The 162,725-nt window shown below is 66.8% G+C and carries 152 protein-coding genes, 3 tRNA genes, 4 pseudogenes and 1 riboswitch (1 of these 160 only partly in view); of the genes and pseudogenes, 86 read left to right on the plus strand and 73 right to left on the minus strand.

Annotation, left to right across the window (positions count from 1 at the left end; genetic code table 11):
• Positions 1–28: the 5' portion of an MFS transporter gene (locus FDA38_RS10880; RefSeq protein WP_137253888.1), read on the minus strand. It extends 1,226 nt beyond the left edge of the window; only the first 28 of its 1,254 coding nucleotides appear in the window; the start codon lies at positions 26–28; the stop codon falls past the left edge of the window.
• On the minus strand, positions 25–567 hold the full coding sequence (locus FDA38_RS10885) for a winged helix-turn-helix domain-containing protein (protein WP_137253889.1): 543 nt from the start codon (positions 565–567) through the stop codon (positions 25–27). The genes FDA38_RS10880 and FDA38_RS10885 overlap by 4 nt, the downstream gene beginning before the upstream one ends.
• Before the next feature lie 72 nt (positions 568–639).
• On the opposite strand from FDA38_RS10885, the gene FDA38_RS10890 reads away from it, so the two are divergent.
• Positions 640–1,239 (plus strand): dihydrofolate reductase family protein, encoded by a 600-nt coding sequence (locus tag FDA38_RS10890; protein ID WP_137253890.1) that lies wholly within the window; start codon positions 640–642, stop codon positions 1,237–1,239.
• A gap of 42 nt (positions 1,240–1,281) precedes the next feature.
• Positions 1,282–2,523, plus strand: coding sequence for a deoxyguanosinetriphosphate triphosphohydrolase (locus tag FDA38_RS10895; protein WP_137253891.1), 1,242 nt, complete (start codon positions 1,282–1,284; stop codon positions 2,521–2,523).
• Here the strand turns inward: FDA38_RS10895 and FDA38_RS10900 are convergent.
• A complete protein-coding gene (locus FDA38_RS10900; protein WP_137253892.1) occupies positions 2,473–4,335 on the minus strand; it encodes a sialidase family protein in 1,863 nt (620 codons plus the stop codon). The genes FDA38_RS10895 and FDA38_RS10900 overlap by 51 nt on opposite strands.
• 96 nt (positions 4,336–4,431) lie before the next feature.
• On the opposite strand from FDA38_RS10900, the gene FDA38_RS10905 reads away from it, so the two are divergent.
• On the plus strand, positions 4,432–5,676 hold the full coding sequence (locus FDA38_RS10905; RefSeq protein WP_137253893.1) for an NAD(P)/FAD-dependent oxidoreductase: 1,245 nt from the start codon (positions 4,432–4,434) through the stop codon (positions 5,674–5,676).
• On the opposite strand, the gene FDA38_RS10910 is transcribed toward FDA38_RS10905, so the two are convergent.
• The gene (locus FDA38_RS10910) at positions 5,673–6,518 is read right to left on the minus strand and encodes a TolB family protein (RefSeq protein ID WP_137253894.1); all 846 of its coding nucleotides are present in this window, start codon (positions 6,516–6,518) and stop codon (positions 5,673–5,675) included. The genes FDA38_RS10905 and FDA38_RS10910 overlap by 4 nt on opposite strands.
• Before the next feature lie 40 nt (positions 6,519–6,558).
• On the opposite strand from FDA38_RS10910, the gene dnaG reads away from it, so the two are divergent.
• Positions 6,559–8,550 carry a DNA primase gene (dnaG, locus tag FDA38_RS10915; protein WP_137253895.1) on the plus strand — a complete coding sequence of 664 codons (1,992 nt, stop codon included), beginning with the start codon at positions 6,559–6,561 and terminating at the stop codon, positions 8,548–8,550.
• Here dnaG and FDA38_RS10920 read toward each other — a convergent pair.
• Entirely contained in the window at positions 8,547–9,149 is a 603-nt protein-coding gene (locus FDA38_RS10920) for a TetR/AcrR family transcriptional regulator (RefSeq protein WP_137253896.1), read from the minus strand. The genes dnaG and FDA38_RS10920 overlap by 4 nt on opposite strands.
• A 90-nt stretch (positions 9,150–9,239) precedes the next feature.
• Between FDA38_RS10920 and FDA38_RS10925 the strand changes: the two genes are divergently transcribed.
• Positions 9,240–10,358 (plus strand): FAD-dependent oxidoreductase, encoded by a 1,119-nt coding sequence (locus tag FDA38_RS10925; protein ID WP_137253897.1) that lies wholly within the window; start codon positions 9,240–9,242, stop codon positions 10,356–10,358.
• Here the strand turns inward: FDA38_RS10925 and FDA38_RS10930 are convergent.
• The 3 genes from FDA38_RS10930 to FDA38_RS10945 form a co-directional block, all read right to left on the minus strand.
• Positions 10,355–11,344: a phosphotransferase enzyme family protein gene (locus FDA38_RS10930; RefSeq protein ID WP_137253898.1), complete on the minus strand. Its 990-nt coding sequence runs from the start codon at positions 11,342–11,344 to the stop codon at positions 10,355–10,357. The genes FDA38_RS10925 and FDA38_RS10930 overlap by 4 nt on opposite strands.
• Before the next feature lies 1 nt (position 11,345).
• A complete protein-coding gene (locus FDA38_RS43640; protein ID WP_137253899.1) occupies positions 11,346–11,828 on the minus strand; it encodes a mycothiol transferase in 483 nt (160 codons plus the stop codon).
• Between the two features lie 724 nt (positions 11,829–12,552).
• Complete coding sequence (locus FDA38_RS10945; protein ID WP_137253901.1) at positions 12,553–12,996, minus strand: OsmC family peroxiredoxin; 444 nt, start codon at positions 12,994–12,996, stop codon at positions 12,553–12,555.
• Between the two features lie 102 nt (positions 12,997–13,098).
• On the opposite strand from FDA38_RS10945, the gene FDA38_RS10950 reads away from it, so the two are divergent.
• A complete protein-coding gene (locus tag FDA38_RS10950) occupies positions 13,099–13,530 on the plus strand; it encodes a MarR family winged helix-turn-helix transcriptional regulator (RefSeq protein ID WP_170989658.1) in 432 nt (143 codons plus the stop codon).
• Between the two features lie 8 nt (positions 13,531–13,538).
• Here the strand turns inward: FDA38_RS10950 and FDA38_RS42980 are convergent, their stop codons facing one another.
• Both FDA38_RS42980 and FDA38_RS43645 read right to left on the minus strand, forming a co-directional pair.
• Positions 13,539–14,129 (minus strand): hypothetical protein, encoded by a 591-nt coding sequence (locus FDA38_RS42980; RefSeq protein ID WP_233714635.1) that lies wholly within the window; start codon positions 14,127–14,129, stop codon positions 13,539–13,541.
• 313 nt (positions 14,130–14,442) lie between these two features.
• Positions 14,443–16,032 (minus strand): annotated as a pseudogene (locus tag FDA38_RS43645) (PASTA domain-containing protein); the annotation flags it as partial.
• Between FDA38_RS43645 and FDA38_RS10965 the strand changes: the two are divergent.
• Positions 15,915–16,853 carry a hypothetical protein gene (locus FDA38_RS10965; protein ID WP_233714637.1) on the plus strand — a complete coding sequence of 313 codons (939 nt, stop codon included), beginning with the start codon at positions 15,915–15,917 and terminating at the stop codon, positions 16,851–16,853. The pseudogene FDA38_RS43645 and the gene FDA38_RS10965 sit on opposite strands and share 118 nt — an antisense overlap.
• 61 nt (positions 16,854–16,914) lie before the next feature.
• Positions 16,915–17,751: an alpha/beta fold hydrolase gene (locus FDA38_RS10970; protein ID WP_137253905.1), complete on the plus strand. Its 837-nt coding sequence runs from the start codon at positions 16,915–16,917 to the stop codon at positions 17,749–17,751.
• A gap of 613 nt (positions 17,752–18,364) precedes the next feature.
• Here FDA38_RS10970 and FDA38_RS10975 read toward each other — a convergent pair.
• On the minus strand, positions 18,365–18,862 hold the full coding sequence (locus FDA38_RS10975; RefSeq protein ID WP_170989660.1) for a DUF4145 domain-containing protein: 498 nt from the start codon (positions 18,860–18,862) through the stop codon (positions 18,365–18,367).
• A 299-nt stretch (positions 18,863–19,161) separates the two neighbouring features.
• Here FDA38_RS10975 and FDA38_RS10980 point away from each other — a divergent pair, with 299 nt between their 5' ends.
• Positions 19,162–19,677: a hypothetical protein gene (locus tag FDA38_RS10980; protein ID WP_137253907.1), complete on the plus strand. Its 516-nt coding sequence runs from the start codon at positions 19,162–19,164 to the stop codon at positions 19,675–19,677.
• A 53-nt stretch (positions 19,678–19,730) separates the two neighbouring features.
• A complete protein-coding gene (locus FDA38_RS10985; RefSeq protein WP_137253908.1) occupies positions 19,731–19,964 on the plus strand; it encodes a hypothetical protein in 234 nt (77 codons plus the stop codon).
• A 10-nt stretch (positions 19,965–19,974) separates the two neighbouring features.
• Here the strand turns inward: FDA38_RS10985 and FDA38_RS42150 are convergent, their stop codons facing one another.
• Positions 19,975–20,139 carry a hypothetical protein gene (locus FDA38_RS42150; protein WP_170989661.1) on the minus strand — a complete coding sequence of 55 codons (165 nt, stop codon included), beginning with the start codon at positions 20,137–20,139 and terminating at the stop codon, positions 19,975–19,977.
• 515 nt (positions 20,140–20,654) lie between these two features.
• Here FDA38_RS42150 and FDA38_RS10990 point away from each other — a divergent pair.
• On the plus strand, positions 20,655–21,830 hold the full coding sequence (locus FDA38_RS10990) for an AAA family ATPase (RefSeq protein ID WP_137253909.1): 1,176 nt from the start codon (positions 20,655–20,657) through the stop codon (positions 21,828–21,830).
• A 25-nt stretch (positions 21,831–21,855) separates the two neighbouring features.
• Positions 21,856–22,806: a hypothetical protein gene (locus FDA38_RS10995; RefSeq protein WP_137253910.1), complete on the plus strand. Its 951-nt coding sequence runs from the start codon at positions 21,856–21,858 to the stop codon at positions 22,804–22,806.
• 166 nt (positions 22,807–22,972) lie between these two features.
• On the opposite strand, the gene FDA38_RS42155 is transcribed toward FDA38_RS10995, so the two are convergent.
• The 3 genes from FDA38_RS42155 to FDA38_RS11010 form a co-directional block, all read right to left on the minus strand.
• Positions 22,973–23,524, minus strand: coding sequence for a flavoprotein (locus tag FDA38_RS42155; RefSeq protein ID WP_170989662.1), 552 nt, complete (start codon positions 23,522–23,524; stop codon positions 22,973–22,975).
• Positions 23,521–24,714: a helix-turn-helix domain-containing protein gene (locus FDA38_RS11005; RefSeq protein ID WP_137253912.1), complete on the minus strand. Its 1,194-nt coding sequence runs from the start codon at positions 24,712–24,714 to the stop codon at positions 23,521–23,523. Before FDA38_RS11005 ends, FDA38_RS42155 begins: the two co-directional genes overlap by 4 nt.
• A gap of 178 nt (positions 24,715–24,892) precedes the next feature.
• Positions 24,893–25,240 carry a GntR family transcriptional regulator gene (locus FDA38_RS11010; protein ID WP_137253913.1) on the minus strand — a complete coding sequence of 116 codons (348 nt, stop codon included), beginning with the start codon at positions 25,238–25,240 and terminating at the stop codon, positions 24,893–24,895.
• Between the two features lie 118 nt (positions 25,241–25,358).
• Here FDA38_RS11010 and FDA38_RS11015 point away from each other — a divergent pair, with 118 nt between their 5' ends.
• From FDA38_RS11015 to FDA38_RS11085, 15 genes are all read left to right on the plus strand, one after another.
• On the plus strand, positions 25,359–25,607 hold the full coding sequence (locus FDA38_RS11015) for a helix-turn-helix domain-containing protein (protein ID WP_137253914.1): 249 nt from the start codon (positions 25,359–25,361) through the stop codon (positions 25,605–25,607).
• 113 nt (positions 25,608–25,720) lie between these two features.
• Positions 25,721–26,083, plus strand: coding sequence for a hypothetical protein (locus FDA38_RS11020; protein WP_137253915.1), 363 nt, complete (start codon positions 25,721–25,723; stop codon positions 26,081–26,083).
• Positions 26,080–26,595: a Pycsar system effector family protein gene (locus FDA38_RS11025; protein WP_137253916.1), complete on the plus strand. Its 516-nt coding sequence runs from the start codon at positions 26,080–26,082 to the stop codon at positions 26,593–26,595. The genes FDA38_RS11020 and FDA38_RS11025 overlap by 4 nt, the downstream gene beginning before the upstream one ends.
• Entirely contained in the window at positions 26,592–28,952 is a 2,361-nt protein-coding gene (locus FDA38_RS11030; protein WP_137253917.1) for a TraM recognition domain-containing protein, read from the plus strand. Before FDA38_RS11025 ends, FDA38_RS11030 begins: the two co-directional genes overlap by 4 nt.
• A gap of 201 nt (positions 28,953–29,153) precedes the next feature.
• Positions 29,154–29,357: a hypothetical protein gene (locus tag FDA38_RS11035; protein WP_137253918.1), complete on the plus strand. Its 204-nt coding sequence runs from the start codon at positions 29,154–29,156 to the stop codon at positions 29,355–29,357.
• Positions 29,354–30,085: a hypothetical protein gene (locus tag FDA38_RS11040; RefSeq protein ID WP_137253919.1), complete on the plus strand. Its 732-nt coding sequence runs from the start codon at positions 29,354–29,356 to the stop codon at positions 30,083–30,085. Before FDA38_RS11035 ends, FDA38_RS11040 begins: the two co-directional genes overlap by 4 nt.
• Complete coding sequence (locus FDA38_RS11045; RefSeq protein WP_137253920.1) at positions 30,085–31,779, plus strand: DUF2637 domain-containing protein; 1,695 nt, start codon at positions 30,085–30,087, stop codon at positions 31,777–31,779. The genes FDA38_RS11040 and FDA38_RS11045 overlap by 1 nt, the downstream gene beginning before the upstream one ends.
• A complete protein-coding gene (locus tag FDA38_RS11050; protein WP_137253921.1) occupies positions 31,779–32,045 on the plus strand; it encodes a hypothetical protein in 267 nt (88 codons plus the stop codon). Before FDA38_RS11045 ends, FDA38_RS11050 begins: the two co-directional genes overlap by 1 nt.
• Entirely contained in the window at positions 32,045–36,703 is a 4,659-nt protein-coding gene (gene mobF / locus FDA38_RS11055; RefSeq protein WP_137253922.1) for a MobF family relaxase, read from the plus strand. Before FDA38_RS11050 ends, mobF begins: the two co-directional genes overlap by 1 nt.
• A 314-nt stretch (positions 36,704–37,017) precedes the next feature.
• The gene (locus FDA38_RS11060) at positions 37,018–37,269 is read left to right on the plus strand and encodes a hypothetical protein (protein WP_137253923.1); all 252 of its coding nucleotides are present in this window, start codon (positions 37,018–37,020) and stop codon (positions 37,267–37,269) included.
• 80 nt (positions 37,270–37,349) lie between these two features.
• A complete protein-coding gene (locus tag FDA38_RS11065; RefSeq protein ID WP_137253924.1) occupies positions 37,350–39,092 on the plus strand; it encodes a DNA cytosine methyltransferase in 1,743 nt (580 codons plus the stop codon).
• A gap of 66 nt (positions 39,093–39,158) precedes the next feature.
• A complete protein-coding gene (locus FDA38_RS11070; RefSeq protein ID WP_137253925.1) occupies positions 39,159–40,079 on the plus strand; it encodes a bifunctional DNA primase/polymerase in 921 nt (306 codons plus the stop codon).
• A 756-nt stretch (positions 40,080–40,835) separates the two neighbouring features.
• Positions 40,836–41,531 carry a GAF and ANTAR domain-containing protein gene (locus FDA38_RS11075; RefSeq protein ID WP_233714638.1) on the plus strand — a complete coding sequence of 232 codons (696 nt, stop codon included), beginning with the start codon at positions 40,836–40,838 and terminating at the stop codon, positions 41,529–41,531.
• A 537-nt stretch (positions 41,532–42,068) separates the two neighbouring features.
• Positions 42,069–42,278 carry a hypothetical protein gene (locus tag FDA38_RS11080; RefSeq protein ID WP_137253927.1) on the plus strand — a complete coding sequence of 70 codons (210 nt, stop codon included), beginning with the start codon at positions 42,069–42,071 and terminating at the stop codon, positions 42,276–42,278.
• A gap of 172 nt (positions 42,279–42,450) precedes the next feature.
• Entirely contained in the window at positions 42,451–43,383 is a 933-nt protein-coding gene (locus FDA38_RS11085; RefSeq protein WP_233714639.1) for an ATP-dependent DNA ligase, read from the plus strand.
• Positions 43,384–43,431: 48 nt separating this feature from the next.
• On the opposite strand, the pseudogene FDA38_RS42990 reads toward FDA38_RS11085, so the two are convergent.
• A pseudogene (locus tag FDA38_RS42990) lies at positions 43,432–43,773 on the minus strand (pyridoxamine 5'-phosphate oxidase family protein); the annotation flags it as partial.
• Positions 43,774–44,128: 355 nt separating this feature from the next.
• Between FDA38_RS42990 and FDA38_RS11095 the strand changes: the two are divergent.
• Positions 44,129–44,461: a hypothetical protein gene (locus tag FDA38_RS11095; protein WP_137253929.1), complete on the plus strand. Its 333-nt coding sequence runs from the start codon at positions 44,129–44,131 to the stop codon at positions 44,459–44,461.
• Between the two features lie 784 nt (positions 44,462–45,245).
• On the opposite strand, the gene FDA38_RS11100 is transcribed toward FDA38_RS11095, so the two are convergent.
• Positions 45,246–45,503 carry a helix-turn-helix transcriptional regulator gene (locus FDA38_RS11100; RefSeq protein WP_137253930.1) on the minus strand — a complete coding sequence of 86 codons (258 nt, stop codon included), beginning with the start codon at positions 45,501–45,503 and terminating at the stop codon, positions 45,246–45,248.
• Positions 45,504–45,615: 112 nt separating this feature from the next.
• Here FDA38_RS11100 and FDA38_RS11105 point away from each other — a divergent pair, with 112 nt between their 5' ends.
• Positions 45,616–45,834 (plus strand): hypothetical protein, encoded by a 219-nt coding sequence (locus FDA38_RS11105; RefSeq protein WP_137253931.1) that lies wholly within the window; start codon positions 45,616–45,618, stop codon positions 45,832–45,834.
• 50 nt (positions 45,835–45,884) lie between these two features.
• Positions 45,885–46,268, plus strand: coding sequence for a hypothetical protein (locus tag FDA38_RS11110; protein ID WP_137253932.1), 384 nt, complete (start codon positions 45,885–45,887; stop codon positions 46,266–46,268).
• A gap of 39 nt (positions 46,269–46,307) precedes the next feature.
• On the opposite strand, the gene FDA38_RS11115 is transcribed toward FDA38_RS11110, so the two are convergent.
• On the minus strand, positions 46,308–46,742 hold the full coding sequence (locus FDA38_RS11115) for a hypothetical protein (protein ID WP_137253933.1): 435 nt from the start codon (positions 46,740–46,742) through the stop codon (positions 46,308–46,310).
• 311 nt (positions 46,743–47,053) lie between these two features.
• On the minus strand, positions 47,054–47,656 hold the full coding sequence (locus tag FDA38_RS11120; RefSeq protein ID WP_137253934.1) for a M48 family metalloprotease: 603 nt from the start codon (positions 47,654–47,656) through the stop codon (positions 47,054–47,056).
• A 908-nt stretch (positions 47,657–48,564) separates the two neighbouring features.
• Between FDA38_RS11120 and FDA38_RS11125 the strand changes: the two genes are divergently transcribed.
• The 4 genes and pseudogenes from FDA38_RS11125 to FDA38_RS43395 form a co-directional block, all read left to right on the plus strand.
• Complete coding sequence (locus FDA38_RS11125; protein WP_233714640.1) at positions 48,565–49,533, plus strand: restriction endonuclease; 969 nt, start codon at positions 48,565–48,567, stop codon at positions 49,531–49,533.
• Positions 49,534–49,641: 108 nt separating this feature from the next.
• Positions 49,642–50,583, plus strand: a complete 942-nt coding sequence (locus FDA38_RS11130) for a PIN domain-containing protein (protein ID WP_137253936.1) — start codon at positions 49,642–49,644, stop codon at positions 50,581–50,583.
• Between the two features lie 398 nt (positions 50,584–50,981).
• On the plus strand, positions 50,982–51,275 hold the full coding sequence (locus tag FDA38_RS11135; RefSeq protein WP_137253937.1) for a hypothetical protein: 294 nt from the start codon (positions 50,982–50,984) through the stop codon (positions 51,273–51,275).
• Positions 51,276–51,280: 5 nt separating this feature from the next.
• A pseudogene (locus FDA38_RS43395) lies at positions 51,281–51,550 on the plus strand (sigma factor-like helix-turn-helix DNA-binding protein); the annotation flags it as partial.
• Here the strand turns inward: FDA38_RS43395 and FDA38_RS43000 are convergent.
• The 3 genes from FDA38_RS43000 to FDA38_RS11150 all read right to left on the minus strand — a co-directional run bounded on the left by FDA38_RS43000 (position 51,527) and on the right by FDA38_RS11150 (position 53,704).
• Positions 51,527–51,673: a hypothetical protein gene (locus FDA38_RS43000; protein WP_233714676.1), complete on the minus strand. Its 147-nt coding sequence runs from the start codon at positions 51,671–51,673 to the stop codon at positions 51,527–51,529. The pseudogene FDA38_RS43395 and the gene FDA38_RS43000 sit on opposite strands and share 24 nt — an antisense overlap.
• A gap of 200 nt (positions 51,674–51,873) precedes the next feature.
• The gene (locus FDA38_RS11145) at positions 51,874–53,526 is read right to left on the minus strand and encodes a GntR family transcriptional regulator (RefSeq protein WP_137253939.1); all 1,653 of its coding nucleotides are present in this window, start codon (positions 53,524–53,526) and stop codon (positions 51,874–51,876) included.
• A 104-nt stretch (positions 53,527–53,630) separates the two neighbouring features.
• Positions 53,631–53,704: transfer RNA gene (locus FDA38_RS11150), tRNA-Ile, on the minus strand.
• Positions 53,705–53,816: 112 nt separating this feature from the next.
• On the opposite strand from FDA38_RS11150, the gene FDA38_RS42160 reads away from it, so the two are divergent.
• A complete protein-coding gene (locus FDA38_RS42160) occupies positions 53,817–53,969 on the plus strand; it encodes a hypothetical protein (RefSeq protein ID WP_170989529.1) in 153 nt (50 codons plus the stop codon).
• Between the two features lie 82 nt (positions 53,970–54,051).
• Here FDA38_RS42160 and FDA38_RS11155 read toward each other — a convergent pair whose 3' ends face one another.
• From FDA38_RS11155 to FDA38_RS11175, 5 genes are all read right to left on the minus strand, one after another.
• Positions 54,052–54,714 (minus strand): hypothetical protein, encoded by a 663-nt coding sequence (locus FDA38_RS11155; protein WP_137253940.1) that lies wholly within the window; start codon positions 54,712–54,714, stop codon positions 54,052–54,054.
• Positions 54,715–54,809: 95 nt separating this feature from the next.
• Positions 54,810–55,337 (minus strand): DUF4232 domain-containing protein, encoded by a 528-nt coding sequence (locus FDA38_RS11160; RefSeq protein ID WP_170989664.1) that lies wholly within the window; start codon positions 55,335–55,337, stop codon positions 54,810–54,812.
• Positions 55,338–55,486: 149 nt separating this feature from the next.
• A tRNA-Asn gene (locus FDA38_RS11165) sits at positions 55,487–55,559 on the minus strand.
• A 93-nt stretch (positions 55,560–55,652) separates the two neighbouring features.
• On the minus strand, positions 55,653–56,192 hold the full coding sequence (locus FDA38_RS11170) for a hypothetical protein (RefSeq protein ID WP_137253942.1): 540 nt from the start codon (positions 56,190–56,192) through the stop codon (positions 55,653–55,655).
• Between the two features lie 42 nt (positions 56,193–56,234).
• Positions 56,235–56,888 carry a sigma-70 family RNA polymerase sigma factor gene (locus FDA38_RS11175; RefSeq protein ID WP_233714641.1) on the minus strand — a complete coding sequence of 218 codons (654 nt, stop codon included), beginning with the start codon at positions 56,886–56,888 and terminating at the stop codon, positions 56,235–56,237.
• 17 nt (positions 56,889–56,905) lie between these two features.
• On the opposite strand from FDA38_RS11175, the gene FDA38_RS11180 reads away from it, so the two are divergent.
• Positions 56,906–58,402 carry a recombinase family protein gene (locus FDA38_RS11180; RefSeq protein ID WP_137253944.1) on the plus strand — a complete coding sequence of 499 codons (1,497 nt, stop codon included), beginning with the start codon at positions 56,906–56,908 and terminating at the stop codon, positions 58,400–58,402.
• 87 nt (positions 58,403–58,489) lie between these two features.
• Here the strand turns inward: FDA38_RS11180 and FDA38_RS11185 are convergent, their stop codons facing one another.
• The 15 genes from FDA38_RS11185 to FDA38_RS11250 form a co-directional block, all read right to left on the minus strand.
• A complete protein-coding gene (locus tag FDA38_RS11185; RefSeq protein WP_170989665.1) occupies positions 58,490–58,756 on the minus strand; it encodes a helix-turn-helix domain-containing protein in 267 nt (88 codons plus the stop codon).
• A 520-nt stretch (positions 58,757–59,276) separates the two neighbouring features.
• Entirely contained in the window at positions 59,277–59,450 is a 174-nt protein-coding gene (locus tag FDA38_RS42165; protein ID WP_170989666.1) for a hypothetical protein, read from the minus strand.
• A gap of 16 nt (positions 59,451–59,466) precedes the next feature.
• Positions 59,467–60,048 (minus strand): hypothetical protein, encoded by a 582-nt coding sequence (locus FDA38_RS11190; protein ID WP_137253946.1) that lies wholly within the window; start codon positions 60,046–60,048, stop codon positions 59,467–59,469.
• A 1-nt stretch (position 60,049) separates the two neighbouring features.
• Positions 60,050–60,322, minus strand: a complete 273-nt coding sequence (locus tag FDA38_RS11195) for a hypothetical protein (RefSeq protein WP_137253947.1) — start codon at positions 60,320–60,322, stop codon at positions 60,050–60,052.
• 12 nt (positions 60,323–60,334) lie between these two features.
• Positions 60,335–62,182, minus strand: a complete 1,848-nt coding sequence (locus tag FDA38_RS11200; RefSeq protein ID WP_137253948.1) for a hypothetical protein — start codon at positions 62,180–62,182, stop codon at positions 60,335–60,337.
• Positions 62,179–63,327 (minus strand): DUF5047 domain-containing protein, encoded by a 1,149-nt coding sequence (locus tag FDA38_RS11205; RefSeq protein WP_137253949.1) that lies wholly within the window; start codon positions 63,325–63,327, stop codon positions 62,179–62,181. The genes FDA38_RS11200 and FDA38_RS11205 overlap by 4 nt, the downstream gene beginning before the upstream one ends.
• Entirely contained in the window at positions 63,324–64,127 is an 804-nt protein-coding gene (locus FDA38_RS11210; protein ID WP_137253950.1) for a hypothetical protein, read from the minus strand. Before FDA38_RS11210 ends, FDA38_RS11205 begins: the two co-directional genes overlap by 4 nt.
• The gene (locus FDA38_RS11215) at positions 64,124–66,055 is read right to left on the minus strand and encodes a hypothetical protein (protein WP_137253951.1); all 1,932 of its coding nucleotides are present in this window, start codon (positions 66,053–66,055) and stop codon (positions 64,124–64,126) included. The genes FDA38_RS11210 and FDA38_RS11215 overlap by 4 nt, the downstream gene beginning before the upstream one ends.
• Positions 66,048–66,506, minus strand: a complete 459-nt coding sequence (locus tag FDA38_RS11220; protein ID WP_137253952.1) for a hypothetical protein — start codon at positions 66,504–66,506, stop codon at positions 66,048–66,050. Before FDA38_RS11220 ends, FDA38_RS11215 begins: the two co-directional genes overlap by 8 nt.
• A 159-nt stretch (positions 66,507–66,665) precedes the next feature.
• On the minus strand, positions 66,666–66,971 hold the full coding sequence (locus tag FDA38_RS11225) for a hypothetical protein (protein WP_137253953.1): 306 nt from the start codon (positions 66,969–66,971) through the stop codon (positions 66,666–66,668).
• 41 nt (positions 66,972–67,012) lie between these two features.
• Complete coding sequence (locus FDA38_RS11230) at positions 67,013–67,420, minus strand: phage tail protein (RefSeq protein WP_137253954.1); 408 nt, start codon at positions 67,418–67,420, stop codon at positions 67,013–67,015.
• A complete protein-coding gene (locus tag FDA38_RS11235) occupies positions 67,417–67,749 on the minus strand; it encodes a hypothetical protein (RefSeq protein WP_137253955.1) in 333 nt (110 codons plus the stop codon). Before FDA38_RS11235 ends, FDA38_RS11230 begins: the two co-directional genes overlap by 4 nt.
• A complete protein-coding gene (locus FDA38_RS11240; RefSeq protein WP_137253956.1) occupies positions 67,746–68,084 on the minus strand; it encodes a hypothetical protein in 339 nt (112 codons plus the stop codon). The genes FDA38_RS11235 and FDA38_RS11240 overlap by 4 nt, the downstream gene beginning before the upstream one ends.
• Positions 68,085–68,268: 184 nt before the next feature.
• Entirely contained in the window at positions 68,269–71,067 is a 2,799-nt protein-coding gene (locus FDA38_RS11245; RefSeq protein ID WP_170989668.1) for a phage portal protein, read from the minus strand.
• 307 nt (positions 71,068–71,374) lie between these two features.
• A complete protein-coding gene (locus tag FDA38_RS11250) occupies positions 71,375–73,048 on the minus strand; it encodes an HNH endonuclease (RefSeq protein WP_233714642.1) in 1,674 nt (557 codons plus the stop codon).
• 376 nt (positions 73,049–73,424) lie between these two features.
• Here FDA38_RS11250 and FDA38_RS11255 point away from each other — a divergent pair, with 376 nt between their 5' ends.
• From FDA38_RS11255 to FDA38_RS11265, 3 genes are all read left to right on the plus strand, one after another.
• Complete coding sequence (locus FDA38_RS11255; RefSeq protein WP_137253959.1) at positions 73,425–73,685, plus strand: CopG family ribbon-helix-helix protein; 261 nt, start codon at positions 73,425–73,427, stop codon at positions 73,683–73,685.
• A 69-nt stretch (positions 73,686–73,754) separates the two neighbouring features.
• Entirely contained in the window at positions 73,755–74,549 is a 795-nt protein-coding gene (locus tag FDA38_RS11260) for a hypothetical protein (RefSeq protein ID WP_137253960.1), read from the plus strand.
• Between the two features lie 46 nt (positions 74,550–74,595).
• Complete coding sequence (locus FDA38_RS11265; protein WP_137253961.1) at positions 74,596–74,970, plus strand: hypothetical protein; 375 nt, start codon at positions 74,596–74,598, stop codon at positions 74,968–74,970.
• Positions 74,971–75,115: 145 nt separating this feature from the next.
• On the opposite strand, the gene FDA38_RS11270 is transcribed toward FDA38_RS11265, so the two are convergent.
• Together FDA38_RS11270 and FDA38_RS11275 are read right to left on the minus strand one after the other, a co-directional pair.
• Entirely contained in the window at positions 75,116–75,391 is a 276-nt protein-coding gene (locus tag FDA38_RS11270; protein WP_137253962.1) for a hypothetical protein, read from the minus strand.
• An 85-nt stretch (positions 75,392–75,476) separates the two neighbouring features.
• Positions 75,477–76,985, minus strand: a complete 1,509-nt coding sequence (locus FDA38_RS11275; protein WP_233714675.1) for an amidohydrolase family protein — start codon at positions 76,983–76,985, stop codon at positions 75,477–75,479.
• Between the two features lie 112 nt (positions 76,986–77,097).
• Here FDA38_RS11275 and FDA38_RS11280 point away from each other — a divergent pair, with 112 nt between their 5' ends.
• The 3 genes from FDA38_RS11280 to FDA38_RS11290 are packed head-to-tail and all read left to right on the plus strand — an operon-like array spanning position 77,098 to position 79,891.
• Positions 77,098–77,874, plus strand: a complete 777-nt coding sequence (locus tag FDA38_RS11280) for a uracil-DNA glycosylase family protein (protein WP_170989670.1) — start codon at positions 77,098–77,100, stop codon at positions 77,872–77,874.
• Positions 77,875–77,906: 32 nt separating this feature from the next.
• Complete coding sequence (locus FDA38_RS11285; protein WP_137253965.1) at positions 77,907–78,776, plus strand: exodeoxyribonuclease III; 870 nt, start codon at positions 77,907–77,909, stop codon at positions 78,774–78,776.
• Positions 78,776–79,891, plus strand: a complete 1,116-nt coding sequence (locus tag FDA38_RS11290; RefSeq protein WP_137253966.1) for a hypothetical protein — start codon at positions 78,776–78,778, stop codon at positions 79,889–79,891. Before FDA38_RS11285 ends, FDA38_RS11290 begins: the two co-directional genes overlap by 1 nt.
• On the opposite strand, the gene FDA38_RS11295 is transcribed toward FDA38_RS11290, so the two are convergent.
• On the minus strand, positions 79,884–80,384 hold the full coding sequence (locus tag FDA38_RS11295) for a mycothiol transferase (protein WP_137253967.1): 501 nt from the start codon (positions 80,382–80,384) through the stop codon (positions 79,884–79,886). The two genes, FDA38_RS11290 and FDA38_RS11295, sit on opposite strands and share 8 nt — an antisense overlap.
• 50 nt (positions 80,385–80,434) lie before the next feature.
• Here FDA38_RS11295 and FDA38_RS11300 point away from each other — a divergent pair, with 50 nt between their 5' ends.
• A complete protein-coding gene (locus FDA38_RS11300) occupies positions 80,435–81,466 on the plus strand; it encodes an aldo/keto reductase (RefSeq protein ID WP_137253968.1) in 1,032 nt (343 codons plus the stop codon).
• On the opposite strand, the gene FDA38_RS11305 is transcribed toward FDA38_RS11300, so the two are convergent.
• Entirely contained in the window at positions 81,463–82,050 is a 588-nt protein-coding gene (locus FDA38_RS11305; protein ID WP_137253969.1) for a hypothetical protein, read from the minus strand. The two genes, FDA38_RS11300 and FDA38_RS11305, sit on opposite strands and share 4 nt — an antisense overlap.
• Before the next feature lie 24 nt (positions 82,051–82,074).
• On the opposite strand from FDA38_RS11305, the gene FDA38_RS11310 reads away from it, so the two are divergent.
• Positions 82,075–82,800: a DUF5995 family protein gene (locus FDA38_RS11310; protein ID WP_137253970.1), complete on the plus strand. Its 726-nt coding sequence runs from the start codon at positions 82,075–82,077 to the stop codon at positions 82,798–82,800.
• Here FDA38_RS11310 and FDA38_RS11315 read toward each other — a convergent pair.
• Positions 82,797–83,501 (minus strand): M50 family metallopeptidase, encoded by a 705-nt coding sequence (locus FDA38_RS11315; RefSeq protein ID WP_137253971.1) that lies wholly within the window; start codon positions 83,499–83,501, stop codon positions 82,797–82,799. The genes FDA38_RS11310 and FDA38_RS11315 overlap by 4 nt on opposite strands.
• A gap of 129 nt (positions 83,502–83,630) precedes the next feature.
• Here FDA38_RS11315 and FDA38_RS11320 point away from each other — a divergent pair, with 129 nt between their 5' ends.
• The 3 genes from FDA38_RS11320 to FDA38_RS11330 are packed head-to-tail and all read left to right on the plus strand — an operon-like array spanning position 83,631 to position 87,223.
• Positions 83,631–85,598, plus strand: coding sequence for a S41 family peptidase (locus FDA38_RS11320; RefSeq protein WP_233714643.1), 1,968 nt, complete (start codon positions 83,631–83,633; stop codon positions 85,596–85,598).
• Between the two features lie 3 nt (positions 85,599–85,601).
• Positions 85,602–86,816, plus strand: coding sequence for an aconitase X (locus tag FDA38_RS11325; RefSeq protein ID WP_137253973.1), 1,215 nt, complete (start codon positions 85,602–85,604; stop codon positions 86,814–86,816).
• Entirely contained in the window at positions 86,813–87,223 is a 411-nt protein-coding gene (locus FDA38_RS11330) for an aconitase X swivel domain-containing protein (RefSeq protein WP_137253974.1), read from the plus strand. The genes FDA38_RS11325 and FDA38_RS11330 overlap by 4 nt, the downstream gene beginning before the upstream one ends.
• Here FDA38_RS11330 and FDA38_RS11335 read toward each other — a convergent pair.
• Positions 87,204–88,364 carry an MFS transporter gene (locus FDA38_RS11335; RefSeq protein WP_137253975.1) on the minus strand — a complete coding sequence of 387 codons (1,161 nt, stop codon included), beginning with the start codon at positions 88,362–88,364 and terminating at the stop codon, positions 87,204–87,206. The two genes, FDA38_RS11330 and FDA38_RS11335, sit on opposite strands and share 20 nt — an antisense overlap.
• Positions 88,365–88,530: 166 nt before the next feature.
• On the opposite strand from FDA38_RS11335, the gene FDA38_RS11340 reads away from it, so the two are divergent.
• Positions 88,531–89,361 carry a phosphatase PAP2 family protein gene (locus FDA38_RS11340; protein ID WP_233714644.1) on the plus strand — a complete coding sequence of 277 codons (831 nt, stop codon included), beginning with the start codon at positions 88,531–88,533 and terminating at the stop codon, positions 89,359–89,361.
• Positions 89,362–89,375: 14 nt separating this feature from the next.
• On the opposite strand, the pseudogene FDA38_RS11345 reads toward FDA38_RS11340, so the two are convergent.
• Positions 89,376–91,334, minus strand: a pseudogene (locus tag FDA38_RS11345) (bifunctional SulP family inorganic anion transporter/carbonic anhydrase); the annotation flags it as partial.
• Between the two features lie 120 nt (positions 91,335–91,454).
• Complete coding sequence (locus tag FDA38_RS11350; protein WP_137253977.1) at positions 91,455–92,768, minus strand: nuclear transport factor 2 family protein; 1,314 nt, start codon at positions 92,766–92,768, stop codon at positions 91,455–91,457.
• A 93-nt stretch (positions 92,769–92,861) separates the two neighbouring features.
• Between FDA38_RS11350 and FDA38_RS11355 the strand changes: the two genes are divergently transcribed.
• A complete protein-coding gene (locus FDA38_RS11355) occupies positions 92,862–93,242 on the plus strand; it encodes a winged helix-turn-helix transcriptional regulator (protein ID WP_137253978.1) in 381 nt (126 codons plus the stop codon).
• Positions 93,243–93,250: 8 nt separating this feature from the next.
• Positions 93,251–94,018 carry an SDR family NAD(P)-dependent oxidoreductase gene (locus tag FDA38_RS11360; RefSeq protein ID WP_137253979.1) on the plus strand — a complete coding sequence of 256 codons (768 nt, stop codon included), beginning with the start codon at positions 93,251–93,253 and terminating at the stop codon, positions 94,016–94,018.
• On the opposite strand, the gene FDA38_RS11365 is transcribed toward FDA38_RS11360, so the two are convergent.
• Both FDA38_RS11365 and FDA38_RS11370 read right to left on the minus strand, forming a co-directional pair.
• Entirely contained in the window at positions 94,019–94,780 is a 762-nt protein-coding gene (locus tag FDA38_RS11365) for a DUF427 domain-containing protein (RefSeq protein ID WP_137253980.1), read from the minus strand.
• A gap of 61 nt (positions 94,781–94,841) precedes the next feature.
• A complete protein-coding gene (locus FDA38_RS11370) occupies positions 94,842–96,860 on the minus strand; it encodes a fibronectin type III domain-containing protein (protein ID WP_137253981.1) in 2,019 nt (672 codons plus the stop codon).
• 207 nt (positions 96,861–97,067) lie between these two features.
• On the opposite strand from FDA38_RS11370, the gene FDA38_RS43005 reads away from it, so the two are divergent.
• Both FDA38_RS43005 and FDA38_RS43010 read left to right on the plus strand, forming a co-directional pair.
• Positions 97,068–97,709 (plus strand): hypothetical protein, encoded by a 642-nt coding sequence (locus tag FDA38_RS43005; RefSeq protein WP_233714645.1) that lies wholly within the window; start codon positions 97,068–97,070, stop codon positions 97,707–97,709.
• Positions 97,706–98,524, plus strand: coding sequence for a lysyl oxidase family protein (locus FDA38_RS43010; protein ID WP_233714646.1), 819 nt, complete (start codon positions 97,706–97,708; stop codon positions 98,522–98,524). Before FDA38_RS43005 ends, FDA38_RS43010 begins: the two co-directional genes overlap by 4 nt.
• Positions 98,525–98,581: 57 nt before the next feature.
• Here the strand turns inward: FDA38_RS43010 and FDA38_RS11380 are convergent, their stop codons facing one another.
• Complete coding sequence (locus FDA38_RS11380; RefSeq protein WP_137253982.1) at positions 98,582–100,111, minus strand: MFS transporter; 1,530 nt, start codon at positions 100,109–100,111, stop codon at positions 98,582–98,584.
• A gap of 109 nt (positions 100,112–100,220) precedes the next feature.
• On the opposite strand from FDA38_RS11380, the gene FDA38_RS11385 reads away from it, so the two are divergent.
• A complete protein-coding gene (locus FDA38_RS11385) occupies positions 100,221–101,159 on the plus strand; it encodes a LysR substrate-binding domain-containing protein (RefSeq protein ID WP_233714647.1) in 939 nt (312 codons plus the stop codon).
• Here FDA38_RS11385 and FDA38_RS11390 read toward each other — a convergent pair.
• Complete coding sequence (locus FDA38_RS11390) at positions 101,125–101,928, minus strand: UbiA family prenyltransferase (protein WP_233714648.1); 804 nt, start codon at positions 101,926–101,928, stop codon at positions 101,125–101,127. The genes FDA38_RS11385 and FDA38_RS11390 overlap by 35 nt on opposite strands.
• An 18-nt stretch (positions 101,929–101,946) precedes the next feature.
• On the opposite strand from FDA38_RS11390, the gene FDA38_RS11395 reads away from it, so the two are divergent.
• Genes FDA38_RS11395 through FDA38_RS11405 form a run of 3 tightly spaced genes read left to right on the plus strand, consistent with a single transcriptional unit; the run spans position 101,947 to position 104,581 of the window.
• Positions 101,947–102,999: a type III polyketide synthase gene (locus FDA38_RS11395; RefSeq protein ID WP_137253983.1), complete on the plus strand. Its 1,053-nt coding sequence runs from the start codon at positions 101,947–101,949 to the stop codon at positions 102,997–102,999.
• Entirely contained in the window at positions 102,999–103,511 is a 513-nt protein-coding gene (locus FDA38_RS11400; RefSeq protein ID WP_137253984.1) for an isoprenylcysteine carboxyl methyltransferase family protein, read from the plus strand. Before FDA38_RS11395 ends, FDA38_RS11400 begins: the two co-directional genes overlap by 1 nt.
• Positions 103,508–104,581, plus strand: coding sequence for an NAD(P)/FAD-dependent oxidoreductase (locus FDA38_RS11405; protein ID WP_137253985.1), 1,074 nt, complete (start codon positions 103,508–103,510; stop codon positions 104,579–104,581). Before FDA38_RS11400 ends, FDA38_RS11405 begins: the two co-directional genes overlap by 4 nt.
• 220 nt (positions 104,582–104,801) lie before the next feature.
• Here FDA38_RS11405 and FDA38_RS11410 read toward each other — a convergent pair whose 3' ends face one another.
• On the minus strand, positions 104,802–106,340 hold the full coding sequence (locus tag FDA38_RS11410) for a helix-turn-helix domain-containing protein (protein ID WP_137253986.1): 1,539 nt from the start codon (positions 106,338–106,340) through the stop codon (positions 104,802–104,804).
• Between the two features lie 102 nt (positions 106,341–106,442).
• On the opposite strand from FDA38_RS11410, the gene FDA38_RS11415 reads away from it, so the two are divergent.
• The 4 genes from FDA38_RS11415 to FDA38_RS11430 all read left to right on the plus strand — a co-directional run bounded on the left by FDA38_RS11415 (position 106,443) and on the right by FDA38_RS11430 (position 109,701).
• Positions 106,443–107,714, plus strand: a complete 1,272-nt coding sequence (locus FDA38_RS11415) for an NAD(P)/FAD-dependent oxidoreductase (protein ID WP_137253987.1) — start codon at positions 106,443–106,445, stop codon at positions 107,712–107,714.
• 223 nt (positions 107,715–107,937) lie between these two features.
• Complete coding sequence (locus FDA38_RS11420; protein WP_137253988.1) at positions 107,938–108,339, plus strand: VOC family protein; 402 nt, start codon at positions 107,938–107,940, stop codon at positions 108,337–108,339.
• Positions 108,340–108,771 carry a GNAT family N-acetyltransferase gene (locus FDA38_RS11425; RefSeq protein ID WP_137253989.1) on the plus strand — a complete coding sequence of 144 codons (432 nt, stop codon included), beginning with the start codon at positions 108,340–108,342 and terminating at the stop codon, positions 108,769–108,771. It abuts the gene before it with no gap.
• Between the two features lie 60 nt (positions 108,772–108,831).
• Positions 108,832–109,701 carry a hypothetical protein gene (locus FDA38_RS11430; protein ID WP_137253990.1) on the plus strand — a complete coding sequence of 290 codons (870 nt, stop codon included), beginning with the start codon at positions 108,832–108,834 and terminating at the stop codon, positions 109,699–109,701.
• Positions 109,702–109,719: 18 nt separating this feature from the next.
• Here FDA38_RS11430 and trxA read toward each other — a convergent pair whose 3' ends face one another.
• Both trxA and FDA38_RS11440 read right to left on the minus strand, forming a co-directional pair.
• A complete protein-coding gene (gene trxA, locus FDA38_RS11435; protein ID WP_137253991.1) occupies positions 109,720–110,109 on the minus strand; it encodes a thioredoxin in 390 nt (129 codons plus the stop codon).
• 155 nt (positions 110,110–110,264) lie between these two features.
• Entirely contained in the window at positions 110,265–111,137 is an 873-nt protein-coding gene (locus FDA38_RS11440; protein WP_137253992.1) for an aldo/keto reductase, read from the minus strand.
• A gap of 755 nt (positions 111,138–111,892) precedes the next feature.
• On the opposite strand from FDA38_RS11440, the gene FDA38_RS11445 reads away from it, so the two are divergent.
• The 8 genes from FDA38_RS11445 to FDA38_RS11480 all read left to right on the plus strand — a co-directional run bounded on the left by FDA38_RS11445 (position 111,893) and on the right by FDA38_RS11480 (position 122,287).
• On the plus strand, positions 111,893–112,855 hold the full coding sequence (locus FDA38_RS11445; protein WP_170989672.1) for a conjugal transfer protein: 963 nt from the start codon (positions 111,893–111,895) through the stop codon (positions 112,853–112,855).
• A gap of 52 nt (positions 112,856–112,907) precedes the next feature.
• Positions 112,908–113,192 (plus strand): hypothetical protein, encoded by a 285-nt coding sequence (locus FDA38_RS11450; RefSeq protein WP_233714649.1) that lies wholly within the window; start codon positions 112,908–112,910, stop codon positions 113,190–113,192.
• Entirely contained in the window at positions 113,192–113,755 is a 564-nt protein-coding gene (locus FDA38_RS11455; protein ID WP_137253994.1) for a hypothetical protein, read from the plus strand. The genes FDA38_RS11450 and FDA38_RS11455 overlap by 1 nt, the downstream gene beginning before the upstream one ends.
• Positions 113,752–117,072, plus strand: a complete 3,321-nt coding sequence (locus FDA38_RS11460; RefSeq protein WP_137253995.1) for an ATP-binding protein — start codon at positions 113,752–113,754, stop codon at positions 117,070–117,072. Before FDA38_RS11455 ends, FDA38_RS11460 begins: the two co-directional genes overlap by 4 nt.
• Complete coding sequence (locus tag FDA38_RS11465; RefSeq protein WP_137253996.1) at positions 117,069–119,096, plus strand: YgjV family protein; 2,028 nt, start codon at positions 117,069–117,071, stop codon at positions 119,094–119,096. Before FDA38_RS11460 ends, FDA38_RS11465 begins: the two co-directional genes overlap by 4 nt.
• Positions 119,097–119,246: 150 nt before the next feature.
• Positions 119,247–120,026, plus strand: a complete 780-nt coding sequence (locus FDA38_RS11470) for a hypothetical protein (protein WP_137253997.1) — start codon at positions 119,247–119,249, stop codon at positions 120,024–120,026.
• Positions 120,027–120,041: 15 nt separating this feature from the next.
• Positions 120,042–121,187, plus strand: a complete 1,146-nt coding sequence (locus FDA38_RS11475; protein ID WP_137253998.1) for a hypothetical protein — start codon at positions 120,042–120,044, stop codon at positions 121,185–121,187.
• Positions 121,188–121,231: 44 nt separating this feature from the next.
• The gene (locus FDA38_RS11480) at positions 121,232–122,287 is read left to right on the plus strand and encodes a M48 family metalloprotease (RefSeq protein WP_170989673.1); all 1,056 of its coding nucleotides are present in this window, start codon (positions 121,232–121,234) and stop codon (positions 122,285–122,287) included.
• 160 nt (positions 122,288–122,447) lie between these two features.
• Here FDA38_RS11480 and FDA38_RS11485 read toward each other — a convergent pair whose 3' ends face one another.
• Positions 122,448–123,551 (minus strand): winged helix DNA-binding domain-containing protein, encoded by a 1,104-nt coding sequence (locus FDA38_RS11485; RefSeq protein ID WP_137254000.1) that lies wholly within the window; start codon positions 123,549–123,551, stop codon positions 122,448–122,450.
• 48 nt (positions 123,552–123,599) lie between these two features.
• Positions 123,600–124,157 (minus strand): RBBP9/YdeN family alpha/beta hydrolase, encoded by a 558-nt coding sequence (locus tag FDA38_RS11490; protein ID WP_137254001.1) that lies wholly within the window; start codon positions 124,155–124,157, stop codon positions 123,600–123,602.
• 82 nt (positions 124,158–124,239) lie between these two features.
• On the opposite strand from FDA38_RS11490, the gene FDA38_RS11495 reads away from it, so the two are divergent.
• The 8 genes from FDA38_RS11495 (at position 124,240) to FDA38_RS11530 (ending at position 133,827) form a co-directional block, all read left to right on the plus strand.
• Positions 124,240–124,695, plus strand: a complete 456-nt coding sequence (locus FDA38_RS11495; protein ID WP_137254002.1) for an Lrp/AsnC family transcriptional regulator — start codon at positions 124,240–124,242, stop codon at positions 124,693–124,695.
• A 133-nt stretch (positions 124,696–124,828) separates the two neighbouring features.
• A complete protein-coding gene (locus FDA38_RS11500; protein ID WP_137254003.1) occupies positions 124,829–126,295 on the plus strand; it encodes a M4 family metallopeptidase in 1,467 nt (488 codons plus the stop codon).
• A 40-nt stretch (positions 126,296–126,335) separates the two neighbouring features.
• Positions 126,336–127,265, plus strand: coding sequence for an oxidoreductase (locus FDA38_RS11505; RefSeq protein WP_137254004.1), 930 nt, complete (start codon positions 126,336–126,338; stop codon positions 127,263–127,265).
• A 58-nt stretch (positions 127,266–127,323) separates the two neighbouring features.
• Entirely contained in the window at positions 127,324–128,901 is a 1,578-nt protein-coding gene (locus FDA38_RS11510) for an alpha/beta fold hydrolase (protein ID WP_137254005.1), read from the plus strand.
• Entirely contained in the window at positions 128,898–130,052 is a 1,155-nt protein-coding gene (locus tag FDA38_RS11515) for a lactonase family protein (RefSeq protein ID WP_233714650.1), read from the plus strand. The genes FDA38_RS11510 and FDA38_RS11515 overlap by 4 nt, the downstream gene beginning before the upstream one ends.
• A 79-nt stretch (positions 130,053–130,131) precedes the next feature.
• Entirely contained in the window at positions 130,132–132,612 is a 2,481-nt protein-coding gene (locus tag FDA38_RS11520; RefSeq protein WP_137254006.1) for a LamG-like jellyroll fold domain-containing protein, read from the plus strand.
• Between the two features lie 68 nt (positions 132,613–132,680).
• Complete coding sequence (locus FDA38_RS11525) at positions 132,681–133,481, plus strand: aldo/keto reductase (protein ID WP_137254007.1); 801 nt, start codon at positions 132,681–132,683, stop codon at positions 133,479–133,481.
• Positions 133,482–133,484: 3 nt separating this feature from the next.
• A riboswitch (guanidine-III (ykkC-III) riboswitch) is annotated at positions 133,485–133,552 on the plus strand.
• A gap of 26 nt (positions 133,553–133,578) precedes the next feature.
• Complete coding sequence (locus tag FDA38_RS11530; protein WP_137254008.1) at positions 133,579–133,827, plus strand: CBU_0592 family membrane protein; 249 nt, start codon at positions 133,579–133,581, stop codon at positions 133,825–133,827.
• Here the strand turns inward: FDA38_RS11530 and FDA38_RS11535 are convergent.
• Positions 133,824–134,675 (minus strand): hypothetical protein, encoded by an 852-nt coding sequence (locus FDA38_RS11535; RefSeq protein WP_137254009.1) that lies wholly within the window; start codon positions 134,673–134,675, stop codon positions 133,824–133,826. The genes FDA38_RS11530 and FDA38_RS11535 overlap by 4 nt on opposite strands.
• 240 nt (positions 134,676–134,915) lie before the next feature.
• Here FDA38_RS11535 and FDA38_RS11540 point away from each other — a divergent pair, with 240 nt between their 5' ends.
• From FDA38_RS11540 to FDA38_RS11555, 4 genes are all read left to right on the plus strand, one after another.
• Positions 134,916–135,950, plus strand: coding sequence for an AAA family ATPase (locus tag FDA38_RS11540; RefSeq protein ID WP_137254010.1), 1,035 nt, complete (start codon positions 134,916–134,918; stop codon positions 135,948–135,950).
• A gap of 29 nt (positions 135,951–135,979) precedes the next feature.
• The gene (locus tag FDA38_RS11545) at positions 135,980–136,942 is read left to right on the plus strand and encodes a DUF58 domain-containing protein (RefSeq protein WP_137254011.1); all 963 of its coding nucleotides are present in this window, start codon (positions 135,980–135,982) and stop codon (positions 136,940–136,942) included.
• Positions 136,942–137,895 (plus strand): VWA domain-containing protein, encoded by a 954-nt coding sequence (locus tag FDA38_RS11550; RefSeq protein ID WP_137254012.1) that lies wholly within the window; start codon positions 136,942–136,944, stop codon positions 137,893–137,895. Before FDA38_RS11545 ends, FDA38_RS11550 begins: the two co-directional genes overlap by 1 nt.
• A 183-nt stretch (positions 137,896–138,078) precedes the next feature.
• Positions 138,079–138,576, plus strand: a complete 498-nt coding sequence (locus tag FDA38_RS11555; protein ID WP_130446981.1) for a DUF3145 domain-containing protein — start codon at positions 138,079–138,081, stop codon at positions 138,574–138,576.
• 211 nt (positions 138,577–138,787) lie between these two features.
• Here the strand turns inward: FDA38_RS11555 and FDA38_RS11560 are convergent, their stop codons facing one another.
• The 6 genes from FDA38_RS11560 to FDA38_RS11585 all read right to left on the minus strand — a co-directional run bounded on the left by FDA38_RS11560 (position 138,788) and on the right by FDA38_RS11585 (position 145,373).
• Positions 138,788–140,212: a carboxyl transferase domain-containing protein gene (locus tag FDA38_RS11560; protein ID WP_137254013.1), complete on the minus strand. Its 1,425-nt coding sequence runs from the start codon at positions 140,210–140,212 to the stop codon at positions 138,788–138,790.
• A 16-nt stretch (positions 140,213–140,228) separates the two neighbouring features.
• Positions 140,229–141,464, minus strand: coding sequence for a beta-ketoacyl-ACP synthase II (gene fabF, locus FDA38_RS11565; protein ID WP_137254014.1), 1,236 nt, complete (start codon positions 141,462–141,464; stop codon positions 140,229–140,231).
• A 115-nt stretch (positions 141,465–141,579) separates the two neighbouring features.
• Positions 141,580–141,828, minus strand: a complete 249-nt coding sequence (locus FDA38_RS11570; protein ID WP_130446978.1) for an acyl carrier protein — start codon at positions 141,826–141,828, stop codon at positions 141,580–141,582.
• Between the two features lie 90 nt (positions 141,829–141,918).
• Positions 141,919–142,908 carry a beta-ketoacyl-ACP synthase III gene (locus tag FDA38_RS11575; protein ID WP_137254015.1) on the minus strand — a complete coding sequence of 330 codons (990 nt, stop codon included), beginning with the start codon at positions 142,906–142,908 and terminating at the stop codon, positions 141,919–141,921.
• Positions 142,905–144,098, minus strand: coding sequence for an acyltransferase domain-containing protein (locus tag FDA38_RS11580; protein WP_137254016.1), 1,194 nt, complete (start codon positions 144,096–144,098; stop codon positions 142,905–142,907). Before FDA38_RS11580 ends, FDA38_RS11575 begins: the two co-directional genes overlap by 4 nt.
• 78 nt (positions 144,099–144,176) lie before the next feature.
• Positions 144,177–145,373: a PucR family transcriptional regulator gene (locus FDA38_RS11585; protein ID WP_233714651.1), complete on the minus strand. Its 1,197-nt coding sequence runs from the start codon at positions 145,371–145,373 to the stop codon at positions 144,177–144,179.
• Positions 145,374–145,421: 48 nt separating this feature from the next.
• On the opposite strand from FDA38_RS11585, the gene FDA38_RS11590 reads away from it, so the two are divergent.
• Positions 145,422–146,465: a PHP domain-containing protein gene (locus FDA38_RS11590; RefSeq protein WP_137254018.1), complete on the plus strand. Its 1,044-nt coding sequence runs from the start codon at positions 145,422–145,424 to the stop codon at positions 146,463–146,465.
• Entirely contained in the window at positions 146,462–147,469 is a 1,008-nt protein-coding gene (locus tag FDA38_RS11595; protein WP_137254019.1) for a pirin family protein, read from the plus strand. Before FDA38_RS11590 ends, FDA38_RS11595 begins: the two co-directional genes overlap by 4 nt.
• Here the strand turns inward: FDA38_RS11595 and FDA38_RS11600 are convergent.
• The 5 genes from FDA38_RS11600 to aceE form a co-directional block, all read right to left on the minus strand.
• On the minus strand, positions 147,435–147,968 hold the full coding sequence (locus FDA38_RS11600) for a hypothetical protein (protein ID WP_137254020.1): 534 nt from the start codon (positions 147,966–147,968) through the stop codon (positions 147,435–147,437). The genes FDA38_RS11595 and FDA38_RS11600 overlap by 35 nt on opposite strands.
• A 74-nt stretch (positions 147,969–148,042) precedes the next feature.
• Positions 148,043–149,677 (minus strand): LuxR family transcriptional regulator, encoded by a 1,635-nt coding sequence (locus FDA38_RS11605; protein ID WP_137254021.1) that lies wholly within the window; start codon positions 149,675–149,677, stop codon positions 148,043–148,045.
• A 35-nt stretch (positions 149,678–149,712) separates the two neighbouring features.
• Positions 149,713–150,798 carry a flavin-containing monooxygenase gene (locus tag FDA38_RS11610; RefSeq protein WP_137254022.1) on the minus strand — a complete coding sequence of 362 codons (1,086 nt, stop codon included), beginning with the start codon at positions 150,796–150,798 and terminating at the stop codon, positions 149,713–149,715.
• A 68-nt stretch (positions 150,799–150,866) separates the two neighbouring features.
• Positions 150,867–151,400, minus strand: coding sequence for a GNAT family N-acetyltransferase (locus FDA38_RS11615; protein WP_137254023.1), 534 nt, complete (start codon positions 151,398–151,400; stop codon positions 150,867–150,869).
• A 98-nt stretch (positions 151,401–151,498) separates the two neighbouring features.
• Entirely contained in the window at positions 151,499–154,225 is a 2,727-nt protein-coding gene (gene aceE, locus FDA38_RS11620) for a pyruvate dehydrogenase (acetyl-transferring), homodimeric type (RefSeq protein WP_202877664.1), read from the minus strand.
• A 309-nt stretch (positions 154,226–154,534) separates the two neighbouring features.
• On the opposite strand from aceE, the gene FDA38_RS11625 reads away from it, so the two are divergent.
• From FDA38_RS11625 to FDA38_RS11635, 3 genes are all read left to right on the plus strand, one after another.
• On the plus strand, positions 154,535–154,978 hold the full coding sequence (locus FDA38_RS11625; protein WP_137254024.1) for a DUF3052 domain-containing protein: 444 nt from the start codon (positions 154,535–154,537) through the stop codon (positions 154,976–154,978).
• Positions 154,975–155,439: a peroxiredoxin gene (locus tag FDA38_RS11630; RefSeq protein WP_202877621.1), complete on the plus strand. Its 465-nt coding sequence runs from the start codon at positions 154,975–154,977 to the stop codon at positions 155,437–155,439. The genes FDA38_RS11625 and FDA38_RS11630 overlap by 4 nt, the downstream gene beginning before the upstream one ends.
• 21 nt (positions 155,440–155,460) lie before the next feature.
• Positions 155,461–155,535 (plus strand) — tRNA-Val (locus FDA38_RS11635).
• Between the two features lie 7 nt (positions 155,536–155,542).
• Here FDA38_RS11635 and FDA38_RS11640 read toward each other — a convergent pair.
• Entirely contained in the window at positions 155,543–156,631 is a 1,089-nt protein-coding gene (locus FDA38_RS11640; protein WP_137254025.1) for a serine hydrolase domain-containing protein, read from the minus strand.
• 85 nt (positions 156,632–156,716) lie between these two features.
• A complete protein-coding gene (locus FDA38_RS11645; protein WP_137254026.1) occupies positions 156,717–158,174 on the minus strand; it encodes a carboxylesterase/lipase family protein in 1,458 nt (485 codons plus the stop codon).
• A gap of 413 nt (positions 158,175–158,587) precedes the next feature.
• Here FDA38_RS11645 and FDA38_RS11650 point away from each other — a divergent pair.
• A partial coding sequence (locus tag FDA38_RS11650; RefSeq protein WP_170989674.1) for an AMP-binding protein occupies positions 158,588–162,725 on the plus strand: 4,138 nt, incomplete at its 3' end.

A 162,725-nucleotide genomic window follows, 5' to 3' on the forward strand; every position in this document is an offset into this window, starting at 1 on the left:
AGTCCCGATTGCTCAGCAGGAGGCTCATGAGCGGCGGGGGAACGACTGCAGTTGGACGATCACCCGCTCGGCGCCGTCCGCCGGTTCGGTGCCGGTATACCGATCTATGACAGCGGCGATCTCTTCGTTGAGGTTGTGCAGCTGATCCGGCGTGAGGTGCAGGTCGCGCCAATCGGACAGGCCCGCCGCGTGCTGCCACTCACCTGGCCAGTCCTCGTCGAGGTACGTGCGGACACGGTTGTAGTACCGCTCGACCAGATCGCGGAGATAGACGTCGAGTGCGCGCCGCGTCTCGGGATCGTCGAGGAACTCGGACGGGTCCAGAACGGTCTGCCGATCGGGGAGCCGCCACCAGCGCTCGCGCTTGGTGCCGCGATCGGGATCCTCCTCGAGGTACCCGTGCTCGGCGAGCAGTCGCAGGTGCCAGCTGATCGTCCCGGTGTTCTCGCCGAGTCGCGTCGCCAGCGTGCTCGACGTGGCCGGTCCGTCGAGCTCGATCGCCTCCAGGATGCGCATCCGGAGCGGGTGGGCGAGTCCGCGCAGACTCCGGGCATCGATCCGTCGCATTGTTGCAGAGTAATCTCTGCAGAGAAGTCTCTGCAACTAGGTTTGTCGGTGGGCGTCCCTAGGTTTGGCGGTATGCACGTGGTGGCTCAGCTGGCGGTCTCGCTGGACGGGGTGGCGTCGGGGTTCGACGTCGACCTCGCCCGGTTCTATGCGCTCGCCTCGCTCTGGCAGGAGGAGGTGACGCTGATCGGCGCGGACACGATCCTTGCCCAGGAGTCCGACGTACTCGCTGCTCCCCGGCGCGGCCCGCGACCGGAGGGCCCGCTGCTGGCGGTCGTCGACAGCCGAGCCCGCGTCCACAGCTGGACCTCACTCCGCGACCTCGGCTACTGGTCCGACGTCCTTGCTTTGTACGCCGACCAAACGCCCGCACGCCCACCCGACTCGACCACCCGCGAACTCGTCACCGGCTACGACCAGGTCGACCTCGCCGAAGTCCTCGACGTGCTTGACCGCAGAGGTGTGCACACCGTCCGAGTCGATTCGTCCGGTGCGCTGTTGCGAGCCTGCCTGGAGCTCGAGCTGATCGACGAGTTGGCCCTGCTCGTCCACCCGGTCCTGGTCGGCTCCGGCGAACGCTGGTACGACACCCGCCGGCTCAACCTGCACCACGTCGGCACCGAGGTCTTCAAGGACGGCGTGCTCTGGATGCGTTACTGCGTGGCCATCTGAACGTCGCGAAACTGTCGGTGCTCGCGGCTACTGTGTGCAGTAATGAGGAAGCAGCATGAGGGGTACGACGAGCACGACGCGGAGCGCTGGGTTGCCGAGCCGGTCAAGCGACCGGGCCGGACCGCGTTCGCGCGTGATCGCGCGCGCGTGCTGCACAGTGCGGCGTTGCGGCGGCTGGCGGCCAAGACGCAGGTCGTGACGGCCGGCAGCGACGACTTCACCCGGAACCGGCTGACCCACAGCCTCGAGGTCGCCCAGATCGGCCGCGAGCTGGCGGCGACGCTCGGCTGCGATCCGGACATCGTCGACGCGGCCTGTTTGTCGCATGATCTCGGGCATCCGCCGTTCGGCCACAACGGTGAGCGCGCGCTCGACCAGGTCGCGGCGGACATCGGCGGCTTCGAGGGCAACGCGCAGACGCTGCGACTGTTGACGCGGCTGGAGTCGAAGACCTTCGACGCCGAGGGACGCAGCGTCGGGCTGAATCTGAGTCGCGCCACGCTCGACGCCGCGACGAAGTACCCGTGGCCGCGCCGCCCCGGCGAGCGCAAGTTCGGGGTGTACGACGACGATCTCGCCGTTTTCACCTGGCTGCGTCCGGGCGTGGGGGAGCGCCGCTGCCTGGAGGCGCAGGTGATGGACTTCGCCGACGACGTCGCGTACTCCGTGCACGATGTCGAGGACGCGATCGTCGCGCATCATCTCGATCTCGCCGCGGTCGATGCGGACAGAGCGCCGTACTGGCAGACGGTCCGGCAGATGTATTTGCCCGAGGCAACCGACGCGGAGCTCGACGAGGGCTGGGCCCGGCTGACCTCGCTGATCTACTGGCCCGGCTCGACCTTCGACGACAGTCGACGTGCGCTCGGCGGCCTCAAGGACCTCACGAGTCAGCTGATCGGCCGGTTCGCCACCGCCGCCGAGCAGGCCACACATGCCGTCTTCGGCCGCTCCCGCTTGATCCGCTACGAGGCTGACCTCGTCGTCCCCGACGGCATCCGCACCGAGATCGGTCTGTTGAAGGGCGTGGGCATGTTCCACGTCCTCGACTCACGCGAGCGCCAGGCCCGCCGCGCCACTCAGCGCGAGCTCCTCACCGAACTGGTCGAGGCGCTGTGGAAGACAGCGCCACGCAACCTCGACCTCCCGTTCCAGTCCGACTTCGCGGACGCGGTCGACGACAACGCCCGCCTGCGCGTCGTCGTCGACCAGGTCGCGTCCCTCACCGACCCTTCAGCTCTGGCCTGGCATGCCCACCTGGTCGAGGGGAAGATCCAGCCCTAGCTGCGAGCGGATGGGGTTGTTGGTGTCGCGGATCTGCTGCAGTTCCGCATCCGACAGGGCACGCCGGTAAACGCGGACCTCATCGAGCGTCCCCACGAAACGGTTGGCGCCGTCGACCCGCTGGCCGACATGAATGCCCTGTACGCCGAACTCCTTGCCCGCCGTCACCGAACCAGCCGGCGCCGTCGCAGAGCCGACCTCAACACCATCGACCAGCAACCGCAGCTTCCCCTTCACCCGCTGGAGTACGACGTGATGCCACTGATCGTCGTTATACGCCGACGCAGACTGCACCGTCACGTTGTAGCGATCCACCGCCAGCAAGGCGCGGATCCGATTGCTCGCCGGCTCTGCCCGCAACCAGATCTGCGGCGTGGTGCCGGAGCCGGTGCGATAGGCCCACAGGATCGCGTGCGACCCCGTCGTCGCGCCGTACTTGATCCAGGTCATCAGCGTGAAGTCGTCCGCACCGAGGTCGATCGACCGGTCGAACGGCACCTCGACGTAGTCGTCCACGCCGTCCATTGCCAGCCCGTTCCCGAACTTGCCCGCGGCAACAGTCGCCCCGCCGCGGACGTACGCCGGATTGTGGGCGGGACCAACGTCAGCGGTGCGCGGCCCGGGCGCGGGCGGGCCGGGGATGCCGGGCGGCGTACCGTTCGGCGTCGACAGGTACGCCTCGTTGAACCGGGCCCACCGGATCGTCTCGTACGGGCTCGCGACGCCCGCCTCGTACAAAAGCCCGGCCTGATCCCCGTCCAGCCGCACCATGTCGGAGTACGCCGACGGTCCCCAGTAGAAGACCTTCCCCTGCTGCCACGTGCCGAACGACCGCGCCTCGTCGTACGACGATCGCACCGTCATCACCTCGCGCGCGGCCGGATGCGCCGGCGCCGAGAACAGGATCCGGTTCTGCCGATCGCCTTCGTTGCGCGCGCTGAACCGCAGCAGCGAGCCTTGTACGTCGGGCATCACCAGCTGCGGGATCGTCTTGAACGGCGCGTCGAACGTCGCCCCGCCGTCGCTGCTGATCGCGTACGCACGGTTGCCCGGATCGGTACCGCGTTCACGTGCCAGCGCGTAGATCCGCCCGTCGGTCAGCTCGACGACGGTGATCTCGCCTACGATCACCTTGCCGTCGTCGCGGGCCATGGTCGCGCCGATGTGCCAGGTCTCGCCGGAGTCGTCGCTGTAGATGAGATGGCCGCCGTACACGTGTGGGCCGACGCCGTCGTACGTCTCGTAGGTCGCGCCGACGATCAGCCGGCCGGCGTGCGGTCCGTGCTGGAGCTGGATCCCGTGCATCGGGCCGGTCGCGTACCAGAAGTTCCAGCTCGGCAGCTTGGCGTCGGTCAGCTCGCGAGGCGCGGTCCAGGTGGCGCCGAAGTCGTCGCTGGTCTGGACGTACGGATCGCGGTCACAGCCGTTCGTGCACGGCTGCGGACCGTTGTGCGTGGTGACGAGCACGATCCGGCCGGTCTTCTGGTCGACGATCGGTACGGGGTTGCCGTGCGTACTGCCGTTGCCGTCGGAGACGACCTGCAGCGGACCCCAGGTCTTGCCGCCGTCCGAGGACCGCTTGAGCACGATGTCGATGTCGCCGTCGTCGCCGCAGTCCGCGACCCGGCCTTCGGCGAACGCGAGCACTTCACCGTCGGTCGCGTGCACCACGGCGGGGATCCGGAAGCACGAATATCCCTCGGTTTTCTGCTGGAACAGCACACTGTCGTCGACGAACGGCGCTTCGGCGGTGGCGGGTGCTGGTGAGGTTATGAAGGTGCTGATCATCAGTAGGGCGGTGAGAACGCGCATGACTCTCCAGGGAGGACATAGGACGTCTGATGTCCTCGACAAATTAGTCATCGTTGTCGCGCGCGGCAAGGGTTCGCCGAGGACTAAGGTCCTCTTATGGCTGATGCAGAGCAGATCGTCATCGTCGGTGCGAGTCTCGCGGGAGCGACCGCCGCCGAGGCCCTTCGGACGGAAGGCTGGACCGGTGGTGTGGTCCTGATCGGCAGCGAGCAGTCCCTGCCGTACGAGCGACCTCCGCTGTCGAAGGACGTGCTGCTCGCCAAGAAGGGGACCGAATCCGCGCAGCTGCACGATCAGCAGTGGTACGACGACAACAAGATCGACCTGCGCCTGGGGACCACGGTCACCGCGATCGACCCGGCCGCGCACACCGTCACGCTCGACGACGGCTCACAGGTGTCGTACGGCAAGCTGCTCATCTCGACGGGCAGCCGGGTCCGGACTCTCGACGTACCGGGTGGCGATCTGCCGGGTGTGCACTACCTGCGGACGGCCGAGGAGTCGCAGGCGCTGACCGACGCGTACGCCGCGAAGCCGCGCGTTGTCGTCGTCGGCGCGGGCTGGATCGGGCTGGAGGCGGCGTCGGCCGCGCGCGAGCGGGGGAGTGAGGTGACGGTCGTCGAGCCGCAGTCCACTGCGCTGGCGTCCGTGATGGGCGAAGAGGTCGGCGAGGTGTTCGCCGACTTCCAACGGCAGCACGGCGTGCAGTTCCGGTTCGGGATCGGGGTCGAGGGCTTCGAGGGGACCGACAAGGTGACCGGTGTCCGTCTGGCCGGCGGCGAGGTGCTCCCGGCGGACCTGGTGGTCGTCGGCGTCGGCGTGCGCCCGAACACTGAGCTCGCCGAGGAGGCCGGCATCGAGGTCGCGACGCCGGACAACGGCTCCGGCATCGTGACCGGCGCAGACCTGCGGACGTCGGCGGCCGACGTGTACGCCGCCGGTGACGTGGCCCGCTGGGAGCACCCGCAGTACGGCCGCCCGGTCCGCGTCGAGCACTGGCAGAACGCGAAGGACAGCGGCAAGGCGGCGGCGAAGGCGATGCTCGGCGAGGACGTGGCGTACGACTCGATCCCGTACTTCTTCACCGACCAGTTCGACCTCGGCATGGAGTACGCCGGCGACATCCCGCGCGGCACGTCGTACCAGGTCGTGTTCCGTGGCGACCCGAAGTCCGGCGCCTACATGGTCTTCTGGCTCGACGACGACCACCACGTCCTGGCCGGCATGCACGTCAACCTGTGGGACACCGGACTCGACGCGGTCCGCGAGCTGATCCGCTCCGGCAAGGCGGTCGACCCGGCCCGCCTCGCCGACACCTCGATCGAGCTGTCCGACGTCTAGATCGGGTAGGTGACGTAGGCGAACTGCGTGCTGTTCGGCGACCAGCTCGGGACGTTCATCGTGCCCTGGCCGCCGAACAGCGTCGTCAGTTCGCGGACGCCGTCGTTGGTCAGCAGACGCAGTCTTACGTCGCCGATGTCGGCGGGATGCCCCTCGGTGCCGGGCGGGAAGCTCACGTACGCGATCGCCGAGCCGTCCGGCGCGGGGTGCGGGAACCAGTTGACGCGCTCGTCGTCTGTCAACTGCTCGACCTCACCGCTGCCGACCGCGATCCGGAACAGCTGCGCCTGGCCTGCCCGCTCCGAGTTGAAGTAGATCCACTTGCCGCCCGGGCTGTACTCCGAGCCGTCGTCGGCGAACTCGTCGTCCGTCACCTGGACGTCGGCGCCGCCGGCGCTAGGAATCGTCCAGACGTTGGTGATCCGCTGGCCGTCCCGGTTCTCGAGCCCGATGTACGCCAACGTCTTCCCGTCCGGCGAGACGCCGTGCAGGTAGTGGTGGAAGCCCGGGCCGCGATCGTTCGTCACCCGGCGTCCGGGCCCGCCCTCGATCGGTACGGCGTACAGGTGGCCGTCGTCCGCGGACACGTAGACCGTCTGCCCGTCCGGGCTGACCACGTGGTCGTTGTTGATGTCCGGCACTCCGCCGAGCTCGATCTCCTCGAGCCCGTCGTTCACCCGGAACAGGCGGCCGTTGCCGTTGACGATCAGAACGTCGTCCGGTGTCCAGTTCGGCGCCTCGAAGAGGATGTCCGACGAGCTGAACACCAGACGGTGCTCGCCGCTGGTGACATCGACGACGTACAACTCGGACCGCTGACCAGGGCGAAGAGTTCGTGGCATACCCGCAAACCTATGTGATCGGTCCAGCTAGACTCACGGGGTGGCTGGCCGGATCAAGGAAGAGGACATCGCGCTGGTGCGCGAGCGGGCCCGGATCGACGACGTTGTGGGTTCGTATGTGACCTTGAAGAACGCCGGCGGCGGCAACCTGAAAGGGCTGTGCCCGTTCCACGACGAGAAGTCGCCGTCGTTCAACGTCACCCCCTCCCGCGGCTTCTTCTACTGCTTCGGCTGCCAAGAGGGCGGCGACGTCATCGACTTCATCCAGAAGATCGACCAGATCACGTTCTCCGAGGCGGTCGAGACGCTGGCCTCGAAGGTCGGGATCCAGCTGCGGTACGAGGACTCCGGTGCGCCGGTGCCGCGCGGTCCGGGGAACCAGCGGCCGCGGTTGGTCGAGGCGCACAAGGTCGCGGCCGAGTTCTACGTCGACCAGCTGTTCGGTGCGGCCGAGGCGGCGCCGGGTCGGCAGTTCCTGGACAAGCGCGGGTTCGACAAGGATGCCGCTGTTCACTTCGGCGTGGGGTTCTCGCCGCGGGGTGGCGACGTACTGACGAACCACCTGCGCGGGCGGGGCTTCACGAACGCCGAGCTGGTCGCGTCGGGGCTGTCCGCTGATGGGCAGCGCGGGCTGTACGACCGGTTCCGCGGCCGGCTGATGTGGCCGATCCGGGACGCGTCGTCGGACGTGATCGGGTTCGGCGCGCGGCGGCTGTTCGACGACGACCGCATCGAAGCGAAGTATCTGAACACGCCTGAGACGCCTATCTACAAGAAGTCGAAGGTCCTGTACGGCGTGGATCTTGCGCGGCGGGAGATCGCCAAGGGTCGGCAGGCTGTCGTCGTCGAGGGTTATACCGACGTTATGGCTTGTCATCTGGCCGGGGTGCAGACCGCGGTCGCGACCTGCGGTACGGCGTTCGGCGACGATCACGCGCGCGTGCTGCGGCAGTTGCTGCTGGATCACGATCAGTTCCGTGGCGAGGTGATCTTCACCTTCGACGGGGACGAGGCGGGGCAGCGGGCGGCGTTGAAGGCGTTCGCGGGGGACCAGGCGTTTGCGGCGCAGACGTACGTCGCGGTCGAGCCGGACGGTCTCGATCCGTGCGATCTGCGGCTGGAGAAGGGCGATGCGGCGGTCCGCGAGCTGATCGGACGGCGGGTGCCGCTGTATCGGTTCGTGCTGGGGAACGTGTTGTCGAAGTACGACCTGGATCGGGCGGACACGCGGGTCGATGCGCTGCGGGATGCGGCGCGGCTGGTGATCAGCATTCGCGACCGGTCGAAGGTGGACGCCTTCACGCGGGAACTCGCCGGGCATCTGGGGATGGATGAGGACCAGGTGCGCTCGGAGGTTTATCGCGCTGCCGCTCGGCAGGGGGCAGCTCCTGGGCAGTCCGGGCGGCCGGGTTCTGGACAGCCTGGTTCCGGCCAGCCTGGTTCCGGCCAGCCTGGGCGGCCGGGCTCTGACCAGACTGGGGGCGCGGCTGCCGTCCAGCATGGGCAGCCGGTTGGTGCGCCGCAGCAGCCTCGCCGCGCAGACGTGCCCTCACCGCGTGACCAGCGGTACGTGATCGAGTGGGACGCCCTGAAGGTCGCGATGCAGCACCCCAACCTGGTCGGCGTCGCCTTCGACGAACTCGACGACCACGACTTCACCCACCCCTGGCTAGCGGCGATCCGCACCGCAATGGCAAAGGCAGGCGGCCCCGCCGCTGCACCCGCCGCCGAGGCCTGGGTGGTCGCCGTACGCGATGCCATCGGCAACGATCCGGCCGCCGCAGTCGTCGGCGCACTCGCCGTCGACCCGCTACGCCTCGGCCGCGAGCCCGACGAGCAGTACGCCCAAGCGTTGCTGGCCCGCTTGCAGGAACTGACCTGCGCCCGCCGCATCCAAGACCTGAAATCCAAGCTCCAACGCACGAACCCGATCGACCGCCCAGACGAGTACAACCGAATGTTCGGCGAACTCATCGCCCTAGAGGCCTACAAAGCCGAACTCCGCAACCGAGCAATCTCCGGCGCGATCTAGTCCTCCTTCAGGTGCTCCACGAGCCGCGCCGTCTCCTCGGCGTACTTCGCCGCGAACTCCTCACTGTCCGGATCAAGACCAAGCGCCCTCGCGATCTGCGGAAACACCACCGGCGCCGCAGCCAGCCCGAACAGCGCGAGCCCCGTGTACGCCGCATCGAGGTTGGCCGCCAGTTCGCCATCAGTCTGCCGCTGCCGGAAATCGTCGAGCATGCTCTGGAACCTGGCCCGCTGCCCCTCCGGATCCAGCGCGCTGGTGTCCCGATCGACAGCCTCACGCACGAGTAAGCGCAGCAAATCAGGCTGGGCGATCGACGTACGAGCGTAGGCCGCGACCACCTCACCAAGTGATTCCGCGTCCGCGGCAATATCCGGCTCGCCCGCCCGCCACCGGTCGGCGACTGCTTTATAGAGCCCTTCTTTGCCGCCGAAGTAGTACGAGATCAGCTGCTTGTTCACGCCTGCCCTAGCAGCGATCTCGCTCACCCGCGCACCACCGAACCCGTGCGCGCCGAACTCGATCACCGCCGCATCCAGCAACTGCTGCCTGGTGCGCTCGGCGTCCCGCTGCCGCTCGTCGGGTCCCGGTGATCTCCGCACGAAATCATCCTAGCGGACAGCCATCCGCCGTGCTAACTTAATCAACCACACGGATGATAGAGTTTGATGCACGGATGATTGGAGACGACGATGAAGGTAGCGATCGTGGGCGCCGGGATCGGCGGGCTGGCTCTGGCGCAAGGTCTGCAGAAGGCAGGCGTCGACGTAAAGGTCTTCGAGCGCGACCCCTCACCCCGCCACCGCAACCAGGGCTACCGCATCCACATCAGCCCGGTAGGGGAGGAGGCCCTAGCCGCAGTCCTCCCCGACTTTGTGCGCCGTCGAGTCATCGCGACCGCGACACAACCAGGCGATCTGGTCGCCGGCTTCGACTCCCAGCTCCAGGTGCAGTTCGAGCAGGAGTTCCCGGTAGCCGGTCCGGACGCGGTGACGTCAGTGGACCGCTACGCCTTCCGCCGCGCGCTGATGACCGGCCTGGACGACGTACTCGAATTCGGCAAACAGTTCGACTCGTACGCCGAGACCTCCGGAGGCGTGCAGCTCGCCTTCACAGACGGCACGTCCACGTTCGCCGACGTCCTCGTCGGCGCCGACGGCGTCGGCTCGCGGGTCCGCGCGCAGCTCCTACCAGAACAAGACGTACTCGACATCGGCGTCCGCTGCATCTACGGAAAGGTGCCCCTGACAACAAACGTCCGCGAGGTTGCACCACCGCCCTTCCTCCGCGGCTTCTGCTTCGCCAGCAACGGCGCCGGCACCGGCCTGGCCTTCGGCCCAGTAATCTTCCGCGAGCCCCCAGCCGAGTACGGCGACTACCTGATGGCAGTTCTAACCGGCACAAACGAAGTACTAGGCGCCTCCGACGACGAACTCTTCACCATGCCCGCCGCCGACCTCTGGTCAATCGTCACCCGCTCGGTGACCAACTGGCACCCATCAATCCGCACCCTGGTCGCCGCCGCCGACCCGACCGCCGCCTTCCCCATCACCCTGCGAACCTGCATCGAAGTCCCCTCCTGGTCCTCAAACCACCTAACCCTCCTAGGCGACGCCATCCACCCCATGACCCCTGCCGCCGGAGCCGGCGCCAACACCGCCCTCTGGGACGCCGCAAGACTGGCCCGCGCGCTGACCTCCGGCGAGGACCTCGCGTCCTACCAGCAGGACATGATCCCCAATGCCCAAGCCGTGGTCACCGAGTCGCTACACAACGCCGAGCGCCTCTTCCACATCTCAATCCCCGTTTAGCTCAGTGACTCGCGCAAGGTCTCCTGCACTTCGTCGAGCCGTTCGAGCATCATCAGCGCGGTCTCGTGCCGTGCGCGAGCGTAGAGCTCGAGCGACGGCGTGACCGCTTCCTGCGGCTCGGCCAACGGAAACGTCGAGCCCAGCGTGTAGGCACATCCGACGGCGACCGTGGACACCAGATCGTCAGGGCGCGCCGCTGGGTGCTCCTCGCGATAAGCAGCCAGCAGCTCACCCAATCCGTCAACCCACCCATCGCCGAGCATCAGCGTCCGCGGGTCGCACCCGATCCGCGCGATCTCCCACGCCATGAAGCGTGGACCTGGCGGCTGGAAGTCAATGACAGCTGCAACCTCGTCCCCGCACATCATCAAGTTCGGCGCCGCCAAATCCCCGTGCACCACCTGCACCGTCAGGTCGGGCAACTCATCCAGAACGGCCTGCGCCCTCCCCAGCAACGCACGCCGTTCCCTGGCGGCCTCCAACGCCCAACTCTCGAACGGGCTGCGCACCGCCCGACTCGCGTAGTCGTCAATCACCCGATCGAACTGCCGCCGCGACCGCACAACCCCCCGCACTCCAACGCCTGCACGCACCGTCGGAGCCGCCGCCGGATGCTCCGCCAACCGCCGATGCAGCCTCCCCAACACACCCCCGACCGCCGCCCACCTCGCCCCGACCAGCCCACCCTCCGCCGTCTCCCCATCGACGAACTCCCACAACGACATCGGCACCCGCTCGTCGATCACACGACCATCAAGCGTCCGCCGCACCTCAGCCACCGGCACGCCACCCTGCATCGCAAACTCAGCGAGCCCGATAGCCGCCCGCTCCCGCCCGACCTCCCCGCGATACACCTTCGCAAACCACCGCCGCCCACCCTCGTCGACGACGCGATAGTTGCTGGTCGCCGTACCCGCGAGGATCTCCGTCACCTCAACAGCACGCACGCCGTACGACGCCCCCAACGCCTCGACGACCCTCTCCACCTCAATCAGGATCGTTCCCCGTCACACCATCAACCGCCTCACGCAACACGTCCGCATGCCCGGTGTGCTTCAAATACTCCTCAAGCAGATCAACAAGAATCCGCCGCCGATTGCACGACCACCGAGGATCCGGATCTGCAATCACCACATCAAGCCCACCATCCGCAGATAGCTCCTGCCACGCAGCCCGCGACCGCGCAGCAGCCCCATACCAAAGCCCGTAAAGCTCCTCCGGCGAATCACTAACCGCCGACTCCCAACCCCACCGATCATTCTCAACCCACCCCCGCCCATCCCACGGCGCCCCCAACCCCCGCCCCGCCGCCCGAGCCGCAAACCCATCCTCCACAAACGCCATGTGCTTCGCGAGCCCCGCCAACGTCATCGCCGACGGCGCATGCCGCCGCCGCAACTCCTCCGCCCCAAGCCCACCCGTCTTCCAACCAAACTGCCTCCGCACCCGATCCAACGCAAACTGCAACATCTCCACCTCACCCCCACGCAAACACTCACCCACCGGCAACCCTCTCCAGTCCAAAACCCCTCCTCCACAAGCCACCCCCACCCTCCCGCACCACCCGTCCACACCACCCAACCAATCCGCCCCACCCACCCACCAACCCACGGCCCCAACGCCCGCCCCCGACCCATCGCAGGCCTCAAGTCCACACCAGCTCAGCTCCAGCCCACACCAGCTCGCGCGTCCGCCGACACCGCTCCGTGCCAGCTCCCGCGCAAGCCATCACGCACCACGTCAGCGCCTACGCACGCCAGCTCTCAGGCACGCCGGCTCTCAGGCACGCCGGCTCTCAGGCACGCCGGCACCGCACCACGCGAGCTCCTGCGCAGGCCAGCCCCGGCGCACGCCGACCCGCTCCGCGCCAGCTCCCGCGCACACCAGCTCCCAGACACGCCGACATCGCAACCACGTGAGCTCCTGCACATGCCAGGCCCGGCGCACGCCGACACCGCGCCGCGCCAGCTCCCGCGCACGCCAGCACCGCACCACGTGAGCTCTCGCGCACGCCAGGCCCGGCGCACGCCGACACCGCGCCGCGCCAGCTCCCGCGCACGCCAGCACCGCACCACGCGAGCTCCAGCCGACGCCAGCACCGCGTACGCCACGCCCACGTCGCCCACCTCGCGCAGAATCAGCACTGCCCGGGGACCATGGGTTCCCCGGGCAGTGCCTTCTGTGTGTTTAGGGTTCAGCTCTCGAGTGCTGCATCCAGCGTGATGTCGACGCCGGCCAGCGCCTTGCTGATCGGGCAGTTCGCCTTAGCCGCCTGCGCCGCCTCCGCGAACCCGGCCTCATCCAGACCATCGACCTCAGCACGAACCGTCAGCTTGATGCCGGTCAGCTTGAAGCCACCATTCGCCTGATCCGGTCCGAGCGTCACGTCAGCCTTCACCTCATGCGACAGCGGCTTCCCGCCCCGCCCAGCAATCTCCGCACTCAACGACATCGCATAGCAAGCGGTGTGGGCAGCTGCGATGAGTTCCTCCGGGCTGGTGGTACCGCCCGCATCATCAGCAGCGCGCTTCGGGAACGAAACGTCGTACGTCCCAACCTTCGAGCTGCTCAGCTCCACCTGCCCCGAGCCCTGCTCCAGAGTGCCGTTCCAAGCGGTCCGCGCAGTACGAGTAGGCATCGCAATCTCCTTCAGAAGTTATCTTGTGTACAAGATACTTGTGCACAAGATATGCTGCCGTCAAGTCCCCACCGGGTGAGACCCCGACCACAGGAGCGAGCCATGACCGAGACGAGGGTCCTCGACGACCTGCTCTGCTTCGACCTGTACTCGCTCTCCCGCACGGTCACCGCCCTGTACCGCCCGGTCCTAGAGCCGCACGGCCTGACCTACCCCCAGTACCTCGTCCTGGTCACCCTCACCCGCCTAGGCCCCAGCCCCATCGGCGCCATAGCCCGAGCCACCCGCCTGGACCACGGCACCCTCACCCCGCTACTACGCCGTCTAGCCGACCGCGGCCTAATGACCCTCGACCGCTCCCCAACCGACGCCCGCTCAGTAACCGTCGCCCTAACCCCCGCCGGCGAGGCTCTCAAGCCGGTCTTCCGCGAGGCCCAATGCCACCTAGGCGAGTCCCTAGGCCTAACCGAAGCCCAAGTCCGCCGCCTCCAATCCACCCTCCACCAACTAGCCGACCACCTCGACAACGACTGACCGAAGCGTCACTGCGTGGCAATCGCGTAGGCGGCGGCCGGCAGGAGAGGGAGTCCGTTCCGTACCTCGACCAGCTTCGGGAGCCTGTAGTCCTCAGAGCGACTGACCTCCATGCCGTGCGCTCCGAACGTCGCTTCGGCGTGGCATCCGGCCGGACTCAGTCCGATCAGGTACCCGCGCTGAACTGTCAGTAGGAGCGCCTCGAGCCGGAACAGCAGGTTCAGATCGAAAGTGATGGTCATCGCAGGCGTCTCATCGACGATCAGTTCGACTTGTGGATGGTGCACCGAGGTGATCTTGTGGCTGGCCAAGCTGACGTATTCGGGCGGCCCGGCTCCGGTCAGAGTGGCCTTCGCTGCAGTTGTCAGTGCCCGATGGGTCTGCCACGCCCAAAGGATAGGGTCGCCGAGATTCTGCTCGAGCGTATGCGCGATCGCCCCGGCCACAGGACCGCTCAGCAGGTGCGCTGACATGCTCAGCCGGGGTACCTCGTTGAGCACACCGCTGGTCTCGATCAGCTTGGTGAGCTCGTGCGTGGCGTCCTCGTTCGAACCACTCAGGTGCGAGACAACAGTGATGTGTCCGCCAGTGTCGCTCATCTGTCTCGTCCTCCTGGATGTACTGTCTGCCGCGGTCAAGGCCGGGTCTCAGGCGCACTCGGTGCGCTGGCCCGGTTTCCTCGATTCGCGCTTCTACCCGAGTCAGTGGCTGTCCACCGGCATGGATGCTTGGTTGCCGAGGGCCCCTGTCGCGGTGTCGTTGCTGAAGACGTCTGGCGGTCCAGGCCGCGAAGACGCCGGCCACAAGTAGCGGACCCAGCCACCAGGGCACCTGCGCCACGTCGTCGGCCGCCAGTTCTACCGTCACCGTGGTTCCTGCCGGCACCAGTTGCCCGGCCGGTGGCACCTGTCGCACAACATGCCGCGAGAGAGTTGCCGGACGGCTCTCGCCGACCAGATCGAAGATCAGTTCAAGCTGTTCGACCCTTGTCCGGGCCTCGTCCTCGCTACGGTCGACCAGGTCCGGGACCGCCACCAGTCGCGGCTCCACCTCACGGGTGAGGTCGACTGTGACCACACTCCCGACATCGACCTCGGTTCCCGCCAACGGACGCTGGTTGAGGACGGTGCCCGCGACGGCTGTTCCGGGTCGGACGATCCGGGACTGAAGCTTGAGCCGAGCCTGCACTATGGCGCTCCGCGCAGCAGGCTCAGGCTCACCGATGACGTCCGGTACGGTCGTGCGCGCGTGCACCGGCTCGCCGGAGCTGCGCTCGATGTCGACGGTGATCGCCGTACGGACGAGCACTCGGCGGCCGTTCGTCGGCGACTGCGAAACAACCTTTCCTGCCCCAGATCCGTCCTTGACGATCCTGGGGTCGAACACCAGCCCTACTGTCTCGATCGCCGCGCGAGCTGTCGTCTCGTCGAGACCGACGACAGCAGGTACCGCGACCAGTTGGACCTTGGGCTCACGCACGATGTCCGCCGTCACCGAAGTGCCTGCGGCGACGAGTTCACGAGCGCGGGGCTGCTGGCTGACAACTCGTCCGGGCCGTGCGCCGACTTTGATGATCCGCGGATCGTAGACGAGCTTTGCCGCCTCGACGAGATCCTTCGCCTCATCTTCGGTGTGCCCGACGAGGTCCGGGACCGGGATTGGTTGGACAGGCTCCTCGATGTTGAGCACGACCGCGTCCCCGAAGACGGCGTACGCATCAGCAGCCGGGTCTTGTTTGACCACCGCCCAACCCTCAGATGCCTTGGCCGGCGACGGCTGCGCGACGAGTCCGAGCTGGGATAGAGCCTTCCTAGCTGCGGCGAGCGTTTCGCCGGTCAGGTCAGGGAGGACGACACCGAGCCAGAGGCCGACGACTGGGACTGAGCCGTCTGGATCCGGCGAGCTGAGGAGGTCCTGCTTGGCAACCAGAACCGCCTTCGGATCGACCTCGCCAGGTGCGTGGTTCATGACCAAGCAGGGCAGGCCGGCGGTGTCGAGGCGCTGGGCGGCTGACCCGACCTGCTTTCCGAGTACGTCAGGAACGTCCATGGCGCGGCCGGTCCACGGAGCGGTCTGAGCCTTCGTCCAGCACTCGGCCCTGACTTGTGCGGTGCCTGCTGCAGGCGTCAGAAACGCGAGGACACACATGGCGGCACAAGCCCCCAACCAGGTGATCAAACGCAGTCTGCGACGAGTCATGGGAGACCTCCGCGGGTCTATATCAATCGGACCGCGCGCGAAAACAACGTGATACACCGCTGGCTCGTGACGTTCGCGAGTTGGGCTCGGCGGTGTAACTTTCCGGGCCTGGCGAGTATCAAAGTAGGAAGGGGTGCACTTCTTGCCGCGCCCCGAAGGGCAATGCCCGGGGAGTGAGGGCCAGCATGTCGAGACGACTCTGGACTGCAGGGCGGATAGCAGCTGCCGCTGCGCTGGTGACCGGGCTGCTGGCCGGGACTTCGGGCGGGTCGCTGGCCGCCGACACGACCGCCGCCGCGGCATGCAAGCTCGAGTCGGGGTCGGTGACCGCCGGTGGTGATCACACGCACAGGGTGATTACTGCCGGCTCACCGGCGACGGTGCAGGAGAAGCAGCGGTACACCGCCCTCTTTCCCGAAGGTCGCCCCAGGTTGAGCAGTCTGTTCTTCAACGATCCCGTCGTACCTGGTTTCGGCGGTGCGTACGCCGGCCACGTGGTGATCGGCTCGGGCCTCTACAGCAGCACCTACTTCCTCACGACAGCCGGCGAGGTCGACCGGACCCAGTCGCACAACTTCCGGATCGGTGGCGGCTGGGCTGACGCGACCTTCCTCGAGACGAGCTACCCGCACGACACGAACCCCTTCGCGTTGGCCAACCACTACGCGCTACGTGGAAACGGCACGCTGACCCGATGGGACTCTAAAGGCGGGTTCGGCTGGACCAACCCGCAGTCCGCGGGTGGCTTCGCGGCCGTCAAGACGATGGCGCTGATCAGCCAGGCCGCGACGTACGACACCTTCCTGGCCAACACTCACGGCGGCGCCCTGTACACGATCCGGCTTCCCCTGACGTCGCCGATGAAGCCGGTCGTGAAGAGAGTCAGGGCCTCCACCTGGCAGGCCTTCGACGCCCTGATCGCAGAGAAATGCGGCCAGTACGGCACGCTGTTGCTCGGCATCGACAAGGACACCCAGTCCGGCTACCTGTACGCCGTCGGCCACGCAAACGGCACCGCCACGGTCATCAAGGGCCTCGGCAAGGTACCTGCCACCTTTGCTGACCCGCTCTACTTCCGCTATGCCGGCGAGCCCGGCACCGCTCCACTGCTGTTCGGAGAGTGACGGTACGTCGTTATCAGCCGTCGCATGAGCTGTCTTATTTGTCAGGGTGGGGGTAGAGCAGATGGTGGACACGGACTTTGTGACGGCACCGGACGGAAGAACCATTGCGTACGCGGAGTGGGGTGTGCGTGACGGGCGGCCGTTGTTCCTGATGCACGGCTGCCCCGGTAGTCGCTACGTGCGGCACATCGGCGATCTCTACGAGCGGCATCAGGTCCGCGCGATCGCCTATGACGTGCCCGGCTACGGGCGATCGACGCGTCGTCCGGGCCATCGGGTCGTAGACGCCGCCGAGGACGTCGCGCTGATCGCGGACCAGCTCGGGATCGACGAGTTCGCCGTACTCGGAATCTCGGCGGGCGGTCCGCGGGCTCTCGCCGTGGCTGCCCGGTTGCCTGAGCGAGTCACGCGATGTGTAACCGAACTCAGCCCCGCCGAGTACGCCGCATCCGACCTGGACTTCTTCGCCGGTATGTCCGAGGCCGAGGTCGGCGAATGGGAGCGGCCCGCAGCCCACGACGCCGCCTGGCTCGCCGAACATGACTTTCGCGATCTGGTTGCCTGGCTCGACGCGGCTGACCCGTTGCCCGAGGTGTCCGGGGAACTGCACGACATGCTCCTGCAGGCGTTTCGGGAGGGCATCGTCAACGGGCCGGGTGGCTTCGTCGACGACCTGATCTCGCTATCCGCCCCCTGGGGCTTCACACTCGACGAGGTAAAAGCTCCGACCAAGGTCATGGCCGGAACCGAAGACGAAGGCATTCCCCGCCAGCACACCGAATGGCTCGTCGCGGGCATCCCTGACGCCGAGGCGGTCTGGTCCCCAGGCGGCCACATCGCGGACCACTCGGCGGCCGAAGAGCGCTTGATCAGTTGGCTCGCAGGTACCCGTTCTTGATCGCCTCACATCGGCCAGGGTTGGTGAAGCGCGTGGCAGTCATTCCGCAGGCCAGAGGCTCGAAAGCGCTCTGACCTGCGGTGATGCGGGGTAGGGCGGACGGGACTCGAACCCGTGACCCAGGGATTATGAGAGCCACGCCACTTGCCACACCGCTCCACTTCAGGCTCCCGGAGTTCGGGATCGAGCACCTCTAGCTGACTGAATCCACTCTGTTTGACGCGATTTCATGTCACGAGTCATGTCACGCGATCGCAGATCGGGCTGGACTCGGCCGTCCGCGCTTGTGATCCGCCAACAGATCCGCGACACTCGTCCGCCACCTGATGTGCGACGCGTGGTCTAGGAGATTGAGGTAGCGGTCCGTGGCCGGCTGCCGTTTCGGGCTCTTATGGATCAAGGGCGCGCCTTCGGCGCGCGGCAGCAGGACGCTTCCACGTCCACGCGATCCCAACTGCCACGAGTCGCGTGAAGCCGTCCCCCGCTTGTTGGCCCCGTCCCCTGGCCGCTCGATTGTCCGGCCATCACGACCCATGTCAAGAGCGCTACGCGCCCCTACGGATCGGCAAGCCGACTCTCGACATGCGCCGAGCTGGCCTGGGTTTGGCCGCTATCAGGGGGACGGGGCAGGTGTAGCACCAGGGGCATCGTCCGCATCAGCAGGTGTCTCAGCCTTCAAGGCCGCCAGCTCAGCCGGAAGTTCGAACAAATCCCGGAGCAGCGCCGCAGTGAACAGGAGCACCCGCTGCGCTGCATCGGTGTCTACTCGAACATCCGTGTGGTGAGCACCCAGATTCCCGACAACCCGGACGTGATGCAGTACATCGCCAAAGGACGTTGTGACGTGCCCGTCCGCGATCAGTTTCTTGATGCTGTTGACCAACGTCTTTTCGGCGGCACCGTAGTGCGCAGCGGCGGCCTCTAACGTCCTCCGGAGTTGTACCGCAGCGGCATCTGGGACACCCGCCCGCAGGACCTTGATGGCGTCGCTGTAGTACTGGGCGACGTCGGGCGGCAAGTGCTTGATTGCCTGGCCGAGATTGTCCCCTGCTGGCACGATCTGGAGCTCTTGATGGATGTGCTGGTCCGGCCCGTTGTGCTCTACAAGCATCGCCCCACCGCATGCCGGACAGGTCAACGGTGTCCAGTACCGAGCGCGTCCATCCCTGCCCGCGTACGAAGACAGCGGAGCCGCAATGCCCATCTGCGTATGCGTAAGCCCGCACCACGGGCAGTCGCGAAACGTCATGCTCTGGTCGAAACCCACAGTTCCCCCTCGTAGCGGTTCACTCACTAATCGAGCATCTGCGTCGGGCGTTACGGATGTTCACCCAGCCCGGCCGTCACTGCTTGCGCTTCCTCGGGGCGTCTGTCGCTCCCAAACAGATCGTCAGCCCCTAGTCTTCCGGGGTGAGGATCTGCGCAATTGTCGGCCTGGTGCTGACGTTGATCGGAACCGTTTTAGCGGTAGTCGCTCTGGTGCAGGACTGGAACGAACACGGTGGCGGCAAGCCGCTGATCCCGGTGGCTGCCCGCTTGTGGCGATGGCTGCGGCGCACGCCGCGAGTCCACAGCGTCTCGGCCGACACGACTGCCTCATGGAACGTCGCTGCGGCCACCGGCGAGGTTTATGTCAGCCCGCCGAGCGATGCAGGGGTCGATGTGCAGATGCGGTTCGTCCGTGAGCGCCTGATCGCGCTTGAGGCCCGGATCGCCAAAGAGCGCCGCGAAGTCGATCGGAGGATCAATGACGTCGAGACAGCAGGACGGGAGGCCGACGCCAGGTCGCAGACTGCACTCGCGGAGGTCAACGACAAGATCCGCGAGGTCGCCACGGGCAGCGTTCGGCTGGAGCTGTGGGGACTCGGGCTTGTCGGCGTCGGCTCGATCGTGTCGACGCTGCCCGCCGTGTTCGGCTGGCAGTGACGCAAGCGTGTCGCACCCGGCCCGCACCGTTGTGCGGGCTCTACCTTCTGTCCATGAGTGAGGGTCAGTGGAAGCACCAGGAGCACGACTTCATAGGTCCGGACGGCGAGTGGATCGCCGTCACGGTCGATGAGGACGGCTCGGTGGAGGTCTGGTACTACGACCACCGTTCGGTCGTCGTGCACCACGCTGTCGAGGACTGGACCGACGAGGGGCGGAAGAAGTGGATGACCAGAACCAGAATCGCGCCTGGTGAGCCGCAACCCAGCATCCCAGCCATAGAGTGACCGGTCATCGTCACCGTGCCTCGTTCGAGGGAGGCTCGTGGTCGGGGTCCTCGGCGCTCTCCCACCCCTCCAGTTCGGCCAGGGTGCAGAAGGCATGGCCGTAGCTGTCCTCCCAGCGGACCCTGTTGGTCAGGTCCCGCCCGTCGAGGGTGCAGACAATGGTTCGGCCGTCCATGTCTCCAGGGTCGGTCATCCTCACCAGACGGACCCAGCGTGGCGCTCGTCGTCTTTCGGGCTCGCTCGGTAAAGTCCCTTCTCCTGGCGGGTGAGAGGCGGGGATAGTGAGCGCGGACTGGGGGCAAGGGGTACCGCGTTTGCAAGTGCGGTGGTGGGAGCCGTGGCGCTTGGCTGGAATATGGTTGCCTGGCGCCGGCAGGGTCCAGTGTTGCGAGTTCGCGCGACATGCAATGGGCGGGGCAACGACATGCAGATCGCGGGCAGCGTGCGCAACACCGGGCGCTTCGACGCTCAGATCCAGCGTGCTGAGTTCCGCTGGAACACCTCCGGCGCGGGCGGATCGTCGAGCGTAGGGGCGATGGTGTCCTGTGATCTACCAGCCGACCACCCCGACCGCCTGGCCCTTGCGTCGCCTTTGGCCGCACAGGCGGGTCACGGGGGCTGACAGTCTGTAAGCGACCTTGTAGAGTGCTTCGCTCGAGGCATGCATGGGGAAATGACAGGGGGAACGCGTTGGCAAATATCGTTCAGTTTGAGGTCAACGGCCTTGGCGGTCGCAAGAAATCCATAAAGCGGAGCCTTCGTGAAACGACTGTCTTTTGGGGCGTAAACGGCTCTGGCAAGACGTCGCTACTCAAGATCTTGCATAGTGCATTACTCGACGACGCGACGCCGCTAATCCGAGTCCCATTCACGTCAGCCAGGGTCGTCATCGACGCCGGTGGTGACGTCTTCATGCGGGAGATTACGAAGCGGGAACTTAGATCACCAAGTGTAGTACGCCGGTTAGAGAGAGCCCGCGAGCTGGCTATGGCAAGAGGTCAGGTCTACTACGGCGACCTGGGTGAAGATATCAACGCAGCCCTCCCCTGGAACACAACTGGAAACGGCGAACCGGAGGAGCAGGAAGGCCCGATCCAACACGGATACCTGCCGATCTCAAGGGTGAGTGAAACGCGTCGGCGCGGCCCAAGGGGAAGTCGGCCCACGATGGAACTGGTCGACGAGGCCTCTTTTGACAAGCTGTTTGCAGGGGAGATTCAGCGCTTATGGTCTGACTATAATGCGCGGGCATTGGCCCAAATTTCAATAACCCAGGAACTTGGCCTGGCAAACGTATTCAATTCCGTCTTGGCCGAAGGGAGAGGGAAGCGCCATTTGCCCGAGGAGATGGACTTCAGTGAGGCGTTTCCCTTGATCAAGGCATTCTTCTCCGGCCAGCGGATGGGGAGAATGGTCAATATTCCGGAGTCGACCCTGCACAAGAATTATGCCGACAGTCAGTTGGTGCGGCAGGTGGTCACCGATATTGCAACCGTCCAACAGGGCATCGAGAAGGCACAAGAGCCGCAGAGAAAGATCGAACAACTCCTGTCCGATCTTTACAGCGGCGGCAAGGAGGTCACTCTCCAAGGGCGTGCGGTTTCCGTCTCTGCTAACGGCGAGGCCATCCCGCTCGAATCTCTCTCAAGCGGTGAGAAGCAGATGTTGCAGCTGCTTCTGGAGACTCTCGCCGCAGGGAATGCTCCGGTGATCATTGACGAGCCGGAGCTATCACTGCATGTGGATTGGCAACGCAGGCTTGTCGATTGCATGAGGATCGTAAATCCTGATGCCCAATTGATCATGGCAACGCATTCGCCTGAGGTGATGGCTTTTCTTCCAGATAGCATGATTTCTGAACTCTAAGTTTCCTGGTGGGGGGATTCTTTGCATGCCACGTCTGACTTATGGTCGCGCTGGGTTCTTGCGACGCATTAGGATGTCACACGACAACTCGCTCTTCGTCGTTGTCGAAGGTAAGGTCACGGACCGGTACTTCATTGAGAAGCTCTGTTCTGCAGAACAGACAGTCGGGCGAGCCGGTTACGAGATTTACATGGTCGAGCAAATCTCTGATGAAAATGGCCAGGTCTCCGGGGGAAAGGATGCGGTTCTCGCTCTCTTCGACTACTGCAAGGCCGAAGGCAAGTTGGCCCAGAAGAACAGTGGCGGAAGTCGATCGGTCGCTTTCGTGGTTGACCGCGACAGCGACAACATTACGGGCGGGAAGCGACGGTCTCCGCACGTTCTGTACACGTATTATGCTGACAGCGAGGCTCACGCTTTCGCGGATGGCGATCTCGTTAAGGCGTTGCAACCGGCTGCATCCTTAGATAAGGCAACAGCGGTCGAGGTCGTCAACAGTCTGGGAAATTGGTCTGAGAAACTCGCTGACGACTGGCGACCATGGATTGAACAGTGCTACCTGGCTAAGGCCTTGCGGTCAAGAACTTGGGTTGGTCTCGGGGCTGCTCACAGTCTTGTGCATAGTGGAGCCATGCGCAGGGAACTAGATTCACAGAAACTCGCCGCGGCGAAGGCGGCCGTTCGAGATACCTCGCTCTACAGTGGAGTGAAATACGACAGGATCGAAAAAATGGTTCTCGATAAGATCGACCGCGTTTATGCCGCTGGCCGAGGACGCGAACTGCTTAAAGGCAAATGGCTCGCCGCGCAGCTCACCGAATTAATTGAAAGCAGTTTCAATGATCCTAGGCAGAGAGTTGCTTGGGACAACGAGCACCTACGCAATATGATCGCCAAGTTTCTGATGAGCTTTCTGGATGTGGATGCACAGGGATCTATGTACATCAGGAAGAAGTTGGTCGGTCTCGCGGCCTGACAGTTCCTTGACCTCTTCCGATCAGCTTGAGTTAATCGCGCTGTCTCGGAGTCGGACGGCAGAGCGCTTCCCCTCGGGGACGCACCTAGGTCGATGGGATCCGGTCCGGCGCGGCTTGCGTCACGTCCTGGACTCCGGCGTGTTGTCAGGTTGACGTTTGGCGAGATCACGAGTCATTGCCTGACATGAGCTTGAGTTCGGTGAGTACCCAGTCCCACCGGAAGTCTCTTGCGACCTGGTCTCCGGTACCGGATTCGAGTGGCTTAAGTGATGTGGCTGAGCCGTTGTGCGGGTCGCGGATGCCGACTCCCGCATACCGGAGCACTGCGAGGGATGCGAGCCAGGCGGGGTGGCCGGCCAGGTCAGATTTGGCGAAGGGGGTCGCGACGGTTGGGGTGCGCGATCCGAGCGCGGCGCAGAGGACTGTCAGCGGGTAGGTGTTGGCGTTGCCGTTGGCCCATGCGTTGAGGGTGTTGAACGTCGTCGGCACGACCGCTACAGCGTCGGCCTTTGGCGCGCGCCTGGGTTCGCCCGGCCTCCGGTTACCAGTCAGGACGGGCGCGTCCGCCAGGTCTTGGCCTTCAAGCCACGGCAGCGCTGCGTCGGTGGGGATGACGTAGGGAGTCCAGCCGTGTTCGCGGGCCGTGCGTACACCGTCGCCAACGCGGGAGGCGAGGGGGGCGCCACAGGTGACGATGTAGAGAGTTCGACTGGTCACGCGAGGACTCCTGCGCGGGTTGCGATGGCGGTCAGGGCTGGGGTGGGTTTGCGGGCGCGCTTGAGTAGTTCGCGGACCAGCTCCCGGGCAATGGTGTGATAGCGGATCGACTCGGGGGCGACTCGTTCGGCCTGCTGTAGGTGGAGGATCGCTTCCATGTCGTTCTTGGCTTGAGCCTGTGCCCAAGCGAGGTCGAGATGCAGGCGCGAGCGGCGGCCTTGAAGACCAGCCGGCATGGCTTCGGTGTCGATTTCGGTTGCCACACGCAGTACACCAGACGGATCGCCGAACTCGGCCGCGACCGAGGCTCGATGGATCAGGACGTTCGTCGGGCCGAAGGCGGTCCACGAGTGGTTGCCGTCGTTTGCCAGGAGATCGGCGAGCTGCGTTGCCGTATTGAGTCGCTCGGTGGAGGTGGCGCGATCGGACCGGCGAGCGGCGATGACGGACGAGATGAGCCACAACGACCCGGCAAGCGATACGGCGTCCGGAGTGTCCGAGCCAGTGAGAGACATCAGACCTTCTGCCGACCGGACAGCGACGCGCTCAGCGTCATCGTTTTGCTGGCTGCGGAGAAGCGCGATGACCACCTGATAGGCGGCCATGCCTTGCGCAGCCTTCGACTCGGCGGCAAGGGCCGCGTGGGTGGCGCGGTCCGCGGCCAGCCAACCAAGGTGATGTTCGCCGACCTTGGTCAGGAGCTTGGAGGCCGCCGTGTAAACGGAGCATCGGGCGAGGTGTGTCTCCCGACCGTCGCGGCCTTGGTAGCCGTCGTACGCGTCTGCGGCCTGGATGAGGTCCGGCAGCATCGCGGTCGCCTTCTGGTACTGCGCTGCCTGATAGGCCTGGTTGACCTGCACAGCGCCGTTGCGGAGCTGCGGAAGAGGCCACGGTGACGTCGGCTCACCAAGCAGATGGTGGTAGCTCGCGAGTTGGCTGCGTACGGCGTCGACTGCCGTGACTTGCTCGGATGCGTCTGGCGCGAGGACCCAATCACGCCCGATCAGGTCAGCTACGTCGATACGCAAGACGGTCGCTAGGTCGTTGAGGGTGGACAGGCGATCGACGCCGCGAATGCCGCGCTCTACCTGTGAGAGCCAGGATCGCGACATTCCGATGAGGCCGGCGAGGGCGTCTTGCGACATTCCGCGCCGCTTGCGGTACGCCCCGATGCGCTCACCTACGTGCATCTGCACTCCTCCTCGTTGGTGTGGTCCCGTTCCTGTAGTGAACCGCCAGCTGGAGCGGACAATGCGCACAAAAGTGCGCAACCCGCGGAGTGCACATCAATCGATCGTTTCGCCGCCACGCTGCATGCATGAGCGAAGCCAAGTACACAGGAGAAGCCGCGAGTCGAGCGGAAGAACCTCAAGTCGAGGCACCATCGTCGGAGCGCAGGCGTGCTTCGACCACATCGAGTCTGCGCCGCAGTTCCTCCACGACCTCCCGTAGTGCAGATAGGTCATCGGTCGGAGGTACTCCATCCCGAGACGCGACGAACACGCCGCGGCCCCGCTGGGTGTACACGAGTCCCTCGAGACGCAGTTGTTCGATGGCCTTCTGCAGAGTCATCAGAGCAACTCCCCACTCGTTGGCGAGTTCGCGGCCGGACGGCAGCTTGGTGCCGGCCGCCAGTTCCCCGGCCTGGATTGCTCGGCGTAGTCCGTCAGCTACCTGGACATACGGCGGGCGTGGGTCGTTGGTCTCTACCTGCATACGTCAACCGTAGTCGGCCTAGGTAGCTAGGTCAGTCAGTCGGGCGCAAGTCTTGTTCATCCAAGTGACCTAGGTTAACCTAGGTCAACCTAGTTAACTCTTGATAAGGAGAGAGCGAGTGAGTGAAGACGCAACGGCCGCGGAGGCCGTACGGAAGTTCCTTAGCGTTGCCGCCGCCGCGAAGGTGCTCGGACTGTCTGAGATGACGCTCTATCGAGTGATCCAGGCGAACTCATTCCCGGCTGTCAAGGTCGGCCGAAGGCTGTTCATTCCGAGTCAGGCCCTCGATGACATGGCTGCCGCCGCGATCTCCAGCGGGGGAGTCGTGGACGCGGCCGAGTGGCGGCCGGCGCAGGTCGCCGGATGAGCCGCCAGTTGTCCTCACATCCCCAGACATCCAAGACCGGCCCTGCCGCAGGCGCCAACCAGAGCAGGGCCGGTTCTCCCGTCACTCAGCAGAGATTTCAGGAGGTGTCCAGCATGACTGATGCTGGTTCGCCGGGCACGGAATGGGTGCCTCGGTTTGGTGATCCGGAGGTGTCGCGCGATCGGGCGGACCTCATTCGCGGGCTGTTCGAGTTGGCGGGTTTTGTTGCCAACTACCCCGAGTTGCCGTTGCCGCAGGTCAACGCGGTGATGATCCCGGGCGGTTCGACAGATGCCGACGGCGTGTGGACGGTCGCTGCGGTGGCCGAGGCGCTCGGCGTCGCGACGGGGTTCGGCGGCGATGGTGCTTTCGTAGCGCAGTCCCGGTTTGGTCCGGTGTCGGTCCGGTGTGTCGCGCGGCTTGCCGCGCCGCCCGGCGGGGACCGTCGTGAGGCCGTGGCGGGGGAGGGTCGATGAACGAGTCGACTGCTGTGGATCTGGCGTGGCGGATGCACGACTCGGCTGCCGGCGCGATTGATCGAGCGGACACTAAGGCCGGGTTCGCGGCGACGGTGGAGACGGCTGCTGCGGCTGTGGTGTTGTCGCTGGTGTCGCAGGCGCACGGCTCCCCGCTGGTGGTTCGTGTGTTGTTCGGACTGTCGCTGATCGCCCTCGCGGTGGCGTTGGCCGCGGCGATGCTCGTGGTGACGCCGCGCCTTCACTACGCGGGTTACGAGTTGTCGCCGGGGGAGTTTCTGTATTTCGGCGCGGTGCGTCTTCGGTCGGTGAAGGAGTTGCGTTGCCACATCGATCCGACGGTGTACGGCGGCTTGGTCGCTGAGCCGTGGGAGGCGATCAGCCACCAGGCCAAGCGGCTGGCGGAGATCGCTTGGGCGAAGCACCGGCTGGCGCGGGTGTCGTTCCTGGCCGCTGCCGTCGGTGTGGCGATCTCTGCGGTCGCGGTGCTGGTGGGAGGTGCGCTGCGATGAACAGGCGTCCGACCGCCCGTGAGGGTGTGGTGTTGCCGAGGTTCGGTGCCGCGTCGGTCGCGGCGACTGTGCTGGGGCTGGTGTTGGTGTTTTGGGCGCCGAACGCGCTGGCGGTGCGGGCTGGTACGTGGACGGCGACGGTCGGCGGTGTGGGTGTCGTGACCGCTGCGCTGCTGTTCTGGCGGGTCGGTCCCGGCTTGCTGCTCGCGTTCCCGTTGTGGGTTGGGCTCGCTGGCGTCATTGCTTCTCGCACAGGAGCGCCAGGACACGCGGGTGCATGGTTGATCACCGGCGGCGTGCTCGCTGCACTTTCTGTCGTGCTTGTCTGGGTGAACCGCGCCGTCGGCAGCGGTGTCACCTTCGCTGCCTGGCTGCTCTACACAGGATCCCTGCTGCGGATCGTTCCGGCCCGCGCGAGTGCACACGCGTACTGGTGGCTCCTGATCGCCGCCGGCGTGCTGGCGCTGGTCGCAACAGTCGCGCGAGTGGTGCTGTCCCGCTCGAGTTCACGGGGCCTGCTGCGCAAGCTGCACCGCGCCGGTCGGGAGACTGACGGGCTGGCCTCGCAGGCCGACGTGTGGCGTGGCGCATCCGCCCGGGTAGTCCGATCGAAGGCGGCGCAGGTGCGTCCGAGCCTGGACGAGGTGTCTCGGTGGAAGCGGCGTCGGGTGCCGTTGTCTGAGCTGGGCGTGAAGGTGGCCCGGGTTGGCGCGGTCGGGATCTGGTCGTCGGCCGAGGATCACACGATCACCTTCGGTGGCCCGCGCAAAGGCAAGACGCAGCAGATCATGAACTACGCGGTCGAGGCACCGGGCGCACTGATCACGACGTCGACCAAGCTCGACCTGCTCGTCCACACCTATCCGCGCCGCGCGAAGCGTGGGCCGGTGTGGGTATTCGACCCGTCGGGCATCGTCCAGCCTGGCTCGCAGCTCGCCGGCCAGTTGGACGGCGACGAGTCGGTGACGTTTGTGCGGTTCAACCCGCTTGTTGGGTGCGAGCTGGCAGCGACGGCGATGGATCGCGCCGCGGATCTGATCGACGGTATCGGCCGGTCGAAGCATGACGGCCAGGGCGAGCGGTGGGACGGGTTCGCCAAGCAGACCCTGCAGTCGTTGCTGCACGCCGCGGCGATCGGCGGATATTCGATGTACGACGTGCAGCAGTGGGTCGCGCACCCGTCGGACCAGGCGAAGCGTGACGTGCTGTTCGAGCTGCGGATGGCCGGGCCCGAGGCCGCGGGCATGATGCAGGAGGCTACGCAGTTCTTCGAGAACAACCCCAACACCCAGAGCAGCATCAGTACGACGATCATGCCTGCGTTGAGCTGGCTGTCGGTTCCGTCCGCTGCCGCGTCGGCCGCGCCGGGCGGGCAGCAGTTCGACGTGCAGCAGCTGCTCGACGAGACCGGCACCGTGTACCTGCTCGGCGCGGAGGACGCGAAGACCTCACCATTGGTGACCGCGCTGACGGCGGATCTCGCGCGGCGCGCGAAGAGCATCGCGGCCGGTATGCCGGGGGAGCGGCTCGACCCGTTCCTGACGATGGTGCTCGACGAAGCCGCGCTGATCTGCCTGATCCCGTTGGACCGGTGGAGCGGTGACTTCGGGTCGCGCGGGATCTGCATGCACATCGCCGCGCAGTCCCGCGCGCAGATGCGGGAACGGTTCGGCGACGCCGCCACCGGTGCCCTGTTGACCAACACGAACACGAAGGTCGTGTTCGGCGGCACCGGTGACGACGACGACCTGCGCTACTGGTCGACGCTGGCCGGCGAGCGCGAAGAGCCCGCGATCACCCGGGACCGGGCCACCGGGTCGCGGTCGGAGACCACCCGACGCACTGCGGTGCTGAACCCGGGGCAGACCGGCGAGCTGCGCGCCGGCCAGATGCTTGTCATCAGCAACAACATGCCGCCCGCGATCGTCAAGGCCCGGATGTACTACCGGCGCTGGGACGTGCGCACCGAACGGTACGCCCACACAGCGCACCGGGTACGCGCCCAGCTCAACGCCGCCGGTGGCCGGGTCAAGGACCTGCACGCGGCCCGCGCATTCGCTCGTCAAGTGGATCGCTTCGGCGAGTGGATGCTCGACCGATTCGGATGGATGCTCGCACCCCTCACCGGAGACGACCAGATCGCCGCCGGCGGAACAGTCGTCAGCGCGAACACCCCGGTGAGCTCAACCCACCCGGGTCACGCCCGGGTGCGACTGGCCGCGGCTTTGACGTGGCTTGACGCTGCCGACCCGCTGCGAGAACTCGTCGCCCGGGTGCGACTCAACAGCTCAACCCGCAAGGCCCGCGCCGCACTCGCCGCGCGGACCGAGCGGCCAGTCGACCAGGAGGTGAAGTGATGGCTACGCGTCAGCTCACTGTTGCTCCGATCCCGCACGACTTCCCGTTCCCGATCTGCTCCCTGTGTCAGTTCCCGATCCCGGCCCACGACCTGGCCGGGCTCGAGTTCCAGCCTCGCCACGCCAGCACATGCCTGCCGGACGAACGACAGGACGCGACGCAGAGTGCCTGCTGTCCGTCCTCGGGAAGGCGGGTGCGGCATGAGCACGCCGTTTGAGGCCGCGCGCAACGAGGTGCGGGTGCGGTGGGACTGCCAGGAGGTCTCCGAGCGGCTGCGGATCGACGCGGCCGGGGCCTACGACGAGAACGGCACACTGACCGGCTGGATCGCCGTCGATCCCATCGCGCTGCAGGACGCCATCGACGCCTACATCCACTGCCACTGCGAGGAGGGAGAGGCGTGAAGCACACCGATCACGACGATCCCGAGCAGACCGCGCAGAAAGCCGTCGCGGCGCTCGCTCGGGAGCTCGAGAAGCTGAGCCGCGAGGTGCAGGCATTGAAAGGCGGAATGCGGCAGACCGCCTCTAAGGGCACCGTGACCGAGCTCGCGAAGGTCGTGGAGAACCTCAGCGAGACGGTCATGAAGGTCGCCGCCGGCGGCGGTAAGAAGGCCAGCGAGCAGGATCCGGTGCGGTCCTGGCTGCGGCTGCCCGAGGACGAGACCGCCGCACAAGAGGTGCTGTCCGAACTGGTGCCGTGGATGCAGACCGTGTACCTGCGCTACGGCGACGCCCGCGAGACGTTGCCGCCGTGCTGGCCGTGGCACCCCGAGATCGTCGAGGAACTGCTCTGGTTGATGGACGCCTGGTTCGCCGCCTTCTACGGCCCGGACGCGTCGCTTCGGCTGGTAGGCGACTGGCACGACCGGCAACGTCCCGGCGTGATGCGCCGCGTCGCCATCTACTCCACGGCCTGCGACCTGCCGACCCACCTCGACGAGGCCGGACAACCGGCAACCGCCTTGCCGCTCATCGACCAGCTCGACCCCTTCGTCACCTGGTGGGCAGGGGACCGCGACAACAACGGCCCCGCGCCCACCCGCGACCAGATCCACGCCGCCAGGCGCGGCGGACACGGCGCTGGGCAGGCCGGCGGGCTGACCGCCGTACCCCAGGACGGGAGCTACTGATGAACACCCTCACCAACATCCTCAACGACCTCGCCGCCGGCGACCCGTTGACGACGAAGGACGGCGTCGTGCTGCTCGTCACCGGTCTGCTCGCCGTCGCGGCTGTCGCCAGTGTCGGGTGGATGCTGCACCGCGCTGCCAGGTCGGTTGCTCGAAGCAACTTGTCCCGTGACTGGACCGGGCGGAAGGTGCTGATCGTCGTCGCGGTCGTGGTGGCTTTCGCGGTCGCCGGGATCGGCGGCACCCAATCGTTCCGGGCGGTCTCGGACAAGTTCGGCAGCGCGCTCGTGCCGTTGGTCGCCGACGGGATGGTCATCGCCTGCACCGCGCTGCGGCTAGCCGCTCTGACCCGCGGCTGGCGCATCCCGGGCGCCTTGTTCACGACCTATCTGTTCATCGGCGGCACGGTCGTACTGAACATCGACGCCGCGAACGGCGCGGTCGACGTTGCGATCGCGCACGCCCTCGCGCCACTGGCCTACGCCGTACTCGTCGAGATGCTCGCGCACATGCTGCGCCTCCACCTGAAATTGTCGCAGCCCGCGCGCCCGAAGCTGTCCGCGCTGACCTGGATCACCTCACCGGTGATCACGACCCGCGTGTGGCTTCACCTGGCCCGCACCGGCAACGACGACCCGATCCAGGCACGGGCACTCGTGCAGCAGGTCGTGCGCATGTCGTCCCGCCTCAACACCGTCTGCCCCAGCCGCCGCACCCTGCCGCTGGACTCCGCACGCGCTGCCCGGACGGCCGCGTTGCAGACGATCCGCGACGGCCTCCTGACCGCAGGACAGCTCGCCGCACTGCTACCGACCACCGAGCGGATCAGCGCGGGGGAGCTGCTCGCGCTCGTCGACTCCGCCGCACTCGGTCTCCCGGTCGCCGACAACGGTGCTGCCGGGCATGAGTCGCCGGCCGAGGTTCCGGCCTGGCTCGTTCTCTACCTGCTCGCAGTTGCTCGCCGTGACCAGATCCGTCCGGCCAAGACGGCGCACAGCGACATGGGGCTGGCCGACACTGGCGAGATCGACGAGGAGCCCGACGAGGAGCCCGACGAGGCGTCCACGGTGCTGCCTCTGATCGTCGGCTACGTCTTCGGCGCACTGCACCACCAGAACACGCAGCGCACCGACCGGAGCGCCGAGGTCGGACAGTTCGGCAGTGCAGGTGCTCCACCACTGCCGAACGGAGCACCTGCGCTGCACCACGGAATCCGCACCGGTGCAGCCGCATCAGAGCGCTCCCATTCTGCGAGCAGTGCAGCCGCGCCGGTGCACCACCCTGCGCCTGCACCGGCGGCCGCCCGCAACGGCGGTGCATCGGTGATCAGTGCATCGTTCGCCGAGCCTGCCCAGAGCAGTCCCGCGAACGGTGCGGGGAGTGGCGAGACCAGCCGGGCAAAGCAGTCCGACAAGCGTGACCTGGCAGAGCTGTTCGAGGTCTCGGCCCGCGAGCACGGCGGCGCGCCGTTGAGTCAGCGCGAGATCACCCGAGTTCTGGACTGCGGTTTCTCCAAGGCCCGTCGGCTCGCCGAGCTCGCCGGATGGGTCGAGCCCAAACACGACGACACATCCGACGTAGCCAACCCCGCGGCCTACGACCAGGCCGAGACGGCAACAACCGATGCCAACAGCAACAACCCAGACACCCAGCAGGCGAACGAAGCTGACGAACTCGAAATGAGCAACCACTGATGAAGGACACCGATCAGCGCGACTCGATCCAGGGATCAGCCATCGCGAAAAGCACCATCCGGCAGCGCCCCGAGGGCAGCCACAGGATGAAGAACCTGGATACACACCATTGCATCACGATCAAGTGGAGCCCTCACTCCGTCTGTCGAGTCGGGCTGGAGGCCGCCGTCGCGGCCTCTGGCATGGCCGCCTGCGCGGTCCTGGCCGCTGCCCAGGACGGCGCCCAGGCCGCCGTTTGTGGGCCGTGGACGGCAGGTGACCGCTGATGATGAGCGTTCACGCCGGACACAGCGCGGAGTATCTGACCGGCGCGGTGGCGGCCGGGCGGGAGAACTACTACACCGGCGCGACGGCCGCCGGCGAGCCGCCGGGCCGCTGGTACGGCCGGGGTGCTGCCGCGCTCGGTCTGCACGGCGAGGTCGACGCCCAGGACATGAACGCGCTGTACGAGCGGTACCTCGATCCGCGCGACGAGCGGTTCAAGGACCCGGCGTTGTGGGACGAGGCCGAAACGCTCGGCCACGCCGGGCGGGCGTACAAGACCGAGGCCGAGTGGTATGCCGCTGCTCTGGCCGCCGAGCCTGGAGCGGATGCGGAGCGGCGCGAGCTGCTCCACATCGAGGCGGGCAAGAAGGCGCAGAAGAACGTGTCGTTCCACGACGCGACGTTTTCGGTGCAGAAGTCGGTGACGGTGCTCCACACCGCCTTCGAGGCCCAGGAAGTCCGGGCCGCCGGCGCACTGGAGCGCGCCCGCAGCGCACTGGCCCAGGCGCACCAGAGCGGCTCGGGAGCGCTCCGGCTGCACCGTTTGGAGCAGGCGGTGCAGGCCTCAGCTACCGAGGCCGCGACCTGGCGGCAGCACCGCGAAGCGGTCGAGGCCGCGATCTGGGCGGGCAACAACGCCGCCCTGGACTACCTGTCCGACAAGGCCGGATACGTCCGGGTCGGGCATCACGGCGGCGCCGCCGGGAGGTGGGCCGACGCACACGACCTGACGGTCGCGTCGTTCTTCCAGCACGACTCCCGCGACCACGATCCGCAGCTGCACATCCACAACGCGATCCTGAACCGGGTTCAGGGAACGGACGGGAAGTGGCGCACGCTCGACGGCCAGGGCCTGTACAAGTACAAGGCCGCGGCCGGCGCGGTCGGCGAGCAGGTCATGGAGCAGCACCTCACGAAGTCGCTCGGTGTGCAGTTCAAGCTCCGCCCGGACGGAGAGGCCCGCGAGATCGTCGGGATCGACCAGTCCGTGATGGACCTGTTCAGCTCGCGACGGGTCGCGATCACGAAGAAGACCGCGACGATCGTCGCCGAGTTCCGGCAGCGGTTCGGCCGCGAGCCCAACGCGCTGGAACTCGAGCGGATCCAGGAACGCGCCACCAAGGCGACCCGCCGCGCGAAGTCCCACGACGGCGAGACTGCGGCGGAGCGGCTCGACCGGTGGGACCGCGAGCTGCGCGCCGAGGTCGCCGGCGGACTCGCGACGGTCGCCGACACCGTGCTGTCGAACCGACAGCACCAGATGACCCCGGCACCGCTGGACGAGGACGCCGTCCTGGAGACCGCGCTGGCCACGGTGCAGGAGAAACAGGCCGAGTGGCGCGAAGGCGACCTGACCCGCGCGATCAGCCTCGCCCTGCCCGACGCGCTCGGCGGACTCGACGCCGCGCAGGTCACCGAACTGCTCGAACGGCTCACCCGCAAGGGCCTGGACCGAGCCGTGAACCTCGGCACCGCCAAGCCTGGCAGCCAGGAGCTGCCCGCCGAGTTGCGCCTGGCCAACGGCCGGTCGTCGTACGAGGCGCCCGGCCGTTCGACCTACGCGACCCCGGGGCATCTGAACGCCGAACGCAAGCTCGCCCGCGCTACCTACCCGGCCGGGGCTCCGGCTACCACGTCGCAGCAGGCCGGAGCGTTCGTGAAGCAGCTGGCCAAGACCGGGCTTGAGCTCGGCGACGACCAGGCCGCGGCCGTCCGCGGCATCCTCATGTCCGGGGCGATGACCGAGGTACTGGTCGGCCCGGCGGGCACGGGGAAGTCCCGCGTCGTCGGCGCCCTGGCCAAGGCGTGGACCGACCCGACGCTGTGGCCTTCACTGGGGCACGGCGAACGGCGCCGGGTGATCGGCCTGGCCTCGTCGCAGATCGCGACCGAGGTCCTGGCCGCCGACGGCGTACCCGCGGTCAACGTCGCCCGCTGGCTCCGCGCCCAGCGGCAGCTGGTCACCACCCACTTCGTCGACGGCGACTGGCTGGTGCGAGAAGGCGATCTCGTCGTGCTGGACGAGTCGGGCATGACCAGCACCCAGGATCTTGCCCAGATCCAGGAACTGTGCGACCAGTTCAAGGCCAAGCTGGTCCTCGTCGGCGATCAGCGCCAGCTCGCCGCGGTCGGCGCCGGCGGCGGCATGGACCTGATCGCGTCCCGGGCGCTGACCCACGAGCTGACCGAGACCCGCCGGTTCGCCGAGCCATGGGAAGGCCCGGCGTCGCTGCGGCTTCGGGCCGGGGACGAAACGGTGCTGGCCGTGTACCACCGCCGCGGACGGATCATCGACGGCGGCAACGTCGAGCGCGCCGAGACCCTCGCCGGGGACGCGTGGCTGTCCGACCGGCTCAACGGGAAGCACTCGCTGTTGCTGGTCGATACCAACGACCAGGCCGCCCGCGTCGCAGCTCAGCTGCGGTCCCGGCTGGTCGGGCTCGGCCTGGTCGACGACACCAGCACCGTCAAGCTCGGCCTGCAAGGCACCCGCGCCGGTGCCGGTGACATCATCCAGGCCCGCCGCAACGACTGGACCATCGCCGGGCACCTCGGCAACAAACGCGCGGCCATCAACCGCGCCCAGTACCGGATCCGGGAGGTGCTGGCCGACGGCAGCCTGCGGGTCGAGGCGCTCGGCCACGGCGGCACCGACCCCGCGACGCCTGGCGAAACGATGGTCCTGCCCGCGCAGTACGTCGCCGAGCATGTCGCGCTCGGCTACGCCTCCACCGTCCATGCCGCCCAGGGCCTCACGGTCGACGGCTGCTACGGCGTCGTCACCTCGGCGACGTCGCTGAACTCGCTCTACGTCCAGGCCAGCCGCGGACGGTCCACCAACATGCTGTACGTCGTCACCCGGGCCGCACCGAACGGCGCCGAGACCGGCGACACCGCACGGTCGCTGCACCGCTCGCCGCGCGCAGTGCTCTCGGCGATCCTGGACGCCGCCGACGAACGCCGACAACGGTCAGCGACCGAGGCCCGCGACGAGTCCGCGACCGACGCCGCCCGGCACCGCACACCCGCCGAACTGCTCACCGACGCCATCAGCCTGGCCACCACCAGCCGCGCCGCGCGGTGGCTCGACACCGCCGCCGCCAACGGACTGCTCACGATCAAGCAGCGCAGCAAACTCGCCGCAGAAGCCGGCGCAGCAACCCTGACCGCCCTGCTGCGCCGGGTCGAACTCGCCGGCCACGACCCCGAGGCCGTGCTGACCGAGGCAATCGCTCGCCGCGATCTCGGCAACGCCCGCGAACTGTCCAACGTGATCCACGACCGGATCACCAAAACAACCCGGCTCGACCCCGAGGGCGCCACCTACAGCGAACGCCTCCCTGCAGTCGACGAGCCGGAATGGGCCGACTACCTCCAGCGCCTCGCCTTGGACGCCGACAACTCCGCGAGAGACCTCGCGTTCGACCTCGCCGAGCAACAACCCGCTTGGCTTGTCGAACAGATCGGCCGCTGCCCAACCGAGGATACGGACGCCCGCGAGACCTGGATCACGCGCGCCGCCACGATCGGCGGCTACCGCGACCTGACCGGTCACGACTCCGACACCGACGCCATCGGTGCCGCGCCCCCTGCCGGACAGACCGAGGCGCATGCCGCATGGCGTGCCGCGTGGGACGCACTCGGCCGCCCCGACGACCAACGCGCAGAAGCCGAGATGACCGTCGGCCAGCTCCGCGTCCGGGTCGCCGCCTACCAACGCGAACAGAACTGGGCACCGCCCTACGTCGGCGAAGAACTCGCCGCCACCCGACAGGCCGCGGACAAGGCCCGCCAGCAAGCAGCCCTGCGCGACGCCGAAGCCGACGCGACCACCGAACGCGAGGCCCGCGAGCGGCTGCGCGCCGAGGCAGACGACGCACGAGCGCTGGCCAAGGCTCATGACGCGATCGTTGCCGACCTCGTCGAGGTCGACGAAGCCCGTGCGCGATGGCTCGCCCACACGGCAGCCACCAAGCAGGCCGCGAGCCGGGCAAAGGACGAGCTGAAAACCCGCGGCATCGAACTGGCCGACGAGGCCGCGTCGACCGAGGGAACCACGGCAGCCGAATGGCTCGCCGCGGAGCGCGAGCACGACGACTGGACCGTGGTCGACGAGCGCGACCTGGCCGAGGTCGCGGACGCAAGAGAACGCGACCTCGCCATCGCCCAGCCCGCGGACGAGTTCGTCGAGGCCGAGCTGGTCCACGACCAGCTCCCGACACCCGACGAGCACGGCGCGACCACAGCGGCGGACGCGATCCCGGACGCCGACGTCGTCGAAACCGCGACGGCGGACGAGGCCGCAGCCCCGGACGAGACGGGCGAGGGTTCGTTTGCTGCTGGCAACGAATCCTGGCAGCGGCTCGACGCCGACCAGGTCAGCGCCGAGCCGCGAACCGACTTGCGGGAGGCCACAGCCGGCGAGGAGCGCGTCCTCGAAGCCGACGACCTGCGCGTACCGACCGCCGAGGAGACAGCCGAGGCAGTACGGCGAGCGCAACGCGCGCTGATCGAAGTCCGGCAACGCGACAGCGCAGACGCCCAACGCGAGGCCGACGAGGACGCCTTGCGGGACGAGGAGCTCGCCCGCTGGCACGACCACGACCAGCACCACCTAGAGCAGTACGAGCAACAGCCCGAAACCATCGGGCTCGACTGAATCCTCGCCGAGGAGCGGAGGTGCTCTCCCGCCCGGCGGGCAGGAGAGCACCCCGGCCTCCGGCCGGGACGAAAGACCTTCTGTGGCTGGGTTTGGCGGGCGGCTAGCGGACCAGGTCCCCTCCAACCAAGTCGGTTCCGGCAGTTCTCACCTGGAGGACAAAGAGCGTCCACCAGCTGACAACGACCGGAACCGACTTGGTCGGAGCCTCTGACCCGGCCCGCTAGGCGGCAGTAGCCGGCAGGCCCCAAAGGACGGGGCTGCCGCTACACAAGCCCACCAGCGGGCAACGGACCAGTCGCAAGGAGACAACCGTGCAGAACCCGACCAACACCCAACCGCTCACCGAGCAAGAGGCCGAAGGCAACAACATTGCCTGGCCCCAGCACCGCGACGTCACCCCCGCACCGCAGCCGATCCGCAACGGCCAGCTCCTGAGCGTGTGCTCGTGCGGCCAGACGTTCATCGGCATCGACGCCGACCACGCCGACTGGCAGCTCAACGACCACATCGACGACACCGAGAAGCCCGAGAAGGCCACGCAGGCCCAGAAGGCCGCCAACTAACCCACCGGCTCGGGGAGCGTCGTGGTGAAGGACCACGCACCCACGGCGCTCCCCGCACCACCTCTGAAAGGAGCTGAACGATGACGTTGACCTTGACCGATCTGTTCTGCGGTGCCGGTGGCTCGAGCACGGGCGCCGTTCAGGCCCCGGGCGTCACGGTACGGATCGCCGCGAACCACTGGCAGCTGGCCGTCGACGTACACAACCTGAACCACCCCTACGCCGACCACTCCACCGCCGATCTGCACAAGGAGAACCCGGGCTACTTCCCGCGCACGGACCTGCTGTGGGCGTCGCCGGAGTGCACGAAGTGGACCCAAGCCAACAGCAACCCGCTGCCCGCGATCGAGGAAGGACTGTTCGAGGACCCGCTGTCCAGCGAGGCCGCGCAACGGTCGCGGCTGCTGATGTTCGACGTGTTGAAGTTCGCCGAGTACCACCGCTACCAGGTGATGATCATTGAGAACGTCGTGGACATTGCGCTGCGACCGAAGTACCGGGTGGCGTGGCAGCTGTGGCGGCAAGACCTGATGAAGCTGGGTTACCAGTTCCGCGTGATCTCGCTGAACTCGATGCACGCGCAGGCGTACGGGATGCCCGCACCGCAGTCCAGGGACCGGATCTACATCGCCTGCTGGCGGAAGGGCTCGCCGGCGCCGGACTTCGAGCAGATCCTCAGACCGCGCGCGTACTGCACCAAGTGTGACGAGGTCGTGGAATCGCGGCAGGCGTGGAAGCCGGGCCGGACGGTCGGCCGCTACCGCGACCAGTACGTGTACGTGCACGCCGCCTGCGGAACGATCGTCGAACCGGCCTACCTGCCCGCCGCAGCTGCGATCGACTGGACGATCCCCGGTCAGCTCATCGGCGACCGGCTCCAGCCCAAGACACGAGCCAGGATCGCGGCCGGGATCGCGCGGTACTGGGGGCAGGCGTTCCACCTCGAAGCAGCCGGGAACCAGTACGACGCCGCCGACCCGAACCACCCGCGCCACGGCGACCCGGACGCCTACTACCGCGCCTGGGCGATGAACGACGTACTCCGGACACTGCACACCACCGCTTCCAAAGCGCTCGCGGTGCCGGTCGAGGGGCGCGAGGGCAAGCAGGCGCAGACCGTGGACCTGCCGTTCAGGACGCAGACGACCCGCGCCGAGACGGCACTCGTGACGCCGTTCGTTGCCGAGCTGCGCGGCGGCGGTTCAGATGCACGATCGATCCTGGAACCGGCCGCGACGTTCTGTGCAAGCGGCAACCATCACGCACTGGTCACCCCGGCCGGCGGATCGTGGAACGACGACGCCCGACCGGTCACCGCCCCACTGCGCACCCTCATGACCCGTGATGCCTACGCGCTGGTGTCGCCCTACTACGGCAACTCCCACACTGCCCGGCCCGCTACGGATCCGCTCGGTGCTCTGACCACTGTCGACCGGTACGCGCTGGTGCACCGCAACAACACCGGCGGCGCGGAAATGACCACCTCCGTCAACGACTACCTGCGCACCTTCACAACCGCCGGGCACCAATCGCTCATCCAGACCGGCCCCCGCGGCGGTCGACCCAAGAGCACCCCGGAAGACCTCAAAGCCGCCGAGCAGATGGTCCCCGAATGCCTGTTCCGCATGTTCACGCCCGGCGAGGTAGCCGCCGGAATGGCATTCCCCACCGACTACTCCTTCTCCGTTATCAACCCCAAGACCGGCAGGCCGCCCGCGAACAGGGACCTGGTGAAGATGTGCGGCAACGCCGTCACCCCGCCCGCCGCGCGTGACCTGATCACCGCCGTCGTCACGTGCCTCGGGCACGAACCCGCTGCCTGACGAGGCCAGGGGAGGGGCGGCGATCGCGCCGCTCCTCCCGGCCCCTTACCAGCTAGGAGAACAACAATGAGCACCACAGCACGTGCGGTGAACAGCCCGGAACGCGTGAGTGCTGGAAGAGGTGGTCGATTGGCTCGGTCAGCGCTCTGGCACGCTGCCCGCGGTCTGGTCGTGTTTCCGCTCCGACCGGGATCGAAGAGGCCGGCGGTCGACGACTGGCCACACGCAGCCACCACCGACCCCGGCCAGATCGCTCAGTGGTGGAGCGATGCTCCGTACAACATCGGTGTCGCCACCGGCCCCTCGAACCTGCTGGTGATCGACCTGGACCGACCCAGGCATCTAGGCGAGAGCCCACCTGAACCCTGGAACACCCGTGGTGTCACTTGTGGCCGCGACGTCCTCGAGCACCTGGCCAGCATCGCCGGTCAGCGGCTTCCCCGTACCTGGACTGTCACCACTGGCTCCGGTGGACAGCACCTGTACTTCCGGCAGCCCGGTGAGATCGTCCTCGGCAATACCGCTGGGAAGCTTGGATGGAAGATCGATACCCGCGGCAATGGTGGCTATGTGGTCGCAGCGGGGTCGGTGACCCGAGGCCAGCGGTATCGAGCCGACCTCATCCGACGTCCCCAGATCCTGCCGGCATGGATCATCGCAGGCCTCACCGCACATGCTCTGCCGGCACCGTGCCCGGGACCGTCTTCAGGTGTGCGTGTACTCGGTCCGGCCTACGGGTTGAAGGCTCTGGAGGGGCAACTCGACAAGCTCCTCACGTCGACGCCCGGGTATCGCAACGACCAGCTGAACGCGTCCGCATACGCCTTGGGACGCGTCGCGGCGTCCGGCGCGCTCGATGCGCAAATGGTGAGTGATGAACTGCTGTCCGCCGCGCTGCGGGTCGGGCTCGGCCGGCGCGAAGCCGAACGCACAATCGAATCCGGGCTCACCGCCGGTCTCAGCAACCCACGCCGCATTGTCTCCTGACCGCGCCGCCGACAAGCACTACGGAGAACGCGACACCAGCTGAACACGCGACGGCGAACGTCGCACCGACAAGAAGCCCAGTCACACCACGCCGAGGTTCTGTAACGATTCGCCGACCTGGGGCCCGGTCGCGCCGAGCCCCCGCGCGCGGCCGGACTCTCTGGTTCCTCCGGGACGCGCTGACGCCCCCGCCACCCGGGTGGCCTGACCAGCAGAAGCTCAAATTCAGCAGTGGTCGCGACGTTCCCCTCCTCGCGCTCGTGTCGCGGGCGTCCGGCACTCAACTGGTGCGAACCACCGCCCGCGGTACTTCCCCAGCGGTCACAATCGACCAGCACGGCTCCGCGCGCCAGGCTCCGATAATCGGTCGGCAGGGGTGGAGATCCGATGTGCTGGTAACGTCGAGTGCAGTGCGGGCGGTCATTGCGACTGCGTGACTCGGTGAAGGCTGTACCCCCGTGTCACCAAGCCCCCACGCCTCGGGCGGGCCCTCGCCGGCGAGCTGAGGGGCCCGGCCCGATGGCCCGGTCCAGCGGCCCCGTCCTGAACTCCGTGAGGCATGGATCTCCAGCACGAGCCGACGGTCACGCTACCAACTGAATGGCAGGGCTTGTTCACCGAACGTGTCAGCCTGATCAGCTGAGTGTCGTTCGGCTGGAGTTGGGTGTGTTTAGGCGTCGGTTTGGGAAGATCTTGGGTATGGATCGCGACGGCCAGGCCATGGCTTCCGGGTTCACAAGCCCGGAGGAGCCCGAGGTGTCCGCGATCGATCTGGCTGGAGGTGACGCCGCCGAGCGGTTCGCCCGGCTGGCGATCGAACTCCATGATTCCGATGGTGTCGAGGAGACCGTCCAGGCGGTGGTGGACTTCGCGCTGCAGGCGCTGGACTGTTCGCATGCCGGCGTCGCCTTGAGTGTCGCGCGGGGCGATCTGGAGATCCCGGCCGTCACCGATCCGGTCGTCGCCGAGATCTACCAGCATCAGGTCGACGGCGGAAAAGGCCCGCTGGCCGAGTCGATGCGTGACCACTCGATTGTGCTGGTCCGCGACACGACCACCGACGATCGCTGGCCGCAATGGGCCGCCAAAGTCGTCGGGCTCGGCGTGCGCAGCGTCCTCGACGTACCGCTCACCACCGCAGCGGGAACGGTTGGCGTGCTGGGCCTGTACTCGGTCCACCCGGACGCGTTCGGACCCGACGAGGAGGCAGTCGCGCAGATCCTCGCCCGGCACGCCTCCGTCGCCGTCGCCAGCGCCCGGCACGAGGTCAACCTCGCGAACGCTGTCGACGCCCGCAAACTGGTTGGGCAGGCGATGGGCATCCTCATGGAGCGCTACGACGTCGACGGCGATCGCGCCTTCGCGATCCTGCGCCGCTACTCCCAAGACACCAACACCAAGCTCCGCGACGTCGCGGCCCAGCTGATCGAGACCCGCAAGCTGCCCCGCTGAGCCTGTCGGTGTAACGCCGACGCCTAGAGCGCGATGTGGCTAGTGAGGCGCCGGTGTGACTTTGGTGGGCGCCGGCGGTGTCAGGGGACCCGGATCGCGCGCGAGGTCAGGGTCTCCAGGATCCGGGAGTTCAGACCAGCAGCCCCGGAACCGACCACCGCCCGCACGGAGCGGTCACGCGCGCTGATTGGCGCAACGCGCGTGACCTGAGCAGCCAGCTCTCCCGCGCGGGCTTCCGGCCACCTGAGTGCCCGGTTCTCAGCATCGAGTCCTGTATTCAGCCGGCATTCAGCGTCCCAGCGGAGAGACGATCGAACGGCGATACGCTCTGCCCGCCTGCTGCCCCTGTCGTCGGTCCGCAACTGAGCAACTGCGCACACGCCAGGTTGTCTGCTGTGCTGAAGGCGTGCTCATGGACCGCTCGCAGAGCGCCATGGTCAACAGTTGCAAGCGCGGCTCGCGGCGGCTCACCCCCGCCAAATGACGGTTGTTGCCTGGGTACAGGGCGTTCAAGAACTGCGACGGAAGGAGCAGATGATGCCGGAGGCAACATCGAACCGCAACGGTGGCAAGGATTGGACCGGCGAGCAGGTGCAGCAGTTGCGGGAGCTTGCCGAGGGCAACACACCAGTGGGGGTGATGAGCGCGAAACTCGGGAGGACCGAGGATGCGATCCGGTCCAAGGCACAGTCGGAGGGCATCACACTGGCGCCGCCGAACCGGTCGCCGTACGGTGACATGAGCTGAGCACGGGCGCATGCTGGTGACGTGGCCGGCGGGTGGCGGTGCGGGAAGTGCGACGGGGCCGAGGTCCCAGAGCACCATCGGTGCTGCCCGTTGCGCAGCGCGTCGCTGCCCGTGACGAGCCCGCGGATGGTCGTGTGGCCACGTTGGACGGAGTGGCGCGGTTGGAGCAGCGATGAGTCCCGCGCGTCGGCCAACTGACACCGACCAGGTACGGATCCCGGCCGACCTGGCTGGGCCGGTCGAGGTCGCGCTGGCGAAATCGGTCGACCAGATCCCCGGCCCGCGGGCGATGCCGGGCGGTTCACGATATGAAGTGAAGTGGGACGGCTACCGTGTCGCGATCGTCCGCCGCGGGCAGGCAGCGCGGCTGTGGACACGCAACCGCAGCGACATCACCGACCGGTTCCCTGACATCGCTGCCGCCGCGATCCTCCAGGTCCCCGATGGCGTGGTGCTCGACGGTGAGCTGGTGATCCTCGGCGCCGATGGTCGCCTCAGCTTCGATGCGCTTCAGCAGCGCCTCGTCACCAGCCCCGCGAAGGCCCGGGCCAAGGCGGCCGAGCTTCCGGCCTCCTACGCCGCGTTCGACGTGCTCGCCACCGGCGGTGTCGACCTGCGTACGCAGCGCTGGACCGTCCGCCGGCAACGTCTCGAGCAGCTGTCCAAGGGCTGGGTCCCGCCCTTGCAGCTCACACCTGTCACCGATGACGTCGACGAGGCCACCGAGTGGTTCGAGGTGCTGCCCGCTGCGATGGGAGTCGAGGGACTCGTCGTCAAAGGCGCGGCCTCGCGCTACACGCCAGGCCGCCGCGACGCCTGGGTCAAGCTCAATTCTGCTGGGGTGCACCGTGTTCGGTCTGAGCTCGCTCGGGTGTTGATCGAGGTCAGCGCGCTGAGCGGTGTTCCTGGACGGTGCGCGACGGGTGTCGCGGACGGGGGTGAGCAGCGAGGTCCTGGGCAATCAGCTCCACCGGTAGCGAGTCTGGGACGACTCGCTACCGGTGCTGAAGGCGAATGCCTTGTCGGGCTGAACCCTGTAGAGCTGAGCACTCCCGGTCCGAACGGCGTTGCCCAGTTGATGCCAGGTTCCGTCCTCGCGGGTTAGCTGCCAGCCGTAGGCCTGTTCGAACGCGGTCGCCACGGCTTCCCTGGTGGCCTGGTCGGTGACGAGGCTCGCAGTGCCTTCGATGACGTAGTCGTTGCCGGTCAGGGTGGCGGTTCCGGCGGTGAGCGCGCAGTGCGGGTTGGCGCTGACATTCTTGGCTTTCTGCTCGTTCTCGCCGGTGGTGAACCACATTGCGTCGAGCGCCCAGATTGCCAGCAACGGGGTCACATGGGGCCGGCCGTCCCGGCGTACCGTGCACAACTGAAATTTCTGGATCCGCTGCAGTGCCCACTCCGTCACCTCCCACGGTGTCGGGCCGGCGCCTGGCGTGGAGAAGGGACCGACGCTGGTCTGCGGCGCGGCCGAGTCGTGGGCCGTCGGAGTAGTCATGGTTTCCTCCTGATGATCGTCGCGGATTCCGCCCCGGCACAGCCGTGGGCGCAGCTCAGTGGGTCTCGGCGAGATGGTCGGCCAGCATCGTGCTGACCGACAGCGTCGGCCTCCGCGCCCGTACCGACCAGCGGATCGATATGACGCTGAATCTGATCCTGGATCTCATCCATGGCTCTCCACGTCACTTCCCGACCGCGCCTCGCCGCAGAAACTGGTGTCGCACACCTACTGAATGACCATCTCAACGTGACAGTGCACGACACCGAACTCAACCCTCTAGAAGGTCAAGCACCGAGAAACCCGCGAGATCATCGTCGGCGGAGTTCTCGGACCGATCAGCCGCCCCGACGTCGTGATCGCCGGCCTCTACAACGGCCAGGGAGAACTGGTCGTCATCGGCCGCACTGTGCCGCTCAAACCCGACCAGTCCGCCCAGCTCGCCGCCGTACTCCAGCCCGCCGCCGACGACCACCCATGGCCCGACGAGATCACCTCATACCGCTGGGGAGGCCCCGACTCCAAGAAGCCACTGACCAAGGTTCAACCCACCGTCGTGGCCGAAGTCGCCGCCGACGCCTCCACGCAGGCCGGCCAAGCCCGCCACGGTATGCGCTACCTCCGACACCGCCCCGACCTCCGGCCCGACGACCTTCCGACACTGCCACAAGACGGCGAAGACAGCTGACCCGATCACCACCACGGCTGCGTGATTCTGTTGCACAGACGGCCAGTAGTCGCCACCTCGAGCCACGATGAATCAAGGTCGCTAGACGCAACTCCGCGAGAGTCGGTGGGAGAAGTCGCTGGTCTTGCCCCTTAGACAGCAGGAACCTCTCAGCGCGGGGACATGCTGGGCCGGATCACACGGTTTTGTTGCCCCACCTCTACGGGGTCGGGTTTCATGGAGCGAAGGCCCCGGCCGGAGGAGGGGTGGGGGGCCCGGCCGGGACCTTCAGTTTTGCGCGGGCGGCTTACACGGGGTCGGCCACGACGCCGACATTCCGGAACTCCGCCTGCAGTGCGTTGACCCGCGCCGCCGGCTCGCCGGTGAGAGCCAAAAGCTGGATCCTTATCGCCGGCATTGATATCCCAGCGCGGACACGCCCGATTCGCGGCACCTCGATGACCACGGTCCGAGTGAGCCTCGAGCGTTTCGTCGACATGGATCTGGTACCGCGGCAAGGCCGCGACCCGGTCGGTCCCGGCAATGAACTCCGGGCATTCCACAACCTCGGTTCCGATCCCGGTATGGACCTCATGAGGGAGAACCGAAGACGCTCAGCGCCCTGCTGAGGCGAGAAATCACCGGCAACACCACGGTAACCCCGCGTGGCCGGGCAGGGAACCACCACCCCGCGACTACTCGCCGACCTTGGCCGGCGGGAGGCCGAACCCACAGTCCATCCCGGTCTGCGCGCAGGTCTTCTGCGACCGCGCGGCATGGCCTAGCAACCTAAGTCCGCGGGCCCTCAAGCAGGCGGGATCCCCAGGGCTCGGAGAGCCTCGGCCGGCGCGCCCAGGAGCAGTTCGCGCAGATCGATCTCGAGCGCAGCGCAAAGGGCCACCGCATCAGCCAGCGTCACCCGACGCGTACCGGCTTCAACCGTGGACACCGTCTGCCGGGACCAGCCCATCTCGTCCGCCAGATCCTCTTGACGGAGCCGCCGCCGGGCGCGAGCGGCGCGCACGTTCGCGGCCACCAAGGCGTCCAGCTCTTCTGGCTCCATGCCCGGCATGTTGCCAAGTAACGCGGACCGGCGTCATGTCGCGAATCCGGGCCCGTGTCACGCTGTAAATGCGCACAGACCGAGAGTAGAGAATTACGCTAGAATTCCTTGCATGACGCCAGAGAATCGGTCGGAAGGTGAGCGAGATTACAGCTGGGCCTGCATGGCCACCTACCGGCACAACTCATGGGCGGTCTCGTACTGCACGAAGCCAAAGGACCCGCAACACAAGCACCATGTCGCCCACGACGCGGGGCGCCACTACCTGTTCGGCTGGACGGAAGAGTCGAACTCCGCTGCGACGACGCAGGAGGCCGGCCGCCGCATGTAGGGGGACACTTAGCCGATAGCGGCCTATCGAACATATGCTCTAATACTGTCATGACGAGCAAGGGGATCGGAGACGTGCGGCGGGTGCTCGGTCAGCCCCAGAGCTGGATTGACCAGCACTTCGCGCGGCCAGCGCCTGACCTGCCCGATTCCGGCGGTGACCCGCTGGTCGACTTCCTCAGTTACCAGATCCGGCGGTGGGAGAGCGAGGTCGCGACCGAGTCTCGCGAATACAGCCAAGGTCCCGGTGGTGCCGCGTTCCTCCGTTGGGCGCTCAACATCCGCCGGCAGTGCAACGCGCTCAGGCTCGTCCTCGCGCAGTACGCCGAAGCTCGGGCCGCCGATGCTCCCGAAACGCTCGTGCTGCGGGAGCAGCTCGACCACCTCGCAACTGCCTTCAACAGCCATCCTGACTGGCGTGCGACCTGGGATTGATCAAGCGACCCGCAGCGGAACCAAGGGGAGAGTTAGGCCCTAGCCAGCGAGTCGGCCCGGTACCTCGAGCGGCGGCTGGCCCGAACGCCGCCACGTCCAGCCGAACGTTGCATGCACGCCCGCGACATAACCGGGTGGATCGATCGACTCCCGCCGGAGGGCATGCAGCCGCTCTGCTTCTAGGGCTTCTGCCTCGATCGACTCCTCGATCGCCAGCTCACGCTTGCGCGAGATCGGCGACCGTGCCAGCTCGCCGCGCCGACCGTTAATGGGCTGTGCGTATCGGACGCCGGCGTTCGCGATCCAGCGGCAAGCCGAAACAACGCCCGCGAGGTAGCCGTCTTCACGACCTTGCGCCGCGAGAGCGTCGGCGCGCTCCTCGGCGGCCAGCCACACCAGCGCGAAATCGTGACGCCGCACGCCGCGTAGATGCTCGCGCCGGATCTCGTCGAAGTCGCTGCCCGTCAGCTCCATACCAGATACGGTCCCATGCCCCACCGACACTCGCCAGATGTTCGCCGCGGGAGCGGCGGCAGATACCACATCATTTGCGCGTGAACGACACACCGACGCCGCCACCCACGCAGCGCGGCTCGGCAGACCCCCCATTCGCGGCGGGACCTTCGGGCGGCCTTCCAGCGTGCTTGCCCCGGAACCGATCATGTGCGGTGGCATGACGGGTGCTGCGCTGGTGGCCACGTCCCGAAGGTCTGCAATCAAGAGTGCCCTATCGGCGGGAGACCTGTCGGCGGTTATCCACAGGCCTCGGATGGAATCGGTGGTGCTCAGTAACGAGGCTGGTGGCTGGCTTGAGGCGCCGACGCGAGAAGGCGCTCCAGCGCCCGTAGACGGGCAGAATCGAGCGGTTGAGAGTCCTTCAGCCCTTGCTGCGGCGCCGCAGACCAGGATTGCGCTCGCTGGTACTCGCGGCCAGTGAAGACCTCCGCCAGGGCAGGACCGTAGCCGAGGTCAAGCGCGATCCGATCGACATACATCTCCGAAGCACGTGCGGCGGCCGGCACGACAAACGGCGCGGCCAACGGCGACAGCAGGAACACGATCACGTAGGAGAAGCCCCACCAAGCCCAAATGCCGATGATGCCGAGGGCGTAGATCACGAAGAACACCTTCAGCAGGAACCCGACAACCGGCTGTCTCCAAGTCGCACGGAGCGCCTTTCCCATCAGCCGGGCAGGGATCGACAGGCAGCACACGATGAGCGAAACCGGCCGGGGGAGCGCCAGGCGATGCGCGAGTTCGTGCGCCAGCACTGCTTCGAGGTTGCGTGCCGGAAGGACCAGGGCGGCCCAGCTCGTCACGGCGATCGTCGAACCCGCGACGGGTGGTGCAGTAGCTTCCGGGCCTTCATGAATCCATATCCGGTACAGGGTTCGGGTCTACATCGGCCGCTGCGCAAACTGCGAACCAGGCGGGTCCGAGACGCTGACTTTCCAGGCCGTTCGGGGGACGCAGTCGCCACACCCTCCATGCGAGGAACGCCTCGCCGGTCGGGTGCAACGATGCCAGCGCGAACGCCCCCCACGCGACCATGGCGATCACGTAGACGGTCGTGCTTGGAGTACCGATGAGCTGGATCGACAGCCACGACCACCACAGCCACGGCAAAGCCATGATCAGCTCGGTCAGGCCGGACAGCTCCCACCGCCGGCCTTCTCTGGCTGGTGGTCGTCGGAGCTGATTCGGCAGGATCGACGCGGCCCGACGAGACGGCGGCGCGGGTGACGTGCCGCGCTCCCTGTCGGGGCCTCCCGACTGCGGAGACAGGCGTGCCTGTGGCCGGACCTCGAGCTGTGCCTGCGGATGCGGCACCGGGGAGTGTGGAGCAGAAACCCCGGTGACGGGTGGTGGAGTCGGCCGAGCTGGCTGGTGTGGGCGATTTACCGGTTTGTTGCTATGAGCCCCATTCATCTTTCGCAGCGTAGTCAGGTCTCTGTGGGTCGAACAGTCGTTTGCACGTTGTTGCAGCGGAGCACGAGCCAAGTACCAGGAGGCGCGGGTGCGAGCGCAGTAGCTCCTTGGGCTATCGCAATCGGCGGACCATTGAGACCGGAGCTGACCTTGCAACTCGCGTTATGTCCGGGCGGATCTCGACTGGTAACTGCTCGCCATACTGACTGCGCTGGCACCTACTGCACGGCCCCGACGACCCAGCGCGGTCCGGCAGTCCTCCGTGACTCTTATCGCAAGGCTCCGTCGGGAGAGGATCCTGCTGCAAGATAGCCTGCGAACTGGCTGCGGATCTCTTGGGGGACGGATGCGATTCAAACGACGGACGATGATGCAATTGGCCGATATGATTTGCGGGAACGTGGGTCCATTCCCGTACCGCAGCAGCTCGTACATCACCGAGTTCTTCAGTGACATCGAGACCGACTACACACACGACGGGACGACTCGCCAGCGCTGGGTGGCCGAGACGCTCGAGAAGATTCTTGAGGAACCGCACGCAGGCACCGGGAAGGTTCCGCCGACGTTCGCCAGGGTGATTCAACGACTCATGGACCCGACGGATGCCACCGATGAAGACGACCAACGCCCTGCCGCGTTGGCGATGCTCAACGCCTCGCTGGCCAGGGAGGGTTTCGAGGCGTACTACGCCCCAGACAGGCAGTGTTACCTGCGGCATGTCGCAACGAATACCATCACAGCTCCTGAACACAACCCGCACAGGCCGTTCTCAGCAACCGAACTCGAACGTCGCCAGCAGCTGCGTACCTACTTGGACGGTGCGTCAGAGGATGACCTGATCGAGGACGTTCTGCTGCCACTGTTTCGGCAGATGGGGTTTCACCGAGTTACTGCCACCGGGCACAAGGACAAGGCGCTGGAGTATGGCAAGGACGTCTGGATGAAGTTCACCCTCCCGACGCAGCACGTCCTTTACTTCGGCCTCCAGGCGAAGAAGGGCAAGCTCGACGCGGCCGGCGTGAGCCGCGCGGGGAACGCGAACGTCGCGGAGATCCACAACCAAGCACTGATGATGCTGGGACACGAGATTTTCGACCCAGAGATTGGGAAGCGCGTGCTGGTCGACCATGCGTTCATCGTGGCCGGCGGAGAGATCACCAAACAGGCTCGGGCATGGATCGGAAACGCACTAGATGCCTCACAGCGGCGGTCGATCATTTTCATGGACCGCAACGACATCCTCGACCTCTATGTCGTGAACAACCTGCCCCTGCCCACAGCCGCACTGTCGGGCTGGGGAGTTCAGGTCGCGTGGCCAGACGAGCCACCATTCTGAGAGTTCGCGACTTTCCAGAAGCTACAGTCGCGGCTGTGCTTGTGCGCGTGGTAACGCACGTGACAAAAACGTAGGCCCGTCGGCGGCCGGCGTGCCAGAATTTCGCCCATGCTCGTCACTCTGACCCCCGGAGTCAACCGGGATCACGTCCTCGAAATGCTCCGCAAAGCATCAGTCGAGATCACCAACAACTACGGCAATCAGGACGGCTACGTCCGATGGGTGATGAACACCGCCCGGACGCTGCGCGGCCAGATCGCCCAGACCGACATAGACCAACTCCTGCTCACCCCGGCCTTCTACCGCCTAATCGACCCGGTACTGATGGGCACGCCACAAGGCCTCTGGTTGCTTGAAGCCGAGATGTCCGAGCGGCAGGCCATGCTCACAGCCGCATTCGAGGCGCTCCAAGAGCAGATCGCCGCGTGGACCGCCGCGGCCGGCAAGGCTCTGGCGGTGGTGGATAGCAGCGTCTTCTTGCACCACCCGGCATGGACTCAGGACGACGACCCGACCGCGGTCATCGCGAGCATCCCCTGGCCCGAGGAACTCGGTATCGCCTTCGACGACGTCTTGCTTGTGCTCCCCGAGGTGGTCATCCGCGAACTCGACCGGCTCAAGGAGTCGGGCAACCAGAACACGCGCTATCGAGCCTCGGTGACTCTGGCCGTCATTGACAAGCTGCTGGACGACCCAGACAGCACGGTGCCGATCCGGTCCAAGGACGCCGACTGGCATGCGGTGGCTTCGCTCGGGGGGACACCTCGAGGCCGGGTCGACTTACGGGTCTTCTACGACGATCCGGCGCACCGACCCCTTGCGGATGAGGATGCGGAGATCATCGACCGGGCGCTCGCGGTACAGACCTTGGCCGGCACTCCAGTCCGGCTAGTGACCATGGATACCGGGATGGGACTCAACGCGCGGCGAGCCAAGCTGCTAGTGAGGAAGCCCGCCAGGGAGATCGAGACACCACGGAGTGACGGCCAGTCGGCACGAGCTCGCAGGCGTGCTCGGGCCGAGGCCTCTGAGACAGCAATGCCGAAGTAGATGCGCAGCCGATCTGCCAGCCTTGGCGCGATCGTTGCCTGCCATTCGCAAGTGCGCCACGACTGATCAGCCTTGTGAAGTTTCGGGGAGCAATGACGGCCCGCTGTTCCGTGGAAACGGCGCGCCGTTCCGGATCGTCGGTCGTTGGCCCCGACCTCCACCGCCCGGCGGTGGATCCGGTGCGTTACGAAACTCTGCTCGGAGGTCCTGCCGTGGCCTGACCTGCGCAAACTCGTGTTTGGCGTGGAATCACAGACGTGTTATTCTGGTCGAGTTCGGGCGGCAGTCTGCCCGCAGTGCCCTCAGTCGATCTGACTGGGGGCTTTTTTGTTGCCCTCAACCGTACCCCCGATCGCGACCCTGCTCGGGGGTACTCGGTCATGCCCGGAGGCCTAGCCGTGTCCACGTCCGTCACGCTGTTGTTGCTCTCACTGATGCCGTTCGCTCTTCTCGTGGTTGTTTTTGGCACGATTGTCGTCGTGGCCCTGTGTCAGGCGAAGCCGGAAGACGTCCCTGCGGTCTTCCGTGAGTCAGGAGCCGTCTTCAAGCGCTTGGCCGATCGTCTGCCCCGGACCGAAGTGTTGCGTGGACCGCTCCGCGGCGATGTCATCGGCATGCAGAATGATGGCGTGGACGATGACCACGGCGGTCCGGACGGACACCCTGGGGACGTAGCGGCGAAGGAGTCCTGATGCCGATGCGACGAGTGGCTTTCAAGGACCCGACGGCCCAGCGGGCTGTGCCCGAAGAGCTCCTGGAGGGGCTGCTGGAGGCACTTTTTGCGCTCTCAGCGGGGGAGACTCACATCCTGGTTCTTCGATTTGGGCTACTCGATGGCATGCCGTGGACCCTCGCTGAGATTGCCGAACCCTATGGGGTGACGGAAGAACGCGTTCGGCAGATCGAGGGCAAGGCGATGAGCAAGCTCCGCCATCCAGCACACTCACAAAAGCTTCGAGATGCGTTGCTCGACGATGGGTTCCGGCTGCCCGAACCCCTGCGCCGACGCGTTCTCGAACGCTTTTACCAGAAGGCCGGCCAGGGCATCCCTGGAGACGGTCGATTGCCTCTGATCTTTTGTGATCGCCACGGGTGGAGGGAAGCGCCGCGAGCGACCGCCAGGATCTGCGAGGCCTGCATATGCCCGCTGCCGCGCAGTTGGACAGGCCGTCCGCCGCAGTATTGCTCTGGCGGTTGCCGCCAGGCTGCTTATCGACGACGCCTGAAGACATCGAAGAATCCGAGGGGTGGACGCTAGATGAGTCGGTTCGCACCAAGCGCCCGTCAAGCCTACGAGCCTTCCAGGCGGAGTTCTGTGACAGTGGCAATAGGGGCCTTGTCGTTCGCGAGCACCGTCGCACGCTTTCCCCTTGATGCTGCGACGAGGCCTCCTGCCACGAGCAGTGCGACCGCACGGTGAGCCGTGCTCGGGGAGACACCGTAGCGGCTGGCCAACATCTTTTCTGGCGGCAACGGGTCACCGTGCCCCAGGATGCCGGCGTCAATCGCGCCGCGTAGGTCGGCTGCGATCCGTTCGTATAGCTTGAGGTCTTCATCCATGACGTCCGGCACGGCAGGCTTGGAGGCATCGGATTCACGTGCCGTCGGCCTGGCGGGCAGACGCACGGGCGTTGCTCCTGCCGCGCGCTGATCGGCCTCCGACCACCAGGCTGTGTAGACGCGGAGCGTCGTGGTGCCACCCCCCGAGTGACCCAAGCGTCCAGCGGCGGAACGCACGTTGTAGCCCGCCATGATCAGCTCGGTTGCGTTGTAGTGGCGGTGGTTCTTGAGCTCGGTTTCGATTCCGAGTCGCTTTGCCATCCTCGCGTAGCGTTTGCTGACGGAGTCCGGATGAAGCGGCCGGCTTCCGTCCGGCGCTGAAGAGAAGATGTACCCGTCCGGGTCGAATGGGAGTCCGAGCTCGGCGGCGCGCTGGCGGCAGCGTGATTCGTGTTCGTCGAGGACGGCGTCGGGCTCGGGGTCCATGACGATCCGTCGGTGTTGATGTGTCTTGGTGTCCTTCTCCTCGAGTTGGCCGGCGTCGTTCACGAAGATCGAGCGTCGGACGTTGAGGACCGACGTGGCGCCGTCTTCCCGGCGCGTGCGATCGCTCCAGCGCAGCGCGCACATCTCCCCGCGGCGATTGCCGGTCGTGGTCTTCGTGGATAGGAAGGCGCCCCAGTCCTCGTCCTCTTTCCAGGCTTCTGTGAGCAGGCGACCGACTTCGTCGACAGTCGGCGGGTGTGGATCTGGCGTGGGCAATCCGGGCTTGCTCGCATGCTCGGCGGGATTCACCGCGATCCATCCCCACACCACTGCCCGATCGAGGGCACCGCTGAGGATCCAGTGGATCTGGCGAATGGTTGAGTCGCCGAGGCCTTTGCACACGTGCGGTTTGCACATGCGGCGGCAGCGGCGGCATCCCTGAGGGTTGTTGCGAGGGCAGCGGTTGCCCTCGTGCTCGTCGCACTGATGAGCACCCGCCGTACGGTGGTCGATGAACTCTTTGCCGTCGCAGTGAAGGCGGCAGCGGCGGAGTTCGGCGTAGAACGAATCGAGGATCTCGACGCCGGTGCCGATCTGGCCGAGTTTCGCCAGCGGTGTTGTGTCGAGGAGTGGCTTGATGTGGTTCTTGTACTTCGAGCGGTACCCCCGCAAGGTCAGCACGTCGACGTCGACAATCTCGAAGTACTTGGCGATGAGCTGGCCGACGTTGGCGCGGGTCTTTGGGTTCCGCCCTTCGTCGACCTGGTTGAGGAAACGGGTCTTGAGCTTCTCCGCCTCCTGAGCTTGCCGCGGGCCGGGTGGCACGGTTTCTTGCAGGTAGAAGGGCCTCTTCGTAACGGGATCCTGACCGGCGTACACCCGCACTCGCAGCGCCCCCGAGGGGAGCGCAGTGATATTGCCGCGCTGACGCTCCCGCGGCTTCCCCGATGCGGCCATGCTGCGACGTTAACACGAGTTCATGTCACGGGACATGTCACGAATGGTTCTGGATCAGTCGCAGGTCACGGCCAAATGTGGCCGTGACCTGCGGTTTTGCGGAGTAGGGCGGACGGGACTCGAACCCGTGACCCAGGGATTATGAGTCCCCTGCTCTAACCAGCTGAGCTACCGCCCCGTGTGCGGGTGATCGTATCGGGTTGGTGGGGGTGGGGTGTGAAACCAGGGTGGGGTCAGGGGTTCGACGGAGTGCTGGTGACCAGCTAGCGGGCATGATGGAGGCAGTCCGGATGAGAGGAACTCCCATGGGCTGGTTCATTTTTCTGGTGATCGTGGTAGGCGCGATCGCGGCGTACAAGTATCGCGTGCCGCTGCTGGCGAAGATTCTCGGGCAGCCGCAGGATCGGATTCAGCGGGCGATCGATCGGAAGAAGGGCAAGTAGGCGAGCGCCGACGGCCCCGGAGACGTGGAGAGGCCCCGACCGCTGGGTGCGGTCAGGGCCTCGTTTGCTCACGCGGTGACGGTCAGCCGACGCGTACGGCGGCGACCGAGGCGGAGGCGGTGATCTCGCCGCCGCCGGCGGCGCTGCCGTCGTCGTTGTAGCCGAAGGCGAAGACCTCGACGGTGGTTGCCTTGGCGACTGTCACGATCTTGACGGTTGCGCCGGTCAGCTCGCGGTCCTTCGCGGGCGAGATCTCGGCGCCGAGGATGGTGCCGTAGTCGGTGCCGAACGCCGTGTCGGAGGCGCCGACTCGGAGCGCGAGTTGCGGGCGCGTGCCCGGTGCGCCCGCGGTGGTGCGGGCGAAGAAAGCGGTCGAGTTCAGCAGCCAGGTGCCCGGCTGCAGGCTGAACTCGCCCACCTTGGTCTTGTTGGTCTTGAACGACCCGCCGATCTTCGCGATCGCCACCGGATCGAAGTCCTTCGCGACACCCGACTTGCCATAGACGTCGGTGTCCTTCAGGAACGCGTTCCGGTCGGCCGGCACGATCTTGCTCGCGGGCAGGCTGTTGTCCACGACCTGCGTAGCGGCGACCGAGCGCGGGCAGAGCGGGTACGAGAGGCTCTTGCAGTCCGGCTTCACGGCGCCGTTCGCAGCAACCGTGACACCGACCAGCACACCGGCCCCGAGCACGGCCGCGACCAGCAGCCGTCCGCTCTTGGTGTTCAGGAACTTCTTGACGTTCACAGGGTTTCCTTCCCCTCCATCCCCGAGGCCCCCTCGGGATCTGCAGAGGAACGTACCGGCAAAGTGTTGGTCTAGGCCACTATCAAACCCTTGTTTCAGGTGGGGAAGTTTCGGCACCACGCGGTGAGCGTGATTTTCGCGGTCGTGCCCAGGTCGGTGTCCACCGGCCAGACGACCGCGTGCTCGCCCTTGCCTCGGGCAACGGCGAGGTAGGTGCCGGATGCCTTGTCCGCACCGGCTTCGACCGTGCTGGACCAGGAGATCGCGGCCAGTGCCGTTTCACCCTTGCGAAGGACGAGTTTCTTCGGGCCTGGGTCGATCGCCATGTACGACGTGCCGTGGGTCGCGGTCACGTTCATCGCTCGGCGATCGGCGTCGAGCACCGCGATGTCGGGGTAGCCGTCGACGGTGATCGGTGTGGAGCGGCAGTTGGTCAGCTTGACCACCACGGCTCGGTGGCCGAGGGCGGCGTCGACCGGTCCGACGGTGATCGAGGCGCCGGAGTCCGGGCAGGTCGGCCGCGGCGGTGCGGGCGTCGGATCGGGGTGAACGGTGGTGAAGGGAGTGGGGCCGAGCGGCCGGGGCGTCAACTGCGTGAAGGACGGCTTGCTGTCAGTCGTCACAGCTGCGCTTTCGGTGCCGCAAGCGGTGAGGAGTAGCAGTCCGGCAAGAAGCCCCACCTGGGCGCGACGGTGCATTCGTCGAACCTACCTGCGGTCGCGGGCCACGAAAAAGCCGGGCTCCTGTGAAGAGGAGACCGGCTGGTTTGTTGCTCCCGCGACTGGACTCGAACCAGTAACCTGCCGGTTAACAGCCGGCTGCTCTGCCAATTGAGCTACGCGGGATCGTGGTAGTGCGTGACCCCGAAACCCTGAGGACCTGAGTAGGTTAGCAGGCGGGCAGCGAACTACAAAAACGGGATTCGGCTGCCTGCGGGGTCAGATTCCGAACTCGTCGCGGACCTGCCGGAGTGCTGCCTCCGCGGCATCCACGACGCCCGGCTGGTCGGGCTCCAATCCCTTGTCCAGAACGAGGTTCCAGCTGACCGGGGCGTCCGTGACGGACGGATTCCGGCGGCCAACGATGCGTACGCCGCGTTTGCCCGCCAGCGGCACGTGCCGCTGGACGATGATGCTCGCGTCGACGCGTTCGCGGAGCAGTTGGCCGAAGCGTCCGGGGTCCTCGACCTTGAGCTCGGTCGCACGCAGCGGAGTACCGAAGTCGGTGGTCTCGTAGATGTGCAGCACAGATGCTTCGGAGTCCCAGCCGGCGCGCTCGATCTGCTCCCAGCCGACCCGGCGGTCGGCGTCGGTAGAGTCCGACGGCAGGTAGACGGCTGTCCGCGTGCCGGCGGCCCAGCGGCCGTTGGTCAGCTGTACGGCGGCCAGGATGTCTTCCTTGCTCCCGGTCGACTCGCGGGCGGCTGCCGAGACGGCGTCAGCCAGCTCACGCGGCCAGGAGGTGCGGAGAAGTCTCACATGGTCATCATCCCAGTCGGCTCCAAGTCGGTGGGTCGAGGGTCAGGCGACATAGTCGCGGAGCTGGGGGAGGGCTCGACGGCGAAGGTGGCGGAGTGCTTCGCGTTCCAGGGTGCGAACTCGTTCGGTGGTCAGGTCCAGGCGGGTGGCCGTTTCTTCAGGAGTGCAAGGGATCCGGCCCTGCAGGCCGTACCGGTGCAGCAGGACGGATTGATGTAGGTCGTCGAGGAACTGCAGATGGTGAGCCAGGTCACGGCGAAGGGCGGCGCGCAGGACGATCGGGTCGTCGTCGATCACCGAATCGGAGTCGTCGAGGTCCAGCGTCTCGGGTTGCATCCGCCACGCCTGGGCGCGCTCGACCCGCGCGACGGTAAGGCCGGTCGCGTGGGCCAGCTCGGGGTTGGTCGGCTCCCGCCCCAGCTGCTGCGTCAGGTCGTTGCGGCTCGTCGCCACCCGGGAGGCGTCGGCGTACGCCTGGGCCGGCATCCGGACCAGCCGCGAGCGGTCCGAGATCGCGCGCCCGATCGACTGGCGGATCCACCAGATCGCGTACGTCGAGAACCGGTGCCCCAGCCGATGATCGAACCGCTCCACCGCCCGCATCAGCCCGATATTGCCCTCCTGGATCAGATCCAGCAGCGAGATGCCCTTCCCGGCGTACCTCCGGGCCAACGACACGACGAGTTCCAAGTTCACGGATACGCTATACAGCCATGAGGGACTCTCACGTCAGCAGCAGCAAGCTCCGCGCAGCCATCTACGTCCGCATCTCGAAGGACCGTGAGCTAGGCAAGGCAGGGGAAGGGCTAGGCGTACAACGCCAGCAGCAGGACTGCCAGGAGCTGGCAGACCGGATGGGGTGGCAGGTCGTAGAGGTCTTCCGGGACAACGACAGGTCAGCCAGCAACGGGAAGCTCCGAGAGGACTACCAACGGCTCCTGGACTGGATCAGGGAAGGCCAGATTGACGTGGTGGTGGTGTGGCACACCGACCGCCTCCACCGCAGCACCACAGAGCTTGAGGAATACGCCAAGGTCTGCAATGCGATGAATGTCCCGACCCACACTGTGAAGTCGGGGCACATTGATCTGAAGACACCAACGGGCCGGATGGTTGCAGGCATCTTGGGTCTTACAGCTCGATTCGAAGTCGAACACAAAGCAGAGCGATTGGCTGCCAAGTACAGGCAGATGGCGATTGACGGGAAGTCTCGCCGGGTATCAGCTCGCCCCTTCGGTTTCGAGAGGGACGGAATCACCATCAAGCCCGATGAAGCTGCTGAGCTGCTGAAGGCAACCAGAGCTGTGAACGCTGGTGAGGGCCTGAAGGCAATCTGCCGGGATCTGAATTCACGTGGGATCAAAACCACCATGGACAAGGAGTGGAGCTACACATCTCTCCGGAAGATGCTGCTTCGTCCCCGGAACATCGGGCAGTCGGTTTACCGGGGTCAGGTTGTAGGTGAAGCCGAATGGGATGCCGTCGTTCCCATTGGCGAGTTCCTGACTTGCCAGCGGATTCTTACTGATCCCTCACGGAGGACAACCCCCGGCAGTGGGCGGAAACATCTGCTCACCAACATTGCCAAGTGCGGGAAGTGCGGGAAGGGGCTGCTACCCGGCATGCGACCCAACCGGGACGGCACACCGTTCCGTATGTACCGGTGTTGCGTGTATCGGGACATCGAAGAGCTTGAGCACCTGGTCTCCCGTGCTGTGGTGCTGATCCTGACCAAGCACGACGCACGGAAGCTACTCACTCCCGCACAGCCGGCCAGCAAAGACCTGGAGCAGGAACGATCTGCAATCGAAGCGCAGATGAACGAAGCTGCTGATGCATTCACGGCCAAGCTGATCACCATGGCTCAGCTCACTCGAATCACTTCTGATCTTCAGGATCGGATGGAAAAGATTGATGCCGGACTGATCGACAGGGACCGTGCTCGAATCTTCGATGGCCTGATCTCGGTTCCGGATGTGATGAAGGCTTGGAAGAGTTTGTCTCTGGCTCGAAAGCGGACGGTCGTGAACACGCTCTTCACGATCACGGTTCAGCCAGTTGGCCGGGGCAAGGTTGCAACCGCGGAACACACCACAATTCGTCTCAAGAACGAAGTGGCACATGTCCTGGATATGAGTGACCTGAGCACCATGATCGGGGCATTCCCGGATGAATCCCAGATGGCGGAAGTTGTCCGGGCCTTCTCCTGAGCCACGGAACGGGGCCTCTGAGGCGATTTCAGCCCCTTTTAGGCACTGGGAGCTACCCCCGGACCCTTCAAGCCGTTAAAACGGCTCCTACGGCTTCTTGCGCCTGTCCAGTCCCAGAGCCTTGAACACTTCTGCCGGTGCACCGTCGAGCAGCTCAGCCAATGGCATCTTGAGTGCTTGGCAAAGTAGGACCAGATCTCCGGTCCTGATGTGACGGGACTTTGATTCCAGGCTGGATACCATCGTCCTGGTCCAACCCATGTCGTCAGCAAGGTCTTGCTGGCTGATCCGCAGGCGGGCGCGGGCAGCTCTCACGTTGCCTGCAATCAGCTCGTCCAGTGCCTCCGCCTCCACATCTCGAATCGTGCCTGTTCAGGCTTCACCCGTCATGCCGCAACATCCCTCACTCTGAGCCCATCAGTTTCATCATGAGTCAAACTGACTCAGAGTGTGGAAGACTCGCTCACATTGAGTCGGAATTGAGCGGAAGGAACTTCGATGGGTGTCGAGTGGGGTGGTTACGGTCCGCAGAGGACCTACGCAGGCCAGTGCATGTCTACATATCGAAGTGTTCCGGGACGTGACTGGTTCCAGTACTGCTCACTGCCGAAGTACCCCGAGCACACCCACCATCAGGCGAATGATGCGGGCGGCCACTACCTCATGGGCTGGAGTGATGAGTCCGCAACAGAGGCAGAGCTGAAACACCAAGAGCACATCAACAAGCCAGCCAGGGGGCGAGTAAGGCGTGCGTAGCCCGCATCGTCACCCTGGCTGATCCAACGGAAGACCCCCGGTTCGCTCCATGGCCGGGGGTCTTCCTCATGATGTTCTTATTCAGTTGCATCAGGCATCGAAGTTGGCCGGCTGGCTACTACCTGACCAACTCATCGCGGATGAAGGTCACTGTCAGGTTGCCAGCTCGCGTGTCGTAGCGAACGTCTTGTGCCGAGCTGATCAACAGCTCCGCTACTCGCTTCGCTTCGTCCAGGTCTTCGAGCACACCGGACAGGACGGTTGTCATCGCAGTGACTGCCAGATCTTCCACGCCGTCAGCCTAGGTCTCACAGCATGGGCTGCACCACGACCTGCCTGTAGAAGACCGTGATGTTGCCGCTGGCTTCGGTGAAGTGCATCAGCCGGACGTGGTAGCTGTTGCCCGGTGTCAGGCCAGTGATCAGCCGGAAGGTCCCAGCACCAAGCCGGGCCTCTACGCCACTGGTCACCGTGCCACTGACCTTGAGTGCGTCGTTGCTGTTCGACGCGACAACCTGCGAGCCGCTACCGGCACCAGCGGTGACCGTTGCTCCGGTTCGAACTTCCATCGAAACGAACGACACCTTGTCGGTCTGCGAAGACCAGAAATCAGCCTTCCAGTGAACCAGCACGGCACCGGAGGCCGGAGCAGTGAAGGCCACACCGCAGACGTTGGTGCCTGACGTGGCGGTGGTGTTGGAGTACGGACCTTCGGTGTTGGTGTCAGAAGCAACCACAGTCGAGAGTCCGTTGACCTTGGCAACGTCTGCATCAATCCGGATCAGCTCCGTCTCAACAGCAGTGGCCAGGTCTTCGAGCCCGGATGCGATGTCCGGTGCGTCTCCCAGCTCCAGGAACGGGAGGTCATAGGTCGGTGTGGTGTCAGCCATGTCAGTTGCCTCCGTTCAGGGCCTGGACCGCAGAGAGGATGTCTGCGTCAGAGATCACGTCTGTGCGAATGCCGAAGTCGGGGTTGGCGTTGACCTGCCAGTTGTCCTTGGCATAGGCCCACTTGTCACCCCAGCCAGGCTGTGCAGCGAACTGCCACATGCGGGAGGCAACCCAGGATTCCGGGTTGTCGATGCTCTCGGAAGCAGCAGCCGCAGTGATCCGGCCCATCAGGCTTCCATCAGTGGCGATGTCTCGAATGCTGCTGTAGCTCATATTCGTTGCCTTTCAGAGAACTGGTTCGACCAGGACGGACCGGTAGAAGACGTCAAGGGTTCCTGTGGTGACTAGGTGCACCGTTTGGACGTTGTAGGAGCTGCCCGGCGTGAGACCGGTGAGCAGGTAGCGGTTACCGGCGCAGCTTCGGGTGACACCAGAGGCAGCAGAACCGGCCATGATGCCTTCGTCAGTGTTGGCGGCATGGAAGACCGATCCCGAACCAACGCTGCTTCCAGCACGCACCTCGAACGCCAGGTAGCCGAAGTTGCTTGCAGCGTTCGATTCCAGATGACCGGAAACGGTGATGTAGACGGAACCGCTAGGTGGCGCAGTGAATGCAGTGCCGACCACAGGAGAGCCCGGCACGAAGGATGTTGAGCTGATGCCAAGAATGTCCGTCGCACTGAGGCTGCGTGCGGGCTGGGGAAAGGTGAAGGTGTTGTTGGCGTAGGCAACGGTCTTGTTCGTCAGGGTCTGTGTGTCGTCATCAGTGACTACATCCGAACCGTTAAAGATGAAGTCGTTCCCGGCCATGCTGATGGTCTGCGGGAAGCCGCTGGTGGCATCGACATTGAAGCCGCCGAACACTTGCACGATGTCAGCGTTCAGGTTGACTTCGGTGTCGCCCGTCATCGAGTCGTTCGTGATCGCGACCCAACCGTCTGCGGTGCCGAGCAACTCTGGTACCACCAGGCGAACCTCAGAGAAGGTGGTGAACCCCGGAAGGACGCGCGAGAAGAGCACACCAGGTGCGGTCTCATTGGCGTTGCCAGAGGCAAACCTGATCTGGTTGGCAGCAGTCGAGTCGATCTCAATGCGGTTGCCACTCGTCGCCGTCCTGAACAGCCCGCCAGTGATCGTCTTGCCCGTGATCGCAGCGGCATCGAGCTTGGCTGCGGTGATGGCACCAGCAGCAATCTCCGTGGCAGTGATGGTCCCTGCTGCGATCTTGGCTGCGGTAACAGCACCAGCAGCAAGCTCAGTCGTCGTGACAGCTCCAGCAGCGATCTTCGCCGTGGTGATCGCACCAGCCGCAATCTCGGTCGCGGTAATGGTGCCTGCGGCAATCTTTGAAGCAGTGACAGCACCAGCAGCCAGTAGAGCAGTAGTGACGGCAAGGGCTGCGATCTTCGGTGTCGTGATCGCATCGTCAGCAATCTTCGTCTCAGTGATCGGGAGGATCGCATCAACGTCTGCTTGTGCAGTGGCGACATCAGCAGCAACGTCCGCGATGTCAGACGACAACCCGGGGATGGTCGTACCGGTGAGAGTCGCGATGTCAGCCTGTGCAGCCGCCACGTCAGCTTCTGCCGCGTCCAGATCGGTCTGGAGGGCATCTACCCCGGCTTGAGCTGTTGCAGCCGCAGAGGCCGCAGCAGAGGCCGTAGAAGCGGCACCATCAGCCGTGCTCTGTGCAGTGGCTGCATTCGTGACTGCGGTGTCTGCGGTGGACTGTGCAGTGGACACATCGGTGCCCAGATCAACAACATCTCCCTGCACCACCGTCACGTCACTCTGAATCGCGGGGATGGTCACGGTGCTGATGGTCTGAACGGTGTCACCCAACGCGCTGATGTCTGCTGCCCAGGTCGGAACTGTTCCGGGGTCTCCCGGGTTGGTGACCTTGCCCAGGACGCACACACGATCCCCGGCAGTCAGTAGCGCAACCACATCACCCACCTGGAGAGCCATGGACTCACCACTGAGAGACGGAAGGTTGACCAGGGTGCCACCGGCAACAGTGATCGTGTTCGATCCCGTATCGGAGTCCCAGGACTGCACGACTCCCTGACGTAGTTGAACACCGGTTCCATTAGCCGGCCTACTCAGCAGACCGGCCAAATCATCAGAGATCATTCGGTCACATCTCCGATCTGCTCGCCGTACTGCTTGCGCGTACGAAGGCTGACGGGGGTTTCCTCATCGAGCGGGATCGTCACCGTGTCGATGATGTGAGCTTCGGTCTTCAGCGACAGAGAACGCGTCCCGGACGGGTAGCGCACCTTCAGCACGTCGTCTGGTTCCAGGGCCGGGTTGGCAATGGACTGAAGAGCGACCTGGTACGGCAGACCAAGGCTCTTTCGCAGCAGCACGGAAGCAGCACTGCGGGCCTGATCAGTGGTGGTGATGAAGGGCGAGCTGTAGAACCGCGGAACAGGTCCGAACCGGCCTCCGTACCGGGTAGGGCTGGAAGGGCTCAGATCGGCCACAGCAGCCCAAACAGGAGGGGTTGTGTCCGTAGCCTCACCACTGGCCACCACGACGTTGTAGATGCCCTCACGGGTGATTGCCCTGGACATCTTCACCAGGACTCCGTTGGCTCCCGCGTCGATGGTCCAAGCAGGCGCACCCGACACATCCGGGGGAGTCCTCACCACGAACACACCACGGTGATCGAAGTAGCCAACCTTCCCGAGAGAGGTGACCAGATCCCGCAAGGTGTCGAAGCGCTCTCGGTCGGCCAGCACAGTCCGGCCAACTGCTGCGTCCCGCACTCCCGTGTCATCCCACTCGATCACCGCAGAGGGGTAGACCTCAGTGATGAGAGTGCTCACGAGCTGTCCACGGGTGAGCGAGCTGGCGAACTGGCGAGGAGTCAGGAACCGTGCATCCTTGATCCCGGCCATTCGATCAGCACCCGAAATCTCTACGGGTCCGTTTGGTGTCTCCTCCTGCTCGGGCGCGTTGATCCGGAAGTACCCCAGGCCAACAAACTCCGTCTGTCCGTTGCCGTACGACAGCCCACGTTCGACGTAGATCTCATTGCCGTACGGGGCCAGCAGGTCACCAGCTCGACGGGGCCAGCTCGCACTAGTGGTCAGGTTCAGCGTGGCCCTGATGTCCGCTGTCGAAGCACACTGCACGTCCGATCCCGGCAGGATCGGAATCTCAGTCCCAGTCGGGTTCGTACCGGTCTGGAAGCTCGTGCATACTCGAGCGCGGAACACTGCGCTGTGACTCCCACGCAATGTTTTCAAGAACCGATCACTTACGCCTCTCATGGCACGATCACTTCTGAAGGCGTGCCGGTGCGAGCCAGCAGATCAGCGATGGTGGCGTTGTCCGCCATCATGTCCGTGATCGTGGCGTATTCAGCCAGGACCGACTGGATGGTGTACGCGCTTCCAATGACATCAGAGCCCGGTGCAGCAACAGTTGCCAGCGGCAAACTCCACACCCGCCGGCTAGAGGTCCGCATGGTTGGTTCCCGCGTCACATCACCAACGGAGAAATACCCTCCGGGGATCAGGTCCACGTTCGATGGCAGATGAATGAAGATCACGTCACCGGTCGAAAGCGTGTACTCCATGTCCCGCTCCTCAGCAGCCGTGAGGGTGAGGAGCTGGAGTGTGTAGCTCAGCGAGCTGCGCACGCCACCGATCTGCACAGGGTTCGTCCGGCCGACCACATCCATCAATGCGGACCTGGACTTGTTGGTGATGGTGCTCTTGTCCGCGACGATCACCGTGCGGTTGAGGAACGGTGCGGCAGGCACCTTCAGCCAGACATCATCGAAGGTGACAGCAGAGACGCTGAACTCAGTGGTGGCCGTGTGAGTACCGGATGCGTTGTACTCCAACACCCGGTACTTGTAGGCCACACCTTCCGGAAATTCATAGTCGTAGTACGTGACCGCGCTGCTGGCGATGGCCTGCGTGCTCCAGCCGCGTACGTCTTCCCACTGCACGTACGGGCTGACAGCTCGCTGAACCTCCACGTGATCGGTGGTGCCAGCAAGCGAGGTGACCTGGAGAACGCGACGGCACAACGTGGTGTCGAAGCTGACAGTCAGAGCAGTCACGACCCAACCCCCTGGAGTACAACGCGCTTGGTCTGTCGCTTGTCCGCCTTGATCTCCTGACGAACAACCTTGGTGACCTCGCCGCCAACCTCGATGTGGACCTCAAGCACCTGCGGTGCCTGGTTGCCAGGAGCACCCTTCTCCGCGGACGTGATGAAGCCGGGCTGAGAGCCCATGGTCAGCCACTCAGGTCCCCGCTCACCCACCTTGTAGGTCTGGAACGGCTGAGTAGGACCACCAGACGCACGACCAGCAGAACCGATGATGTTCGAGGGAGTCGATCGGGGAATGCCAGCCACGGTGTACTTGACCGTTACGACCTTCGTGCTCGGAAGGTTCTTGATCGAGCGACCCAAGGCATCAACAGATCCCTTTGCAGCAGTGGCTCCGTTGACCTGGACGTTGCTGGTCTTGTTCGGCGGGATGCCGATCAACGAAGTGGCGAGGCGATCAGCTTCCTTCTTCGACAGCCCCATCTGCGTTGCGATCCGAACGAAGCTGGAACGTGCGTTCTCTGCGGACCTACCCGCAGCAGCAGTACCCGCACCGGACTCGATCATGGATTGCGTCTGCTGGTTGGCTGCCTGAGCAAGAGCGATCAGAGCTGACTTGTTGTTCCGGCCCTTCTCGCTGTTGATGTCCAGGTTCTTCCCGTTGTCCTTAACCGAAGCGGACGCAGCATCAAGGGACGCCTGGAAGTTGACCTCAGCCCCGGCCAATCCAAGTGCAAGGTTCTGAAGCCGGAACGTGGACTGGATCAGGGCATCAGTTGCCTTCGTCTGCCTATCGAACTTGGCAGCAGCACTCTCAGCCTGAGTACCCGCACCAGCAACCGCGTTGCCAGCAAGGATCGCAGCAACCTGGCTGTCGCTCAGACCCTGCGTGAAGTACTTGGCCGCGTCACCCGTGAGACCAACCGCAGTCGATGCCTTGTCGGCTGATCCAGCCAGTTGATCAAGCCCGGTCCTCGCCAAGCCAAGTCCAGGAACAAGGTTGTTCACTGTGGTGTTCGCAAGGCCGCCGATCGACAGTCCGGTCTTGTCCAGGAAGGCACTCACCTTCGGGTTGTTCTCGAACCGCTTGATCGCACCATCAGCGTTGTTCAGCGCAGTGATGAGGTTGAGGGTTCCCTCCGTCAGGTTTCCAACCAGACGGGTCATGTCGGCAAGCCCTTCCGGGTTCGCCTTCACGGACTCAGACAGAGTCTGCAATCCCTTTGATACCTTGCCGATCGCACTCTGAGTCGCTGGACCAAGAGCCCCCAGCACTGCATTGAATGCCTCTGCCAACGGACGCACGGCAGGCTGTAGTTGCTCAAGGCCCTTCGATACCTGATCAACGAAGGTGGTTACGACTGGAGCCATCTCCTTGAAGACAGCCTCTAGCGAAGGCTTGAACTTCTGGAAGGTGCGATCTGCGAATCCGGCAATAGAGATCAGGGTTGACTCGAAGGGCTTGGACAGCCGCGTCATGTCGGCACCCATGGAATCGAGCGTCTTCGACCACGCGTCCTTCACCGGCTGCGACTTGGCCGCAAAGATCAGGCCCAGGCCCGCAATCCCAGCACCGAACGCCAGTGCGATCCCGGACGCAGCCACAGCACCCACCGCAGGGGCTGCAACGGCCACCGCAGCCACCAGGGCTCCAGCGATCGCAGGACCAAGCACCGGGGTCTTCAACGCCCCCAGGAAGCCGCTGCCAAAGACGGTGCCACCCGCGTTGCCTGCTTCACCCAACGCTGACGGAGAGAACCACTTCTTCAGCCCGGTGAAGAAGCTCTTGCCGGACTTGTCACCGGAGTCACGGAACTTCTTGTCAACGTTCCTGGTGAGTCGATCAATGTCCCGCTCACCTTCGTTGGCAGCTCGCCCCAATCCCTTCGAGTCACCATCGAACTTGACGTTGACAGTGCGAGTCGGACTACCCATTGCCCCACTCCTCCAACACCTTGTCCACGGCCCCCAACCACTGCCGTTCAATCGCGGGTTCGTTGTCCTCGACCGTGCTGAAGAACCAGTGGTCAGGCTTGGTCGTAGCAGGGAACTGCTTCAGGACGTTGGCCCCGAAGTTGGAGCCGTAGATCAGGTCTGAAGCGGTGGTGGGTGCTTGCCCCTTGCTACGACGTGACTGCTTGCCTGCACGCCTGCGACCACCGGCCTGGACGGACGGCACCCGATCACGCTTGGCCTTGACTGTGGGAGCCACCAGAGCGCCCTGTCCGTTGGACGAAGTAGCCGCACTACGGATCTTCCCCGCCAGGTCGGTGCTGATCTGCTGGTTCGCATTCCGGAGTTCCGTGGATGCGTCCTTGGGCAGCTTCCTGAACGCAGCCAGGGTTTCCTTCGCCCCGGTGATGCGGACCCGTACGACGATTCCCATGCTCTGGTGCCTCCCTTCACTTCGTGTCGTTGCTGAGGTCGATTGCGTCTGGTGGGAGTTGGCCGGCGTGGTTGTCTTCGGCAAGAAGTTGAACTGCTGTCGCTATGGCTCGCTCTCCTTCTTCGGCCCACGCAGTAGGTGAGATCCCTGTCTGTATGGCTAGTTCGATGAGTGATCGGGAGAGGGACCCGACTGGGTAGGGTCCGGCTCTTCGTCCGCCGCTTCGTCATCGAACGAAAGGTCAAGTTCGTGCTGGTCTTCCCAGTCCTTCAGAGACCCCGTGAACAGCCCTTGTCGCTTCGCAGCGATGTGCGAGAGCTTGTAGTAATCCGTCAGGTTCGGATCACGCAGAAGCTGCGCGTACGACTTGCCCTTGTTGGTCTTCTCCCAGACCAGCACGTCTCGCGTACCGGCCTTGATTACGAACTCATCCCCGTTGTCGGGAACCACCTTGAACGTGAACACGTCACCCCTCCTCTTACCGCGGGCTTAGTTGCTTCGGGCACTTACTCGGGATCGGTGAAGACCGGCTGACCCTCACCCGGAAGGTCAACGGAGAAGGTTGCCCACGCACCCTGTTCGCCACCGAAGGCAACGTTCTTGAGGGTGACCGTGATCTCTCCAGAGACCCCACCGGCGACGGGCTCGAAGGTCACAACGACCTTGTCTCCCGCGTTGTCGTTCAGGTAGCGGGCAAGACCAACCGCGTCCTGGTGATCCTGAGGACCGTTGATCGAGAGAGTCCAGGTCGCAGAGTCCACGTCGTTGTAGATGCCAGCAGGCTTCAAGGTCTTGATGGTCTGCGTGGCCTGGTCCGGGGTCAGTACGACGCTGGTGACCTGGAGCGTGTAATCCGTAGCTCCGAACTTCACCAGCGAATCCCGCATGACATACGGCGCGAAAGGCATGGTCATTCACTCCTACACGTGATCGAAATGGCGAACAGGTCGCCGTCTGTTTTGGTCAGGTCCGCGCGGTCCACGAAGGCCACCGGATTGATTGCTGCGAACAACGGATCTGTCAGCTCATCGAGCTGCTCGATCGCCGTGTCTTCGTTGCCGCTGAGGATCACCAGGACTCGCCACGTGACCTGAAATGCGTAAGCGGGGCCACGTTCGATCGAACCGATGAGGGGCCACGCATCACCGGGTGACACCGTGTTGGGCTTGGTCGTGTAGCCCTTCACACCAGGAACGGTGCTCGCCGCATCAGCCAGGGCCTGACGTGTTGCAAGAAAGCTCATCCGACTACCAGCCTTCTGAACGGGGCCTCCAGACGACGCACTTCCGGATCACGTCCAGGGAGTACGACGGTGGAGCTGCCGAACTCGTCGTTGTCCTGGAGCACGGCCAGGGGCTGAGACCTCATCTCGATGGCCCGCTGGCATCTCCGGAGCAGTGCCGCCGCCAGATCGTCCGGGTAGTCCTCCGGATCAGCCGGGAGACGGCATACACGGCCCTGTGCGGCTGTTTCCGCGTCCAGGACGGACTGGAGGGCAGGATCAGTCCAGCGAGCCTCAGAGAAGCCCGTAGCCCCGCCCAGGTACGCCTTCAGCTCAGCGAGCGTCGGGAGCGCCATGGTCATCACCTGCCCTTCAGTCAGTTGGTGCGGTACCGCTTGCGTCGATCACCGATCGGTTCGCCTCTGTGCTGCTGGCGACGATCGGTGCCTTTGGCCACTGGCGTGGCCTCGACTTCTGCGGGGTCCGTCACCGCAGCCGGTTCAGCGACTGCGGGACGGCCCTTCTTGCGTCGGCTGGTCATTACGCGGTGGTGTCGTAGATGACCTGACGAACGCCGCCCAGATCGGAATTGGCGAACGCCTTGTAGCCCCAGATGGCCAAATCGACCATCGCCACCGGCGCGTAGTTGCCGGAAGCATCCGTACCCGGGAACTCCAGACGCTGCGGAGCGCTCGCCCATCCGTGGACGGTCGAGGGGTCGAAGAGCCAGGAGTTGTTCGGGCTGCCAGGTGTGGACGGAAGAGCCCACGACGGAACACCCGTCACACCAGCAAGATCGAGCTGCGTGAACCGGCGCGAGCTGGTGCCGTTCGCGTTGGTCGGGTTGATCTGCGGGAAGAGCTTGCGACCCGTGCTGTCCACCGCAGCCACGAAGGTCTTGTAGAGCGCCTTCTCCACAGCGAACGCCTCGAAGTCGTAGCCACGGATGAACTGAAGATCAGCAACCGCCGCGTCCCACGCAGCCGCCAGGTCGTCATCGACGGCACCGGCAGTGAGGGTGATGTCCGTTGCCGCAGTCAACGTGTTCAGGAACGTGGCCGTAGCGGTCTCCAGACCTTCCTTCCAGCCCCGGACCATCTGGTTGAAGATGAGGCCGGACACAGCCGGGTTGCCGCCCATGTCCCACACCTCACGGGTGATGGAAGCCTTGCCAGAGGTCGGCGTCGGAGTGATGGTCTGGTTGGTCGTCACGAACGTGCCCGAGGTGGGTTCGGTCCCCTGCGTGTGATCACCGACGAGACCGGACGAGCTGGAGAACTTCGGGAACGCGAAGGGCTGCACTCCGTTCGGCGGAGCACCCTTGGTGATGAAGTTCCACAGCGGAGTCCGGTAGTCCCGCTGATCCACGTACATGTCCGGACGCTGAATGGTCGGGTTGACCGTGGCAACATCCGTGGTGTCCACATCGAACGTGGCCTTGATCAGCGCCATGACCCGCTTGCCCGCTTCGGTCCGGTCACCGAACTCGTCACGAGCGCGAGCCATCTCGTGCAGGTCAGCAGAGAACACGTGCTCAGTCGGGAGGAAGTTGCCTCCCCGATCGAACTTGTAGGGCAGCTCTTCCTTCACGTCGAACTGCGGGGTGACGACACCAACCGTCTCCCGTGGCGGAAGGTCACCTTCCTTTGGCTTGCTCCACTCATCGAAGAGAGCCTTGATCTGCTCCTTGGCCTGGTCGGCAGTCAGTGCCGCCACGACCTTCGAGCTCAGATCGAAGGTGGCCGGCGGGGTGGTGCACTCGACAACACCAGCGGCGTGAACGTGGCCGCACTTGTCGCATTCCATTGCGATTTCCTTTCCAGTGAAAGCCGAAGACGCAGCCACGGCCTGGACCCGTGCGTCATCGAACGCAGGGCATGGGGTGAGGGAGATTTCGGCGAGAGGGGCCGCGATGGCATGCATCACGCCGTTCTTCTCGCTGTAGATGCCGCCTTGTGCGACACCAACGGAGAGGCCGTCCCACACGCCGTCTTCCGCCAGGGTCAGGGCTCGATCACCTTCGGGGCCGCGAGCAACGGAGAACTTGGCCATCAGGCCCGCGTCCGTCTCCTCCAGGGAGGTTGCCTTCCCAACGGCCTGCTTCCAGTCGTGGCCAGCAAGGAGCTTCACCCGGGACACATCGCTGAAGACCAGCGTTCCCTTGGAGAACTGCCAGAGCTTGCCGCCTGACCGGGCTGTCTTCCCGTACGGCACCGCAAGACCGGTGATGGTGCGGGACTCTCGATCGACAGAGAACGTGCTGCCGGTTGCCTGAGCTTCTAGCTTCAGCTCAATCATGGGTGAACTGAAGGTGTTCACTTCGATGTCCTCCTGAGCAGTAGGTGCCGCAGGCAACGCAGGCGTCTCACGAAGCTGCGTGAGCTGTTCCGCGGACAGGGGTGGGCGGTCCTCAAGCTCGCGAATCTCTTCGTGCGTGATGGCCCCGACCTCAAGGCCGATCTGATACGCCTGGTAGCGCGTGAGGGTGTCGGAGCGGAGATAGGCATCCAGGTTGAAGCGCGTGTAGTAGCCCCGTGGGGTTACGTCGTTCATCCCAAGGCGGTCTTCGATCGCGTGTAGATACGGACCAAGAACGTCATCCAGGAACGCCTTCTTGCGGTCCTCGCTGTTCTGGTACGTGCGAGACGTGGTGCTCACGCCCAGGTCCTCAGGGTCAACACCAACCAGGCGAGCAATCTCAAGGACTGCGTGTTGCCGGGCCTCAGCGAGCTGGAGGTCCTTCGGGTTCCACGACAACGCGTTGTACTTCAGGGCTGCGGGCACGTAGGCGTCCGCGTTCTTCTGCCGTGCTGACTTCCACGCGGCCATCAGCTCAACCACGTCATCGTCTTCAGCCGGGTCCGCACCCTCAGCCGGGGTGAAGATCCCCTGAGGCATGGGAGATGCAGCAGATCGAGCAGCAGCAGCATCGAGCTGGAGACACGTACGGATCGCACGAGCACCGGCAACCAACAGCGGGTCATTGGGGCTGTGGAAGATGATCAGCTCTGCTTCGGGAAGCTCTTCCTCAGCCATGCCCTGTGTCGAACCATCACGGCGTAGGTACGCCTTCTGGTTCTTCCGGATGGTGACGCTGCGGGGATCGAGACGACGGATCTTCGTGGGGTAGCCGTGCCACCCGAACTGGATCACACGCCAGTAGGCGATCCCTTCGAACAGAAGGTCTTCAACAGTGCGGATCATCGTGACGGAACGCGGGAGATCCGACTCCGGCTGAATGAACAGCGGCCAGTCCCCAACGCTCTGCTGCGTCGGTCCGTACATCGCGACGGGAAGAGTGCCCAGGCTTCCGGACACGAGATCCCGCACACGCTTCACAGCCGGGACCTGAATGGCCTCCGTACGCGAGACACGAGAAGCGGGAGCAACGAAGTCGTCATAGGAGCTGTACCCGAAGAACTCAGGCGGGATGGACTCCCTATCCACAACGAAAGTCGGGCCGCCCTGACCCTCCAGGGCAGCCTGTACGACCGGTGACCGGCCAAACAGCGCGCCAATAAACCCCATAAGCGGAGGTTTACATAAGCCGCCGCTTATTCGCTCAGGAACTCATTTGCTTGCCTCGGGTCACTCTTCCGCGGCTACTTCGATCAACAGTGGAAACTCAATGAAATAAGGGCTTTCATCACGCGGCCACGATGATTCGGGGCTTTCCCAGGCTCTTCTTCCGGCAGTCCGTCACAGCCCACACAGCAGTCTTGATGGCATCTGCACGCCCGTGAGAGACCATCCGTGGCCCATCTGCACCAGGCACCGTTCTGGCTCCCACGACCTGTCCAGTCAGGTGTTCCCCGCCGTCATGCAGGACCACGTACTCAGACAGCAGACGGCCCAGCTCCTGGACAGATGCACCCACGCGTCCCGATCCCTTCTTGACCTGCACACCCTTCAGTGCGGGATCTTCGAGCAGAGACGCGCCCACAGTGGCGGTACGACGGAACTTGGTTGCCTTCAGTGCATCCACTGCGTTCGTCAGATCATCGAAGTCCTTGACTGAGACAACAACCTCTTCTTCGAGCCTCCAGGCGAGTGCGAGAGACACACCCTGTCCGAACCAGTCCTCTATAGCTGCCGCATCCGGAACCCGCTTCGGTGTGTCCTCCACCAGGGATGCCCACTCGTTCGGCTTCACGATGGGTTCTCCCCGGCCCGCAGATGCACCAGTGAGCTGCCAGATGTTCAGGTACTGAGCAAGGAACCCCTGCATGGGATCAGGGTCATCTGCTGCCGGATCAGCCTCACCAGCAAGAGCCTTGGAGTATTTGTCCGCAATCATCTTGCGTCGGTCCTCTGACCAGTGCGGAGAGGCAGCCTTCCACGTTTCGATTGCAGATGGATCTTGGCCGGCGGTTGCTCCCCACAGCAGCAGAAGGGTTTCTGTGTCCTCAGAAGTGATCGCATCTCGAAGATGTGTCTTCATCAGCGAGGTGGCTTTGCGGTGTGCCGTGCTGGTCAGGTGGAGCTGGGGTGACAGCCTCTCCAGGGTTGCCGGTTCCAAGCCCTCAGACACCGCATCAGGCTTCACGTTCCATGCCTCATCGACAATGCCGAAGGTGACATCAAAGCTGTACCCCGCAGCCTCCTGCGCACTGACGATCCACCGGTCTCCATCAGGTGTTTCGATCTGCTCCTTACCGTTGCCACGAGCCACAGTCCATCCAGCAACCTTCTCGGCCCAGGGCCATGCACCACGCTGAATCTCCCGGCACACCTTCAGGTCACTGCCGATGTGAATCACGGTCTGCACTTCACCGAAGAGAGTTGGGTGCGCCATCCGCCACAGTGCGAGTCCACGAAGACGAACGCTCTTCCCGGCTCGTCGGGGGCAGCTCTCCAGTACGACGCGATGACACAGGCTCCCGTCCTCCCGGTGTTCGAGCTGACGGGTGATCCCCAGCTTTTGCCACCACCGGAGCTTGATGTGCCGTCCAGTGGGGTCTGTCTGCGTGCTCTCAATCCAGTCGATGGCCTGTTGCCCGTACGACCCAACAGCGTCGTCGGGAGGCAACGACATGTACAGCGGAGGGGATGCGTCTTCGGGGACCTCCAGAAGCCCTCTGAGCCACGAATAGCCCTCTAGACGCCCTGGACTCCACAGCAGCTCCGCACGGGCCTCTACGGGCTTCTCAGTGCCGGGGAGAGAACGGACACTCAGGGCGGGATGTCCTGGAGCTGATCCAGGGGAAAACTGACCCTGGTTCTTGGTGATTCTCTTTGATCTGGGATCACCAATTTTGTTGTTGCATGGCTTGCACGCTGATTGCAGACGATCAGGCGGGACTATGAGTCCGCGCTTCACACCATCAATGTGGTGGACCTGTGTCGCTTGCTCAGTGCACACACCAGTGATCTTGAGCTGGCATTGGTAGTTGTCTCGGGCCAGCACGGAAGCACGCAGCTTGCGCCATGCCCTGGTGCTGCCACCACTCCATGCCTTGCTCATTGCCCTGCTTCCCCTTCCTGCTCCCGGTTAGCTCACCCCCTGCCCACGGGAGCGCAAGCAGGGGGTGAGTTGGAGGGGTGACTCCAATACCAAGGCTAGGTGTGTTCCTGCATTCCCTTGTGTGCTTGGGCTTTTCGATACCAGATCATTCGGGAGTTCTGTTTGACGTGCACCAGGTGAATCTAGCTAGGTTCTGGCAAGAGTTAGCAAGACAACCGAAGGAGCCCACCTGATGACTGATAAGCGGCATACGTCCGTTGTTCTTCCATCCGAGCTGGCTGATGGGCTTGATGCTCTTCAGTCCCGGGATGACCGCTCGAAGAACTACCTGATCAACCGTGCGGTGAAGGAGCTGCTGGAGCGTGAGGGTGTTCTCGCCCGGCCCAAGCGCAAGCGACCCAAGAAGCTGAACTCCGTTGAGCAGGCGTATCTGCTTCACCCGGAACGCTTCCCCAAGGTCGAAGACGTGATGACCGGAGGCGACCCCAAATGAAGAACGGGCCAGGGTTGCTGACCCCTGACCCGTCCAATACCCGCTATGGCTATCTAGGAGCGTATCTCAATGGCTAGGAACAGGATGGTTCAGCAAGAGCTGTTCCGCTCTCCTGCGTTCTGCGGGCTGAAGTTCCCAGCCCGGACTCTCCTCATCGGTCTGATGGTCTACGCCGACGACTACGGAGGCTTTGAGGCCAACCCCATGCTTGTCCGCTCTGGTGTCTTCCCGATGGATGAGCACGCACCCGACGACATTGATTCATGGCTTGACGAACTCGAAGAGGCTTCTTTCATCTCCCGCTATGGCGATGGGCAGTACGCCGACATCACCGGATGGACTGTCAAGGGATCGAACACCTACCAGTCGATCGACAAGCGTTGGGCTAAGAAGCGTGTCCCTTCTCGGCGAGAACTCGGCGAGGTCTCTGAGAGTCCTCCGCGAGACCACAGCGAGAACTCAATGAGCACTCAGCGAGGACTCAATGAGGCCACTGCGAGACCTCTGCGCATAAGTAGAAGAGGAACTAGAACATCAACTGGAAGTCCAAAGAGAAGTTCAATCGGAAGCGGAAGTGCAACGGGAAGTCGCGCGCACGGAAGTGGAAGCGGAACTAGAACCAAGAAGCTGATCCCGAAGAGGAAGCCTGTCTCTCGGAGGGTCACTCCCGTTGAGCTTGATCCCGACATGGCTAAGCCAAGGCTTGGTGAGGCTGTCGCCTTCCACATCCTTTGGTGCCTCAATCACTTCGGTCCGACATTGACTGTCGATCAGATCTCTAAGCACCTGAACGACATGGATGTTCAGGAAGTGCTTCACCAGATCACCACCAAGCCACAGTTGTTCCGAGCGGAGGAAGCATGAATCACCAGATCACCACCAAGCCACAGTTGTTCCGAGCGGAGGAAGCATGAATCACCAGATCACCATTTCGATCAGCGATGACATGTTGGAAGCACTGGCTGAACTGCTAGGTGATTCCCTCGTCATCCCGTCGAGGAAGCGCGTGATGGGTTTGACCCAAAGGGAACGTGAGCTGTGGGTCTTGCTGAAGAAGCACGCTGATCCTTCGGGACTCGTCTCGGGTCTCACGACGAATCAGATGGGGCATGCGATGGATCAGCACCCGGGACCGATCTGGAATCGCTTGAAGTCGATGGAAGCGAAGGGCTTCCTCCAGGTCATGCAGCACACCGGAGGAAAGCGGGTGAACAGCTACCAGCTCGATATGACCAAGCTGCGTAAGCCCAAGCCTCTGAAGAAGCGTCACCTCAAGGCCATCTGACTTACATCCGCTATCAAATAGAATGAAAGGGGTGATTCCAATGGTGAGGCTGATCAACAAGCACTACCCGCGTCTTGTGCTTGCGCTGTCCGGCATCACGTCAGCCTGCTGGCTGTCGCTCTTCCTTCGGTAGGTCCCCGGTCCCTCATGGCTGTTGCACTTCGATGAACTTACGAAGCCGCAAGTTGCCCTCGATCATCCGGTGCCACGAGTCCCGCCCGAGCGTGACGATCCGCCGCAGGTCGCCCGCGTCCGGGCGCCCCGGATCGCCGCTCAGCTGCTCCGCCGCCAGCAGGCCGGCCTCGATCCAGTACGAGTGCTCGCTCACCTCCTCCAAAGTCAGTAGCTCGTGCTGCCCGATGTCGCGCAGGTACGCCACCAGCGCGGTCACGTCCGCCGGCTCACAGTCGAGATCTGCCATCCGTTCCCCTCTCGTCATCAAGAGAATGCCGCGATTCAGCAGGCCGGAGACCGGTGACTTTGAGTATGTGGATAACTACGGGAAGTCAGGCGTACGCGCGGAGTCCGCTCAGCAGCCCCTGATGGAAGGGGTTGGCATCCACTGCGTCGAACCAGGCGGAACCGGTGACCAGTGGCTCCGGCGGTGGCACCGTGACCGCTGGCGGGGTGGCGCCGACCGGGCCGCGGCGGCGGAACTGGTCGTCGAGCTCGGGTGCGGGCATGTCTGGTAGGAGGACGAAGCTGTCGGCGGGGAGGGAAGAGGTCGCGTTGGGGGAGAAGGCGCCAGGGGCCGCGGCGGCGAGCGCGGTGAAGGTGGCTTCGGCGCGGACAGAAGCGCCGACCGGGTCCTGGCGAACCTTCTCGAGGTCAGCGAGAACCGTCGCGAAGGTGACCGACGAGTCTCCGTAGTCGATGAAGCGTGAGAGCTTGCCGGTCCTGATGCGGGTCGCCGCAGGCGCGAGCGTATTCATGAGCGACGGCACGCCGTAGCGAGCACGCCCACCCACGACGGCAAGGCGGATGTCTACTTCGCGAGCGACGATCAGCGAGCGGTAGAAGTCCGGATCGGTGCGCCGGACGACGATCAGGTCGGCCAATGCGCCGCGCTCCAACCGACCCAACGGCGTAGGCCAGACCCCGGACAGCGCGTCGCCCGGGTTCGACGTGAGCATCCGGACCAGTTCCTCGTCCGTGAAGACCGACTGGGTCTTGTTCCACAGGTCCGCGACCTTCAACTCCCACAAGACACTCCGCGTCCCCGACGGACCCCAGTCCGATCCGAGGCACAACCGCACCCCGGCGGCATGCGCCGCCCGCACATCCGCCGTCGCCCCGTACAGCCACAGGTTCGAGAACGGTGACCACACCAGCGTGGAATTCCCGGCCTTCATCGCGGCGAAATCATCGGCGTTCAACGCACCACCATGAATCGCCACCAACTGCGGTTTCACCACGTCGACCGCTTCCAGCAACTGGAACTCGGACCGCAGTTTCGGATCCGACCCCTCCGCCGAATGCGCGATGAATCCCCGCCCGGCCGCCACCGCCGCGGCGTACGGCGCGAGCGCTTCCTTGCTGTCGGCAACAAGGGTGCTGACCCGGATGAAATCGTCGTGGGTGCCGAGTTTCTCCGAGTCGACGTTCCGGATCAGGTCGTTGTCGGGCGGTACGGCGCCGCGCGGATTCCCCTGGATCGACGTCGTACCGCCCACGATCGCCCGCGTCTCGACGTACCTGAGCAGGGCTCGTCCCGCGGCCGCGCCGAGCAGCCGGGCCGGCTGGCTGATCTGCGAGCTGTACGTCGGCGCGCTGCCCCACTGGTTGTGAGAGGTCCACGGCTTCTTCCGCGCGGGCTCGGTCCACAACGGCAGGCTGTTGTACATCAAGTGATTGTGTAGATCGATCAGCCCGGGATAGATCAGCCCACCGGCGGCGAGTTGTACGGCGTTCTCGAAACCGGCCGGTATTGCGTCGATGGGAGTGACCGCCGCGATCAGTCCGTCATCGCCGACATACACCGCGCCACCGGGAAGCACCTGTCCGTCCGGTCGCATTGTCACCACGGTTCCACGCAGTACAAACATCGCTCGCCCTCCCGTAGAATTCCCCGTGCCGCCCCTGATCTTTGAGCCTAAGGTCATGGATCGTCGAGGGGGAGGTATGGCGATGGCTGATTTCGATGCGGGCCCGCCGGTCACGGTGGCGCGGCACTTCGCAAAAGTCCCGAGTTATGCGGACTTCCAGGAATTGTTCTGGTACGACTGGGGCCCGGTCTTCTACCGCGGCCGCCTCAACCGCACGGCCCGGCTGCTGGCAATAGCGTCCGATCCGGGGCCGACCGAGCGCGTCGCCGGGCGCACGCTGGTGGGGGACGCGGGCCAACGCGTTCAAGGCTTCCTGACCAAACTCGGCCTGACCCGCAGCTACACGCTCGTCAACGCCTACGCGTACGCGCTCAGGCCGTCGCGGGCGCAGAAGGCCGCGCCGCTGCTGGCCCGACCCGATCAGCTCACCTGGCGCAACACCCTGCTCGAGTTGATCACCGGCCCACAACTGCAGGCGATCGTCGCGTTCGGCGTCCAGGCTCGCGCGGCGCTGCAGATGTGGGACGGAAGGCCGGACGTCCCGGTGTTCGAGGTGCCGCATCCGTCGAGCCGCAACCCGTCGGCGCTCGTCGACAGTTGGCGTCAGGCAGTCACCGACCTGCGCGCGATCGTGACTCCGGATCCTGACGGCGACAACGCGGTATCGAACTACGGGCCGAAGTTCCTCGAGTCGGATTACGCGTCGATCCCGGCGCGGGACCTGCCGTTCGGCGTACCGCCGTGGCTCGGCAACGACGCCTGGGGACGTCAGGACAAACCCCGCCACAACAACAGCGTCGAACGTCCCTCGACCGACCTTCTCAACACTCTCGTCTGGCGTGCACCCAAGCTCGGCTGAAAGTTGTCCCCTGCTGCCGCTACCTTGGTCGGATGCGAGTGGCGACGTGGAATGTGAACTCGGTCAAGCAGCGGATGCCGCGGTTGCTCGACTGGCTCGACGAGCGGCAGCCGGACGTCGTGTGCCTGCAGGAGACCAAGCTCGCGGACGACGCCTTCAACACCCTGCTCGGCGCCGAGCTGACCGACCGCGGCTACGAGATCGGCCTGTACGGCGAACCGCAGTGGAACGGCGTCGCCCTGCTGTCCAAGGTCGGGCTCGAGGATGTCGTCACCGGTGTCGCCGGAGCGCCCGGCTTCCCGAATCCTGAGGCCCGCGCGGTCGCCGCGACCTGCGGCGGCATCCGGATCCACTCGCTCTACGTGCCGAACGGGCGCGTCCCGGACTCCGATCACTACCACTACAAGCTGGCCTGGCTGGCGGCCCTGACCGAGGTCATCGCGAGCGGTCCGGCCGACCAGATCGTCTGCGGTGACATGAACATCGCCCCGACCGACGCCGACGTCTTCGACCCCGCCGCGTACGTCGGTCAGACGCACGTGACGCCACCCGAGCGGCAGGCGCTCGCGGAGCTGATGGCCGCGAAGGACCTGCATGACGTCGTCCGCGACCGCTGGCCGAGCAACCGCATCTTCAGCTACTGGGACTACCGCGCCGGTATGTTCCACCAGGACCTCGGCATGCGGATCGACCTGATGCTCGCGACCGATGCGGTGGAGGAGCGGGTCAAGGCCGCGTGGATCGATCGCAAGGCCCGCAAGGGCACCGGGCCGAGCGACCACGCCCCGGTGATCATCGACCTCGACACCGCACCGGACGGCGATATCGGTCCGGTCGTGCCACCACCGTCCGCGCCGCGGACCGGCCGGAAGAAGACCACCAAGCTCCCGCAGAGCCGCTGATGCGCCGCCTTGCTGCAGTCGCGATCCTCGTGCTCGCGACCCTCACCGCCTGCAGTGACGAGAAGTTGCCGGCACCGAGCCCTGTCGCGTGGACGAAGGTCGACACCCCGGCCGAGCCCGTCACCTTGACCGCACACGACGATCAGCTGCTCATCGGCCTGCGCCATCGCGGCGCCAAGGTCGTCCCGGAGCTCCTCCTCCAGGACAGCACCGGCAAACCCACGCCGATCACCGTCAAGCCCAACCCGGCCAGCCCGTACGCGTTCGAAGCCATCTGGTACTCGATCGCGTACGACGGCAAGCAGATCCTCGCCCTCGGCGGCGCAGCGGGCGGCGCGCACTCCAACACCCGCTGGACGGTCTGGTCGGGCACGCCGCAAACCGGACTGATCGAGCAGCCACAGGACTTCTTCACATTCGGCGGCCAGACCGCGGGCGACCTCTACAGCGCAGTCATCACGCCGAGCGGCCGCGCACTGCTCGGTTCGTGGGGCGGCGTGGTGACCGGCAACGACGCCATGGTCTGGCTGCCCCAAGGCAACAAATGGACCCGGCAGGATCCGACCAAAACAGCCCTGCAGAGTACGCCGAACCTCCTCGTCGGCCCAGGATTCGGCACGACGCTCGGCGAGAGCATCCTGCTCTTCGGCTCGCAGGTCCGGCTCGCGCCCAACGTCGTCGCCCAGGAAGCAGCCGTCTGGCGTTCGACCAAGCTCAACCAGGGCTGGTCCCGGATCGTCCTGCCCGACCCCGGCAACCGCAGCCAGGCGAACACGGCCACCTGCGCCAAGGACTGCGTGATCTCCGGGTACGTCGACGGTCAGCTCGCCCTCTGGCAGCTCGACGCATCCGGTACGGCAAAGCGGCTCCAAGGCGTCCCGTCCGTCCCCGTCGGCGACAAGGACAAGCTGCCGCCGCCGGTCGTCGACGGCAGCAAGATCATCCAGATCGTTGCCCAGGACAACAAGGTGAAGGTGCTCACGGACCAGGACGGCCACTGGACCGTCCAGGACTCACAGGGCCCGGACGGCCAGGTGACCGACGCCGTACTGATGCCGGATCACAAGCTCTACCTGATCGCCGGCACCTCACTCTGGCAGACCACGCTCAGCTGAGCAGGCCCTTCACATACGCCGCCTGGCCCGCGTGCTGCGCGCAGTCGTCGATCACGCTGACGAGCCGGACCCCGAGCGAGACCGGCGGGTTCCACCGCTTGTCGACGATCCGGTCCAGACCTTCGTCGGTGACCGTCTCGAGGAACTGCGCAGTGCGCGCGTGCACGGCGTCGTAGTACCCGAGCAGCTGGTCCGCCGACAGCTGGACCAGCGCCACCTGGTCCGACGTGTGTGCGTACCCGGTGTCGGCTGCGTCGAGCGGCAGACCGAGCCGCTCGTGCCAGCCGTCTGCCGTGTACACCTGGTCGTAGCCGCCCGCGTCCGCGAGGTGGTCGTCCTGGACCCGGGTCAGGTGCCACACGAGCCAAGCGATCGAGTTGGCCGAATCACCCGGTCGTGCCGCGAGAGTCTTGTCGTCGAGCCCCGTCACGACATCGTGCAGGACCTCCTGAACCCGGCTATGTGCATCCAGCAGCAGCTCACTTGTCTTCATACCGGTCACCGTAGTCTTCGACTGGGACAGTTCTGAGAGAGGGAGCAATCGTGGAATATCGCACGCTGGGCGCGAGCGGCGCTGTGGTCTCGACCTACACGCTCGGCACCATGACCTTCGGCAGCGAGACCGACGAGGCCGGTTCGCACGGACAGCTTGATCGATACATCGAGGCCGGCGGCACTTTCATCGACACCGCGGACGTGTACTCCGGCGGCGTGTCCGAGCAGATCGTCGGACGCTGGCTCGCGAAAAGTTCCGCCCGCGACAACGTCGTACTGGCGACCAAGGGCCGGTTCCCGACCGGTGACGGGCCGAACGACGTGGGCACGTCGCGCATCCATCTCCGCAAGGCGCTGGACGCGTCGCTGGACCGGCTCGGTGTCGACCACATCGACCTGTACCAGTTGCACGCGTGGGACCCGGTCACGCCGCTCGAGGAGACGCTGAGCTTCCTCGAGGACGCCGTACGGGCCGGCAAGATTGCGTACGGCGGTCTGTCGAACTTCACCGGGTGGCAGCTGCAGAAGGCGTGCGACCTGATCGGGTACCGCGGCTGGTCGAAGCTCGTGACGCTGCAACCGCAGTACAACCTGCTCGTCCGTGAGATCGAGTGGGAGATCGTTCCGGCTGCGCAGGAGAACGGGCTGGGCCTGCTGCCGTGGTCTCCGCTCGGCGGCGGCTGGCTGACCGGGAAGTACTCGTTCGACGAGGAGCCGACCGGGGCGACTCGCCTCGGTGAGAACCCGGACCGCGGCGTCGAGTCCTGGTACCGGCGTAGTCGTAACCAGCGGGTCCGTGACGTGGTCGACGCCGTCCGCGAGATCGCCAAGGCGCGTGGGATCTCGATGGCGCAGGTCGCGCTCGCCTGGCTGGTGGATCGGCCGACGATCACCTCGGTGATCCTCGGCGCCCGTACGCTCGAGCAGCTCGACGACAACCTCGCGGCGGCGGATCTGCATCTCACCGCGGAAGAGACGGCCAAGCTCGACGAGGCCAGCGACCCGGGCGCGGCGGACTACCCGTACGGCGGTCCCGGCGTGGCGCAGCGCGGTCGACCGATCGCGGGTGGGCGCTCCTAGGCGTCGACAGCAACGCGGAGGGCGGCGTACGACGCAACCAGTGCGCGCCGCTCCGCCGCCAGCAGCGGGTCGTCGCGATCGCATCCTGCTCGGACCCAGCGGTCCGAGAGGTTCATCGCCTCGACCCGCTTGCGCGCTGCCTGGTGTACGGCGTCGCGGTCGGCGTCGTACACGTAGGAGTAGAGGTCGATCAGCGCGGTCTCGAGCTGCTCTTCGGTGACGTCCTCGGAGTGCTGGTGCTCGCGGTGGACGCGCCACCACTCCACCTCGAAGGCGGCGGCGTGCGCTGGTTCGAAGAGTAGGCCGCTCGAGGCGGCGACCAGTTCGTAGAAGCGGCGCATGTAGGCGCGCGCCACGTCCGGTTGGTTGTCGGGGTACGGCGCCCAGACCTGGTTGGCGCGGAGTACGTACCAGGCTCCGGTGAGTGTTCGGTGCGGTGCCATGCCGAAGCCGGCGGCGACCATGCCGACTGCGGCTACGAGGAACTCGCGCCACTCGTGCCGGTAGTAGGCGGCCCAGGCATCCGTCTCGCGGTTGCCGACGACCACTGGGTCGAAGGACAGTGGTCCTGTTCTGGTACGCATGATCCCTCCCCCCTGGGAGATCCGATGAACGATGGTAGTCCGATTGCGGATGTGGTCGCTCGGATGCAGCAGCGTCTCGACGAGCTGCCGGAGGAGGTTGCGCATCGGCGGTTCTTCCTCAGTACGTATCTGCGGACGACGCAGGCGGTTGGGAAAGCCATCGATGACGCCCGCTTCGAGGATCCGGCGTGGGTCGAGGTGTGGGATGTGGAGTTCGCGGAGCTGTACCTCCGAGCCCACGACGCAGATCTCCCGCCCAGGCCCTGGCGGTTGGCGTTTGAGGCTTCGGCTCAGTTGCCTGCGTTGGGGCATGTGTTGTTGGGGATCAATGCGCATGTGAACTACGACCTGCCGCAGGCGTTGCTTGCGGTGATCAGTGATGAGGACTTCCTGGATCGGTCTCTGATGGATCGGCGGCGGCGGGATCACGAGCGGATCGACGGTGTGTTGTCGGCCAGAGTGGCGGCGGAGGACGAGGAGTTGGCGGCGACCGGAGTACGCAGTCTGTTGGACCACGTGCTGACGCCGCTCAACCGGCTGGCCTCGCAGCGGTTCCTGCGTGAGTCCCGCCAGAAGGTCTGGCACAACACGTTCGAGCTGCAGCGAGCGCGCGTAGCCGGCACCTACGAGCAGCGACTGGCTGAGCTAGAGGTCCTGAGCGCGGCCAAGGTCGCCGACCTCCTGCGACCCGGTCAGGTGTTGCTCCGACTGGCAGTCACCGGGTTCGGTGTCACGCTGCCACCGGTCTAGCTCGGTAGTACTCCGGACCACAGGAAACCGACCGCCAGGCAGAAGAGCGTCACCAGCCCGAACACACCGACCCACAGCAACGCCGGCACACCAGTCAGCCGACGCAGCTGATCAGCGTCCGAGCTACGCCCCTGCCCGCCACGCCGTGACCGCTGCAACTCCAGCACCGCCCGCGGTGCCGCCAACAGCAGGAACCACGTAAGCAAGTGAGCAAACGCGGTCTGCACCTCAGCCGACCCCCACCACGACACCCCGAACACCACAGCGCCGAACACCAGCACCGACCACAGTCCGAACAAGTTGCGGATCTGCAGCAGCAGAATCACCAGTGCCAGCAACAGTCCCCACAACAGCGCAACGGCGTACCCGCGACTCAGCACGAACGCTGCAGCCAAGCCGAACAGGGCAGGGCCGGGATAGCCGGCGAGTAGTACTGCGATCATGCCCGCGCCGTTCGGCTTGCCGCGCGACACCGTGACGCCAGACGTGTCCGAGTGCAGTCTGATGCCGGCCAGCTTCCGTCCGACCAGTGCGGCGATCAGACCGTGCGCGCCCTCGTGAGCGATCGTCACGACCTGCCGCGTGTACTGCCACAACGGTCGCCAGGCGATCAGCAGCAGCGCGACCACACCGGTCCCGATCACCAACCGCAGGGACGGCTCGGGCTGGACCGACGTGATGCTGTTCCAGAACTCACTCACCCGCACATCCTGACAGGCAGGTGGTCAACCGCCCGCCGTTGACATCGTCTGGTGCGCGAACGACCGTGGAGAGATCGCGGGGGAGGGGCCGCTTTTGCTTTGGGGGAAGACATGTCTCAACCACGCACGATGACACGCACGGGGAAGAAGACCGCAGCAGCCGCGAAGAAGACCGCCGCGAGACGGCGGACCTCGGCAACCGTCAAAGAAGCGCCGGCAGTACCGCTGGCCGACTTCCTCGACTCTGCGGGAACGCTGACACTCGACCAGCGCAGACTCCTGGTGGATCAAGCGCTTCTGCTGCTCGGCGAGAACTACGTGCACCTGCCGCTCAAAGTCGCGATGCACGCCGTCAATCCGCTGCAGCGTCTGCGGGTGCTGCGCGCCCGGATGGAGCGCCAGACGGACGACACGATGCAGGAAGAGTGGATGTTCCACCGCGAGATGTCCAGCATCTTCCACTCGGTCCGCGACCTGCACACCAACTACCTGTTGCCGGTGCCGTTCGCCGGGAAGATCGCGTTCCTGCCGTTCATGATCGAGAAGTGCTACGACCCCGACGGCACCGAGCACTACCTGATCACCCGCACGATCACCGGCTACCAGGCCCCGCAGTTCGGCGCGGGCGCCGAGGTGACGCACTGGAACGGTACGCCGATCGCCCGCGCCGTCGCCCTCAACGGAGCCCTGTTCGCAGGCAGCAACGACGCCGCGAACCTCGCCCGCGGCCTCGAATCTCTCACGCTCCGCCCGCTCGTGATCCAGTCCCCGCCCGACGAGGACTGGGTGACGCTGACGTACGTCGGTCTCGACGGCTCGAACCAGGAGCTGCGCGAGCAGTGGAAGGTCGCCACCAACCTCCCGCCGATGACGGACCTGGACGCGGTCAGCGAAGCGTCGGCGCTGATGGGTCTCGATCTCGACTCCGACGAGAAGTCCCGCGCGAAGAAGGCGCTGTACGTGCGCGATGTCGTCGAACTCGAACGCGGTCAGAGTTCCGCCGAGCTGGCCACACCGGCCGCCGTCGCGGGCGCGGACCTGCCGACCACGATGCCCGGCGTCTTCCGGGCCCGCGAGGTCGTCACCTCGTCCGGCAACTTCGGCCACCTGCGGATCTTCACGTTCAGCGTGCAGGACCCGGTCGCGTTCCGGGACGAGTTCGTCCGCCTCGCCGCGATCCTGCCGCAGACCGGCCTGATCGTCGACGTACGCGACAACGGCGGCGGGCACATCTACGCCAGCGAGTTCACCCTGCAGACGATGACACCGCGACGGATCTCGCCGGAGCCGGTCCAGTTCATCAGTACGCCGCTCAACCTGAAGATCTGCCGCCGGCACAAGGACAACCCCGCCGGGATCGATCTCGGCCCGTGGTTCGACTCGCTCGACCTGGCGATCGAGACCGGTGCGCAGTACTCCGCGGCGAAGCCGATCACGCCGGAGGACGGGGCGAACGACGTCGGGCAGACGTACCACGGCCCGGTGGTGCTGATCACCGATGCGCGGGTCTACTCGGCCACCGACATCTTCACGGCCGGGTTCGCCGACCACGAGATCGGCACGATCCTCGGCGTCGACGACAACACCGGCGCGGGCGGCGCTAACGTCTGGACCCACGGCCTGCTCGCATCCCTCCTCAACGAACCGCCGCCACCCGACGAGACCTCGCCGTACATTGCCTTGCCGAACGGCGCGAACCTGCGCGTCGCGATCCGCCGTACGTTGCGCGTCGGCAAGCTGGCCGGTACGCCGGTCGAGGACCTCGGCGTGAAGCCGCACGAGACGCACCGGATGACCAAGGCCGATCTGCTCGACGGCAACGTCGACCTGCTGAACAAGGCCGGCGCGCTGCTCGCGGCGCTACCGGTCCGCCGGCTCGAGCTGAAGACGTCGATCAGCGGTACGACGCTGACGGTCGCGATAGATGCCCAGAGCATCGATCGGGTCGACATCTATCTCGACGAGCGCCCGATCAGCTCCGAGGACCTGACCGGACCACTCAGCATCGACATCCTCGAATCGAACCCCGGCGCGCTGCTGCGGGCCGACGGGTACGCGTCGGGAACCCTCGTCGCGAGTCGGCGGGTTACCGTCTGAGGTATGCAGACCCTTCACCTGACCGCCGAGGAAGAGGCAATGCTCGGCGGTCGGGACGGGGAGGGCGTCGCGCTCGCGATGCGGGTGATCGTCGGGCAGGCGCGGATCTCGGATGCGCCGCGGCTCGTCGAGATCACGTCCGCGCACGTCGACTCGTGCCTGTACCACGGTCAGGTCAGCCTCGACTTCGCCCACCGCCTCGGCGACCTGGGCGCCCGCGTACGCGTCCCGACCACGCTGAACGTCGGCTCGATGGACCTCATCCATCCGGCCCTCGTCCGCGATCAGGAGCTCGCCACCGCGGGGCGTGAGCTCATGACGGCGTACGTCGACCTCGGATGTACGCCGACGTTCACCTGCGCGCCGTACCAGCTGCCGAACCGGCCCGCGCTCGGCGAGCACATCGCCTGGGCGGAGTCGAACGCGATCGTGTTCGCGAACTCGGTCCTCGGCGCCCGGACGGATCGGTACGGCGACTTCCTCGACGTCTGCGCCGCGATCACCGGACGAGCGCCGTACGCCGGACTGCAGACGACCGAGGCGCGGCAGGGGACCGTGGTGTTCGACTGCCGGCCGCTGGGTGACTTCCTCCACACCGAGCTGGCGTATCCGTTGCTCGGGCACCACATCGGCTCGGTCGTAGGTGCCGGAATCCCTGTGCTGGTAGGGATTCCAGCGGATGTGACCGAGGACGACCTGAAGGCACTCGGCGCAGCGGCGGCATCCGCTGGGGGAGTCGCGCTGTTCCACGCGGTCGACATCACGCCCGAGGCGCCGCGTGAATTCGCCGACCTGCCGACAAGCGAGGTCGATCTCGCCACCTTGCAGCGCGTCAGGCGGGAGCTGTCGACGACCGGCGAGCTCGATGCGGTGAGCGTCGGTACGCCGCACGCGTCGTACGCCGAATGCCTGCGACTTGCCGAGCTGGTCGCGGACGGGCCGCCGTTCAAGGTGCCGTTCTACCTGTCGACCGGCCGCGCGACGCGGGGACGCCTCGGCCCGACGCTCGAGGTGTTGGAGAACGCAGGCGTGACTGTTGTCGTCGACACCTGCACGTACGTCACGGCGATCCTGTCGCCCGACTGGAAGAACGTGATGACGAACTCCGGCAAGTGGGCGCACTACGCACCCGGAAACATCAACGTCAACGCGGTCCTCGGCTCGCTCGCCGAATGTGTCGCCTCGGCCCGCGCCGGTCAGGTCGTGCTCGACTCATGATCCAAGGCCGCACTCTCCACCCCGGCACCGCGACCGGCGAGCCCATCCGCCTCACGGCGCCGCTCTCGTTCTGGGGCGGCACCGACGAACACGGCCGCATCGTCGACGCCCATCACCCCCAGCGCGGCGCCGTCCTCACCGGCCGCATCCTGCTGATGGAATCCGGCCGCGGCTCGAGCTCAGCGAGCAGCGTCCTCGCCGAACAGATCCGCGCCCGCACCGCTCCCGCCGCGATCATTCTGACCCGCCCCGACCCGATCATCCCGCTCGGCGCCCTCGTCGCCGCCGAGCTCTACAACCTCAACCTCCCGGTCGTCGTCGCGCCGTACGACGACATCCCGGACCACGCACTCGTCCACATCGACGCGACACCGGCCCGCGCGACCATCACCTGGACGACCGCATGAGTACGGCGGTTGCGCCGAACAGGACCGCGCAACCGGTGAGGGCAAGCGGCAGGGTGGTGAGGCCGGCAAGGGTGGAGATCGTGACGCCGCAGACGATCTCGCCGAGGTACTCGAGTTGGGCCAGGAACGAGTGGGTTGTCGCGCGGATGTCCGCGGTCGTGCGGCTGTTGATCCAGATCGTGCTGATGACCCGGGTCAGCGGGTTGACGATTCCGTTCAGGAGCACGACGGCGATCGCGCCGAGGACCGGATCGCGGGCGAATGCGAGCAGCAGCATGCTGAGTACGCCGACGAGGGCGGCCAGCGCGTAGTCGGTCGCGGCGTGGCTGCTGTTGATGCGGTTGGTGACGAGCCGGAGTACGAGCGCGCCGACGACCAGCCCGACCACGCCGAGCGCGGTGAACCACAGGATCGAGGGCGGCAGACCGAGGTCGATCAATTGCTTCTGGGTGAGTCGACCGGCGGCATCCGAAGCGCCGTTGACGAGGAACGTCGCGGCGAAGATCAGCAGGATCGCGCGGCTCCGTCGTACGAGCGTGACGCCGCGGACGAACGTGGTCCAGGACGTGGACCAGCGGGCCGTGCGGGTCGGGACGAAGTTGTGCTCGGTGAAGCGGAACCCGACGTACAGCGCGAGCGACATCATCGCGGCGCCGGCGACGACGATCGTGACGTCGCGCCGGGTCGCCCAGGCGAGCAGGCCGAGTGTGATGAGCCCGGTCGCGGCACCGGTCAGCTGGGCGCGGGCGGCGCGGGTGAGGACGAAGTTGATCCGGTCGGGTCGATCGAGCTCGTCGGTGATCAGCGCGACGTCCGATCCGCTCGCGAACGTCCACGAGATACCCCAGAGCACCTGGGTCGCGAGGAGCGCCGGGAACGACTCGAACAGCCCGGTCGCGAGCATCGCCGTACCCATCAGCACCTGTGAGATGACCAGCGACCACTTGCGGCTGATCGTGTCCGCGATGACACCGGCCGGTACTTCGAACACGAGCGCGAACGCACTCTGCACCGACCCGATCAGCACGAGCTGGGCCGGGGAGAGGCCGGCGTCAACGACCAGGTAGACGCTCGTGACCAGCCACCACCCGTTGTGCAGGACCGCGCGCACCCAGGTCCAGCGGATGAAGACCGTCTCCATGCCGGCCGATCCTTCCGGGCGCAACGCTGCGGCGCCAGCCAATATCCCAGCGCTGTGAGGTGAGGATCACAGTGCAAAACGAATGACCGTTCTTGATATCGGCCGGGCGTCAGGCGCAGGGTGGAATTACAGAGAACGAGCGTTCGGTTTGAGGCTGGGGGTCGGCATGGCGCAGATGACTCTGGACCGGGTGGGGCAACCCGCGCTTCCGGAGCTGGGGCGGAATCGTCGGGGTGGGGTGTGGCGGATCGTCCGCGAGGTGGGGCTGCTGGCGGTGCTGTTCGGGGTCTACAACCTCGGCCGGTTCCTGTCGGCGGAACACTCCGGGTCAGCGATCAAGCACGCCCACGAGCTGATCCGGTGGGAGGCCTGGCTCGGGCTGCCGAGCGAGGCGACGTTCCAGCAGCACGCGCTCCAGGTCGACGGACTCGCCCGCATCGCCAACCTCTTCTACGCGACAGTGCACTTCCCGCTGACCGCGATGGTCCTGCTGTGGTTGATGATTCGTCGCCCGGCCGAGTACGGGAAGGCGCGCTGGGCGCTCGCGTCACTGACCGGGCTGGCGTTGATCGGGCACATGCTCTTCCCGCTCGCGCCGCCGCGGATGATGCCGGGTTGGGTGGACACCGGAGTGCTGCTCGGCCAGTCGGTCTACGGGCCGAGCACGCACTCCGGGGTTGCGAATCAGTTCGCTGCGATGCCGAGTCTGCACGTCGGCTGGGCGCTGATGGTGGCGGTGTTCCTGATCCGCGCGACGCGATCGCGGTGGCGCTGGCTGTGGATCGCACACCCGTTGCTCACCTTCACGGTCGTTGTGGTCACGGCGAACCACTACTGGCTGGACGGTCTGGTCGCGATCGCGCTCGCAGTACCGCTGCTTCTGATCTTCGACAGCTCGTCGCCGGCACGGACCAGGAACGGCTCGCGCTCCAGCACCAGCCTGGCCGCGGCCGCGCCGATGTCGAACCAGAGCCCGATCAGTTCGAGCCGGCCCTGAGCCTCGGCCTCGCGGACACAGGCGAAGCTCCGCAGGTTCTCGAGTTGTACGGCGACATTCGCGACTGACAGCTTGTCCGCGGGCGAGAGCTTCACGCCGGTTGCCGGATCGATGATGTCCGGCAGCGCGACCGCACGCCGTAGCGACGGCTCGAGGTGCCGCAGCCAGCTCTCCAGGCCTGAACCCTCCGGTACGTCGGCCGCGAGCGCGGCCGCGGCGGCGCCGCAGGAGGAATGACCGCAGACCACGATCGACTTCACGCCGAGTACTTCGACGGCGTACTCGATCGCGGCGTCGACCGAGCTGCTGTTCGAGCCCTTCGGCGGCACGAGATTGCCGATGTTCCGCACGCAGAACTGGTCGCCCGGCCCGCTGGTGGTGATCATCGTCGGCACGATCCGCGAGTCCGCGCAGGTGATGAACAGATGCTCCGGTCGTTGCCCCTCGGCCGCGAGTCGCGCCAGCAGCGGCCGGATCTCGTCGGCCGACGCCTCGAACTCGCGGACCCCGTCCAGCATCGATACCTGCCGGCCGGACTGAGCGGGATTCACCTCGACCGTGCCGCCGCGGGCGATGTGTCCACGGCGCCAGTCCTCGATCGCCTCGTACGCCGCGTGGTCGAGATGGTCCACGGTGAGCTCGACCCGGACCGTGGCGCCGGCAGGGATGGACCGCAGCGTCCGCACGAGCGACGCGACCCCCAGGAATACGAGCGTGCCGCGGATCCGCACGGTCCACACGCCGTCGGACTCGGTCGCGGTGACGGTCGCGCGAGCAAGTCGGTACAGCACGCGGATGACGGCAAGGATCAGTCCGAGCAATACACCTTCGGCGAGTCCGAGTACGGCGACGCCGACCGCGGTCACGACGTACACGAGCAACTCGTCGTGCCTGCGCAACGTGCGGATGTGAGCGAGCTGCACCAATCGCAATCCGGTGACGAGCAGTACGCCGGCCAGCGCGGCCATCGGGATCAGCTCGAGCATCGCACCGGCGGCGAGCACGAACGCGGCGATCCACAGGCCGTGCATGATCGCTGACGCCCGGGTCCGCGCGCCGGCCGCGACGTTGGTCGACGAGCGGACGATCACGCCGGTGACCGGCATACCGCCGAGGGCACCGGACAAGGCGTTCGCGGCGCCCTGCCCGATCAGCTCGCGATCGAGGTTGCTCCGGTTGCCGCGATGAAGCTTGTCCACGGCAACAGCCGACAGCAACGACTCGACACTGGCGACCAGGGCAACGGTCAGTACTGCGGTGACGATCTCGATCGGCGTGCCTTCGGGCATCGTCGGCAGGATCAGACTCTGCAACGGATGGTCCGGCAGGTCGACCCGCGTCACGTCGGGCATCCAGACCGCGGCCAGCGCAGTCACGGCGACGACAGCAACAAGTGGCGCCGGAATCACCTTTATTCTGGGGATTCTTGGCCAGGCGAGCACGACGGCGACCGTCAAGATGCCGACGGCAACGGAATGTCCGTGGTGCGTCATCAGTTGCGCGGGGAGCGCGATCACGTTGTCGATCAGCGAGCTCTGGGCCTTGCCGCCGAGCACGACGTGCAGCTGTTGTACGGCGATCGTCACGCCGATCCCGGCGAGCATGCCGTGCACGACGGCGGGTGACAGCGAGAGCGCCAGCCGCCCGATGCGGGTGACGCCGAGCAGGATCTGCACGACACCGGCCGCGCAGGTGATCGCAGCGGTCGCGGCCCAGCCGAACTGGGTGACGAGGCCGGCGACGACCACGGTCAGGCCCGCGGCCGGACCGCTGACCTGCAAGGGGGATCCGCCGAGCGCACCGGCGACGACGCCGCCGACCACAGCGGCCACCAGGCCGGCGATCAGCGGCGCGCCGGATGCGGCGGCGATCCCCAAGGAGAGGGGTATTGCAATGAGGAAGACCACCAGCGATGCAGGGAGATCGTGGTGAAGAATGGTCTTCCAGAGTGCGGGAGTGGGTGAGGTCGGCACGGGTGGTCCTCCGGCGTCGGTGCTCAGGGCAACTGCTCGGGCATCAGGCGTCGAAACAAAGAGTGTCGATCTGGTTACCCACTGTACTTACCCGTTCAAGCCCACACCAGCGGCAATTGCTCAGAACAGCACCTGGCGCGCGTGGTCGGTGTCCAGGTACTCGCGGACCGAGACGATCAGCCCGTCCCGAACAGTGAAGACTCCTCCACATTTGTTGCTGTAGGCACCACCGGCGCGAGCCGTTGCCTGCGCGGTCCATTCGGCGAACACCTGCTCGCCGTCCGCGATCACGTTCACCAGTTCGATCGTCACCGGCGTACCGGGAGCGAAGAGGTTGCCGGCGGCCGCGCCGAGGAACTCGTCCACGACCATGTCCCGGCCCTTCCAGTCGCCGGACAGTGGCAGATCACCCGGGTAGGTCCAGACCACGTCCGGTGCGAAGCTTGCCCGGATCGTCGGCAGATCACCTGCCGCCACAGCCTCGACGTACCGGGTCACAACGGTCTTCGGGTCGTTCATTCGTGGTGCCTCCTTGTGCAGTGTGAGTACGGCGTTGCCGCGGATGCGGCGGTTGCGCAGGTCGTCGAGTACGGCGTCGGTCCGCGACCAGTCCTCGATCCGGCCGAGCTCCGGGTGGAGCCGTCCCGACGACACCAGCCGGACGAGCGTCGCGAGGTCCTGGTCATCGGGTCCGTGGACGTAGTGGAAGTGCTGGATCCGCGCGGCCTCGGGGCCGGTGAAGAAGTCGAAGAAGTCGAGCGTCACCGGCTGCCGACTGGCCTCGCCGAACCAGATCAGGTCACCGCCGGGAGCCAGCTTGGTCAACGCGACCGGCAGGCTCTCGCCGCCGACGGACTCGAGTACGAGGTCGAAGGGCCCGCGCGCGTCGGCGACGTCGTATACCAGGTCCTCGGCGCCGAGCTCGGGCAGTCGGGCGCCGCGGGCCGGGGAGGAGACGACGGCCGTGACCTCAGCGCCGGCCCCGGCGGCGAGTTCGGTGAAGTAATGGCCGACTCCGCCGGACGCGCCGGTCAGCAGGATTCGCCGTCCGATCACGCTGCCCGCCGTACGCAGCAACCGCAGCGCCGTCAGCCCGGCGAGCGGAAGCGCGGCGGCCTGCTCGAACGAGATGTTGTCCGGCAGTACTGCGACCTGCGTGGCCGGCGCGGTCGCGCGCTCGGCCCAGCCGGAGTGTGGCAGATGCGCGACCACGCGACTGCCGACGGGCGGGCCGTCGGGAGCCGCCTCGACCACCCGGCCCGCGATGTCCTTGCCTGGTCGCCAGCCGTCCCGCGGCCGCTCCAACTGGAACGTCTCGCCGCGGTTGATCGAGTACGCCGCGACCTCGATCACCATGTCGTCCGCGCCGGGCCGGACCTCGTCGACCTCGGCCAGCTCGACCGCGCCGGTGTCCACCGGAACCACTGCTCTCATTGCCGTTCCGCTCCTTCAACTAGACTCGGCAACGACGCTACGAGCGGGTCGTGGCGGCCGGAAGACAGCACTTACTACTGCTATAGGCACCAAATGGATACCGACCAGGTCAGAGGCAAGTGGGACGCCACCAAAGGCGCCTGCCCGACACGTCAGGTGCTGGGCCGGATCGGCGACACCTGGACGATGCTGGTGATCAGCACGCTCGAGAAGGGCGGCACGCTGCGGTCCGGGCAACTCAAGTCGATCATCGAGGGCATCACCCAGAAGATGCTCACGCAGACGCTGCGGCACCTCGAGCGCGACGGCGTCGTACGGCGTGAGGTAGTTCCTACTGTTCCGGTGACGGTCAGCTATACGCTGACGCCGCTCGGCCTGAGCCTGGCCGCGGCCGTCGCGACGATGCGCACCTGGGCCTACGACCACATGGACGAGATCGCCGCAGCGCGCACGGAGTACGACGCCAACCTCTGAGGAGTCACGTGGATCTGCAACTGACCGGGAAGACCGCGGTCGTCACCGGGGCCAGCAAGGGCATCGGGCTTGCCTGCGTCGAGGCGCTCGCGCGGGAGGGCGCGACGGTGACCGGGATCTCCCGTGACCCCGCCAATCTGGCCAAGGCGCAGGAGCAGTTCCCGGACCTGACGTTCGCGGTGGAAGCGGTCGACCTGACCGATGCCGACGCGACGAAGGCGGTGTTCGAGCGGATCGGCGTACCGGACATCCTGATCAACTGCGCGGGCGCAGCGCGGCGTACTCCGGTGGACGAGCTGGACAGCAAGGCGTTGCACGCGGCGATGGAGGCGAAGTACTTCACGTACATGCACGCGACCGAGGCCGTCATCCGTGGCATGGCCGAGCGCGGCAGCGGCGCGGTCGTGAACGTCGTCGGCCAGGGCGGTCGCGCGGCGAACCCGCTGCACATCGGCGGCGGCGCGGCCAACGCGGCGCTGATGCTCGCGTCGGTCGGCTATGCGAAGGCGTACGCCGCGCAGGGCGTCCGGGTCAACGTGATCAACCCGGGAACGACCCGCACCAACCGCGTCGACGAGGGCCTCGAGGCCGCGGTCCGCGCGACCGGCAAGTCGAAGGACGAACTGCTCGCCGAGATGGTCCGCGACGTCCCGATGGGCCGCTTCGGCGAACCCGAAGAGGTCGCCAACGTCGCCGTCTTCCTGGCCTCCCCCCAGGCCAGCTACGTCACCGCCTCAATCATCACCATGGACGGCGCCACCACCGCAGGCATCTGATCACCGCACGGCTCCGTCGGTCGGTCGAGCGGCTGGGTTCGAGAACGGGGTGATCGGGCGGTCTTGGGGTACGCCGTCGATGGTGAGGTCGACGTTCTCGTTGAAGAAGGCTACGTGCCCGGTTATCGGTAGCAGGGGTGCTGTGGGGAAGTCGTAGGACCAGGCGACGTCGGGGACCGAGGGGACCGACCAGTACTCCGACGTGCGGCCCTTGTACGGGCAGGCGGTGACGGTCTCCGACGGGGTCAGGTGCTCCAGGTGGACGGATGTCTTCGGGAAGTAGTAGCGCGGTGGTAGCCCGGTCTCGAAGACGATGACGGTCGAGCTCGAGTCGGCCAGCACGATGCCCTCCACCGCTACCTCGACCCGGCGGGTGGAGTTGATCGCGTCGACGCGGGAGTACGGGTTGCGGGGGTGGACGAAGACTTCCTCGTCTTCCTCGAACCACCGGTCGAGTGCGTCCCATTGGAACCGGACGCGGTCCTTTGCGACGCCGTCGTCGTACACCCAGGCGTGGCCCGACCCGGCGGTGTGCACGCGCGCGACCCCGTGCTGGAAGGACTTCGTGTCGCCGGTGTCGGTCAGTACTCCGTCCGCCACGTCCCCGACCGGGATGTAGTACTGCGGGTACGGCGGGAACTCCCACAGGTAGATCGCGTCCGTCGTGTCGAGGACGACGCGGTCGTCGAGCATCGCGCGGATCCGCCGCGGGACCGGTGCGGTACCGCCGGGCGGGATCAGGGGTTCGGGGTAGGCGCTCATTGGTCCAGTAAAGCGCGGGGCCGGCCCTGGTGGTGCCGGCCCCGCGGCTCGATGGACCGGATCAGACGGTGATCCAGTCGATATCGGCGATGTAGCCGTTCGGGTTGCTGACCTTGATCGAGTTCGCCCCGGCGGTCAGCTTCATCGGCAGGTACGTCACCTGCGGCGTACCCCAGTCGTTGTCGCCGAGACCGCTGTAGTTGGCCCAGTAGTTGTCGGTGCCGTTCACCGTGAGCATGCTCTGCCGGCTGGTGTCACCGTCGGTGTAGGCGATCTTGACCAGGTACGTCCCGGTCGTCGGCACGGTGATGTTGTTGAGCGTCACCGTCGACCCGTAGCCGATGTTGCCGATCTTCGAACCGCCCGAGCACAGGGTGCATCCCGAGACGCCCGCGTCACCGGTCAGTGTGCTGCTCGACGCCTCGGCCTCGTACCGCACCGGCCCGCCGTTCTTCGCGGTGAACATCGTCACCGGCGCACTCGACGCACCCTTGGAACCCTGCACGGTGAACGTGTACTGCGTCTGCGGCAACAGCCCGCTGACGACGACGTTCGTACCCGAGCTGGTCGCCACCTGCTTGCCATTGGCAAACACCTTGTACGACGACGCACCTGCGCTCGGCCGCCAGGTCAGCGACACCGTCGTCCGGCTCACGTCGGTCGCGGTCAGATCGGCCGGGATCGCTCCGCTGCCGTTCGGGGTGATCTTGTACAGCTTCGACCCATGCGCCGGAAGCTGGGCGCTGACTGCGCCGGACACGTTGCGCGTGTTCTGGTTCGCCCAGATGTCGCGGACAGTCGCCTTGCCGTCGATCCCGAGCTGAGCGAAGTTGCCGGTCACCGTGGCGGGGGAGTCGGCCAGGTTGAACAGCGCGACCGTCGTACTGCCGTCCTTGTTCTGCGCGTACCAGACCTGCTGCAACTGGTCCTGGTTCAGCGGACGGGCCGGGTTGCCGGACTGGTCGATCGCGATGACCTCGCGGTTCGTCAGCAGCTTCAGGCCGTACGCGTCGAGCTTGGTCAGGTCGTCACCGGCGAACAGCGGCGCCGAGTTGATCGCCCAGAACGTCATGTAGCTCTGCCGTTCGGCGTCGGTCAGGCCGTCCATCGCGCCGACTCCGACGTTGAGCGCGTCCAGGTTGTTCCAGTGCCCCGGACCGGCGTCGTCGATCCACTGCGGAAGGTCCCACCAGCGTGCCTTCACCGAGCTGTCCCACTTGACGATCGTGTCGCAGTAGCACTCGACGTCGGTATCGATCCGCCAGCCGTTCGAGTTCTGCTTCCACACGTCGGCGTACCGATGGCTGAGCGACCAGGACAGCGTGTACTGCATCGGTCGGCCGGCGTTCTGTACTGCGCGCCACCACGCCTCGATGTCCTCGGTGTTGTTGTGGTTCGGGTCGTCCGGCGCGCCCTTCCACGAGCCCGGGCCGACACCGTCCATCTTGATGAAGTCGACACCCCAGGACGCGAACAGCTTCGCGATCGAGTCCGCGTACTTCTGCGCACACGGACTCTCGTAGTTGATCTTGTACGCCGCGTCCCAGCCGTTGGTCTTGCGCAGGTCGGGGTAGACGATGTCGCGCGTGAAGCAGCCGGGCGCGTCGTAGATCGGCGTGTTGCCGTCGCGGTACACGTCCGTGCCGAGGCCGACGGTGGTGTAGATGCCGAACTTCAGCCCGAGCTTGTGGATGTCGTCGCCGACCGCCTTCATCCCGCGCGGGAAGCGCTTCGCCATCGCGACCGGGCGGCCGTACTCGTCACCGCCGTCCTGCCAGCCGGCGTCGACGTTGATGTACTCGTAGCCGTACGGCTTGAGCTTGGTGGCGAGCGCGTTCGCCTGGGTGAGGATGTTCTTCTCGCTGATGAAGCTGCCCGGGCCGTCGGGGTTGACGCCCGGATAGTTGGTCGACTGCAGGCTCCAGCTGCTCCAGCCCATGTACGGCTTGGCGGCGACCTGCGGATAGGTGGCGGGAGTCGGCTTCTTCGCCTCGATCGCATCGGCGGGGGCGGTTGCGGCTGCCGTCGACACCAGGGCGATGGCAGCCAGCACGGTCAGAGTGGGGCGTCTCAAGGACATGCGATGTTCCTCCGGGGGAGGAGTGAGCGGACGCGGCCGAGCCTAGGTCGGCTTAATTTACACAGTCAAGTATTCAGCGCCGGTGACTTCCTGTGACACGACTGCCATGGAACCTTGATCAACTTCGCTCCGCGGCTCGGTCGTCGTAGCAGCAACAGGCCGGCTTCGTGAGGACGCCGGCCGGGTGCAAGAGGGGGTTCCATCATCGTGAAGGCACGAAAACTCGGCCGTACGGCGATCGCCGTGGCCGGTGCGGCCGGACTGGTCGCGCTCGCGGCGGCCGGTGCGTCGGCGAGCACTCAAGTCGCTCGACCGGCCATGAAATTGGTTGCCGGTAGCACCGATGTGACGTTGGAGAACGTCGAGGACTACGGGACCGACCTCGACCTCGGTACGCATGTGGTGGCCGGCAACGCACCGATCGAGGTGCGGGCCACGCGCGCGTCGTACAGCTCGCCGGTGGTCGCGACGCAGTACGTCAACGGTAAGGCGACCCGGCAGTTGCCGAAGGGGCTCGTCACGGATTTCTCCGGCCTGGGGAAGTTCCTGCACATCACGCTCACCGATGCCGCGGGCAAGAAGGTGCTCGACAAGGACCAGGCGCTGTGTCTGAACGGCGAAGGGTCCCGGACCCGGCCGGACGCGCCCGCGACCTCGCCGTACCCGGACGGCTGTACGGCGAACCCGTTCACGCAGGGCGCGGTCTGGGGCGTGCAGACGGGATGGTCATCGCGGACGTACGGCGGCGGCGATCCGGTGAAGCTTGCCAACGGCAAGTACAAGGCCGTTGTCACGGTCAACAAGGCTACCGGGACTTCTTCAAGATCCCGGCGGCGGACGCATCGGTGAAGCTGAACGTCACGATCCAGAAGGGTGACCCGTCCGGCGACCGGAAGGCGGCAGCGAGCTCGGTGGCGCTGAAGCCTCACACGGCCCGTCCGACCGGGAAGGCGTCCGTACCGAAGGGGCCGAAACCTGACCTGCGGGCGGTGCCGGCCTGGGGGATCGTGGCGGCGCCGGGCGACGAGGGTACGCCGGATGCGGCCAAGGACTTCCTGCAGTTCTCGGCGACCGTGTGGAATGCAGGCCCGTCGCCGCTCGTGCTGGACGGGTTCCGCCGGCAGGGTAAGGACCTGATGGACGCGTACCAGTACTTCTATGACACGCACGGCAAGGAGGTTGGGTACCAGAACACCGGGACGCTCGAGTGGGACGGCCGGCCCGGACACAACCACTGGCACTTCACCGACTTCGCCCGCTACAGCCTGCTGAACTCGAAGCAGACCGAGGTGGTCCGCAGCCAGAAGGAGGCATTCTGCCTGGCCGCGACGGATGCCATCGACTACACGGTGAAGAACGCCAACTGGCACCCGTACAACACCGACCTGCACACCGCGTGCGGCGATCATGGCTCGCTGTCGGTGCGTGAGGTCCTTGACGTCGGCAACGGTGACACCTACGAGCAGTCGTTGCCCGGGCAGTCCTTCGACATCACGAACCTTGCCAACGGCACGTACTACGTCCAGGTGAGCGCGAACCCGGAGAACCGCCTGTACGAGTCGAACACGAAGAACAACGTTGCCCTGCGCAAGGTGATTCTGGGCGGCACCAAGCACCACCGCACCGTCCAGGTCCCGCCTGTCGGTGTGATCACCGCTCCGTAAACAGATGCCCAGGGCAGGTCCGAGTTGAAGGCAGCAGCTCGGACCTGCCCCAGGAGCTCAGTGGTGTTGTGGCCGGCGGCGTGCCCGGCTCGGACGCAGATGCGAGTCCATCCGGGCGTGCTGACGGCGACCCAGGATGAACGGGCGCGACGTCCGCGTGATGGGCGTGCTCGACGGGGCAGACAGCATGATCTCGGTCTGCTGGAGGTTGAGCCGGATCGGGACCTGGTGCCACGGGGACCTGGTCCGAACCAGGACGAGCCGGAACTGGCCGTCCCGCCGCAGCCGCAGCCCGATCGCGATCGTCGCGACCGACGGGATCAGCCCGGCGAGGAGCAGCGCCGACCGCGCCCCGAAGTGCTGAGCGAGGAACCCGACCGTCGGCCCGCCGATCGCGCCGCCCCCGATGAAGACAAGGTTGTAGATCCCGGAGACCCGGCCGCGCAGGCCGTCCGGAGTGGTCAACTGGACCATCGACTGGGCCGCGGTCAGGAACATCAGGGTCGCCATCCCCATCGATGCCAGCACCGGGATGAACGTCCACTGCGACGGCTGGATCGCCGCCAGTACTTGGGTGATCGTGAGCAGGCACGCGATCCCGATCAGGTTGCGCAACCGCGTCGGCCGGACCCGCCGGGCCGAGAGCAGCGCCCCGCACAGCGCCCCGACCGCGACGACGGAGTTCAGTACGCCGTACCCCGATGCGCCGGTGTGGAAGACCCGGTCGGCGAACGCGGTCAGCGTCACCGGCAGGCTGATCGTGAACATGCCGTAGATCCCGACCAGCGCGATCGCCCACCGGACGGCCGGCTCGTGGAACGCGTACCGCACGCCGTCACGCAGTCCGTCGCGGATCCGCATCCCGGCGTTCGCCTTGCGGGCCGCGTGGCCGCCGTGCATCTCGCTCTCGCGCATCCGCAGCAGCGCGCTGATCGAGGCGAAGAATGTGCACGCGTTGATAGCGAACGCCCACGGGGTGCCGAGTACGCCGAGCAGCACGCCGCCGAGCGCCGGCCCGGCCATGCTGCCGAGCTGGAACGTCGACGAGACCATGCTGATCGCGTTCCGCACGGTGTCGCGCGGGACGAGCTCGGTGACGAACGACTGCCGGGTCGGGTTGTCGACCGCGGTGGACAGGCCGAGCACGAACGCCATCGTGTAGACGTGCCACACCTGGACGTGGCCGGTGAAGCCGACGACCGCCAGCACGGCGGCGCACGATCCGAACGTCGTCTGCGTCGCGAGCAGGACCTTCCGCTTCGGGAAGCGGTCCGCGATGACGCCGCCGTACAGACCGAGCAGGAGCGTGGGGGTGAACTGCAGCGCGGTGGTGATGCCGACCGCGGTGGCGCTGCCGGTGAGTGTCAGCACCAGCCAGTCCTGCGCGATGCGCTGGATCCAGCCGCCGGTCGAGACGACCAGCAGCCCGCTGACCAGGAGGCGGAAGTTGCGGACCCGCAGCGCGCTGAAGGTGTCCTTGAAACCGGGACGGCGCGCCTGCGTGTCCCGGAGTCGGGTCGAGTCGGTGGTGCGGTGGAGATGGAAGTCGGTGGACGGGACAGAACCGGAAGTGGCCCGGGTGGTCAAGAGCGATCCCTACGCGTGTGGACTGGTCAGGGGAGGACACGTCCATCCTCACGGTTCGGTACTGGATTCCCCCAGCGAATTACTCCTATTAGTCTTATAGCGTCACGTAATGAAGGGGGAATCGATGTACGACCCGGACCAGCTGCGGACGTTCCTGGCCGTGGCGCAGTCGCTGAGCTTCACCCAGGCGGCCGAGCGGCTCGGTATCCGGCAGCCCACGGTGAGCCAACATGTCCGCAAACTCGAGATGGCCGTCGGGCGACCACTCTTCGTCCGGGACACCCGCACCGTCACGCTGACCGCGGACGGCGAGGCGATGGCCGGCTTCGCCCGGACCATCCTCGCCGCGCACGAAGAGGCTGCCGGGTATTTCACCGGCTCCGAGCTGCGCGGCCGGTTGCGGTTCGGCGTGACCGACGATCTCGCGCTCACGCCGCTGCCCAAGATCCTGCGTGACTTCCGCCAGCTGTACCCGCGGATCGACCTCGAGCTGACCGTTGCCCAGAGCCCGAACCTGCTCCGCCGGGTCGAGTCCGGCCACCTCGACCTCGCGTACGTGAAGCACGGCGTCGGCGGCGGCTACGAACCGAACGGCCGGCTGGTACGCCGTGACCCGCTGGTCTGGGCCGGCATCTCGGGGACCAGGATCGCGCCGGACGGCCCGGTGCCGCTGGTCGCGTACCAGGCGCCGTCGCTGAGCCGGTCGCTCGGTGTGCAGTCGCTCGAGCAGGCCGGTCGTACCTGCCGGATCACCTGCATCGTGCGCGGCGTCAACGGCGTACTCGCGGCTGTCCGGGCCGGTCTCGGGATCGCGATCTTCGCGCGATCGCTGATGCCCGCGGACCTGGTCGAGCCGCCGCCGAGCGCGGGGCTGCCGGAGCTGCCGCCGATCGACCTGGTGCTGATCACCAACCCGCGCGCCGCGAAGGAGCCGGCCGAGGCGCTGACGGCCGCGATCCTCGGCAGCAACGCGCCGCTGAAGCCGGACGCCGTACTCGATCCGCAGGCGCCGCCTAGATCAGTGCGTCACCGCGCAACACCAGCGTGATGACGCTGACCGCGGCGATGGCGATCGTGACGAGGAAGGGCGCGTTGCGCCAGAGCAGGATCGTGACGAGCAGCGCGGCGACGACGGCGAGCGCGATCCAGCCGACGATGCCGATCGCTCCGGCGGGTGCGATCACCAGCAGCCCGGTCGCGAGTGCCAGCGGGAGCGGGGCGAGCAGCCGGGCGTAGGACCCGAGCCGCTGCGGCCAGCCTCGTACGCCGGTCGCGAGGTCGTCGTCCAGATCGGGTACGACGTTTGCCAAATGGGCACCGATCCCCAGGAGGGCGCCCGCCGCGGTGGCCCACCAGGGCGCCCAGACGTCTGCGGTGCCGAGCGTGACGAACGACGGCAGTGCACCGAAGGCGACGGCGTACGGGAGCCAGGAGATCGCGGTCGACTTCAGGCCCAGGTTGTACGCCCAGGCGCAGGCGACGAACAGCAGGTGAACCAGGCCGGCCGCGAGTCCGTTGGCAAGGGAGACCGGGATCGTGACCACCAGCATGATGCCGGCACCGATCGTGAGCGTCCGGCGACTCACCAGTCCGAGCACCACGGGCTTGTCCCGGCGGTTCACAATGGTGTCGCGGGCGGCATCTATCGCGTCATTGCTCCAGCCGATCGAGAGGTGGCCGGTGAGGATCGTTGCTGCGACGAGGAGACACCCGGCCGGACTTCGCCCGGCCGACCATGCGACAGCCGTGACGAGCGCGGTCACGGCGACAGTCGGCCCGGGGTGGCAGGCAAGAGCCAGACCTTTCACGGTCTTCACCGACGTAACGATGCCACGATGACGCGGATCGCAGCGGTCCGGCCCGCGCTCCCGCCGTACCGCTATCCGCAGTCGGAGCTGACCGAGGCGTTCGCGTCGATCTGTCTGCCGGACGGGCGGAGCTCGGCGCTGCTCCGGCGGCTGCATGCGAACGCGGGGGTGTCGTACCGGCATCTCGCGTTGCCGCTGGAGCGGTACGCCGTACTCAAGGACTTCGGCGAGGCGAACGACGAGTGGATCGCGACGGCCGTGGATCTCGGCGCGGAGGCGGTCGCGGGCGCGGTGAAGGATGCCGGGCTGACGTTGGACGACGTCGACGTACTGATGTTCACGACGGTGACCGGGGTGGCGGCGCCGTCGATCGACGCGCGGGTGGCGATGCGGCTGGGGCTGCGGGAGGACGTGAAGCGGCTGCCGTTGTTCGGGCTCGGGTGTGTCGGGGGAGCGGCGGGGATCGCGCGGCTGCACGACTACCTGACGGCGTGGCCGACGCATGTCGCCGTACTGCTGTCGGTGGAGTTGTGCTCGTTGACGTTGCAGCGGGACGACGCATCCCTGCCGAATCTGGTGGGTGGGGCGTTGTTCGGGGACGGGGCGGCCGCGGTTGTGCTGACGGGGTCGGAGCATCCGCTCGCGTCGGGGCCTTCGGTGGTGGCGACGCGGTCGCGGCTGTATCCGGACTCGGAGCGGGTGATGGGGTGGGACATCGGGTCGGGCGGGTTCCGGATCGTGCTCGGGGCGGATGTGCCGGAGGTGGTGCGTCAGTACTTGGGTGGTGATGTCCGGGGGTTCCTGGAGGATCACGGGTTGACCGTGCCGGATATTGGCACGTGGGTGAGTCATCCGGGTGGGCCGAAGGTGCTGGACGCGGTCTCGGAGACGCTGGGGCTGCGGCCGGGAGCGCTGGATCTGACCTGGACGTCGCTGGATGCGGTCGGCAACTTGTCGTCGTCCTCGGTGCTGCATGTGCTCGGTGACACGCTCAAGCTGGATCCTTCTCCTGAGGGTCCGGGCGTGCTGCTGGCGATGGGACCTGGTTTCTGTTCCGAGCTCGTGCTGATGGAGTGGTGATGTACGGCTGGTATCTGGGCCTGGTGATCCTGGTCGCGTGCGAGCGCGTGGCCGAGCTGGTCGTGTCGCTGCGGAACGCGAAATGGAGCTTCGCGCAGGGCGGGGTGGAGTCCGGGCGCGGCCACTATCCGTTCATGGTCGTGCTGCACACCGGGCTGCTGGCCGCGTGCCTGGTGGAGGCGTGGTACCGGCCGTTCATCCCCTGGCTGGGATGGACGATGCTGGCGGTGGTGCTGCTCGCGCAGGGGCTGCGGTGGTGGTGCATCTCGGTCCTCGGACACCAGTGGAACACGCGCGTGATCGTCGTACCGGGTCTGCGGTTGGTTGCCGGCGGCCCGTACCGGTGGATCCGGCACCCTAACTATGTGGCTGTGGTCGCGGAGGGGATCGCACTGCCGCTGGTGCACACCGCGTGGATCACGGCGCTGGTCTTCACCCTGCTGAACATCCCGCTGCTCGCCGTCCGCATCCGCACCGAGGAAACCGCACTCAACTCCGCCCTGGCGAAGTGAGCCATCCAGACGCCGCACCTCGGCCTGGCGACGTCCGGCGAGCCGGTACGCCGGAGGTCGACCTGCTCGTCGCCGGGGCCGGACCGGCCGGTTGTGCCACCGCGATCCGGGCTGCACTCGCCGGGCTGTCGGTCGTCGTTGTGGAGCCGCGGTCGGGGCCCATCGACAAAGCATGCGGCGAGGGCATCGCCCACAGCGCGGTCGAGTACCTCACCCGCCTGGGCGTGGAACTTTCCGGCCGCCCGTTCCACGGAATCCGCTACGTCGACGCCACCCACCAGGTAGACGCCCGCTTCACCGCCGGCCCCGGCCTCGGCGTACGCCGAACCACCCTCCAAGCCGCGTTGCTGAAGCGCCTGTCCGACCTCAACATCCCCGTCATCCAGGCCCGAGTCGGCCCCATCACCCAGAACACCTCATCAGTCACCGCCGCCAACTTCACCGCCCACTACCTAGCCGCCGCCGACGGCCTCCACTCACCCATCCGCCGCCAACTGAATCTTTCTGGTGAGAAGTCTGGGGAGGTCCGGCGCGGACTTCGGCAGCACTTCCGCGTGTCACCCTGGACCGACCTTGTGGAGGTCTACTGGTCTCGGCTCGGCGAGGCGTACGTGACTCCGGTCGCCGACGATCTGGTCGGCGTCGCCGTGCTCACCTCCGCGCGTGGCACGTTCGACTCGCATCTCGACGCCTTCCCCGCGCTGAAGCGCCGCCTGCAAGGCGCCCAGCCCGCCAGCGCAGTGATGGGTGCCGGCCCGCTCCGCCAACGCGTCCACGCCCGCACCGCCGGCCGCGTCCTCCTGGTCGGCGACGCCGCCGGCTACGTAGACGCACTCACCGGTGAAGGCATCGCCGTCGCCCTCCGCACCTCCGCCGAGCTCGTCGACTGCATCCGCGCCGACCGCCCACAGGACTACGAAGCGGCCTGGCGTCGCGTCTCCTGGGAGTGCCGCCTGCTCACCGCATCGTTGCTCTGGGCCCGCAACCGCCCACTCCTCGCGCCCCGCATCGTGCCGGCCGCGGCCGCCCTCCCCGCCGTCTACCGCACCATCGTCAACCGGTTGTCCTAGGCAACCGTAAGCCCGGAAAAATACCGCAGGCCCGGCGATCGCTCAGACAATCGCCGGGCCCACGGGTGGCCCGAGCTTCCTGGTGAAAAGCTCGGACCCGAGCCGTTCCGGCCTCCTGGTGAAAGGCCGGACCGGCTGACAAGGAAGACTCTGTCAGCCGGATGTTGCCCAACAGTTGCCGGAATGTGAAGCCTTGTTACATGGGGCTGTGGCGTACATCTCAGTGCTCCGTACGCACCGCGGCAATCTGCAACTGCAAAGCCAGCCGCTGCTGCGGATCCGAGAGGTCCAACTCCGCAATCTCCCCGATCCGCTTCATCCGATGCCGCAACGTGTTCGTGTGCAGATGCAACTCCCGCGCAGCCCGCTGCGGCTGACCCGGATAATCCAGCCACGCCTGTAACGTTTCCACATATCCGGTGTCGTGCTCGATGTCGTGCCGCAGCAGCGTCGCGAGCGGACCATCCAGCTTGGTGGTATCAAGCGACGTGACCGCTCGATGAACGGTCAGCACATGCCACGCCTCTTCCACCCGCAGCACCGGCCCCGGCGCGACACCCCGCCGTACCAGACCGAGTAACTCGACCGCCTCCGCCCGTGAGCTCGGCAGATCAGCCGGACCACGCGCCGGACCACCAGCAGCCGCGTACGTCCCCGGCGCCTGCTCCTGCACCAGCTTCTGCAACCAGTTCCACGATCCTGGCCCGTCCGTGTCGGTCACCACGGCCAGTACGGTCCCGTCGAGGTCAGCCAGCTGCGGCTCGCTCCACCCGTGCCGACGCCCGGTCGACTCCCACAGGTCCAGTTGCTGCGGTACGTCGTACCCGTCCGGCGACCCGAGCGCCACCACCCGCCACGGCTGCCGCGGGAGCCGTACGTCGACCGGGTTGTCCGGCGAGAACTGCCGCAGGATCGTCCGCAGCCGATCGATCGCACTCCGCCGCGCTACGTCGGCCTGCGCCCGCAGCCGCAACAGGTGCAGCGCGAGCACGGATGCGGCGTTGCTGAGCTCCGCAGTGACCGCATCACTCACCGGACCGTCGACAACAGCCCAGATAGACCCCAGCCACTCACCACCAGCCCTGACCGGTACGACGAGACGTGGGCGGATCCCATTCGGTCCGTCCGGCACCAGGAACGGCTCGCTGGACCGCGCCAACCGCCGGAAGATGCCACGGGCGCGGAAATGCGCGATCACCTCGGCCGGCACCCGACGGCCGACGATGGTGGACACACGGGTCGGGTCAGTGAAGTCCTGACCAGAGGAGTACGCCAGAACACGCGACTGGTTGTCCTCGATGGTCACTGGCGCGTCGACGATCGCCGCGGCCGCATCCGCCAGCGCGAACAGCTCTTGGTGTACGCCGGCGTCTCCAGCGGCAGGGGAGTCCGGTGCGGCGGCACGGTCGATGACGCCGCGCATCAGCCACACCACATGCGCCCACGTGACACTCGGCTGCAGTGCGACCAGCGTCAGGGCGGACTTGTCCGCTGCCGTGACCACAGTCGGCTCGTGGGCGAGCGCCGTACGCAGAACCGCTGCGGACGCGCCGCTGGCCGCACAGCGCTCCACGAGCTCTACAGCGTCCTCTGCGTCGCGCAGACCGAGTCCGAGGACCAGATCGCCCGGCTGACCGGTCGCAGCCTCCTGAGGGTCGGCCAGGAACACATCGCGCACCTCAGTGTCGCCCTTGCCGGTCACCACCATCTCGAAGAGGGCAGGTCCGACGGCGGCAATCAGGTCAGGCGCGGTGATCACCAGGCCATTGTGCAGGTTATTGTGCGATGAGCACAGTCATTGATCCCGTCAATGGTGTGATCGCACCATGACAGCCGCTCGCGGTGGCCGCACCATCGATACATGACCACAGCTGGTTCCGCAGTACCGCACATCGTTCCTGACCGCGTTGCCGTCGTCGGCGCGGGCATGGTCGGGCTGGCCACCGCCTGGTTCCTCCAGGAGGCCGGCGTCGAGGTGACCGTGCTCGACCGTGAAGGTGTCGCCGCGGGCGCGTCCTGGGGCAACGCCGGCTGGCTGACGCCCGGCCTGGCCACCCCACTGCCGGAACCAGCGGTCCTCAAGTACGGCGTCCGTGCGGTGCTGAGCCCTGCCTCACCGGTGTATGTCCCGCCGACCGCGAGCCCGCGGCTCCTCAAGTTCCTCACCCGCTTCGCTCGCAACAGCACCGCCGGACGCTGGAAGACCGCGATGGAGTCGCTGGTCCCGATCAACCGTCAGGCGCTGGACGCGTTCGACTTCCTGGCCAAGGCCGGTGTCGAGGCCCAGACATACGAGGCGAAGTCGTTCCTGGCCGCGTACCGGACGGTCGAGGAGCGCAGCGTGCTGCTCGAGGAGATCGAGCACATCCACGCTGCCGGCCAGGGCATCGAGTTCGAGGCGATCAGCGGTGACGACGCCCGCGCGATCGAGCCCTCGCTGTCCGACGAGATCGGCGCCGCGATCCGGCTGCACGGCCAGCGGTTCATCAACCCGGGTGCTTATGTCCAGCTGCTCGCGGACTCGGTGATCGCTCGCGGCGGGCAGATCATCAACGGCGTGGTCGTGAAGGACATCGTCGACGAGATCCGCGGCGTCCGGCTGATCACCGGCGACGGCGAGACCGACCCGTTCGATGCGGTCGTGATGGCGACCGGTGCGTGGCTGGGCGATCTGGCACGGCAGTACGGCGTGAAGACCGTCGTACAGGCGGGTCGTGGGTACAGCTTCAGCGTGCCGATGGCGCATGTGCCGGCCGGTCCGGTGTACTTCCCGGCGCAGCGGATCGCCTGCACGCCGCTCGGTGACCGGCTCCGTGTCGCGGGGATGATGGAGTTCCGCAAGCCTGAGGCCAAGCTCGACCCGCGCCGGATCAATGCGATCGTCGAGGCCGCCCGGCCGCTGCTGCGGGATGCCGACCTGGACGCCCGGACGTTCGAGTGGGTCGGTCCGCGGCCTTGTACTCCGGACGGTCTGCCGCTGATCGGCGCGACCGCGTCGCCGCGAGTCTTCGCCGCCGGCGGTCACGGCATGTGGGGTATCACGCTCGGCCCGATCACCGGACAGCTGCTGGCCGAGACCATCACCACCGGTCGCGCGCCGGAGGAACTGCGGCCGTTCAACCCACTCCGCTGACGAACCGGCGGGACCCCGACGACGTGGTCCCGCCGTCCCCGCTGACCGTCTCCTCGAGCAGCCCCTTCGGTGACCCTCCTCGGGCAGCACCTCATCTGCCCGCACGACCTCGGCCACCATGTCGCTGCTCCGGTCAGCCCCGAGAGCGGGCCCTGGCGTCTTTCTCCTGCCCAGGGCCCGCTCTTTCTGTTTTCTGTCGGTGGGCTGTGCGAAGGTTCCTGCCATGGTGCTCAGGTGGTACACGGTTGTGATCGACTGCCACGACGTCCGGAAGCAGGCGGCCTGGTGGGCCGAGGCCTTCGGCTGGAAGACGATCATCGAAACCGACGACGAATGTGTGAACGTCCCCGGCTGGGTCGAGCCGGACACCGTCAAGGACATCCCGTGGGAGCGGATCGGTCCCGGCATGGTGTTCGTCCCGGTGCCCGAGGGCAAGACGCTGAAGAACCGGCTGCATCTGGATTTCGCGCCGAACACGAGCCAGGACCGCGACGCCGAGATCGCCCGCCTGGAGGCCCTCGGTGCCAAGCGTGTCGACGTCGGCCAGCCCGAAGGGCCGAGCTGGACCGTCCTGGCCGACCCGGAAGGCAACGAGTTCTGCGTCCTGAGCTCCCGCGACTTCTAGATGCTGACGATCCGGTCCGAAGTGCCGCCGTCCCGCATCCCGGAGCTGACAGACCTGATGTGTACGGCGTGGTGGATGTCGGACCGTACTCCCGATGAGGTCGCCCGGTTGGTCGAGCACTCGGACGTGATTGTCGCCCTGATCCACGGCCCGACGGACCGCCTGGTCGGCTTCGCTCGCGTAATCACCGACTACACGCACGTCGCGCTCGTGCTGGACGTGATCGTTGACGAGTCGCGCCGCGGCTCCGGTCTCGGCGCAGCGCTCCTGGACGCGGTGATCAACCACTCCGAGCTCGCCGGCGTCCGCAGCCTCGAGCTCGTCTGCCAGCCCGAGCTCGTCCCGTTCTACCGACGCTGGGGCTTCACGGATCAGGTCGGCGCCTCCACGCTGATGCGCCGGACCACGGATACCCGCCTGATCTCTTGCTGATAGCTGACGACGCAGGCACGATCACCAGGACGCGCCAACGACGTACGGAGGCCCTGCCCGATGTCGGACGTGAACCCAACCCCACCCGCCCGCCACACCCAGTCCGGGCCGCCGTCGCCGTCCGGTCCGACTGGTGGGCCGATGCCCTACGGGCCGCCGGTGCGGCCCGCTCGCTCCGCGCCGGATGCCCCGCCAGCCTGGACAGTCAGGGCCCGCCCGGTGGTGGACCTGTCGTCGAGGATCCTCTGCCTGGTGACCGGCGGAGCGTTGCTCGTCGCCGGGCTCGTCGGCCTGTTCACCGGCGTCAGCGAGGGCGCGCTCATCACCGTCCTCGCGGCCGGGCTGCTGCTGGTGATCATGCCGTCGATCGTCGACCGGATCAGGCGCATGAAGCTCGGCGAGTTCGAAGTACACCTGGTCCGTCAGATTGCCGCGACCGCGCGCAAGAGCGCCGACACCCTGCGGGCTCTGGGCATGGAGAAGCAGCTCGACGCCTACGCGACCATCTACACCGAGCTGCGCGGGCCCGAGCTGAAGGCGGTCCGCGGCGAGATTCTCGACCGGATCGTCCAACGTGTCGCCAACGCGTCGGCCGTGGAGAAGTTCGACAAGGATGAGGTCAGGGACCTGTTCTTCACCGGTTCACCGATCGTCCGCGTCCTCGCCCTCGGCCTGATGGAAGGCGACCCCTCCCTGCTCGACAGCCAGGTCCTGCTGACGGCGATCAACACCTCGCTCACCGGCAACGAGCAGTACCACGCGCTCAGAGTGATCCGGAACGGCTGGGGTCAGTTGTCGGAGACCCACCGGGGCGAGCTACTCGCCGCCATCAATTCGAATCCTCAGATCGCGAACGGACCGGCCCGGCGTGAGGTGGCAAACGAAATCCAGGAACTCCACCGGAGTCCCTGGATTCCGTCAACCAATTGATTCAGTGCGTGTGTTGGATCAGTGCGTGTGCGGCTCGCTGCCGTGCTCCGCCTCATGGGCGGCGATCTGCGCCTTGACCTCTTCCATGTCCACCGCGCGCAGCTGACCGATCAGGTCCTCCAGGCTCGCTGCCGGCAGCGCACCGGCCTGCGAGTACAGGACGACGCCGTCACGGACCGCCATCAGCGTGGGGATCGACGAGATCTGGAACGCCTGCGCCAGCTCGCCCTGAGCCTCGGTGTCGACCTTGCCGAAGGTGATGTCACCGTGCTGCTCGGACGACTTCTCGAAAACCGGCCCGAACATCTTGCACGGGCCACACCACTCGGCCCAGAAATCCACCAGCACGAGACCGTCGCCACCGACCACCTCGTTGAAGTTGTCCTGGGTCAGCTCGACCGTTGCCACTACGACCTCCGAAAGTAGATGAGTACGCCTAGCTCAACATCGATCGGCCCCGGACTTGTTCCCGGCCCCCGGACGGAGCACGCCGGCCAATGTCGTACGGCGTACGACATTGACCGGAATGCGGAGTCTCGTATGTGACCTGGGCCACGTCGCCGTCAGATGGAGTCCACGAACGGTGACGCGTAGTCCTGCACCTCGCCGAGGATCGACGCGGCTGCCTCGGGGGTGAGGTCGGCGCGCTCTCGCTCTGCAACGATCATTTGCTTGAGCAGCCGGGTCTCACCCGCCGTAGCGAGACCGGTGATCTCGGGATGACCGTTCAGCAGCCAGGCGGTCGCGGCGGTGATGTAGCGCTGTTCGTCGAACGGCCGGTACCAGGTGTCGTACGCCTTGTCCTCGCCGTCCTGCCAGTTGCGTCGGGCAATCATCTTGATCGTCATCAGCGCTGCGTCCGACGCCTTCACGGCCTCGACCAGGCCGGCGTAGTCAGCTGCGTACTGCGGGTCGGTCGAGAGCTTGTAGTTCAACGGGGTGAGCACGCTGTCGAAATCGAACCGGCGCAGGCCCTCGGTGTGCACCGACGGCGCCTGCTCGGTGTGACCGGTGATGCCGATCGCCCGGACCATACCTTCGTCCTTGGCGCGGATGGCCGCTTCCAGCGAACCGCCCTTGCCGGTGACGAGATCGAGGTTCTCCATGTCGCAGACCGCGTGCATCTGAATCAGATCCACGTGGTCGGTCTGCAGCCGCTCGAGCGAGCGGTTGATCTCGCTCCAGGCCTCCTCGACCGTCCGGCGGCCGGTCTTGGTGGCGAGGAAGATGCGGTCCCGGATCTCCGGCATCCGCGGCCCGAGTCGCAGCTCGGCGTCGCCGTAGTCCGCGGCGACGTCGAAATGATTGATACCGGCATCCAGAGCTTCCTGGATCGAGGCATCCGCCCGGTCCTGGTCGACTCCGCCGAGCGACGCGGCGCCGTAGATCAGTACCGAGCTCTGGTGTCCGAGTCTGCCCAGTCGGCGAGTTTCCATCCTGGTCCTCCACGGGGTAGCAGGGTCACTCCGACCCTATGCCCGGAAGCCTCTTCGGCAAGCGGTTGTCCACAGGCTAATTTGACCCCCTCGCCACGGGAGAGTTTTCCACAGGCGGATCGTCGCATCGGTTACTCTTTGTGATCAGTTGGTGCATTCTTTACCATGTTGTTCGCACGGATATTCGAAACCTGTCCACGGCGTGTGGCATGGTGTGCGCTGCCCGGTCGACCTGAACGGTCATGAGAGAGGAGCTATGACGACGGTGCCGAAGGTGTCACGCTTGGCCGGTAATAGTGACGGTGAGGGTGACACTGCCCGCGAGCGGGGTAACAGTATGGCTGCGGGGAGCGATGGACCATCCGGATCCTGGGCTCAGGTCTCCCAGTGGACGGTTGCTTGCCGTATCCTCCCGGCTACTGTCCGCGTAACTGCTGTCTGAGGGGCGGGTAGGGATGAGTTGGTGGCGCACAGTACTGAATCTGCCGCCAAAAGGTGAGCATTGGTCGGACCAGCGCCGGACTAAGAAGCCCGGCAAGGGACGCCCGCAGAGCACCGCGCCGGAGTGGTGGGCCCACCCCGGTGGCCCGGTGCAACCTACCCCTCGGCAAGCGCAGGGCGTAGCAGCGCAGTATTCGGCTCCGCAGCAGCAGACACCGCCTCCGCCCGGTGGCGTGATGGCGCCGCCGCGTCGGCCGGCAGCTCGTCCTGCGGACGTGCCGCAACAGGATCCCGCGCACCGTACACCCGAACGTTTGAAACAGCGTTCCCCGCACGGCGCACATGGTGCACACGCCGCGCCGGGGCCGGTCCGCGAAGTGCTGGAGCCTGGGCAGACACCGTGGTCGACCGAGCCGGAGTCCTCGTTCTCCACGTGGGCCAGGCGATTCTTCCGCGGCCTCGTGGTCGTCGTGCTGCTGCTGGCAGCGATCAGCGGCATCCGTTCCTGGATCGCTCCGAACAAGGCGCCGGAGACCGTCGTCAGCGGGCAGAGCAGCTTCCCGGCCGACGAGTCGCGCGCGGTCGCGACGCGGTACGCCGTCTCGTACCTCTCCTGGGACGAGAACAACCCTGACGCCCGCCCGGCCCAGGTCGGTCTCGACCTGGCCGCCGGACTGGACAGTCGCGCGGGGTGGAACGGCCGCGGTAAGCAAACGGCTGATGTCGCCTACCCGGGACAGGTCACGGCCGACTCCAACGGTCTGACCGCAGTTGTCGATGTCCGGGTCCGGGTGCATACGTTCACCCGGCTGGGCAAGGGCTGGAAGACCGGACCGGTCGTCTGGGAACGCGTGTCGGTCCCAGTGGCCCGGACCGCGGCCCGGGTCGTGGCCAGCGGACCGCCGACGTTCGTGCCGGACGTGCGGGCAGCGCTGCCCGACAACATGCCGTCGGCCGGAGCTCCCGACGACGATCTGACCGCAGCGACGCAGAAGGACGCGGAGGCGTTCTTCGGCGCGTATGCGGAGTCGGACAACAAGGTGTCGGCGGTGACCGCGCCGGGCTCGACCATCCGTAGCCTGAACGGTGCGGTCAGGTTCGGTGAGCTCAAGGATTGGCAGGTCTACACGGGCAACGACGACGAGCGGCGGGCGACCGCGGCCGTCACCTGGGACGGGGTCGGTGACACCACCTTGGACCAGACGTACACGCTCACGTTGAGGCGTACTGTCGCCACCGACGGAGCAGAACGATGGCAAGTGGCTGCCGTCGGATGAATCCAGCGACCGGCCATCGGATGACCGAGGTAACAAGGGAGACACCGCAATGATGACGCACGAACTGGCTGCGAGCGTGGTTCAGCTTGCCGTGCCCATGGCCGACCCCAATGTCCCAACGGGCGCGGACTTCAAGGACTGGGTCCTGGTCATCGCGGGGAACATCTTCATCGCGATCCTCGTGTTGCGTGCCATCGGCCACTACTTCAAGCGCGAGTGGGGCGAGCTGTTCGGCCACATCGCGGCCGGGGTACTGGTCGGCGGGCTGATCTACGCGAACAACCAGACCATCAACGTGCTCAAGGGCTTTTGGGGATTGCTGTCCGGAGGTAATTGATGCGCGTCGGCCGTACCCTTACCCACCACTTCGAGATCGAGACCCGGCAGTACGACCTGCTCGGGATCGACCTCGGAGAAGGCGCCAGGCGCCGGATGATCATCTTCGGTGCGGTGATCATCATCCTCTGGATCGCGTTGCTGTTCCCGTTCATCGGCGTACCGAAGAAGCCCACGGTCAGCCTGTACGTCGTGCCGCCGTTCGTGATCACCGCGTTCGGCTGGCGGCCGGGCAAGTTCCACGAACGCCGCCGCCGGGTGACGGAATGGGCGCTGGCCGTCCGGTACGCGTTGCGGGCGCATCGCCCGATCATCGGTCTCGGCGCGCGGGCCGCCGACAAGACGGAGTACCTGCCGTGGCGTGAGCGCGTCGCGACCCGGAAGGTGGCCGACCTGGCGAAGGCCAGAGTGACGCCGGAGTGGGAACGCGAGGTCGTGGTGGAGCTCGATCCGATGGTCCGCGCGGGTGCGGACATCACCGTGAACCAGCGGGCGCGATTGCTGGGTTCGGATCACGTACAACGGGTGAGTCGCAGGACGTCGTCAGGGAAGGGCCGCGAATGAAGATCGCTGACAAACTCCTGAACCTGGTGGGGGTCGGCCGCGAGCGCGGCCTGCCGCCACCTCGTCTTGTTGCCATCGCCGACGGCCTGCTCGTGACCGAGCGCAGCGCCGAGGCATGGTTCCTGATCTCGGTGGCGAACACGGACCTGGCCACCGAGTCGGAGCAGGACGCGGCTCTGGATGCAGCCGTCAGCGCGGCCGCGACGATCCTCGGCGACCGGCTCAGCCACCTGAAGGTGGTGTGGGGCCGTTCGACCGGTCAGGACTACATCGACTCGGTGGCCGGCCATTACCGGCTGGGCGATCACGAGTCGTGGGCGCAGACGCGGGCCGACCGGATCGACGAGATGCGGATGCCGGAGCGGTACGTGGCTCTCGGCGTACATCTGAGCGACCGTGACCCGCGGGCGACCGCGCAGGTGCGGGGTTCGATCAGTGACGCTCTCGGTACGACGTCTTGGCGGGTCAGTGCGCGTGAACTCGCGCACCTCGACGAGCGGGTGCGCAAGCTCGCTCGCCAGCTGGGCTCGACGGTCTGGCGTGCGCACACCGCGCCGGCCGAGGTGATCTCCTGGCTGATCAGCCGGGAGATGCATCGTGGTGCGGTCGCAGCGCCGCGGCGTGGTCTGATCACGGGTGCTTCGTTGGCTCGGCTGACGTCCGGGCGCGTGGTGCCGTACACCGATCACCTGCGGATCTACGACACGCGTGGGCAGATCGCGGCGTACACGACGGTGCTGGCGATGACCGATTTCCCCGAGGAGCTCGAGACGCCGGGAGCGGGGGAGTGGCTGCGGACGCTGTCCGAGATCAAGGCGATCGATGACGACGGCGACGAAATCGACGTCACTGTTGAGGCGTCGGTCCGCTTTCGGGTGCTGACGAAGAAGACTGCGCGCCACCTGGTCGACGAGACCCGGAAGAGCGCGAAGGAGCAGCGCCGTTCGGCCGCGAAGGGTACGGCGGAGGAGACCGCCGACGAGATCGTGGAGACCGAGCGCGTGATGCGTGAGGTCAAGCGCGACATCAACCGCAGTGGCCTGACTCTGGTCGAGGACCACCCGCGGTTGCTGGTCAGCGCGGACACCCGTGAGGACCTCGAGGCGTACGTCGACGCCGTCATCGCGCACTACGCGGACCGTGGCATCACGGTCGCCGCGGGCGCGGACGAGCAGCGCGACCTGTGGCTGGAGTCCTTGCCGGGCGACCAACTGCGCGTGCCGGACCTCGGGCATGTGCGCGAGTCGACTGCGTTCTTCGGGTCCTGGTTCTGGGGCGGCGCGTCGATCGGTGACGCGACCGGTCCTGCCATTGGCTATCTGACCGGGTCTACGCCCGGCCTGGTGCGGTTCGACGCGGCTGCCGGTTCTGCGCTTGGTGACGCGACGACGACGCTCTTCCTCGGCCGGTCGGGTCGAGGCAAGACGACAGCCGCGATGCTGGGCGGTCTGGACTCGGCGTTCGCCGGCGCTTGGGTGCCGTTGCTGGACCTGAAGGGCGATGCTGCAGGTGTGTCGGCGGTCGCCGCGGAGTACGGCGTACCGACCGCCGTCATCGAGATCACTGCCCAGTTCTCAGGTGCTGCTGACCTGTTGCGGGTGTTGCCTGTTGATGACGCGTTGCTGCAGGCGCCGTCTCAGCTGATGCTGCTGCTGCCACCGCATCTGCGTGGTGCGGCCGAGGCTCCGGTCATGGCGGCGACCCGCGCCGAGATCCAGTCGCCGGACCCCTCGTCGTGGGGCGTCATCCAGCGGCTTTGTGCTTCCGACTCGGAGACCATTCGTACGGTCGGCTTCGCCCTGCGCGACCTGGTCGAGACCGGTCTCGGCTCAGTCGTCGCCGGGCCGCCGTCCGGCCTGTCGTCCCTGACCACGAACCCGGGCCTCTGGGTCGTGCAGATGCCCGGCCTCACGCTGCCGTCGCCCGAGTCGGCGCCCGAGTCGTGGTCCCCGATCGAACGCGTCGGCATGGCCTGCCTGCGCGGCTGCCTCGCCTGGATGGTCCGTACGACGGGCCGCCGCGAGTTCCGCGGCCGCTCGAAGGTCGTCATCGTCCCCGAGGTCCACCTGCTGACGAAGACCCCCGACGGCGCGTCCTTCCTGGACTACATCGCCCGTGTCGGCCGTGCGCTGGGTGCTTCGCTCGTCCTGGACACCCAGGACCCGGCGTCGATCTTGAAGCTTCCTGGTCTGGTCGAGCAGATCACGACGCTGTTCGCGTTCAGCCTGCGTTCGCGCGAGCAGGTCGATTCCCTGCTCGAGCTCCTCGGCCGCCCGCAGACCGCGCCGTACCAAACCCTGGTCCGCGGCATCAACACCGCCGCCAACGGCAAATCCATCCGCCACGGCCACTGCATCATGCGCGACCGCTGGGACGAGGTAGCCACCGTCCAGATCGACATCCCCAGCGAACGCGTAGCAGCCCTCCTCCGCACCACCCCCGAATCCGAACACGCCAACACCCCCGCCCAACCGGCGATCCCCGCGGCCGCCCCCGAAGACCCCTTCGCCGAAGACGAGGCTCTCTTCGAGCCAGCCGCCACCGCCACAGCCCAATCCGAGGCCCACACACAACAGGCCCCGGCCTACGACGCCACTCCAGCGTCGCCGTACGAGGGCGCCTCGCCTCAGGACACCGTGCCTGTCTCACCCCAGGACAACGCCGCTAGAGCGCCGCACAACGGCGGCTCACCTCGGGACACCGCCGCTGCCACGCAGTACGGCGCCGCTGCCTCACCTCGCGACACCGCCGCGGCCGCGCAGTACGGCGCCGGTGTCTCACCTCGGGACGCCGCCGCGGGCCAGCCGCCCGCTCCGCAGCACGCCACACAGCACCCAGCTGCCGCGCCTCAGCAACCAATCGCGCCGTCGCAGCCCACTCCGTCAGCAGCGCCGTCCGCGCCCGAACCGACGTACACCCAACCGGCACCCCAGCCCGCCGCGCCGGCCACTCCGCCCCTGCCCCAGCAAAACGGTCACCCCCCGGCCCCCAACGGCCAGGACCCCCACCCGGCCACCAACGGCTCACACCCCCAGCACCAGCCCCAACAAAACGGCCAGGCCCACGAACCCGCCCAGCCCCTCCAAAACGGCCAGGCTCACGACCCCGCCACGCCGCACCAAAACGGCCACCAGCCTCAACCCAACGGCCAAGAACCCCGCCGCAGCCTCCGCCACGAGTCCCCGATCGGCCCCGACGAGGTCTACGACCAAGAGGCCGACGAAGCCGCGTACAACGAAGCCATGTACCCGGCCCACGGCGACGACCCCACCCCCGACCCAGACCGCCCCACCGGCAACAAGGAGCACGTCGCATGAGGTGGCCCCGCCGCCTCCGAACCGCGGCCACCGTCCTCTCCATCTCCTTCATAATCACAGCCCAAGTAGCCCTAGCCGCCGACCCCAACCAGGGCCCCACCAACCCCACGGGCTTCGCCGACCTCCTCCCCACCCCCGACCTAACCCACGGCGACACCCGAACTCTGTTCGAGCAGTACAGCCCGATGAATTACGGCCTGGATTTCGACACAGGTCTGACCGACACCTTCAACATGATCTTCAACGGGTACGCCTACATCGTCATGATGTACATCCTGGCGATTACCCGCGCGGCGATCTCTGTCGGTTGGTGGCTGTTCTCGTTCACCGACGTCAAGCCGCTGACTGATGCGACCGCCACCACGATCGGTGCTACGGGAACGCAACTCGTCGGATGGTTGTTGCCGTCGGCCCTCGCATTCGGTGCGGTGGCTGCGTACACGCAGCGTCGTGCAACAGGCAGTGCGCTGGGGCAGATGGTTTGGGTTCTGGTCGCGGGTGTGCTGAGTGTCAGCTTCGCAGTGGCACCGGCAACGTGGTTGCGCGGAGTGGACGGCGCGCGCCAGCTCGGGGCAGGTGCAGTGATGAGCGCATCGTCAGATGCTTTAGGGCCGACGATCCAGAGCCCGATTCCCTGGCCCGAGCCGGGTTTCACCGGCACACCTAGAGACACCCTGCTGCGGAAATCAGCCGACGCCAGTTGGCGAGGGTTCGCCGTGACGCCCTGGTGTATCGCAGAGTTCGGATCGATCTCGGCCTGCGAGCGTTACGGAAAGGGCATGCTCGACGTCGGTGTGAGCGCGGACGCACGGAAGGACTACGTCAACAAGGTAATCGTTCCGGCCGAGGGTGGTGATGACGCTCCAACGGTCAAGTGGGTCAAGGGTGACAATCCCTTCGGACGTACAGCTGTCGTCATGCTCGCCGCGATCGCGGCCACACTGTTCGGGTTCTTGAACATCGGCTTGGCGTTCACGGCGCTGATGGCGTTCATCGGCGCACTCCTGCTTCTTGTTGTGGGAGTGTTCTTCGCTTGTCTTTGGATCATCCCTGGTCGTCCCCGGCAATGGGGATTGAACTGGTTCGAGGCACTAGTGGGCCTCGTATTGCAGTCCTTCTTGGCGATGCTTGTCTTCGGAACCGCGCTGACCCTTGTCACAGCCGTGTTCACATTGACCGGCCCGTTGGGATGGCTGCCGGTTACAGGCCTGGCAATTGTCGTGTTGATCGTCGGATTCCGGCTGCGGCGTTTGCTGGATAGCCTTACGACGATGATGCGGCCTGGTGCCGGCAGCATCATGTTGGGTGGGCTTGCGCGTCGTGGCGCGATGGGTGCGGTCAGGCGAGTTATGGGTGCCCTGAGCAGTCGGGGTGCGGCGCCGGCACCTGCGGAGCGGAGTCGGGATCGCATCCGGACCACCGAGCCGGCTTCTCAGCGGGTCTCATCTGTGCGTGTGTATCGACAGGCTCCTGTGGTTGGTTCTCTGGCGAGGAGTTCTGCGGGTAGCTCGCCACATGAGCTCACCTCGGGTGCTAGCGGACGCCGCATGGATGGTGCGGGAGGAAGTCCGAACGGGCAAGGTCCTGGCGGTCAGCATGCGGCCGCTGCTGGTGCTGCCGGTGGGGCAGCTGGTCGGCTCGCGGCTGCGGCCAACCCGACGCGCTCAACCTCGGGTCTCAACCTCGCTCGCGCGCGTTCGCAATCGAAGGACGCCGATAGGCGTCCGACGATCACGGTCACAAGCGCGGGAGTCGCGTCGTCGAACAACTCTTCGTCGGGTGGAGCACGGCGCGCTAGTGGTGACGCGCAGAAGGCCCGGCATTCTCGGCGGCCCATTCCTGCGCCCTCCAACGACGTCCGTTACGAGCCGCGTGCCCATACGCACTCCGCGAGCCTGCGCGAAGGTCCGCCGAAGGGCCAGCGGGTACGGCGGAAGGCCGCCAGCTCGCAGCCGCGGAGGTTCCGCGAGTACTCGACTGTCACCAAGGACGGCGTGACGGTGCACGTGCCGACGCGTAGGTGATGTCGGATGGCCCGGAAACCACGATCGCCCCACGACCGCCGGGAAGGCGCCAGTCAGTCCCGGCATCGTGCACCTGACCCCGACGGTTCGGATTCGGACCGTCGGGACGGTCGGCCGCGCCCGGATGCCCCCGAGGGCTGGCGCTCGCTGATGAGCAACGACTACGACTATCCGGAAGAGTTGGACGAGCTCAACGGCCGCGAGCGACGCCGCGCGAAGAAGAACTGGCGCCGTGACGATCATGCGCAGCGCATGGCCTGGCTGCGCAATCAACGCCAAGCCGAGCCGACGAGTCCCGCGGCAATTGTGGTCCTGGTGGTCATCCTCGCCGTGGTCATCCTCGGTGTCGGCGGTGGACTGCCGCGACTTCTCGGCAGTAAGGACAAGGACAAAGAGACACCGATCAGCTTGCTGACGCCTGGCCGCTCGGTGGTCCTCCCGACTGCGCCGTCGACCGAGTCGAACCAACCCGTCGCCCCCACGAGCTCTGCACTCACGACCCCACCGCCCCAGACCCAGCGACCGGCAGCCGAGGCGACGGCCATGGCGAACGATGTCGTTGGTGCGTGGGCGCGAGCCTTCTACACCCGCGACCCGGCAACGGAGACGTATGCCGCCCTCGTGGCGAAATGCGCGAAGTACATGACCTCTGAGGTGGCATCGAGCTTCACCGCAGCCGGTGATCCGACGTACGAGGCGCTCAAGACCGATGGCGGTAAGTCGACGGTCCTCTCAGCTCCGGTCACTGCTCCACCCGCGAATGCGCAAGCCCCGGTCGACACTCCCAGCCGCATCACCCGTTTCGTCAAGGTCACCATCGACGTCACCGGCAAGCACGCCCAGCGATTCGACGTACCTCTGCTCATCACGCTGGCCAACGAGAACGGCCAGTGGGTCATCAGCGACGTGTCCGGCGGGACTGGACCGTGACGGCGGAGGACTGCGATGTTCGACGAGCGTGATCTCAGTCGTGGGCTCCTCTCGGTCGTCGGGCGCGGATGGTTCGCCAAAGGTGCAGCCGCGCTGGCGGTGATCGGAGTTGCGAGCCTGCTGATGCTCGCTCCGTTCGGTGGCGGTACGACGACCCAGGCCGCTTGCCCCGCTGGGATTCCCGGTCAGCCCGGTGATCCGAAAGCTAGCGGGCCGCTTCGTGGCACACAGGTCGCGTTCGCCAAACTGATCGACAGCGTTGCGGTGCAGCGAGGCCTTCCGGGCAAGGCGACGCTGATCGCATTGATGACGGCATTGGTGGAGTCGGATCTCCAGAACCTCACCTACGGTGATGCCGACTCGGTCGGTCTGTTCCAGCAGCGACCCGCGGCCGGCTGGGGCTCGCGAAACCAGATCATGAATCCGCGGTACGCCGCCAACGCGTTCTTCGGTGGGTCCCAGGCGCCAGATCCGCCTGGACTCGTGGACATCAACGGCTGGCCCTCGATGGCGCTCGGTGATGCTGCTCAGGCGGTCCAGGTATCCGCGTTTCCCGACAGGTACGCCGTACGTGAGCAAGAGGCCCGCGACATCGCCTCCGCAGCCGGCATCGATCTGACCAGAGCTGGGAACCCGTACGCCGGTCGCACCGGCGCGCCGGCCGGAGGGTCGGTCGTCGACGGATTGCAGGACGACGACAACTGCGGGCAATCGGGCGGACTGACCGCGGGCAAGCCTGTCAATGGCGTCTGGCCAGAGCAGAAGGCGACCGTCGCAGACCCGACCGGTACCGGAGGTCTGGTGACGCCGCGTACGGCGGCCTGGGTCGCGGCGGCACGCAAGAATCTCGGCAACCTGAGCATGAGCTGCTGGGACGCGCACGCATGGAACCCGACCAGCGACCATCCACGCGGCCTGGCCTGTGACGTCATGGTCGGCACCGACTCCAGAAAGTCCGCGCCCGCTCGCGCCCGCGGCGACCAGATCGCAAACTGGGCCGTGACCACCGCCGGCCAGACCGGAGTCCACTACGTGATCTGGTACGGCAAGATCTGGTCCGCCCGCCGCGGCACCTGGATCCCCTACAACGGCGGCGGCGTCTACAACCCATCCGACGCCACCGGCGGCCACTTCGACCACGTCCACGTCTCCCTGTACTGATAATGGACGGACCCACCCCGCCCAACCCCGAGGAGAAGCATCCAATGGCCGGCCCCGGTGAACCCCACGACCCGAATGGTGCTGAGGGGTTCAGGCCCGGCCCGGTGCCGCCGTATCCCGGCGCACAAGGCTACAACCAGCCGCCGCCGCAGCCGCAGCCACAATTGCCTGGTCCGGCCGGGGGGCATTCTGAATCTCGGCCACGCAACTTGCCCGAGGCCTCTGCCTGGACGGCGCTGTTGTCGGCCGTACCGTGGTTTTTCTGGAGCCTGGTCCTCGTCATCTGGATCGCAGGTGCGATCGGGTTCAAGTGGGGCTGGATCGTCATCGCACTCTGGATCCTGTCCGGCGCCATGATCCTGCTGCCGTCAACCGAGGAACTGCTGGCGAAGTATCTCTTCCGACTGCGTCGGCCGACCCTTGTTGAGCAACAACGGCTCGGACCGGCCTGGCAGCACCTTCTCGGCCGAGCGGGCGTGCCCGAAGGACGGTTCTCATTGTGGATTCAGGAGTCGGATGAGGTCAGTGCGACACCGACTCCCGGCCACACCGTCGCGGTTACGCGATGGTCGCTTTACACCCTTCCTCCACAGCACCTGGAAGCCGCTCTGGCGCACGAGCTGAGCCACCACCTCGGCGGGCGGGCATGGCTGAGCCTGGTCAACTTCTGGTACTCGATCCCGGCGCGCTGCGGGTTGATCGTCGTGCGCGCCATAGCCCGCCTGATGAGGCGCGTGCCCGCCCTTGGATGCATCATCGGGGGCTTCATGATCATGGCGTACGCCGGAATCGTGCTTGCGGCGTTCACCTTCGGCCACGGGTATATCTGGCCGGTCCTGTTCCTCACCCCGTTTATCGCCCCGCCACTCCTTGCGTGGCTCAATCGCTGGCATGTCAAGGAGGCGGACCGGAAAGCGGCGATGCTCGGCTACGGCGCCACATTGGTGCAGGTCTTGTATGGATGGCAGATGCAGCATCAACAGGATCTGGGTCGCGAGACCAGCCGTCGAGCGCAGGTGATGTCGAGCACGCCCTCGTTGGTGGAGCGAGTCCACACCCTTGAGCAAGCCGGCGGCATTCCACCCGCCGCATGGAGCTGACTGTCACAGAGCTGGATCAGGCGTCGAATCAAAGGATGAGCAGACCGCGGCGCACGGAGTCGGATCCGAAAATGCGCCGCGGTCTCATCGGCATCAACGGTGTTTGGCGCACCTCCGCCGACAGCCGAACCATATCGGCTCGCCGGAGAGGTTGAGTTCGTCAGGTCTCGGCGCGGGTGAGCGTGTGGGTGGCTTCTGGGTTGGTGAAGGTTAGGAGGTTGTGGGCTTCTGACTCGATTGATTGCCAGGCGTTGTGGGGGAGGTTGGTGAAGGGGGCTATCTCGAGGGTTGCTTGGGACTTGGTGGTTTTGGTTAGTTTCCAGAGGGCTTTGGCTTGGCCGTTGTGGAGGATTGAGCCTTTGGTGAGGACCTCTTGGAGGGTTAGGCGTTGGCGGGTGGGGGTGTCTATCCAGCGGGTGCGGTCGGCGTGGGAGAGGAGGAGGTTGTCGTATTCGGGGAGGAAGCGGGTGGGGGGTTCGGTGTCTTCGGGTGGGAGGGGGATGTGGGGGAGGTCGTAGAGGGGGCGGTTGGAGTCGGGGGTGGTGTAGGTGCGGAGGTCCAGGCCGTCGAAGATTTCGGTGAGGTGGGTGAGGCCGGACCAGGTTTGGGCGTCGGCTACCGTCGCGGGGCCGTAGGCGGCCAGGTAGCGGAGTACTAGGTCTTCGGCGGAGGGCTTGTCGGTGACGGGGGAGTTGAGCCAGAGGTCGGCGGTGGTCATGGTGGGGTTGCCGCCTTTGTTCCAGATGCCTCGGGGTGGGATCTGGATGGTGGGGAGGAGGCAGCGGACGGCGTGGGCCAGGGCGGCGGGGTCGCGGTCGGGCCACAGTGGGCCGAGGTACTCGCGGAGTTGTACGGCGGTCGCGGGGCTCTCGGTCATGCGGTCGATGCCGGCCTGGAGTACGGCGTCCATGTCGAGGCCCTCGAGGCGGTGCCGGCCGTAGGTGATGTTCTGGTAGATCTCGCGGTCCAGCCGGGGCTGGATGAGCGGGCGGAACGCGAGGAAGTCGCGGCTCGAGACCAGGTGGATGGTTGCCCGCATCAACGAACCGCGGACGGCCTGGCGGTCCTCCAGGAGCTTGACGAGTTCGGCCGGCTGGAAGTTCGTCAGCCGGGTCCACAGGCCGACGTACGGCGCCAGCGGGGCCTGGGCCTGCATGCCGGCCAGGTGTTCGATCGCTTCCAGGGCGGTTGCGTCGTGGCGTTCGAGCAGCCATTGGCGGTCGAGCGTGGCACGGTTCAGTGCCTGCAGGCTCAGCTTCGTCATGACGGGATCCTCTCCTGAGTGTTGCTCCAACGCTAGGAGAGGTAGCGGTCAGGACCTGTCCGCTAACCCGAGTCCGGCGACGAATGCACGCAGGAGATGACGGCCCTCGGTCCAGGAGCCGATATTGCTGTCGCTGTTGATGTGGCCGAGTTCGTCGAGCGCGATGAGCGGGGCCGCCCAGCCGTCGGCGAGGCGGGCAGCGGCGTCGATGCTGCAGTACGGGTCGTCGGTGCTGGCGACCAGCAGGGACGGGACGGAAAGCGGTACGGCGGGAAGCGCGGCGAAGGTCGGCAGCCGGTCGACGGGAAAGGTCGGCGCGAGCGGGTCCGGGGGCGCGACCAGGAACGAGCCACGCAAGCGGGCGTCGACCCTGCCGATCAACCAATGGGCGAGTGCGTGGCAGCCGAGGCTGTGCGTGACGAAGACGATGTCGTCAGCCGTGCTCTCGACGGCCCGCGTGATCGCGAGGGACCAGTCGTCCAGGTCGGGAGCGGACCAGGAGGACGGCTGGATCCGGCGTACATCCGGCAGCCATTCGTCCGACCAGCGGGACTGCCAGTGGTGTTCGTCGGAGCCGTCGAGGCCGGGGATGATGACGAAGGTCATGAACTCTCCTTTGCGGGTCAACGCCTGCCATCATGGAGGAGTCATCGCCGTACGGCGCCGTGAGCTGATGAAATGAAGGTCGATGAGCGAGGCAACGACTGGTTCATTGGACGCGATCGACCGGGAGATCCTGGCGATCCTGCAGTCCGACGGCAGGTTGAGCGGGGCCGATATCGGCCGGAAGGTGAACCTGTCGCAACCCGCCGTGTCGGCGCGGATCCAGCGGCTGGAGCGGTCCGGCGTCATCACCGGGTATCGCGCGGTGGTCGATCCGGCCAAGGTCGGGCTCAACATCCACGCCGTCGTACGTGTCCGGACGACGCATGCCCGCATCCCCGAATCGCTCGAGTTGTTCGCGACGTTGCGGGAGGTCGTCTCGACGTACCGGCTGACCGGTGAGGACTGTTTCCTGCTCGACGTTCACACCCCAGATGCGGCGCGGCTCGAGCAGGTGGTCGACGCGATCGGCCGGCTGGGGCCGGTGAGCACCTCGCTGGTACTGCGTGAGTACCCGGCGAAGCCGCTCGCCCTCGGATAACAAGGATTTCCCTTGCCGCCGTGAATTCCGCAGAATCACGCGGAGTTCCGCTTCCCAGCGGGCGGTACGCCGAACTAGGGTTCGACGGATCGTAGTGGTTGCGTTACGCAACAGGAACGTGGGAGGGAAGCGTATGTCGAAAAGCCGCAAGGCACTTGTGGCCGCCACCGCAGGACTGGCTACTGTCGCGCTGGGATTGTCGTTCACCAGCGCCGCGGGGGCCGCGCCGGAGGCAGCGGCAGCCAATCCGAACGGGCTCAAGCTGATCAAGACGAAGACGTCACTGCTCGGCAAGCACTACTGGTACCAGCAGACCTTCAAGGGCCTGCCGGTCGTCAACGGGTACTACGCCAAGCACGTCGACAAGAGCGGGTCCGTGCAGATCGCCGACGGGCGGGACGCCGTACCGGCGAACCTCGACGTCAGCGCGAAGGTCGCACCCGCATCCGCGACACAGGCCGCGAACGCCACCGTCACCGCGCAGGCGAACCGCGCGCGGATGGCCGGGCCGAACAAGAGCTTCGCCAAGCAGCCCGAGGCGACCAGCGGTGCCGCGCAGCTCGCCGTGGTCGGCGGACCGGACGCCCGCCTGGTCTGGAACGTCACCAGCCGGTCGACCGAAGGCGTCAGCCAGTCGCTCGTCGACGCGAAGACCGGCAGTGTGGTCGCGTCGAAGGTGATCAGCGACAACGTCGACGGCCGCGGCTCGGTCTTCGATCCGAACCCGGTGGTCAGCCTGAAGAACGAGAAGCTGACCGACATGAACGACAAGAACCAGGACATCCTGTTCACCGCGCAGAAGAACGTGATCCTGCGCAACCTGGACGGTTCCGGCAAGCTCAACGGCGCCTTCGTCAACATCAAGGAAGGCAACGGCGGGGTCGCGCAGAACAAGAACAACACGTTCGTCTACCAGCGCGCGAACAACAAGTTCGAACAGGTGATGGTGTACTACCACATCAACCAGGCGCAGGAGTACATCCAGTCGCTCGGGTTCAAGGACGCGAACAACGAGTCCCAGGACTTCTCGGTCGACACGATCCGCGACGACAACTCGTTCTACGACCCGTCGACGGACATGATCACCACCGGCGACGGCGGTGTGGACGACGCCGAGGACGCCGAGGTGATCTGGCACGAGTACGGTCACGCGATCCAGGACGACATCGTCCCGGGGTTCGGCGAGTCCGAGCAGGGCGGCGCGATCGGTGAGGGCTTCGGCGACTACTGGGCCGTCACCATGTCGGTCCCGGTCAGCAAGGGCTTCAACCTGCCGTGCGTGATGGACTGGGACGCCACGTCGTACACGACCGACGAGCCGCACTGCCTGCGTCGTACCGACACCGGCAAGACCACCGACGACATCGACGGTGAGGTGCACGACGACGGTGAGATCTGGTCGAACGCGCTCTGGGACATCCACCAGGCGCTGGGCCGGACCAAGGCGAACAAGCTGATCCTCGAGGCGACGTACTTCTACGACCCCGACACCTCGTTCGCCGCCGCGGCCCAGGACACCGTCCAGGCTGCCCGGCTGCTGTACGGCAAGGCCGCCGCGCAAACGGTGACCGACGCCTTCAAGGCCCGCAAGATCCTGTAGTGACGATTCCAGCTCGTGCGCCCACGACTACTGTGGGCGCATGAGCTGGAGTACTGCGGACATCCCTGACCTGACCGGGAAACTGGCGCTCGTGACGGGCGCGACGAGTGGACTCGGGTACGAGACCGCGTTGGAGCTGCTGAGACACGGCGCGGATGTGCTGGTCGCCGCGCGCAATCCGGAGAAGGCGGCGCAGGCCGCGCAGACATTGACGCAGCAGGCGGGGAGAGCGCCGACGGTGCTCGAGCTGGATCTCGCTGATCTTGCGAGTGTCGAGAAGGCCGCGGGCGAGGTCATCAGGTCGTACGACCGGCTGGATCTGTTGATCAACAACGCCGGTGTGATGGCGCCGCCGCATCGGGAGACCATCGACGGGTTCGAGCTCCAGATCGGGACCAATCATCTCGGTCACTTCGCGCTGACCGGTCGGCTGATGCCGGTGCTGGTCGGCGGCAGTCGCGTGGTGACCGTGAGCTCGTTCATGCACAAGACCGTGCGCGGCATCAGCGAGGCCGATCTCCGGCGGCCGGCCGGCAGCTACCGCAAGTGGGAGGCGTACGGGAAGTCGAAGCTCGCCAACCTGCTCTTCATGCTCGAGCTCGATCGCCGGGCGCGCGCGGCCGGGGCCGATCTGCTGAGTGTGGGCGCGCATCCCGGGTACGCCTCGACTCATCTGCAGGCCGCCGGGCCTGAGCTCGCGGGCAATCACCGCCAGGCGCGGCTCTGGGCCGCTGCGACCCGTCTCATCGCACAGTCGGCGGCGGCCGGCGCATGGCCGAGCCTGTACGCCGCGACGTACCCCGGCCTGCGGCCTGGCTCGTTCGTCGGGCCGGGCTTCTTCGAGTACCGCGGTACGCCGAAGGTCGTGCTGCCGACCCGGACCGCACAGGATGCCGAGCTGGCGCGCGAGCTGTGGGACTGGTCGGTCGAGGCGACCGGGGTCGATCCGGCACTCACCGTGCTGAGGTAGTGACACAGCGGCAACTTTCTGGTTACCCTCCGGTAATTCCTACTGCCGGAGGTCACCAGTGCGCAGACTTGCAGCCGCCCTCGCTGTCGCTCTGACTCTGATCACAATCGGTCCGCGTGCTGCTGACGCCGGCCAGGCCGCGCCGGGTTTCAGTACGGCGTACCAGCGCATCCCCGGCGCCGGTGGGACCGAGATCGGCGCGGTCGTGCTCACGCCGACCGGGCAGGGCGACGGCCCGTTCCCGCTCGTGGTGATGCCGTCGAGCTGGGGTGTGCCGAACGTGGAGTACGTCGGCCAGGGTACGAAGCTGGCCACGGCCGGGTTCCAGGTCATCTCGTACTCGAGCCGCGGCTTCTGGGACTCCGGCGGCGGTATCGACATCGCCGGGCCGCCGACGGTCGCCGACGTCAGCAAGGTGATCGACTGGGCCGGCCAGCACACGCCGGCGGATACCAGCCGGGTTGCCGCAGTGGGGATCTCGTACGGCGCGGGTACGTCGCTGCTCGCGGCCGCGAAGGACTCGCGGATCAAGGCGGTCGGCGCGCTCAGCGGATGGGCCGATCTGATCCGGTCGCTGGATCCGAACGACACCGTCGCGCTGCAGTCCGTTGCCGGTCTGCTTGCCCTGGGCAACATCACGGGGCGGCCGGGGCCGGAGATGGCGTCGCTGCAGACGAAGTTCGTCACCGGCGACTTTGACGGCGCGATTGCGGAGGCGAGTCAGTTGTCGCCGGAGCGGTCTGCGGCGACGATGGTAGACCAAATCAATGCGAAGAAGCCGGCTGTGTTCCTGGCGAACGCGTTCGAGGATTCGATCTTTCCGCCGTCGCAGTACACGGACTTCTTCACGAGTCTGACCGGGCCGAAGCGGTTGTTGCTTGCGCATGGCGATCATGCGACGCCTGAGGTGACCGGGGCGGTTGGTCTACCAAATGAGACGTGGGACGAGCTCGCCGGCTGGTTGCGGCATTACTTGACTGGTGCCGACAACGGTGCGGATGCCGAGGCGCCGGTGGAGTTGAAGTCGCAGCGTGGGGTGTGGCGTGGGTATGCCGATTGGGCTTCGGTTGGGCAGGCGCGTACGTCGTACTTGACCAAGGGTGGGGCGCTTCAGGGTGGTGCGTCGACTGGGTGGAGTCGGTCGATCGGGGCTGGTATACCAACGGTCGCGGATAGTGGGGTGGCGCTGGTGTCCGGGGCGTTGCAGGGGTTGTTGTCGATTCCGGTCGGGGTGGCGACGCCGTTGGTGGATCGGTCGTTCGCTGGGGTTTGGTCGGGGCCGAGGTTGAGTTCTGCGACGGTCGTGAATGGTATGCCGAAGTTGCATCTGGCCGTGAAGCCGTCGGCGGCTGATACGTCGCTGTTCGCTTATCTGTACGACGTTGATGCGTTGGGGGTTGGGTCGTTGATGTCGCACAAGCCGTACACGTTGCGCGGGGCTACGCCGGGGAAGTCCGTGTCGCTTGATGTGCGGTTGGAGGCGACGAGTTGGGAGGTGCCGGCCGGGCATCATCTCGTGCTGGTCGTGGACACGGTTGATCCGCGGTATCTCGGGCGAAGTGTGATCGGGTCGACGGTCACGTTCAGTTCGCCGGCTGGCGATCCGTCGTGGGTGAGCGTTCCGGTGGCGGCGTGACTGTCAGTCGCCGAGGATTCCTCGGCTTCACCGCTGCCGCCCTAGCTCCCATCCATCAAGCCGCAACCCGCGAGGCACCCGAACCCGGAGCACCCGAACCCGGATCGCAGGCCGGCACAGCCCAGCCCGGTGAGGCCCAGGCCAGCGCAACCCAGCCCGGCGAGGTGCAGCCCGGCAGGGTGCAGCCCGGCGAGGTGCAGCCGGGCGTGGGCGATCGCACGCTGTATCTCGGGACGTACGGGGACGGCATCGGCATCGCGACGTACGACGATGCCGGGAAGATCACCTCGACCGGCAGCATCGCTGGTATACCAAACGCGTCCTTCGTGATCCGGTCCGGCAACTTCCTGTACGCCGTCAACGAGCAGGACGCGGGCGCCGTCACCGCGATCGACATCTCGGGCACCCCGCGAGTGCTGAATCGTCAACCCAACAAGGGATCCGGCCCCTGCCACCTCGCCAATGTCGGCGAGTACCTGCTCAGTGCGAACTACGGATCCGGCGACATCGCCGTCCATCCGATCGCCGCAGATGGGAGCCTCGGGCAACAAACCGATCTGGTCAAGCACGCGGGCTCGGCGCCGCACGCCCACCAGGTCGTGCAGGCCGGCGAATACGTGCTCGCAGTCGATCTCGGCACCGACACGATCTACACCTACATACTCACGGACGGCAAGCTCGCGCTGCAGCACCAGGCAAAGGTCAAGACCGGCGCCGGCCCGCGACATTTGGTATTCCATCCATCCGGCAACTACGTGTACGTCGCCGACGAGCTCGACAGCACCGTCACGGTCTGCGCGTACGACGCCGGCGTACTGAGCGTGCTGGAGTCGATCCCGGTCGCCGAGGGTGAGAACTACCCGGGCGAGGTGGTGATCTCCGCGGACGGACGCTTCGTCTACGTCACCAACCGCGGGCACAACAGCATCGCGATCTTCAGCACCGACGGCCCGCATCTCGAGCTCGTTGGTATACCAAACTGTGGCGGCGACTGGCCGCGGCACTGTGCATTCGACCCGACCGGCCGGCTGCTCTTCGTCGCGAACCAGAAGTCGAACAACATCACCACATTCTTGGTAGACCAAACGACGGGCGGCCTGACGCTGACGAGCGACTCCAGCACCCCGACCCCGGTCTGCGTGAATGTTTGATTGTGCGCGAGCTCTTGCGTTCGTGTGATGACAGCGCTGTCATGGGACTGCCTTTCTCCGCCCCGAAAGGAACGTTCCAATGTTCAAGCCGCTCGCGGCCGCCCTCGTCCTGCTGTCGACAACCCTGGTCCCAACAGCCCAAGCCACAGCCCCGGCCCGACCCGCAGCCCAACCGGCATGGCACCTGGGCACCCCGCCGCTCACCACCCCCTGGACCAACGACGTCTCGCCGACGAACGCGCTCCCGGAGTACCCGCGCCCCCAACTGACCCGCCCCGACTGGCGCAACCTCAACGGCCTCTGGGAATGGGCGCCGGCCGCAGTCGGTGAACAGCCACCGATCGGCCGCACGCTCAACGAGCAGGTGCTCGTCCCGTACCCGATCGAGTCCGCGCTCTCCGGCCTCCAGAAGCACCAGGACCGGATGTGGTACCGCCGCACCTTCACCGTCCCAGACAACTGGAAGGGCAAGCGCCTCCTACTGCACTTCGGCGCTGTCGACTACGACGCCAAGGTCTGGGTCAACGGCCGCCAGGTCGCCACGCACCGCGGTGGGTACGACGGCTTCGACGTGGATGTCACCACTGCGCTGCACGCCAAAGGCCCGCAGGAGCTGATCGTCTGGGCCGAGGACCTGACCGATGAGACGTACCAGCCGATCGGCAAGCAACGCGAGGTCGGCGACCACGGCATCTTCTACCAGGGCAGCTCCGGCATCTGGCGGACCGTCTGGATGGAGCCGCTGAACGTCGCATCCATCGACCGTCTCCAACTCACGCCCGACCTCCCGAACCAGACCCTCAAGGTCACCGCCGAAACCTCAGGACCGGCCGGCCTCGACGTCGAGGTCACCGCGTACGACGGCCGCAAGGCCGTCGGCCAGGTCCGCGGCAAGGCCGACACCGAACTCCGGCTGCCGATCCGGAATCCCAAAACCTGGTCCCCGGACCACCCGTTCCTGTACGACCTCAAGGTCCGCCTGATCGACCGCGGCAAAATGGTAGACCAAGTCGGCTCGTACGCCGGGATGCGATCGGTCGGGCTGCAGAAAGGTGCCGACGGCAAGCTCCGGATGGCGCTGAACGGGAAGATCCTGTTCAACCTGTCGACCCTCGACCAGGGCTTCTGGCCGGACGGGCTCAACACCGCACCGACCGACGCGGCGCTCCGGTTCGATCTCGAGCAGCACAAGCGACTCGGGTTCAACACCGTCCGCAAGCACATCAAGGTCGAGCCGGATCGCTGGTACTACTGGGCCGACAAGCTCGGCCTGATGGTCTGGCAGGACATGCCGGCGACGAAGACCGACGCGATGCCCGACCCGTGGCGCGCGCAGTTCGAGTCCGAGCTGCACCAGATGGTCGACCAGCACAAGAGTTTCACCTCGATCACCGTCTGGGTCCCGTTCAACGAAGGCTGGGGTGAGTGGGACCGGGCCGCGACCGGCCGGATCGCGGACGACGTCAAGGCGCAGGACCCGTCCCGCCTCGTCAACGCGCACAGCGGCGTGAACTGCTGCAACTCGCACGGCGACTCCGGTCGCGGCGACCTGATCGACAACCATGCGTACCTCGGCCCGGCGACCACGGCGCCGACAGAGACCCGAGCGGCCGTGGACGGCGAGCATGGCGGGTTCGGTCTGAAGGTGCCGGATCACATGTGGTTCGGCGACGGATCGGCGTACGAGATGGAGCCCGACTCGGCGACCCTCACCCGGCGGTACGTCGAGAACCAGACCGACGTCCTGAAATCCGCCAAGCAGTGTGGGATCAGCGGATCGGTCTACACCCAGATGACCGATGTCGAAGGCGAGCTGAACGGGTTCTACACCTACGACCGCCGGGTCCCGAAGATGGACTTCGCGCAAGTGCGCACGATCAACCAGCAGATCATCGCCGGCGCCGACGGGACCGGCAGTGGTATACCAAACCCGGGACCCGGCACACCTGGTGCCGACGGCATACACTTCTATCCGCTCGACGGCACCGGAGAAGATGCCGTAGGCAACAACGACGTAACCCTCCAGGGCGGCGCGACCTTTGCCCCCGGCAAGAACGGCCAGGCGGTCGCGCTCAACGGAGACGGGCAGTACGTCGACACCGGCGCGGCCCTGCTCGACACCAGCAAGAACTACACCGCCAGCGCGTGGGTGAAGCTGAACAAGGCGGACGGCGCGTTCCAGACCTTCGTCAGCCAGGACGGCGATCGCGACAGCGCGTTCTTCCTGCAGTACTCCGGCCAGGACCAGCGCTTCGCGATGAGCTTCCCCGGCATCCGGGCGCTGTCGCCGACGAAGCCGAACCCGGGGCAGTGGTACCACGTCACCGGCGTACGCGATGTCGTGAAGGGTGAGCTCAAGCTCTATGTCGACGGCGAGCTCGTCGCCACGAAGAGCGCGTGCGCCCTGGACTCCAGCTCGACCGGCAACACGGTGATCGGCCGGGCGAAGTTCGGCGGCAACCAGGTCGACTTCCTCGACGGCATGATCGACCAGGTCCACCTGTACGACCGCGCTCTCACCGACGCGGAGGTGCGCACCCTCTACGAATCCGGCCGGTAGGCGTTCGGGATGCGAAGTCATCGCGTACCCCCGATCCTGGTAGATACCGACCAGGGGAGGTGAGTGCGATGGCCGCACCCAGCCAGGTGCTCGCACCCCAATCGACGATCCGGTTCCGGCCTCCGCGGTTCGGGCTCGGCGGTTCGCATCTCGGCGAGCCGCCAGGCCCGGACGGCGACGCGACCGCGGTCGCCACCGTCGACGCGGCATACCAGGCCGGCATCCGGTTCTTCGACACCTCACCCGCGTACGGCGACTCGGAACGACGACTCGGTACGGCGCTGCAGAAGCGCCCGCGTGGCGAGTTCCTGGTCTCGACGAAGGTGGTCGGCGACGATCCGAAGGCCTCGATCGACAAGAGTCGCGAGCAACTAGGACTCGCGATCGACCTCGTCCTGGCCAAGGACGAATCGGTCTACCCGAAGCTCGACCGGCTGCGGCGCGACGGGACCATCAAGGCAGTCGGAGCGGTGTCGGACCACTGGCAGGAGCTCGACCGCCTCGTGCGAGACGTCGAGCTCGACTGCGTGCTGCTGACAGCGCAGTACAGCCTGCTCGACCGCGACGCCGTACCGCTGCTCGATCGTTGCCTTGCACGCGGAGTCTCCGTGATCGTGTCCGGCGTACTCACCCCGCAAATCCTTCAGGCAGACACCGTCCAGGCGCGACGCATCTCGGCCGTCTGCGAGCGGTACGGCGTCTCGCTGCCGCAAGCCGCACTCGCCTTTCCCAGCAGGCATTCCGCGGTCACGTCCGTCCTGATCGCGGCGTCGTCACCGGCCGAGATCCGCGCCGACGCCGCGCTGGTGCGCCAGCCCGTACCGGAGAAGCTCTGGCGGGATCCGGAATTGCTGCGCTTGCTATCCTGATAACAGGAGTTCGACGCAAGCGGGCTCCCCGGACGAGCGGCGCCGTACCCGGTCTGTCAAGACGACGCCTCACCCTTTGACGGAGGGGGTCGTCCTCATGCATCTACTCGACGTTCTCGAGATCGTTGGCGCGGTCACCATTCTGATCGCGTTCGCCGCCGCGCAGGCGGGTCGCTTACGCCAGCGCACCATCACGTACCAACTCCTGAACCTGCTCGGCTCCGGAGTCCTGGCCACGATCGCCGCGATCCAGCTCTCCTGGGGCTTCCTGCTCCTCGAGGGCACCTGGGCGGTCATCAGCCTGATCGGCCTGCTGACCCTGAAACGACGGCAACAGACCGACTAGAACTTGTCGCCCGGATTCGTCGCCGTCGGGATGGACCCCGTCGGGAGAGTGGTGGGCAGACCGGTCGGCACCGGGCTCGGGCTCACCGTGATGGACGGCGAGGTCGAGCCGGTCCCCGGCGGGGGCGTGGTCGGGGTGATCGTCACCGTGGCGGTGTTGGTCGGCGTCGGGATGACGGGTTCGGGCTCGAGCGGCTGCGCATGGCGGAACAGCAGCCACGCCAGGAACACAGCGAGAGCCATGATCAGCGCCATCGTGAGCAACGCGAACGCCAGCGCCCACCGCGATGCCGGCCGCAAAGCGTTCGGCCACGGCAGCGGCCAGATCCGGAACAGACCCGGACGCCGGCGGCTCTCCCAGTAGTGGCGGAACTCCGGCCCGCGCAGTTTGCCGATCTGCGGGATCCGGTCCATCAGTACTGCGGACAGGATCTCCTCGCCGCGACGCTCCGCGATCAATCGCTCGTCGGAGGCCGCGCTCGACCCGTCGTCCTCCCTGATCGGCCCGACCGCGACCCAGAGCGCGAGGTCGTCGTCATCGGAGTCGTTGTGGCCTAGGACGGCATCCTCGGGCAGGTCGTCGACGGCGTACACGAACCGGTCGCGGGCGGCCGCGTCGTCGGCGGAGCCCTCGGTCATCATCGCGACGACCACGTTCCGGCCGGCCTCGTCGCTGGCCGTGTAGAGGTAGCCGGCCGCGTTCGCGCCGAGTCGCCCGCGGAGCCAGAACTCGCCGACCCGCGGCGGGTCCTCCGGCTGCAGCGGGAGCGGCTCCGGAATCTCCAGCGCAGGGCGCTCCTCCGGCGCGTCCGCCGGCTGCACCTCGGTCTGGGATTCGGTCGCAGTCATCACCCCAATCCCACCACATCCCTGGTAGCACTGTCGCCACGGCCGCCCGCCGCTTGCTGCTGGGCCAGCAGCCAGGCCCAAAGCTCGGCGCGCGGGATTTGGCCGGGAGGGGCAGGATGGTGGAGGACCCGGTGGGCCCTGCGCCCGCTGGCCCCGGCGATCTGATGGAATGGCCGGTGTTGCGAAGTGGGGAATGACGGTGTTTGACACGGTCCGCTCGCGGGCCCCGGAAGGACATGCATGACCGAGACGACGGTGCCCACGGGTTCGGTGGCCCAGCAGTCCAGGCTGATCGGCGAGGCCCTCGGTGAGGTCAAGCGGGTGATCGTCGGCCAGGAGCACATGGTCGAGACCCTGATGGTGTCACTGCTCGCGAAAGGTCACTGTCTGCTCGAGGGCGTGCCGGGCGTCGCCAAGACGCTGGCCGTCCGCACCTTCGCCAGCGTCGTCGGCGGCACGTTCGCCCGGATCCAGTTCACCCCGGACCTGGTCCCGTCCGACATCGTCGGCACCCGGATCTACCGCCAGACCCGCGAGACCTTCGACATCGAACTCGGCCCGACGTTCGTGAACTTCGTGCTGGCCGACGAGGTCAACCGCGCACCGGCCAAGGTGCAGTCCGCGATGCTGGAGCTGATGGCCGAGCGGCAGGTGTCGATCGGCGGCCAGACCTTCCCGATGCCGAAGCCGTTCATCGTCATCGCCACCCAGAACCCGATCGAGTCCGAGGGCGTCTACCCGCTGCCCGAGGCGCAGCGCGACCGGTTCCTGGTCAAGATCGACGTACCGCACCCGCGTGGGCACGAGGAGTTCGAGATCCTCCGCCGGATGAGCGTCGACCCGCCGGAGCCGCGGCAGGTGCTGAAGCCGGAGACGATCCTCGAGCTGCAGCGCTCGGCGGAGCAGGTCTTCGTCCACAACCTCGTCGCGGAGTACGCCGTGCGCCTGGTGATGGCGACCCGTACGCCGACCGACTTCCACCTGCCCGACCTGGAGCCGATCATCGAGCTCGGTGTCAGCCCGCGCGCGACGCTCGGCCTGATCGCGGCCGGCCGGGGCCTGGCGCTGATTCACGGTCGGGACTACCTGCTGCCGAGCGACATCCAGACGGTCGCGCTCGACGTGATGGGCCACCGTCTCGGCCTGACCTTCGACGCGGTCGCGGACAATATCGACCCGCGGGCCGTGATCGAGCGGATCCTGGCCACCGTCCCGCCGCCGCAGCCGGTCTGGCGCGACGGCGCCGACGGGACCGGCCGCCCGGAGTTCGTCTAGTGCCCAACCGCCGAGACCCACGAGTTGCGATGACGATCTCGCAGCTCGCCCCCGAGCGTGCGTTGCGGCGGCTGGAGCTGACCGTCGTACGGCGTCTCGAGGGGTACCTGCACGGGGAACACCTGGGGCTGCTCCCGGGCCCGGGCACCGAGTTGGCCGAGGCACGTGAGTACCAGGTCGGCGACGACGTACGGCGGATGGACTGGGCCGTCACCGCGCGGACCACGATCCCGCACGTCCGCGACCTGATCGCCGACCGTGAGCTCGAGACCTGGGCGCTGGTCGACCTGTCCGGCTCGATGGACTTCGGTACGTCGACGCTCGAGAAGCGCGAGCTCGCCGTCGCGGCTGTTGCCACTGTCGGCTTCCTGACCCACCGCCTCGGCGACCGCTTCGGCGGGCTGATGCTGCGTGACTCGGCGCTGCGGCGCTGGCCGGCGCGGTCCGGGCGGCTCGCGCTCTACGGTCTGCTGCGCGCGCTGCTGGCCGAGCAGTTCAGCGGTGACGAAGAGGCGCATCGCAGCGACCTGGCCGCCGCGCTGGAGTCGATGGCGCGGACGCAGCGCAAACGTGGACTACGGGTGATCGTGTCCGACTTCCTGACCCCGCAGGACGGTGAGGTCGCGAGCCAGATCGAGCCGTCCTGGGAGCGGGCGATGCGCAAGCTGACCGCTCAGCACCAGGTGCTCGCGGTCGAGATCGTCGACCCGCGCGAGCTGGAACTGCCGAACATCGGCGTCGTCACGATCGGTGACCCGGAGACCGGCGAGGTGCGCGAGATCGACACCCGGCGGCGCAAGGTCCGGGAAGCATTCGGAGTAGCAGCTCTCGCTCAGCGGGAACGAACCAGGGCCGCCCTGCGTAGGGTAGGTGCGGGGCACCTTGTACTGCGGACCGATCGTGACTGGGTCGCCGACACCGTGCGGTTCGTGCTCGCCTACCGGCGAGTGGCGCCCCGCCTGCACCAACCGCCGAAGGGAGTGGCTCGCTGATGGAGTTCCTGTCTCCGGCCAGATTGTGGTTCCTGCTGCTGATCCCGGTGATCATCGCGGGGTACATCTTCCTCCAGCACCGGCGCTCGCAGTACGCGCTGCGCTTCACCAACATCGCGCTGCTGGACCGGGTCGCACCGCGGCGGCCGCAGTGGCGGCGGCACCTGGCCGTCGGGCTGGCGCTGCTCGCCGCGCTGACCTGCATCCTGGCGTTCGCGCAGCCGAAGGACAAGGTCAAGGTGCCACGCGAGCGGGCCACGATCGTGGTCGCGATCGACGTGTCGCTGTCGATGATGGCCACCGACATCGAGCCGAACCGGCTGGAAGCGGCGAAGGAGTCGGCGAAGGAGTTCGTCAACAACCTGCCGACCAAGTTCAACGTGGCGCTGGTCAACTTCGCCGGCACGGCGTCGATCATCGTGCCGCCGACCACGGACCGTGCCACCATCGACCGGTCGATCGACGGGCTCGAGCTGGCCGAGTCGACCGCGACCGGTGAGGGCATCTTCACCTCGCTGCAGGCGCTCACCCAGGTCCCGCCGGACCCCGCGCACCCGAACGACCCGGCCCCGGCCCGGATCGTGATGCTGTCGGACGGCAAGCGGACGGTCGGCCGGACGGCGCAGGAAGGCGCGCAGGCGGCCAAGGCGAAGAACACCCCGGTGTATACGATCTGCTTCGGCACCGACTCCGGCTTCATCGAGATGGACGGCATCCGGCAGCGGGTACCACCGGACCGCACCGAGCTCCGCAGCATCGCCGAGACCACCGGCGGCGAGGCGTACACCGCGGAGTCCGCGGGCGAGCTCAAGGACGTCTACAAGGACATCGGCTCGTCGGTCGGGTACGACGAGGTCGACAAGGAGATCACGGCCCGGTACGCCGGTATCGCGATGCTCTTCACGCTCGCCGCCGCCGGCGCCTGCATCGCGCTCGCGACCCGCTTCCCGTAATCCGGCCGGCCCCGGAGCCTCGCCGCTCGTCGACCTGAATCGCGACACGATGGTGATGTAGTTGACACGGCGAGGTTACTGGTGTTGAAGGTGCTCGTGGTGCAAGATGTACGAGTCTGCCAGGACTGACAGGTGTGTTTCGAGAACGCTGGGGAAGGCGCCCCTCGAGCACAGGAGGTCCCGGTGGCGACAACTCGTGGCGTTCTGTACGTCCACACGGTGCCGTCAGCGTTGTGCCCTCATGTCGAGTGGGCCGCGGGCGGCATCCTAGGCGTGCCCGTGAAACTGGATTGGACACCGCAGCCTGCGGCCCAGGGCACGTACCGGGCCGAGCTGTCCTGGCAGGCCGAGGCCGGTACCGCGGCCAAGCTGGCATCCGCCCTGCGCGGCTGGCAGAAGCTGCGGTTCGAGGTCACCGAGGAGCCGAGCAACGGCGTCGAGGGCGAGCGGTACTCGTTCACGCCCGAGCTCGGGGTCTTCCACGCGACCACCGGCGTACACGGCGACATCATGGTGCCGGAGGAGCGGCTGAAGGCGGCCATGCTCAAGGCCGCCAGCGGCGAGGCCGACCTGACCGAGGAGGTCGAGCGTTTGCTCGGTCGCCCTTGGGACGACGAACTGGAGCCCTTCCGCTACGCCGGCGACGGCGCGCCCGTGCGGTGGCTGCACCAGGTTGTCTAAGCCGTTCCTGAGAACTTCAGAAGAATGCCGTGAAGGGCAGAGCTTTCCGCGAACTTTTCGATGAGACTGAGCATCAGACGTTCTACCAGGGTGGGAGGGGCCGTGGCCGCTGGGCCACCGGGTGTCGGGACACCCCCGGTGGTTGTTAACAACAGCGGCCGCACCACGTGAGGGGCACGGATCCATTGGATCCGTGCCCCTCGAGCCGTTTCTAGAGCGGGATGTTTCCGTGGTTCCCGCGGATCGGTCCGCCGACCTCGGCCTTCGCGAGGGCAGTTGCCAACGCTGTCCGGGTGCGGGTCGGTTCGACGACCTCGTCCACCACGCCGATCTCGCGGGCGCGGTCGATGCCGCCGGCAATCTTCTCGTGTTCGACGGCCAGTTCGGCTTCTACCTGCGCCCGCAGTTCAGGGTCGACCTCGGCCAGCTTCCGCCGGTGCAGCACGCGGACCGCCGCGACCGCACCCATCACAGCCACCTCGGCCCGCGGCCACGCGAACACCCGCGTCGCCCCGAGCGATCGCGCATTCATCGCGATGTACGCCCCGCCGTACGTCTTCCGCGTCACCAACGTCACCCGCGGTACGACGGCCTCCGCGAACGCATGCAGCAGTTTCGCGCCCCGTCGTACGACGCCGTCCCACTCCTGCCCGACGCCCGGCAGATAACCCGGTACGTCGACCAGCACGACCAGCGGTACGCCGAACGCGTCGCACATCCGGACGAAGCGTGATGCCTTCTCCGCCGACAGTGCGTCGAGGCAACCACCCAGCCGGAGCGGATTGTTGGCGATGACACCGACCGTCCGCCCGCCGAGCCGGCCCAGCGTGGTGACGATGTTCGGCGCCCACCGTTGGTGGAGCTCAACTGCAGAAGACGAGTCGAGCACCCCTCCAACCAGCGGATGGACGTCGTACGCGCGCTTGGCCGACTCCGGCAGGAACCCGGACAGATCGGTGTCCGGGATGTCCGTGGACATCGAGCCCTGATTCGCGAGCAGGTCCGTCAACCGGCGCGCCTGCTCGATCGCCGCGTCCTCGGAGTCCGTCGTGATGTGGACGACGCCGGACCGGCGGCCGTGCGGCTCGGGGCCGCCGAGCCGGAGCATGTCGACGTCCTCGCCGGTGACCGAGCGGACCACGTCCGGCCCGGTGACGAAGATCCGTCCCTCGGGACCGAGGATGACGATGTCGGTCAGCGCCGGACCGTACGCCGCGCCTCCCGCGGCCGGACCGAGCACCACCGAGATCTGCGGGATCTTCCCGGACGCCTGCGTCATCGCGTAGAAGATCTTGCCGACCGCGTGCAGGCTGAGCACGCCCTCGGCCAGACGCGCGCCGCCCGAGTGCCACAGGCCGATGATCGGCACCTGCTCCTCGCGGGCGACCTCGTACGCCTTGACCACGACGTCACAGCCCTCGTCGCCCATCGCGCCGCCCATCACGGTCGCGTCGGAGCAGAACGCGACGACCTTCGCCCCGGCAATCCGCCCGCGGGCCGCGATCATCCCCGACAGGTTGTCGGGGGTGATCAACTCCAGGCTGCCCGGGTCCAGCAGGTTCGTCAGCCGGGTGAGCGGGTTCCGCGGGTCCTGCTCACGGGGGAGTTTGGCGGGTCTTGCCGGGGCAACGGTCATGGGTGTCCTCCGGGGATTACAGCGTTTTGAATGCGATGGCGGCGTTGTGGCCGCCGAAGCCGAACGAGTTGTTCAGCGCCGCGATGTCCCCGTCGGGCAGCTTGCGCTGCTCGGTCGCGACGTCCAGGTCGATCTGGTCGTCGAGCTTGTCCACGTTGATGGTGGGCGGTGAGACCCGGTTGTGCAGGGCGAGCACGGTCGCGACCGACTCCACCGCACCGGCACCGCCGAGCAGGTGACCGATCATCGACTTCGGCGCGGTGGCGACCGCGTGGTCGGCCTCCTTGCCGAGCGCCTGCCGGATCGCGATCGACTCGGCGATGTCGCCCTGCGGCGTCGACGTGGCGTGTGCGTTGATGTGGAAGATGTCGGCCGGGGTCAGATCGCCCTCGGACAGCGCCCGCTCCATCGCCCGCCGCGCACCCGAACCGGTCGGGTCGGGCTGCGCGATGTCGTGGCCGTCGGCCGAGATGCCCGCACCGGCGAGCTCGGCGTAGATCTTCGCGCCGCGCGCCTTCGCGTGCTCGTACGACTCCAGGATCAGTACGCCGGCACCCTCGCCGAGCAGGAAGCCGTCGCGGTCCACGTCCCACGGCCGGGAGGCGCGCTCCGGCTCGTCGTTCCGCTTGCTCAGCGCCTGCATCATCCCGAACGCGGCCAGCGGCAGCGCCATGATCGCGCCCTCGGCGCCACCGGCGATCACCACGTCCGCGCGGCCGAGCCGGATCTGGTCCAGACCCAGCCAGATCGCCTCGTTACCGGACGCGCAGGCCGAGACCGGGGTGTGGACGCCGGCCTTGGCGCCGAACTCCAGGCTCACGTACGCCGCGGACGAGTTCGGCATCAGCATCGGGATCGCCAGCGGTGACACGCGCCGCGGGTTCTTCAGCAGCGCGTCGTAGTTTGACAGCGTGGTGTGCAGGCCGCCGATACCGGACGCGACCGCGACGCCGAGCCGCTCCTTGTCCAGGCCGGAGTCCTCCAGGCCGGAGTCGGCCCACGCCTCACGGGCGGCGACGACGGCGAGCTGCGCCGTCCGGTCCAGGCGGCGGGCCTTGACCCGCTCGATCACCTCGGTCGGGTCGACCGCGGCCGGTGCGGCGATCTGCACCGCCAGGTTCTGCACCCACTCGTCGGTCAGCCGCCGCGCGCCGGAGCGTCCGGCCAGCAGCCCTTCCCAGGTGCTGGACACGTCGCCCCCGAGCGGGGTCGTGGCTCCGAGCCCAGTGATGACGACTCGGGTCTTCGACATGGTTACCTCATCCTTCACATCAGGGATCTGCGGTTGGGAGCGAGGGGTGTGTACTGCGTGGTGCTCATCGAGGCAGCCCGATGAGCACCCCGGGCCAGCACGGTGACGGCGTAGGTCAGCCGTTCTGGGCGCGCTCGATGAACGCGACCGCGTCGCCGACGGTCTTCAGGTTCTTGACCTCGTCGTCGGGGATCTTCACGTCGAACTTCTCCTCGGCGGCCACCACGACCTCCACCATGGAGAGCGAGTCGACGTCGAGGTCGTCGGTGAAGGACTTGTCCAGCTGGACGTCCTCCACCGGGATGCCGGCGATCTCGTTCACGATCTCGGCGAGGTTGGAACGGATCTCTTCGGTGCTGGCCATGTTCTCTGGTTCCCTTTCGGATTTCTGCTGGCTGTACAGCTTTGGTACAGCCGGGTGCGGCCACCTGAGCCGCCCCCGGACAACTATGGACTACGGCAAGCGGATGACCTGGGCGGCGTACACCAGCCCGGCGCCGAAGCCGATGATCAGTGCGAGGTCGCCGCTCTTGGCTTCGCCGGCCTCGCGCATCGCGGTGATCGCGAGTGGGATCGACGCCGCCGAGGTGTTGCCCTGGCGCTCGATGTCCCGTGCGACCTTGACGTGCTCCGGCAGCTTCAACGCCCGCCGCATCGCGTCGGTGATCCGCATGTTCGCCTGGTGCGGCACGAACAGGTCGAGCTGCTCGGCCTTCACGCCGGCCACGTCCAGCGCCTGCTGCGCGGTCTTCGCCATCTCGAACGACGCCCAGCGGAACACCGGGTTGCCGTCCATCGTGAGGTGCGGCCAGTTGTGGTTGCCGTGCACCTCCTGCCAGGACTCCTTCTGGCTGATCACCTGGTGCTGCGTACCGTCCGAGCCCCAGACGACCGGGCCGATCCCCGGTTCGTCGGTCGGGCCCACGATCGCGGCACCGGCGCCGTCGGCGAAGATGAACGCCGTACTGCGGTCGGTCCGGTCGGTGATGTCGCTGAGCCGCTCGACGCCGATCGCCAGCACGTACTTCGCACTGCCGCCGCGGACCAGGTCGTTGGCCATCGCGATGCCGTAGCAGAAGCCCGCGCAGGCGGCGGAGATGTCGAACGCCGCGGCGGTCGGGGCGCCGACCGCGACCGCGATCTGGGTCGCGATCGCCGGGGTCTGGTAGAGGTGGGTGACGGTCGAGACGATCACGCAGCCGATGTCGGCCGGGTCGATACCGGAGTCGGCCAGCGCGTCCTTGGCCGCGTTCACCGACATCATCAGCACGGTCTCGTCATCGCTCGCCCAGCGCCGCTCCTTGATCCCGGAACGGGTCTGGATCCACTCGTCGCTGGAGTCGATCTGCTCGAGGATCTCGGAGTTCGGCACCACGCGCCGCGGCCGGTACGAGCCGATGCCGAGCACTCCGGCGTACGTCGAACCTGTCGACGCCGTGATCATGCGGGGCTCCCGGCGGGGTGCAGACGGACCAGCGGCTGTCCCGGGGCGACCGGGTCGCCTTCCTCGGCGAGCCACTCGACCACGATGCCGCCGTGCGGCGCGCTCACCTCGACCTCGTCGCGCAGGCTCGCCACCTTCGCCACGACCTCACCGGCCGCAACGGTGTCACCGGACTCCCGGCGTACGTCGACCTCACGGGTGAAGGTGCCCTTGATCGGGGCGACCAGCAGCCGCCAGGTCGGGGAGGCGTCGATCTCGGACGGGCTGCCGTGCTTCTCCACGAACGCACGGGCGTCGTCGAGCTGGTCCGGGGTCTTGAGCGCGAACGTCTCGACACCCTTCAGCGCGCGGCGCGCGATACCGGTCAGCGTGCCCGCCGGCGGCAGCTCGAGGATGCCGGTCACGTCGAGGTCGGACATGGTCTGCATGCACAGGTCCCAGCGGACCGGCGCGTTCACCTGGTTGACGAGCCGCTGCAGGACGTCGCGACCGTCGTGGACGACATGGCCGTCGCGGTTCGAGATCAGGCGGGTCCGCGGGTCGTGCGTGCTGATCGCGGTGGCGTACTTCGCCAACGTCTGCACGGCGGGCTCCATGTGCTTGGTGTGGAACGCGCCCGCGACCGACAGCGGGATCAGCCGGGTCTTGGCGGGCGGGTCGGCGGCGAGCGCGGCCAGCTCCTCAACGGTGCCTGCGGCAACGATCTGGCCGGGGCCGTTGTCGTTCGCCGCGGTCAGGCCGTGCTCGGCGAGCTTGGCCAGGATCTCCTCGCGGTCACCGCCGAGGACTGCGGTCATCGAGGTCGCGGTCTGCGCGGCCGCGGCGGCCATCGCCTTGCCGCGCTCGCGGACCAGGACCATCGCCTGCTCGGCCGTCAGTACGCCGGTGCCGGCCGCGGCGGCGAGTTCACCGACGCTGTGGCCGGCGACCGCGCCGACCTTGGTGAAGGCGTCGGCCGGGTGCGGGAACACCGCCAGCGCCGCCAGCATGCTGGACGCGACCAGCAGCGGCTGCGCGATCGCGGTGTCGCGGATCGTGTCCGCGTCCGCCTGGGTGCCGTAGTGGGCGAGATCGAGACCGGCCACCGCGGAGAGCCAGTTCAGCCGGCTCTCGAACACGGGATCCGCCAGCCACGGCTCGAGGAATCCTGGGGTCTGGGCACCCTGACCGGGTGCGACGATGACGAGCACGTGCCAACTCTCCCTCAACAGGGCCCGTCGAGAGCCGCAGGGCGAGCACGAATTCTCGGAGGCCGGTTTGTAGAGATCCTACAAAACGGCGGTTCCGGGCTCCGGATTGAGCAGGCGACCCAAGGTCAGTGCGACACGCAATGTGAAAGCGTCGCGGGGATCGAGCGGGTTGTACGCCGTGATGTCCGCCACACGCTTCAACCGGTACCGGACGGTATTGGCGTGGATGAACATCGTCCGGGCCGTCGCCTCGATCGATCCGCCGGAGTCCAGGTACGCCGAAACCGTGTCGAGCAGCACGCCATCGCCGATCGTGAGCGGGCCGTAGACCTCGTTGGCGAGCTGGCGGCGGGCGTGGCCGTCTCCGGAGAGTGACCGTTCGGGGAGCAGTTCGTCGGCCTGGACCGGTCGGGGCGCGTTGGGCCAGGCGGCCGCGGCGCGAAGGCCGGCGACGGCGGCGCGGGCCGAGGTGACGGCCGACATCAGGTCCTTCACGACCGGGCCGACGACGATCGGGCCGGGTCCAAACCATTGAGCCAGTTTTTGTACGATCTCCACAGGTTTGCTCGTACCCCCGAGTACTACGACCAGGCGGTCGCCCTGGATCGCGCACAGGGCGTCGGCGCCTGCCTCACGGGCGGCCTGGCGGACCATGTCGGCCACGTTCGAGGTGGTCTCGGTGTCCGCGGCCCGTCCGACCACCACGGCGACCTCGGCCGATCCCGTCGTACCGGCGGCTCCGGTCCAGCCGAGGGCGGAGGCGCGGGACCGGACCGATTCGTCGGCCTCGCCGCGGATCACGGAGTCGACGAGGAGGGCTTCGAGCCGGGCGTCCCAGGCACCGCGCATCTCGGCCGCCTGCGCGTAGACCGTGGCAGCGGCGAAGGCTACCTCACGGGCGTAGCGCTGGATGGCTTCGTGGACGATCGGTACGTCGTCGGGCGGGAGCAGCGTGCCGATCGTCGTCTCGATGGTCTCGATCGTCGTCCGGACCAGGTCGACCGTTTGATGCAGCGAGATGACCCGGGTGAACTCGCGCGGCGCCGACCCGAAGATCCGGGTCGGCATCGAGGAGTGCGCGTCCGGGTCGCGGAACCATTCGACGAACGCCGAGATCCCGGACTGCGCGACCAGCCCGATCCAGGACCGGTCCTGCGCCGAGAGCTTCGCGAACCAGGGCAGCTTCTCCTCCATCGCCGCCATCGCAGCGGTGGCGAGCGCCCCGGTCGCGCCCTGCAACCGCTCCGCCCGCGCCAGATGCGCACCCTTAGCCACGGACCGACCATAGACCTCCCTGTCGGCCCCCGCTGCCATGATGGAGACATGACGGACAAGGCAGGCGTCGAGGACGCGATCGCGGCACTGCGCGCCATCGGGTATTACCTCGAGCGGGACCGGCAGCCGACGCACCGGGTGAAGGCGTACCGGCGGGCCGCCGACACCATCGCCGCGCTACCGGCCGCCGAGGTGCGCGCCCGCCGCCGTGCCGGGACGCTGACCGAGATCGCCGGTATCGGCCCGAAGACCGAGGCCGTCATCGTCGAGGCGATGGACGGCGCGACCCCGTCGTACCTGGTCAAGCTGGAGGAGGCGGCCGGCGAGCTGACCACCGCGGGCAAGCAGATGCGCGCGGACCTCAAGGCCGACCTGCATCTGCACTCGGAGTGGTCCGACGGCGGCAGCCCGATCGAGGAGATGGCGCGTACGGCGCATCGTCTCGGCCACTCGTACGTCGCGCTGACCGACCACTCGCCCCGGCTCACCGTCGCGAACGGGCTGTCCCGCGAACGCCGGCTCCAGCAGCTCGAGGTCGTTGCCGAGCTCAACAAGAAGCTGGCCGACGAGTTGGACGGCTTCCAGATCCTGAACGGGATCGAGGTCGACATCAACGAGGACGGCACGCTCGACTGCGACACCGAGATCCTGGCCCGGCTGGACGTGGTCGTCGCCAGCGTGCACTCGAAGCTGCGGATGGCGTCCGAGCCGATGACCGAGCGGATGGTCCGCGCGATCGCGAACCCGCACGTCGACATCCTCGGTCACTGCACCGGCCGGCTGATCACCGGCGGCCGCGGTACGCGTCCCGAGTCGGAGTTCGACCCCGAGGTGGTGTTCGAGGCCTGCCGTCAGTTCGGTACGGCGGTCGAGATCAACTCCCGGCCCGAACGCCTCGACCCGCCCAAACGCCTGCTGTCGATGGCGGTCGAGATGGACTGCATGTTCTCGATCGACACCGATGCGCACGCACCCGGTCAGCTCGACTGGCAGGTCTACGGCTGTGAACGCGCCGAGGACTGCGGTGTCACACCTGACCGCGTCATCAACACCTGGGACCAGCAGCAACTCCTGGAATGGACGGCATCATGAGCGATCTCGAGAAGGATCCGGCCGAAACCATCGGCACCGGTGACTGCGAAGGGCCCGCACTGGAGCTGCTCGAGGCGCGGGAGGTCGTGCTCGGCAGGACGACGAAGGTGCGGCGCCTGCTGCCCAACAAGAACCGTCGCATGGTCGGCGCGTGGTGCTTCGTGGACCACTACGGGCCGGATGACCTGACGCAACGCGTCGACTCGTACGACGTACCGGGGGAGCGCGGCATGCAGGTGCCGCCGCATCCGCACACGAGTCTGCAGACGGTCAGCTGGTTGTTCGAGGGCGAGATCGAGCACCGCGACAGCGTCGGCTCGCACGCGTTCGTCCGGCCGGGCGAGCTCAATATCATGACCGCCGGCAACGGCATCGCCCACTCCGAGATCTCGACCCCGACCGCCCCGCCGATGCTGCACGGCGCGCAACTGTGGGTCGCGCTTCCCGACTCGGTGCGTACGACGACGCCGCCGGCCTTCAACGCGTACGCCGACCTCCCGGAGCTCGAACTCGACGGCGCCCGCGCGACCGTCATGATCGGCACGGTCGCCGGTGTCACTTCACCAGCGCCCGCCTACACCCCGCTCGTCGGCGCCGACATCACCGTCGAGCCCGGTCGCACGCTGGCGCTCCCGCTCACCCCGTCCAACGAGTACGCCGTACTCGTCGTCGACGGCTCGCTCTCCGTCGGAGACCTGCACCCCGGCTTCGGCGAGATGGTCTACCTCGGCGCGAACCGCGAGTCGATAAATCTAGTTGCCTCCGACAACGGTGTCCGTTTCCTCCTGCTCGGCGGCGAACCGTTCGAGGAGCAGCTGGTGATGTGGTGGAACTTCATTGGCCGCTCCCACGAAGAGATCGTCGCCGCCCGCGAGTCCTGGCAGGCTGCCATCGCCGCGCGCGGCAACGACCGCTTCCCGATGGTCCCCGGCTACGACGGCGACCCGCTCCCCGCCCCGCCGCTGCCTGCTATCGCACTGAAGCCACGACCGCGGTCGCGCTGACCCGGCGCCGGTAGTACGCCCAGGTCAGGACCAGCAGCGCCGGACCCCACAGGTAGAGCGGCAGGTAGCAGGTAAGCATCAGCGCCTTCCACGCCGTGCTGGAGAACGGGATGAAGTGGTCCGTCCACACATCGCGGAAGCCGTAGGTCCAGATCGCGATCAGGGACAGGGCGCCCAGGGTCGCGGGGATGATCGCGGCGTACGGCGCGACCCGCCGGCCGCCGATGAACGGGATCCAGCCGGGGGCGACCTCGCCCCAGCGCTGCACCAGGCCGAGAGCCGTGAGCGCGACCAGCTCGGAGAAGATCGTCAGGCTGACGACGTACACCTTGCCGCCGAGACCCTCGAGGTAGGTCGGGTTGCCGTTGGCGTCGATCATGCCCATCGACGAGCCGAAGACCAGGCCGAGTCGCCACAGGCCGGACGGCAGGGTCAGCAACGGGACGATGTGCGCAAGGCGGTAGGCCCAGCGGGGGACAGGGCGTTCAGTCGTGTTCACCGTTCGAGCATCCGGCGAACCAGCCCGGCGCCACCTCACCCGCTGGAGGGAACGCGCTCCCTCCGGAGGACCTTTCAGAGCAGGTCGTGGTCGCGGGCGTACGCCACGGCCGCCGTCCGTGAAGGTACGTCGAGCTTCGCGAAGATGTTGGTGAGATGCCGCGCCACCGTCTTGTCGCTCAGCACCAGCAGCCCGGCGATCTCGGCATTGCTGTTGCCCACCGCAACCAATCGCAGCACGTCCAGCTCCCGGCCGGTGAGTCCGCTTGTACTGCGGCCGATCAGCTTCTCCGCCTCCTGACGCGCTGCGACGGTCCCGAGCTCGGCGAACGTCCGGCACGCTGCGGTCAGCTCGGCAGTCGCCGAGTCGTCGTCCCCGAGCAGCCGGACCGCCCGCCCGACCAGCACCTTCGCACGCGCGGCCTCGTACGGCGCCCGCAGCTCACTCCACAACTGTGCCGCCGTCCGAGCCTGCGGCAGCGCCCGGTCAGAATCCTCGGCCGCCAATGCCACGAGAGCCGAGCAGTACGCCGCCGACGCCCGCAGCCCCGCACACCCGAACTCCTCGGCGATAGTCGACAACTGACGCGCCGCCTCCTCGGCCTCGGCCGGCTCATCGCCCGCGATCAGTACCTCGACCGCCCCGGCCAGCAACCGCGATCGATGCACCGGATCACCCGTCTCCGCAAGCAACCGCCGTACGGCGGCAACCGCGCCCGACACCCGCCCACGCGCCACCATCAGCAGCGCACGCCCCGGCTGCGCCTCGTACCCGTAGCTGGCGGCCTGGTCGTACGACGACTCCGCGAGAGCGTAATCACCACGGATCCGCAGTACGTCGCCGCGCTCGCTCATCGCCAGCCCTGCCGCCACGTCGTACCCCAACGCCGCGTACCGCTGGCAGGCGTCCTCGAACTCCTCCAACGCCTCCGGGTACGCCGCATGCAACCGCAGGATCTGCCCTCGATGGACGGCGCACTGGCCGGTGAACGGCACCAGATCCGGCTGCGAGTCGCACCAGCGGGTGAGTGCCGTCGTCCACGCCGAGGCGCGCCCGAAGTCGAGCACCTCCTGGCACGCGTCGATCATGGCGCAGTAGACGGTGCCGGCGAAGACCGGTGAGAGCTCGCCGGCCGCGACGCCGACCATCGCCTCGTCCAGGGTGGCAAGGCCTTCCGGCACGTGACCGGCGTACATCATCATCCGGCCCTTGCACACCAGCCCTTGCGCGAGCAGATCAGGATCACCGTGCCGGCGCGCGACGCTGACGATCTCGTCGCCTACGGCCACTGCGCCGTCCAAGTCGCCGCGATCCACGCAGCGGAAGAAGTCGTGGATCAGCAGGTACCCCCGCTCGACCACATCGTCGGGCTGGTCGGCCAGCAACCGTTCGGCCCGCGCGGCCCACCCGCTGCCGACCGCCCCCTCGCCGCGGCCGTTGTGCACGCGGGCGAGCCAGAACGCGAACCGCACTGCGCCCGGCACCTCGCCGTTGTCGATCCGCAACCGGTATCCGCGCTGCAGAGCGCGGATGCAGTCGTCGATATCGCCGAGCAGGAACGCGGACATCGCCAGCGTCATCAGATCGTCCGCGCCGAGACCGGCCGACGACGGTTCGCCGTCGGCCGCGGTCAGCCGGTCATACGCAGCGGCCCAGTCGCGTCGCTCGAACGCGATCCGGGCTCGCTGCAGATCGTCGACAATCCCCATCAGCTGTCCCCCACTGGCGAGCATGCCCTGTCGGCTCAGGCGACGGCAAGACTCCGCTCGGTGCGGACCCGCGCCGCGATCCGCTTGGCGACGTACGCCGCGTCCCGGCCGACCCCCGGTAGCACCATCGAACTGAAGGAGTACTGGAACGACAGCCCGCAGAAGAACAGCCCGGGTGCGTTCTCGGCCACCCCGCGGTACTCGCGCGGCCAGCCGTCGGCGCCGACGAGCGGCATCTTGATCCAGTCGAACACCTGGCGGAACCCGGTCGCCCAGACCACGTTCGCGACGTCCAGCACCCGGCCGTCGGCCAGCATCGGCAGACCGTCCTGCGTTCCAGTCACCCGAGCCGGCACCCGCTCGACCCCGCGCTCGAGCAGATCTGCCCGCTTGACCCGGATCATCGGCCCGCCGTGGTGCCGGATGTGGCCCATCTCCTTCCGGCCCATCGGCGTCCGGCGGGTGAGCACATGCCGCCACGCGAACAGCATGAGCGGCCAGAAGAAGGCCTGGTTCGGCTTGCCCGGTGTGAACGGCACTTGTCCGGGATCGCGACCGCACAGGATCGTCTGGTGTGTCTGCGCGACCTCGTACGCGATGTCGGTACCGGAGTGCGAGCCGCCGACGACGAGAACCGCGCCGTCCTTGAGCTGCTCCGGCCGCTGGTACTCCGACGAATGCAGTTGCCGGATCGCCGGGTCGAGGTCGACCGCGAAGTCCGGGAGGTACGGCGTACGCCCGAAGGTGCCGGTGGCGACGACCACGTTGTCGGCGGTGAGCTGCTCGCGGCCGATCGTGACGATCCACTGGTCGTCGAGCCGCTCGAGCTTGTCGACCCGGGTGTTCGGCCGGATCGGCAGGTCGAAGCGCTCGGCGTACGACGCGAGGTAGTCGGCGACCTCGTCCTTGCCCGGGTAGTGCCACGGCTCGGCCGGGAACGGGAAGCCGGGCAGTCCGTCGTACTTCGCCGGCGAGTAGAGCTTGAGGCTGTCCCAGTGCGACCGCCACTGGTCTCCTACGCGGGCGTTGCCGTCGAGGATCGTGAACGGCTCACCGAGCCGCTGTAGGTGGTAACCGGTGGCGAGCCCGGCCTGTCCTGCGCCGATGATGATCGTGTTCATGCCTCGACGCTAGGAATTCCGGGGCACCTGCCGCGTCGGACGGAATGCGCAACTTGCTCGGGTGCCGACTACGAGGTTTGTCGTAGGTCGATCCAGTAGCGGCGGGTCAGGCCGAGCCAGGTGTCGCGGACGTCCTCGAGGACGCCGCCGTTGCGCTCGATCGTCCGCGCCGACGCCACGTTGTCGTCGTCGCAGCTGACCATCACCCGGTCCAGGCCGCGGGCACGGGCCTTGCCGAGCACCTGACCCAGGGCCCAGGACGCCAGACCACGGCGACGCGCCGACGGGCGAACGCCGTACCCGATGTGGCCGCCGCCCTCGAGCAGCTTCTCGTTGAGCGTGTGCCGGAGCGTGATCGCACCCAGATAGGTGCCGTCCTCAACGATCCACCAGTACGACGCGTGCACCCGGTCGGCCGGGATCTGCAGGTTGTCGTCGCTCTGCTCGCGGAGACGCTCGATCCAGTCGGCGAAACCCTCGGCGGTGCTGAGATCCGTGGCCTCCCACAGGCCGGCGCCGTCCTGGTGCTCGTCGCCCCACTCGCGGGACGACTCCAGGAAGGAGTCGCGCAGCTCGGCGGTCGGTTCGATCAGCTCAGGCATGGTCAGAAGGGTATGGCCGGTCCGCCGGGCATTCCCACCGAATATGCAAGCGGGCCGCTCACCCCGGTGTGGGATGAGCGGCCCGTGATGCTTCGGCGTCAGGCGCCGGCGCCCTCTTGCTTCACGCCGGCGACCGCGGTCGGGTCGTCGATGCGGAACTTGCGGGCAGCCTCGGCGGCGACCTCCGGCTTGACGTCACCGCGCTTGGCCAGGATCTCCAGCGTCGCGACGACGATCGACTCCGCGTCGACCTGGAAGTGCCGACGGGCCGCGGCCCGGGTGTCGGCCAGACCGAAGCCGTCGGTCCCGAGCGAGGTGTAGTCGTTCGGCACCCAGCGGGAGATCTGGTCCTGCACCGCGCGCATGAAGTCGCTGACGGCAACGACCGGGCCCTTGGTGTCCTTCAGCTGCTCAGTCACGAACGGCACCTGCTCCGGCTCCTCCGGGTGCAGCAGGTTGTGCTGCTCGGCGGCGACCGCGTCGCGGCGCAGTTCGTTCCACGAGGTCACGGACCAGATGTCCGCGGCAACGGAGTACTCCTCGGCGAGGATCTGCTGGGCCTTCTGCACCCACGGCAGCGCGACACCGGACCCGAGCAGCTGCACCCGGGGTACGTCGTCGCCCTCGGCGGTCTGGTACTCGTTGAAGCGGTACATGCCCTTGAGCAGCCCGTTGACGTCGAGGCCTTCCGGCTCGACCGGCTGGGCCACCGGCTCGTTGTAGACCGTGAGGTAATAGAAGACGTCCTCGCCGACCGGCTTGTCCGCGTCCAGGCCGTAGCCGTACATCCGGCGCAGGCCGTCCTTCACGATGTACGCGATCTCGTACGCGAAGGCCGGGTCGTAGTGCACGACGGCCGGGTTGGTCGAGGCGAGCAGCGGCGAGTGTCCGTCCGCGTGCTGCAGACCTTCACCGGTCAGCGTCGTCCGGCCGGCGGTGGCGCCGATCAGGAAGCCGCGGCCGAGCTGGTCGCCGAACGCCCACATGAAGTCGCCGGTGCGCTGGAACCCGAACATCGAGTAGAAGATGTAGAACGGGATCATCGGCTCGCCGTGGGTGGCGTACGCCGTACCCGCCGCGATCACCGAGCCCATCGCGCCGGCCTCGCTGATGCCCTCGTGCAGCAGCTGGCCCGCCGAGGACTCCTTCCACGACAGCAGCAGGTTGCGGTCGACGGCCTCGTAGTTCTGCCCGTGCGGCGAGTAGATCTTCGCCGTCGGGAACATCGAGTCCATACCGAACGTGCGGTACTCGTCCGGGGCGATCGGGACGATCCGGTGCCCGATCTCCGGGTCCTTCATCAGATCCCGGAACAGCCGGACCAGCGCCATCGTGGTGGCGATCGGCGCGTGGCTGCCCTTGGACAGCGGCTTGTACACGTCGTCGCCCGGAAGCTTCAGCGTCTTCGGTGCGACCTTGCGCTGCGGCAGCGAACCGCCGAGCTGCTTGCGGCGGTCCATCATGTACTGGTACTCCGGCGAGTCGGTGCCGGGGTGGAAGTACGGCGGGTTGTACGCGTCCTCGAGGTCCTTGTCCTCGATCGGCAGGTAGAGCCGGTCGCGGAACGCCTTCAGGTCGTCCGAGGTCAGCTTCTTCATCTGGTGGGTCGCGTTGCGGCCCTCCAGCGCCTCGATCGTCCAGCCCTTGATCGTCTGGGCCAGGATCACGGTCGGCTGGCCGACGTGCTCGGTCGCGCTCTTGAACGCGGCGTACACCTTGCGGTAGTCGTGACCGCCGCGGGGCAGCTTGCGCAGGTCCTCGTCGGACAGGTTGCTGACCATCTGCTGCAGCCGCTGGTCGCCGCCGAAGAAGTTGTTCCGGATGTACTCACCGGACTCGACGGAGTACGTCTGGAACTGGCCGTCGGGCGTGGTGTTCATCTTGTTCACCAGCGCGCCGTCGTGGTCCTGGGCCAGCAGGTTGTCCCACTCGCGGCCCCAGATCACCTTGATCACGTTCCAGCCGGCGCCGCGGAAGAAGGCCTCCAGCTCCTGGATGACCTTGCCGTTGCCGCGGACCGGTCCGTCCAGCTGCTGCAGGTTGCAGTTGATCACGAAGGTGAGGTTGTCGAGCTCCTCGCGCGCGGCCAGGCCGATCGCGCCGAGCGACTCCGGCTCACCCATCTCGCCGTCACCGAGGAACGCCCAGACGTGCTGCTGGCTGGTGTCCTTGATGCCGCGGTTGTGCAGGTACCGGTTGAAGCGCGCCTGGTAGATCGAGTTCAGCGCGGCCAGTCCCATCGAGACGGTCGGGAACTCCCAGAAGTCCGGCATCAGCCGGGGGTGCGGGTACGACGACAGGCCCTGGTGCGGGCCGCGGGAGACCTCCTGGCGGAACCCGTCCAGGTCGTCCGCGGACAACCGGCCCTCGAGGAAGGCGCGCGCGTACATACCGGGGGAGGCGTGACCCTGGATGAAGATCTGGTCGCCGCCGCCGGGGTGCTCCTTACCGCGGAAGAAGTGGTTGAAGCCGACCTCGTACAGGCTGGCAGCGGACTGGTAGGTGGCGATGTGGCCGCCGACCTCCAGGCCCTTGCGGTTGGCCTTGCTCACCATCACCGCGGCGTTCCACCGGATGAAAGCCCGGATCCGGCGCTCGATGTGCTCGTCGCCGGGGAACCAGGGCTCCCGCTCGGGCGGGATCGAGTTGATGTAGTCGGTGCTCCGCAGTGCGGGCACGCCGACCTGTCGCTCCCGGGCTCGCTCGATCAGTTTGAGCATCAGGTAGCGCGCTCGCGCCTTGCCCCGTTCGTCCAGGACGGCGTCGAGCGATTCGACCCATTCACGCGTCTCGTCGGGGTCGATGTCGGGGAGCTGGGTGGGCATCCCCTCGGTGATGATGGCTGGTGGTTCGTGTCCGGAAGCCACGGTGTCCTGCCGTTCTCTCTGGTTGCTCTTCACCGCAATCCTGTCACCTGTTCGGAATGCGTTCTACTTCGCCTTCCCTTCCGGCCCGATTCCGGCTGGCCGGACCTGATCCCAGCGGACACGCCCGGTACCCGCCACGCGGATACCGGACACGTCACGGATCCCTGGTGCATACTTGCGCGACGCGGTACGTCACGATGGACTATCGCTAGCTGAGTGGTAACTGACACCTACCCCCGGGCAAGCGGGGACCACGGAGGAGGACACGTGAGCGCGACCGCGGACCACGCGGACGGCAAGGGCGGAGTGCCGAACATGGCCTCCCGGCTCGGCCTGGAGGCCGGCTGGGTCGTCCAGGAGATCGGGTACGACGATGACTGCGACGACGAGTTCCGCGATGCGATCCGGGAGATCACCGGCGAGGCCTTCGTCGACGAGGACACCGACGAGGTCGTCGACGTCGTCCTGCTCTGGTTCCGCGAGGACGACGGTGACCTGGTCGACGCCTTCTTCGACATCCTGACCGACCTGAAGGCCGGCGGGGTCGTCTGGCTGCTGACGCCGAAGGTCGGTCGCGACGGGTACGTCGAGACCAGCGACATCACCGAGGCCGCCCCGGTGGCGGGCCTGGCCACGACCAGCACGCTGAGCGTCACCGACGACTGGTCCGCGACCAAACTGGTGGTTCCGAAGTCCGGCCGCCGCGGGTGACGATCCCGGCTGCCGGCAGCCGGGCCCCCGATTTCAGCACTCGGAACCAGTACGGCGAACAGGTCCGGCTGAGCGACCTCACCGGCAGGCGGGACGTCGTACTGGTCTTCTATCCGTACGCCTTCAGCCAGGTCTGCACCAGCGAACTGGCCGCCCTCCGGGACCGGCCTTCTTTGCTGGCGGCAGCCGAGTTCCTGGCGATCTCGTGCGACCCGATGTTCACCCTCCGCGCCTACGCGGACAACCAGAACCTCGGCTTCAGCCTGTTGACAGACTTCTGGCCCCACGGCGAGATCGCGACGTCGTACGGCGTCTTCGACGCGGAGCGTGGTTGCGCCCTGCGCGGCACGTTCGTGGTCGACCGTACGGGCCTGATCCGCTGGTCCGTCGTCAACGCGATCCCGGAGGCGCGCAACCCCGACGACTACGCGGAGGCTTTGGCAGCCCTGAACCTCAGGTAGACTCCTCCGGTCGTTTGATCCGGGCGGATAGCTCAGCGGTAGAGCGCTTCCCTTACAAGGAAGATGTCGGGGGTTCGATCCCCTCTTCGCCCACCAGTTCGGTTCAGAAGACCGCCTTCACCAGGCGGTCGAGCGCGGGCGGGAAGACCTGCAGCAGGTCCACCTCCGCGTCGCCCATCGTGATCAGGGCGGTCAGCGTCCTCGTACCGTCCGCGCTGCTGAACATCAGGGCGCCGTACCCGCCTGGTGCGCTGCCGTTGTGGTGGTAGATGGTCTCCGAGCCGGTGTCCTGCGCGAACAGGCCCAGGCCGTAGTTGAGCGGACCGCTCTTCGGCTCCGGCGTCCGCATCTCGGCCAGCAGGTCGGCGGGCAGGAGCTTCCCGCTCTGCAGCGCGGACATGAACACCTGCAGGTCCTGCGTGGTCGAGAGCATGCTCCCGGCGGCGAACAGGAGCGAGGGGTTCTGGTCGGTGACGTCGACCAGCTTCCAGTCGTCACCGTCCTGGTAGCGGAAGTACCCATGCGAGTGGGCTCCGGGAAGGTCGGTCCGGTCACCCGGCTCCAGCGTGCCGCTCAGGTCGAGCGGCTTCAGGATCCGCGACTCCAGCTCCGCGGCGAACGAGCGGCCGGTGACGGCCTCGATCAGCAGCGCGGCGACGGTGTAGTTGGTGTTGGCGTAGCTCCACTCGGTGCCCGGCTCGAACCGCGCCGGCTTGGCCAGCGCGAACTCGACCAGCTCGTCCGGCGTGTAGCCCTGCAGGCGGTGTTCGGCCCAGTCCTTGCCGGTCGCCGGGAGGCCCGGTACGACGGTGCCGTCGGGGAAGTACTCGCCCGTGTAGTTGAACAGCCCGCTGGTGTGGTTGAGCAGCATCCGCACAGTGATTCGCGGGTCCAGCTCGAACCTGGTGAGGTGTGGCGCGACCGGGCCGTCCAAGTCGAGCTTGCCCTCGGCCACCAGTTGCAGCACGACGGTCGAGACGAAGGTCTTCGTGACGCTGCCGACCCGGCCTTGCCCGTCCAGCGGCGGCTTCTCCGCGCTGCCGAGCTCACGGATGCCGGCGGTACCGACCCACTCTCCGTGTTCGTCGTGCACACGCAGTTCGAGTCCGCCGAAGCCGGCATCGACGAACTCCTGAGCCGCCTTCTGCAGCTCCGGGCGGTCCTGGTGGTTGGTGGGGGTTTGCGTCGACATATTCGTGCTCCTCAGTCTGTTCGTTGCTGTCGAGAACCACGCTGCCGATGTGCCCTGACACCGGACCGCCATCGCGCTGACACGCCTAGAGCGGTGCGAACGAATGCCCGGCCCACAGACGCCGCGACACCTCCTCGGGGTACGGCGTGATGGTCAGCTCGGTGGTGAATAGGGCGACCTGTCGGTGTGTGGCGTCGTACTGCGGCCAGCCGGGGTCGCCGGTGTGGGCGAACGCGGTCCACGCCGTCCGGAACAGCTGCGAGACCTGCTCCGCCGCGGGGAGTTGCTCGGGGTCGAGGAGGAAGCCGAGCAGGGGTGTGGTGCCGAAGACGAGAGGTACGTCGAGGCCGTGGCAGGCGCCGAGGCCGGTGTCCGGCCAAGCCAGCTCATAGACGTACGCGCGACCACCGCCGACGATCTGCGCTTCGGCCAGCCGATGGCTCGGCATGCGGAAGAGCCAGTCGGAGTGGACGAGCTCATAGATCCGCTCGGCGGTCGCGTCCGGGTAGGCCTCGCGGTAGCCGGCCGGTGCGAGGATCTCGAGGGCAGTTGCGGCGTCGTTCTCGGTCAGGTTGCCGAGGCGGCCGTCGGCGGCGAGGAGCAGGCGGTACTCGTCCCGCGTGTGGCCGGCGATCAGCTCGACCTCGCGGGCGGCTCCATCGGCCAGCGCGTCGAACGGCGTACGCGGGAGGACGTCACCGTCGACGACAGGCGCGAACGGGATGCCCGTATACGCCGCCGCGCCCCACCGGCTGATCTCCGGCTGCATCGCCGTGGCGAACATGTCCGAGGCGGCGACGAGGTCGGCCGTCGGGATGCGGCGCAGATCGTCGACCGTCGGCGCGACGTCCAGCAGGGCAGCGATCTCGGTCAGGATGTCGGCGGCCAGCGGCGGCGAGAAGGACGTCCCGGGCGCACTCTGCGTGATCGCCCGGCGGAACAGGCCGGCCGCTCGGGGCATGGCGAGGAGTGAGGCAACAGAGCCCGCCCCGGCCGACTCTCCGAACACGGTGACCCGATCCGGGTCGCCGCCGAACGCAGCGATGTTCGCGCGCACCCACTCCAGCGCGGCGACCTGGTCAAGCAGGCCGCGATTCGCCGGCGCGCCCTCCAGTTGCCCGAACCCGTCGACCCCGAGCCGGTGGTTGAACGTCACCACGACGACATCACCTTCGGCGGCCAGCCGGGTCCCGTCGTACGACGGATCGCCGGACTGCCCGATCGCATACGCGCCGCCGTAGATCCACACCATCACCGGAAGGGCTGCGTTGAGCTGCGGCGACCAGACGTTCACGGTCAGCCAGTCGTCGCCGGTCGCCGGGTTGGACGGCGGTCCGAAGACGAGCGATTGCGGCGGCGGTGGCCCGAACGAGAACGCGTCGCGTACGCCGTCCCACGGATCGGCCGGCTGCGGCGCCGCGAAGCGCAGTTCGCCCACCGGCGGCCGGGCGAACGGGATGCCGCGGAACACCGACAATCCGTTCTCGCTGCGGCCCCGAACGAGTCCGGTAGTCGTGCGGACCTGGGGGCCCGTCTCACTCATCGGCCCATGTTCCCGCCGTACGCGCGACCTGTCGCCAGGTTTGTCACGACGGGCCGTATCGGAACGCGCTGACACTCGTTGTGATCGGTGTCGTGAGTCGCACAATTCTTAACCATCGGCTGGTGAGAACGGACTCCTCCAGGGCGGGTCGCGGCTGGTAGGGTTCACGGCTGTCGGTCGGCGCGATGACATACCGGGTGCGCCCGGTCACGGCATCGTCCGGTCGGCGGAAATACGGGGCTGCTTTCGGTGTGAAGTGAGGCGGGTCTGCCCTGAACCCGCTCCGTCCAGTTCGGGAGGCGCGTGTCCGTGGGTCGCCAACTGGTCGGCGTCTCTACGCTCGTAGCCGGCGTGTGCATGCGTCCCGTCGTACCCGCACCTGACCCCGAGTTGCCGCTGGTGGTGGCATCGGCGTGAGAAGTGGTGCAGACCGGCCGGCGATCTCCACCGGGCCGGCATTGATGATTCCCGCGGGCTACCCACGCGACCTGCCGAGCGCACTGCTCCGGGCCGCGCGTGACTTCAGCGGTGCCGGAGTGGTCGAGATCGGGCCGGACGGCCGCGAGACCAAGCTGGACTTCCCGACGCTGCTCGAGCTGGCCGCCCGGATACTGGCCGGCCTGCGCGCGAACGGCGTACGTGCGGGTGATCCCGCGGTCGTGCACTGCACCGAGCCGGTCGGGTTCTTCGCCGCGTTCTGGGCCTGCACGCTCGGCGGCATCCGTCCGCTGCTCGTCGCGCCGAACCCCGGCGGCGACCGCACCGAGGAAGGCCGCGAGCGGCTCCGCAAGATCACCGACCTGCTCGGCTGGACGGTCCTGATCGGCCGCCCGTCCGACCTCCCGAACGACCTCGGCCTGCCGGTCCTCGACCCCGACGCGATGGCCGGCCACGAGCCGACCTCGGACTTCCACCGGCCCGCCGCGGACGATGTCGCCGTACTGATGCTGTCGTCGGGATCGACCGGTACGCCGAAGATCGTGCAGCTGACGCATCGCGGGCTGGTCGAGTTCGCCGCTGGTACGCCGGCGATGCTGCCGGTGCGGCCGGGGCAGACGACGCTGAACTGGTTGCCGCTCGATCGGAGCGGCGCGTTCCTGCTGTACCACCTGCTACCGGTGTTCACGGGGTGCACGAACATCCACGTGAACACGGACTGGGTGCTCGCCAACCCGCTGCGCTGGCTCGACCTGATGGACCAGCACCGGGTCAACCATTCGTGGTCGCCGAACTTCGGGTACCGGCTCGCGACCGCCGCGGTGGCGGGGGAGCCGGACCGGCATTGGGACCTGTCCGCGCTGCGCAGTCTGGTCAGCGGCGGCGAGCAGATCACCGTGCCGGTGATGTCGGAGTTCTTGCGCGTGACGAACCGGTTCGGCGTCGTACCGGAGACCTTCGTCGCGGCGTGGGGGATGACGGAGACGGTCACCGGGATCACCTTCGCGCGGCCGGGTCTGACACCGAACGTGCATCGGGTCCGCATCCCACCGACCGGCGTGGTCGAGTGGGTGGACCAGCGGCCGTCGTCCGGCAAGGTCGCCGTCGCGCGGCCGGGCAAGCCGCGGACCGAGATGCCGGGTGTGTTGTCGCTGGTGTCCGTCGGGGCACCGGCGCCCGGTACGACGGTGCGCATCGTGGCACCGAACGGCGCCGTACTGCCGGAAGGGCGGATCGGTCAGCTGCAGGTCGCGTCGGCTCGGGTGACGCCTGGGTACCTCGGGAACCTGGAGGCCGATCGCACTGCCTTCCCGGTGGGGAACTGGCCGGCGCGCAAATGGCTCGCGACCGGCGATCAAGGGTTCATCACCGGTGGGCAGGTCGTCATCACCGGCCGGGACAGCGAACGCATCATCATGTCCGGCAAGCTCCACTACGCCCACGACATCGAGTCCGTCGCGACGACCGTGGTCGGCGCCGAACACGGACTGGTCGCGGCGTGCGGCGTCGCGGACGAGGAGTCCGGGACCGACCGCCTGGTCGTGTTCTACGCGCTGACGCCCGAGTCGGTCCCCGGCATGGACCAGGCCATCCGCAGCCTGATCCAGACCCGCCTCGGCCTCCCCGCACAGGTCATCGGCGTACCGCGTCGCGACTTCCCGACGACTCCCGGCGGCAAGATCCTCCGCCCGCTACTGAAGCAACGATGGATCGACGGCACCCTCCTCCAACCCCCCGCCGCCCCCCACGTAGAACCAGCCGGCGCCACCCCCAACTCAGGCCCCACCGGCCAAGGCCCGTCCGCCACCCCCGAGACCACGCCGTACGCCGACGAGGACCCCTCGGAACGCACCACCGAACTCCCGGTAGTCCGCCTGGCCTGGAAACGCGAACTCCAAAACTCCATCCCCACACCCCCCTCCCGCCCCACCCTCGGCACCCCACCTCCCGAGCCCACCGCCCCCGCGACACCCAACGCCGCCCCGGCCGACTTTGAGGCGGAGGCCTCTGCGGCACCAACCGCCGCCGAGGCGGAGGCCTCTGCGGCACCAACCGCCGCCCCGGCCGACCACGCTCCGACCGCTCCGGCTCCGACCGCCCTCGCCCCAACTGTGGAGTCGCCGGAGTCCGCGACCCCGGCAACCAACCCCGCGGCCTCCCCCGAGCAGCCGGTCGCCGATCCTGCCGCGCGCGACACCGTCGCCACCGACATCGCGCCGACCGATCACGCCCCGACCGGCCCCGCGCCAACCGCGCCTGCCTCGGAGCCGGCCGAGTCCGCGACGACTGAACCCGCGGCGTACGACGATGCGTCGGCCGCCGAGCCCGCATCCTCCGACCCAACTGCGGACCAGCCAACCGCAGACGAGGCGACGGACGCGTCAACCGCGGACGAGGCGACGGACGCGTCGACCGCGGACGAGGCGACGGACGCGTCAACCGCGGACGAGGCGACGGACGCGTCGACCGCGGACGAGGCGACGGACGCGTCGACCGCGGACGAGGCGACGGACGCGTCGACCGCGGACGAGGCGACGGACGCGTCAACCGCGGACGAGGCAACCGGGGATGACCCGATCGCGGACGAGCCGGCCGCGCAGAAGTCGGGTGCGCCTGCTCAGCCGGTGCCCGGCGGTCGGGCGTCCGACCCGTCGGCGTCTGCCCCCTCAGGCCCTGAGCTGTCTGTTCCCGAGCCGTCCGACGCCGAGCCGCCGACGGCCGTGCTCACCCGTATCGACCCGACCGCAACGAAGGCCCCCGAAGAGCCCTCGGCAGCCTCCGTGGACCAGCCCGTCGGCGACGCAACCGAAGTACCCGCAACCGAAGTACCCGCAACCGAGGCCGACTCGGCCGACGCCGCGTCGTCGTCCCAGGCACCGACCGCCGCCGCAGAACCGCCCGCGCTCAGCGAATTCATGTCGCCCACCGCCGGTCCCGAGACGGCACCATCACCTGCGGCCGAGCCGACCACTGCCGCTGACGCCGATCCGGCCACCAGCGCTGACGCCGATCCGGCCACCGCCGCTGACGCCGATCCGGCCACTAGCGCTGACGCCGAGCTGACCACCGCCGCTGACGCCGTACCCGATGCAGACCGCGAGCCGACTGCGGAGACCGCGGAGCCGGTGGAGCCCTCTGCACCTGAAGCACCCGAAGCCACCGCGGAGTCTGCCGGTGAGCATGAGTCGAACCCGACCCAGTCCGAGCAGACGACGGCAGCATCCGCACCGGAAGCCGTCGCCGTACCTACGACCGAGCCTGAGGTACGCCGGGACGAGCCCGAGCCCGCGACTCAACACGTCGGATCCGAGGCCGCGCCGTCTTCGTCCAGCGCAACCGCAGCAGCTGAGCCGAGCCAGGAGCAGTCCGCTTCGAAGGCTTCACCCGCAGCGGAGAGCAGTGGCGCCGCAGCAGCCGTAGTACCTGGAGCTGGCGCCAACGCGAACTCGGAGCAGACAGGACCGGCGACAGGAGCCGGACCCGACTCCGAGCCGACTGCAACACCCGCGGCTGAGAATGAGGCGACTGATAAGGCTGCCGGGTCCGAGACGGACGCGGGGGCTGTGTCTCATCGCGAGGCCGTGGCCGAGCAGACCTCGTCCGACGTCGGCACAGCCGCGGTGGACGCTCCGTCTGCGGCGGATGACGACGTCCAGGAACCAGGCAGCGACGAGTCCACCGTCGCACGGGTCGTTTCGGGCGACTCAGACGACTCAGACGACGAGCAATCTCCGGAGGAGCAGGCGGCATCGGCCTCGGTCGAGGCGCAGGCTGCTGACCAAGAGGACAGCGAGACTGAGCCGGCCGCCCCGTCGACGAACGCCTACGACCCGGAGCAGGCTGACCGCGCACAGGCGGAGCAGGACCGCGAGTACGACGCCACGCAGGCGGATGCTCCTGAGGACAACCGCGAGGACGAGGCGCCTTCGGATGAGCGGATCGCGTCCGACTCGGATGATGTCGAGTCGGACGGCGTACCCGCGGACGCGGATGTAGCTGAGGCGGATGTAGCTGAGGCGGATGTAGCTGAGGCGGATGTAGCTGAGGCGGATGTAGCTGAGGCGGATGTAGCTGAGGCGGATGTAGCTGAGGCGGATGTAGCTGAGGCGGATG

The organism is Kribbella jiaozuonensis, assembly GCF_005233875.1.
GTDB lineage: Bacteria > Actinomycetota > Actinomycetes > Propionibacteriales > Kribbellaceae > Kribbella > Kribbella jiaozuonensis.

Bases quoted from the DNA above. Each gene is read 5' to 3' on its own strand.
- FDA38_RS10885 (WP_137253889.1), bottom strand. From the start codon at position 567: ATGCGACGGATCGATGCCCGGAGTCTGCGCGGACTCGCCCACCCGCTC.
- FDA38_RS10890 (WP_137253890.1), top strand. From the start codon at position 640: ATGCACGTGGTGGCTCAGCTGGCGGTCTCGCTGGACGGGGTGGCGTCG.
- FDA38_RS10895 (WP_137253891.1), top strand. From the start codon at position 1,282: ATGAGGAAGCAGCATGAGGGGTACGACGAGCACGACGCGGAGCGCTGG.
- FDA38_RS10900 (WP_137253892.1), bottom strand. From the start codon at position 4,335: ATGCGCGTTCTCACCGCCCTACTGATGATCAGCACCTTCATAACCTCA.
- FDA38_RS10905 (WP_137253893.1), top strand. From the start codon at position 4,432: ATGGCTGATGCAGAGCAGATCGTCATCGTCGGTGCGAGTCTCGCGGGA.
- FDA38_RS10910 (WP_137253894.1), bottom strand. From the start codon at position 6,518: ATGCCACGAACTCTTCGCCCTGGTCAGCGGTCCGAGTTGTACGTCGTC.
- FDA38_RS10925 (WP_137253897.1), top strand. From the start codon at position 9,240: ATGAAGGTAGCGATCGTGGGCGCCGGGATCGGCGGGCTGGCTCTGGCG.
- FDA38_RS43640 (WP_137253899.1), bottom strand. From the start codon at position 11,828: ATGTTGCAGTTTGCGTTGGATCGGGTGCGGAGGCAGTTTGGTTGGAAG.
- FDA38_RS10945 (WP_137253901.1), bottom strand. From the start codon at position 12,996: ATGCCTACTCGTACTGCGCGGACCGCTTGGAACGGCACTCTGGAGCAG.
- FDA38_RS10950 (WP_170989658.1), top strand. From the start codon at position 13,099: ATGACCGAGACGAGGGTCCTCGACGACCTGCTCTGCTTCGACCTGTAC.
- FDA38_RS42980 (WP_233714635.1), bottom strand. From the start codon at position 14,129: ATGAGCGACACTGGCGGACACATCACTGTTGTCTCGCACCTGAGTGGT.
- FDA38_RS10965 (WP_233714637.1), top strand. From the start codon at position 15,915: ATGTCGAGACGACTCTGGACTGCAGGGCGGATAGCAGCTGCCGCTGCG.
- FDA38_RS10970 (WP_137253905.1), top strand. From the start codon at position 16,915: ATGGTGGACACGGACTTTGTGACGGCACCGGACGGAAGAACCATTGCG.
- FDA38_RS10975 (WP_170989660.1), bottom strand. From the start codon at position 18,862: ATGCTTGTAGAGCACAACGGGCCGGACCAGCACATCCATCAAGAGCTC.
- FDA38_RS10985 (WP_137253908.1), top strand. From the start codon at position 19,731: ATGAGTGAGGGTCAGTGGAAGCACCAGGAGCACGACTTCATAGGTCCG.
- FDA38_RS42150 (WP_170989661.1), bottom strand. From the start codon at position 20,139: ATGGACGGCCGAACCATTGTCTGCACCCTCGACGGGCGGGACCTGACC.
- FDA38_RS10995 (WP_137253910.1), top strand. From the start codon at position 21,856: ATGCCACGTCTGACTTATGGTCGCGCTGGGTTCTTGCGACGCATTAGG.
- FDA38_RS11005 (WP_137253912.1), bottom strand. From the start codon at position 24,714: ATGCACGTAGGTGAGCGCATCGGGGCGTACCGCAAGCGGCGCGGAATG.
- FDA38_RS11010 (WP_137253913.1), bottom strand. From the start codon at position 25,240: ATGCAGGTAGAGACCAACGACCCACGCCCGCCGTATGTCCAGGTAGCT.
- FDA38_RS11020 (WP_137253915.1), top strand. From the start codon at position 25,721: ATGACTGATGCTGGTTCGCCGGGCACGGAATGGGTGCCTCGGTTTGGT.
- FDA38_RS11025 (WP_137253916.1), top strand. From the start codon at position 26,080: ATGAACGAGTCGACTGCTGTGGATCTGGCGTGGCGGATGCACGACTCG.
- FDA38_RS11030 (WP_137253917.1), top strand. From the start codon at position 26,592: ATGAACAGGCGTCCGACCGCCCGTGAGGGTGTGGTGTTGCCGAGGTTC.
- FDA38_RS11035 (WP_137253918.1), top strand. From the start codon at position 29,154: ATGAGCACGCCGTTTGAGGCCGCGCGCAACGAGGTGCGGGTGCGGTGG.
- FDA38_RS11045 (WP_137253920.1), top strand. From the start codon at position 30,085: ATGAACACCCTCACCAACATCCTCAACGACCTCGCCGCCGGCGACCCG.
- FDA38_RS11050 (WP_137253921.1), top strand. From the start codon at position 31,779: ATGAAGGACACCGATCAGCGCGACTCGATCCAGGGATCAGCCATCGCG.
- mobF (WP_137253922.1), top strand. From the start codon at position 32,045: ATGATGAGCGTTCACGCCGGACACAGCGCGGAGTATCTGACCGGCGCG.
- FDA38_RS11065 (WP_137253924.1), top strand. From the start codon at position 37,350: ATGACGTTGACCTTGACCGATCTGTTCTGCGGTGCCGGTGGCTCGAGC.
- FDA38_RS11070 (WP_137253925.1), top strand. From the start codon at position 39,159: ATGAGCACCACAGCACGTGCGGTGAACAGCCCGGAACGCGTGAGTGCT.
- FDA38_RS11080 (WP_137253927.1), top strand. From the start codon at position 42,069: ATGCCGGAGGCAACATCGAACCGCAACGGTGGCAAGGATTGGACCGGC.
- FDA38_RS11085 (WP_233714639.1), top strand. From the start codon at position 42,451: ATGAGTCCCGCGCGTCGGCCAACTGACACCGACCAGGTACGGATCCCG.
- FDA38_RS11100 (WP_137253930.1), bottom strand. From the start codon at position 45,503: ATGGAGCCAGAAGAGCTGGACGCCTTGGTGGCCGCGAACGTGCGCGCC.
- FDA38_RS11105 (WP_137253931.1), top strand. From the start codon at position 45,616: ATGACGCCAGAGAATCGGTCGGAAGGTGAGCGAGATTACAGCTGGGCC.
- FDA38_RS11110 (WP_137253932.1), top strand. From the start codon at position 45,885: ATGACGAGCAAGGGGATCGGAGACGTGCGGCGGGTGCTCGGTCAGCCC.
- FDA38_RS11115 (WP_137253933.1), bottom strand. From the start codon at position 46,742: ATGGAGCTGACGGGCAGCGACTTCGACGAGATCCGGCGCGAGCATCTA.
- FDA38_RS11125 (WP_233714640.1), top strand. From the start codon at position 48,565: ATGATGCAATTGGCCGATATGATTTGCGGGAACGTGGGTCCATTCCCG.
- FDA38_RS11130 (WP_137253936.1), top strand. From the start codon at position 49,642: ATGCTCGTCACTCTGACCCCCGGAGTCAACCGGGATCACGTCCTCGAA.
- FDA38_RS11145 (WP_137253939.1), bottom strand. From the start codon at position 53,526: ATGGCCGCATCGGGGAAGCCGCGGGAGCGTCAGCGCGGCAATATCACT.
- FDA38_RS42160 (WP_170989529.1), top strand. From the start codon at position 53,817: ATGAGAGGAACTCCCATGGGCTGGTTCATTTTTCTGGTGATCGTGGTA.
- FDA38_RS11180 (WP_137253944.1), top strand. From the start codon at position 56,906: ATGAGGGACTCTCACGTCAGCAGCAGCAAGCTCCGCGCAGCCATCTAC.
- FDA38_RS11190 (WP_137253946.1), bottom strand. From the start codon at position 60,048: ATGGCTGACACCACACCGACCTATGACCTCCCGTTCCTGGAGCTGGGA.
- FDA38_RS11195 (WP_137253947.1), bottom strand. From the start codon at position 60,322: ATGAGCTACAGCAGCATTCGAGACATCGCCACTGATGGAAGCCTGATG.
- FDA38_RS11200 (WP_137253948.1), bottom strand. From the start codon at position 62,182: ATGATCTCTGATGATTTGGCCGGTCTGCTGAGTAGGCCGGCTAATGGA.
- FDA38_RS11205 (WP_137253949.1), bottom strand. From the start codon at position 63,327: ATGAGAGGCGTAAGTGATCGGTTCTTGAAAACATTGCGTGGGAGTCAC.
- FDA38_RS11215 (WP_137253951.1), bottom strand. From the start codon at position 66,055: ATGGGTAGTCCGACTCGCACTGTCAACGTCAAGTTCGATGGTGACTCG.
- FDA38_RS11220 (WP_137253952.1), bottom strand. From the start codon at position 66,506: ATGGGAATCGTCGTACGGGTCCGCATCACCGGGGCGAAGGAAACCCTG.
- FDA38_RS11230 (WP_137253954.1), bottom strand. From the start codon at position 67,420: ATGACCATGCCTTTCGCGCCGTATGTCATGCGGGATTCGCTGGTGAAG.
- FDA38_RS11235 (WP_137253955.1), bottom strand. From the start codon at position 67,749: ATGAGCTTTCTTGCAACACGTCAGGCCCTGGCTGATGCGGCGAGCACC.
- FDA38_RS11240 (WP_137253956.1), bottom strand. From the start codon at position 68,084: ATGGCGCTCCCGACGCTCGCTGAGCTGAAGGCGTACCTGGGCGGGGCT.
- FDA38_RS11255 (WP_137253959.1), top strand. From the start codon at position 73,425: ATGACTGATAAGCGGCATACGTCCGTTGTTCTTCCATCCGAGCTGGCT.
- FDA38_RS11260 (WP_137253960.1), top strand. From the start codon at position 73,755: ATGGCTAGGAACAGGATGGTTCAGCAAGAGCTGTTCCGCTCTCCTGCG.
- FDA38_RS11265 (WP_137253961.1), top strand. From the start codon at position 74,596: ATGAATCACCAGATCACCATTTCGATCAGCGATGACATGTTGGAAGCA.
- FDA38_RS11270 (WP_137253962.1), bottom strand. From the start codon at position 75,391: ATGGCAGATCTCGACTGTGAGCCGGCGGACGTGACCGCGCTGGTGGCG.
- FDA38_RS11275 (WP_233714675.1), bottom strand. From the start codon at position 76,985: ATGCGACCGGACGGACAGGTGCTTCCCGGTGGCGCGGTGTATGTCGGC.
- FDA38_RS11280 (WP_170989670.1), top strand. From the start codon at position 77,098: ATGGCTGATTTCGATGCGGGCCCGCCGGTCACGGTGGCGCGGCACTTC.
- FDA38_RS11285 (WP_137253965.1), top strand. From the start codon at position 77,907: ATGCGAGTGGCGACGTGGAATGTGAACTCGGTCAAGCAGCGGATGCCG.
- FDA38_RS11290 (WP_137253966.1), top strand. From the start codon at position 78,776: ATGCGCCGCCTTGCTGCAGTCGCGATCCTCGTGCTCGCGACCCTCACC.
- FDA38_RS11295 (WP_137253967.1), bottom strand. From the start codon at position 80,384: ATGAAGACAAGTGAGCTGCTGCTGGATGCACATAGCCGGGTTCAGGAG.
- FDA38_RS11305 (WP_137253969.1), bottom strand. From the start codon at position 82,050: ATGCGTACCAGAACAGGACCACTGTCCTTCGACCCAGTGGTCGTCGGC.
- FDA38_RS11310 (WP_137253970.1), top strand. From the start codon at position 82,075: ATGAACGATGGTAGTCCGATTGCGGATGTGGTCGCTCGGATGCAGCAG.
- FDA38_RS11320 (WP_233714643.1), top strand. From the start codon at position 83,631: ATGACACGCACGGGGAAGAAGACCGCAGCAGCCGCGAAGAAGACCGCC.
- FDA38_RS11325 (WP_137253973.1), top strand. From the start codon at position 85,602: ATGCAGACCCTTCACCTGACCGCCGAGGAAGAGGCAATGCTCGGCGGT.
- FDA38_RS11330 (WP_137253974.1), top strand. From the start codon at position 86,813: ATGATCCAAGGCCGCACTCTCCACCCCGGCACCGCGACCGGCGAGCCC.
- FDA38_RS11335 (WP_137253975.1), bottom strand. From the start codon at position 88,364: ATGGAGACGGTCTTCATCCGCTGGACCTGGGTGCGCGCGGTCCTGCAC.
- FDA38_RS11340 (WP_233714644.1), top strand. From the start codon at position 88,531: ATGGCGCAGATGACTCTGGACCGGGTGGGGCAACCCGCGCTTCCGGAG.
- FDA38_RS11350 (WP_137253977.1), bottom strand. From the start codon at position 92,768: ATGAGAGCAGTGGTTCCGGTGGACACCGGCGCGGTCGAGCTGGCCGAG.
- FDA38_RS11355 (WP_137253978.1), top strand. From the start codon at position 92,862: ATGGATACCGACCAGGTCAGAGGCAAGTGGGACGCCACCAAAGGCGCC.
- FDA38_RS11365 (WP_137253980.1), bottom strand. From the start codon at position 94,780: ATGAGCGCCTACCCCGAACCCCTGATCCCGCCCGGCGGTACCGCACCG.
- FDA38_RS11370 (WP_137253981.1), bottom strand. From the start codon at position 96,860: ATGTCCTTGAGACGCCCCACTCTGACCGTGCTGGCTGCCATCGCCCTG.
- FDA38_RS11385 (WP_233714647.1), top strand. From the start codon at position 100,221: ATGAAGGGGGAATCGATGTACGACCCGGACCAGCTGCGGACGTTCCTG.
- FDA38_RS11395 (WP_137253983.1), top strand. From the start codon at position 101,947: ATGACGCGGATCGCAGCGGTCCGGCCCGCGCTCCCGCCGTACCGCTAT.
- FDA38_RS11400 (WP_137253984.1), top strand. From the start codon at position 102,999: ATGTACGGCTGGTATCTGGGCCTGGTGATCCTGGTCGCGTGCGAGCGC.
- FDA38_RS11415 (WP_137253987.1), top strand. From the start codon at position 106,443: ATGACCACAGCTGGTTCCGCAGTACCGCACATCGTTCCTGACCGCGTT.
- FDA38_RS11420 (WP_137253988.1), top strand. From the start codon at position 107,938: ATGGTGCTCAGGTGGTACACGGTTGTGATCGACTGCCACGACGTCCGG.
- FDA38_RS11425 (WP_137253989.1), top strand. From the start codon at position 108,340: ATGCTGACGATCCGGTCCGAAGTGCCGCCGTCCCGCATCCCGGAGCTG.
- FDA38_RS11430 (WP_137253990.1), top strand. From the start codon at position 108,832: ATGTCGGACGTGAACCCAACCCCACCCGCCCGCCACACCCAGTCCGGG.
- FDA38_RS11440 (WP_137253992.1), bottom strand. From the start codon at position 111,137: ATGGAAACTCGCCGACTGGGCAGACTCGGACACCAGAGCTCGGTACTG.
- FDA38_RS11450 (WP_233714649.1), top strand. From the start codon at position 112,908: ATGACGCACGAACTGGCTGCGAGCGTGGTTCAGCTTGCCGTGCCCATG.
- FDA38_RS11455 (WP_137253994.1), top strand. From the start codon at position 113,192: ATGCGCGTCGGCCGTACCCTTACCCACCACTTCGAGATCGAGACCCGG.
- FDA38_RS11460 (WP_137253995.1), top strand. From the start codon at position 113,752: ATGAAGATCGCTGACAAACTCCTGAACCTGGTGGGGGTCGGCCGCGAG.
- FDA38_RS11465 (WP_137253996.1), top strand. From the start codon at position 117,069: ATGAGGTGGCCCCGCCGCCTCCGAACCGCGGCCACCGTCCTCTCCATC.
- FDA38_RS11470 (WP_137253997.1), top strand. From the start codon at position 119,247: ATGAGCAACGACTACGACTATCCGGAAGAGTTGGACGAGCTCAACGGC.
- FDA38_RS11475 (WP_137253998.1), top strand. From the start codon at position 120,042: ATGTTCGACGAGCGTGATCTCAGTCGTGGGCTCCTCTCGGTCGTCGGG.
- FDA38_RS11480 (WP_170989673.1), top strand. From the start codon at position 121,232: ATGGCCGGCCCCGGTGAACCCCACGACCCGAATGGTGCTGAGGGGTTC.
- FDA38_RS11485 (WP_137254000.1), bottom strand. From the start codon at position 123,551: ATGACGAAGCTGAGCCTGCAGGCACTGAACCGTGCCACGCTCGACCGC.
- FDA38_RS11490 (WP_137254001.1), bottom strand. From the start codon at position 124,157: ATGACCTTCGTCATCATCCCCGGCCTCGACGGCTCCGACGAACACCAC.
- FDA38_RS11495 (WP_137254002.1), top strand. From the start codon at position 124,240: ATGAGCGAGGCAACGACTGGTTCATTGGACGCGATCGACCGGGAGATC.
- FDA38_RS11500 (WP_137254003.1), top strand. From the start codon at position 124,829: ATGTCGAAAAGCCGCAAGGCACTTGTGGCCGCCACCGCAGGACTGGCT.
- FDA38_RS11505 (WP_137254004.1), top strand. From the start codon at position 126,336: ATGAGCTGGAGTACTGCGGACATCCCTGACCTGACCGGGAAACTGGCG.
- FDA38_RS11520 (WP_137254006.1), top strand. From the start codon at position 130,132: ATGTTCAAGCCGCTCGCGGCCGCCCTCGTCCTGCTGTCGACAACCCTG.
- FDA38_RS11525 (WP_137254007.1), top strand. From the start codon at position 132,681: ATGGCCGCACCCAGCCAGGTGCTCGCACCCCAATCGACGATCCGGTTC.
- FDA38_RS11530 (WP_137254008.1), top strand. From the start codon at position 133,579: ATGCATCTACTCGACGTTCTCGAGATCGTTGGCGCGGTCACCATTCTG.
- FDA38_RS11535 (WP_137254009.1), bottom strand. From the start codon at position 134,675: ATGACTGCGACCGAATCCCAGACCGAGGTGCAGCCGGCGGACGCGCCG.
- FDA38_RS11540 (WP_137254010.1), top strand. From the start codon at position 134,916: ATGACCGAGACGACGGTGCCCACGGGTTCGGTGGCCCAGCAGTCCAGG.
- FDA38_RS11545 (WP_137254011.1), top strand. From the start codon at position 135,980: ATGACGATCTCGCAGCTCGCCCCCGAGCGTGCGTTGCGGCGGCTGGAG.
- FDA38_RS11550 (WP_137254012.1), top strand. From the start codon at position 136,942: ATGGAGTTCCTGTCTCCGGCCAGATTGTGGTTCCTGCTGCTGATCCCG.
- FDA38_RS11560 (WP_137254013.1), bottom strand. From the start codon at position 140,212: ATGACCGTTGCCCCGGCAAGACCCGCCAAACTCCCCCGTGAGCAGGAC.
- fabF (WP_137254014.1), bottom strand. From the start codon at position 141,464: ATGTCGAAGACCCGAGTCGTCATCACTGGGCTCGGAGCCACGACCCCG.
- FDA38_RS11570 (WP_130446978.1), bottom strand. From the start codon at position 141,828: ATGGCCAGCACCGAAGAGATCCGTTCCAACCTCGCCGAGATCGTGAAC.
- FDA38_RS11575 (WP_137254015.1), bottom strand. From the start codon at position 142,908: ATGATCACGGCGTCGACAGGTTCGACGTACGCCGGAGTGCTCGGCATC.
- FDA38_RS11590 (WP_137254018.1), top strand. From the start codon at position 145,422: ATGACGGACAAGGCAGGCGTCGAGGACGCGATCGCGGCACTGCGCGCC.
- FDA38_RS11595 (WP_137254019.1), top strand. From the start codon at position 146,462: ATGAGCGATCTCGAGAAGGATCCGGCCGAAACCATCGGCACCGGTGAC.
- FDA38_RS11605 (WP_137254021.1), bottom strand. From the start codon at position 149,677: ATGGGGATTGTCGACGATCTGCAGCGAGCCCGGATCGCGTTCGAGCGA.
- FDA38_RS11610 (WP_137254022.1), bottom strand. From the start codon at position 150,798: ATGAACACGATCATCATCGGCGCAGGACAGGCCGGGCTCGCCACCGGT.
- FDA38_RS11615 (WP_137254023.1), bottom strand. From the start codon at position 151,400: ATGCCTGAGCTGATCGAACCGACCGCCGAGCTGCGCGACTCCTTCCTG.
- aceE (WP_202877664.1), bottom strand. From the start codon at position 154,225: ATGCCCACCCAGCTCCCCGACATCGACCCCGACGAGACGCGTGAATGG.
- FDA38_RS11640 (WP_137254025.1), bottom strand. From the start codon at position 156,631: ATGTCGACGCAAACCCCCACCAACCACCAGGACCGCCCGGAGCTGCAG.
- FDA38_RS11645 (WP_137254026.1), bottom strand. From the start codon at position 158,174: ATGAGTGAGACGGGCCCCCAGGTCCGCACGACTACCGGACTCGTTCGG.